This window comes from Natrinema halophilum (genome assembly GCF_013402815.2).
In the GTDB taxonomy this organism is placed as follows: domain Archaea; phylum Halobacteriota; class Halobacteria; order Halobacteriales; family Natrialbaceae; genus Natrinema; species Natrinema halophilum.
Genome location: NZ_CP058601.1, coordinates 457,899 through 684,893, shown reverse-complemented (window position 1 = coordinate 684,893; position 226,995 = coordinate 457,899). Strand labels below are relative to the sequence as shown.

At 59.4% G+C, this 226,995-nt stretch carries 226 protein-coding genes, 4 tRNA genes, 3 rRNA genes and 7 pseudogenes (1 of these 240 cut by a window edge); 171 read left to right on the top strand and 69 right to left on the bottom strand.

Annotated elements, in window-relative coordinates; all coding sequences use genetic code 11:
- Window positions 1-189 precede the first annotated feature (189 nt).
- The 3 genes from gcvPA (at window position 190) to HYG82_RS24115 (ending at window position 5,097) form a co-directional block, all read left to right on the top strand.
- A complete protein-coding gene (gene gcvPA, locus HYG82_RS24125; protein ID WP_179259676.1) occupies window positions 190-1,527 on the top strand; it encodes an aminomethyl-transferring glycine dehydrogenase subunit GcvPA in 1,338 nt (445 codons plus the stop codon).
- Window positions 1,524-3,107 (top strand): aminomethyl-transferring glycine dehydrogenase subunit GcvPB, encoded by a 1,584-nt coding sequence (gcvPB, locus tag HYG82_RS24120; protein ID WP_179259675.1) that lies wholly within the window; start codon window positions 1,524-1,526, stop codon window positions 3,105-3,107. Before gcvPA ends, gcvPB begins: the two co-directional genes overlap by 4 nt.
- 472 nt (window positions 3,108-3,579) lie before the next feature.
- Window positions 3,580-5,097 (top strand): aldehyde dehydrogenase family protein, encoded by a 1,518-nt coding sequence (locus tag HYG82_RS24115; protein ID WP_179259674.1) that lies wholly within the window; start codon window positions 3,580-3,582, stop codon window positions 5,095-5,097.
- Window positions 5,098-5,345: 248 nt separating this feature from the next.
- Here the strand turns inward: HYG82_RS24115 and HYG82_RS24110 are convergent, their stop codons facing one another.
- Window positions 5,346-5,522 carry a DUF7838 family putative zinc beta-ribbon protein gene (locus HYG82_RS24110; protein ID WP_179259673.1) on the bottom strand — a complete coding sequence of 59 codons (177 nt, stop codon included), beginning with the start codon at window positions 5,520-5,522 and terminating at the stop codon, window positions 5,346-5,348.
- A gap of 131 nt (window positions 5,523-5,653) precedes the next feature.
- Here HYG82_RS24110 and HYG82_RS24105 point away from each other — a divergent pair, with 131 nt between their 5' ends.
- Together HYG82_RS24105 and HYG82_RS24100 are read left to right on the top strand one after the other, a co-directional pair.
- Window positions 5,654-6,187 carry a cob(I)yrinic acid a,c-diamide adenosyltransferase gene (locus HYG82_RS24105; RefSeq protein WP_179259672.1) on the top strand — a complete coding sequence of 178 codons (534 nt, stop codon included), beginning with the start codon at window positions 5,654-5,656 and terminating at the stop codon, window positions 6,185-6,187.
- Window positions 6,188-6,328: 141 nt separating this feature from the next.
- Window positions 6,329-6,403 (top strand) — tRNA-Val (locus HYG82_RS24100).
- A 278-nt stretch (window positions 6,404-6,681) separates the two neighbouring features.
- Here HYG82_RS24100 and HYG82_RS24095 read toward each other — a convergent pair.
- From HYG82_RS24095 to HYG82_RS24085, 3 genes are all read right to left on the bottom strand, one after another.
- Window positions 6,682-7,401 carry a DUF2270 domain-containing protein gene (locus HYG82_RS24095; RefSeq protein WP_179259671.1) on the bottom strand — a complete coding sequence of 240 codons (720 nt, stop codon included), beginning with the start codon at window positions 7,399-7,401 and terminating at the stop codon, window positions 6,682-6,684.
- A 535-nt stretch (window positions 7,402-7,936) separates the two neighbouring features.
- On the bottom strand, window positions 7,937-9,622 hold the full coding sequence (locus HYG82_RS24090) for an MFS transporter (RefSeq protein WP_179259670.1): 1,686 nt from the start codon (window positions 9,620-9,622) through the stop codon (window positions 7,937-7,939).
- A 493-nt stretch (window positions 9,623-10,115) separates the two neighbouring features.
- Window positions 10,116-10,370 carry a HalOD1 output domain-containing protein gene (locus tag HYG82_RS24085; RefSeq protein ID WP_235217811.1) on the bottom strand — a complete coding sequence of 85 codons (255 nt, stop codon included), beginning with the start codon at window positions 10,368-10,370 and terminating at the stop codon, window positions 10,116-10,118.
- A gap of 260 nt (window positions 10,371-10,630) precedes the next feature.
- Here HYG82_RS24085 and HYG82_RS24080 point away from each other — a divergent pair, with 260 nt between their 5' ends.
- Window positions 10,631-11,113, top strand: a complete 483-nt coding sequence (locus tag HYG82_RS24080) for an Lrp/AsnC family transcriptional regulator (protein WP_179259668.1) — start codon at window positions 10,631-10,633, stop codon at window positions 11,111-11,113.
- Between the two features lie 181 nt (window positions 11,114-11,294).
- On the opposite strand, the gene HYG82_RS24075 is transcribed toward HYG82_RS24080, so the two are convergent.
- Complete coding sequence (locus HYG82_RS24075; protein ID WP_179259667.1) at window positions 11,295-14,213, bottom strand: PKD domain-containing protein; 2,919 nt, start codon at window positions 14,211-14,213, stop codon at window positions 11,295-11,297.
- Window positions 14,214-14,888: 675 nt separating this feature from the next.
- Between HYG82_RS24075 and HYG82_RS24070 the strand changes: the two genes are divergently transcribed.
- Window positions 14,889-15,767 (top strand): COX15/CtaA family protein, encoded by an 879-nt coding sequence (locus tag HYG82_RS24070; RefSeq protein WP_179259666.1) that lies wholly within the window; start codon window positions 14,889-14,891, stop codon window positions 15,765-15,767.
- Window positions 15,768-15,828: 61 nt separating this feature from the next.
- Here HYG82_RS24070 and HYG82_RS24065 read toward each other — a convergent pair whose 3' ends face one another.
- Window positions 15,829-16,320 (bottom strand): metal-dependent hydrolase, encoded by a 492-nt coding sequence (locus HYG82_RS24065; protein WP_179259665.1) that lies wholly within the window; start codon window positions 16,318-16,320, stop codon window positions 15,829-15,831.
- A 237-nt stretch (window positions 16,321-16,557) separates the two neighbouring features.
- Here HYG82_RS24065 and HYG82_RS24060 point away from each other — a divergent pair, with 237 nt between their 5' ends.
- From HYG82_RS24060 to HYG82_RS24050, 3 genes are all read left to right on the top strand, one after another.
- Window positions 16,558-17,190: a uracil-DNA glycosylase family protein gene (locus HYG82_RS24060; RefSeq protein WP_179259664.1), complete on the top strand. Its 633-nt coding sequence runs from the start codon at window positions 16,558-16,560 to the stop codon at window positions 17,188-17,190.
- Between the two features lie 491 nt (window positions 17,191-17,681).
- On the top strand, window positions 17,682-19,043 hold the full coding sequence (locus HYG82_RS24055; RefSeq protein WP_179264339.1) for an NAD-dependent succinate-semialdehyde dehydrogenase: 1,362 nt from the start codon (window positions 17,682-17,684) through the stop codon (window positions 19,041-19,043).
- 196 nt (window positions 19,044-19,239) lie between these two features.
- On the top strand, window positions 19,240-20,391 hold the full coding sequence (locus HYG82_RS24050; RefSeq protein ID WP_179259663.1) for a multicopper oxidase domain-containing protein: 1,152 nt from the start codon (window positions 19,240-19,242) through the stop codon (window positions 20,389-20,391).
- 112 nt (window positions 20,392-20,503) lie between these two features.
- Here HYG82_RS24050 and HYG82_RS24045 read toward each other — a convergent pair whose 3' ends face one another.
- Window positions 20,504-20,767: a MarR family transcriptional regulator gene (locus HYG82_RS24045; RefSeq protein WP_179259662.1), complete on the bottom strand. Its 264-nt coding sequence runs from the start codon at window positions 20,765-20,767 to the stop codon at window positions 20,504-20,506.
- Window positions 20,768-21,748: a transcription initiation factor IIB gene (locus HYG82_RS24040; RefSeq protein WP_179259661.1), complete on the bottom strand. Its 981-nt coding sequence runs from the start codon at window positions 21,746-21,748 to the stop codon at window positions 20,768-20,770. It lies immediately after the preceding gene.
- A gap of 195 nt (window positions 21,749-21,943) precedes the next feature.
- Here HYG82_RS24040 and HYG82_RS24035 point away from each other — a divergent pair, with 195 nt between their 5' ends.
- Window positions 21,944-22,408 (top strand): DUF5830 family protein, encoded by a 465-nt coding sequence (locus HYG82_RS24035; RefSeq protein ID WP_235217810.1) that lies wholly within the window; start codon window positions 21,944-21,946, stop codon window positions 22,406-22,408.
- Here the strand turns inward: HYG82_RS24035 and HYG82_RS24030 are convergent.
- Window positions 22,405-23,556, bottom strand: coding sequence for a DUF7115 domain-containing protein (locus HYG82_RS24030; protein ID WP_179259660.1), 1,152 nt, complete (start codon window positions 23,554-23,556; stop codon window positions 22,405-22,407). The two genes, HYG82_RS24035 and HYG82_RS24030, sit on opposite strands and share 4 nt — an antisense overlap.
- Window positions 23,557-23,658: 102 nt before the next feature.
- Here HYG82_RS24030 and HYG82_RS24025 point away from each other — a divergent pair.
- The 28 genes from HYG82_RS24025 (at window position 23,659) to HYG82_RS23895 (ending at window position 43,109) form a co-directional block, all read left to right on the top strand.
- Window positions 23,659-23,809 (top strand) — tRNA-Met (locus HYG82_RS24025).
- 132 nt (window positions 23,810-23,941) lie between these two features.
- Window positions 23,942-24,091, top strand: a complete 150-nt coding sequence (locus HYG82_RS24020; protein ID WP_179259659.1) for a hypothetical protein — start codon at window positions 23,942-23,944, stop codon at window positions 24,089-24,091.
- Window positions 24,084-24,464: a hypothetical protein gene (locus HYG82_RS24015; protein WP_179259658.1), complete on the top strand. Its 381-nt coding sequence runs from the start codon at window positions 24,084-24,086 to the stop codon at window positions 24,462-24,464. Before HYG82_RS24020 ends, HYG82_RS24015 begins: the two co-directional genes overlap by 8 nt.
- Window positions 24,457-24,960, top strand: coding sequence for a hypothetical protein (locus HYG82_RS24010; protein WP_179259657.1), 504 nt, complete (start codon window positions 24,457-24,459; stop codon window positions 24,958-24,960). Before HYG82_RS24015 ends, HYG82_RS24010 begins: the two co-directional genes overlap by 8 nt.
- Window positions 24,961-25,150: 190 nt before the next feature.
- Window positions 25,151-27,250, top strand: coding sequence for a minichromosome maintenance protein MCM (locus HYG82_RS24005; protein WP_179259656.1), 2,100 nt, complete (start codon window positions 25,151-25,153; stop codon window positions 27,248-27,250).
- An 8-nt stretch (window positions 27,251-27,258) separates the two neighbouring features.
- Window positions 27,259-27,654 carry a hypothetical protein gene (locus tag HYG82_RS24000; protein WP_179259655.1) on the top strand — a complete coding sequence of 132 codons (396 nt, stop codon included), beginning with the start codon at window positions 27,259-27,261 and terminating at the stop codon, window positions 27,652-27,654.
- Window positions 27,655-27,812: 158 nt separating this feature from the next.
- Window positions 27,813-28,595 carry a DUF6884 domain-containing protein gene (locus tag HYG82_RS23995; protein ID WP_179259654.1) on the top strand — a complete coding sequence of 261 codons (783 nt, stop codon included), beginning with the start codon at window positions 27,813-27,815 and terminating at the stop codon, window positions 28,593-28,595.
- Between the two features lie 275 nt (window positions 28,596-28,870).
- Window positions 28,871-29,179 (top strand): hypothetical protein, encoded by a 309-nt coding sequence (locus tag HYG82_RS23990; protein ID WP_179259653.1) that lies wholly within the window; start codon window positions 28,871-28,873, stop codon window positions 29,177-29,179.
- Window positions 29,176-29,562, top strand: coding sequence for a hypothetical protein (locus HYG82_RS23985; RefSeq protein ID WP_179259652.1), 387 nt, complete (start codon window positions 29,176-29,178; stop codon window positions 29,560-29,562). The genes HYG82_RS23990 and HYG82_RS23985 overlap by 4 nt, the downstream gene beginning before the upstream one ends.
- Window positions 29,563-29,766: 204 nt before the next feature.
- Window positions 29,767-30,018 carry a MarR family transcriptional regulator gene (locus tag HYG82_RS23980; RefSeq protein ID WP_179259651.1) on the top strand — a complete coding sequence of 84 codons (252 nt, stop codon included), beginning with the start codon at window positions 29,767-29,769 and terminating at the stop codon, window positions 30,016-30,018.
- 680 nt (window positions 30,019-30,698) lie between these two features.
- Window positions 30,699-30,881: a hypothetical protein gene (locus tag HYG82_RS23975; protein WP_179259650.1), complete on the top strand. Its 183-nt coding sequence runs from the start codon at window positions 30,699-30,701 to the stop codon at window positions 30,879-30,881.
- A 195-nt stretch (window positions 30,882-31,076) separates the two neighbouring features.
- Complete coding sequence (locus tag HYG82_RS23970; RefSeq protein WP_179259649.1) at window positions 31,077-31,397, top strand: hypothetical protein; 321 nt, start codon at window positions 31,077-31,079, stop codon at window positions 31,395-31,397.
- A complete protein-coding gene (locus tag HYG82_RS23965) occupies window positions 31,394-31,675 on the top strand; it encodes a hypothetical protein (RefSeq protein ID WP_179259648.1) in 282 nt (93 codons plus the stop codon). Before HYG82_RS23970 ends, HYG82_RS23965 begins: the two co-directional genes overlap by 4 nt.
- Window positions 31,676-31,678: 3 nt before the next feature.
- Window positions 31,679-32,191 carry a hypothetical protein gene (locus HYG82_RS23960; RefSeq protein ID WP_179259647.1) on the top strand — a complete coding sequence of 171 codons (513 nt, stop codon included), beginning with the start codon at window positions 31,679-31,681 and terminating at the stop codon, window positions 32,189-32,191.
- Window positions 32,166-33,524 (top strand): terminase large subunit domain-containing protein, encoded by a 1,359-nt coding sequence (locus HYG82_RS23955; RefSeq protein ID WP_218834203.1) that lies wholly within the window; start codon window positions 32,166-32,168, stop codon window positions 33,522-33,524. Before HYG82_RS23960 ends, HYG82_RS23955 begins: the two co-directional genes overlap by 26 nt.
- Before the next feature lie 3 nt (window positions 33,525-33,527).
- Entirely contained in the window at window positions 33,528-33,902 is a 375-nt protein-coding gene (locus HYG82_RS23950; protein WP_179259646.1) for a hypothetical protein, read from the top strand.
- Window positions 33,895-35,808, top strand: a complete 1,914-nt coding sequence (locus HYG82_RS23945; protein WP_179259645.1) for a phage portal protein — start codon at window positions 33,895-33,897, stop codon at window positions 35,806-35,808. Before HYG82_RS23950 ends, HYG82_RS23945 begins: the two co-directional genes overlap by 8 nt.
- Before the next feature lie 73 nt (window positions 35,809-35,881).
- Window positions 35,882-36,004, top strand: a complete 123-nt coding sequence (locus HYG82_RS44255) for a hypothetical protein (protein WP_284145025.1) — start codon at window positions 35,882-35,884, stop codon at window positions 36,002-36,004.
- 3 nt (window positions 36,005-36,007) lie between these two features.
- Window positions 36,008-37,567 carry an XkdF-like putative serine protease domain-containing protein gene (locus HYG82_RS23940; RefSeq protein ID WP_179259644.1) on the top strand — a complete coding sequence of 520 codons (1,560 nt, stop codon included), beginning with the start codon at window positions 36,008-36,010 and terminating at the stop codon, window positions 37,565-37,567.
- Between the two features lie 15 nt (window positions 37,568-37,582).
- Window positions 37,583-38,632: a hypothetical protein gene (locus HYG82_RS23935; RefSeq protein ID WP_179259643.1), complete on the top strand. Its 1,050-nt coding sequence runs from the start codon at window positions 37,583-37,585 to the stop codon at window positions 38,630-38,632.
- Between the two features lie 12 nt (window positions 38,633-38,644).
- Window positions 38,645-39,022 carry a hypothetical protein gene (locus HYG82_RS23930; protein ID WP_179259642.1) on the top strand — a complete coding sequence of 126 codons (378 nt, stop codon included), beginning with the start codon at window positions 38,645-38,647 and terminating at the stop codon, window positions 39,020-39,022.
- Between the two features lie 2 nt (window positions 39,023-39,024).
- Window positions 39,025-39,423, top strand: coding sequence for a hypothetical protein (locus HYG82_RS23925; RefSeq protein ID WP_179259641.1), 399 nt, complete (start codon window positions 39,025-39,027; stop codon window positions 39,421-39,423).
- Window positions 39,424-39,426: 3 nt separating this feature from the next.
- Complete coding sequence (locus tag HYG82_RS23920) at window positions 39,427-39,735, top strand: hypothetical protein (protein WP_179259640.1); 309 nt, start codon at window positions 39,427-39,429, stop codon at window positions 39,733-39,735.
- A 5-nt stretch (window positions 39,736-39,740) separates the two neighbouring features.
- On the top strand, window positions 39,741-40,613 hold the full coding sequence (locus HYG82_RS23915; protein ID WP_179259639.1) for a hypothetical protein: 873 nt from the start codon (window positions 39,741-39,743) through the stop codon (window positions 40,611-40,613).
- A 1-nt stretch (window position 40,614) separates the two neighbouring features.
- Window positions 40,615-41,082: a hypothetical protein gene (locus HYG82_RS23910; RefSeq protein ID WP_179259638.1), complete on the top strand. Its 468-nt coding sequence runs from the start codon at window positions 40,615-40,617 to the stop codon at window positions 41,080-41,082.
- Complete coding sequence (locus HYG82_RS23905; RefSeq protein ID WP_179259637.1) at window positions 41,083-41,604, top strand: hypothetical protein; 522 nt, start codon at window positions 41,083-41,085, stop codon at window positions 41,602-41,604. It abuts the gene before it with no gap.
- Window positions 41,605-41,649: 45 nt separating this feature from the next.
- Window positions 41,650-42,576 (top strand): hypothetical protein, encoded by a 927-nt coding sequence (locus tag HYG82_RS23900; RefSeq protein WP_179259636.1) that lies wholly within the window; start codon window positions 41,650-41,652, stop codon window positions 42,574-42,576.
- 2 nt (window positions 42,577-42,578) lie between these two features.
- The gene (locus HYG82_RS23895; protein WP_179259635.1) at window positions 42,579-43,109 is read left to right on the top strand and encodes a hypothetical protein; all 531 of its coding nucleotides are present in this window, start codon (window positions 42,579-42,581) and stop codon (window positions 43,107-43,109) included.
- Between the two features lie 136 nt (window positions 43,110-43,245).
- Here the strand turns inward: HYG82_RS23895 and HYG82_RS23890 are convergent, their stop codons facing one another.
- Window positions 43,246-43,989, bottom strand: a complete 744-nt coding sequence (locus HYG82_RS23890) for an FxLYD domain-containing protein (RefSeq protein ID WP_179259634.1) — start codon at window positions 43,987-43,989, stop codon at window positions 43,246-43,248.
- A 42-nt stretch (window positions 43,990-44,031) separates the two neighbouring features.
- On the opposite strand from HYG82_RS23890, the gene HYG82_RS23885 reads away from it, so the two are divergent.
- From HYG82_RS23885 to HYG82_RS23845, 9 genes are all read left to right on the top strand, one after another.
- Entirely contained in the window at window positions 44,032-45,243 is a 1,212-nt protein-coding gene (locus HYG82_RS23885) for a hypothetical protein (protein WP_179259633.1), read from the top strand.
- The gene (locus tag HYG82_RS23880; protein ID WP_179259632.1) at window positions 45,240-45,839 is read left to right on the top strand and encodes a hypothetical protein; all 600 of its coding nucleotides are present in this window, start codon (window positions 45,240-45,242) and stop codon (window positions 45,837-45,839) included. The genes HYG82_RS23885 and HYG82_RS23880 overlap by 4 nt, the downstream gene beginning before the upstream one ends.
- Before the next feature lie 3 nt (window positions 45,840-45,842).
- A complete protein-coding gene (locus tag HYG82_RS23875) occupies window positions 45,843-46,988 on the top strand; it encodes a hypothetical protein (protein ID WP_179259631.1) in 1,146 nt (381 codons plus the stop codon).
- On the top strand, window positions 46,989-48,584 hold the full coding sequence (locus HYG82_RS44250) for a fibronectin type III domain-containing protein (protein ID WP_179259630.1): 1,596 nt from the start codon (window positions 46,989-46,991) through the stop codon (window positions 48,582-48,584). It begins immediately after the preceding gene.
- Between the two features lie 9 nt (window positions 48,585-48,593).
- Window positions 48,594-49,142, top strand: coding sequence for a hypothetical protein (locus tag HYG82_RS23865; protein WP_179259629.1), 549 nt, complete (start codon window positions 48,594-48,596; stop codon window positions 49,140-49,142).
- Window position 49,143: 1 nt separating this feature from the next.
- The gene (locus HYG82_RS23860) at window positions 49,144-49,293 is read left to right on the top strand and encodes a hypothetical protein (RefSeq protein WP_179259628.1); all 150 of its coding nucleotides are present in this window, start codon (window positions 49,144-49,146) and stop codon (window positions 49,291-49,293) included.
- 70 nt (window positions 49,294-49,363) lie between these two features.
- A complete protein-coding gene (locus HYG82_RS23855; protein WP_235217809.1) occupies window positions 49,364-52,063 on the top strand; it encodes a fibronectin type III domain-containing protein in 2,700 nt (899 codons plus the stop codon).
- Window positions 52,064-53,236: 1,173 nt separating this feature from the next.
- Window positions 53,237-53,953 (top strand): hypothetical protein, encoded by a 717-nt coding sequence (locus tag HYG82_RS23850; protein WP_179259627.1) that lies wholly within the window; start codon window positions 53,237-53,239, stop codon window positions 53,951-53,953.
- Window positions 53,954-54,202 (top strand): DUF8156 family protein, encoded by a 249-nt coding sequence (locus tag HYG82_RS23845; protein ID WP_179259626.1) that lies wholly within the window; start codon window positions 53,954-53,956, stop codon window positions 54,200-54,202.
- Between the two features lie 360 nt (window positions 54,203-54,562).
- Here HYG82_RS23845 and HYG82_RS23840 read toward each other — a convergent pair whose 3' ends face one another.
- From HYG82_RS23840 to HYG82_RS23825, 4 genes are all read right to left on the bottom strand, one after another.
- Complete coding sequence (locus HYG82_RS23840; RefSeq protein WP_179259625.1) at window positions 54,563-54,994, bottom strand: DUF7344 domain-containing protein; 432 nt, start codon at window positions 54,992-54,994, stop codon at window positions 54,563-54,565.
- A 118-nt stretch (window positions 54,995-55,112) separates the two neighbouring features.
- Window positions 55,113-55,367, bottom strand: a complete 255-nt coding sequence (locus tag HYG82_RS23835; RefSeq protein ID WP_179259624.1) for a HalOD1 output domain-containing protein — start codon at window positions 55,365-55,367, stop codon at window positions 55,113-55,115.
- Window positions 55,368-55,459: 92 nt separating this feature from the next.
- A complete protein-coding gene (locus HYG82_RS23830; protein WP_179259623.1) occupies window positions 55,460-56,113 on the bottom strand; it encodes a J domain-containing protein in 654 nt (217 codons plus the stop codon).
- Window positions 56,106-56,567 (bottom strand): hypothetical protein, encoded by a 462-nt coding sequence (locus tag HYG82_RS23825; protein WP_179259622.1) that lies wholly within the window; start codon window positions 56,565-56,567, stop codon window positions 56,106-56,108. The genes HYG82_RS23830 and HYG82_RS23825 overlap by 8 nt, the downstream gene beginning before the upstream one ends.
- A gap of 209 nt (window positions 56,568-56,776) precedes the next feature.
- On the opposite strand from HYG82_RS23825, the gene HYG82_RS23820 reads away from it, so the two are divergent.
- From HYG82_RS23820 to HYG82_RS23800, 5 genes are read left to right on the top strand one after another with little or no spacing between them, the layout of a single operon-like run.
- The gene (locus HYG82_RS23820; RefSeq protein WP_179259621.1) at window positions 56,777-57,160 is read left to right on the top strand and encodes a hypothetical protein; all 384 of its coding nucleotides are present in this window, start codon (window positions 56,777-56,779) and stop codon (window positions 57,158-57,160) included.
- The gene (locus HYG82_RS23815; protein ID WP_179259620.1) at window positions 57,160-57,657 is read left to right on the top strand and encodes a hypothetical protein; all 498 of its coding nucleotides are present in this window, start codon (window positions 57,160-57,162) and stop codon (window positions 57,655-57,657) included. The genes HYG82_RS23820 and HYG82_RS23815 overlap by 1 nt, the downstream gene beginning before the upstream one ends.
- Window positions 57,657-58,073, top strand: coding sequence for a hypothetical protein (locus HYG82_RS23810; protein ID WP_179259619.1), 417 nt, complete (start codon window positions 57,657-57,659; stop codon window positions 58,071-58,073). Before HYG82_RS23815 ends, HYG82_RS23810 begins: the two co-directional genes overlap by 1 nt.
- The gene (locus tag HYG82_RS23805; protein WP_179259618.1) at window positions 58,073-58,420 is read left to right on the top strand and encodes an SWIM zinc finger family protein; all 348 of its coding nucleotides are present in this window, start codon (window positions 58,073-58,075) and stop codon (window positions 58,418-58,420) included. The genes HYG82_RS23810 and HYG82_RS23805 overlap by 1 nt, the downstream gene beginning before the upstream one ends.
- Complete coding sequence (locus HYG82_RS23800) at window positions 58,417-58,620, top strand: hypothetical protein (protein ID WP_179259617.1); 204 nt, start codon at window positions 58,417-58,419, stop codon at window positions 58,618-58,620. Before HYG82_RS23805 ends, HYG82_RS23800 begins: the two co-directional genes overlap by 4 nt.
- On the opposite strand, the gene HYG82_RS23795 is transcribed toward HYG82_RS23800, so the two are convergent.
- Together HYG82_RS23795 and HYG82_RS44245 are read right to left on the bottom strand one after the other, a co-directional pair.
- A complete protein-coding gene (locus HYG82_RS23795; protein WP_179259616.1) occupies window positions 58,621-59,013 on the bottom strand; it encodes a type II toxin-antitoxin system VapC family toxin in 393 nt (130 codons plus the stop codon).
- On the bottom strand, window positions 59,010-59,144 hold the full coding sequence (locus HYG82_RS44245; RefSeq protein ID WP_284145024.1) for a hypothetical protein: 135 nt from the start codon (window positions 59,142-59,144) through the stop codon (window positions 59,010-59,012). Before HYG82_RS44245 ends, HYG82_RS23795 begins: the two co-directional genes overlap by 4 nt.
- A gap of 505 nt (window positions 59,145-59,649) precedes the next feature.
- Between HYG82_RS44245 and HYG82_RS23790 the strand changes: the two genes are divergently transcribed.
- On the top strand, window positions 59,650-60,726 hold the full coding sequence (locus HYG82_RS23790; protein ID WP_179259615.1) for a Cdc6/Cdc18 family protein: 1,077 nt from the start codon (window positions 59,650-59,652) through the stop codon (window positions 60,724-60,726).
- Here HYG82_RS23790 and HYG82_RS23785 read toward each other — a convergent pair.
- Window positions 60,723-60,923 carry a ribbon-helix-helix domain-containing protein gene (locus tag HYG82_RS23785; protein ID WP_235217808.1) on the bottom strand — a complete coding sequence of 67 codons (201 nt, stop codon included), beginning with the start codon at window positions 60,921-60,923 and terminating at the stop codon, window positions 60,723-60,725. The two genes, HYG82_RS23790 and HYG82_RS23785, sit on opposite strands and share 4 nt — an antisense overlap.
- Window positions 60,924-61,021: 98 nt before the next feature.
- Between HYG82_RS23785 and HYG82_RS23780 the strand changes: the two genes are divergently transcribed.
- The 12 genes from HYG82_RS23780 (at window position 61,022) to HYG82_RS23725 (ending at window position 65,676) form a co-directional block, all read left to right on the top strand.
- On the top strand, window positions 61,022-61,222 hold the full coding sequence (locus HYG82_RS23780) for a CopG family ribbon-helix-helix protein (protein ID WP_179259614.1): 201 nt from the start codon (window positions 61,022-61,024) through the stop codon (window positions 61,220-61,222).
- A 358-nt stretch (window positions 61,223-61,580) separates the two neighbouring features.
- The gene (locus HYG82_RS23775) at window positions 61,581-61,811 is read left to right on the top strand and encodes a hypothetical protein (RefSeq protein ID WP_179259613.1); all 231 of its coding nucleotides are present in this window, start codon (window positions 61,581-61,583) and stop codon (window positions 61,809-61,811) included.
- Window positions 61,808-62,056, top strand: coding sequence for a hypothetical protein (locus HYG82_RS23770; RefSeq protein ID WP_179259612.1), 249 nt, complete (start codon window positions 61,808-61,810; stop codon window positions 62,054-62,056). Before HYG82_RS23775 ends, HYG82_RS23770 begins: the two co-directional genes overlap by 4 nt.
- Window positions 62,053-62,361 carry a hypothetical protein gene (locus tag HYG82_RS23765; RefSeq protein WP_179259611.1) on the top strand — a complete coding sequence of 103 codons (309 nt, stop codon included), beginning with the start codon at window positions 62,053-62,055 and terminating at the stop codon, window positions 62,359-62,361. Before HYG82_RS23770 ends, HYG82_RS23765 begins: the two co-directional genes overlap by 4 nt.
- On the top strand, window positions 62,361-62,642 hold the full coding sequence (locus HYG82_RS23760) for a hypothetical protein (RefSeq protein WP_179259610.1): 282 nt from the start codon (window positions 62,361-62,363) through the stop codon (window positions 62,640-62,642). Before HYG82_RS23765 ends, HYG82_RS23760 begins: the two co-directional genes overlap by 1 nt.
- On the top strand, window positions 62,639-63,379 hold the full coding sequence (locus HYG82_RS23755) for a hypothetical protein (protein WP_179259609.1): 741 nt from the start codon (window positions 62,639-62,641) through the stop codon (window positions 63,377-63,379). Before HYG82_RS23760 ends, HYG82_RS23755 begins: the two co-directional genes overlap by 4 nt.
- Window positions 63,376-63,738 (top strand): hypothetical protein, encoded by a 363-nt coding sequence (locus tag HYG82_RS23750; RefSeq protein ID WP_179259608.1) that lies wholly within the window; start codon window positions 63,376-63,378, stop codon window positions 63,736-63,738. The genes HYG82_RS23755 and HYG82_RS23750 overlap by 4 nt, the downstream gene beginning before the upstream one ends.
- Window positions 63,735-63,881, top strand: coding sequence for a hypothetical protein (locus tag HYG82_RS23745; RefSeq protein WP_179259607.1), 147 nt, complete (start codon window positions 63,735-63,737; stop codon window positions 63,879-63,881). The genes HYG82_RS23750 and HYG82_RS23745 overlap by 4 nt, the downstream gene beginning before the upstream one ends.
- Window positions 63,874-64,959, top strand: coding sequence for a hypothetical protein (locus HYG82_RS23740; protein WP_179259606.1), 1,086 nt, complete (start codon window positions 63,874-63,876; stop codon window positions 64,957-64,959). The genes HYG82_RS23745 and HYG82_RS23740 overlap by 8 nt, the downstream gene beginning before the upstream one ends.
- Entirely contained in the window at window positions 64,956-65,237 is a 282-nt protein-coding gene (locus tag HYG82_RS23735; protein ID WP_179259605.1) for a hypothetical protein, read from the top strand. The genes HYG82_RS23740 and HYG82_RS23735 overlap by 4 nt, the downstream gene beginning before the upstream one ends.
- Window positions 65,234-65,530, top strand: a complete 297-nt coding sequence (locus tag HYG82_RS23730; protein WP_179259604.1) for a hypothetical protein — start codon at window positions 65,234-65,236, stop codon at window positions 65,528-65,530. Before HYG82_RS23735 ends, HYG82_RS23730 begins: the two co-directional genes overlap by 4 nt.
- Window positions 65,527-65,676: a hypothetical protein gene (locus HYG82_RS23725; protein WP_179259603.1), complete on the top strand. Its 150-nt coding sequence runs from the start codon at window positions 65,527-65,529 to the stop codon at window positions 65,674-65,676. Before HYG82_RS23730 ends, HYG82_RS23725 begins: the two co-directional genes overlap by 4 nt.
- A 9-nt stretch (window positions 65,677-65,685) precedes the next feature.
- Here HYG82_RS23725 and HYG82_RS23720 read toward each other — a convergent pair whose 3' ends face one another.
- On the bottom strand, window positions 65,686-66,915 hold the full coding sequence (locus HYG82_RS23720) for a site-specific integrase (RefSeq protein ID WP_179259602.1): 1,230 nt from the start codon (window positions 66,913-66,915) through the stop codon (window positions 65,686-65,688).
- Window positions 66,916-67,097: 182 nt separating this feature from the next.
- On the opposite strand from HYG82_RS23720, the gene HYG82_RS23715 reads away from it, so the two are divergent.
- The 12 genes and pseudogenes from HYG82_RS23715 to kdsB all read left to right on the top strand — a co-directional run bounded on the left by HYG82_RS23715 (window position 67,098) and on the right by kdsB (window position 80,149).
- Complete coding sequence (locus HYG82_RS23715; protein ID WP_179259601.1) at window positions 67,098-68,405, top strand: bifunctional DNA primase/polymerase; 1,308 nt, start codon at window positions 67,098-67,100, stop codon at window positions 68,403-68,405.
- On the top strand, window positions 68,327-70,531 hold the full coding sequence (locus HYG82_RS23710; RefSeq protein ID WP_179259600.1) for a hypothetical protein: 2,205 nt from the start codon (window positions 68,327-68,329) through the stop codon (window positions 70,529-70,531). Before HYG82_RS23715 ends, HYG82_RS23710 begins: the two co-directional genes overlap by 79 nt.
- 132 nt (window positions 70,532-70,663) lie before the next feature.
- Window positions 70,664-71,233: a hypothetical protein gene (locus HYG82_RS23705; RefSeq protein ID WP_179259599.1), complete on the top strand. Its 570-nt coding sequence runs from the start codon at window positions 70,664-70,666 to the stop codon at window positions 71,231-71,233.
- Between the two features lie 357 nt (window positions 71,234-71,590).
- Window positions 71,591-71,929: pseudogene (locus tag HYG82_RS44560) on the top strand (terminase large subunit domain-containing protein); the annotation flags it as partial.
- Between the two features lie 48 nt (window positions 71,930-71,977).
- A complete protein-coding gene (locus HYG82_RS23700) occupies window positions 71,978-72,493 on the top strand; it encodes a phage terminase large subunit family protein (protein ID WP_235217807.1) in 516 nt (171 codons plus the stop codon).
- A 152-nt stretch (window positions 72,494-72,645) separates the two neighbouring features.
- On the top strand, window positions 72,646-75,804 hold the full coding sequence (locus HYG82_RS23695; RefSeq protein ID WP_179259597.1) for a PEP-utilizing enzyme: 3,159 nt from the start codon (window positions 72,646-72,648) through the stop codon (window positions 75,802-75,804).
- A 1-nt stretch (window position 75,805) separates the two neighbouring features.
- Window positions 75,806-76,456: a gamma-glutamyl-gamma-aminobutyrate hydrolase family protein gene (locus tag HYG82_RS23690; protein WP_179259596.1), complete on the top strand. Its 651-nt coding sequence runs from the start codon at window positions 75,806-75,808 to the stop codon at window positions 76,454-76,456.
- Window positions 76,450-77,274: a phosphocholine cytidylyltransferase family protein gene (locus HYG82_RS23685; protein ID WP_179259595.1), complete on the top strand. Its 825-nt coding sequence runs from the start codon at window positions 76,450-76,452 to the stop codon at window positions 77,272-77,274. Before HYG82_RS23690 ends, HYG82_RS23685 begins: the two co-directional genes overlap by 7 nt.
- An 8-nt stretch (window positions 77,275-77,282) precedes the next feature.
- Window positions 77,283-77,804, top strand: coding sequence for an adenylyl-sulfate kinase (locus HYG82_RS23680; protein WP_179259594.1), 522 nt, complete (start codon window positions 77,283-77,285; stop codon window positions 77,802-77,804).
- Window positions 77,801-78,520 carry a hypothetical protein gene (locus HYG82_RS23675; protein ID WP_179259593.1) on the top strand — a complete coding sequence of 240 codons (720 nt, stop codon included), beginning with the start codon at window positions 77,801-77,803 and terminating at the stop codon, window positions 78,518-78,520. The genes HYG82_RS23680 and HYG82_RS23675 overlap by 4 nt, the downstream gene beginning before the upstream one ends.
- On the top strand, window positions 78,517-79,269 hold the full coding sequence (locus HYG82_RS23670) for a formyltransferase family protein (RefSeq protein ID WP_179259592.1): 753 nt from the start codon (window positions 78,517-78,519) through the stop codon (window positions 79,267-79,269). The genes HYG82_RS23675 and HYG82_RS23670 overlap by 4 nt, the downstream gene beginning before the upstream one ends.
- Before the next feature lie 127 nt (window positions 79,270-79,396).
- Window positions 79,397-80,149, top strand: a complete 753-nt coding sequence (gene kdsB / locus HYG82_RS23665) for a 3-deoxy-manno-octulosonate cytidylyltransferase (protein WP_179259591.1) — start codon at window positions 79,397-79,399, stop codon at window positions 80,147-80,149.
- Between the two features lie 39 nt (window positions 80,150-80,188).
- On the opposite strand, the gene HYG82_RS23660 is transcribed toward kdsB, so the two are convergent.
- The 4 genes and pseudogenes from HYG82_RS23660 to HYG82_RS23645 all read right to left on the bottom strand — a co-directional run bounded on the left by HYG82_RS23660 (window position 80,189) and on the right by HYG82_RS23645 (window position 83,514).
- Window positions 80,189-81,001, bottom strand: coding sequence for a class I SAM-dependent methyltransferase (locus tag HYG82_RS23660; RefSeq protein WP_179259590.1), 813 nt, complete (start codon window positions 80,999-81,001; stop codon window positions 80,189-80,191).
- 35 nt (window positions 81,002-81,036) lie between these two features.
- A complete protein-coding gene (locus HYG82_RS23655) occupies window positions 81,037-82,782 on the bottom strand; it encodes a sulfatase-like hydrolase/transferase (protein WP_179259589.1) in 1,746 nt (581 codons plus the stop codon).
- Between the two features lie 177 nt (window positions 82,783-82,959).
- Window positions 82,960-83,104, bottom strand: a pseudogene (locus HYG82_RS23650) (IS630 family transposase); the annotation flags it as partial.
- Window positions 83,105-83,367: 263 nt separating this feature from the next.
- Window positions 83,368-83,514, bottom strand: a complete 147-nt coding sequence (locus HYG82_RS23645; RefSeq protein WP_179259588.1) for a hypothetical protein — start codon at window positions 83,512-83,514, stop codon at window positions 83,368-83,370.
- 1,256 nt (window positions 83,515-84,770) lie between these two features.
- Here HYG82_RS23645 and HYG82_RS23635 point away from each other — a divergent pair.
- From HYG82_RS23635 to HYG82_RS23610, 7 genes are all read left to right on the top strand, one after another.
- Window positions 84,771-85,487 (top strand): hypothetical protein, encoded by a 717-nt coding sequence (locus HYG82_RS23635; protein ID WP_179259587.1) that lies wholly within the window; start codon window positions 84,771-84,773, stop codon window positions 85,485-85,487.
- Complete coding sequence (locus HYG82_RS44810; RefSeq protein ID WP_484549566.1) at window positions 85,488-85,604, top strand: DUF8156 family protein; 117 nt, start codon at window positions 85,488-85,490, stop codon at window positions 85,602-85,604.
- Entirely contained in the window at window positions 85,570-85,734 is a 165-nt protein-coding gene (locus HYG82_RS23630) for a DUF8156 family protein (protein WP_235217805.1), read from the top strand. Before HYG82_RS44810 ends, HYG82_RS23630 begins: the two co-directional genes overlap by 35 nt.
- Before the next feature lie 465 nt (window positions 85,735-86,199).
- Entirely contained in the window at window positions 86,200-86,748 is a 549-nt protein-coding gene (locus HYG82_RS23625) for a hypothetical protein (RefSeq protein ID WP_179259586.1), read from the top strand.
- A 36-nt stretch (window positions 86,749-86,784) separates the two neighbouring features.
- Window positions 86,785-87,750: a Kiwa anti-phage protein KwaB-like domain-containing protein gene (locus HYG82_RS23620; protein WP_179259585.1), complete on the top strand. Its 966-nt coding sequence runs from the start codon at window positions 86,785-86,787 to the stop codon at window positions 87,748-87,750.
- A 220-nt stretch (window positions 87,751-87,970) separates the two neighbouring features.
- Window positions 87,971-89,068 (top strand): hypothetical protein, encoded by a 1,098-nt coding sequence (locus HYG82_RS23615; protein WP_179259584.1) that lies wholly within the window; start codon window positions 87,971-87,973, stop codon window positions 89,066-89,068.
- A gap of 3 nt (window positions 89,069-89,071) precedes the next feature.
- Window positions 89,072-90,190: a hypothetical protein gene (locus HYG82_RS23610; RefSeq protein WP_179259583.1), complete on the top strand. Its 1,119-nt coding sequence runs from the start codon at window positions 89,072-89,074 to the stop codon at window positions 90,188-90,190.
- 775 nt (window positions 90,191-90,965) lie between these two features.
- Here the strand turns inward: HYG82_RS23610 and HYG82_RS23605 are convergent.
- Complete coding sequence (locus HYG82_RS23605) at window positions 90,966-91,244, bottom strand: MarR family transcriptional regulator (protein ID WP_179259582.1); 279 nt, start codon at window positions 91,242-91,244, stop codon at window positions 90,966-90,968.
- 186 nt (window positions 91,245-91,430) lie between these two features.
- Between HYG82_RS23605 and HYG82_RS23600 the strand changes: the two genes are divergently transcribed.
- The 6 genes from HYG82_RS23600 to HYG82_RS23575 all read left to right on the top strand — a co-directional run bounded on the left by HYG82_RS23600 (window position 91,431) and on the right by HYG82_RS23575 (window position 94,624).
- Window positions 91,431-91,814: a hypothetical protein gene (locus HYG82_RS23600; RefSeq protein ID WP_179259581.1), complete on the top strand. Its 384-nt coding sequence runs from the start codon at window positions 91,431-91,433 to the stop codon at window positions 91,812-91,814.
- Window positions 91,815-91,816: 2 nt separating this feature from the next.
- Window positions 91,817-91,993: a hypothetical protein gene (locus tag HYG82_RS23595; protein ID WP_179259580.1), complete on the top strand. Its 177-nt coding sequence runs from the start codon at window positions 91,817-91,819 to the stop codon at window positions 91,991-91,993.
- A complete protein-coding gene (locus HYG82_RS23590) occupies window positions 91,990-92,178 on the top strand; it encodes a hypothetical protein (RefSeq protein ID WP_179259579.1) in 189 nt (62 codons plus the stop codon). Before HYG82_RS23595 ends, HYG82_RS23590 begins: the two co-directional genes overlap by 4 nt.
- A complete protein-coding gene (locus tag HYG82_RS23585; protein ID WP_179259578.1) occupies window positions 92,175-92,573 on the top strand; it encodes a DUF8112 family protein in 399 nt (132 codons plus the stop codon). The genes HYG82_RS23590 and HYG82_RS23585 overlap by 4 nt, the downstream gene beginning before the upstream one ends.
- 204 nt (window positions 92,574-92,777) lie before the next feature.
- Window positions 92,778-93,626, top strand: a complete 849-nt coding sequence (locus tag HYG82_RS23580) for a DUF8008 family protein (RefSeq protein WP_179259577.1) — start codon at window positions 92,778-92,780, stop codon at window positions 93,624-93,626.
- Between the two features lie 506 nt (window positions 93,627-94,132).
- The gene (locus HYG82_RS23575; protein WP_218834202.1) at window positions 94,133-94,624 is read left to right on the top strand and encodes a hypothetical protein; all 492 of its coding nucleotides are present in this window, start codon (window positions 94,133-94,135) and stop codon (window positions 94,622-94,624) included.
- A 182-nt stretch (window positions 94,625-94,806) separates the two neighbouring features.
- Here HYG82_RS23575 and HYG82_RS23570 read toward each other — a convergent pair.
- Window positions 94,807-95,211: pseudogene (locus HYG82_RS23570) on the bottom strand (ISH3 family transposase); the annotation flags it as partial.
- Window positions 95,212-95,297: 86 nt separating this feature from the next.
- Here HYG82_RS23570 and HYG82_RS23565 point away from each other — a divergent pair.
- From HYG82_RS23565 to HYG82_RS23540, 6 genes and pseudogenes are all read left to right on the top strand, one after another.
- Window positions 95,298-96,224 carry a M48 family metallopeptidase gene (locus HYG82_RS23565; RefSeq protein WP_179259576.1) on the top strand — a complete coding sequence of 309 codons (927 nt, stop codon included), beginning with the start codon at window positions 95,298-95,300 and terminating at the stop codon, window positions 96,222-96,224.
- 468 nt (window positions 96,225-96,692) lie between these two features.
- Window positions 96,693-97,639 (top strand): annotated as a pseudogene (locus HYG82_RS23560) (DUF8008 family protein).
- Window positions 97,640-98,193: 554 nt separating this feature from the next.
- Complete coding sequence (locus tag HYG82_RS23555) at window positions 98,194-99,150, top strand: DUF1254 domain-containing protein (protein ID WP_235217804.1); 957 nt, start codon at window positions 98,194-98,196, stop codon at window positions 99,148-99,150.
- Window positions 99,090-99,332 (top strand): DUF1214 domain-containing protein, encoded by a 243-nt coding sequence (locus HYG82_RS23550; RefSeq protein WP_235217883.1) that lies wholly within the window; start codon window positions 99,090-99,092, stop codon window positions 99,330-99,332. The genes HYG82_RS23555 and HYG82_RS23550 overlap by 61 nt, the downstream gene beginning before the upstream one ends.
- Before the next feature lie 254 nt (window positions 99,333-99,586).
- Window positions 99,587-99,901, top strand: a complete 315-nt coding sequence (locus HYG82_RS23545; RefSeq protein WP_179259575.1) for an HAD family hydrolase — start codon at window positions 99,587-99,589, stop codon at window positions 99,899-99,901.
- Between the two features lie 411 nt (window positions 99,902-100,312).
- Window positions 100,313-101,890: a cryptochrome/photolyase family protein gene (locus HYG82_RS23540; RefSeq protein ID WP_179259574.1), complete on the top strand. Its 1,578-nt coding sequence runs from the start codon at window positions 100,313-100,315 to the stop codon at window positions 101,888-101,890.
- Between the two features lie 1,201 nt (window positions 101,891-103,091).
- Here HYG82_RS23540 and HYG82_RS23535 read toward each other — a convergent pair.
- Window positions 103,092-104,345, bottom strand: coding sequence for an RNA-guided endonuclease InsQ/TnpB family protein (locus tag HYG82_RS23535; RefSeq protein ID WP_179259573.1), 1,254 nt, complete (start codon window positions 104,343-104,345; stop codon window positions 103,092-103,094).
- A gap of 340 nt (window positions 104,346-104,685) precedes the next feature.
- On the opposite strand from HYG82_RS23535, the gene HYG82_RS23530 reads away from it, so the two are divergent.
- The 3 genes from HYG82_RS23530 (at window position 104,686) to HYG82_RS23520 (ending at window position 106,094) form a co-directional block, all read left to right on the top strand.
- Window positions 104,686-105,348 carry a helix-turn-helix domain-containing protein gene (locus HYG82_RS23530; RefSeq protein WP_179259572.1) on the top strand — a complete coding sequence of 221 codons (663 nt, stop codon included), beginning with the start codon at window positions 104,686-104,688 and terminating at the stop codon, window positions 105,346-105,348.
- A gap of 77 nt (window positions 105,349-105,425) precedes the next feature.
- On the top strand, window positions 105,426-105,773 hold the full coding sequence (locus HYG82_RS23525) for a HalOD1 output domain-containing protein (RefSeq protein ID WP_179259571.1): 348 nt from the start codon (window positions 105,426-105,428) through the stop codon (window positions 105,771-105,773).
- A 72-nt stretch (window positions 105,774-105,845) separates the two neighbouring features.
- Window positions 105,846-106,094, top strand: coding sequence for a hypothetical protein (locus HYG82_RS23520; protein ID WP_179259570.1), 249 nt, complete (start codon window positions 105,846-105,848; stop codon window positions 106,092-106,094).
- 995 nt (window positions 106,095-107,089) lie between these two features.
- Here HYG82_RS23520 and HYG82_RS23515 read toward each other — a convergent pair.
- Window positions 107,090-107,722 (bottom strand): DUF447 domain-containing protein, encoded by a 633-nt coding sequence (locus HYG82_RS23515; protein ID WP_179259569.1) that lies wholly within the window; start codon window positions 107,720-107,722, stop codon window positions 107,090-107,092.
- Window positions 107,719-108,570, bottom strand: a complete 852-nt coding sequence (locus HYG82_RS23510) for a triphosphoribosyl-dephospho-CoA synthase (protein ID WP_179259568.1) — start codon at window positions 108,568-108,570, stop codon at window positions 107,719-107,721. The genes HYG82_RS23515 and HYG82_RS23510 overlap by 4 nt, the downstream gene beginning before the upstream one ends.
- 160 nt (window positions 108,571-108,730) lie before the next feature.
- Between HYG82_RS23510 and HYG82_RS23505 the strand changes: the two genes are divergently transcribed.
- On the top strand, window positions 108,731-109,075 hold the full coding sequence (locus HYG82_RS23505; RefSeq protein ID WP_179259567.1) for a cupin domain-containing protein: 345 nt from the start codon (window positions 108,731-108,733) through the stop codon (window positions 109,073-109,075).
- Window positions 109,076-109,259: 184 nt separating this feature from the next.
- Here HYG82_RS23505 and HYG82_RS23500 read toward each other — a convergent pair whose 3' ends face one another.
- The 5 genes from HYG82_RS23500 to HYG82_RS23480 all read right to left on the bottom strand — a co-directional run bounded on the left by HYG82_RS23500 (window position 109,260) and on the right by HYG82_RS23480 (window position 113,585).
- Complete coding sequence (locus HYG82_RS23500; protein WP_179259566.1) at window positions 109,260-109,697, bottom strand: response regulator; 438 nt, start codon at window positions 109,695-109,697, stop codon at window positions 109,260-109,262.
- A 150-nt stretch (window positions 109,698-109,847) separates the two neighbouring features.
- Entirely contained in the window at window positions 109,848-110,606 is a 759-nt protein-coding gene (locus tag HYG82_RS23495) for a tRNA-dihydrouridine synthase (RefSeq protein ID WP_179259565.1), read from the bottom strand.
- A gap of 2 nt (window positions 110,607-110,608) precedes the next feature.
- Window positions 110,609-111,601 (bottom strand): 2-phospho-L-lactate transferase, encoded by a 993-nt coding sequence (gene cofD / locus HYG82_RS23490; RefSeq protein ID WP_179259564.1) that lies wholly within the window; start codon window positions 111,599-111,601, stop codon window positions 110,609-110,611.
- 56 nt (window positions 111,602-111,657) lie between these two features.
- Window positions 111,658-112,152: an ester cyclase gene (locus HYG82_RS23485; protein WP_179259563.1), complete on the bottom strand. Its 495-nt coding sequence runs from the start codon at window positions 112,150-112,152 to the stop codon at window positions 111,658-111,660.
- The gene (locus HYG82_RS23480; protein ID WP_179259562.1) at window positions 112,152-113,585 is read right to left on the bottom strand and encodes an FAD-binding oxidoreductase; all 1,434 of its coding nucleotides are present in this window, start codon (window positions 113,583-113,585) and stop codon (window positions 112,152-112,154) included. The genes HYG82_RS23485 and HYG82_RS23480 overlap by 1 nt, the downstream gene beginning before the upstream one ends.
- 256 nt (window positions 113,586-113,841) lie before the next feature.
- On the opposite strand from HYG82_RS23480, the gene HYG82_RS23475 reads away from it, so the two are divergent.
- Window positions 113,842-115,245 carry an FAD-binding oxidoreductase gene (locus tag HYG82_RS23475; protein WP_179259561.1) on the top strand — a complete coding sequence of 468 codons (1,404 nt, stop codon included), beginning with the start codon at window positions 113,842-113,844 and terminating at the stop codon, window positions 115,243-115,245.
- A gap of 37 nt (window positions 115,246-115,282) precedes the next feature.
- Here HYG82_RS23475 and HYG82_RS23470 read toward each other — a convergent pair whose 3' ends face one another.
- Window positions 115,283-116,836 carry a glutamate-cysteine ligase family protein gene (locus HYG82_RS23470; RefSeq protein ID WP_179259560.1) on the bottom strand — a complete coding sequence of 518 codons (1,554 nt, stop codon included), beginning with the start codon at window positions 116,834-116,836 and terminating at the stop codon, window positions 115,283-115,285.
- A gap of 103 nt (window positions 116,837-116,939) precedes the next feature.
- Between HYG82_RS23470 and ligA the strand changes: the two genes are divergently transcribed.
- From ligA to HYG82_RS23430, 8 genes are all read left to right on the top strand, one after another.
- Window positions 116,940-118,715: an ATP-dependent DNA ligase LigA gene (gene ligA / locus HYG82_RS23465; RefSeq protein WP_179259559.1), complete on the top strand. Its 1,776-nt coding sequence runs from the start codon at window positions 116,940-116,942 to the stop codon at window positions 118,713-118,715.
- Window positions 118,716-118,887: 172 nt separating this feature from the next.
- Window positions 118,888-119,073, top strand: coding sequence for a hypothetical protein (locus tag HYG82_RS23460; protein ID WP_179259558.1), 186 nt, complete (start codon window positions 118,888-118,890; stop codon window positions 119,071-119,073).
- Window positions 119,074-119,266: 193 nt separating this feature from the next.
- Entirely contained in the window at window positions 119,267-120,412 is a 1,146-nt protein-coding gene (gene hisC, locus HYG82_RS23455; protein WP_179259557.1) for a histidinol-phosphate transaminase, read from the top strand.
- A complete protein-coding gene (locus HYG82_RS23450; RefSeq protein WP_179259556.1) occupies window positions 120,409-120,963 on the top strand; it encodes an adenylate kinase family protein in 555 nt (184 codons plus the stop codon). The genes hisC and HYG82_RS23450 overlap by 4 nt, the downstream gene beginning before the upstream one ends.
- A complete protein-coding gene (locus HYG82_RS23445) occupies window positions 120,960-121,574 on the top strand; it encodes a CDP-alcohol phosphatidyltransferase family protein (protein WP_179259555.1) in 615 nt (204 codons plus the stop codon). The genes HYG82_RS23450 and HYG82_RS23445 overlap by 4 nt, the downstream gene beginning before the upstream one ends.
- An 88-nt stretch (window positions 121,575-121,662) precedes the next feature.
- Window positions 121,663-122,211, top strand: a complete 549-nt coding sequence (locus HYG82_RS23440; protein WP_179259554.1) for a multiprotein bridging factor aMBF1 — start codon at window positions 121,663-121,665, stop codon at window positions 122,209-122,211.
- 78 nt (window positions 122,212-122,289) lie between these two features.
- The gene (gene tpiA / locus HYG82_RS23435) at window positions 122,290-122,934 is read left to right on the top strand and encodes a triose-phosphate isomerase (protein ID WP_179259553.1); all 645 of its coding nucleotides are present in this window, start codon (window positions 122,290-122,292) and stop codon (window positions 122,932-122,934) included.
- Between the two features lie 219 nt (window positions 122,935-123,153).
- On the top strand, window positions 123,154-123,792 hold the full coding sequence (locus HYG82_RS23430; protein WP_179259552.1) for a toll/interleukin-1 receptor domain-containing protein: 639 nt from the start codon (window positions 123,154-123,156) through the stop codon (window positions 123,790-123,792).
- On the opposite strand, the gene HYG82_RS23425 is transcribed toward HYG82_RS23430, so the two are convergent.
- Entirely contained in the window at window positions 123,765-124,460 is a 696-nt protein-coding gene (locus HYG82_RS23425; RefSeq protein ID WP_179259551.1) for a J domain-containing protein, read from the bottom strand. The two genes, HYG82_RS23430 and HYG82_RS23425, sit on opposite strands and share 28 nt — an antisense overlap.
- A 351-nt stretch (window positions 124,461-124,811) precedes the next feature.
- Between HYG82_RS23425 and HYG82_RS23420 the strand changes: the two genes are divergently transcribed.
- From HYG82_RS23420 to HYG82_RS23400, 5 genes are all read left to right on the top strand, one after another.
- Window positions 124,812-125,237, top strand: a complete 426-nt coding sequence (locus tag HYG82_RS23420; RefSeq protein ID WP_179259550.1) for a DUF3054 domain-containing protein — start codon at window positions 124,812-124,814, stop codon at window positions 125,235-125,237.
- Between the two features lie 306 nt (window positions 125,238-125,543).
- On the top strand, window positions 125,544-125,771 hold the full coding sequence (locus HYG82_RS23415) for a DUF8015 family protein (RefSeq protein ID WP_179259549.1): 228 nt from the start codon (window positions 125,544-125,546) through the stop codon (window positions 125,769-125,771).
- Window positions 125,772-125,842: 71 nt separating this feature from the next.
- Window positions 125,843-126,841, top strand: coding sequence for an ornithine cyclodeaminase family protein (locus HYG82_RS23410; protein ID WP_179259548.1), 999 nt, complete (start codon window positions 125,843-125,845; stop codon window positions 126,839-126,841).
- A gap of 474 nt (window positions 126,842-127,315) precedes the next feature.
- Window positions 127,316-127,927 (top strand): DUF1326 domain-containing protein, encoded by a 612-nt coding sequence (locus HYG82_RS23405; protein ID WP_179259547.1) that lies wholly within the window; start codon window positions 127,316-127,318, stop codon window positions 127,925-127,927.
- A gap of 31 nt (window positions 127,928-127,958) precedes the next feature.
- Window positions 127,959-128,756, top strand: coding sequence for a DUF2182 domain-containing protein (locus HYG82_RS23400; protein WP_179259546.1), 798 nt, complete (start codon window positions 127,959-127,961; stop codon window positions 128,754-128,756).
- Between the two features lie 107 nt (window positions 128,757-128,863).
- On the opposite strand, the gene HYG82_RS23395 is transcribed toward HYG82_RS23400, so the two are convergent.
- Window positions 128,864-130,291 (bottom strand): zinc ribbon domain-containing protein, encoded by a 1,428-nt coding sequence (locus tag HYG82_RS23395; protein ID WP_179259545.1) that lies wholly within the window; start codon window positions 130,289-130,291, stop codon window positions 128,864-128,866.
- A complete protein-coding gene (locus tag HYG82_RS23390; protein ID WP_179259544.1) occupies window positions 130,288-131,466 on the bottom strand; it encodes a thiolase domain-containing protein in 1,179 nt (392 codons plus the stop codon). The genes HYG82_RS23395 and HYG82_RS23390 overlap by 4 nt, the downstream gene beginning before the upstream one ends.
- Window positions 131,467-131,685: 219 nt before the next feature.
- Here HYG82_RS23390 and HYG82_RS23385 point away from each other — a divergent pair, with 219 nt between their 5' ends.
- Window positions 131,686-132,684, top strand: coding sequence for a DHH family phosphoesterase (locus tag HYG82_RS23385; protein ID WP_179264331.1), 999 nt, complete (start codon window positions 131,686-131,688; stop codon window positions 132,682-132,684).
- 27 nt (window positions 132,685-132,711) lie between these two features.
- Here the strand turns inward: HYG82_RS23385 and HYG82_RS23380 are convergent, their stop codons facing one another.
- On the bottom strand, window positions 132,712-133,176 hold the full coding sequence (locus HYG82_RS23380) for an Hsp20/alpha crystallin family protein (protein ID WP_179259543.1): 465 nt from the start codon (window positions 133,174-133,176) through the stop codon (window positions 132,712-132,714).
- A gap of 147 nt (window positions 133,177-133,323) precedes the next feature.
- On the opposite strand from HYG82_RS23380, the gene HYG82_RS23375 reads away from it, so the two are divergent.
- The 7 genes from HYG82_RS23375 (at window position 133,324) to HYG82_RS23345 (ending at window position 140,397) form a co-directional block, all read left to right on the top strand.
- Entirely contained in the window at window positions 133,324-134,013 is a 690-nt protein-coding gene (locus HYG82_RS23375; protein WP_179259542.1) for a type 1 glutamine amidotransferase domain-containing protein, read from the top strand.
- Between the two features lie 186 nt (window positions 134,014-134,199).
- Complete coding sequence (locus tag HYG82_RS23370; protein WP_179259541.1) at window positions 134,200-134,388, top strand: DUF1918 domain-containing protein; 189 nt, start codon at window positions 134,200-134,202, stop codon at window positions 134,386-134,388.
- Between the two features lie 79 nt (window positions 134,389-134,467).
- A complete protein-coding gene (locus tag HYG82_RS23365; RefSeq protein ID WP_179259540.1) occupies window positions 134,468-134,914 on the top strand; it encodes an RNA-binding protein in 447 nt (148 codons plus the stop codon).
- 122 nt (window positions 134,915-135,036) lie between these two features.
- On the top strand, window positions 135,037-135,669 hold the full coding sequence (locus HYG82_RS23360) for a TetR/AcrR family transcriptional regulator (protein ID WP_235217803.1): 633 nt from the start codon (window positions 135,037-135,039) through the stop codon (window positions 135,667-135,669).
- Complete coding sequence (locus tag HYG82_RS23355) at window positions 135,666-137,153, top strand: MATE family efflux transporter (RefSeq protein WP_179259539.1); 1,488 nt, start codon at window positions 135,666-135,668, stop codon at window positions 137,151-137,153. Before HYG82_RS23360 ends, HYG82_RS23355 begins: the two co-directional genes overlap by 4 nt.
- Window positions 137,154-137,302: 149 nt before the next feature.
- On the top strand, window positions 137,303-138,541 hold the full coding sequence (locus HYG82_RS23350; RefSeq protein WP_179259538.1) for a cation:proton antiporter: 1,239 nt from the start codon (window positions 137,303-137,305) through the stop codon (window positions 138,539-138,541).
- Between the two features lie 92 nt (window positions 138,542-138,633).
- Complete coding sequence (locus HYG82_RS23345) at window positions 138,634-140,397, top strand: YcaO-like family protein (protein WP_179259537.1); 1,764 nt, start codon at window positions 138,634-138,636, stop codon at window positions 140,395-140,397.
- Between the two features lie 99 nt (window positions 140,398-140,496).
- On the opposite strand, the gene HYG82_RS23340 is transcribed toward HYG82_RS23345, so the two are convergent.
- The gene (locus HYG82_RS23340) at window positions 140,497-140,970 is read right to left on the bottom strand and encodes a hypothetical protein (protein ID WP_179259536.1); all 474 of its coding nucleotides are present in this window, start codon (window positions 140,968-140,970) and stop codon (window positions 140,497-140,499) included.
- Between the two features lie 108 nt (window positions 140,971-141,078).
- Here HYG82_RS23340 and HYG82_RS23335 point away from each other — a divergent pair, with 108 nt between their 5' ends.
- From HYG82_RS23335 to HYG82_RS23320, 4 genes are all read left to right on the top strand, one after another.
- Window positions 141,079-141,555, top strand: coding sequence for a cupin domain-containing protein (locus HYG82_RS23335; protein WP_179259535.1), 477 nt, complete (start codon window positions 141,079-141,081; stop codon window positions 141,553-141,555).
- Between the two features lie 134 nt (window positions 141,556-141,689).
- Complete coding sequence (gene cmk / locus HYG82_RS23330; protein WP_179259534.1) at window positions 141,690-142,301, top strand: (d)CMP kinase; 612 nt, start codon at window positions 141,690-141,692, stop codon at window positions 142,299-142,301.
- A gap of 444 nt (window positions 142,302-142,745) precedes the next feature.
- Window positions 142,746-143,594 carry a hypothetical protein gene (locus HYG82_RS23325; protein WP_179259533.1) on the top strand — a complete coding sequence of 283 codons (849 nt, stop codon included), beginning with the start codon at window positions 142,746-142,748 and terminating at the stop codon, window positions 143,592-143,594.
- 132 nt (window positions 143,595-143,726) lie between these two features.
- Complete coding sequence (locus tag HYG82_RS23320) at window positions 143,727-144,650, top strand: M99 family carboxypeptidase catalytic domain-containing protein (RefSeq protein ID WP_179259532.1); 924 nt, start codon at window positions 143,727-143,729, stop codon at window positions 144,648-144,650.
- Between the two features lie 477 nt (window positions 144,651-145,127).
- Here HYG82_RS23320 and guaB read toward each other — a convergent pair whose 3' ends face one another.
- The gene (gene guaB, locus HYG82_RS23315) at window positions 145,128-146,630 is read right to left on the bottom strand and encodes an IMP dehydrogenase (RefSeq protein ID WP_179259531.1); all 1,503 of its coding nucleotides are present in this window, start codon (window positions 146,628-146,630) and stop codon (window positions 145,128-145,130) included.
- 520 nt (window positions 146,631-147,150) lie between these two features.
- Between guaB and HYG82_RS23310 the strand changes: the two genes are divergently transcribed.
- The 3 genes from HYG82_RS23310 to HYG82_RS23300 all read left to right on the top strand — a co-directional run bounded on the left by HYG82_RS23310 (window position 147,151) and on the right by HYG82_RS23300 (window position 150,374).
- Window positions 147,151-148,068: a DUF5794 domain-containing protein gene (locus tag HYG82_RS23310; protein WP_179259530.1), complete on the top strand. Its 918-nt coding sequence runs from the start codon at window positions 147,151-147,153 to the stop codon at window positions 148,066-148,068.
- A 57-nt stretch (window positions 148,069-148,125) separates the two neighbouring features.
- Window positions 148,126-148,300, top strand: a tRNA-Trp gene (locus tag HYG82_RS23305).
- 211 nt (window positions 148,301-148,511) lie between these two features.
- Window positions 148,512-150,374, top strand: a complete 1,863-nt coding sequence (locus HYG82_RS23300; RefSeq protein WP_179259529.1) for a histidine kinase N-terminal 7TM domain-containing protein — start codon at window positions 148,512-148,514, stop codon at window positions 150,372-150,374.
- Between the two features lie 532 nt (window positions 150,375-150,906).
- Here the strand turns inward: HYG82_RS23300 and HYG82_RS23295 are convergent.
- Both HYG82_RS23295 and HYG82_RS23290 read right to left on the bottom strand, forming a co-directional pair.
- On the bottom strand, window positions 150,907-151,953 hold the full coding sequence (locus tag HYG82_RS23295; RefSeq protein ID WP_179259528.1) for a PAS domain S-box protein: 1,047 nt from the start codon (window positions 151,951-151,953) through the stop codon (window positions 150,907-150,909).
- 1,081 nt (window positions 151,954-153,034) lie between these two features.
- Complete coding sequence (locus HYG82_RS23290; protein WP_235217802.1) at window positions 153,035-153,286, bottom strand: hypothetical protein; 252 nt, start codon at window positions 153,284-153,286, stop codon at window positions 153,035-153,037.
- A 345-nt stretch (window positions 153,287-153,631) separates the two neighbouring features.
- On the opposite strand from HYG82_RS23290, the gene HYG82_RS23285 reads away from it, so the two are divergent.
- Window positions 153,632-154,027 (top strand): SPW repeat domain-containing protein, encoded by a 396-nt coding sequence (locus HYG82_RS23285; RefSeq protein WP_179259527.1) that lies wholly within the window; start codon window positions 153,632-153,634, stop codon window positions 154,025-154,027.
- Between the two features lie 354 nt (window positions 154,028-154,381).
- A complete protein-coding gene (locus HYG82_RS23280) occupies window positions 154,382-154,975 on the top strand; it encodes an NADPH-dependent FMN reductase (protein WP_179259526.1) in 594 nt (197 codons plus the stop codon).
- A 24-nt stretch (window positions 154,976-154,999) separates the two neighbouring features.
- Here HYG82_RS23280 and HYG82_RS23275 read toward each other — a convergent pair whose 3' ends face one another.
- Complete coding sequence (locus HYG82_RS23275; protein WP_179259525.1) at window positions 155,000-155,647, bottom strand: hypothetical protein; 648 nt, start codon at window positions 155,645-155,647, stop codon at window positions 155,000-155,002.
- Between the two features lie 541 nt (window positions 155,648-156,188).
- Between HYG82_RS23275 and HYG82_RS23270 the strand changes: the two genes are divergently transcribed.
- The 6 genes from HYG82_RS23270 (at window position 156,189) to HYG82_RS23245 (ending at window position 164,455) form a co-directional block, all read left to right on the top strand.
- Window positions 156,189-156,749 (top strand): hypothetical protein, encoded by a 561-nt coding sequence (locus tag HYG82_RS23270; RefSeq protein ID WP_179259524.1) that lies wholly within the window; start codon window positions 156,189-156,191, stop codon window positions 156,747-156,749.
- 212 nt (window positions 156,750-156,961) lie between these two features.
- A complete protein-coding gene (locus HYG82_RS23265) occupies window positions 156,962-158,023 on the top strand; it encodes a DNA-methyltransferase (protein ID WP_179259523.1) in 1,062 nt (353 codons plus the stop codon).
- Window positions 158,024-158,246: 223 nt separating this feature from the next.
- Window positions 158,247-161,405, top strand: coding sequence for a PAS domain S-box protein (locus HYG82_RS23260; protein ID WP_179259522.1), 3,159 nt, complete (start codon window positions 158,247-158,249; stop codon window positions 161,403-161,405).
- A 145-nt stretch (window positions 161,406-161,550) separates the two neighbouring features.
- Entirely contained in the window at window positions 161,551-161,814 is a 264-nt protein-coding gene (locus HYG82_RS23255; protein WP_179259521.1) for a HalOD1 output domain-containing protein, read from the top strand.
- Between the two features lie 207 nt (window positions 161,815-162,021).
- Window positions 162,022-162,906: a universal stress protein gene (locus HYG82_RS23250; RefSeq protein WP_179259520.1), complete on the top strand. Its 885-nt coding sequence runs from the start codon at window positions 162,022-162,024 to the stop codon at window positions 162,904-162,906.
- A gap of 127 nt (window positions 162,907-163,033) precedes the next feature.
- Entirely contained in the window at window positions 163,034-164,455 is a 1,422-nt protein-coding gene (locus HYG82_RS23245; RefSeq protein ID WP_179259519.1) for an aryl-sulfate sulfotransferase, read from the top strand.
- A 197-nt stretch (window positions 164,456-164,652) separates the two neighbouring features.
- Here HYG82_RS23245 and HYG82_RS23240 read toward each other — a convergent pair whose 3' ends face one another.
- Window positions 164,653-165,174, bottom strand: coding sequence for a DedA family protein (locus HYG82_RS23240; protein WP_179259518.1), 522 nt, complete (start codon window positions 165,172-165,174; stop codon window positions 164,653-164,655).
- 127 nt (window positions 165,175-165,301) lie between these two features.
- Here HYG82_RS23240 and HYG82_RS23235 point away from each other — a divergent pair, with 127 nt between their 5' ends.
- Complete coding sequence (locus tag HYG82_RS23235; protein WP_179259517.1) at window positions 165,302-165,757, top strand: metal-dependent hydrolase; 456 nt, start codon at window positions 165,302-165,304, stop codon at window positions 165,755-165,757.
- A gap of 84 nt (window positions 165,758-165,841) precedes the next feature.
- On the opposite strand, the gene HYG82_RS23230 is transcribed toward HYG82_RS23235, so the two are convergent.
- Both HYG82_RS23230 and HYG82_RS23225 read right to left on the bottom strand, forming a co-directional pair.
- Window positions 165,842-166,339, bottom strand: a complete 498-nt coding sequence (locus HYG82_RS23230) for a metal-dependent hydrolase (protein WP_179259516.1) — start codon at window positions 166,337-166,339, stop codon at window positions 165,842-165,844.
- Window positions 166,340-166,405: 66 nt separating this feature from the next.
- Window positions 166,406-167,419 (bottom strand): lysylphosphatidylglycerol synthase transmembrane domain-containing protein, encoded by a 1,014-nt coding sequence (locus HYG82_RS23225; protein WP_179259515.1) that lies wholly within the window; start codon window positions 167,417-167,419, stop codon window positions 166,406-166,408.
- Window positions 167,420-167,544: 125 nt separating this feature from the next.
- Here HYG82_RS23225 and HYG82_RS23220 point away from each other — a divergent pair, with 125 nt between their 5' ends.
- From HYG82_RS23220 to HYG82_RS23185, 8 genes are all read left to right on the top strand, one after another.
- Window positions 167,545-169,122: a sulfatase gene (locus HYG82_RS23220; RefSeq protein ID WP_179259514.1), complete on the top strand. Its 1,578-nt coding sequence runs from the start codon at window positions 167,545-167,547 to the stop codon at window positions 169,120-169,122.
- Window positions 169,123-169,251: 129 nt separating this feature from the next.
- Window positions 169,252-170,112, top strand: coding sequence for a hypothetical protein (locus tag HYG82_RS23215; RefSeq protein WP_179259513.1), 861 nt, complete (start codon window positions 169,252-169,254; stop codon window positions 170,110-170,112).
- Between the two features lie 116 nt (window positions 170,113-170,228).
- Entirely contained in the window at window positions 170,229-171,212 is a 984-nt protein-coding gene (locus HYG82_RS23210; protein WP_179264325.1) for a glycosyltransferase family 4 protein, read from the top strand.
- Window positions 171,213-172,310, top strand: a complete 1,098-nt coding sequence (locus HYG82_RS23205; RefSeq protein ID WP_179259512.1) for a glycosyltransferase — start codon at window positions 171,213-171,215, stop codon at window positions 172,308-172,310.
- Window positions 172,311-172,761: 451 nt separating this feature from the next.
- Window positions 172,762-174,582, top strand: coding sequence for a carbohydrate-binding protein (locus tag HYG82_RS23200; RefSeq protein ID WP_235217801.1), 1,821 nt, complete (start codon window positions 172,762-172,764; stop codon window positions 174,580-174,582).
- Between the two features lie 644 nt (window positions 174,583-175,226).
- Window positions 175,227-179,918 carry a multicopper oxidase domain-containing protein gene (locus HYG82_RS23195; RefSeq protein ID WP_179259510.1) on the top strand — a complete coding sequence of 1,564 codons (4,692 nt, stop codon included), beginning with the start codon at window positions 175,227-175,229 and terminating at the stop codon, window positions 179,916-179,918.
- A 340-nt stretch (window positions 179,919-180,258) separates the two neighbouring features.
- Window positions 180,259-181,491 carry a cation:proton antiporter gene (locus HYG82_RS23190; protein ID WP_179259509.1) on the top strand — a complete coding sequence of 411 codons (1,233 nt, stop codon included), beginning with the start codon at window positions 180,259-180,261 and terminating at the stop codon, window positions 181,489-181,491.
- 159 nt (window positions 181,492-181,650) lie between these two features.
- Entirely contained in the window at window positions 181,651-181,842 is a 192-nt protein-coding gene (locus tag HYG82_RS23185; RefSeq protein WP_179259508.1) for a 30S ribosomal protein S17e, read from the top strand.
- Between the two features lie 132 nt (window positions 181,843-181,974).
- On the opposite strand, the gene HYG82_RS23180 is transcribed toward HYG82_RS23185, so the two are convergent.
- Complete coding sequence (locus HYG82_RS23180) at window positions 181,975-182,241, bottom strand: hypothetical protein (protein WP_179259507.1); 267 nt, start codon at window positions 182,239-182,241, stop codon at window positions 181,975-181,977.
- Between the two features lie 266 nt (window positions 182,242-182,507).
- Here HYG82_RS23180 and asd point away from each other — a divergent pair, with 266 nt between their 5' ends.
- Complete coding sequence (gene asd / locus HYG82_RS23175) at window positions 182,508-183,542, top strand: aspartate-semialdehyde dehydrogenase (RefSeq protein ID WP_179259506.1); 1,035 nt, start codon at window positions 182,508-182,510, stop codon at window positions 183,540-183,542.
- Window positions 183,543-183,721: 179 nt separating this feature from the next.
- Here asd and HYG82_RS23170 read toward each other — a convergent pair whose 3' ends face one another.
- Complete coding sequence (locus HYG82_RS23170; RefSeq protein WP_179259505.1) at window positions 183,722-184,150, bottom strand: universal stress protein; 429 nt, start codon at window positions 184,148-184,150, stop codon at window positions 183,722-183,724.
- A 134-nt stretch (window positions 184,151-184,284) separates the two neighbouring features.
- Window positions 184,285-185,256: a D-2-hydroxyacid dehydrogenase gene (locus HYG82_RS23165; protein ID WP_179259504.1), complete on the bottom strand. Its 972-nt coding sequence runs from the start codon at window positions 185,254-185,256 to the stop codon at window positions 184,285-184,287.
- 173 nt (window positions 185,257-185,429) lie between these two features.
- Between HYG82_RS23165 and HYG82_RS23160 the strand changes: the two genes are divergently transcribed.
- Window positions 185,430-186,821 carry an NAD(P)/FAD-dependent oxidoreductase gene (locus HYG82_RS23160; protein WP_179259503.1) on the top strand — a complete coding sequence of 464 codons (1,392 nt, stop codon included), beginning with the start codon at window positions 185,430-185,432 and terminating at the stop codon, window positions 186,819-186,821.
- A 70-nt stretch (window positions 186,822-186,891) separates the two neighbouring features.
- Window positions 186,892-187,809 (top strand): cytochrome c oxidase subunit 3, encoded by a 918-nt coding sequence (locus HYG82_RS23155; RefSeq protein WP_179259502.1) that lies wholly within the window; start codon window positions 186,892-186,894, stop codon window positions 187,807-187,809.
- A gap of 27 nt (window positions 187,810-187,836) precedes the next feature.
- Here HYG82_RS23155 and HYG82_RS44435 read toward each other — a convergent pair whose 3' ends face one another.
- Window positions 187,837-188,211 carry a hypothetical protein gene (locus tag HYG82_RS44435; RefSeq protein ID WP_343233091.1) on the bottom strand — a complete coding sequence of 125 codons (375 nt, stop codon included), beginning with the start codon at window positions 188,209-188,211 and terminating at the stop codon, window positions 187,837-187,839.
- A gap of 211 nt (window positions 188,212-188,422) precedes the next feature.
- Between HYG82_RS44435 and HYG82_RS23145 the strand changes: the two are divergent.
- Window positions 188,423-189,244: pseudogene (locus tag HYG82_RS23145) on the top strand (manganese catalase family protein).
- 149 nt (window positions 189,245-189,393) lie between these two features.
- Here HYG82_RS23145 and HYG82_RS23140 read toward each other — a convergent pair.
- Window positions 189,394-189,975 carry a DUF7979 domain-containing protein gene (locus HYG82_RS23140; RefSeq protein WP_179259501.1) on the bottom strand — a complete coding sequence of 194 codons (582 nt, stop codon included), beginning with the start codon at window positions 189,973-189,975 and terminating at the stop codon, window positions 189,394-189,396.
- Window positions 189,972-192,260 (bottom strand): DUF6789 family protein, encoded by a 2,289-nt coding sequence (locus tag HYG82_RS23135; protein WP_179259500.1) that lies wholly within the window; start codon window positions 192,258-192,260, stop codon window positions 189,972-189,974. The genes HYG82_RS23140 and HYG82_RS23135 overlap by 4 nt, the downstream gene beginning before the upstream one ends.
- Before the next feature lie 218 nt (window positions 192,261-192,478).
- Between HYG82_RS23135 and coxB the strand changes: the two genes are divergently transcribed.
- Complete coding sequence (gene coxB / locus HYG82_RS23130; protein ID WP_179259499.1) at window positions 192,479-193,252, top strand: cytochrome c oxidase subunit II; 774 nt, start codon at window positions 192,479-192,481, stop codon at window positions 193,250-193,252.
- Window positions 193,253-193,785: 533 nt separating this feature from the next.
- Here the strand turns inward: coxB and HYG82_RS23125 are convergent.
- The 7 genes from HYG82_RS23125 to HYG82_RS23095 all read right to left on the bottom strand — a co-directional run bounded on the left by HYG82_RS23125 (window position 193,786) and on the right by HYG82_RS23095 (window position 202,132).
- Window positions 193,786-194,202 (bottom strand): DUF7344 domain-containing protein, encoded by a 417-nt coding sequence (locus HYG82_RS23125; RefSeq protein WP_179259498.1) that lies wholly within the window; start codon window positions 194,200-194,202, stop codon window positions 193,786-193,788.
- Window positions 194,203-194,391: 189 nt separating this feature from the next.
- Window positions 194,392-194,513, bottom strand: a 5S ribosomal RNA gene (gene rrf, locus HYG82_RS23120).
- A 145-nt stretch (window positions 194,514-194,658) separates the two neighbouring features.
- Window positions 194,659-197,579 (bottom strand): 23S ribosomal RNA (locus HYG82_RS23115).
- A 224-nt stretch (window positions 197,580-197,803) separates the two neighbouring features.
- Window positions 197,804-197,875, bottom strand: a tRNA-Ala gene (locus tag HYG82_RS23110).
- A 160-nt stretch (window positions 197,876-198,035) separates the two neighbouring features.
- A 16S ribosomal RNA gene (locus HYG82_RS23105) occupies window positions 198,036-199,509 on the bottom strand.
- Together the 16S, 23S and 5S rRNA genes with 1 tRNA gene alongside form the textbook arrangement of a ribosomal RNA operon.
- A gap of 1,011 nt (window positions 199,510-200,520) precedes the next feature.
- Window positions 200,521-201,123, bottom strand: a complete 603-nt coding sequence (locus HYG82_RS23100) for a metal-dependent hydrolase (protein ID WP_179259497.1) — start codon at window positions 201,121-201,123, stop codon at window positions 200,521-200,523.
- 169 nt (window positions 201,124-201,292) lie between these two features.
- The gene (locus HYG82_RS23095) at window positions 201,293-202,132 is read right to left on the bottom strand and encodes an NmrA family NAD(P)-binding protein (protein ID WP_179259496.1); all 840 of its coding nucleotides are present in this window, start codon (window positions 202,130-202,132) and stop codon (window positions 201,293-201,295) included.
- Window positions 202,133-202,451: 319 nt separating this feature from the next.
- Here HYG82_RS23095 and HYG82_RS44555 point away from each other — a divergent pair.
- The 8 genes and pseudogenes from HYG82_RS44555 to HYG82_RS23060 form a co-directional block, all read left to right on the top strand.
- A pseudogene (locus HYG82_RS44555) lies at window positions 202,452-202,520 on the top strand (winged helix-turn-helix transcriptional regulator); the annotation flags it as partial.
- Between the two features lie 104 nt (window positions 202,521-202,624).
- Window positions 202,625-202,714, top strand: a pseudogene (locus HYG82_RS44550) (hypothetical protein); the annotation flags it as partial.
- An 82-nt stretch (window positions 202,715-202,796) separates the two neighbouring features.
- Window positions 202,797-203,870 (top strand): ABC transporter ATP-binding protein, encoded by a 1,074-nt coding sequence (locus tag HYG82_RS23085; RefSeq protein WP_179259495.1) that lies wholly within the window; start codon window positions 202,797-202,799, stop codon window positions 203,868-203,870.
- Window positions 203,867-204,709 carry an ABC transporter permease gene (locus HYG82_RS23080; protein ID WP_179259494.1) on the top strand — a complete coding sequence of 281 codons (843 nt, stop codon included), beginning with the start codon at window positions 203,867-203,869 and terminating at the stop codon, window positions 204,707-204,709. Before HYG82_RS23085 ends, HYG82_RS23080 begins: the two co-directional genes overlap by 4 nt.
- 81 nt (window positions 204,710-204,790) lie before the next feature.
- A complete protein-coding gene (locus HYG82_RS23075) occupies window positions 204,791-205,012 on the top strand; it encodes a hypothetical protein (protein WP_179259493.1) in 222 nt (73 codons plus the stop codon).
- 132 nt (window positions 205,013-205,144) lie between these two features.
- Window positions 205,145-206,437 carry a histidinol dehydrogenase gene (hisD, locus tag HYG82_RS23070; RefSeq protein ID WP_179259492.1) on the top strand — a complete coding sequence of 431 codons (1,293 nt, stop codon included), beginning with the start codon at window positions 205,145-205,147 and terminating at the stop codon, window positions 206,435-206,437.
- Between the two features lie 102 nt (window positions 206,438-206,539).
- Window positions 206,540-206,752 (top strand): hypothetical protein, encoded by a 213-nt coding sequence (locus HYG82_RS23065; protein WP_179259491.1) that lies wholly within the window; start codon window positions 206,540-206,542, stop codon window positions 206,750-206,752.
- Between the two features lie 130 nt (window positions 206,753-206,882).
- Window positions 206,883-207,257, top strand: coding sequence for a HesB/IscA family protein (locus tag HYG82_RS23060; RefSeq protein WP_179259490.1), 375 nt, complete (start codon window positions 206,883-206,885; stop codon window positions 207,255-207,257).
- A gap of 176 nt (window positions 207,258-207,433) precedes the next feature.
- On the opposite strand, the gene HYG82_RS23055 is transcribed toward HYG82_RS23060, so the two are convergent.
- The 4 genes from HYG82_RS23055 to HYG82_RS23040 form a co-directional block, all read right to left on the bottom strand.
- Window positions 207,434-207,634: a dodecin gene (locus tag HYG82_RS23055; RefSeq protein WP_179259489.1), complete on the bottom strand. Its 201-nt coding sequence runs from the start codon at window positions 207,632-207,634 to the stop codon at window positions 207,434-207,436.
- A gap of 84 nt (window positions 207,635-207,718) precedes the next feature.
- The gene (locus HYG82_RS23050) at window positions 207,719-208,378 is read right to left on the bottom strand and encodes a DUF2238 domain-containing protein (RefSeq protein ID WP_179259488.1); all 660 of its coding nucleotides are present in this window, start codon (window positions 208,376-208,378) and stop codon (window positions 207,719-207,721) included.
- Window positions 208,371-208,988, bottom strand: coding sequence for a hypothetical protein (locus HYG82_RS23045; protein WP_179259487.1), 618 nt, complete (start codon window positions 208,986-208,988; stop codon window positions 208,371-208,373). The genes HYG82_RS23050 and HYG82_RS23045 overlap by 8 nt, the downstream gene beginning before the upstream one ends.
- Window positions 208,989-209,065: 77 nt before the next feature.
- Entirely contained in the window at window positions 209,066-210,055 is a 990-nt protein-coding gene (locus HYG82_RS23040; protein WP_179259486.1) for a metal-dependent hydrolase, read from the bottom strand.
- A 214-nt stretch (window positions 210,056-210,269) separates the two neighbouring features.
- On the opposite strand from HYG82_RS23040, the gene HYG82_RS23035 reads away from it, so the two are divergent.
- Window positions 210,270-211,481, top strand: a complete 1,212-nt coding sequence (locus HYG82_RS23035) for a pyridoxal-phosphate-dependent aminotransferase family protein (RefSeq protein ID WP_179259485.1) — start codon at window positions 210,270-210,272, stop codon at window positions 211,479-211,481.
- 26 nt (window positions 211,482-211,507) lie between these two features.
- Here the strand turns inward: HYG82_RS23035 and HYG82_RS23030 are convergent, their stop codons facing one another.
- Window positions 211,508-211,816 carry a DUF7116 family protein gene (locus HYG82_RS23030; RefSeq protein ID WP_179264321.1) on the bottom strand — a complete coding sequence of 103 codons (309 nt, stop codon included), beginning with the start codon at window positions 211,814-211,816 and terminating at the stop codon, window positions 211,508-211,510.
- Between the two features lie 213 nt (window positions 211,817-212,029).
- Window positions 212,030-212,269, bottom strand: coding sequence for a DUF5816 domain-containing protein (locus HYG82_RS23025; RefSeq protein ID WP_179259484.1), 240 nt, complete (start codon window positions 212,267-212,269; stop codon window positions 212,030-212,032).
- A gap of 186 nt (window positions 212,270-212,455) precedes the next feature.
- Between HYG82_RS23025 and HYG82_RS23020 the strand changes: the two genes are divergently transcribed.
- Window positions 212,456-212,866, top strand: a complete 411-nt coding sequence (locus HYG82_RS23020; protein WP_179259483.1) for a universal stress protein — start codon at window positions 212,456-212,458, stop codon at window positions 212,864-212,866.
- Between the two features lie 71 nt (window positions 212,867-212,937).
- Here HYG82_RS23020 and HYG82_RS23015 read toward each other — a convergent pair whose 3' ends face one another.
- A complete protein-coding gene (locus tag HYG82_RS23015) occupies window positions 212,938-213,381 on the bottom strand; it encodes a universal stress protein (RefSeq protein ID WP_179259482.1) in 444 nt (147 codons plus the stop codon).
- Between the two features lie 168 nt (window positions 213,382-213,549).
- Window positions 213,550-214,563 (bottom strand): mechanosensitive ion channel family protein, encoded by a 1,014-nt coding sequence (locus HYG82_RS23010; RefSeq protein WP_179259481.1) that lies wholly within the window; start codon window positions 214,561-214,563, stop codon window positions 213,550-213,552.
- Window positions 214,564-214,702: 139 nt separating this feature from the next.
- On the opposite strand from HYG82_RS23010, the gene trmB reads away from it, so the two are divergent.
- The 8 genes from trmB (at window position 214,703) to HYG82_RS22970 (ending at window position 223,668) form a co-directional block, all read left to right on the top strand.
- Window positions 214,703-215,770: an HTH-type sugar sensing transcriptional regulator TrmB gene (gene trmB, locus HYG82_RS23005; RefSeq protein WP_179259480.1), complete on the top strand. Its 1,068-nt coding sequence runs from the start codon at window positions 214,703-214,705 to the stop codon at window positions 215,768-215,770.
- A gap of 329 nt (window positions 215,771-216,099) precedes the next feature.
- Window positions 216,100-217,569: an extracellular solute-binding protein gene (locus tag HYG82_RS23000; RefSeq protein ID WP_179259479.1), complete on the top strand. Its 1,470-nt coding sequence runs from the start codon at window positions 216,100-216,102 to the stop codon at window positions 217,567-217,569.
- Window positions 217,570-217,654: 85 nt separating this feature from the next.
- Complete coding sequence (locus HYG82_RS22995) at window positions 217,655-218,656, top strand: carbohydrate ABC transporter permease (RefSeq protein WP_425495416.1); 1,002 nt, start codon at window positions 217,655-217,657, stop codon at window positions 218,654-218,656.
- Window positions 218,656-219,717, top strand: coding sequence for a carbohydrate ABC transporter permease (locus tag HYG82_RS22990; protein ID WP_179259477.1), 1,062 nt, complete (start codon window positions 218,656-218,658; stop codon window positions 219,715-219,717). Before HYG82_RS22995 ends, HYG82_RS22990 begins: the two co-directional genes overlap by 1 nt.
- A gap of 4 nt (window positions 219,718-219,721) precedes the next feature.
- Window positions 219,722-220,906 (top strand): ABC transporter ATP-binding protein, encoded by a 1,185-nt coding sequence (locus HYG82_RS22985; protein WP_179259476.1) that lies wholly within the window; start codon window positions 219,722-219,724, stop codon window positions 220,904-220,906.
- A gap of 153 nt (window positions 220,907-221,059) precedes the next feature.
- Entirely contained in the window at window positions 221,060-222,127 is a 1,068-nt protein-coding gene (locus HYG82_RS22980; RefSeq protein ID WP_179259475.1) for a Gfo/Idh/MocA family protein, read from the top strand.
- Between the two features lie 275 nt (window positions 222,128-222,402).
- Window positions 222,403-222,648, top strand: a complete 246-nt coding sequence (locus HYG82_RS22975; RefSeq protein WP_179259474.1) for a DUF7127 family protein — start codon at window positions 222,403-222,405, stop codon at window positions 222,646-222,648.
- Between the two features lie 51 nt (window positions 222,649-222,699).
- Entirely contained in the window at window positions 222,700-223,668 is a 969-nt protein-coding gene (locus HYG82_RS22970; RefSeq protein WP_179259473.1) for a sugar phosphate isomerase/epimerase family protein, read from the top strand.
- A 52-nt stretch (window positions 223,669-223,720) separates the two neighbouring features.
- Here the strand turns inward: HYG82_RS22970 and HYG82_RS22965 are convergent, their stop codons facing one another.
- The 3 genes from HYG82_RS22965 to HYG82_RS22955 form a co-directional block, all read right to left on the bottom strand.
- Window positions 223,721-224,029 carry a HalOD1 output domain-containing protein gene (locus tag HYG82_RS22965; RefSeq protein ID WP_179259472.1) on the bottom strand — a complete coding sequence of 103 codons (309 nt, stop codon included), beginning with the start codon at window positions 224,027-224,029 and terminating at the stop codon, window positions 223,721-223,723.
- Between the two features lie 87 nt (window positions 224,030-224,116).
- Entirely contained in the window at window positions 224,117-225,526 is a 1,410-nt protein-coding gene (locus HYG82_RS22960) for a cryptochrome/photolyase family protein (RefSeq protein ID WP_179259471.1), read from the bottom strand.
- Between the two features lie 139 nt (window positions 225,527-225,665).
- On the bottom strand, window positions 225,666-226,124 hold the full coding sequence (locus tag HYG82_RS22955) for a hypothetical protein (protein WP_235217799.1): 459 nt from the start codon (window positions 226,122-226,124) through the stop codon (window positions 225,666-225,668).
- 110 nt (window positions 226,125-226,234) lie between these two features.
- On the opposite strand from HYG82_RS22955, the gene HYG82_RS22950 reads away from it, so the two are divergent.
- Window positions 226,235-226,995: the 5' portion of an MBL fold metallo-hydrolase gene (locus tag HYG82_RS22950; RefSeq protein ID WP_179259470.1), read on the top strand. The gene runs 226 nt beyond the window's last position; only the first 761 of its 987 coding nucleotides appear in the window; its start codon is at window positions 226,235-226,237; the stop codon falls past the right edge of the window.

The following is a 226,995-nucleotide window of genomic DNA, read 5'->3' as shown; positions in this document are numbered from 1 at the left end:
GTTGGGTCACGAAGTGACGGCGCGTATCCACGGCCGAAAGGCCGTGGCGTTGCGCCTGTTCAACCTGTAACAAACGAGTGCGTTCATAACCCCTAGTCCGTTAGATATGAGTATCGTGTCCTGGATCGAACGCGACTGTCACCACCAGAGCGGAACAACCGGATCGCTCGATCGAGACTACGTCTAGCCATGAACGGATTACACGCAACGGGGAGTCCGTACGCACCCCATACGGAAGCGGACCGCAAAGCGATGCTCGAAGCTGTCGATGCGGACACCGTCGAGGACCTGTTCGACATTCCGGCCGAGGTCCGGTTCGACGACCACTTCGGCATCGACGCACGAACTGAACGGGAAGCGCGCCAGCTAGTACGATCGACTCTCGACCGTAACGACGACATCGTCGAACTGCTCGGCCGAGGCCACTACAGCTACTACGTGCCGTCGCTGGTCGATCACCTCGCGGATCGGTCGGAGTTTCTCACGTCCTACACGCAGTATCAGCCCGAAGCCTCTCAGGGCTTCCTCCAGGCGCTGTTCGAGTACCAGTCGCTCCTGGTCGAGCTAACCGGCCTCGAAATCGCGAACTGTTCGATCTACGATGCGGCGACGGCGCTCGGTGAGGCCGCCACGCTGTCCGATCGGGTCCGAGAAACGACGGGACATCGCGTGCTCGTCCCCCAATTCCTCCGCGAGGAACGGCGGAGTACCCTCGAGAACTACATCGCGGGCACCGATCTTACGGTCGAGACGTATCCAGTCGACGACGGAAACGTCGATCTGTCGGGACTCGAGGCGGCCCTCGACCGCGAAGCAGTGATGGTCTACGCCGAAAATCCGACCGTTCGAGGAACGATCGAAGAGAACCTGGCGACGATCGGTTCCCTCACTGATGCCAACGATGCCCTCTTCGCGCTCGGAACGGACCCCATCGCACTCTCGCTGCTCCAGCGGCCCGCTGACGTTGGTGTCGACGTCGTCGTCGGCGACGCAAGCGTCCTCGGTCTCCCGACGAGTTATGGAATGGGGCTTGGCCTGTTTGCGACTCGAGAACGGTACCTCCGGCAAACCCCAGGTCGATTGGTCGGTGCAAGCGAAGACGCGACGGACAGGCGCGCGTTCACGCTGACGCTACAAACGCGTGAACAGCACATCCGACGCGAACGCGCCACGAGCAATATCTGTACGAATCAGGCCTGGGTTGCGCTCCGAACAGCGATGCACGCCGCAGTTCTCGGACCGAGTGGAATGGTCGATCTCGCAAAACGCGGCGTCGAACGAGCGGAAGGCTTGGCTGAGCGACTCGACGATCTGATCGGCGTCCACGCCCCAGTTCACGATCGGCGCCACTTTCGCGAGTTCGTGGTTCACGTCGACCAGCCCGCGCGAGCCGTCGCCGGCGACATCGAACGCCACGGCTTCGCAGTACACGTCGTCGGCGACCACGAGATCCAGGTCTGTGTAGCCGGCGTTTCCGATGAGCGACTCGACCGATTCGTCGCTATCTTCGAGGAGGTGGTCCGATGACCGACGACCGGTCGCCTGAACGCGTTGCGTCGCAATCGCGATACGATCAGGCCCGGTACATCGAAAACGGCGAGTACGAACCCCTGCTCTCGGAGAAAGACCTGACGCGGATCGAGATCGAACGGGTTGCGGACGACGGTGGCGGGGCCGGGCAGAAAACCGGTCACGCTGACGTCGAAGAGACCGCCGAAAACGGTACCGCCAACGTGAACGCCACCAGCGGCGGCTCGCCGTTGCCGGACGACCTGACGCGTGATTCCCTCGAGCTTCCGGAGCTTTCCGAACCCGAACTCGCTCGTCACTACACGCGGCTCTCCCAGATGACCTACGGGATCGACAGCGGTCCGTATCCGCTTGGTTCCTGTACGATGAAGTACAACCCGAAGTTTACGGAGGACGTGGCAGCACTCCCGTCCGCGGCCGTTCATCCCGATCGGCCCGACGAATCGATCCAGGGCACCCTCGAAGTCCTCTATCGCCTACAGGACTACCTCGCCCGTATCGGCGGGATGGACGCAGTGACGCTTCAGCCGCCCGCCGGCGCGGCGGGCGAGTTCGTCGGAATTCGCGTTGCCACAGCCTATCACCAGCACAACGGAGAGGGCCATCGAGACGAGGTCATCGTCCCCGAAAGCGCCCACGGTACGAACTTTGCGAGCGCCGCACTCGGCGGCTACGACGTCGTCTCCCTGCCCAGCGACGACGAGGGGCGGGTCGACCTCGAGGCGCTCGAGGCCGCGTTATCGGACAATACCGCGGCGCTCATGCTGACCAACCCGAACACGCTCGGCCTGTTCGAGCGCGACATCGAAACGATCGCGGCGATGGTCCACGACGCCGGCGGATTGCTGTATTACGACGGGGCAAACCTGAACGCCCTACTCGGTCGCGCACGCCCCGGAGATATGGGTTTCGACGTGATGCACTACAACGTTCACAAAACGTTTGCGACCCCCCACGGCGGCGGCGGACCGGGCGCGGGTCCGGTCGGCGTCGTCGAAGAACTGGCGCCGTTTCTTCCCGCACCGACCGTCCGCGAGCGCAACGGAAGCTCCCGATCGGATGAGCAGGTCTACGAGCGAGTCGATCCCGACCGAACTATCGGTAACGTCCACGGCTTCCACGGCAACTGGCTGGTACTGCTCAAAACGTTCGCGTACATCGCCCGTCTCGGTGACGGCGGACTCGCGGACGCAAGTGCCTCCGCCGTCCTGAACGCGAACTACCTCGCGGAACAGATCGATTACGACATCCCGTACGGCCCGTTCCACCACGAGTTCGTCGCTAGCGCCGGCGAGCAGGACGCCGCCGACGTCGCGAAACGAATGCTCGATTATGGCGTCCACCCGCCGACGACGAAATGGCCCGAGATCGTCCCCGAGGCCCTGATGACCGAACCGACGGAAGTCGAAAGCAAAGCGACGCTCGACCGTCTCGCAGCCGCGTTCAACGCTGTGAAAGACGAAGCCGACGAGACGCTCAAGAGCGCGCCGGAGCGGACCACCGCTCGCCGGATCGATCAGACTAGCGCCGCGCGGACCCCGCGGTTGTCGTGGCAAGCGCTCTCGGAAGACTCCTAACCCGAAATCGCACCCAATTCTTCGGCCGTTTCTCGTCCCGGAGAACCTATTCTGGTCAACGATTGCCGGCATCGCGTCGAGGATGAATCGACCTGCCAGCATCGCGTCGAGGATGAATCGACCTGCCAGCATCGCGTCGAGGAAAATCGGTGAGCGGACTGTGGTTCGGGATTCTCCGGCAGTTCAGCGATGTCTCGATCCACCGCTGGCCGACGATCCGACGTACCGTTAGCGGTCGTGTCGGTATCGAAGTCCCGCTGTCCGAGAGAGCACTTCTTTCACCCTCGATACCGCCCTGTGGATCCGTTCTCCGTGGCTGCAATACGGTCTGTTCGATACCTGCCGTCAGAGACGTCGTGTTCCAACTGCTGCTTCCGGATAGGATGCCGATGCAAATACAACGCCAGTCTCGATTACGATTATAGATTAATAATGAAAAACTATTCCTCAATGGAACTCACTTCTACGAGCTGTGTCTAGTCAAACTAACCCGACTGACGATCGCTGGTCGGCGATAACTGAACGTCATCGAGAGACAGCTGATGTCGTCGTCCCGGACCGAACATCGCTGTATATCGACGGTGCATTCACGAACGCGGACGACGGTGGTACGTTCCGAACGACTGATCCGACGACGAATTACGAACTCGCGTCAGTCGCACGGGGGCGCAACGCGGACGTGAATCGTGCGGTCGATGCTGCATGGAGTGCGTTCGAACGGGAATGGTCCGGGTTTACTGCGGGAGACCGCCAGCGCATACTGATCGACATCGCTGATACGATCGACGCCCATACCGAAGAACTCGCCCAGTTGGAGACGCTCGACAACGGTAAACCGATTACGGAATCGAGAGTCGACGTTCGCTCGGCCGCAGAACAGTTCCGATATTTCGCGGGAATCGTCTGCGAGGACAGCGGTAAGACGATGACCGACGAGTCGCGGTACGGGCAGGTCATCACGGAACCGTACGGAGTCGTCGGTCAGATCATTCCGTGGAATTTCCCCCTGATGATGGCCTCCTGGAAACTCGCACCCGCACTCGCTGCAGGCAACTGTTCGGTGTTGAAACCGGCCGAACAAACGCCGCTCTCGGCGCTGCGACTCGCCGAACTGATCGACGATATCGTTCCGGACGGCGTCGTCAACGTCGTTACCGGCTACGGAGAAGAGGCCGGAGAACCGTTGACTCGCCATCCAGACGTTCGGAAAGTCGCGTTTACTGGCTCGACAGCCGTCGGAAAACGGGTAATGAAGAACGCCGCCGAAAATATCACTGACATTACACTCGAGCTTGGAGGCAAGAGTCCCATCGTTGTATACCCTGACGTCGGCGTTTCGAAGGCCATCCAACTGGTCACCGCTGCGATCTTCTACAACACCGGCGAGTGCTGCGAAGCCGGATCGCGGCTGTTCATCCACGAAGATTGTGCCGACGAGGTTCTCGCAGGACTCGTGGAAGCTGTCGATGGAATGAAAATCGGAGACCCGTTACGCGAAGAGACAGACCTCGGCCCAAAAGTCTCTACCGAGCAAGTCGATCGAACGCTCGAGTACATCGACGCGGCCCGAGAGGCCGGCGGCCAGTTCCTCACCGGTGGCGACCGTCCCGACGATACGATCCTTTCCGAAGGCTGTTACGTCGAACCGACCCTCATCGAAGGACTCGATCACGATCACTCGGCCGTCCAGGAGGAGATTTTCGGCCCGGTCCTCGAGGTATTCAGATGGAGCGATTACGACGCGATGATCGAGGTCGCAAACGACGTCGATTACGGACTTGCGGGTGGCGTCATCACTGACGATATCACCCAGGCGAATCGAACGGCACGTGATATCGAGGCCGGATATATCTGGATAAATAATTATCACGACCTCCCTCCAGGTCTCCCGTTCGGTGGTTACAAGCAGTCCGGAATCGGTCGCGAACTCAGTACGGACACGTTAGACCACTACCAGCAGACCAAGACGATCAACATGTCACTCGAGTAGGATCGGTTTCCCAGCCGGTAGTCGGAAACGAGCGACCACATTCGTCTGATTTGCGTTTTTTGGCTGCCGATTGATCGGCGAGCCACTGGAGAGAAGCCCGCGGCTGGATCGAAATCGAGAACGACGAACCGGTCGCAAAACTCCAATCAGACTCCTGTCGATACTGAGAAAGAAGAGTAACGCCGATCCGAAATTTCGAACGGGGAAACGCCCGTTCCTCAGACGAATGAATCCGACACCCGAGTCGGTTACGCGGTGCTCGAATCGATCACGGTCCCGTTGTCGCGAATCTGTACGAATCCGTAGTCACAGTCGGGACAGTGCCACTTGATTTTCTCGCCGAGGTGAAGGGAGGTACTGGCAGCGCGATAAAACGTCTTTTCCCCTCCGCAGTTAGGACAGTGGTGATCGAGTTCTAGAGCCATAGGTGCGGGTAACGACCGAAACGAGTTTAACGTATTGATTCGGATAGCGCTCCGAGCTGCGTCGCCTCCCAGAACTGGATCAGGGGCCGAGTGACACGGAAGTTAAGTAGAATCCGTTCGTCGGTTTTGCCATGTCCATCTATACCGGCCGCGGCGACGACGGGGAGACGGACCTTCGAGACATGACTCGCATCTCGAAGGCCAGCGCCCGTATCGAAGCGTACGGAACCGTCGACGAACTCAACGCGCTCCTCGGTACCGTTCGACCGACCGACTACGACGATATCGACGACCGCCTGGCCGAAGTCCAGAACCACCTTCACGTCGTGCAAGCCGATTTCGCGAATCCCGATCCGGACGAGGACGACCCTGCGATCCGCGCCGATCACGTCGAGACCGTCGAAAACTGGATCGACGAGTACGACGATGAACTCGAGCCGCTGACCTCGTTTATTCTGCCGACGGGAAGCGAACCCGGAGCAGCGCTGCACCACGCTCGGACCGTCTGTCGTCGCGCCGAGAGACGCGCCGTGGCGCTCGCGTCGAACGAGCAAATCAACGAAGACGCCGTCCAGTATCTCAACCGCCTTTCAGACGGGCTGTTCACCTTCGCCCGCGTCGTGAACGCACGTGATGGTGAGCCGGAAGACTCACCGAACTACTAACGGTCTCGACGGTGCCCTCGAGACGGAACCGAAACACCCGCCGCGTCGAGCGACCGCTGATCGGTGGAGAGCCCTCGAGCGAACCCGGCACTGATCAGTGAAAGGAAGCCTTAAGTTGAACGGACGGGTAGCGCCTCGTGCGGGTTGGTGATCTAGTCCGGTTATGATACCTCCTTCACACGGAGGAAGTCGGCAGTTCAAATCTGCCCCAACCCATCAATTTCCTTATTGGTTTTAAATGATGGTATAGCGGAGCTGTCTTTCGTTTTCCCTCTAAGAGGGGATTGGTTTCATGCAATCACCACCTCTTTTCGTCCGAACCCGATGACGGGATACGGTTCGTTCGAAGGATACGCTCGAGGTGTTAGAACCGTTCCTCGTTTCAATCGGATAATCACAGAGTGTGTTAGCGGTTGCCGCCGTATCGAGGGTACAGAATCCACATTTATCCGTATTTATCCTCTATTACCTCCTCAGGCACCCATAGACCGAGTTTATCGGTCTGTCTCTTTCCATTCGTCCGGGTCCCCTTCACGGAATTCACCCTTGGCATGGCGCTCGTGGGGCCAGAAGGTGACGCCCAGCAGTGCGACGTAGAACACACCCACAACGGCAACCACAGCAATCCCGGGGACACGGGCGACTTCAGCGGTTGTCAGCCAGTCTTGGCGCGGCGCGAACGCTGTAATCCTGAATATCCATGCGCCCAACAGGACACTGAGCAGAGGAAGGTACACACTCCGGAGCCGGTTTGCGAGTGCTTCGTATAACGAGACTTTCAACGTCGGCCTGCGATAATCCTTGCTCAGTTCCGCTCGCCAGTCGTGACTTTCAGTGCCTTGGGACGGATCGAGGGCGTTTGCGAACAGGTTCTCTTGGATGACTCGAGCACGAGAGCGAAAGACATCGTAGTCCCGGTACCGACTTGCTTCGATGCCCAGAAAGATGGTGACGACAACGATCCCGATCAGCAACAGATAGTGTGGGTTATCGGTACTCGAAAACGCCCACGTCAAGATTGCTGCTATCAGCGTCACCGCCCACGTCGTCGTCTCGTCGAGGCGCTGGCGCCACATCCCCACTCGGTCTATCTCTCCGCGATAGGTGTGGGCCATCACCGAACCGAGTCCCGTACTGTCGTCAACCATTTCGCGGCCGATCTCTCGGTGGTCTGGTGCTGATGGGTCGAACTCGTCGTTACTCGAATCGGTCATAGAGGAGGGACATCTCCCCGCTCCATAAGCAGTTATGGTGACAGCATAACCTGAGTGTCATGTACTGGAGAACAACGAACAGCACACAGGTCTACTGACCGGTAGATTTGCCGAAATTATCCGGAACAAACGAGGTCAGTTTGCTGCATCCATTCTCTGTATTCTGCACACGATTCCTATCAATCGTTGATGGTTTCAACAGAGCTATCATCCATTATTCATGTCGGAGACATCAGCACGAAATTCTCGAGGTGCGGGGCGACGATCCCGTGTCAGTAAAATGATGGGTGAAACAAACGGAGCGCGCGTAGCGAAGCGAGCACGTCTCGGGGTCAATTAAATCTGCTCCAATCCACTCGTTTATTTTCTGAAGTAGAGAAGCGGGCTCTGATACGGTCGCACCGACATGGTCTCGAGTACATCGAGAGCAAGCCAGTGAGACCTCTCGAGGTTATAGCAAGCCAGCTGAAACAGCGGTCCCTGCGCGACCGAAAGGAGATGGCTCGCATCCGAGGTGTCCGGTTGGTGGTTTCGGTTAGTCCTCCACGGCTGTTTCAGAAGCCTCACGCGTCGTGCCTCCGGGTGATTCGGGGTCGTCGGTTCGGTCGTCGTCTCCCGGTATCTGCCGTGGCAAGAACGACGATGCGATAAGCAGGAGCAACACGATTAGGACGAGGAGGAGCAGCGCCGCCCGTTGAGCGTCGAACATCGCAGCTTCAAAGATACCCTCGAGCAGTTCTCGTTGGACAGGAGTGAGTCGGTTCAGGAACTGTTGCTGGGAGGCTTCGGTCGCCGTCTCTGCTGCATCTTCGAGAGCGATCACCAGATCGTTTCGTTGCGCTGCTGAAACGGTCACGCGTTCGGCCCGTAATACTCCATCGACGACACTCCCGTAGAACTGTCCGAGGAAATACGAACCAACGACTGCTGTCCCCAGGGAGTACCCTATCGAACTGCTTACGTTCAGGACTCCGGATGCCTCGGCGGAGTCCGCGGTGGGGACGGCAGACATCGTCATATTGGATATCTGTGCCAGAATGAGTCCGACACCGGCTCCGACAAGCGCCACTGGGATAGCCATCCCGCTGATCGTCTGATCGGGGCCCGTCTGCTCGTACAACAGCACCAGTCCCAAGCCCATACACACGATGCCGACCTGGATGAGGGTCTTTGGTGAGATAAACTTCCGCCAACTGGTCGTCACCGTCGACAAAAGGATCGACGCGAGCGAATACGGTAACAACGCTAGCCCAGATTCGAAGGCAGTGTATCCGAGTACAGCCTGGAGATAGACCGGGAAGATAAAAAAGAAGCCAGCCGAGATTATCGAGCGGATATTGTACGTGATAACACCTGATAAAAACGGGCGGTTCGTCAGTACATTCAGCGGAACGAGCGGCGATTTGCCAGTACGTTGCAGCCTGCGTTCGTACTGAACGAACGCGGCAAACGCGAGCAATCCGGACCCGAGAAACCAGATCGCCGGCGACGTCCCGAATGGATTAAACTGCAACTCGCCGACGACGAACGGTCGCCGTTCGACTAACCACCCATACTTCCCGCTGAGAAGGAATCCGGTGACGAGCGACGTCGAACCGACGACGGACAGAGCTGTCCCACCTTTGTCCAGCGAACTGCGTGTTTCAGACAGCGGCTCCGAACTCATATACTGAACGAAAAAGAGAATAACGACCACACCGATGAGTTGGAGCGTAAACCCCCACCGCCAACTCGCGTACGTGGTTAGTGCTCCACCGATAATCGGTCCGAGAGTTCCGCCAACTCCGCTTACGCCGGCCAACAGTCCGAACGCCTTCGCCCGGTCATCGCCTTCGTAACTTACTCTCAATTCGGTGTACGTCAGGGGAAATATCACGGCGGCCGCGGAGCCCTCGATGAATGACCAGCCGATATAGAGGACCGTAGTATTCCAGCTGATCGCTGCTACCACCGTCCCGCCGGCATAAACGATCAGAGCGATTGCCATTACACGCCTACTACTATGCCGAGACGGCAACGTACCGGCTGGAAGAACCAGCGCAGCGATCACCAACGAGTAGAGTGAAACCGCCCCTTGAATTACGGTTACCGTGGTGTCAAAATCAGCTACCATCGTGGGAATCGCCACGTTCATCAGGGATGCATTGATGACCACGATGAACGTCGTCAGACTCACGGCGATTGCTGGGGCCCAGTGTTGTATTCCCGTCTGTAAGCGCATCGGGAGACGAGAGCTGCCGGTAGAAGGAGGCCCGTCTGGGGGCATGCAGTAGTCTACTACTTTTGACCCACAAATAGCATGGACCTGGGGAGGCACCGCAAGTCAGAGATATCCCTCGGACTTTCGGGACAGGGAGGATGTCAGTTCGGATCGTCAGCGGTCGATGGTCGCCAGGTCCTCACTCCTGACGGAATAACACGAGAGGATTTTCCAGTGGCAGTTAAGTTATTTACCACCTCGAGGACGGGGAAGAAGAGCTAGTCCTAGAGCGTGGACAACCAAGACAGAACTGTTTCACTCGAAAGTTTCTCCCAAAGAAACGGCTTATGAGTCACCTGTCCACGCTACTTTGCACTCCTCGCTGCAGAACGAGAGAGGTGAGACATCGTCGCCGTCTGTTTCCACTTCGACGATCGGCGGAGGATCAGCGGTGCTGTATTCTCCTCCACAGGAGGAGCAAACGTTCCAGAATTCAGGTTCGTCGTCGGCCACTCTAGTCCCTCACAGTGACCTTCCCTATGCTGGAAACGCAAACGTTGTATCCGCAGTAGGCGAACTCGACAGAGACGTCCTCACCATTTCGAACGAGTTTTCCGAGGGCATCCGGGTCGATCACGGTACTCAACGGTCGCAACTCCAACGGCGACGTACCATCTATATCAGCAACAGCGTTGACGACTGCTTCAGTGACTGCATCTGGTCCGCGGCGATTTATCGTCGTCGACGTCGTATTCTGTGCGGGGTTCACAGAAGGAACTGGGCAGCCACGTATATAAACATCTGGGTAAGGATTCGGTAATTCCCTAATAGCACACATAGGGGTGGAATTTCGAAATCAATCCCCATCATATGGTATATTCCCATCCTACTTCGGTTCATATATTTCAATTTTGGAAAGGAGAGTTCGGCAAATCAATATCCTCACCCATATTCTAAAAAATTCGAAATTATATCCCAGATCTAGTTGAGTATCGAAATACCCATGGAGGTAGCTCGACAAGTACTCCTGTGACTGAGTACCAACTCGATGACGTAGACGAGCAGTTGCTTACCTTGCTTCAGGAGAATGCTCGGGCCAAGGCAATCGAGCTTGCTGAGGAAATCGGTGTTTCAGACAACACCATTCACAATCGAATGGAACGGTTAGCAGATGCCGGAATCATCACCGGATATACACCAATTATCGACCACGAGCAGACGGGTCTTCGTCTCCACTTTCATTTCAGCTGTACGGCCCGTATCAGCGACCGCTCGACCGTGGCCGAGAAGGCGTTGGCGCTTCCACAAGTCACCGACGTAACCGAACTGATGACCGGCCAGGAAAATCTCCACATCAAGGCAGTCGGCGCCCATGATGAGGATATTACCCACGTTGCCGAACAACTCGACGATCTCGACCTCGAGATAAATGACGAAAATCTCATCCGTGCTAATCATAGCACACCACTCGATTACGTTGAGGTGATGGAACTGGTAGAGGTCGAACAATAGATCCCCGAACCCCGCACGATGTACGGGTTTCGAGACGGGCTAAGAGATCCAATCGACAAGGGGAGGGGCAGATTCGATCAGTGGGAGGCGAAAAGTTCTAGGTTGCAACACTGGTTCTACCGAATTCCGACACGATAAGATGGGTTTAGAGCAACTTCGAGAAGAGACAGAAAAGAGTTGGTTACTCGAGTCGCCGAGCGAGGGAGATGAGCGCTCCGAGAGACAGGAGCGTCACGAGCGGACCGAATCCGGGGGTACCATCACTACCAGTCCCTGAGGGTTCCGAAGACGAACCCTCGGTGGTTGAATCGTCGTTTGGTGACGATTCGTCCGTGGTGGCTGTTTCGTTCGATGAATCGTCCGTAGTGGACGAGTCATCCGTCGAATCGTCCGTGTCGGATGGATCGGCTGTCGAATCGTCCATGTCGGATGGGTCGGCTGTCGAATCATCCGTATCGGATGGATCGTCCACAGTAGACGTTTCGTTCGTGGACCCATCAGTACTGGACGAATTGTCCGACGGTGACGTATCCGATGAATTGCTCGAGTACGATGACCCGCCCCAGGTAATACTGCTGCTGGAGATCGAAGCGGTGACCGTGTCGGTGTCCGTGTTGCCCGCGCCGTCGCTTACCCGGACGGTAACCGTGTACGTCCCGCTCGACTGGAACGTGTGGGAGGTCGTTGCGGACCCTGAGGAGGTATCGTAGCTTCCATCGTTGTCGAAATCCCATTCGTAGGTCGTGATCCCGACGTTGTCGCTCGAGGAAGCGGCGTCGAACGAGACGGACGAACCGATGGTACCCGAGACGGACGAACCGGCGTCGGCGGTTGGGGCGGTGTTGTCTGTCTTCGAGATCGTCACTTGCCCGCTCGAGTAGTGGAGACTGATATTGACGTAGGCGCCACCGTTCACGTCGTTGACGTTCATGTTCACGTTGGAGTTCTGGTACTGCGCGGCGAGTTGGGTCGATGGATTCGTCACGCCCCAGCTATCCAACAGAGATTGCGGCAGGAATGCCTTGTAGTAACCCTGGTTGATGTTGCCGTTGACGGTTTTGTGGGGCCCGGCGAGGGGGACTCGAAGACCCGGTTGCTGTCCGTTCTTCGCCGGGATGTACGTCGGCATGCTAAACATTTGTGCGTCGGTGGAGACGGTCATCCCGTCGAGATCCGACGGCGACGCCTGGAAGAAGTCGCCCTTTGCATTGCCGATTCCGAGTCGGAGGGCGGTAGACCAGCCGTAGTCCGCTGTGTCGTTTTTGACTGCGGCGTCCCACTCAGAGGGACTACTCGGATATCCACCTTCGAACTGGGTCTTGTAATCGAGTTGTGCGGGTCGAAGCGTGATCGAGATATTCGTCTCGTTCGCGTTCGGGCCGGGCGACTTCGTCCACGTCAGGTTTCGACCGTTGCTGGCCATCACGCGCGGCGAGTAATTGTCAACCGTGAGGTTGACTCGGAATTCGGTCGTTGTGTCGGCGCCAATCGTGCTGAGGTTGTACTTGTCCGCGCGTTGCTGTCCGTTGGTGATCTGGAAGCCGATAAACCCGCTGTCGTACTGTGCGGACACCTGTGGCAGCTGGGACGGCTGTGTTCCATTGACGTGTTTGATGGTGACCGACCCGTCTTTCACTACCGGGCCACGAACGTCGGCAGTGAACGGCTCTGAATAGCCAGTGGAGACGTTGAGATAGCCGCTGTGGTTTTTCTTGGTGGTGTACGTGTGTTCGACCATCGCGAACCCGGTGCTGCTGGCTTCGACGAGCACATCCCGTTGATCGACGACCGATCCGCCCACGGTAAGATTCACCGTTCGAACAGCGTCCGCATCACCGGTGTTGTTCAACTCGACGAAGTACTGCGTCGACGTGCCGTTGACCGGTTTCGCCGGTACCACCGTATTCCGAACGTTCACGTTCGGCGTCCCGGAGGTGTCGTCTAGAACCTGGACGGACAACATCTTCCCGTCCACGAACAGGTACTTTTCGCCCGCAGTATCGTAAGAGAGGGAGAACGAGATACGTTTCTGACTGTTGGCTCCAACCGAAATCTGCTTGGTCTGGCTGCCGGTGCCGTTCCACAAAAAGACGTTCTTCGATCGACTCGTGCTGGTCGGGTTATCGTACGTTATATTGAGCGTCGTCGACTCACCTTTCGAGAGAACCGTCTTCCCGAACGAGGTGCTCTTTAGCTCGAGCGCCTTCTGTACCGTTACCGTAGTGTTCGCGCCGTCGTTGACGGTAAGATTGTACGTACCAGAGTTTCGGAATTTGGAGACGAACGACACGTTCTTTTGACCGCCGCCCGGGATCGTCACCGGTTGTTTCGAGGGCCCGAACTGCGACTCAAAACCGGAGTCGACGCTCGTCGACCAGCCGACGACCGACACCGTCTTCTTGCTGCTACCGGTGTTATTGATCGTCGCAGTCAGATTGACAGCCTCATTCGTATAGGGCGACGTGGTGTTCGTCTGGAGGTTCGTAACCGAAATATCCGGGTCCGTGACGTCGACGCGTCCAGTCTCCATGCCTGCGGATACCTGGTGTCCGCCGAGCATTTTAAATTCCTCTACGAACTGAACGGTCGTCGTTGCACCGGGGGCAAGCGAAACCTCCGTCGAATTCGTCGTCGATCCGTCCTTGGACAACTCGACAATTCGGTCGGTCGCCGTATTGCCGTTGTTTTTCAGGGACACTGAGGCCGTCGACGAATCACCGGGTGTCGAGATGACCTCGGTCGACAGCGACAGTGACTGCGTCTCGATCGGGTTTTTGGCGACGGAGATCTGGTTCGGCCCCGAAGATCCGGCAGAGTACGTGTTGGTTCCGTCCGACGAGAACGTGACGTTTGCTTCCACGTACCCGGTCTCGCCCGACTTGAGGGTCACGGATTTCGAGACTTTCGTTCGCTGCTGTCCGTACGGATCCGTGATTTTGAAAGCGATCGTTTTCGACGCACTCGAGCTGCCCGTATTCTCCACCGTCGCGTTCACCGTCATGTTCTGCTCCGTGAAGACGGTCCCCGATCCTTCTCGAGCGACGTTGGTGACTTGGACCGGGTGTTTCGTTACGTTGAGCGAACCGGTATCTGACGTCAAGGATCCTTTCGATTTGTTTATAACCTCGAGAGTGAGGGTCTCGGATACCCCCTGATTGTAGCGTCCGGCAGGTATCGTGAGGTTCACAGTGCCGTTCGTCTTGGTGAGACTTTTTTCCTGAAAGTTTGAGGACAATGAGCTATCAATGGTGGCAAAAGCACCGTTGCTATCTTTGACCTGTAGTTGCAAATCAGCTAAATTTTGGTTCGAGGCGTTGTACCCGACCTCGATGGTCGACATTGATTCGTTCGTGATATTTGCGTTCGTCATTTCCCCACCAGTCGCGGGAGGAACGTTCCCGACGGTTCCCCCACTCAGCGTTTGCGCCCCCACAGGCGCACTCACCCAAAGAATGGACATGATGAGGAATGCTGAACACGACAAAGCGACAATTCGATGGCGCTCGGGATTTACGGACATCTTCTAGAGATGTACTAGTATCACAAAGTAATGATTATGGCCGATCTTATATATTCATATCTCTTACATCAAATTGAATTAGTTCGTTATTTGATAGTAGCTCCTTACCAATGGAAGCTTCGATCGAACCCTCATCAGATTATCGAGGTGTCCATCTCAGGTTTTACATGCTAGCTCGGAAATCGGCGATTCCCGGATTACTGGACGACTCGGGCAACCTAAGTACGGCCCGTTCTAACCGTCGACAGAACGCCCGTGTCGTACGAAAATCACACGCCCGACTCGAGACTTCGGTCATTGATCGACCGGTTTGGCTATCCACACCTGCTGACCGCCACGCTCGTACTGGTTGCGGCGACGATTCTGCTCGGCGTCGCAGCGAAGGCGACGGGATCCGGACTGGCGTGCGAGGCAAACTGGCCCCGGTGTGACGGCGGGCCGTACAACCTATTCCCGGCGAACCTGCCGAGTTTCTACGAGTGGTTCCACCGCTTCGTGTCGATGTTTGCGGGCTTTGCCATCGTCGGCTCCGCGCTTGCGGCCTGGCGGCGTCCGGACGTCGACCGTCGCGTGACTGCGCTGGTCGTTCTCGGAATGGTCTTGACCCCGGTTCAGGTCGCACTCGGGCGCGAAACGGTCAAGCAGTACACGATGGACATCCTCTCGTTACACTTCTGGACCGCCGTCACGATCTTTACGCTGTTTCTGGTCGCCACCGTGATCGTCTGGACGCCGCGGCTAACGGGGACGCACGTCACCGCTGCACTCGTGCTCGGCATCGTCACCATACCGGCCCACGTCGTCCTCAGTCCCGCAGTCGATGCAGGAATCGCGACCTACTCGCCGACGATGCAACTAACTCAATACGCGGTCACCATCACGCTCCTCGGAGCCGCCATCGTCGCCGCTATGGTCGGCCGTCGACGGTTTACGGGCCGTGCTGTTGTCCCGCTTCTCGCAGCACCGCCGATCGTCGTCGTCGTACTCTTCTTCGGCCGGCAAGCGGTCAATCCGACCCTGGAAGCACCGTACCTCGTCGCCGTCGCGGCGCTCCTCGTGACGCTCGCCGCCGGAATGGTGTTGACCCGGCGCGAAGGAGTCTCGAAAAAAGAATCCAACTCGCTCTCTCGATGAACTGACCTACCGAACCAGGTATTCGATAGCGTTCAGCCGACAATCCAGTATTCGATGGGGGTCAACCGAGGAAGAAAACGAGCGAAATTCCAGCGAGGACGGCACCGACGCCGAGACCGAATAGCCCGTAGTTAGCGATCGGACTCCCGGCGGTGGTCACGTTGAACGAATACCGACGGCGTGAGAGCGGCCAGAACGGGCGTATACCCATCGGCGTCAACGCATCTGCGAGGAGGTGTGAACTGATCGAGACGACACCGACGAGGAACGCAAAACCGACGACACCGGCGTCGGCGAACGCGGAAGCGGCGTCAACGAGAAGGGCAGCCAGGGCGGCGAGACCGGCGCCGACGAGTAGCGCGAACGCGATCGTATGGGTTGGACCGCGGTGTGAGATGAATGGCAACCGGTGATCGTAGTCCGGGAGGGTCGATAACATAACGCAGACGAGCCCACCGACGATCGCAACGCCTCCATATCCCCCCAATGCGACGATGGTGCCAATCGGCGAGTACGCCAGTAACGCGCCGCCGTAGTGGCCCATCTGATACATTTACAAAATGAAATGCGCGTCTATAGTATAAACCCACCGTCATTCGATATCGCTATCTTACCGAACGAGACTGGCCATCAAAGCCATCTTGCAGTTACCGTGGCCAACGATCTACCGACGTCAGACGGACAGCTATCTACCCGTTCAACTAACAGGTGTATCGGTCATGAACTCAAGCCCCGTGACAATCTGCCGCGACCGCGGGTGTTTTGACCATCCGCTTCCACTCACCCCAGTGTGCGAAACGTGACCGACAGGACCAGTAATCCGTTCGGAATCCGACCACCGTTCGACCGCGCCGACCCGAACGACCGGACTGCCGTCTTCGGGTACGGTGATGCTAACGCCGATTTTCACGTCATCGGCGACTATCCCGGCATCCACGGCGGCGAGTCCACCGGCGTTCCCTTCACTGAAACCGATAGTGGGACCGCCATTCAGAGCGTTCTTCGCGATGTCGGCTTCGCGAGTGGCCCGAGAGATCACCCCTCCCTTGAGAACTGCTTTGCGAGTTACGTCCACATGTGCAGCCTTCCGGATGGAGAGACCCCGACGGCGAACGACTACGCTGACCTCGAGCGCTTTTTCGACGCCGAACTCCGGGCGATCAACGCCCACATCCTCCTGCCGGTCGGTGAACACGCAACTGATCACGTTCTTCGCGAGTACACGACGCAGCGTCACCGATTCAGTCTCGATATGACGCGGCTTCATGCGACCGATATCCGCGGGCGGGGATTTCTGGTCGTCCCGATTAAAGAGCCTACGACGTGGGACAATGGTGACCGCGAGGCAATCCTTTCTCGCCTCCTGGGCCTGCTCGCGAGCGATTACCGGCAGACGAAAGGTGTGGCGACGACCGTCGGCTGAAACCGGATCGTTCGAAACGAACCGTCGGTCGTCGCGACGACGAAACGCGCCGTCCAGATTGTACGCAGAGGCTCCATCGATCGTCGTCGAATCGGATGACACGTTTCAGCCTCGATCGATCACGTTTCAGCCTCGATCGATCACGTTTCAGCCTCGATCTACTCACCTTCTCGTGGGCGAGTGCGGTCAAGAGAATCACGGACGGGGACACTCGACAGGGTTCGCTGGAAAGAGTGGGAGGCGACCGCCACAGCGTCGCGACCCGATCTCCCGTGACCGGGCGGGTGGCACCCAATACTCATCGACCAGTCCTCCGTCGACCGATCCGCTTGGCCCTGCGGTTGCCGGGCAAAAATCGATCAGCACTAGACCAGTATCGAGGCTCGAGAACGGCAACGGCAATGAGTGAAACGCGTCGAGTTCGTGCCGATTCTCGACCGGCTGCTCGATTCGACCGAGCAGGAAGCGTCGTCACGGTATTCAAACCCGCTATGGAAGTCATCAATCCAGCCACCGGCGAACGAGAGGAGACCGTCGAAGAGGACACCGAATCGGACGTCGAGGCGGCACTCGAGCGAGCCACCGCAGCCTACGAGAAGTGGTGCGACCGGCCAATTCGTGAGCGCGAGAAATTGCTCGCGGATGCGGGAGACGTCCTTCGGGAGAACAAACGCGACTACGCAGCAACGATGACCCGAGAGATGGGAAAGCCCATCTCCCAGGGTATCGCCGAAGTAGAGAAATGCGCCTGGGCGTGCGATCACTACGCGCAGCACGGAAGCACCTACCTCGAGAACGATTCCCATCCGAGTCCTGCGGGATCGACCGTCGAGACAGCCTACGAATCGCTCGGACCGATTCTGGCGGTGATGCCGTGGAACTTTCCGTTCTGGCAAGTGTTCAGATTCGCAGCGCCGAATCTAACCGCGGGTAACGTCGGACTGCTAAAACACGCCTCGAACGTCCCCGGCTGTGCACAGGCGATCGAGGCGGTCTTCGAAGAGGCCGGCTACCCCGCGAACGTTTTCCAGTCGTTGTTGATCCCCTCCGACCTGGTCGACGACGTCATCGAAGACGAACGCGTCAAAGCCGCGACCGTCACCGGCAGCGGCCCGGCGGGACGCGCCGTGGCTTCGACCGCGGGAGACCAGCTCAAGAAGACTGTTCTCGAACTCGGCGGCAGCGATCCGTTCGTCGTCCTCGACGATGCCGACCTTACGGACGCGGCCGAGACGGCCGCATGGGCGCGCAATCAGAATGGTGGTCAATCATGCATCGCCGCGAAGCGATTTCTCGTCCAGACGGGCGTGTACGACGACTTCCTCGATCAGTTCGTCGACGAAATCGAGTCGCTCACAGTCGGCGATCCGATGGACGAACAAACCGACATCGGCCCGCAGGCACGCACAGATCTCATGGAGGACCTCCACGAACAGGTCGACGCGAGTATCGAAGCAGGTGCGCGAGCCCTCATCGGCGGCGAACCGATGGACCGTGACGGTGCGTACTATCCGCCGACCATCCTCGTCGATGTGCCCGAGGACTGTCCGGCTGATAGCGAGGAAACGTTCGGCCCCGTCGCTGCAGTCTACGAGATCGACGACGAAGCGGCGATGGTCGAAAAAGCCAACGATACCGAATTCGGGCTCGGGGCGAGTATCTGGACGAACGACCGCGAGCGCGGCCGGCGCCTCGCCCGCGAGATCGACGCCGGTTGCGTCTACGTCAATCAGCTCGTAAAGTCAGATCCAAGAGTCCCGTTCGGTGGTATCAAAAACTCCGGCTACGGTCGCGAACTCGCGCGGGAGGGCATGCTCGAATTCGTGAACCGAAAAACGGTTTGGGTCGAGTAGCGACCGCTGGACCCGGTCCACTGACGCCTTGCTCGAGACGCTACTCGTGGCGTCGGTCGAACGAAGGAATCGACTGACGAACTGCTCGAGTTTCGGCTTCAGTTAAATACTATCGGAGAACATGTTCTCTTCAATTCCCGAGCCTCAAGAATCTACTCAGCCCGTTATACGCCGGCTTTTCATAGGATAACTCGTTATGAGCGATCGTATCGGTGCGCCCGGATTGGGGCTATCGCGACGTGAATTTATTGCGGCTACCGGCGGCGTTGCGGCACTGGCCGGCTGTTTGAGCCAGGAAACCCAACCGAACACCCAGTCAGTTGAGTCGTCTAGTGACCCGAAAGTGGGGGCATCGGGATCGGATCTCCCGTGGACGAGTTCTCCAGCGGTCGTTCAGGTCGACGAGCAGGGCGGAGCCGTAACGTTGCAATCGGTGACGTCCCGCCATGCCGTTCATCCGCTCGATTCGATGGGCGGACCAGTGGAACTCTCACGGGTCTGGGCGTTCAAAGCCGACGACGGCAAACCGAGCGTTCCCGGTCCGATTCTCCGAACGACCGAAGGAAACGACATCGAGGTAACGCTCGACAACACGGACGCCGACATGCCCCATACGCTGCACTTCCACGGCGCGCGAAAAACCTGGGAGAACGATGGCGTGCCGACCACGACCGGTATCACAGTCAACCCCGGTGAGAAACACACCTACACTATCCCGGCAAACGTTCCGGGGACACACCTCTATCACTGTCACTACCAGACCCATCGTCACATCGATATGGGAATGTACGGCATCTTCCGCGTCGATCCGAACGGATACGAGCCGGCCGACAAGGAATACTTCTTCACCCTCAAAGACTGGGATTCCAGGCTGAATCGCCAGTTTGCAGGCGAGGACGTCGACTACGATCCCCGCCACCGTAACCCGGACGTGTTTACGATTAACGGAAAAAGCCTTCCACGAACGCTTCACCCGGAGGACGGCTCTCCGATCGTCGTCGATCGCGGCGATACGGTTCGATTACACATGGTCAACGCGGGCTACATGTCCCACCCCATGCACACTCACAATCACAGATTCCGTCTCGTCGAGAAAGACGGCGGCCAGATCCCCGACGCAGCCCAGTACGAACAGGACGTCACCAACATCGCACCCGCGGAACGCCACACCGTCGAGTTCGACGCTGACGCCGATCCCGGCATCTACCTCATGCACTGCCACAAGGTCGACCACGCGATGAACGGTAACGCCTATCCCGGCGGCATGGTCAACGGAATCGTCTACCGCGACGCGATGGACACCGACGTCTTCGCTGACCTCATGACATACGCAGGTTACAATAACTGACCGCTCGAGGTCGAAACTGCACGCGGTGATCCCGACCGTCCGTTGCCGAAATCGGTATGTTGCTCGAATCTTCGTCCGTTTTCGAAGCCCGACAGTCGTGTCCTGACCGTTTCTAACTCCGACCCTCGGATTTCGACCGAACGTCCGATCGGCTGGACATCTGTTTCACGTCAGTGAGCTGTTGATACCCGGCCGAGGTAACGTCGTATCGTCGACAGCCGATCGGATGAATGACATCCGCTTCGTGAAGTCGGTTACACGCCTGTTCGATCGTCAATGGGTGTTCGTTGACAGCTGCTGCGATATCTACGACGTAGAGCGGCCCCGAATCGGCGAGGGTAACGAGTATAGACCGCTGGAGTTGGCTTCCCACCATCTATCTGTCACGATCCGCTTCGTAGGCCGCCAGAAGCTCCCGGTATCGGTTTCGCACCGTCACCGAACTGACACCAGTTCTCTCCCCGACCATCTCCTGTGTGAGCCGATCGCTCGTCAGCTGAGCCGCTCCGTATATCGCCGCAGCCGCGAGCCCAGCGGGGCTCCGGCCGCTATGGAGATCGTCTGCTTTTGCTGCGTCGAGGACCTCGCGAGCGAGATGTTCGGTGTCGTCGCTAACCTCGAGTTCCGACGCGTATTGTGGCAAATAGTGGATGGGATCGGCTGGTTCGATTTCTAAACCGAGTTCGCTCGACAGATACCGGTACGCGCGTTGGATCGGGAGTTTCTCGACTCGACTCACCGTCGCAAATGCAACCAGCGTTCGCGGCGTGCTGTGTTGACGAGCGGCTGCATACAGACACGCGGTCGTCATCGCCTCGATCGATCGTCCCGGGAGCAATCCATCGTCGACGGCGCGGCGATACAGCATTCCGGCGGTTTCGCGACACGGTTCCGGCAATCCCATCGCCGAGGCCATGCGTTCGATCTCGCCGAGAGCCTGTTTCAGGTTCCGTTCCTTGGCATTCTTCGACGTAAATCGTTCGTTCCAGGTCCGCAGCCGCTGGAGTCGTGTCCGTTTTCGTGCCGATATCGCGTTTCCGTATGCGTCTCGATCCTGCCAGCCGATCGTTGTGCTGAGGCCCTTATCGTGTTTTAGTGACGTCGTCGGTGCACCGACCCGTCGCCTGTCGTCCGCAGAATCGTCGAAATTCCGCCACTCGGGACCGTAATCGATTTCGTTCGCCTCGAGGACGAGCCCGCAATCGGTACACGATCGCTCTCCGTGTTCTTCGTCGTGCCGGATCCGGCCCGTACACTCCGGACACGTAGACCGCTGGCGCTCGAGTGAGGGTGCAGTCTCGCGTGTCTGGTTCCGGGTCGGTCCCTCCTCAGCCGTGTCGACGATGGTCCGAGTCATTGGTTGGTGGTCGCCGGAGTCTCGTGCTCCGGTCGCATCCTGTTCTCGTTCAATCTACACCACACCGACAGTATCAACGACAGGCGGATTCCCATAGGCTGGGAACCGGCTGCTTCGTTCTTGCCTGACCGGTGGATATCCGTCGAATCTGGCAGAGACAACGTTTATCCACGTCGGGTAGCCATCACGGGTAAGATGGATCGCAACGTAAATCAGCCCGAAGACGGATCGGACAGGGACGGCGCCCGACCCGAGAACTCCGACACTGACGATACCCCATCTTTCGAGTCTGTCTTCGAGGCAGACGATGACCGCGTCGAACTCGGCCTCGCGCTGCTCGCCAAACTCGAACACGAAACGCTGTCGCTCGCGGAGACGGTCGACCGGATCGAAACGATAACGTCCGATCCGACGGTGACGCGAACGATTCTCGATGAAGCCGAACTCCGCGGGCTCATCGACCGCGAGGACGGAATCGTCCGCCCAAAGAGTCGTCAGTACGTTCGATTCGAGCAGGACGTCATCACGAAAGACGGTGAGTTCTCCTGTCAGCGATGCGGGTCGGGACTGTCAACCGGCTATTTCATCGATCTCGAGACGGGCGAGCTCGGTCCGTTCGGCTCATCGTGCATTCGAAAAGTAACTGGACGTGAGGACTAACGTCCCTGTCTGAGCTCCGAGATAAGCCGATCGATCGTTTGCTGTTGGCGGTCGATAATCTCGCTCTGGCGCTCGACCGCGGTCTCGAGCGCCTCGAGGCGCTCGAGAAGTTCTGGGTCGGTTTCGGGTGGCGATCTGCCACGATCGGCGCCGGATTCAGAACCGATGCCCGCATCGGCCGCCGACGGGTCGAACTCGGATTCCCCGAGGATCGATGCGGTCTCGGTGAGTTCATCACCTTCGTCGGGCTGATTTGTCGTCGCCGAAGCAGCCCCCGACGGCGGGACCGAACCGCCGTTGTCGGGAGGCGATGACGACCCCGGGTCGGTGGGCGTGGCGTCGTCCGTTGCACCATCGGCCAGGGGATCGGCCGATCGGGAGTCCGCCGCGTTGCTCGGCGACCCGCCGGTTGCCTCGTGGTCGTCCGGTTCTGGCGGGTCGGCATCGAGCGGGTCGACACCGCCGCCGAAGTCGACCGATCCGCTGGAACTGCCATCGACGTCCTCTGCGTCACCCACGACGTCGTTGAGTTCCTCGAGTGAACTAACGTCGTGATAATCGAACAAGACCCGCTGTAACCGCTCGCGGAGGTCGTTAGCCGCTTCGTTTGGTGCCTTGATCCGCTGAGGGCGACCGTCGACCGTGAGGACGATCTGGGTCGCCACGCTGCCGTCCTCGAAGGCGAGTTTGGTTACGTCGTCGAAGTGGTATTCCTCGTAATCGTCGTCCCAGACTGCACTCCCGATATGCTTGACGAGCCGATCGCTCGTGAGTATCAGGGTCAGTTCGCTGAATCGATAGGTCTTGACGACCGTCTCCCCGGTATCGGTAATGCCGTTGCCGTTTAACACGCCTGCAAGAACGGGATGGAGTATGTCGTCGGTTTTCCCCGCAGGAATCGCAAACGTCTGCTCGCCGTCAAGTGCGTACTCGAGGGTGAACTTCGTTTTACGCCGGCCTTCCGAAAGGGTCAATCGGTCAGCGTCGTGCGGGAATTCGTCTGCCGATTCGTCGCTCAAGAGGCCGTCAGAACGGTAAACGATGGTTCGGGTCGGCGTAATGAAAATCTCGTCGTCACTACCGAGAGAGATCCGCGCCGCAATCTCTTCGCCGTCGAGAGTAGAGTGGACGATACCGGGAACGCTCATGCACTGTCGTTTGTAACACCATATGATAAATCCGTGGGTCCACGTTACACGGCGATGGCGAATGGGAAGCTTAAAGAAACGGACTGCACTATCCGTAATCGAGCCCGGGTGGCTTAGCTGGACATAGCGCCGCACTCATAGGGTTCAGAGATTCGGTGCGGTTTCGCCTTGGAAGCCTCCGTGTCCCTCGAGGACTGCCGAGCCTCGAACCTGGGACATGCGGAGATCGAGGGTTCGGAGCCCTCCCCGGGCACTTATCAAATTCTTTACATGCCCACGTAAGAACCCCCTCTCAAGGGCGTGGGTGTATCAATTCCCACAGTGCCGCTGCTGTAAGCGATGAACCACATCCCGCGATAGGGACTTCTAACGGAGGTGTCGAAGCGTGAGTTTTGCGAGCGACGGGTCGGGCCCGTTCTGCGGAGCCCTCGGTTGTACCGAGGCAGCCGACGTCGTGATCGATCACCCCGAACGTGGAGAGATCGTCGTCTGTAACGACTGCACAAGCGGCTACGTGGTGGTTCGCCATGTATGAGGACGCTATTGAACGCTCTTGGTGGTCTGACGAACGTACGGCGACGTGGGGACGTCTCGACGAAGCCACTCGAGAGGTTGTTTCCTCGTACGATGACAACGGACTGATCGGCAGTCTGTCGCTCCATCCGAGTGCTCCGAATCCGAACGGAATCAACGCGGGCATATCGCCCGACGAGTGGCACGTTACGCTCCCGTACGAGGAGGGCCGTGTTGACGTGAAGACGATAGCGTCGCTCCTCTCCGGCGAGTTAGACGCTCCCATCACGATTCGACCCCGAACCGACGAGTGGGAACCCGGATTCTGGCTCATCATCGAAAACGCCGAGCGGTCACTAAGCACGGATACCGACCGGGGTGAGACCGATGACTGAAGGCCCGAATGTTCGACCGAAAGATGCCCTCCAGGTCGCTCAACGCGCATTGCAGAAGTGTAACGAACTCGAGGAGAATCTCAAGGATCTTCGTGCTGATCACGCCGACATGCTCGAGGAGCTCACCGCAATGCAGCTTCGCCTCTCAGAGATCGACGACGACACCGATTATCGTGATCTGTCGCTCGACACCAAGGTTGGGATGGTCCGAGAACATGCCTACCAAAAGGCCGTCAATGGTCACGGTCGGGCGGCCCTGACCTACGACGACGTCATGTGGGAGGTGTTCGACGGCGAGCCTGGAAACAACCACTGCTATCGGTTGCTCAGGCGAGCAGCCGGATACAACAACGACGGTGAGCAAATCCACGACATTCCAGGATTCAACCTGGACGAAAGTAGCCGGCCGATGAAATTGACCGTTAACGCCAGCGAAGCAAAAGCTGGAGTTGCGTTTTCTTCCCGGAATAATCCAGTTCGGGAGGAGGTGCGCTAAGGATGGGTTTCTTCCACCGAGGTATTCCCCCTCCACTTTCACACTGAGAAAGTTGCGTTGTACAACTCCTGTAAAAAACCATCCGCTACTGCCGGGTCCGCCGAATTCGACGCCGTTCGACGCCGTCGTTCGCGTTTGGAACGTCTCGATTCGGTTTTATTCCGGCGATAAAAGAGACCGCAACCGATCGATGTCACAAACCCAAACCGAAGACGAGCCAACCACGGATCGCCTGGCGACGACGTTCTATCGTCGCTACTACAAAGAGGCGATCGGGAGACTGGCGCAACGCTATCCGAACGAACAGCGATCCCTCGAGGTCGACTGGCGAGACGTCCACAAGTTCGATCCAGACGTCGCCGACGACTACCTCGCGGCACCGGAACAGATGCAGCGGTATTTCGAGGAAGCCCTCCGGATGTTCGACCTCTCGATTGACGTCGAACTCAGCGCACACGTACGCGTGGGAAACCTCCCGGCGGAATACACGTTCTACCCCGGCGAGTTTTCCCCATCGGAGCACCTCGGGGACTACCGGTCGATACGTGGCGAGATCACGAAGGCGACCGACGTCTACCCGAAGATCGAGGAAGCCGCGTTCGAGTGCCAGCTCTGTGGCACACTCACTCGTGTCCCTCAGTCTGACGGCGACTTCCAGGAGCCTCACGAGTGCCAGGGCTGCGAACGCCAGGGCCCATTCCGCGTAAACTTCGATCAGTCGGAGTTCATCGACGCCCAGAAGCTTCGAATCAAGGTCCCACCAGAGCTCGCCGATGGCGCCGGACAGAAGATTGACGCGTTCGTCGAGGACGATATCGCAGGGACTGCGACGATCGGCGATCGCGTCATCGTCTCGGGGACGATCCGATTCGAGCAGGACTCCGCGGGCACCCAGAAGAAACCGAAGTTCGACCCGTACCTCGAGGGCCACCACATCGAGATCGAGGAGACTGACCAACAAGATCTCGACGTCGACTCACAGGAACGAAAACGGATTCGAGAGCTGGCCGACGGCGCAGAAGGCGAACCGCTGGACGTCGCGTCCGAATCCCTCGCCCCGAAGATCTACGGCTACGACATCGAGAAGAAAGCGCTTATCCTCGCGTTGGTCTCTGGGGGTCGGATCCAGTACCCAACTGGAGACTCCGACCGCTCAGATCTCCACGTCCTCCTTCTCGGCGATCCTGGAACTGCGAAGTCGAAGCTGATCGATCGTGCTCAACAGATCGGCTGGAGAACGGTCGGCGTCTCTTCGAAGCGAGCGACCGTTCCTGGACTCACGGCGGCCGCTGAACAGGATGATTTCGGCGACGGTGAGTGGGTGATGAAAGCCGGTGCGTTCGTGAAAGCCAACGGCGGCACCGTCTGCATCGACGAGCTCGACGACATGAGCCCCGACACACGGGCGGGGATGCTCGAACCGATGAGTAAGCAGCGATTCAGTGCGACGCTCGCCGGCGAGAACGTCACCTTCCAGACCGAGACTTCGGTGGTCGCCGCGGGGAACCCGCGAGACGGACGGTTCAATCCGTACGAACCCATCCCGGAACAGTTCGCATTCGACTCAGCGCTCATCTCCCGTTTCGATCTCGTGTTCACGATGCGAGACAAGCCCGACAAGCAAGAGGATCGGGAGATCGCCAATCACATCCTCGCCTCGCGTGACGCTGCGAAACGAGCGAACCTCGAGAATCATGACGAGGATGATCTCGAGTCGATCCAGACGCCGGTCGATGGCGAGGTTCTCCGGAAGTGGATCGCCCTCGCTCGGCAGCAGGATAATCCGCCGTTCGTCTCTCGCGAGGTCCGCAATCAGCTGCGGGATAACTGGCTCGAACTCCGCGGGATGTACGATTACGACGAGAACGAACCGATCCCGGTCACCTTCCGAAGCCTCGAGGGGCTGACTCGAGTCTGCGAGGCGCTCGCGAAGTTCGAGTTCTGCGACAAGATCCACCAGCGCCACGTCCACCAAGTGTCGAAAATCGTCGGACGGTCGATGGACGACATCGGGAAGAACGAAGACGGCGAACTCGACGCGGACATCCAGGAGGTGGGCGAATCGAAGGACCAGCGCAGTCGCCGGAAATTCCTCGCTGGCGTCATCAAGGAACTCGAGGAAGAGTACGACAACGGCATCCCACGCGAGGACATTATCGAGCACGTCCAGGACGAACTCGAGCGAGATTACGACGCCAGTAAACTCCACTCTGATATGGACAAATGGCTCCAGCAGGGGGCAGCGACTGAGCCACAGACCGATCACATCCGCTATCTGGGGAGGGCGTGACCATGTCGATGCAACAACAACGCCAGGAACAGACCGAAGCAGAACGCCGCAAACGGACCAAAGAGGTTTACGAGGCGCTCATCCGGGCCGTCGACTACAACTCTGGCCACATGCAGCCCCCACTCGCAAAGCAGACGTCGGTCATCGGCACGCTCCACGGCGCGGGCTACGGCCGCTTCGGCCTCGATGAACTCCATAAAGCGATCACAGCTGCTCGTCGGAACGGCGATTTGTTCCGAGCGACGGACGACGAGGGCGACACGCGGCTGGGGATCAACAACGCCGAGAGATTGCTCGAAAAGATCGAAACAAATCGCTCACGCGTTGATGAGCCACGGCGGGACGTGATCGGGTTGGCAAATCGACGCCGCCAACAGTTGCGGGGTGATCAGGATGAGCGGTAACTCCTCGTTCGATACTGAGCGATCTCTCGAAGTCCAATGTGACGTTTGCCTCGAAGAAATCCTCCAGGCAAGAGAATTGGCAACGACAGAAGAGCAGCTTGAGACGCTAAATGAAGCGTACGGAGCTGTCGAGTACGTGAAAAGGGAGGCTGGTCGCAATGAGTAGCGACGGCACTGAGCGATTCCGCTACACACTCGTTGGCTGTGGCGGACAGAAACGAGATTGTCGCAACACGCTCGCCTACAACCTCTACACGTCAGGGTGGTTTCGGTGGAACCGCGCCTATGCGCTCTGGTGCGGGGACTTTCAATCGATCCTCTCGGCGAAGGGCGTTATCCCGTGGATCGCTTACTTCGAACCCTACGACCTTCGGATCACCGACTCCGGGTTCAAGGGCGAGGACGAACCGAACCACGATAGCGTCGTCGACTGGGCCGATTACGTCGCCGACCACGTCGATGAGACGATCCACTACCACACCGACGAGGACGCGATCGAGATCGTCGTGCTACACGCACAGTCCTACGTGAATCTACTCCGCGACCGCCTCGCCGACGTGGCCGCAAACTACGACGCCGTCGACGTGACGATCCGCTACCCATTCGACGATACGGGCGGGAACGGCCAGCAGATGCACTGGGCGCGAGAGCAAGTCGCCGCAGAGCGTGGTGCCGATCCCGACGACTTGGAGTTGAACGCGCTGTTCTGCGACTCCTGCGAACGGGCGGCGCGGAACGCTAAAGTCTACCCGCCCGGACGGGTCACATCGCCAGGGAGCGGGATGGCCCCCGAGTGGTGGACCGCAGACGGCGCGTGGCTCTGCGAGTCCTGCCGCGAGCTGACGGACGGCGACGCGGAACCGGTTGATATCGAGACGCCGAATCCCGAGGGACATCCACCCGACGAGATCCAGGCGACGTTTGGGAGGTGGTCCGCGTGACGGACTCAGACGGCAGTAACCGTTGCCCGAAGTGCGACCTCCGTTTCGAAAGAGTCCGCGCACCCGGTATTCGAGACGTGGATTGGGATGGGAGGGTGATGTTACATCCGTGCTGTTGCGTCGTAAGCGTCCGATCACTACAGACGGACAGTGAACGTTCAACGCGAACCGGAGGGGGTGAGCAGTGATGCGTCACCCCGACGGCCACTGTCAGAAGTGTGGCGAACCACTGCGAATCATTCCATGTCTCAACTGCCGACAACGGGGTGACGGCGATGCAGAGTGACGAGGATACACCGATCGGGGGCGGAAAAGTCCATGCGAACAAGGGCTCGATGCACGCCTTCCTCAACGCCGACGCCACTCGTGCACTCGGCGTCGACGGCGGAACCGAACTCGATGTCTTCGACGAAGGAGACCACCTCCGAGTCGTCCCGCGCGAGGATTCCCCAGCTCGAACTGTCGAGTGTGTCCACTGCTCCAAGACCGTCCGAGCAAACGAAACCGCCGACCATCACTTCGAGCACCATCCCGAACAACGCTACGACCCGGTCTGGTACCACCCGGAGGAGGATCAACGATGAGTGTCTTCGAGGACACCTACGAACTCTGGTACAACTCCCTCGAGCACGACGATGTCCCGACCATCGAAGGCCCGCCGTCGATCGTGACACTCCAGGAGGCGGCCGACCGCTTCGAACAGTTGGGCAACAATCGCAATGACGGTACGCTCGTGATCTCTATCGAGATGGCCCGCGCGATCCCACGAGGGTGGATCATCTACCAGCACCAGATCAGTGATGTCGAACAGTTCGACCCCATCGACAACATGGTAACCGTCGTCACAAACATCGAGGGCCGCGAAGCGTTCATCTGCCGGTCGGATGCAGTCCGCCTGGACATGACGATCCTCGAGCCCGGTGGTGTCGTCGCGATCGACTTCAATCGAGGTGAGTCCGATGACTGACGACACCCACCACTACAGCCGAGAGAACTACGCTGGCCGCACACTGATCAAGACTCGGTACCGGTCCACGTGCCCAGCCTGTAACACCACTGTCCAGGCAACGCCCCTTCTGGAAGCGAACCGTAAACCCGGCCATATCTGGGTTCGGTGCCGAGACTGCGAACGAATCGTTCGGTGCAAACAGACCGCGACCGAGGCCACCTGATGACCGAACTACTCACTGACGAGGAGATCGAGGGCCTGCCACCGAGCGCGAAGTTCGTCCTCTGGATCCTCGAGGACGAGGGGGAGCTCACCCAGCAGGAACTGAACGAGCAAATCACGCTCCCATCACGCACGGTCCGATGGGCGCTCAACCGGCTCGAAGACGAGGAGATCATTGAGTCCCGGCCCTACACGGGTGATGCTCGAAAGTCAGTCTACACGATTTCTGGCACAGACACCTCAGATACGTGAGAAGCGTCGATTATCGCAACAATCTCGTCTGTTAAAGGGTTCACTCACGATACCTGATAGTAACGGCTGTACCCAATCGATCCCCGATCGAGGCAACGACGACGTCGGGGCTCGGCCGACAGCCAGCGGCTTCTCCTACCATGTCCACTACAGCCCACACCCTCGGCGAGGTACAGGGCCGGGATGAACCGGATCGCGTCTTCCGGCGTTACGTGTTCAGCAACCCTGAGACGTGCTCCAATTGCTTCCAGACGCTCAAGAGCGATCACCGACGCATCGCTTGGGGCACGCAAGGCCGCGACCAGGAGCCAAAGGCCACCCGGGCCGAATCCATCCGGGCCTACAAGACCAACCCTGGCGAGATCGGTCCCCAAGGGCCACTCCTGGGGACGCGACAGGTCGATAACACGTCAATCGCGAGGTACCCTGTCCGAACTGTCTGTGAGGACTGCGGGACTATCGCCGGACGAGCAGATTCAGAGACGCTAAGCCGACGAGAGGCACTCTCGAGGGTGGAGAATCTTCACGGTCGGCTTCACGAACTTGGCGAACCAGTGCGACTCGATCGCTTGAAACACGCAGTGGGCCACCTCAAGTCACTACCCAAGTTTCGTGGTTACGATACCGAGGTCTTCGAGGCCGCAACCACGGTGTGCATCCGACGAGCTCGCCGCTGATCCATGACAGTCCAGTCCATCGCCGAAGGCCAACCGGTCGAGATCCGCTTCGCCGGTCGCGACGTCCAGGGCGTCGTCGACGAGATCCGCTGGTCACCATCGTTCTCAAACACGCATCCGGAGATCGTCGTCGACGCCGACGGCACGACGATCACGACCGGTCAGCCGAACGTTCGGCCCCGATGACGTCCGACGTCGCCCCTGCCCCGTCGGAATGAGGGATCCATCAACGCTCTCGTTGACACACCACGCTTCGGGGCGGGTACCATTCCGCGACTATCAGACTCCACGGGCCGTCCCGACCGCGCCGGGAGATCGGCCGGGAAGGCCTCTCGTCACCAGAGACCCGGCGCTTTTCCATACACGAAACTCGATACAACCATGACTGACGATCCAACCGTAGTGAGCCGAGCCCTTCGCGTTTTCCGCGAAGCCGGCGCACCATCCGAAGAGAGTACAGACCGAAACGGCGCGTTCTCGTATCACGCCGAGACACACGCCGCCGGCGTCGGGATCGGTGTCGGCGCCGCAGCGGGAGCGACTGGCGACTACCGTATCGTCGGCGCAATCGTCGCGCTGGCGTTCGGCCTTAATCGAGGACCGTCGCTCTCGAGCGCCCGCATCGGCGAGGACATCAAACAAGAACCACACTACGCCCTCGGTGGGCTGGCACTCGGCCTTTTGATAGGAACGTTCGTGTGAGCGACCACATCGATGCCATGGCGACGAGACAACACCACTCTACGACGCGCGAATCGATCAAGAAGTGTAACGATTCCATCTCGAGGCGATTTCACGTGACGCTTGCCGTATACAAGACGATCAAGGCGACTACCCAGCTGCTGGGCGTCGTCGCTGGTATCATCGCCCTTCAACAGGGCGCAGATCCACTGACGACGATCGTCGTTATCGGAGGCGTGATCTTCGGCCCTGAGTATATGGAGATGATTCTCACTCGAGACGAGAATCGAGAGGAGTAGAACATGACCGACGAGGAGATCTGTGGCTACGAGGGAACCACGACTGGCGAGCCGTGCCGCCACCCGGCCGGAAGCTGTCCCGTTCCCTCCCACTCGGACGACGGAGCCGAGAATCCCGGGAGACCATCGCTTTTCACCGACGAACTCGCCCAAGAAGCCGTCGACGCTGCTCGAGAGGTCTACAGCTATGCAGGTATCGAACGCGCGATCGGTGTCGGTGAAGGGACGATCAACAGCGACGGTGGGTGGCTTGACCAGGATCTAACCTTCACCGACGCCGACGGAAACGAGCGGCCCTTTTCCCAAGCCCTCGAGCGCGCGCGTGGAGAGGGTGAACGTGACCTCATCCGGGGAGGTCTCTACAACGAGGACATGGACACGTCGATGGCGAAGTTCCTCCTCGCCAGCTCGTACGGTCATAAGAAATCCGAGAAGCGAGAACACGAACACTCCGGGCCTGACGGGAATCCAATCGAGGTGACTGTCAATCGTGAGCGCTACGAATCAGACGAGTGAGCCAGTCGAGATCGGTGGTCAGTACTGGGATGCCCAACTCGAGACGTTCGACGCCCTCGAGTCCGGCGAGTACGACGTCGTCGTCTTCCGTGCGGGCTACGGTGGCGGGAAGACCCTCCTGGGCAGCGACTTCGTCATCGGCGAGGCGATGCAGATCCCTAATGGGCACTCGCTCGTGCTTGCACCGGACAAGACGAAAGGCGGTCCCGCGACGTACAAGGGATTTTACGAGCGTCTCCCGGGCGAGAACACCGTCCCGAACGATGCCGACGGCGATCCGGAGAACTCGCCGATCGTCGCCGGCCACCACGGAACCAAGCACCGAGTCACACTGATCAACGGCCACATCATCCAGCTGGGCGGCGCCGATATCTGGAGCCGCTTCGCCGGCACCGAGTTCAACGTGATCTGGTGTGACGAGGTCGCCCACTACGGCACGACCGATCTCTACGACCTCCACGAGATGCTGGTCACACGCCAGCGGACTGAACAGGGCCCGAACGTCACGCTCTGGACGTCGACGGGCAACGGCTTCAACCAGTTCTACGACATCACCGAGCGCCAGATCCAGCCCGACGGAGAGGGTGGTGAGGAGAAGCTACCGTGGGCCGATCGGATGAAGGTGATCGTCGGCGACACGCGAGACAACCCGTTCCACAACGAACTCGAGAAGATGCGGGCGCAGTTCGAGGGAACAGCACGGGAGGAGCAAGCGTTAGAGGGTGAGTTCGCGGCCGCAGAAGGCCTCGTTTACTCACAGTTCACTCGTGAACACCACGTCGTCAACGAGACCGACGTTGGCGATCTCGTCAACTGGGATGCGACACCGATCTACGGTTACGACGCTGGCTGGGACCATCCGCGCGTCTTCGTCGAGTGGCGGCCCACCCATCTCGACCAGTGGATCGCCGTCGACCTGTACTACCAATCCGAAAAACCGTTTGACGACCTCTGCGACCCCGATACAACCTCTGGATGGGTATATGACCGCGAAAAAGAACGCGGAACGGTCTACTGCGAGCACGAACCGGAGCACATTTTGAAGCTACGACAGGCTGGCTTTCGGGCCGTTAAAGCGGAGAAGAGCCTCGATGAAGGGATCCCATACGTTCGTGGCCTCCTCGAACGGAAGGGTGATCCCGAGCGCCCGGGCCTACTCGTCTCGGACCGATGCGCCGAGTTGATCCAGGAGTTCCAGAGCTACAAGGAGGAGCACGTCGGGAAGTCCGGCGACGTCCCGGACCACGCACTCGACGCCAGCCGGTACGCGCTGTTCACACACACGCCGGCATCGACGTCGTCGGACGACTCGAGCGGGGTGAGTTACGTATAATCCATGACTGACACAAACGGACCACACCACGACTTCGAAGGCATCGTAGGCTGGGAGACTGACGAGGCTCGAGCGGAGTCCGTCGACGACGACCGCTGCGTCTGGTGCAAGTGGCCTCGAGATGAGTGGGACGACGACGTCGATGCCCACGAGATCGACACCGGCGAAGTAGTGTGTTCGAACTGCCTCGGCGACCAGCGTCGGTACAAGCGCACGGTCACGTTCGACCTGTTTTACCCTGGTCACTGGGCCGATGATGATCAGAATGAGGCGATCGGTGAGAAGTACGGAGACCTCCTCGAGGCTGCAGGGGTCGGCAATCACATCTCTCGTATCTCAAATGCAAATCGCTACGAGGTGATGAGTGACGATGAGTAGCGCAGACGAAGACGCGAAGGTCTCGGTCAACGTCGAGGGAATCGGCGGCGAGAACAGACTCTCGAAGGCCGAGAACTCGACGCAACTCCCCGACCGCCGGGTCCGGTCGCTAAACCTCGGCGTCAAGCCGCCGTACAACCCGGACCGTCTCGCCTCGTTTCTCGAGTTGAACGAGACGCTCGCCGTCGGGATCCGCAAGAAGTCCCGGTACGAGGTCGGTTACGGCTTCTCGATCGTCCCGCACACGGACGTCGACCCGGACGAGGCGAGCGACGATGAACGCGAGACCATCCGTGACTTTTGGCGGGGTATCGACTCACGCTGGCAGACAAAAGCCCGGCAGACCGCCGAGCCGACAACTCCCGAAGAAGTCCTCGAGCTCGCACGCCAGGACTACCACCTGATTGGCTGGGGCTGTCTCGAGATCCTCACGAACCTCGAGGGCGAACCGGTCGGCCTCGCACACGTCCCCGCGAACACCGTCCGTGTGCGCAAGCCCCAGAGCCGCTTCGATCAGCCGCGTCACCCAGAGGGCGGGCAGTTCATCGGGGCCGACGACGCCGAACTGGCGAGTCGGGGGTACGTCCAGAAGCGCGACGGTCGGCGCCGGTACTTCGGCGAAGCGGGTGACCGGTATCGTGGACAGGGTGAGGACGATCGCGATGAGCCGATCTTCGTCGACCGCGAGACGGGCGACGTCGTCCAGGGGAGTGCGGAGGAACTCGAGAACGCGCCGGCGAATGAGCTTATCTTCGTCACGAACCCCAGCCCGCTCTCGGACGACTACGGTGTCCCCGACTGGGTCAGCGCCACCCGGACGATCGCGGCTGACGAGGCAGCGAAGGACTACAACGCGGACTTCTTTGACAACGACACGATCCCACGGTTCGCGATCAAGGTCAAAGGGGGCGCGCTCAAGGAAGAATCCAAGAAAGACCTGCGGCAGATGCTCAACGGGCTTCGCGAGGAGCCCCACCGGACGGTCATTCTCGAAGTCGACAAGTTCGAAACGGACCTCGATGAGGACGTCGAGATCGACCTCGAACCGCTGGGCCAGGGCATCAGCGAGGAGATGTCCTTCGAGGCCTTCCGCGAGAAGAACGAGGCAGAGATCGCGAAGGTCCTGGAGATCCCACCGATCAAGATAGGGAACACGGAGACGTCGAACCGGTCGAACTCCGACGTCCAGGACCGCGAGTTCGCCCTCGAGGTCATCCAGCCGGAGCAACACAAGTTCTCCGAGCGTCTGTATCGGATCCTCCACCAGCAGGCGTTCGATGTCCGTGACTGGACCCTCGAGTTCGAATTGCGGGGAGCAGACCAGCCCAAGGAGGACGCGGAGGTCGCTCGGCGAAAGATCAGTGCAGTAAACGGGGCGATCCCGGTCAACCGTGCGCTCGAGATGATCGGCGAGGAGCCGCTCCCCGACGATCACCCAATCGACGGCGACACGCTCATTGCGGACATTGGGAACGGGCGCCCTCCTGGACAACCTGGCGAGGACCAACCGGGCGATCCACCGGCGGATGTCGAGGAGCAACTCCCACCGGTGGAGAACAAGATCGGCGAGCGCGACTGGGCCGACGTCGAGCCTAAACTCCTCGCGAAGGATCAGATCGAGACCCAGCAGTTCGATTCGAGCAACCTGGACGAGGGTCTGTACGACTACGAGGACCAGGAGCTATATCTCTCGTTCAAGCGCGACGGCGGCTCGAACTCGCTGTACGCCTACACGGAGGTTCCGACGTCCGAGTGGTCGGGGCTGACGTCGGCCTCGAGCCACGGCGGCTATCACTACGATTCGATCCGGCTGTCCTACCCCTACGTCGAGATCACGAACTTCCACTCGCGGCTGCCGGAAGGCGAGACGCCCGACGACCCGCCGGACGACGTCCCGTCGATTTGACGCGGCCAACGCCGATGACCCAGGGAGACACCCGACTACCCTGAGCGAGGCTCGACCGGGCGCACGTTTTGCCATGACGACCAAAAACAGCAACAAACAGCGCGGCGAGAAGCGTGGCGTCCTTTCGACCGGTCGAGCCAAAGACCTCGAGGACGCCGACACGGACGCCGACGACGAAGATGAACAGGAGGGCTGACACATGCCTCCGGTAACGAAAGCAGGCGGCGAGCAGTTCCGTAAGGACGTCGCGTTCGTCACGAAGGACGACGACGAGCAGATCGCCGCCGGTATCGTGATGGTCCCCGACAAGGCGGACCTTCAGAACGATTTCGCTCGCGAGGAGACCATCCGCGGCTTCGCCGACCAGTTCGAGGCGTTCGTCGAGGCCGGCGAGGCAGGCGGCGGCATCATGCACGCCGTCTTCCCCGACGGCTGGATGGAACTCGAGCGAAACGAGGTGCTCGAGGAGAACGAGGAGATCGGCGGGCAGACCGTCGATGCCGGCGCATGGGTCCAGGAGTGGCGCATCGAGAACGCCGACCTCTGGGAGCTCATCGCCGACGGCATCCTCGAGGGCTACTCGATCGGGGCGATCCAGGTCGACTGGAACGGCCCGTTCGACCAGGACGAGGTCGACGACGTCGCCGTCCCGGACGATCTCGGCGAGGACCCACTCATCTGGGAGCTCACCGACGGGATCATCCGCGAGGTTTCGGCCGTCGACATCCCAGCAGTCCCCGACGCCCAGATCCTCGAGACGAAGGACGCCGCCGAGAAGCGTCTTGGCGACTACCTCGGCGATCCCGACGGGTTCGTCGAGGAGGCCCAGCAGCGCGGCCACTCCGAAGTCGAAGCCGAGCGACTGTGGGACGTCTTGAACGAGGCGGTCACCGTCGACGGCTCGGCCGAGCCAGGTGAGAAGAGCATCTTCCACCGGATCGGCAAGGCCGCCGTGGACACGTTCCTCGGCGCCGATGACAGCGGCACGGACTCGCGGAAGGCGGACAGCGGCGAGGCGGAGTGTTGGGTATGTGGCGACGAAGCGACGTTCCAGAACGAGGATCCGCCGAACGAGTTGCTTTGTGACGAGCACGCTGACCCGCAAGGCGACCGCGCCACCGAGCTATCCGTGTCCACGAAAGAGGGCCGGACGCTCTCGACGTCGAACCGCGACTCACTGTTCGCGACGATCGACTCCTCGCTGGACGTCCTCCAGGACGCGGGCGTCGATCACGGCATGACACGGTTCACCGACCGCGAGGACACAGCCTTCGACCTCACCGAGCACAGCGCTCGCGAGTGGTCGAACCCGGACGACGACGAGGACGAGGAGACGGACGTATCGCCCGTCAACAACGCTGCCGGCGGCGACACGCCGGACGACACAGACAACACCACAGACATGACTGACGACAACCCTGACGACCCGATGGGCGACGCCCCCGAGTGGGCGAAGGCCCTCGACGACCGCATCGACGATCTCGAGACCGACAAGGACGCTGACGGAGAGGCTGACGACCCGCTCAAGGACGCACCCGAATGGGCGAAAAACCTCACCCAGCGCGTCGACGAGATCGAGGAGAAGGCCCTCGATGGCGACGGCGAAGAGGAGAAGCCCGAATGGGCGAAGGATCTCGAGGCTCGTATCGACAGAATCTCCGAGCAGAGCGGCGTCTCGACGCAACTCGAACGCTCGGCTGACGGCGAATCGGATGAAGACGACAGCGGACTGGGGGGCCTGGGGAAGGCCCTCTCCTAACGAGGTGACTTCTACATGAGTACCAACACCATCGACGCGGTGCGACAGCAGAACCAGCAGGCCACCCTCTCGCAGAAAGACGTCGATCTCGCAACCCTGGACGGCTTCCAGCTGCCGAGTGACGTCACTGAGGAATTCCTCGAGCGGATGCAGAAGGAGATCCCGATCCTCGGGATGGCCGACACCATGACTCTCGGACGTCTCGAGCAGGAGGTCCCGCAGTTCGGGGTCCCGCTGCTCTCTGGCTCCGCTCGCGACGAGGAGGCGACCCGGACGAGCAACTCTGCGGTCGAGTCGGGCTACGTCAAGTTCAACGCGACGGACAAGTCCTACTACATCCTCGTCGAGCCCAAGCGCGACGCGCTCAAGAACACCCACTACGGGCCCGAGCAGTTCGGCGACTACATCGTCGACCAGTTCATCCAGCGGTGGGCCAACGACGTTGGCCTCATCGGAATCCGGGCGGGCGCCTCGAGTGGCAACCTGCAGTCGATCGGCGGCGCCGCCGATCTCGACTCGACGTGGGACGGCTGGATCGCGCGTGCCGAAGAGGACACGCAGAGCCAGGACGACAGCAACGACTCCACCCGGATCGGTCTCGAAGACACGACGACGGCGGAAGCTGAGTCCATGCCGTCGGTCGACATGGCGAGCACGGCACCGGACACGAAGATGTTCAACGACACGATCCAGACGCTGGATTCACGCTACCGTGATCCGGACGATGTCGTGTTCCTGATGTCGCCGGACAAGGTCCAGGAGTACGTCTTCTCGCTCACCGAGCGCGAGGATCCCCTGGGAAGCGCAGTCGTCTTCGGCGACTCGGACATCACGCCGTTCAGCTACGACGTCGTCGGCATCAACGGCTGGCCGGACAGCTACGCGATGCTCACCGACCCTAGCAACCTCGCCTTCGGCCTGTTCGAAAACATGGAACTCGACCAGTCCACGGACACCGACAAGGTCCACGAGAACCGGCTGCACTCCCGGAACTGGATGGAAGGGCAGTTCGACTTCCAGATCAAGGAACTCCAGGCCGGCGTCCTGGTCAAGAACATCGCCTAAATGGTGGTCTGAATGGCTGGACCTACAACCAACGCGGAGATCCGCAATCGCTACGAAAGCGGCGACCCGCTCAACGACGGCGCACCAGGCAACGTCGCGACCGACGCGCCGGCAAATGGAGCGGACACGGTCGTCGGCGCGGATACGGACGTCCACGTCGTCACCGCCGACGGGACGAACAACGTCGACCTCTCGAGCGCAGAGACGGAAGGTCGCGAGGTCACCGTCGTCCACAACGGCGGGGCCAACACGCCGACCGTGTCGTTCACTGACGCGGACTTCGTCGGCACCGGACCGAGTAACATGACCAGCGCGGGCGCAACGGCGACCGTCCGCAACATCGATGGCACGGCTTCGGGCTGGGTCGTCGTCGCCACCGGGAGCGCCTGATCATGCCGACGGTTGAGAAAACCCACGGCAGTCGGGTTTACATCCGCCCACTCGAGCAGCGCTTCGAGATCGGCGACCAGGCAGACGTCGACGAAGAGATGGCCGCGTACCTCTGCGAGGAGCGCGGCGACTTCGAGCGGGTCGACGCGCTCCAGGAGGGCGACGAATGGGCTGGCGACTCACCGCCTTGGGAAGAACCCGACGGCGATACCAACGACGAACCGAAAGTCGACGCGGATGACGTCGTCGACACGCTCGAGGAGGCAGAAAAGCCCCGCCCTGAGGACGCCATCGAGATGGGGCTGTGTCCCTGGTGCTCCGAGTACGAGGGCGAGAACGTCGGCATGCACGCCTCACGGTCCCACCCCGACGAGTGGGACGAGTACAACGAGGAGGACTAACCCATGCCAGCCTGGCACGATAGCGCTGTCCTCGCCGACTCGGAGAGCCTGACCGCCGGCCAGGCCGTCGAACTCGTCGGCGTCGAGTACCACACGCCGGTCGTCTGTGTCAAGCTCGAGGATCTCGAGGGTAACGCCGACGATACGGTGACGATCGAGTTCGACGGCGCCGCGGCGACCTACGAGGCCGACGAGCGCACGCTCTCGGAGACGACGTCCTACACGGTGGCTCTCCCACAGTGCGAGGGCGTCTCCGTCACGTCGAGTAACGGCTGCACGTACAGCATCGAAGTGCGGAACAACCCACGGTGATCTAAATGCCGACCGGATACTGCACGCTCGAAGACGTCCGGAGAGCCCTGCAGAAGTCACAATTGCCGGGGGACCTCTCCCAGGACAAGCAGATCGCCGTCGACGCGATCACGTCCCAGAGTCGGTGGCTCGAGCGCACGTACAAACGCCACTGGTATGCGGCCACCGGCGATCCGATCCTCGACGAGGCGACGGAGATCGATATCCCGACCGAGCCACGGACCCGGGATGACGAACACGATATCTCAACCCACGGCGCGATGGTCCACGGTGCGAGCGAGCGCGATCGGCATCGCTTTCGGAAGAACAGTGACGCGCTCCTCGAGGCCGGGCCCCGATACGATCGGTGCCGTCGCGATCGGCGCGAGCCCAAGCAGGAGATCCGCATCGCGATCGGCGAGCCAGAAGCCCTCGAGTCGCCAGTCGACGAAGACGTCCCGGCGTACACGCGGATCCGCCTCGATCGGAAGGACGTCGAATCGATCAACGAGTTGCACGTCATCAACGCCGATGGAGGTTACGACGACTGGGTCGCGGAGAGTGACTACGACGGCGGCGCCGGACTAAGCCATCGCGGCGAGGATTACTGGGGCCGTGTGAACAACGACGGGATCAGCGAGCTCTATCTGAACGTCCATGCGATGGACGACGATATCGCCTCGCTGTCGAAGGCTGTGTACGTGGACTGGGATTACGGTACCGAAGGAATCTCGCGGACGGTTCGGCGGGCGGTCGCGCTGTTCGCCGGCGCCGAGTTCACCGAGGAACTGAGTGCACAGGTCCCAGAGAACGCGAAGCTCTACAACGCCGAGACGAAGGCCGACGAGATGCGCGACCGGGCCCGGAAGCTTCTCGAGCCCGACCAGGAGGTGCCATAAGGTGAGCGCATCCGATACGACGGCCAGCGCCTCGTTCTCCATGGGTGGCCCCAAGCCGCTGATAGACGATGCCGAACACCGTCTCGTCGGTCAGCAGGGGTCGCTCATCTTCGCGGCAGTACGCGTCTCTCACGGGACACTCCGCTCGTACGCGAGTCGGACCGACTACGACGCCGAACCGATCATCGACTCATTCGCTGGCGTCGACGTCGATCGGACCGACACTGGCATCACGGTCACGTGGGAATGGGATCACCCGGCAGCGGTGTACTTCAACGCCGGTACGAGCGACCATACGATCGAGGGGGATCCAGTCCTTGCCTTCGTGTTTGACGAGTCGGAGTATCCTGGACTGGCTGAGATGTTCCCTGGCGGGACTGCGTTCCTCCCCGAAGTGGACGTCTCCGGTCTCCCGGAATCGAGGTTCGTCCAGGCCGGCCTCGAGTGGCTGCGCCAGGAGGTAACGTAAATGGTCCAGGACGAAGTCGGCTGGGTCCTCGAGACGATCAAGTCGAACTACCCGGTCGCCTGGCCGACCGATGACGAGGGCGACCCGGAACTCTACCGGATCAACCGCGACGAACCGGAGACCCTCGAGACCGGTGAACGGTCGAAGACGATCGAGTTGACAAAAGCATCGGCGATCGGTGCGTCACTCGCCAACCGAGACACGCAGCCAGTTGGGACAGAGTACGACCACCGTGTCGAGACGACCATCTCGTGCCGGCTCGAGGGCGTAACCGGTCGCTCCGGCGAGTTCGGACGCATCGACTCGGCCGCGGGCTTCGAGCAACTGGTTCGGTACATCCAGCACGCGATCAACGCCGAGCGCTCATACCCGACGGTTGACGATGTCGGCCAGGACGACATCGGCTCGGTGGCGTACCACTCGTTGTTTGTTGAAAACGAGACTGACCTGAGCCACGAGGAGCGCGACTACTTCCGACGCGACTGGGATGTCCGGTTCGTCGGCTTTTCTTCACTACCGTAATAGGATCATGAAACGATACAACAGCACTGACGGCGGTGGTATAGCATGACCGGCGGCGGGGCCGCGAGCCTTGCGTTCGGGAAAGAGCAGAGCTTCAAAGGCTCACTGGTCGACAGCGATAGCGACGGGACGCCCGAGTACTGGGCCTTCGGGCGCAATCCGACGGTCACCGAACTCGATCTTGATCGAGCGCTCGAACGGCTGACTGAAGGTGACCAGGCCGAGTCGGTCGAGAGTCTGGCGACCAACCTCGAGGGCGCGTTCGCAGTCGAGACGGTCATCTCGAGTGACGTCCACGGCGACGTCGAGGACATCGTCTTCAACGACGCCGGCACTGGGTTCAAGGCCGGTCGGGCGGTCTCCTCGCGGGTCTTTGCAGGGATCGACTACCTCGACGGCACCTGCGAGCGAGAACTGATCGGCTGCATTCCGCTCGAGTACTCGATCTCGTACACCCAAGACGGCACACTCACGTACTCGCTGTCGATGGGCTACGCCGACGAGAAGACGGCGACCTCGCTCACGCCCTCGTCGGTCAACCAGGTCTCGGACGGCACGAGCGCGGCGGCGCACAGCTTCCAGCTCGACGTCGACGGCACGACGGTCACGAAGCTCCAGGAGGCCGAGCTCTCGATCACGAACATCAGTCGCTTCCAGCGCGGGCCCAGCCCGATCGCGGTCGACGCCGTCCTGGCACGGCCGGAGACCGAACTCACGGCAGACGCGATCTTCAGTGGTCCGTCGCGCCTCGAGTTGGCCTACGGATCGAGTGGGTCGACGTCGACGCAGGACCGGATGTCGAGCGTCGCGGGGACGATCACGATCACGATCGACGGCACGGCGCTCTCGACGTACAACCTCGCGAAGCTCAAGCCCGACACCTACAGCTGGAACGATCTCATCAGCGACGGAGACACCGACATGACCGACTCGACGACGTTCAACGTCGACGGCGGCGTCACTATCAGCTAATCATGCCTCTCAAAACGAAGACGTACGACCTTACCGAGGAGATACAGCGCCTCGAGGAACAGATCGACGAGGTCGATGCCATCCTCAAGGAAATCGACGACAACGGGAACCCACAGTCACAGGCGTTCCAGGGCGAACGGTCTGGCCTCGAGGCCGCACTTGAGGGTGTTCGATGGGCTCGTGACGATGCGTTCGATGCTGACTACGCCCCTATGTGGGACGAGAGCGTCGGCGAGATCACACTGGCAGGCCTCACTGCCGGTGAGTCGGCGGCGATTGAGGATGATCTCAATGGCGGCGGAGCAGGGGCCGCCCGGATTTACCAGGTCGCGAAGGGCACTGTCGACGCGCCATATGTCGACGACGATATGAGCGAGGACGAGCGGATCGGTGCAGTCTCTCAACTTCCGGACAGCTATGTCCGCTGGGCACAAGCTCGGACTGACGAATTGAGTAGTGTCTCGGGAAACGGGAAAAAGAGCTACAGAGAGCTCTACGAGGAAAGTCAGCAGGACAACTCAAACCAGACGTAAGAGTGGACATGCTGATCGGACTCGCCGCTGCATGTGGCATTTCGCCTCGGGAAGCGAGACAGTGCTCCACCCGCGACCTCGAACTCCTCGAGATTGTAGCGAGCGAGCTGTTCGGAGGCCATCAGCAAGAATAAGCCTACACCGTCAGCACGATTTGATAACTGTCGATCCGGTCTATCCAATCACTATTCTGAAAATGGACTTGCGTATCAAAACTCCATGTCTCACCGGCACCGAAGTTTTGTACAGTCGCTATCGCAGTCTCGAGTAGGTGGCCGTTCTCGGCGATCAGTTTGGGGCGGGCAAGGAGCGCCGGTACGGACGTCTCGGTTTGGTTCGAGACTTCCCCGAGGACCCGCGGCATAGCGTAATCGTCGACGGGGATTTGTAGATCGTGGGACTCGAGAACCATTCCGTTAGGAGAAACCGTCCGGCCATGTGCAAAGGAATCTGTGATGGTGAGATCGGCACTGTCAACGGTTCCATCTCCAGAGTACGGAATCCATGGTTCCCAGATCTCTCCAGGCACGAGATCTCGGATGTCCCAGATAGCACTCGAGAGCAGTTGCCCATCTGCGTTATAGAATTTTCCAGCAGCGGTAACGGCACCGAGGCGAGCCTCACCAGTATTCTTGACGAGACCGGTCACGGCGGTTTCCGTCCGGCCGTTGGGTGTGGTCATTGTTCCGAGACTCACATCAGAGACCGAGACATCAATGGCGGGCTCGGGCTCGCTGGGGTTAGTGTCTGTCCCGTTCGTAGAGGAGGTTCCACCATCGTCAGACGAATCCTCGGGCCCACTCGTGTCGGCCATATCGTCACCGACACATCCCGCGACGGTAGCGGTTCCCATAACCGACAGTAGTTGCCTCCGGTTCATACAGCGAACTGAGAGGTCAGAGATTAAAAGAGTTCACAACACATGACAGAATTTAGCACAGAAGCAGACTTGCTATTCAGCGATTCGTCGCTTCAAAAGTCGAGACGACGATTTGAGAAGGAGTTTAGTAACGTCTCCGTCGGTCTCGAAACAGGCGGGACTGTAGCTGGTCGGGTAGGTAATCAGCAAGGAGGCGTCGCGGCGACTGCGTCGACGGCGGCCGGGACAAAGTTGTCTGGCGTCTCGGGATCGCTTGAGGATACCCTTGAGCTCGACCAGGAGCGGAACACACTGCTCTCGGAACTTCTCGAGGCGACCGAGCGAAACGCCAGCGGTGGCGGTGGTGGCGGTATCAGCACACTGATCAGCATGGGCGGGATCGCGACCATGCTCAGCGGCGTCAGTCTGACCTCGATGATCTCGACGGTCAGTCTTTCGTCGCTGGTTACGTCGGTCAGTGCATCAACGCTGATCGCAAGCGGCCTCGCAGCGTCGACGCTCATCACAAGTGGTGTGATGGCGAAGAACCTCATCGAGGGCAAAGCGACTGTTTCAGACATCATCAATCCGCTCAACAGTCTCGGCGATCTCATTACAGGACCAGTCCCGTTACCGAACCTCATCGAAACAGGCGTCGGTATCGGGGCGTTCATCGCCGGTGGTGTCTCGATCGCCTCCTTCGTGACTGGGTCGTCGATCACCGCGATGGTAAGCGGCGTTGGTCTGGGATCTCTTGTTAGCGGGGTTGGGATTACGTCGCTGGTCAGCAGCGCTGGCCTAACATCGCTGGTCAGCGGCGCCGCGCTGACTTCGTTTGTGACGCCGGTGGCAGCGACTGCGATCATCGGTGCGGTCAGCATGGACAAACTCATCAAAATGCACGGCGAGGGGGACAGCTACGACCAGGACACGGCGAAGACATCTCCATCGACCACCGATGCCGAGAACCCGCCTGGGGCCATGGAACTCGATCCCAGCCACCCGATTTATGAGGCAAGCCAACATGATCCGGGGGAGACGATAACGGTCCCGGATGACTTCGGCCAGGACCAATCCGGCGGATCCAAGAACGGATCGCAATCATCTCGGTCGACCTCGAACCGGGCTCGAGAACGCACGAGCAGGTCGGCCGAGATCAACTACTCGCCGACAATCAATGCTGACCTAAGCCGGCTCGAGCGGATGATTAGCAAAGATATTCGGAAACTTGAACAGAAAGTGAACAAACTCGAGCGAGAGATTAGTGGCCGATGACGTGGGCCAACCCGCAGGTCACGATCAAGAACGCCCAGATCGGCGGGTCATCCGTCGACGGGACGTTCGTGTTTCCGAGCGATATCGTCGTCGAGTTCGAGACCCGGACTGAGGAGTTTTTCCAGAGTGACGGGACAGTCTCGGTGGTCGCGAGCACCGTCCTTGATCTAATCCAAAACGAAACGGACGCCGATGTCGGCGATGGCCTCCGCCAAGAGCTATCCTGGGACATCGGCGGCGGCATCCACGCTGTGACGCTCGATTTCAAAGGCTACACAGGCTCGTCGCATCGCTGGGGTGATACCGGCAACGGGGGCACGCCGACTGATGCGACCGGGGAGGACCTCCACGCCCAGATGGCCGTCCTCGATCGCTATCTCAATACTGCGACGATCGACAGCACGAACCCGGCGATCCTCGAGGTCGGCGAATACTCGAGTCCCGGGCGCTATGGACCGCTGCAGGTTGTTCCAGAGAATCCTAACATGATGTTCGACAGCACCGAGCAGAGTAGCGTCTTCGACGGCTCGATCACGTGGGTCGAGACCGTGACGCTCAACCAATCGATCGACGGCGGCAAACAGACCGAGGGATAACCGATGACAGACCTGCAACTCTATACGCTTGTCGTCCCCAGCAACCCACAGTCGGGGCTGATGGCTCGCCTCCAGCAACAACTCGCGACGTCCGGCATCCTCGAGCAGGACGGTGGGGTCGTCGAGCAACTGTCGAGCGAGCCTGGTGATCAGACGATCTCGGGGTACTACCGTGCGAAATACGCTGACAAGATGGCGACCGAACTCGAGGAACTCGCCCAGGCCTCGGGCGTCGACGAACTCTCGCTCGCAGGGATGTCCTCCTCGACGTCGAAGGATGGATACTACAGCCTCGAGAGTGCCGACGTCGAGCAGGTCGCGCCACAGACGCCGCTGGTCCAGCGCTTCGACCTAACGCTGCGGCACAAGGGCACTCGAAACGACTACTGGCGAGCCCTCGAACCCTCGCGACGACAACTCGATCACCCCTTTGGCAACTCGACGACACCGGTCGAGGTCGGCGTCCCCGCGGTCGCGGCGAAGGCCCAGTGGTTCAACCCCGAGGACCAGACGCGAAAACTGGCCTCACCGACCACCACCCGCAACGCCGAGCTCGGTGACGTCGAGATCTTCGACCTGGACGCTGGCGAGACCGCGGTCGGCACTGAGAATCCGACGCTCCTCTACGAGATCTCCTATACGAGCGAAGAGGACGTCGACTGCCGGGTGTACGACACGCTCGGTAACACCGCGAAACTCGACGCGAATAGCGACCTTCAGTGGAAGAAAACGTTTAGCACACAGGCGGATTTCGACGACGAACTCGTCCTGGACAACGGCCTCCTACGGTTGCGTCTCGACGAACCGAATAGCACCCTCACAGCCGAGGAGTGGGACGATTCGAATACGACCTGGTCGGCAGTCAGCCTCTCGAAGCCGTCGACAGTTGACCTGATGGACGTCGACCTGATGGACGTCGCGATGGTCCGCGATCGAGCCCAGTTCACGTTCGACGTTGACGGCTCGCTGTTCGCGCTGAACGCGATCCTCAACCGTGGGTTCAACGATGTGCAGTTTACGATCCCGCCGAATGAGAGCGGGCCGATTCCGACGGATCTCGAAAATTGGCTCGATCCGATCGCTTCGGCGAGCGTGGTCGATCCAAATGCCAGCAAGACACTGATCTCGAGAACCGAGGTGCGACGATAGATGCCATCACAGACGTTCACGTCGGACGGGACATGGACTGTCCCCTCAGATGTTGAAATTGTCACGCTCTACCTTTCTGGAGAGGCGGGCAAAGGTGGTGTTGGTGGGTTTGATCCCGGCGCTGGCGGCAGCGGAGGATACGTCGAGGGCGAACTGGCCGTCACGCCGGGCGAAACGCTCGACGTGAACATCGGAGAGGGCCGTTCGGTCGGCGGCGCTGCCTCCAACTACAGCGGGGGAGATGGCGGCGGAAGCGTCGATGTGAGGCAAGGTGGGTCAACAGCATCAGATCGGGTTGCCGTCCCAGCTGGCGGTGGGGGCGGCGGTGCATCCGATAGTGAAGCTGCCCCCGATGGCGGCGCCGGCGGGGCCCTGCAAGGCGCCGACGGGGGGACGAAGTCCCAGGTTGGCCAGGCGACTGGTGGGACACAGTCGAGTGGCGGCACGGGAGCCGGAGGTGGCTCAGACGGCAGTCTGGTGTCTGGGGGCGACGGCGGGAGCAGTGGCAATGCAGGTGGCGGCGGTGGTGGTGGCGGATACTACGGCGGTGGTGGTGGCGAAGGTGGCAGCAACTACGGCGGTGGCGGCGCCGGTGGGAGTAACTATGTCGACGCCCTCGCGACCGTCACGGCGAACGACCGCGGGGGGAGTGCGAAGTCATTTGGCAGCGGAGAAGTGACGATCGCCTACTCCACTCCGCCCAGCGGTCTGTCTGCATCCACGGTACGATACCGCTCTGTGGACCTCACGTGGGACTCTGTCAGCGGAGCTGACGAATACCGCGTCTACCGTGACGGAAGTCAGGTGGGGACCACAACGTCGACGTCGTTCACTGATACGGGACTCGCTCCCACGACAGGTTACACGTGGGAGGTGACGTCGGTGACCGACGGCGTCGAGAGCAGCCCATCCGACCCAGCGAGTGCAACGACCGGCGGGTCGGCGCCGACCGACGTGTCCGTCTCCGTCGTGGATGACGATATTACAGTTACGTGGACGGACACAAACGGCGATGAAGACGGCTACGAAGTACACCGGTCGCAGTCATCGCCCGTTGACACGTCCGGGACGCCGGTCACGACAACGAGCGCGAACGTAGAGTCGTTTTCGGACACTGCGCTGCTCGATGGTGAGCGGTACTACTACCGGGTCGTCGCTGTCCGCAACGGAGAGCGAGGTGACGACTCGGCTGAATTGGATGGTCTCACGGATCTGCCACGGCCGACCAACCTCACTGTTGACAGCGTCAGTGGTCGGACGGCAACGCTGTCATGGACGGATCCAAGCGACAACGCGAGCGGGTACCGGATACTGGTCCGGACCCCGACCGAGCGGAACTTTTCGCAGACCGGCAGCGATGTCGCACCGGTCTCAGAAGGCGAGACCGCGTCGGCGACGACGGGCGACCTACTTGACGGTCAAAAATACGCCGTCACCGTCGAGACGTTTACCAGTGATGCGTCGAACCGGTATGCCGAGATCGACGTCGAGGCAGGGACGACGTTGACGGTCAACAGCGGCGAGACGAAAGACGTGCTCTCTCCGTTCGCGGTGAAAGGGACGGTATCGAACAGCGGAACGGTCGAAAACTCATAAATCAAACTCATGGCACCACAAGAACCACAGTACGAACTGCGTGACCCCTCGGATGGATCGCTCCTCGGAACGATTTACGCAAACGGCAGCGACGGTATCGCTATTCATCATGCCGGGTCCGGTGACGAAGTCGTCCTCGACGGCTCTGGCCTAACGACTCCATCGTTAAGTACAGAGCGTGTAGATACCGAGGTATCATCCATAGGTCAATCTGAACATACGCGAACTTCCGCTTTTAACGGTTCAAACAACTATCGAGTAAGAGAGCAGAAAACCGAAGACGTGTCCGATTCAGCTACAGTAATTATGGATAACGCGGACGATATCGCGGTGAATTTTGTTTTCGGTAAGGTTCAAGGCTCCAGTGCTGGATTTGCTGATATTGTCATATCCATTAGGTGGACGTCCGTTTTAGAGATCACCGGGTTGAATGACACATCGTCAGCTATCCCCAGTCGCAGTTATTCAAAAGGAGCCCCGAGCGAACTTGAATTGGCAATGTCTGACCCGGGCGACCAGTCAGACGTGGTTGTTCGGAGTTTCAAGGGGGTGATCTAACATGGCTACTATAAAAATCGAGCAAGATGGCGTCGAAATTGGGGAAATAGTAGTAATCGGAATTGAAGCGGCAGATATAGACGCAGATGATTATGCCGAAAGGCACGGGTACGACTCGGCCAAAGTGACAGCAACAGTTGAGGGTGACTAACCCCCAGGGTAGTTCCTGAGGTCTTGGTAGCGGTTAGTTCTCAAGCGGCTGTTTGAAACAAACGATAGCAATGACACTCACATTCACCACTGACATCCCCGATGCTGCCGGCCTCCTCCTGGATGCGACTGTCCAGAGTGAGCTGACTGCAACATGGGATGATAACCTCAACAACGGAGAGTTTCGGCTCGAGTGGAAAGAAGAGGACCCGGACACGACGACTACCTATTCGGACGCGAACAGCGCGACTGTCGGCCACGATATCCTGTCGTACACTATCACCGGCCTCCTGGACGGAGAAAAATACTCCGTTCGTCTCCGTTGCCAGACCAGTTACAAGACCGGATCGTGGCTCGAAGCTGCCGACATCACGAAGCTAACTGCTGCCGACCAGCCATCGGTCTCGAGTTCGACGGACACCTCTGTCGGTTTGAGTTGGACAATCAACTCCAACTTCGAGGGATCACAGCAGATCTACCGGCGGCGTACGGACTACAACTACAACGATAATGGCCGACTCATCGCGACCCTCTCGACGACTGCGGCCTCCTATATTGATTCGACCCCCCAACCCGACCGCGAGTACGAGTACGAAGTCCGTGCGCTCACACAGTGGGTCCATGCCGATAGCCCGGCGACGACGGTCTCGACGACTGATTCGCTCGGTCTCGAGGATCGTGCCGTCCCACCGACGGAATGGTACGCGGAGATTGCCCATCCAGACGACCCAACGCTGACGCCACGGATCCTCGACGATCCTGTTCGGCGGCCAACGGTCAACGGCTTCCCGCGCATCGAACTCCCGGTCCCGCAGGACGAGACATGGCACGCAACCGCGTTCGACGATGCGCCACTCTCGGTTTGGCATGACGGCGATCGCGAACCGGTCGACACGCTGGAGCACCGGCGCCTCCGGCCCGATCGGACCGTCCTCGAGGGCCGCGGTGGCACGCAGCTCGACCAGCGAGTGATCGAAGACGTCGACACCCAGAAGACGCACCTATTCGTCGAGGATTTGCTTACGACGCACACCGACTATTCTGTCAACGTCGATACTCCCCAGAGCGAGACTGAGCAGCGGTCGATTCAGGAGGCCGATACGGACGTCGAGCATCAGCAAGCGTTTGTCTCAATCCCCAGCGACCAGCCGCTCGAGTTTACGAGCGACGGCTACTACGCACCGACGCAGACCGGCTGGTTCGTCGAGGCCGAGAACGCGGCTGGGAACGTCCAGGGGACGGTCTCGAGTTCGGACTACAGCGGTGGCACAGCGGCCGGTGTCTTCGGGGACGCTGACGAGTTCCAGCTGACTATCGAGAACGACCATACCATCCCGGCGGGCAACCTCCAGATTCTCTTTCGACGGGATACCCGGAACGTATCAAACCACCACGGCCTCGATCTCATCCTCGATGGGACAACGATCGAGTCGTTGAGTGCTGGCGTTTTGGCCGAGCAACTGGCCTGGTACTCGATCGCCGTCAACACCGAGATCTCGCCCGGCACCCACACGTTCACGGTCGCAGCGACCGGCGGTGGCGAGGACTTCGAGATCGACGCGGTGGCAGCGTACGACAACCGCTTCGGGCACTCCGAGCCCAGCAGCGTCAACGCAGACGGCTATCTCGATGGCCCCGAACTCTACCCGGATATCGCCCGCCTCGAGATGGAGCCGATCGAGACGCCGCTCGGGATCTCCGAGGTCACCCTCGAGGTCGTGACTGCCGACGATGGGACCGTCTCCGAGCTCGCAATCGGCGAGGAGGGCACGACGACCTGGAACACTGCCACCGATGTGAGCAGTCACACTTACTCCTACTCGAGCCTCGCGACGACGGCCCGCGGCCGGATCGGCGTCGGCCGCCAGGGATCGCGAAGTGATGCCGCTCCGGCGACGGGCTTCGACCGCGAGAGGGTTGACTCGCTGACGATGACGGCGCAACTCGACGATACGCCAGTGCTCACTGATCGGTCGTTCGACGGCCGGTTAATCGACGTCCTCCGCGAGGTCGCCGACATCGGCAACTTCGTTTTCGAGGTCCGCGAGACGAGCAGCGGGACGACATTCGAGTGGACGCAGATCGACCAGCGCTCGACCAACGTCGATCCCGACCTCGCAGACTACGATATCGACCGTCAAACCGAGGACGTCGTCGAGAAAGCAGTCATCTACGGCGGCGCCCAGCGGATCACGCGCCAGTCGGTGACCGTCACGGTCGGCTCGTGGGTCGACCTGCCGTTCCCCGATTCGCGACTCGTCGAGGGCCGCGAGACCATCTACGACGGCAGCACGGAGTACGAGCGCGGTACCGACTACGAGATTCGGTATGCGACCAGCGACGGTAATCCGGAGCTCAAGGCGCTATCGGGTGGTTCAATCTCCGATGGAGCGACGGTCTCGGTCGACGCCGACGTCAAACCCCGTGGTCAGTACACGGCCGGCGGCGCAGGGGCAAGTCCAAAGACGATCATCAAGGACATCCCCGGCCTGGCCTCGAAGCAGATGTGTGACCAGGTAGCGCTCTATCTCGTTGAGGAGACCGGCGATGCCTTGATCGAGGCCGACGTGACGGTCCCCCACGACAGCGTCGAGTGGTCGGTGATCGAGGCAATCGACCCCGCGCAGTTGCCGACCGACGGGCCGATGCAGGTCCGCGAGATTGAGAGCAACGCCAGTCAGACGACGCTGCGCCTGGCCTCGAGGCAGTCGGTCGGCGAGGCCGTTCAGGACATCAGGCAGCGAACGCAGCGGAATAGCGAGCGGGTGTGATTGGCGGAGGATCAAGCCGAATTGTATTTTATCAGAACTATTCCCACGGACTCAACATGTGATATCGGGAAAAACTTCATAAGATATCCATGAGCAGTTGAGAATGTCCGGGAAGGATACTCACATCCAAATAGAAAGGAAACAGAGTTTCCTTTCACTCTCCTTTGCCCGGGCATTTACCTCACCTGCCACGGGCGTTCTTTATGCTACTTGTGAGCTTATAATAATTCGGGACAATGGCAATCCTTCATCGAAACTCGGGTGGGGGGTACCAACGGTGTCGAAGTTCTACCCCCAGATCTGAGTTACAGCAGTGATTTACAGGGACGATTCTAACCCAGTCGGAATCGGAAAGAGAGTGATATTCTTGGTAGCAAACATCTTCACTGTCGCGTTCCCTCACGCGGCATGAACCAACTAGCCCTCACTTGACCGATCTGCCCATTCCTGCTCCTTTCGACGGCCGTCACCCCTGCACCCATCTGAGCGGGTTTGAGGTATTCTTGAGGACCGTGTACCGGTAGCGGCGGCCTCGAGTTCGGCTACAGCTCTGAGTGCCCCGAGACTCTCGTACGGATCGACGTCATATTTGGCGAGATTTCCCCTCGAAAGTCGCCACGCTCTCCTTGCAAGTTCGGGATCTGAGTCTTCATGACGATAGGAGAATTCAGCGAGGGCGACTGCGATCAGTAGGTCATCCCGAAGTCGATCAAATGCCATATCTAATACTGTTAGTTTGCACAGATAAATATCCTGTCTACAGCAGAAACGCCGACAGGGGTGTGATCCGTCGACGTCGAAGCCCCCGAAGGTGGTGGGTCAATCGGGTTGGGGTCCGAGATCGGGTGACAGTTTGGCTAATGACTTCACGGTGGAACGATCTCGAATGGCGAGGTCAGTATGTCTCGGGTCGGATAGATTCTGTCGGGGCAACGACCGAATCTGTTCCCTCGCCATCTGAACGTAAGGAAAGTGTCTCCATCAATCTGTTGGCCAGGTTAAAAGTATGAGTGATTATTAGAACACATATCCAAAGCAAACGGATTTATTCGGGGCGACTTGTTTACCTATACTGAATGTTGTTACTACAAACGGAACAATACATCAAAATAGATTTCGGAAAATCGGAACCCGCCCTCGAACAGTTAACATCCGAGACAGTCCACTGGGGGTATGGGTAGGAACACAAACGCTGTCCCGTCGCTTGACAAGATTCCCGACCTTCCGTCGCTCGAGGCCGGCGCCACGCTCCTGGAGTCATCGTCTCGCGGGGCGTTCCACGCTCTCGCCGTGGACCACTTGCTCCTCGAGCGACCGGGAACAGCGTGGTGGATCGACACGTACGGGCATGCACAGACCGAACCGCTTGCAGATGTTGCACCGAGTCGACGCGTCCTGAAGAAGATTCAGATAGCCCGCGCCTTTACCGCGTACCAGCATTACACGCTCTGCGACCGACTACTCGAGGATCCCGACTACGGGAAACTCGCAAGCGTCGACCAGGACGACGTCGGCTTGATCGTGGCGCCAGCCATCGACGGCCTCTATCGTGACGACGACCTCAATCAAGACGAGTCCGAGCGGATGGTGGTGTCGGCGCTGGCTCGGCTGGCAGCTGCAGCTCGACGATACGAGTGTCCGGTGCTGATGTCGAAGGCTCGAGACGATGAGTTCGCGAAGCCGATCGACAACCTCGTCGACGAACGGATCGAGTGTCTCGAGACCGACGAGGGCGCGCGGTTTATCGGAAAAGAGTTCGAGTCGCTGGTTTACCCGGTCGGAAATGGGATGTTCCAGACGACGCTCGCGTTCTGGAAGCAGGTCCTCGAGGCACGCGAACCGGCGTATCCGACGTCGATCACTGCGGGTTCGATCCGGGAGGTGGCATAGATGGGGAAGACGAACCCCACCTATCGCGACCAGTTGCGTCGGCTCGAGGAGGATTGGCAGCCATTTCGTCGGGCGCTTCGGGTGCAGTATCACGACGAGTTTGATCAGCTATTCGACGATGCGCGGCAGTTCGCGGATGCGGCTGGGATCCAGAACGAGATGGCGGTGATGGAGCCATTTCTTATCTCAGTGATGTTGGCCCAGGAGTGTCGTATTCGGGAGATAGAAGACTCAGCTGGAAATGACTAGGTAGTTTTTAAGAAAGGGCTTTAAATAATTTTAGCAATATATTGGTTTTCTCAGTAATACGTATTTCTGACTGATTCTGCATACACTCCTAAGTATGTTCGAGTTTATTCTTAGGATGCACCGCAAGGTGTGTATGTGTACGGTGATAGGGAACCACCTACCACCACAATATCACCGTTCACATACGACGCTTCCATATGGAAGCGGTTTTTGGTTCATTCTCTTTCTATTAAATAGTGCAGGCTATGGATTACCCTTTCAGAAAATAGAATGCGCTTACCCTTTGTAACTAATCATCTATTCGGGATAACGGTATGCGCTTTTAGGTTAACGGACGCACGGGCGATGGCTACCTTTGGTTCAAACCCATTCAGGTAAGTCGTCTATCTGTGCACAGAGACTCAGAAGGTATTTGAGAAGTGGCGGATATTCACTATAGACCACAACCCTACTTCGTTGATCATATTCGATAAAACCAGCATCAATCAACTTGGGAAGGTCAGAATGGTGCAGTTTAGATCTCATGGCAAAAACCTTCTTTTCAGACACATTATTCGGTTTCGTCCCTTTCTTCATAGCCGCTGATTTTTTCGCAAGCGGTTCTAGCTTGATTGCTTCATTTACTTTTGTTAAATAGAGGACGTTTCTCCGACGTTCGCTCCCAAGTGTTTGAAAAATTATATTTAATTCGAGTCGGTCATTTGTATCTTGGATGACATTCGCAGTGTCAATTCCGTCTGCAATATTACACCCGATGTTATCCTCATCGCTAATGCATTTATCGTCCGACATATGTCGGACTACTATTGACGCTCAGATATAACTTGTGGGATGGCAACAACTCACGCGACTCTTTTTGGTCCAGACCTAAGTTACTGGTGGAAGAGCAGATTAAAATGCAATGTGGAAACTATACATTTTTCTTTTTATCACCAGATACAGACACTATTTCTACTTCACCATTTCCATCTGCCCTGATCTCATATCCGTAATAGTGGAACTGTACATAGCCGTCACCAGAAATTGATTTGATAACCAGGTTCAATGCTTCTGTATCTATCTTTTCCTGTAGGGGTGGTTTGAGATCAGTAGGTGAAACACCTTCTTCTTGTGCGACCAATTCCACAACAGTAATCGAGAGATCATGAAGTGAGTTCCGGTGCATTGATTCTTCTGGTGGAGTAGACCGCTTTGCGGAAAAATCTGATTTATACTCCCCAATAACTCTGTTTTTAAATTTTCCTAGTCAAATCAAAATCAGGAAGTCTGCATCGCCTCTTTCGCTTTCTGAATTCGCTTGTACTCCTGGACGTCACCATCCTCCCCGTCGGGATGGACGTTCGCCGACTTTCTTCGAGCCGCTGCCCGAATGACGTCCTCCGACGCGCCGGGGGAGACCTCGAGGATTTCGTGGGGCTCCTGGTCAAGCTCGTCTCCGCTCGAGGCCGGCGGCGCCGCGATCGCCTCCTCGTCGGCGGGCGGTAGCTGTGCGACTTCGTCGATATCGCGCGCCGTCTCGACACCACAGCGATCGGCGAGGCGAATGCGGCGAACCCACAGCGCGATGGCGCGGGCGTTCTCCCGCTGCGTTTCCCAGCTGTCGCACGCGATCGCCGACTGCTCGTCGGCCCGGGCCTCGAGGTCGCGGTAGTAAGCCACGACGCCGACGTCGTCGGGATCGTCGGACTTGTGCGGAATGTTCGGGTCGTTCGCATAGTGCTGGCTGGCCGTCTCGATCTGGACGTCGGTCTTTCCCCAACGCTCGAGTTCCTCGACGATGCTCTCGAAAGCCTGCTTGTGGCTGACGGAGAGGTTCCCGGGATACGGTTCGCGGTCGTCCGAGTCGCTCCGATCGTAGCCGGCGGGCCAGTCGAGGCGGAGACCTCCGTCGGCGTACTGCTGGCTACTCATCATCCACCCCCGCGGCCTCTTTCAGCCGCCCGAGTGCGACCTGGATGCCGTTTCCGTCGCCGTTTTCGCAGGCGCGTTCGAGATCCTCGATCGTCCGGGCAAGTTCCTGGCGGTCGGGCACACCCTCGAGTTGCTCGTTTCGCTTGCTGAGTTCGGCCTTGTAGGATTCGATCTCTTTACGCGCGTCGACCAGGTCCGACTCGAGGGTGTCGATGCGCTCCTGGAGGGTGTCGACGTCCGGTTCCGGTTCGGCGTCGGTGCGTGGGTCGTCCACGAGTTCGTACACACCACGACCGACGTTTTGGACGTGCTGTGCCGCTTCAAGGAGACCGAGCCGCTGGTGCGTATACTGCCTGCTTTTGTCGATTTCATCCGCGATGTTTGCCGGTACATTCCGTCCGTTCTGGAGGACGTCGAGTATTTCTCCGTCGACACCATCCAGTTTGAGACTCATATTCAGTGCCATTACATGCTCACAGTTGACCGTTGTCCTTTATCGTGTAAAAAGATTACTATGTAAAATACGTCAAAAAGGACTGTAGCATTTTACGACGTAAAGTATAAGGGGTTGGCGAATAGACTATGAAGTAGAGACGCAGGGTGGCCGGGAAAACTCTCGGCCGGGTGCCTTCAACACCCGACCTGTGTCCCACGGTAAGGACAATGTCAACTACGACACCACCCACGGAAGAAGTTTCGGATGCACTGGCACAGATCGACGACGTCGTCCTCGAGCGCCGCTCGTGGAACTACGGCTACGTTGGCGAGGACAACGAGGGCCGTCACCACCACGTCGACCGCAAACTCGAGCGCATCGTCGTCACGAAGTCCCGCGCCAAACGCGATGACTCCGGTGCCGTGCCGGTGTTCTCGCTGCGCGGCCCGATCCTTCACACCGAGCGTATCGAACTGGGATCGATGGGCGAGGGCGGTGACAATCTCCGTCGCTGGATCGCGTTCATCGACCAGGAGTGTGGCGGGTGGGCCAATCGCCCAGTTTCGGCGGCTGACCAGGCACAGGACGTCCTCGAGGAGGTGCTCCACTGATGATGATCCGTGACCACGAACACGTCGCGAAGCGCGCGGAACAACTCGAGCGTGAAGGCGCCCGCGAGATGCGCCGACTCGCCGAAGCGAAAGCCGTCGCCGGCCCGGAGCACGTCGACGCGACTGATGGATCGGGGATCATCGTTGCTGAAGACGACGGCCTCCGCGCCGACGGTGGCGAGCCAGGCGAGGACTGCGAACCGATCGACGTCGGTGATCACGTCCAGGACCGTGAGGATCCCGACGCGACGATGGTCGTGGTGAATCTCGATACCCTTCGCGCCGACGCATACGAGCTCGAAGACGGTGGGCCGACGGTCGCACAGGTCAACCCCGACTACCCAGAGACGGACGACGTCGTCGAAGTGATCTACCCGGATCGGACGGACCTTACGCTCGAGGGGAAGAAGCGGTACGCCTTCCCGCGCAGTCGCCTCGAGGTGGTCGCCCGAGTCCACGATCGCGATCGCGACGGTGACGATGGAGGTGAACGGTAATGCGGACTCGGAAACGGCTCAACGAACTTGCACACGAGCGTGCGAGTGGATTCGACGCCACGATCTGCCACAACCACGTGTACGAGACAGTCCAGGGCCACCACGCCCACGGCCCCAACCTCGAGCGATATGTCTCGGTTACCGAGGATGTCTATGAACTGGCGGCTGGTGAGGATCTTGACGACCGCCGGCTGGATGTCTTCGGCGCCGCCGAGGAGATTAACGACCATATCGACGATGTCGTCGACGAAGTCATCGCCGCTGCACTCGCACACCTCCTCGAGGTCATCGACGACTGGAACGACGTTCACGACCAGGACGATATCGACGCCGGGATACACGAGGCCCGCGACTGGCTGCAGGACAACCATGAAGCTGCAAAGCGCGCTGGTGTCTGGGATGAGGTGACTGCGTAATGGCGGCTGCCGAATCCGCCCACGATCCTACAGCCGGAATCGACGAGGCCACCCTCACCCGCGACCGTCGCGGCGCCGAGCAGTCGATGGGTATCTGGCCGATCGCCGACGGCCTGTGGGGTGTCGGGACCGGCGCCGGCACGGAGTACTCCGAGTATTTGGTGGACCTAAAAGAAGGCCGGTGTACGTGCGACGATTGGCGATATCGTGGTGTGCCCGGAAGTGGACAGATCGCTCGGTGCAAGCACGCGAGTAGAATCCTCCAGGCGACCGGTCGGATCGAGCTGCCCGTCGATGCTGATCCGAGCCCGGAGCTAGAAGCCCAGCGCTCGAGGTGGTCCGAATGAAAGATCGTCGCGACGCGTTCGCCGTTCGGTGGACACCATCACGGGGGCCGGCCCGGAAGGTCGTGTTCGAACCGCGGGCTGTGGGTGGCTACGACCGGGAGGAATACGAACGGCGGAACGGCGAATGGCGGTGTGTCGGTCGGGAGATCGTCGCCCACGTCAGCCTCGAGACGGCCGACGGTGTGACGGTCGGCGAATAATCAATCCAAGAACTCTTCTGGCGAGACAGCCCCGTTCTCGACCAGTTCAGAGTCAAACGTGACGAGAACCCCGTCCGTCTCTTCTGCCGTCGTGAGGATAATACAGTCCATTGGATACAGTAGCGTTCGCTCTTGGACTGAATAGGATTTGAGGAGGTCATTGGAATCTGGCCGGTAGACCGTCACCCGATCCCAGAGATTCTCGAGGAGTTGCTCAACCTGGTCTTGATCGAGCCGTTTTTTCTTCGCCAAGACGGTCCGAAACTCCATCAGATTGAACATCGTCGTCGACAGCTCACGATCCAAATTAAGGAATTTCGTTGCGATATCGCCGCGTTCTGTTTCGTTGAGTGTCGCGGCGACGAAAATATTCGTATCGACGAAAAGCTTCATACGTCTTCGCGGATCTCTCGGACAGCCTCAACCGAGTCGACCTCGACGTCGACGTCCTCGAACGCTTGCGACAGGAACGTCCCCAATGGGACATCGTCGTCATCGTTCGAGGAAGGGGATTCATCGTCCATACTGGATGGGTCGATGGCTACAGGCATGATTCTATTGGTGGAATGGTATCGGCACGTGGTGGTAAATGTACCGGGAGAACTTCGACAGAAAGTGCATTCAGCGAACGAGCAATCAGACACATCAAATGTCGTCCGGGTCCATCTCTCTGAGCTTCCGTGCCAGCTGCGACCCTTGTTTTGGCGCAATTGTATGTTCTTCTGAACAGTACTTGCATTCTGATCGATCGGGATCTATGCGATTGAGTGGTCGCTCTTTCACAAATTTAGCCCGGTCCAATGTATGGCAATCCGGGTCCGTGTGGTAGACGTGGCGGCGTTCAGAGATATAGACAATATCACGTTGCTGATCGTCGGTTTCCTCAGCCATGCAGTTTTCCTCTGGTACCTCCCTCCGTTAGGCCCAGACTGTCTTCAAGCCTTCCAACACAATCGTCGTTGGTCGTAAGTCCCTTTTCGGAAACGAGGCACGATACGCCTTTTACACGTGTCTACAAATAGGATGGTTATGATTTCGAGAACGGACGTCTTCAAAGATTCGTGGCCGCCTACGGAGCTCCCAAACCGGAACGACGAACTTGAACATCTCTCACGCCGGCTCGGCCCGACCACCCACGGCGACGAAGGTGAGGACGTCCTAATCTATGGCTCGAGTGGTGTCGGAAAGACTGCGACTACCCGCCACTTTCTCACACGAAAGCTGCCGAACTACTCCGATACAAAGTGGGCCGAGATCAGCTGTGGCGATAAGACGCGCAACATGCTCCTGGAGGAAGCCGCGGCGAAACACCCCGACGATATCACCGTCCACCTGAACTGGCGACCGAGTCGGTTGAAAGCCGCGCTCGAGCGTGTCGTCGACGGCGACCCGTATATTCTCGTCCTTGACGAGGCCGACTCGATCGCCGATCACGAAATCCTCGCCGATTTTGCGGATATCGAGGGTGTCTCCGTGATCGTTATCACCCACGGCCGGACCGAGTGGTTAGGGAATCTAAATAATACGGTCATCGGCAACTTCGAACTCGACTCGACGATTCGGTTTACCCCCTACAGCACTGACGAACTTGTCGAGATCCTCGAGCCACGGATCCGAAAGGGGCTGAACTACGATGCGTTCACCGCTGGTCAACGGAACCGAATTGCGGATGAGACCAACGGGGTTGCGCGGTACGGGATCAAAGCCGTGTGGGCTGCCGCCGAGATCGCGACGGAGCGCGGTCACGATACCGTCACTGATCGGGACGTCGACGACTGCTTCCCGCGGGCGAAGGCGAAAATGCGCGAGTCGAATCTCGGGAGCCTATCGTACAGTCACCGCGTGATCTATGAGTTAATTCGTCGGGTTGGACCGACGGTCCGAAAGCCAGTTCTGGAGGAAATCTACAGCTTGCATTCCGAGGAGATCTACGCCGATCGCCACCGTGATCCGGTGACTTGGCGGCAGGTGCGAAACTATCTTGAGAAACTCGAAAAATACGACTTGATCGAGCGCAAAGGTGCGACGAGAAACCGGCGGTATGCCGTGACCGATCCCGACCTCGAGGCGAGTGTTGATCTCGATTTCGTGTTTCTGACTGCTTAGTTAGCTGTCACTATCGCTGTCGAACATGACGTCGAGTTTCCCTCTGCCCATTCCCCCATCAAGTGGCGGATGACCTCACTTCTTGAGGCGTCGCGGTCGATCTCACCATCGGCCTTCATCTGCCAAACCTTGTCGTCGAAATCATCGACAAGGTCCTCCGGCGCGTAGATGCTGACCGTCTTCATGTCCTCGCTCATATAGTAGACGATTAGCCTAGTAGATTATAAATCTAGGTCTGTTGTGTGCCCAATTGGCACCATAAACTATTAGTCCAATAGAACAATAGAAGGTAGTGATGGCAGAGACGAGCATTTACCTCGACGAGGATTTGAAGGCCGACCTCGACGAGATCGCTCACGAGCGAAGTTCTCCGGGAAACCGGGTAAGCCGCTCCGCGATCATCCAAGAGGCCGCCCAAGAATACGTCGACCGCCATCGTTCTGAAGAAGACCTCGGAGAGGGAGACAGTCCCGGTGAAGCAACAGCTCAGAACTAAATCGCAGTGAGCCGGGCGTCATCAGCGCCCGGCCCAGGAACACACCTATCGCATGCAAACCCACAACCCAGCGGGGTTTCGTAAGAGACCCCCTACACGATCGAAACAGTCAGTTTATACTGACAGTCAGTCATACTCAGCGTTCTGCCAAAATCCCGAATTAACTGTTAAGACGTTCCTCAGTGGCGGTAACTACCGCCTACCGAGTTGCGCCTTTTCGGAAATGAGGCAGGATACTTTTAGTGTATATCAGAACCAACAGCACAATCACCCACTCGCGGCACACGCCGGAGCGCGACCCAAGTACCAATCAAACCGCGCCCCGGCAGCCCGCGGACTGGATCAACACAGGATGCCTATGGACGACCCAGCCAGCCGGGACAACGCCCGGCACGACAGTAAACGTACCGACACACGACCCTCACCGAAGAACTACCTCAAGGTCTGCATTCAGCGCCTGACCGGCGAGCCACCGCGCGTTGAAAGCGCAGTCGACGTCCACGGCCGGTTCTGGCTCCAGGATCGAGAGAATCCTGACGAGGCCTACCTCTGGTCTCGGGAAACGATCGACGTGGAGGGATTCCGATGAAGAACGTCGATCGTGCCCACACGAGAGAGGACGACGACGTCGACGAATCGGCGACCCTGGTCAAGCACCTGCAAATAGCCCAGGAGTTCGACGACGCCGAGGCACGCGAAGAGATGCCCGAACTACTCGAAGGCGGCCCGATGCTCGGCGCACATCGCTACCTCGTCACGGGAGAGAGCGACGACGCCTGGCTCGCGACAAACTACGTTATCGGCGTCGGGTACAACGGGGGTGATCGGACATGACGACCCAGGTAATGACCCTCGAGGAGTACGCCGACATGATCGGCGAGCTCGCAGCGGACTGGGACGGCGATCAACCTGCGGTTCTCATCGGTGACGTCACCGGCAACGTCAGCGTAAACGCCAAAGAGGGTTACTCGAAGTACGGCCCTGTTGGGTACGCCCAGGAGTGTTTCGAGGGCAACGGTGTTTTCGAACTCGGGCAGCATGGAGACCGCCGCTTTTTCGGTACGATGCTGTTCGCAGCTGAGGACCTCGCCGAGGAAGCAAGAGCGCAACTCGAGGCTGACAAGGAGGTGACCGCCTGATGGAGCTCACCGGTCGCGACCGGATCACGGTCGAGAAGGACGGTGAAGAGGTCGAGGTCTTCAACCACGCCAGTGTCAGCACGCACCACTACGCCAACAGTATCAACGGCTACGACACGTTCGAACCGACCGTCTCGAAGGGAGATCTGGGCAGCGGCCCGAAGCCCGAGGCCGTAACGCCACGTCTGGCGAACGTTCTTCGTGACGAGTTCCACGCAGATGTCGAGGACATGGGGATCGACGTGATCGACCCCGAATCCGAGGAGGTCGATGTGCTATGATCGCCGGCCAGCTCGCCTTCCTCACCGAAACCGTCGACGAGCCGCTCGAGAACTACCACGACACGCAACGGGCACTCCACGTAGAGTCAGCCGTCAGCTACCTCGACGACGAACTCACCGTCCAGCGCGGAACGGTTGGCGGCCGCGTCCCGAAAGAAGAGGAGAACGTCTCGATGGACGGCCACATGATCGAGATCGAGCGCGACACCCGCATCCGCACAGTTGCGAGTGAGTGGATCGCCGACGTCACCGGCGGCGGTTGGATCGTCGCCGATCGCACCCACGCGCCACGAAAGAGGGACGAACACCTCGAGGTCGACTGGCCGTTCACGGAGTTCGTCAAACGGACCGGCGTCGAGATCAAGGCGACCGTGCTCTCACCCGCCGAGTTCGTTCGTAACCAGCGTGACGCCGATCGCGACTACACGATCGAGATGGCCTCACGAGAGTTCAACGGCGACGACGTCTCGATCCAGTGGGGCCAGGGTGCGATGAAGAAGGACGCGATCAAGTCCGACGTTGGCGTCGCGTTGACGACGCTTTGGAACGGCGAGTTCGTCCGCCTCGTCGTCTACGGCTCGGGCTACTTCGCGATCTGGGAACCCGCGGACTGGTCGATCGAGACCTTCGCGCGGTTCGTCGACGAGGAGATCGTCCCGATCGCGTGGGTCCCCGAGACCGAAGAGGAAGAGGAGACCGAACAGGGGACGCTCGAGACCGAGCGGGTGGAAGCATGATCGACCCGGGCGACGCCGACGACTACGTCGAGCTGGGCGACGTCGTCTCGATCTACCACTGCCCCGAGTGCGATGCCGACCTCCGCATAGAGTTTCGAGCAGACATGCCCGCCCACGCGATCGGGCTGGCCTGCCCGCATGGCCATGTGGGGATTCCTATCCGCGTCAGGGATCCCGCCCGCCTCGACGAGGCCTTTGAATCGCGCCACCCGCCTATGTGCTGGGAGTGCAGCGAAGAGGTCCACAGCGGAGATCATCCGTCGACAAAAGACGGCTATCCCCTGCATTCGGGCGAGTGTACGCGGATATATCACGAACAGATGGATCGCCTCGAACTGCTTCAGGGTGATTCGGCATGACAGCTCGCTACGAGGTCGTCGGTGCGCTCGATCGGTCGGTCGCCGACGCGATCGGCACCATCGGCGGCGATGCAATCCTCATCGATGACGGCAACGACGAAATCCTGGTCGCCCGACCCGCGACGGGTGATGACGATGACTGACTGTACCCTGTGCGGCATGCCGACCGCCCCCGGCCGCCGCACGTGCCGGGACTGTTCGCTCGAGCAGCGTCACGGCGTTCCATCGGACCACGACCGAACGCCGTGGGTCCTGGGCGACGAGTGGCACGCCTCGATGTACTTTGACGGCTCCCGTCACACGTGCGCCTGCGGAGTGACTGTCGAGACGCCACTCAACCACAGCACCGAGGACCTCCGGTATGTGCCAGACAAGTACGGTGCCGAAATCTGCTCGGGCTGCATCAACCAACTCGAGGAGGAAAACGACAGTCGCCTCGAGACACTCCCCGATGGTGGGGAGTTCGAACCCGCGAGCGAACTGCGAGCCGATGGTGGCGAAGTCGACGTCTACGAGTGGGTACTCGGGAACGTCCACAAGTATCCAGCCGGCACCGACTCGCGCTGGGGCTGTCGAAGCAATCTGGTCCACCAAGGACGGAAACTCGACGGTGTCAGCAAAGACGACATCGAGGAGGCGATCGCCCGTGCCGTTGAGAATGAAGACCTCATTTCGTGGCATGGACTTCTGGCTCGAGCGGAGATCGACCGACTCCGGGAACTCATCCGCGTCGAGCACGAGGAACACGACATCACCCGGTCGATCCTCGTCGGGAAGTGCAACAAGCTCATCGCGAAGAAAAAACAGGAACAGGCTGACGAAGCCGAACGCGAGATCGCGACCGACGGTGGTGTCGATCAGTGGTTGAACGGTACTGATCAGGATGAATTACGCTTAATCCGTGCAAATTCGACCAGAACACTGACCAGACTAACTAAAAAGAGCAGGCCGAGTGCGAGAAAGACCAAGACCTCTCCTTGGCTCACCCATTCTGCGTCTATTAGCCCAATTGTCCACCCAATAAGCAAGCCAGTGAAGGTGGTAAATGCAAGGCCTAGACCCACGAGACGTCGCTTACTCCCTCCCATATCATCATTTTGCGGGTTGTATTGTATAAGCGCACAGCCTGAAGATCTTGGCTTATACTGTGTCCACCGAAGTGATTTCGGGTTAGAAATATCATTACAACTGGACACTGAACAGCGAGGTGACCAGCCGTGACGGGTGGCTCGTACACGACCACCTGCAACGCCTGCAGCTCCGAGATCGGTGCGTCGGCTCGGTACTGTCCCAACTGTGGCGAGCGCCAGCCGTGGTTCACAGACGGCGACGGCAGCCTCGAGGAGGTGTACCGTCGCGAGATGATCGCCGAGGCAGAGGACGGCGGCCTGCAGATCGGCGATCGCGCACAGGTCGATCCCCGAGTTCTGGGTCTACTCGTAATCGCGCTCGGACTTGCGACGATCAGCCTGATTGCTGTCGGGGTGACCGCCCTATGAGTACCGTCACGCAGTCACCGCGGTACACCGAGATTAGCGTCTCGGAGCACGCCTACGATCGGTGGACCGAGCGTTCGGCCCAACCGAAATTGAACCCGCGAGCCGCGTGGCTCGAGGCCATCCCAGTCGAGTATCCGAGCATCAATCCGCCTGCAAAGTACGCTCGCTACCACCAGGAGACGGATCTCGTCCTCCTGGTGGCCGGCGACGACACGCTAATCACGTGCATCCCACTGTCGCAACGCTCCGTGAAAGAACAGCAGTACGTTCTCTCTCAGGTGACCGACGAATGAGTACGAAAACCCCTGACCCCGAAGCCGAAGCACGAAAGACAGTCGAAGAAAAACAGGACCTGTTCGAACGGATCGCGGAAGCTGACCTCCCGATCTCGGACGATATCGAACGCGTTCTCGAGCTCGCCGACGGAGGTGACGAGTAGATGATGGCGTCAGTCGTCTTCGAGGAGCAGTTGCCGAAGGGCTGCGTTCTCGTCGACGGCGTCCTTCGCCTCCATGACCTCATCAAGCGAGAGGTCCTCAATCTCGGCCACCGCGCCAGCCGTCTCCATCCATCGGCGCTCGAGCTCGTTATCTTGGTCGATCGCCCGCTGGGAGAGAGCCTGGCCGCACCAGACACAGACCTCGTTTTCACGGGGCGTCTCTCGATCGCATCGAGGGCAGACCAGCGGTGCGAGGTCCTCGTGTTCGTCCTCCTGGACGTCGATCCCATGCGCCTTCGCGATCTCTCGATCGTTCGCATCGGCGAAGACCGAGACGTAGCGGGCAGCAATGTCCGACCCACGGGTCCAGCCGTGATGGTCCTCGAGGTGTGCCTGGGAGATTCCTTGACTCGCGAGATGCGACGCCGAGGATTTTCGGAAGTACGAGGGCGTGACGGGTCGGTCGACGTCAGCCTTTCGCGCCTTCTCTTTCAAGATGTCTCGGATTCGATTGTTCGAGATCGAGTCGCCAGAGTTGAGATTACACCAGAGCGGATCGCTTCCACTACCGGGATGGACCTCGAGCCACCGGTTGACGTAGGGGACCGACGGGATGAGGACGGGCGATCGCCGGCCTGTCTTCCCGTCGACGGTAACCTGGAGGCCGTATTTGTGGTCAGAGATTTGCTTCGGTGTCAGATCGAACAGCTCGAACGGACGCGGTCCGAGATCCCATGCGAAGGCGATGAGGGCGCGATCGCGAAGATTCGAACAGGCGTTGATCATCGGGAGGATGTCTTGTTCCCATCGGAGCATCTCTCCGGGATCCGGCGCCGGATCGTAGTTGTTGGGATAGCCACCAGGGACCCATTCGATGCTCTCGGGAATTTCGTCGACGTCGTCATCGTCGCTGGCGAGTTTGCCGAACTGGCGAAGGGTGACGCGATAGTCCTTGTTAGTCTCTGGCGAGTCGGCCTTCTCTGTATTGATCCAAGCGACGAACTGTTCAGCCGCCGCGCGGTCCTCGAGGGCGTCTGCGAGCCCGCCGACTTCCTGGGCCATCTTTACGGCTCGCATGAGGTACTTCTCGTGAGCGAAATCAGAGTACTTCGACGGTCCGAGGATACGAATCGTATCCGACATCCGTCGGAGCGCTTCGGCATCGTCCTGGCTCATGTCCTCGGCCTCGTCGATCCGCTTTCGGAGGCGTTTGATCGACTTTCCCGGGTTCGCGGTCATGACTTATACTATAAGTGTGGGCATGTAAAGATAGGGTGTAGATCCCTCCCCGGGCATTTTACTAAAAGTTGTCATGCCCAGTCGAAACTGACCGATAGCGGCCGATATCCTTCTTTCAGCGATGTGTATTTTGCAGCACACAACGCGATAGATAATTCGATGTCTGCGGAGGTAAGTTTCTAATGGTGGTCGGCGTGACGGAGTGCTTCCGCTGTGGCACGACCGAGGAACTTGAGCGCTTCGGCAATGCCTACATCTGCGCTGACTGCACTCCGGGGGGCGACGACACCACTGGCGACGACCGATTCGACACGACTGGCGAGCACGAGAACCCCATCGACGTTTCAGACGTGACCGATGCCAAGCGCGCCGATATGCTCAGCGAGTACCTAGAGCGATTCGTCGACGAGTTTGGCAGCATCCCGCAGCTCATGCCCCTGGATGACGAGGGGAAGGCGCCCATTATCAAGGGCCGCGCCAAGCTCGACAGCCCTGTGGGGAGATCGTTCCTCGTCGACGGCCAGGAGGCCGTCCGCCAGATCCGCGAGGAAGGCGCCCGCGGCTTCGCTATCTACGCCGGCAAGGCTGACCACGGTACCGAAGACGCCGTCTTCATCGACCACGACGACGATAGCTTCCCGACGCCGACCGCCGATCCGACGCTCGAAATGCTCTCGGGCTCCGGTCGAGGCAACCACGAGACTTATCGGAACTCCGGCGATGTCCAGAACGCCCGCGTCGACGACAACGTCGGTGAGATTCGTGCCGAGAACAGGTATGTCGTCGCGCCTGGATCCGTGCATCCGACCGGGGGCGTCTACCATCTCGTTGAGAACCGCGACATCGCAACCCTTGCCGACAAGGACCTAAACCATTCGATGCGCCCAGCGTCCAGTCGTCGCGATAGGGACGGCGACAGTGGCCCGACGACCATCGACCTCAAGGATGAGGGTGACCCCCCTGACGACGACACTGTCCAGAAGCGTCTTGAGCGCGCGTTCCAGAACAGTCATGACGGTAATCGTATCAGGAAGGTCTATAATGGCCGGTATCGGGCCGCCGGCTTCGACGACCGGTCGTCCGCAGAGATCTGGCTTGCGAACCGCCTGGACTCGTGGGTCGGTCGGGGTAACCGCGCGGTCGTTGAGCGGCTGATAGACCGTTCGAACCTGCAGAAGTGGCCCGAACGACCCGACCGAAGTTATCGCGCTTCGGTGCTTTCGGAGGTCGGTTACCAAGATTGGTACTACGATCCCGAGCAAAGCGGCGACGACGAATACGGCCGTGACGAAAACCTTCCCGAACTGCTTGATGCTGCCTTTCAGGAGGACAAGAACGACATCAACAGTCGTGCGATGTCGACGCTTCCATCGGCCAGCTTGACGCGCTCGCTCCACACGAGCGCAAGCGCGTGGCTCGGAAACGAGGCCTTGATTGGCCCAGCACCGACGCCGCTCGCGACCGTCTCCGGGACACCATCCAAGAAGTAATTCGTCACGAGGATGACCGTGTCATCGACGCCCCAACCTCAATCGGCAAGAGTTACAAGATTTCTAGTACCCGGTGGGATGCTCGCGATGACATCACCGGCGGTCGTCCGGTGGTTCACCTGCTCGAAACTTGTGATGCTCGCGACGAGGCCATCGAGGTTGCTGACGAGGAGGGTGGCCAGTTCCACGTCCTCCGCGGCCGTCATGAGGCCTGTCCAGTCTGTGCTGGCGACCACGATCCCCGGCAGGTTCGTGAGTGCGACGACGAGGACCGCCAAATCGTCACCGTCGACGATGAGCCGGCGTCACAGGTCATCGACCGACTGTGCGAGCACAAAGGCCTCCCTTTCTCGACCGCCCATCAGTACGTCCAAAAGCACAACGACCAGGATTTCGCCCAGCTCCCATGCGGTGGTGACTCCTGCAAGGCCATTACGCAGTGGGAACGCTATCATGAGGGTCCCTCAGGCGACCTTGACGATGAGGACGACTGGCCACTTGTAATTGCGACCCATAACTTCTCGTTTGCACCCGGGCTTCGCCACGGTAACAACATTATCATCGACGAGCAACCCGACTTCCGCATGGAGCTGTCGACCGAGCGCGTTCGGACGGCGGTCACCGCATATCTTCAGGAGATCGACGCACCCGTGAGCACCTGGGAGGCGCTCGTCTCGCTGTCCCAGCATGAGGACTATGTTGACGACGCCGCCACCGAACGCGATGCGCTTGACTACACACTCGACCGGGACCCCGACCGTGAGTGGTTCATCGAGCACGAGGACGCTCATGTCCTCGTGCCGGCACTCGCACGGGCTATCTTTCGGTCCGAGGATCGTGGCAACGGACGGCGTGTTGGCAAAACCGCTAACGAACCGCCGCGTCTTGATGCCGCTGCTCGTGAGGATGGGGACTGGAACCGTGAGTGGGTGACTGTCGTACTCGACGAATCCAACGATGTGCGCCAGGTCCGCATTACCCCTGACTTCTCCTCGGCCCGGAGTGTGCTCGGGCTTGACGCCCACCCCGCGGTGCCGGTTTGGCAGGCTAACACCGTCCCCTGGATCGATACCGCTGAGGTGCTCGACGCCGAAGAACGGCGTCTCTGGCGGCGCTACGAGCGAGGCCTTCGTGTCGTCAAAGTCGGCGACGCTACACGGCCACTTTCCGGCGAGAAAGCCCAGGAGTGGCTCGACGAGGATCATCTGTGCGCGCTCATCGAGCATCTTCGTGCCGAGTACGGCGCAGACTTCGGGACCGCCATCACGACAGCGCAGGTTGAGGAAGACCTTCAGCGCCTAATGCGTGAGGCTGGCATCAGCCCAGAAACGATGCACTATGGCGAGGAAAAATCGAGGAACGACTTCGCCGGCGAGGCCGTGGGATTCGTGAACGGCTGTATGGATCCCGTCGATGACTACGTGCTGGACCTGCTTGCTGAACTTGACCTTATGGCCGAACCTGAGACGGCCGTCGACGACGACGGCGACGAGTACCGTGCACGAGGTCGTGGGTTCGAGGGATCGGATGCCGATAAGGCGGCGGCCATCCTTGCGAGTGTTCGCGAGAACCACGTCGCCCAGGCTGGCGGCCGATACGCACGGAGCCCCGACAATCCCGACGCGACCGCGACCGTCTACCTGTGGACTGACGCCGCGCCGACTGGCTTCGTCGATGTCGAAGTGCCCGGCGTCGAGTGGCTCTACACCGATCTTCAGGAGGCCGTCGTTGACGAGCTGCGTGATGCGCCCGGGTCGCTCACCGCCCGAGAGATCGTCGACGCTGTCGATTGCTCGAAAGAACATATTCGTCAGGCGTTCGACGCACTCCGCGAGGGTGACCTCGCCGACGCACTCGAAGGTACGGGTGAGCACGGCGCGACGCTTTACAGCGACGACGGGCTCCCGACGCGGGGTATTGTCGACATCGGCGATGAATCGCCAACGGACGCTTATGAGGTATCTAATAGGTGGGCGTTGGCGATTCGTGAACCTGAACGCTGCGGCGGGATTGATAGCTCCGGGAGTGATACCGCAAGCAGGAGCGAGTGGGATTGGCGGACCGCTGCTACGGGGGTGAGTCCCCCGATTGATGTCCGAGAACGCTCGCGAACAATGGGCGACTGACAGCCTCCCGCCCAGCTGCAAGTGCGTCAAGAGAGCGTTCAAGCCAGCAGATACGAACACACTGACTCGCCGGGAGTTATTCGAGTTGATCGAGCTTCTCGGAAGTGACAGAACTACAACGAGGTGCAACTCATGACCGAAGATTTACCGAACTACACGGCACTCAAACTGCCCGAAAACAAGCCGATTGAAGAGTACACACACCACGAACGCAGAGCCGCGCTGTTGCATCGTATCCGCGAGGCTGGTTCACCGTATGCTATTACACAGGCCCGCGAGGCTGAACGATTCGGTGTGCATCGTTCGACGATCTCGAGGGACATGACTCGCCTCAAGCAGGCGATTGATGCCCATCTTGGTGCCGATGCGAAACTGACGACGCGAGTTCTCTTCGAGACAATCACCGAGGAGCTACTTGATGAAGACGACTGGAAGGCAACGAAAGCAGCCTGGGATATTGTTATGGACTGGAACGACTGGCTTGCCGACCTCGGTGCTCAGCATCGAGAACCGAAGCAGTCATCGGTTGACGTGGAGATGCAATCGCGGAATCTTGACGTCGCGTATCAGACTGTCCGTGACGGTGACGACCAATCGTTACCTACCACCACGACTGGCGATGTCGACTACGAAGATCTCGGATTCACGTCGGCACCATCATCGATCGAAATCGACTCGTCAGGAGGTGAAAACGATGAGTGACGCGGGTTCTGACGACACGATGGACACCAAGGATCAGCAGCGTATCCTCAGAACATTGTGTCAACCTCATCCCGGGCAACAGGCTATCATGGACCATCCGGCACGGTTCCGAATTGTTGCCTGTGGCCGCCGGTGGGGAAAGTCCGAGATGTGCGCTCATCATGGTCTCCAGCGTGCGCTTGAGAACCCTGGATCCAATGTTTGGTGGTGCGGGCCCACCTATGACGATGCCAACCACTATGGCTTCGATAAAATGATGCCACTACTGTCGCCGGCTATTCTCGCTGACAAGCCCAAACGGGCGAAGCCACGCGCACTGCAGCTAATGAACGGTTCTAAAATTCGTTTCGATCGGCTGAGCGCGAAGACTCTCTTCGTGGAGGCGGTGTTGACTTCCTCATTATCGACGAGAGTGCATCTGTTCCCGAGCGGGCGTGGGCTGAGGAACTTCGACCGACGCTTTCGGATTCCCAGGAGGATATGATTGCTATCGGGACCCCGAAGGGCCGTAACTGGTTCTATCGATGGTTCAAACGAGGGCAGTCAGATGATTATCCGGACGTCGCGAGCTTCCAAGTCCCAACGCATCAGAACCCACATATCCCCAATTCGGAGGTGGCCGCTGCACGCGACGATATGCCGGACTGTGTATTTGAACAGGAATATCTCGCGAAGTTTGTTGACGATGCGAGTGGTGTCTTCCAGAACATACGCAAACGCAATGTTGAGTCATATTTTCTTCCTATGAGCGCCGCTGAAAGCACCGGACCGTATGCGATCGGCGTCAACTTTGCCCGTGTTGAAGACTGGACCGTTATCGTCGTTCTCGATGCTGATGGTCGGATTGTAGCGTTCAAGCGTCTCCAGCAAACGACGTGGACACGAATCCAGCAGACAGTCGAACGTTTCGCGGATACGTACACGCCAAGCGCGACCGTTCTCGATGCTACTCGCGATAACAAAATCGTTCATGATCTCGAGGACAGCGGATACTTCGTCGATCCAGTCCGATTTTCGCCTGCGAACAAACGAACGCTGATCGAGAACCTGACCACCGAACTCGAAGCTGGACGGATTACGATCCCAGAGTCTGTGAAGACGCTTATCAACGAACTCCAAGTCTATGAATCACAGACGAGCGAACGAGGGCGGGTCCGATACACTTCCCCATCTGGATTCCATGATGATTGCGTTGATGCACTGGCGTTGGCTGTTTCGGCAGAAGACCCCAATCCCCGAGCAACCCCTTCGACGTTCTAAATATGTTCAATATATTTTCATTTATCGTGATTTGTTGGCTACTTGCTCAGTTGATTAATAGGGAATTGTTATAAGGAACTCAATTCTAAATATCGAATAGCTACTAGCTCAGGGTATCAGAGTAATATGTCAGGAAATCCACAGACAAAACAATGAACGAGTCACCAACTCAGGCACTCCTCTTGGCTTCTGGACGCGGAGTCAGACGGCTTGACGCTCAGAAAAGCAAGCCGATCCCACTTGTAGAGACGCCCCAAGGGCAGGCCATTATAGATAGTCAGATCGAGGCCGTGAAACAAGCAGACATCGACGAAATAAATTGTCTCGCAGGGTATCACGTGGAAAAACTCGTTGAGACGCACCCGGAGATCGAGTACTACTATGATTCCGAGTGGGAAAATGATAGCAATATATCCGGTCTGGCCCAGTATCAGCAATTACTCGAAGGTGATCTTATTGTCGTGACTGGCGAGACGCTACTCCAGCCGGAAGCGATAACACGACTGCGAAACGTCGACTGCGACGTCACAGTGGCCGTCTCCCGGTTCCCAACAAATGAGGCGGCACAGGAGGCAAAGCGAATGCTCACCGAAGACGAACTCGTTCTCCTCGAGGACGGGACCGTCCAGCCGGACGTCCCGGACGACCAACCGCCGGATGCGCGACTTCTGGGCGCCGCGTCGGTATCGGACCGTGGTACCGAGCGCTTTCGGTCTGCTGTGATGGAGTTGTCCAGGGCCGACAATGAGGCGGCCCCGTCATTTTACGACGTCGTCGCTACCCTTTCGTCTGCCGACGTCTGTGCGCTGGAAGTCGAGGAGACAGTCCAGACATACGATAGACAGAACGCCCTCGGGAGATTCCTCCTCGGGACGAAAGCCGATACGTTAGCCCGTCTTGACGGTATCCTCGAGGAAGCGAATATCTTAGACCAGGTCGTCTTCGACGTGGCGACCTGGGAGCAGACGCCTGAGGGTGTCGTCGATCGCATACAGAGTTCGTTCTCGAGTGATCCCATCGTCGTCCGGAGTAGCGCTGTGGTCGAGGACGGATGGCACGATTCACAGGCCGGGGCGTTTCACACCGCACTCGACGTTGATCTGACAGATAAACGCGCTCTCACAGACAGTATCAAACGGGTCGTCGAGAGTCTCCAGGACGGCTCCGGTCGGGCCGACGAAGACCAGGTTCTCATCCAGCCCCAGGTCAGTGACGTTGCGATGAGTGGCGTCGCGTTCACGCGAGACCTCGACTCGGGTGGTCGGTACACCGTCATCAATTACGACGATACGACCGGGCGTACCGACACTGTAACGGCCGGCGAGGGATCCAGTCAACGAACGGCGTATTTTCGGCATGGACTGGACGGGATAAGGACATTCGAGGGAGATAGTTCCCTCGCGTCCGTCAGAGCGGCTGTCGAAGAACTACGCAATCTCCTCAATGACCCGCCGTTAGATGTCGAATTCGTCGTCGATAACGACGGTACGGTGACGATCCTACAGGTGCGACCGCTCGCGGTCCACACGGGAGCCGACCGGTACGACACGCGGGACGTCACTGACGAACTCGAAAGTGTCGCCGAAACGATCAAAGGACTCCAGCGGTCTCGTCCACTGGTGCTGGGCGAAGGCACGGTTCTCGGCGTGATGCCCGACTGGAACCCGGCCGAAATGATTGGGACCGAACCGGATCTACTCGCCACCTCACTCTACGAGTACCTGATTACTGACGACGTGTGGGCGCGGGCTCGCGCAGAGTCCGGCTATCGGGACGTCCGGCCCGAGCCACTGATGGTGACGCTCGCTGGCAGACCGTACATCGACACACTCGTCGACTTTAACAGCTTTCTCCCAGCGACGCTCCCGGACGACCTGGGCTGTCGACTCGTAGAACACTACGTCGACCGACTCTCCGCAGAGCCAGACCTGCAGGACAAAGTCGAATTCGATGTCGCGTTCACGTGCTTGGACTTTGCATTCGACGAGCGCCGGGAACAACTCGAAGACGCCGGGTTTACAGACGAGGAAATAGCGACGCTGCGACGGCACCTGCGGGAACTCACCGACGACATCGTCACCGGGGACGTTGCACCGATCGCAACGCAGTGTGACCGCCTCGTGCGACTGGCCGACCGGCGACAGCAGTTACTCGACGACGAGTGGGAGACCTGGTCTGACACCATCAGATGCGTCACTCACCTTCTCGACGACGCCCGCGAGTTCGGGACACTCCCGTTTTCGATTCTCGCCCGCTATGCATTCATCGGAACCGTGTTTCTCCGGTCTCTCGGCGAGCGGGGCGTCCTCACCGACGAAGAGATAGAGACGATATCGGAGGGGGTTCCAACCATCGCTCAGGAACTGGCGACAGACATGCAGCTACTGCGCGAGGGGGAACTTGACGAATCGGACTTTCTCACGCAATACGGTCATCTCAGGCCCGGAACCTACGACATCTGTTCGCCCCGGTACGACGAGGATCCTTCCGGGTACTTCGACGTGGACGGGGGCCTCGATGCGGATCCGCTGGCACTCGAGCGGGACCGCGAGTCAGAGTTGACCGAGTGGAGTCCGACGCTATCTCCGGAGGCGGAGGCGGTTTTCGAGGACTCGCGCGACCGGATTCGAGCACTCATTCGGGACGAGGGATTCACGTTCACCGTCGACGAACTGATCTCGTTCATCACCGAGTCGATCCCGCTTCGCGAACTGGCAAAGTTTGAGTTCACGAAGAACCTCTCGGCGGCACTCACGTTACTTCGTCGGGGCGGAAGAGAGTATCACGACCTCGAACCGGACGAATTGGCCGCTCTCACGTTCGAGGAAATCTGCCAGTCCGCAACGACCAACCCCTCACCGGTACTGTCACGTGAGTTCGACCGAACTATCAATTACCGTAGCAAGCGCGCACAGATCCAGGACCGCATCACGCTTCCACCCGTGATCCGGGATTCATCGGAGGTGCGGGCGTTCGAAGTCAAGTCCGAACAGCCCAACTACATCACCAACGAGACCGCCAGGGCACCTGTCGTTCAGGTCGAGGTACGCGAAGACCTGAGTCCTGACGAGTTGAACGGACGCATCGCGATGATCCCGTCGGCCGATCCCGGCTACGACTGGATATTCGGCTCGGACATCGCCGGTCTCATCACGAAGTACGGCGGCGTCGCCTCACACATGGCGATCAGAGCTGCCGAGTTCGGGCTCCCAGCTGCGATAGGTTGTGGCGAGGTCGTTTATGAAGATATTACCGGGGCTGAGGTCGTCGAACTCAACTGTGCCGACGGGACCTTCGAGAAAATCAACTAACATGAGCTGTATTCTAGCCACGATGCGTTCGATCCGTGACCCGGCAACGGGCGAACTCCGCGATTCACTCAGCCGCGACTGGAGTTCCTACCTGGACGACCACGGGATAACCGTGATCCCGGTTGCCAACACCCACACGGATCCGTCGACAGTCGTCGAGGACGTCACACCGGATGCGCTGGTGTTGACCAACGGTGAAGACATCGGCTCACATCGACCCCGTGACCGGACCGAGCGGGCACTCATCGACAGTGTGGTCGAGGAGGGCATTCCAGTGCTGGGTGTGTGTCGCGGCCACCAGTTCGTCAATTCTTACTACGGCGGTGACATCGTCGCCGTGGAAGAACACGTAGACCACGGGGCACACGCAGGGACGGAGCACGGGATGCGGATAGAAGAAGAGCCGTTCCGTTCGATGGTCGGTGAGTCGCTCACTGTCAACTCATATCACGACATGGGCGTTACACCCGAGGGTGTTGCACCACCACTCGAACAGTATGCCTTCGCGGACGGCGGTCGGATCGTCGAGGGGCTGTATCACCCCGACCGACCGGTCCTCACGATACAGTGGCACCCGGAGCGACCACTCCCGGATCGCGAGCCGCTCGACCGACTCGTCACGCGCTTTCTAGAGGGGGAATTTACGTGGTAGCCGACGCCGTCACCTGGCTCTGTCTGGCCGCCGGTCAAGGTACTCGTCTCCGCCCGATCACAGACGACAAACCGAAAGCGATGGTTTCCGTCGCAGACCGGTCGCTTCTGAGCTGGTTGCTGGACACCGCTCGACACACCGGTATCGAGGATCGGGCGGTCGTCACTGGATACCTCGGTGACAGCATCGACGACCAGGTCGACGACGATGTCACGATCCACCGGAACCCGGACTACGCGAACACGGATATGGTGCGGTCGCTCTGGTGTGGATCGGACTCGCTGGAGGGGACAGTCGTCATCTCATACAGTGACATCCTCTATACGCCGACAGTGCTCAAAACGGTCCTCGAAGACCCACGCGATGTCGTCGTCGCCGTCGACGAGGACTGGCAGTCCTACTGGACGCGCCGCCACGAGGAACCCGTCGAAGACGCCGAGAGCCTCGCCTTCGACGGCGATCGGATAACGTCTATCGGAGAGAGGGTTGAGTCGATCGACGCACCCGAGGCCCAGTACATCGGACTGATGAAATTCTCCCCGGCGGGGATTGATCGCCTCCGCGAGACGTACGCGGCGCTGGAACGCGCCGAAGCGGAGGGCGTCCGATCGACGGGGACCAAACGGTCCTTCGAGGACATCCACATGACGGATCTCCTCCAGGGGATGATCGAGCGTGACGTGCCGGTCCACGCAGCCCGAATCCAGGGCGGGTGGGTCGAGATAGACACGCCACGCGACCTCGACATCGCTCGCTCCGTATGCACGCCGACGGAGGACGGTACGCTTAATATCGACCGGTCGGAGTTTTCCGGATAGATAGCAGGATGATACTCTGGCTCGTCGGACTCTCGTCTGCGGGGAAGACGACAGTCGGTCACGAACTCTACAAAAAGATTAAACGCGAGCGAAACGACGTCCTCTTTCTCGACGGAGACCACCTCCGAGAGGTCTGGGGAGACGACATCGGACACACGGAGAAAGCCCGGTACGAGAACGGCTGGCGGTACTGTCGTCTCGGGAAACTCCTCGACGATCAGGGCATCCACGCGGTCTGTTGTGTCCTCTCACTGTTCAAGGAACACCGTCAGTGGAACCGCCAGAACCTCTCGTCGTACTTCGAGGTGTACCTCGAGGTCCCGATGGAGACGCTCAAGCGACGCGACGCGAAAGACCTCTATGCCAGGGCCGAACGGGGCGAGATCGAAAACGTCGTCGGCGTCGACATCCCGTTCGAAACGCCGGAAGACCCCGATCTCGTCCTCGAAAACGACGACCCACCGACGGACCCGGACGTGCTCGCCGACCGCATTCTGGACGCACTTCCCGACGACTCACCGTTCCCATGACACCGAACATCCCGTACGAGTACACCGACCGTGATCTGCTTGAAGAACCGGAAAGCTACGAGTACAGCGAGGTACACGGCCGCCCGTTTCTCGACGCGTACGAACGAGACAGAGCGTCCGTCCTCGACAGTATCGAGGCGTCTGTCTCCGGGCGTTGTTCGTCTGACGCCTCCCACTGGCGGGGCCTCCTCGAGGCGGTCGGAACGGACCCCTCCCGGGAGATTGAACGGTCACTCCCGAGATTGGAGTCGCGCACGAAATCGGATGTCACCGAATTCACAGCGGCGTTCGGACAGGTCCCGGACCGGGACCAGGTCGATCAGATTGAGACAGTCGAACTCGAGGCGTCCCTGCTCGGCTATCCCGGCGACCGACCGCTCAATGGGGAGATCGCTAGAACATGGCTCGACTGCCTGACCAAACGGTACGAGGTCGACAAGCGCCTCTCTGCCAGATACGACAGTGACATGGACCCGATCGACGACGAGCCTGCGCCGTGCGTCGCGTATCCGCTCCTTTCGCTCGTCGCGCTCGTCTCACACGAACGCACGGGGAACCTCAAGTACCTAAACGTGGCACTCAAACTCGGCGACCTGCTCTCTTCGAGGCACGAGTCGATCGACGACCAGGGGACGCTTGCGGTGACGTATCTCGCGCTGGCTGTCGAACGCGATGCCATGCAGGCGCTCGCGACGTCTGTGGGGGTAGAGCAATGAGCGACGTGATGTCGAACGTTGCCATGCTCGCTGCGCCGTCGAATCGGAGTCGGATCTACCTGGATGTGCTGGAACGAAACGACCTGTTGCCCGAAACTGCGATCTGTCTGGTCGACTCGATGACCGAGACGGCCGAGCAACGCCGCCGTCAGTCCGAGGACGCGTCCGACGACGACAGCAACGACGACGCAGTCCTGCCCGAAGATCCGGACTTAGAGACCAACCGGTCCGTTCGAGAGCGCTTCGACGACGCCGGTGTGCCCTACCAGACTGTCGAAACCTTGAACCCCAACGACGACGCGGTTGTCGCAGCCGTGGGGGAGCTCGATCAGGATCTGCTGGTATATTCGGGGCCGGGCGGGGTGATCCTGGACGGTGACGTGCTCACCGTTGGACCAGAGTTTCTGCACGTGCACGCTGGGATACTGCCCGACTACCGGGGCAGCACGACCGTCTATTACTCGCTTCTCGCGGACGGACAATGTGGGGCGACGGCATTTATTATGAATGAGCAGATTGACCAAGGGCCAGTTGTCGGCCAGCAGGTGTATCCCCCTCCCGAGAATCCCGAGACACTGGATCTGTACTACGATCCGTGGATTCGGTCGCGCCTCCTGGTCGACGTCCTTTCGCAGTACGAGGAAACGGGAGAACTCGACAGGCGGCCCCAACGGACCGATGAGGGGGAGACGTACTTTATCGTTCACCCCGTCCTCAAGCACCTCACGATGCTTCGCGTCAAGGAGTGAGTGCACCAACTCCTCTCAGCCGGAGCGGTACTTGAGAGTTGGTCGACCGGGGTCGACTCAAGAAGTAGCCCGTATCGAATGGCCAACAGCCAAACTACCTATGTTTCAGTATGGGGTAGTTGATTGTATGCAAGTCGCAGCTGTCATTCCTGCTCGGATGGATTCTACTCGATACCCCGGAAAGCCCCTCTGTGACATCCGGGGACTGCCGATGGTGGAGCACGTCTATCGACGGTGTCAGCTGAGTCCGTCAGTCGACGAGACATACGTTGCCACGCCCGACTCTGAAATCCGGGACGCGACAGAATCATTCGGTGGCGAGGCTATTGACACTGGAGTCCATAAGCGGGGAACCGATCGCGTCGCAGAGGCGGCAGAGTCTTTTGACGCAGACATCATTGTTGCAGTACACGTTGATGAGCCACTGATCACTCCGGAAATGATAGACGAAGCTGTTTCGGCAGTACAAGAGCGCGAGGATGTCGGAGTAGCTAACCTCGGGAGACCGATACGGGACGAGCAGATACATCGGGATCCGAACAGCATTAAGATAGTCGTCGATGAGAGCGGGGCGGCACTATACTTCACCCGTGCACCCATTCCATACCTCCGTTCAACTGGATACGGATCTGTCCCGGTTTTTCACCAGGTGTGTGTGGTCCCGTTTGAGCGCGAACTCCTCCGTAAGTACACCCAACTTGAGGAAACGCCTTTGGAGGCCGCGGAGTCAATCGATATGTTACGCCTGCTTGAGCACGGCCACCCCGTCCACGTAGTCGAGACAGACCGCGAAACATACTCGATCGATTCGCCGGAGGATCACGAGCGGGTTTCCGAACGGATGGCGGCTGATGACGTGTTTGTCAGATACGACTCGTGAACAGCGAGCGGTCGTCTGCTCGGATGACTACGTCGGGGATTACCCCTCGGTCTCGGGTTTCTGTGCGAACGCGACAAGTTCGTTAGAGAACTGCTTCGGAAAGAGGGTATGGAGGGTCGTGTCAATCGCGTCCCCAATTTCGAAAAGTTGGAATCCGCTCGCTCGGGCCACGGACTCGTCAAAGCTCTCGCCCCGCATGTGCGGCGCACGCAGCGAATCGAATTTAAACAGGAAGGACACGTTTCGGGCGAATTCTACATCTTTCAGGGTTAACCCGGTGCTCGTTATATAAAACTCGACATCGTTTCTAGTGAAGTGGAGCTTGTGAAACTCTTTTTCACCACGTTGCTCGGATTTCCACGCTGTTATGTACTCGATGAGGTGGTTCTCCAGACTGTCACATCGAACAGAGAGCACGATGCGACCACCCGGTTTCAGAACTCGAGCGGTTTCGGAGAAGGCCGCCGCGAGGTCCTGGGGATCACCGAAATTATGAAAGAGCCCAAAAGCTAGCACAGCATCGAACGATTCGTCTGGAAACGGGAGATCGCGAACGTCGGCTACTTCGACATCTGCATCGGGATCTATCTCCCGTATGTGATCGATCGCAGTGGAACTAAAGTCGACGCCAGTCATGTCGTACCCCCTCTCGTCGAAATGGAAGTAGAGACGACCGGGACCACAGCCAGCCTCAAGGATTTCCGACGACGGTGAGAGGTCGTCAATAACCATCTTTGCGTATTTTATTGGATAAAAATCGAGCCGATCAAACGTTTGCTTGTCTACACCGGCGTTTTCCCATCTATCTTCCCAGTACGATTCGTTTTTATTGTACCGGTAGACTTTCTGCATGACTCCAATACTGCTTTACATTTTTTTAAATGTAATCATAACTCGTGACGAGTTGCGATTGACTCCTCAATCTCCTTACAACGGGTCCGAGCACGATCCACCAAGATGTCAAACCGTTTATTGATATCATCAATATCTATAGATTCTAGCTCCATTGGATCTGAATCAAGATTGTAAGCAGATTTTATCTCGGTATCAAGGTCACTTGACTCGGTTGGAGAATAAACAATCTTGCGTTCAGCAGAGCGAATACACACGTTTGGTGACTTCTTGACTGGATCAATCGGACCTCTACCATAATCTTCTGCAATGATGTATTCACGTCCCTTTTTTGATAACTGTGATACTGGAGTTCCTTGAAAGCCCGATGGGATATTGAATCCTAGTATGTCGAAAAGCGTCGGGGCAATATCCATCGAAGAACACAAACCTTCGAACGATTCGGACGGCATTGAGGGATGAACGAAAGCAACCGGAATATGCAATAACTCGTCATAGAAATGAGTTGCATGATGGCCAGACCGGGATGGTAACACTTCATGACCGTGATCAGCTGTAATAACTACTAGAGGAGGATTGTCCATTGACTCGTACACCCTGTTCAGGAAATTTTCTAGATTCAAATCAATAGTACGGAGACCTAAATCGTATTTTGGAGAGCCATTTAATTGCCACGGTCGCATGGATCGCATATAACGAAGATGTGATAACAACTCTCTTTCCAATGTATTAGACATATGAGGAAATGGACATGAACTGTCGCTGATCTCCCATGAGAAATAATTATTAGAATGAGCGTCAATGAGGTGAGTCCATGCGAAGAAGGAATTCTCCGTATCTTGTATATAATTAAAAAGGTTTGCAAAAATATACCCACATGAGGAACTACCAGGTGATATTAGTGGCGCTTCTGCCCAAGATTTGATCTCTTTTAAACTTGGTTTCAAACCTTCATTCTTGGCTACCGAAACGAAGTACGGATTCGTCCCACCTATCATCTTGAGAGCTTGGAATTCCAGACGCCGTATCCTCGAAAACGCGAGGTCAATACCGTTCCAATTCTCTGCATCTCGCAATGATTCAATAGCATCGATCTCTGGATAGTCCTTGATCAAATCACGAACAAACTGGTCCTGTTTTTCCTCGTATTCTTCTATAGCCGCTTCAATTACTGAAATGGCCCTCTCCCAATTGATGTCGTGCAACCTTGGTGAAAGAAACGGTAATTTTCCATCACCTTCGTCTGTTTCTCTCTTTCTCTTTTCACACCATTTTCGAAGGAATGGAAAAAAACGTTTGACGAATTCCTTATATGAAGAGAAACCACTAGATTTGGAACTGGAGAACTCCCTCTCTGCATAATATTTTGTATAAATATTCATAAAGCTACCCAGGATCGACGCTAAACTATTGAAGTGGTGAAACCGCTGGAATCCTCGGTCGTACCCAAAAAGAGAATTTGGTGCAAATCCATTCACAAACGCGATAGTATCCATTCCGTGTTGCTCGAATGGTTCCGATATCGATGAAGGCCGTGTGTAAATACCTTTGTCGTATCCACCATAATCAAGCGGTAGAGTCGATGTGATCAAACCAGGTAATGCAAACTGAGTCGGGTATCCGGTACTAAAACAGGAATCCAGAGTGAAGTTATTTTCAAATAAATTATTGATGAACGGCGTTGGAGAAGGGCTACCTGAATTGTTGCCCATAACGTCGGCGCGGGCAGCATCAACTGTTATGAATAGAACACTCGTGTCTTTACCCAGTTTTATGTCCATTTATTGTAGTAAAGAACTCTTAATATTGATTACTTTTCCAGCGTTCGAATAGCATGGTCGCCTTGCGGTAGTCTATCGGAACACATTGACGACGATACAATAAATGGAGTCATGAATTAGTTGGATAGTTTTGAGTCTGCACTTTGGATTAATAAAGCTACTGAAAGAAACTCACGGTGGTCTACCTTGTCGTGGTTTGTGGTATCTATTCAAACGGATAGTTGACTATCCTTTCAAGCCGGTTAAACCATTTCGAGGTTAAACTGCTTGAGAACCCGAACTCTGGAACTTCTGTATCCGTGAGAACGTCCATCTGCTTGTAGTGCCGCTTCAGCTCTGAACTGCAAGATTCGACCGAAAGACGCTGTAGCCAGGATATCTAGCGAATCATTGCTGAAGTGGAAGCAGTTGATTGCGGCTATGAGCTGTTTTCTTGTAGCAGCATCATCAAATCTCCTCTAAAAGGGCATCTGACAGGGACATCTCTGACGTCGCCATATAACCCTTCTTGGCTGGAGTCCGATGAAATGTTATCCTCAGTATGGCAGAAGTTCATCCGTGACGACGTACCCGGTCCGTGGGTTTCTACAACAGTTCGGGAGTCAGTAAGCCGTACCCGCAGTTGGCGTCAGCCATCGCGGTTCCCGAGTAGTTAAAATCTTCCCAGGCATCCCAGCGATCTGCCCCGACGTGATGTGGCAATAACTGCAGAGCCGCCTCGGCAGTGCTCATCCGACCCTGTCCTACCATTTCGAGCAGTGGTTGTTTCTCAAGATTCCATAGTACCTGATCAACTAATTCTCCTCGCTCAGTGAGTTGATATCCCCAGCCGGATTCTTTGACTAACTCGTGTTCAGTCTCTAAGTATCGTGAGGTCCACCACTTCCATCGATTATGACTTTCTGTTAGGAAGCTGCTCCCCCTCGTGAGTGGCAATATACTGGAAAATGACTCGTAACTCCTGGTCTTTTATTTATCCAAATACGGCAGCCCGACGAGTGAATACAGTGACGGTACGGCAGGTGATGGCTACGCTAATACTGACAAATTTCCGTTTTCTACCTCAAGTTCGTCGATGACTTCCTCCAGCCGGACGTCCTGCTCAACGAATCGATCGGCAGCCAACTGCCACGCCCATTGGGATCGCACCGGATCAGCAACTGCGTAGTGTACGCTGAACTCAGTCAGTGCGACAGCGATCAAGAGGTCATCCTGTCGATTATCGAAAGACATCGCCGCTATTGGCCGCGGCTTTGGATACGAACTGTCGTATTTGAAACGCCGGCAGGGGCCGGCGTTGGGTCCCCCTGGTAGGTGGTGTACTAATGGGGCGAGTCCGAGATCGGGTGACAATGTGGCAATTGACTTCACGGTGGAACGATCTCGGGGGCGGCGAGGTCTGAATGTCTTGGAGTCGATTGTATGAGAGTCGACTCAATCCCCCCGCCGTCTGCGACTTAACGGGTGTGAATCATCAATCTATTGGCCAACTGTGTCTCCGTTGCCTGAAGTTCGTTTCGAGTTCCCATCTCTTCCAATACAATAGTGAGGTGTATCACCTTCGTCACCTGTGGCTCTGTACAAAAATTCCAGATAAATGCCGGAGGGGTCCGGCATCGGATGCACATCCCCCTAGATGTGTCAGGTGGGGCTTGAGATCAGGTGGTAGTTTGGCGATGCCTTCACGGCATCTTGATCTCGTCGCGGCGAGGTGGTGTATGTCTCGGAGTGCCTGATTCTGTCGGGCAACGACCGAATCGGCGCCTCGCCATCTTACCGAAGAGGTGCAAACAGCATCAACTTGTTGGCCAATTTGCAAGTATTTCTAACTATTACTGGACATGACCAACTAAAATCGCTGTATATGATTTTGTTTGTATGATTAGAAGAACATGCATTACTACAAATAGATATTGTTCACAATATAGCTTTCGGAAAATTGGAACCCACCCTCGAACAGTTAACATCCGAGACAGACCAATACGAGTATGGGTGGGAATACAGACGTCGTACCGTCGATTGACCAGATTCCCAACCTTCCAACTCTCGAGGAAGGTGTCACGGTCCTGAAATCATCCTCACGAGGTGCGTTCCACGCACTCGTCGTCGACCATCTCCTCCTCGAGCGGCCGGGAACGGCGTGGTGGATCGACACGCATGGCCACGCACAGACCGCGCCGCTTGCAGACGTCGCACCGAGTCGGCGTGTCCTGAAGAAGATCCAGATCGCTCGTACATTCACTGCGTACCAGCACTACACATTGTGCGAGCGATTGCTCGAGGATCCCGACTACGGTGTGTTTGCGAGCGTCGATCGAGACGACGTCGGCCTGATCGTGGTGCCGGCGGTGGATGGCCTCTATCGGGACGACGATCTCGACGAGGACGAATCAGAGCGAACGGTCGTGTCTGCCCTCGCCCGACTGGCTGCTGCGGCTCGGCAGTATGAGTGTCCGGTGCTGGTCTCGAAGGCTCGCGATGATGAGTTTACAGCGCCGATCGACAACCTCGCCGACGAGCGGATCCAGTGTCTCGAGACCGACGAGGGTGCTCGATTCATCGGTGGGGAGTTCGAGTCGTTGGTGTATCCGGTTGGGAACGGGATGGTCCAGACGACACTCGCGTTCTGGAAGGAGATACTCGCGGCGCGTGAGCCGGCGTATCCGACGCCGATCACTGCGGGATCAATCCGGGAGGTGGCCTAAATGGGGAAGACGAACCCCACCTATCGCGACCAGTTGCATCGGCTCGAGGAGGACTGGCAGCCGTTTCGGCGGGGCGCTTCGTGTGCAGTATCAGGAGGAATTCGACCAGTTGTTTGACGGGGCACGGCAGTTCGCGGATGCGGCTGGGCTCCAGAATGAGATGGGGGTGATGGAGCCGTTTCTGATGTCGGTGCTGTTAGCTCAGGAGTGTCGGATTCAGGGGTTGGAAGAGTGTCTCGAGGAGTAGATGATCGATGATGTTGACCAAGACGTTCGCGAGTGTATTTCGAGAAACGCGGACCACGTGTGGGAACCCTGCCTTTGGAAATTCTGGCAGCGCCTCAAAGAGACAAACTCCGTTCTATGCCCCCTCGTATGTGCGTTCAAAATACAAGATGTGGCGAGTGACAAGCCACACAAGCGAACCAGAGGAACAGAAAGAGAATAGTGCTGCTGATAGGGAAGAAACGCGTGTCCCAATCATATATCAAGAGGTCCTACACTGGAGTCTGTGGCGGATTCGAGTTCACTAGACTGAGCCTAATGGAGGCACGAAAGCCGGTATAATCAATGCTAGGCTCTTTTGAAGAATGGACCGAGAACACATAAGGGTGTATTAGGCCCACTCGAAAAAACGGACGATCGAAAGAATCGATATCCATCATCAACTGATTGGGAAAAGGCCATTTCTCTGCATCTACAAGGAACAAGTATGGCGGACTATCGTGGGTGGGTCAAGGTAGGTCTCTTCCTGAGTTCCTACATTCCCCTCTGGATTGCCATGGCGGTGAAAGCCCACGATGTTACATACCCAGTTTACGGTGTCCCACTCCCGTGGGTTTCACTTCTATTCCTCCTCATCACACTCGCTTCTGGAATTATCCTCCGAGAAGCAATCACTATTCGCAAGCAGAAAGAACCGAAATTCCGCGACATTGAATCCTACAAGAGTCGCCATGATCTCCTCACTAGTTACCTCATCGCATACATCTTCCCGTTCGTTAACCTCAACTACACTATGTGGGAGAGCTGGGTGATATTTGCCCTGTTCTTCTTAGTGCTAGCCGCGATTCAGATTCGCTCCACTCACCTGCATGTCAACCCTGTACTAGCTGCAATGGGATACGACATCTACGAAATAGAGGACGGCAGTCGTGGGACCAACATGCTGGTTGCCGATCGAGACATCAATCTTGAGCATGATAATGTCACAACGGTTGAATTAAGTAATCGGGTGTATATCACCGTAAGAAATAGGTAACTGAACTGAGGTCTCCTAGTAAGAAAGAGGAGACTCATGACTGACATTACTGATCTGGAGGATGCGAGAACTTTTGCGATGGGGCATGGGTTGACTCGAGACATTATCGTCGCCCGCGAACAGGACTCGGATGACGGTCTCGAATTCAAATTTGGGGAAGTCCCGATCAATCAGACGATTGCAAATGATGTTCAGGACCTAGTAAAACGCCATTTAAAACACCGAATCAAGGAGTATCAGGACGGGAAAAAGGAACTTGAGGAATACTGTCTCTCGAACATCAATCGCGACCCGGCACCCGTCCAATACTGTGACCGAGACGATTTTCCAATGTATGACTCAATGGAATCACTGGTTACACAGAAAGTGTTCCCTGAGTCGTCTTACGAGGAACCTCGTCCTGACTTCCAAGCGATTCGATTGAAAAATGGCGACGAGAAGAAGTTGATTGCGTTCCGGAAGTACACGAACCGCCAAGTCATCAAAATGACCCGGAAAGGGTGGATGATGCTTCAGGGGCAAGAATACAATAAAATAGATGAGGGTGAATTAGTCTCGCTCCCTCAGAAGATCGATGCGATATACTTTGACGGCCAGTTCTTTATTTTCAAACAGCGGAGCTTCGAGGATACGTTTGACTGGGTTGAGGAACTCGAAACTACGGCTGTAGAGACGTTCAGGACCATCAAAGACAGTGATGTTCTGATTCACAACATGGGTGAGTTCCGGGATCGAGTGTATAGTCATCGTACAAAAATGCGGAAATTGTACGAAGTGTCTCAGTCAGGCATCACATCAGAACTCGACATGGACCAAGCGAAAGCACTTATCGATGAGTTCGATTTGGAGTTAGAGATCAAAGAGAACGGCAATGGCGAAGAAGGGATCATGATTCCGGATGGCCATCGCGTCTGGGACGTGATTCGACTATTCAATAACGATCATCTCGTGTCTCCAGTGGATTCGTCACGTTTCCAGGTATATGGTAAAGAACAGCGTTGACTCTGTTTGAGATCTCCAAAGACGCGAATGACTACCAGAAGTCACTGCCGACTCGGATCAAACGTGAGGATGCTGGCTATAAGGAGAACAGACTTCGGAAAACACCAGAAACACGCCCACCAAACCGTAAGAGGCGTGAATTCTACTTTCACCCCAAATGGGGAACTAATATACACCCGGCTGTCTCATATTCAACCAGTAACTGCGCCGGAGGTACCCTATGGACATACCCGAAGGAGAATACAACCTAAAGGAATTCTGCCGAGTCATCATAGACTCGCCTGAAACCGTCCTATCAGGGTACCATGGCCAACGCATCAAATCGTACCTTTATCTCTCCGACGACGGCTGGAGAGACTACCTCGACAGACACTACCAGACCGAGGACCTCGGTCAAATAACGAAGTTCGTCGGCGAATACCGGAATAGGAAGGGCGCTGAGCAACCCGCCGAGTTCTACGTTGGAGAATACAAAGACGATCTCCAGATGGTCGTCACTGCGGAAACTGAAGAGGCGATCCGACAAGCGCTGTTACCTATTTCTCAACACAGTGACTGCCTCTCCCCAATGCCGATCATGACTGAGGACTTCCAGACCATGAACGAAATCGTCCTCAGTAGCTATGATGATATGCGGATATCCGAATTCAAATCCAAACGAGTCCCTAGCTTGGCGGATGCTCGGACCCGACCTGACGTCGACAGAGAGATTGAATATAAGGGTATCGACGGGCGAGAACGCCTCAACGAATTCCGTGAGGAATACGGTGTAGTCCCGACTCGTATTCAATACGAACACGAGAACGTCTCAATCAGGATCGATACATCCGGTAAATTCACCTTGGAGACCATCAACCAAGAGAGTTTCAACATTTTGTTCGAACTCTTGAGCGAAGTTGTTGTGAATGTTCTCGAGCTTCTCGATGTTGCAAACAGTATTAAATTCGAGAAGCGAGAGGTGATGCCGGGAAACTTGAAAATCCAGGTGCCGGAGGTGAGTTCTGGTGAAATCCATTTTGATCAGCAAGTCACGTTGATGCAGGCCGAGAATTTCATCAGAGGAACGAAGATCAGTAACGATTTGAACTTCAGCTTTACGGACGTAACAAAGCAAGCAGGCTCTCTCGATTTTTCGGCCCAAGTCACCGACGAGAACAGAGGGTCCCTCTTCAACGTCAGTGCCACCGAAGAGTCGATGAGGATCGTTCCAAAGCACGACTGTTCGTTCCCTTCGCTTGTTGAGTTCTACTTGGCCGTGATTCAAATGTTGGATGGTGGGGCGAGAATGAAACTTTATGAGTCTCACCAGGCCGCATAATATATGACGAACGTTGACCCTCCTAATTCGGTTCCAGAGGGTCAAGAAACAAAATTTCGCGGGCTATACGGCAAGTGCGTCCATCATAAGCTCCAAGAGTTTCCAGAAACATCCAAGCGCGAGGACTTACGCGAAGAGATCGATATACAGCGCAACCACCGGAAGCTAATTAGCTATTCCATTTTCCCGTTTGCTCAGGACGATCCTGCTGGATACAAATTCCTCAAAGCAGAACCGCTCGAGGAACTCGGGGTTCCGAACTTCGATTTCTTGCTCTGGAATCTTGATGGGAGCGTTATATTCGGGGAAGCAAAGTCCTCGATTCCGGACAACGCTACAAAGGTAGTGAATCAGCTCGAAGACCGCAAAGAGATCGCGGAGGACCATCAGGACTACATCGAGGAGGAGTACCTTGGAAGCGAGATTAACCACATGGAGTTCGTGGTAGCGACGTACGTCAATCACGGCGACAAAATTGCAAAGGAGATCATTGAAGAAGGCGCGGAGTTCATCACGTGGGTTGTTGACGCGCATTCGGACACGCTGTGGGTTCGTCATGCGAGGCCGACGGCATTCCCGGATAATCTGGAAGCTGAACAGCCAGACGCAATGCTCGAAGAGTTGGAGAGACGCCATACCCACGATATTTCGTCGTTGAACGGCGAACTGGACCGTGTAACGACGAGTTTCGGGCAGGCGGATGTCTTACCGACGTCAATTATCGTCGATCGGCTCCGTGTTGTTGTGCAGGCACGTCGTGTCGAGGGGCGCCATCCATGCGTTGACCGTGAGGACATCAGGGAGTATGTTGCGGAGAGTTCGTTGAACTATACCGAAGAACGGGTCGAAGAGATCGTGAACGATTTGATAGAGGGTGGTGAGAACATTAATTTCTTGTCGGAGTGGGAGGACGACCGTGCGGGATTCAAGATTGTGTCAAATTATACGGCCAAAGATGACCTAGAGCAGGTTCTTGAGGACAAATGGATTGATTGGCGGATCGAGGGTAAGAAAGATGAGTTGCGAGAGGAATGCGAGGACCGTGTGGCTGCTGAGATCGGCAAGCAGAGCCAGCTGTCGAAGTATGGTCTTGGAGTCCCCGATGATGGAGACGAGGAGTAACTACCAGTCAGGTATCCCTGCTTGAGGCGCTACAGATCAAATACTCTAACGAAGGAACAATTGTTGACCTTTGCAACGATCTTGATCACGAGAATATTAGCCATCTCCGCGAAGACGATTACGAGATGATCAAAGATGACATTCAAATGATCTTCCTCCAAGTGGCTACTGAAGATGCAAAACTCGGATGTCAGCCCCGCCCGGGACTACGAACGGTGAGTCGGGTTTCGACGAGGACGCGCCGATTTTCGCGGGTCCTTTGTACTCGTTCTTTAGGACTATATCGTCGAGTGGGTTTTCATCTGTTAGGAAACGGAGCACAAGAGCGTGCAAACAAACGAGGCGAGAGTGAATTTTTTGAAAGAGGCGATGATCAAGCCTTGGTTTCCTGACTCGCTTCGTAGACCGTCTTTCGGTGATGATGTCCTAGACCTTGTCGTTGTCCATGACCTTCTGGAAGTGCACCTAGTTCTGGTCTCGGCGGTCGATGAATTGCTTGGTTAGCATGCTATCGAACTCGAGGGCAATATTGTCCTCAGAGTTGACCGTCGCCGACTGGCGCAGGCGCTCTTTTTAAAGTGCGTCTTCTTTCACCCGATCGAGGAAGAGTTGATCTCCCTCAGTAAACTCCGTTCCGAGTTCCTCGGCGACGCTCTTGAATGCCTGCATATGGCTGACAGAGGGGTTTCCGAGATAGGGTTCATGGCCGTCTGAGTCGCTCCGATAGTAGCTAGCAGGTCACTCAAAAAGAGAGCCGCCGTCGGCATACTGCAGCCTATTCATTGGCATTCTCCTCGCAGCGGATGACCTGTTCAACGTAGCACTCGCCATCGTACAATAATCGGTACAGGCCACGAGCACGTTTTTCGACCCAGCCGGCGTTCTCGAGCGCAGTAAGTGCGTCGTTCACGCGTTGGCGCTCGAGATCGGTAATATCACGAATGCGCCGCGGATTTACCTGATACTCGTCACAGAAAACATCGAGGACCTGGCGCTGTTGTTTCGACGGATCGAAGTTCTTGTTCGCCACGTTGAATCGTTTGTATCCTTGCATAGCAATCCCCTCAAATGTACCTATCGCTGTCGAAGCTATTGTATTTTCTGTTGTCTCCTCTATTGTACGTTACAAAGTAACGCTTAATAGTCTGGCAAATAGAGTAGTAACTGAGCACAGGACGCCTCGGAAAATCTCTGAGGCCGGTGTTGGAGCACCGACCTCCTGTGCTGGAGCAACCAGCGTATGAGCGTACAACACCCAACGGATGAAACCGTTTCGACTGATGGACAGGCACTGCCCAACAACCCAGCCTTCGAGCGTCGCTCGTGGAACGACGGCTACGTCGGCGAGGACAACGAAGGCCGACACCACCACGTCGACCGAAAACTCGAGCGCATCGTCGTCACGGACTCCAGAGCCAACCGCGACGACTCAGGCGCCGTTCCGGTATTCTCACTCGAGGGGCCGATCCTGCACACCGAAGCCATCGAACTCGGACCGATGGGCGAAGGTGGCGAGGACCTCCAGCGCTGGATCGCGTTCATCGACCAGGAGTGTGGCGGCTGGGCCGACCGCCCTGTCTCCGCAGCTGACCAGGCACAGGACATCCTTGAGGAGGAACTCTGAGCATGTCGGTCGCCAGGGACCGACACCAAAGCCTCCGCAGTGAGCAACTCGAGCGGGAAGCAGAGCGCCAACTGAAACTCCTCGCGGAAGCGAAGGCGGTCGCTGGTCCAGAGTCCCACGACTCTACTCCCACAACGACCGACACCCTCGCTAGAGCGAACCAGGAGGTCGAAGCATGACCAACGGACCAGAACACCCGGTCCGTGTCCGTCTCGAGGAAGTCCTCGCGGACGTGTGGATTCTCGACGGCGAGATAATCGAGCCGCTGTCGCTCGAGCCGGCAATCCGCAACATCGAGGAGACGATCGAGGTGTACAAGCGAATCGAAGCAGACGACTCCTACTCCACGGAGGACGACCGATGACAGACTCCCCCCTCTGGCTGGCGTCTGTCTGTGACGACGCTCTTGAGTCACCCGATGGCCAACCACAGACGACGTCGACCGGGACCCACCATCCCTGTCTCCTCGAGCAGCAGTTTGAGGGTGCACGGATCACGGCAGGCGAGACTGTCCCCTGCTACGACTGCGGAGGTCGCCTCCATGAAGGCCGTCCAATAAGCGCTCGAGCCTGCCGGTACTCAGACGAGCTGACCTACACGATCGCAGCCGTCTACTGTGTTGGCTGCGCTCCAACGGAGCTAACTGGGACTGCCCACGGCCGAGACGATGTCATCCTCGAGGCCGACCTCGGACTCGCGATGGCGGGTCAGACACACTGGACGACCCTCGTCGATCCGACAGTCGTGGCCACTGCCTGACGAGCACCACACCCTCGGATAGCCTCCCTGAACGGTGCTCCCTTCACGAACGGCCAGTCTCCAGTGGCCACGTTGCCAGCAATCGCCTTGCACTCGCGACGGGCACAGTCCCCGTCGCGATAGCGACAGCGCCGTGATCACCGGTCTGTTGCCGAGTTCGAGCTCCGTTCTGGCGAACGATCTTCGACTTTCCCCATTCCCTCGATGACACCCAACAATTCCGACAGTGACGCATCGATCAGAGACCACCTCCAACAGCTCGAGGCTCGTATCGACGATCTCGAGAGCGAGAACCAATCCCTTCGAGAGACCGTCGCCGAGCAGAGCGACCAAATCGAAGCACAACAAGAGCAGATCGAGACTCTCGAGGAAGAGAACACTCGGTTGGAAGCCGTCGCGCAGGCCGCCCTGAAGAAAGCCGGCACGAACAAAGACCGCATTGCAGAGCTACAAACGAGAGAACTCGAGAAAGGCGCGCATCTCCTCGCCGAGCACATCGACCCCGACGCGCTTGCAAGTGGAGTCGATCACCTCGAGCAATTCACCAAAGAGGACGATACGTACATGCGGATTCCCGACTCCGATGATCCACTCGACCGGGGTGGATCGGTCACGCTGTCTCACGGCGATCTGCTCCCGATTCAGCAACTCGCACAGATGGACGACGATATGCTCCGGTCGTCGACAAACTCCTTGCCGTCACGACTCGCCGCGAAACTCTGGAAGGCTCGGAGCGACCCAAGCGTCGGCGACGATCCGTGGCGGGAGGGCTGCAAGGACGTCCGCGAGTACGTCAAAGCCAGCAACATGAAACACTGGATCCGACGGCAGGAAACGAGTGTCAGCGACGCCTACGCGAAGAAGCTCGTCTCGAGGACGATCGACGCCTTGCTCGAACTGTCGAAGAATCGCCTGGCGATCCGCAAGCAGACCGAACGCAAGAACGGACTGCCGTACACCGAACGCCGGGTGTTGTTGAAGACGGATACGTCGGTTCCTGGCGAGACTGCCGAATCCGCTGATTCACCGAAGACAGCTGGCGTCCACAGATAGGCCTGGCCACAGGGAGGGACCACCGCCCACCGGGCTCATTCAGGTCTACGAAACGAGTAATTCACCGCGATCGCGGTTGTACGTGTGGTCTCGTTACTTGTGGGTCTCTCGCTCGCTCGGTCGTCGTCGGTCCGAACTCGAGACGGGGGTTGGAGTGTTCCCCGAGGACATCAGGTGTCTCTCGGAAAACCTTGTCCGAGAACTTCTCGAGCCTACGTGCTCTAGCATATGCTTTGAGAGCGCAGACACTGCTGATATCGCTGAATAGTCTTTCCGATACAGTATTGGTAGGTGGATCTTGCTGAATACACGATCTATATATACCTCACCTCAATATTCGGAGTGCAAGCTCTGATGCAACACGAAATTTCAGTGACGTACTAACCAGTCTGTGATCTTAGAAGACAGATAGAACCAGAGAAATTGTTTGAAATGCTCGGTGCAGAAGGTGAAATGGTTCTTTGAACAATTCTATGATTTTAATCTATAGCAACCGTTTATGAGATATGGACCGGCGAACGTTCCTCGGGTTATCAGGTGCGGGTTTCACCACTCTCGCTGGATGCATGGCGACTGGTTCACCAGCCGACAAAAACTGTTTCACTCAGCCGATTACAGACTTTCAATTCGCGCTTGTAGACTCCGAGGAACCCCCCAAATCAACTAAGATAGATTTTGAGAAGAGATTCCAACACGCTGTAAATGTTCACTTTATATCTGAGGAATTTCAAATCATCATCGAAGGTCGATTGAAAAGCGGGGGCCGGTCCTGTAAGAAGACGGTCCTTGAGTCGGCATGTTACGATGAAGAAAGTGATACTCTTACCGTGATAGTTTTTGATGATAGGGATGAGTCAGCAGGCGTCTGTACAACTGAAACTGCGGTTGTTCCATATAAGGCAACTATCTCATTTGATTCTATGCTACCTGAGAACGTTGTCGTGAAACATCGAGAAGATGGACCAGGAATAAAATTCAAGGATAGCTTCTCACAGTAGAGTATCAGTACCTCACAAAGCATCGCCAGTTAGCCTGAGCTGACCCACCTGTTTTGTTGTGATGAGTCGTCGGTAACGGCCGAGCAACGCTGATCGAAGACAGAGTTGTCGCTGCCGGCGGCGGTCAGCCGCCGACGCGACAGCGTTGCCACTTGCGAAGACGCTTGCTCGGTCTGTGGCTGCCGGTAGAACCGTGCGTCAGGTGGTCGGTTCACGGGGACAGCCCGACGCACCGCAAGGGCCGTCCACGCAGCCCGCCGAACCATATTCACGAACTCCTTGTACGGCCACCACCAGAAGCGACGCCCGCCTCGGCAGGGCGTCGCCACGTATTCGTAGTGCAAATACCGCCAAACGTTCCCTAACAGCAGACTCACCACGACGTACAGCAGTCTCTCCGTTACGTCTCGTGTTGTTGTCGTCGCTATCGCTTGCTCAGATAAGCGATAGCTCGACTCGATACCGAAGCGTTTGCTGTAGTGGTATCGAGCGTCGTGTGGAGTCCCGATGAACGGCGCGTCAGCGGCGTAGCCGTGACGCACCACACCGTTCTCGTCATACCGTCCGTTCAGGTACGTACAGTCGATTGAGTTGGAAACTTTTTAATCCGCCCTCACAACACTAATTATATCTTATTGAGTTGGGTTTTATCCCATATGCGGTAATAACCAATATGCGGCTAACAACACCAACAGGATTGGCCATCCGGGCACTTTTATCAATTGCTATCCTCGTTACGGTACTTGCTGTCAGTATTGCTTTTGTAGGGGGTATAATAGGTGCTGCACTCATGTATTTTGTTCCCAAACAGGGTAAGATGCAATTGTGGATCGCCGCGTTCTCACTCGGTATTGTCGTTATGTTACCTATTTTTGCTTGGACGATTCAGAAGACAATTCGTGAGGAACGTCGTCAGTTACTCGAAAAGACCGTTCCTATAACGGAGTCAACGTTGGAAGATGCAGCGTTGACCGAGGCATCAGTCAGACGGGTTGCTGCTCAATTCGATGTTCCGGTTCCAGATCTGCGAATCCACTCAACCTCAGCGCCACTCGCATACACGACTTACCGGCCTGAAGATGCAAACATCTGGACCAAAGACAGACATACTCCCGTCGTCATTATTTCCGAGGGTCTCATCACATTGCTATCACAAGAAGAATGTGAGGCTGTACTGGCGCATGAACTCGCACATATTGCTAACGACGATCTCCGCTTGGTTTCGGGACTACTTGTGCCGCTCATAGCCGCTGAATCACTCTATGAAGAGGGGTATCCAGCAAACGTGTTTGATATTGTTGGCCGTATCCTTACCGTCATTGCATTGGTTGGTGTGGGTGTTTTCACTCGCGGTCGTGAACTAGCTGCAGACCGTGGTGCTGTAGCTGCGACTGGTCAGGCTGAGACGCTTGCAACAGCTCTCAAACGACTTGATGAATCGAAGTCGGATAAACCGATGACTGACCTTCGGAAACATGCTCGTTCGACGAATGCTGTCAATGCTTTCCCGACGCTCGGGCAAGGATCCAATACATTCCGCCTTCTCTCCACACACCCTTCTATCGACGTGCGTATTAAGCAGCTCCAATCCCTGACCTGATTATTGAGCATCTTCGAACAAAAACTCGGATAGGAGCTTCTGGAGTTCCATGGTGGCGATGTCGAGGTGGTTGTCAAGGAATTATTTCTGGGATTCTTTGGTGCCGCTCACGTAACGAACTGCGATCACGACATGTGTCACTCAAGGATTGCAACTAGGTCTCAGTCCAGGGATCAGATATCCTCGAGCACAGTGGCGACCCGGTCCAGAAATCGTCTGGACCATCTTACTTGCGTTCGACTTCCCTGACGACGTCAGGTATTTCAGCTTCGAACCAACGGTCGGTGAGGCTTTTCGGAACACCGGGAGCAAATCCAGTGTAACAGCGAACGGATCTGAATCAGAGCTGACTGGGTTTTCGAATCCTATCGAAACCGACCGAGCCCTAATCAGTCCTCGAGATTCATCTGCCAATTCTCTCCGCTACATCCTTAACTCGTTGCACAGTATCAGACTCTATCTGAAGCTATGCAACAAGGGATAAAGGACTCCATCGACGGCAATCCGACTGACGATACCGAGACGTTCCGTATCCAGGCAGCCGACGATATTCTTCGGCTTCTCGTCGATGCCCACAAGGGGGAGTTCAGCATCCCCGAACTCGTCAACGTCACCGGCGTCACACAATCAACGGTCTGGCGAGCCGTCGATCTTCTCGACGATCTCGAGAGCGAGAACGAATCCCTTCGAGAGACAGTCACCGAACAGAGCAACCAGATCGAGACCCTCCAAGAAGGGAACACGCGCCTGGAAGCCGTCGCGCAGGCCGCCCTGAAGAAAGCCGGCACGAACAAAGACCGCATTGCAGAGCTACAAACGAGAGAACTCGAGAAAGGCGCGCATCTCCTCGCCGAGCACGTCGACCCCGACGCGCTTGCAAGTGGAGTCGATCACCTCGAGCAATTCACCAAAGAGGACGATACGTACATGCGGATTCCCGACGCCGATGATTCACTCGATCGGGGTGGATCGGTCACGCTGTCTCACGGCGATCTGCTCCCAATCCAGCGACTGGCACAGATGGACGACGATATGCTCCGGTCGTCGACGAGTTCGCTCCCAGCGCGACTCGCAGTAAAACTCTGGCGGGCTCGGTCCGATCCCAGTGTCGGTGATGATCCGTGGCAAGAGGGCTGCAAGGGCGTCCGTGAGTACGTGAAGGCCAGCGACATGAAACACTGGATCCGGCGGCAAGAAAAAGGAGTCAGTGACGCCTACGCGAAGAAGCTCGTCTCGAGGACGATCGACGCCTTGCTCGAGCTCTCGAAGAATCGCCTGGCGATCCGCAAGCGGACCGAACGCAAGAACGGGCTGCCGTACACCGAGCGGCGGATGCTGCTGAAGGGGATGCGTCGATCCCCGGGGAGACGGGTGAATCGACTGGATCACCGGAGACAGATGGTGTCCACAGATAGGGCTGGCCATGGGGGTTTTCCACCACCCGAACGATGAATCAAAGACTCCCAGGTAGAATAATACACTAGGACCGCGGCTGTTTGCGTGGTCTCGTTACTTGTTGGTCTCTCGCTCGATCGGTCGTCGTCGGTCCTTGCTCGAGACGGGGGTTGGTGTGTTCCCCGGGGACATCAGCTGTCACTGGCTCTCGAGGAAGGCTGTCGGTACGCAATCGAGTCTGGGAGACTGTCGTTCCGGTGTAACGTCTGAGGAGTGGTGGCCGATTGGAAGATCAATATCAATCTCGTTGGTCTTGTTGAATCCCTCAATCGACGTCAATTTTCAAGCGTCATGCTGAATAGAGGGCGCGAATGCAGCACGAACTACGGTCCGTGATCGCCCACTATACGCACAGAGAGACAATCGAGAACTCAGAGATGTTTATCCATCTACCACTATCATTGTGTCGTGAAATTATTCTCGAATCTCGTCACTATATTATATGGGATGCAGGAGTGTGAACGTCTGAGTCGGTCCTAATCGCTGCTGTGGGCCACTCAGAGAGGTATGAGCCATGAGCAACGAAACACACCACACGACGCCAGAATTGGACTCCAAACCGCTTCAAGCAACCCGCCGAACCGCACTTCGTGGGGCGGGTCTCGGGGGACTGCTCGCGCTGGGTGGTGGCAGCGCCACTGCCCGGACGAACCCCGCGAGGTCTAATGCCTCACAGGACCAGAACGAACCGTCAGAAAATGACGAGACAGTCCCAGTGACGTGGGAGAACTACCCGCGCGCCAACTGTCATGTCGTGTTCCAGTCGATCGTCGACGCGGGCGGGTTCGGACAGTTCTACCATCGCAGAAATGTCTCCCCCATCGAGGATCAGGTTGCTATCGGGGAGGACCGGGACGTGCTCGCCTCGTTCGGAGTCTTCGATCTAACCGAGCCGGTCACCATCACGCTCCCAGACAGCGGTGATCGATACCGGTCGATGAACGTCCAGAACGAGGACCAATACGTGAAGATGTTCGCCACCGACCCCGGCGAGTACACGATAACACAAGACCTCGTCGGCACAGGGTATGCTGGCGTCGTGATTCGCACGTTCGTCGACCCGACCGATCCAGACGATCTGGAACAAACCCGGCAACTCCAGGACGAGACTGACGCGGAGCAATCGTCGGCTGGCACGTTCGACATTCCTCACTGGGATCAGCGATCATACGAACAACTCACCGACGCGCTCGTAACGGTCGGACTCACATTTGACGACTACTCGGGCGCGTATGGCGACGTCGATGAGGTCGACCCCGTGAAGCACTTCATTGCCAGTACGGCAGGGTGGACCGGCGTTCCGAACCCATCAGAAGCGTTCATCCTTCAACGGACTCCCGCCCAGAATGACGGCACGACGCCACACACACACTTACCGTCGAGGACGTCCCCGTCGACGGGTTCTGGTCGATCAGCGTCTACAACAGCGATTTCTACTTCGAGGAGAACGAGTACGATGCCTATACTGTGAGTAACGCGACCGCAGAGCCAAACGACGACGACAGTATCACGATCCATTTCGGTGGTGACCCCGACCAGCCGAACTTCCTCTATACACCAGAGGGATGGAACTACACGGTTCGGCTCTACCAGCCGCGCGACCCCATTCTCGACGGGAGCTATCAGTTCCCCGAAGCCCAGCCGGTCGAGTGAGGCAAACGCGCGGATATCGGTCTTGACGCTTTAGGCGACTGAATCGCCGCGATATCGAACATCGACTCGTCCGCCCCTTTCTACCGACGGTCATATGCTGAACGTATGCTCTGTATTCAGCACGCCGATCGTGACAGTGGTTCGGGAGTTCGATCAGGTCTTGCTGAATACAGGGCGCTTATGTATCACGAGTTAGGCGACGGTGTCGTTCAATCAGGCGATATGTTCATCATGTTGGCTCCTCATGTACGGATATGTACGACGCTGCCGTTTTCGACGTTGACGGGGTACTTTTGCGCCGCCACCCCAATTATCCAGATGTCTATCGAAGCGTAGTTGAGGGGACATTTCAAGCCTTTGACGTTGTTTCGGATGAATCGGATGTCGAAGCGTTTGTCGGCGGTGAATCGAAGACGCTTGAGGGGATGCGGGCGGTCTGTAACTGCTACGGCCTTCATTTCGAGTCCTTCTGGGAAGAACGTGAACGCCAGTCCACGGCCCTCCAGCGGCGTCTGCTTGAGCAGGGTGAGCGGACTCCCTACGAAGCAATCGTCCGAATGATAGGCTGAGGCGAGCCTATCCGATGAATCTCGGTCGGGCACTACGGCTGAACGCCCGATACGACGACCTCAACAGTTCCATATTTGTCGACTCGTTGGCGTTTAGTTCTGATGGCGGTGCTGAACACATCCTCTGTATCTCGCCTACCCCTACTGACACCTCCCCGGTGGTTCGCCGAGGCGCTGTGAGATACAGGGCGCAAGTGCAGTATGAACTGCCGGGTGGCTAGCGAGATCCGTGATCGCTCACTACAGATTTCGGTAGCATATTGAGAATCAGATTCAGTCATCCATCCACCACTATCCTCATTTCGTGAAATCCTTCTCAAGTATCGTCGCTGTATTATATGGAATGCTGGAGTGGGAGCGTGTGAGTCAGTCCCCACTGCTGCTATGGGCTACTTCAGAGAGGCACGAGCCATGAGCAACGAGCCACCCCACACGACTGCGGAACCAGACTCCGAACCGATGCGAGCAACCCGTCGAAACGCACTTCGCGGGGCGGGTCTCGTCGGAATGCTCGCGATGGGCGGCGCCAGCGCCCGCCAAGATTCCACTGCGCGACTCCACTGGCACCGCCGCGACCTGCGTGTGACCGACAATCCGGCGCTGGCGGGCGACGACCGCCTCCTCCCGGTGTTCGTCCACGACCCCGCGATACTCACCTACGGCGCGCCGCCCGTGGTGGCGTTCCTGCTCGATGCGCTCGATTCGTTGCGCGAACAGTACCGCGAGCGCGGCGGCGAACTGCTCCTCGCCCGTGGCGACCCACGGGCGGTGCTACCCGATCTCGTCGCGGCCTGCGACGCCGATGCAGTCACCTGGAACCGCGACTACTCCGGCCTGGCGGGCGAACGCGACCGTGCGGTCGCGGCGGCGCTCGCCGACGCCGGCGTCAGCGTCGACGTCGAGCGGTTCGGCGGCACTCTCCTCCACGAACCAGAGACCATCACGACGGACGACGGGAGCCACCACTCCATCTTCTCGAATTTCTGGCAGGAGTGGCGCACCCAGGAGAAGGCCGCCCCCGTCGCCGCGCCGGTTAGCGGTGACGTTGTCGACCCCCGCGACAACCTCGACGAGGAGTGGCTCCGCGAAGCCTCCGGTGTCGCCGGCCCGCTCCCGTCACTCGCCGACCTGGGCTTCGACGAACCCGAAGCCGACGTGCAGCCAGCGGGCACCGACGCCGCCCACGACCTACTCGCCGACTTCCGCGAGGACACGATCTACCGCTACGGGGACGACCGCGAATACCCCGCCCGAGAGTCGACCTCGCGCCTCTCGCCGCACCTGAAGTTCGGGACAGTCGGCGTCCGGACGGTCTGGGAAGCCACTGAGGACGCGGCGGCCGCCGCCAGCGACGGGGAGGCTCGGGAGTCGGTCGAAGTGTTCCGACGACGGCTCGCCTGGCGGGAGTTCTACGCGCACATCCTCGACGCGCGTCCCGACGTAGTTACCGAGAACTACCGCGAGTACCCGAACGAAATCCAGTGGCGCGACGATCCTGAGGGGCTCCGGGCGTGGAAGGATGGCGAGACGGGATATCCGCTCGTCGACGCCGGGATGCGGCAGTTGCGCGCCGACGCGTGGATTCACAATCGCGTCCGGATGGTGACCGCCTCGTTCCTCACGAAGGACCTGCTGATCGACTGGCGCGAGGGCTACGACTGGTACCGTCGAAAGCTTGCGGACCACGACACCGCCCACGCCGCCGGCGGTTGGCAGTGGGCTGCCTCGACGGGAGCGAATGCCCAGCCGGATTTCCGCGTCCTCGACCCCACGACCCAGGCCGAGAAGTACGACCCGGACGGCGAGTACGTCAGGGAACACGTCCCCGAACTCCGGGATGTGCCGACCGACGCCATCCACGAGTGGCCCACGCTGGATGACGAGACACGCGCCGCCATTGCGCCCGACTACCCCGCTCCCATCGTCGAGCTCGGCGAGTACCGCGATCGCGCAATCGCGGCGTTCGAGGCCGCGCCCGGCGACGGCTGACGTCTGGCCTACGATAGCGTGAGTCGGTTGCGGTATTACCGCCAAAGCTCAAGAGAGGCAAGTAGCCATGAGTAACGATCAAAACCATACAACGGATGAAACTAAATCCGAATCAATGCAGGCCACGCCGAACCGTCCTTCGTGGCGCGGGTGTCGCCGGGCTCCTCACTATGGGCGTCGGCACCGCCAGCGCAAAGTCAAAGACCGCTAAGAAAGCGTCGCGTAATACAAAGGGGGGCTCAAAAACACAAACCACCGGTAAATTTCGGACCCAAAAACCCCGGCAAAGGCAGCAACAATGACGGCGGTGTCGGCGGTGGCGGCGGCATTGATGGAGAAGTCGCTACGCGGGCGACAGCGGGTTCTTTTCGCAAGATGACCGATCACTCACGAGTGAAGTCGCTGATTTCGGTGTGGGACAAACGAAGCCGCCGTGCCGAACTCATGCTCTGTATTCAGCACGCTGTTCTTGACAGCAGATCGATGGATCGTTCAGTTTCTGCAGAAGCGAGGGTCGGAAAAAGCGCGTCCGTTCGATGGATGCTCCGCGATCTCCGCCAACGGTTTGCCCTCGAGTCGACTGAATCGAATGTTCGGCCCAGACCCCCAACGGAGTTCTCTACGAAGCCGCCACAGCCCATTCCAACAGGTTGTGGTCGAATCAATTCCCGCATGTCCGCCTACAGGACTTACCACTGCCCTACCGGGCAATCGCTGGTCCACGACACGACTGACCCACCGCGATCGCGGCTGTTTGCACAGTTTCGTCACTTGCAGGTCTCTCGTTCGATCGGTCGACATCGGGCGATGCTCGAGACGGCAGTTGGAGTGTTTCCCGCGGACATCAGGCCTCACTGGCTCTCGAGGAAGGCTGTCGGTACGCAATCGAGGATCAAAGATAGTCACGTCGGTGAAACGTCTGGGGAGTGGTGGCCGATCGGAAGATCGATATCGATCTCGTCGGCCTTCTTGAAACTTTCAATCGACGACAATTTTCAGGTGTCATGCTGAATACACAGTACAAATGTGGCATAAGCCGATGGTGATCAACACGGATGGCTGAATGGTCAGTACAGGTAGCATACGTCTTTGGAACGGATTCTGTCTCTCTGGATGGTGTCAGGCTATCGTGGAATCTGAACGAAATGCCTCCGCCACGGCCTCGAATTCGGTATGGAAAACCCCGAAGACACGGTTTGAGCTACCCACGACTGAAGTCGTGGGATTCAGCGTGGACTCCCGTTCTGGCCTCCGTTGCGGCAGGAGAATAGCCTCCGTTCACGTTCATCATCCCACTGTTCAAGCGCACGCCCAAGGGTACGCCTCCATCGCCTGCATTTTGCCTGCGACGGAGATACCGTAAACCGATGTTCTTCGCAGCGTTGTAGTCCGCGTGATTCTCGTACTCACACTTCAGACACTCGAAGCCCTCACCATCACGGTTATCGGGATGGGTGAATCCGCAGTGCGAGCATCGCCGTGACGTGTTCTCGGGGTCAACCTGCTCAACCTTGATGCCGTGTTCCGCTGCCTTGTACTCGACGTACTCGTAGAGACGGTCGAACGCCCATTTGTGCCCCCACGACGCACCAGTCCGTTCACGGATGTCAGTCAAGTCCTCGAAGGCGATGACCGTACACTCGTTCTCACGAGCTTCAGCGACGAGTTCGTTGCTGATGCGGTGGAGCATCAGCTTGAACCGCCCTTCCTCTTTCCGTCCAACGGCCTGTATGTTCTCGTGTGCCCAGTGCGTCCCGCACTGTTGGAGCGAGCCACGTCGTTTCTCGTACTCTTGTCGCCAGTGGTCGAACTCGTCGCCCGTCCAGAATGTGCCCGTCGAAGCGACAGCGAGGTTGTTCACGCCGAGGTCAACCCCGAGAACCGTTCCGTTCTCAGGTGTTGCCTTCTCCGACGTGTCAGACTCTCCTTCCTTCTTGCAATGGATGTGAAGTACCCAGCTGCCGTCGCGGTAGTGCAATTCCGCACCCGTGGTTTCGTACTCGTCTGAAAACAGGTATTCGGAGTGCGGTGTGTCACTGTCCTCGTCGGGTAGCACGTAGTCAGCTTCGATTCGACCGTCTGTGGTGGCGAGGCTCACGTACTCGTCGTGGAACGTCGCGGTGCGCTTGTCGTAGACGACGTGCGGACTGGTGAACGTTGGTTTGCTGGCTTTCTTCCCGTTCTTCCAGCGTGCCACGACACTTTTGCAGGCTTCCGCTGCTTTGTTCCTCGCTGCTTGGACGAGGCCGCCGTTGAACCCGTCCGTTTTCTCGCGCACCTCGTCGTAGGTTTCGTCGTCCAGCGTCGTCTTGCTGGTGGTGACGTACTCGCCTTTGAAGGCGTGGTCTACGACGTATTGAGCCGACCAGAGGAACGTATTAACGGTGTCTTCGAGGAGTACGGCGTCATCACTGTCCACGTCAAGTGCAACGGGGACGGTACGCCGTACGTCCATATCTTATATGTAAGACTGGTGTTTCTTAAACAGATGGGAGTCGGCTTGCTACTGTAGCGTGGTTTGATTCAGCAGTGACGGATTCATCCCACGGCTAAAGCCGTGGGTTTTCTCCTGTATCTCGTATAACCCGCTCCGTTCTGCGGGCGCTAATCTGTCTCGCTTCTATCTTGATATCGGAAACGGGTTAGGACAAGTCTTTCAACGTGAGTGCCTCCGGCGGGAACGAAATGAACAGTATTTGCTTCTGAAAGGGTGTGGCTCAAGCGTGAAAAGATGGCCGAGGCTGCCAATCCACATGGGTGACAGACTTTTCATATCCGTTCCCGATTATAACCGCATGGCCACCATCGCAGAATTCACCGTCGGTGGCGACGACTTTCCACTCGGATCGATCTTTGAAGAGCTGCCGACCGTCACCGTAGAACTCGACCGCCTCGTCCCGACGAACAAGACAATTCTCCCATACTTCTGGGTGTGGGGAAGAGATATGGAACGCGTCGCGGATGTAATCGCGGATCAGCCCGAAATCCTCTCGGTTACGATCGTGGACGAATTGGAGGGCGGCGGGCTATTCCGGGCCGTGTGGGACGAGCAGAAAGAGGGTATTTTGACCGCAATTGCCGAGTCCGACGTGGTGTTGACGAGGGGCGAGGGGACAGGTGAACGCGGCAAGTGGGTATTCGAGTTCCGAGTCGAAAGCCTCGATTCTCTCTCCGAGTTCCAACAGTACTGTCGAGAGCACGACATCGACTTAACCCTCAATCGTCTCTTCACGCTCGCCGAAATGCAAACCGGGGGCAAGTATAACCTCACATCGGAGCAACACGAAGCGTTAGTATTGGCGTTCAACGAGGGATATTACAACGATCCCAGAGAGACGAACCTCGAAGAGCTTGCCGAGATGCTCGGCATTACGCGTCCGTCGGTAACATCCCGACTCCATCGCGGCTATCGGAACCTGATCGGAAGTACGCTCATCCACACAAAGGGCGGGGATTGACGAAGGCATATTTAAACACCGTTCATAATTAGAAACCAGATTCACCTATCTCCCTGTTCTCCAATCCGTTGGCTATTATGAACTCTAGTGATGAGAGCGAGGGGATCGGTCTAGAAGGACTTACCTACAGAATGTCTCCATCTGAATCGTCGAGCGAAGCGGTTCTCCACGCCACTGCCGAAGCAACGGGTTCCAAAGTGATCGGCTCAACTCCTGAGGAGGAGAACGTACTCGATCCGCTCTACCACGCAATTGACCCCGAGGCCCTGGACAATCTCTTCCATTCAATAACTGGTGACGGTCATCGTTCGGACGGGAAGATCACATTCACCTATTGCGGCTGCAAAGTGGAGGTGGAGAACCGCGGAGTTGTGAAGGTGCAAAACCGAAATATAGTTGAAGAAGAGAAGAACGGAGATGTTTGATGGGAACCCCTCCTCTCGGGCTGTCGTTCAAACCGATAACGGACAGAGCGATGTTGGTGACCATCGGTTCATATGAGTGACCCGGATGACTCTCCCGGCCTCGAATCCGAGCGCATCGTGGAACAGGATGAGACGTATGATCACGACGAGTACGGACTCGTCGAAGTCACGGGAATCTGGAAGGGCGTCGAACAAATCGACGCCACACACAACACGGATCAGAAAGACAAGATCATCGTGCGCTATTCCGCCGAGCAGGATGGTGGACCGGTCACCGAACTCACTGACACGTTCGACGAGTTTCTCGACGCCATTGAGTAGTGTGGATGATGACGTTCCGCGCCTGTTCGACGTCGTCGTCATATCCGATACCGAAGCCGACCGATACCCGGCGACGTTCGGTAGCCACGTCGGTGATCACGGTCGCACTGGCGAGGTCACTTTCCGACTTGGACGGAAGGATCAGTCACAGAATGGATGGGAAAATTATTAGTCCATATACTTATTAATAAATAACAGTCAATGTACGAACTATTAAACCCACCACTTTCATTGGCATATCGTGTTGGGCATCTGGCTGTCGTACTCGTATCGGTTTATATTGCAGTTTGGACGTACAGACACGCAAGCGACAACGGCAACGTTCCCCTAGTCTGGCCCCTCCCGATCGTCGCTGCGACTTTTTACGCCGGCCTCATTGGAATGACAATTATCATGGTTCTTTACGGAGTTACCCATAAGTTCACCCAATATTCACGAGATTGATTTCGACCGACGATGCGCAGTGGCAATCAACAGCATCGATATCCCGTTCTGACGCCACGGTATCGTTGCCGGATCGGCCGACCAGGCCAGTCTATGCTGAAGGGCAGGTCTGTCCAGTAGACGATGTCCCACTCTTATAGTCGACAGGATAGGGATGACCCCTTGCGTAGGGGTCCTGTCAAGCGACCGAATCGGCATCGAGGCAGTATCAGTGACAATCTGACTCCAGACGGAACGGTTACTCCCCATTTGCGTTGAATTCGAGTGACCGACTGATTTGCACGGTTTATTTACGAGTGAGAGAGCGTTCGCTCGGTAGTTTGCGCGCTATGTTGACCAGCGTAACATCGATGAGCTGCGTGATATCTCGTTCGTCGTGGACGAAAATGGTTGTATCTGGTGCTCATCGTAGAACCCATCTGGTTTGATGGATGCTGTATCCGATCAGGTCTGCCAGTTGCCACGATCCATCTCCGACCAGGTAGTCACCACGAAGCCAGGTAGTCACCGAAGGGTAGTCACCACGAAGCCAGGTAGTCACCGAAGGGTAGTCACCACGAAGAGTACTCACGTACGTGCTCGAGTGCCTCGCGGTCGCGAGACCCGCCGGTCCGGTCGACGACCGTAGCGCAGTATGCCAGACGGTCACGAAGGTCGGCCTCGTCGTAGTCGTCGACGTCGAGTCGCGATGCGGCGACGGTCGCCTCGACGACGGCGCCGAATCCGCGGTTGATCGTCGGGACGGTCTCGCGCTCGACCGACGACTCGAGGGGGTGAAGTGTCCACTCTTCCCAGTCGGTTCCGCCCTCGGTCCCGGCGTCGACCCGTTCGACGGCTACGCGAACCCAGGCGCAGGGTGACTCGAGGGTCGGTTCGTCGCGCTCGATGATCGAGAGCGCGGCGTCGACGAAGACGACGGGGTCGTCGACGAATTGCACGTAGCCTTCGCCTCGGCGGTGGAAGTTCCGACGGGTACGAGTGTTCCCCCACGTTCGTGCAGTAACGGTATTTCCTGCGTGGAGGCCGAGTGCGGCTGCGTTCCACAGCCCGTTCGGACCGAGCGTCGTCACGACCGTTTCGGTGACGCCGGAGAGCGGGACCGGCCACTCGGCCGATCCGTCCTCGGCGACGCTGTCGCCACATCCAGTTCGATCGCCTGATCGCACATCACGATCGTCGCTCATAGCTCGAGCCCCTCGTTTTCGAGCGCGATGAACAGCCCGGCCGCGGTGATATCCGCCGTCGTTCCCGGGTTGATACCGCGGTCGACAAGATCGTCCGCAAACGTCTCAACGGCAGCTCGGTGGCTCTCGAGTGCATCGTCTTCGGACAGGTCTGCGGCCCGATCCGTTACCTCCCGCGCGGTCGCTTCGTCGTGGCGCGTCGTCACGAGCGTATCGGGTCGTTCAGCGAGGAGCGACAGAAAGACCGCCGCGGTCCGATCCAGGACGGAGCCGTCGGCGGCGGCGAGTCGCTCGGCCGCCGTGAACGAGCGTCTGAAGCCTCGAACCCATTCGCGAGCGACGTCGTCGCCGGGGACGCTTCGATCCATGACGTCGAACAGCGTCAGCTTCCGCTCTTCGAGAGCCGGAATCGCAGCTGCACCTCGTCGGACGTCCAGAGCGGCCATCCCTGCTGGCGGATCGGAGACGGCGACGTCGACGTGTTCGAATGCGCGATAGAACGCCGCCGCGTCGCCGACGGTGGTTTCTCGGACGACGGCCTCTACGACGGGTTGAGACGCCTCTTTGCGGGCGGCTCTGACGAGCGGGACGAGCAACAGTAGCGCTCCGAACTGCGTGTTTCCCCCCTTCTGGGAAGCCATGCCGCTGACGGCCTGCTCGAACGCTGTGCCGACCGCTGCTCCGTTGGCTGCCAGTTCGAGACCGTCGCGTGCCCCCACGGCACCCGCGAGGAAGTGTTCAAACCGCAAGTCCGGCAGGTCTCGATGCCGGTCGACGTTTCCCGGTTTGGGCGTCCCCGCTACCTCGAGGAGGAGTGCCAGTTCCGCGTTCGCTTCCGGCGATCGCATACGTCTCGCTGCGTGCCGGGGCGGCTTAGGGATACGGGTTGAGCTCGGTCACGGTCGATGATCTGTGGGCCCGTGGGAGCAATCTTGCCGACCCAGTCAGCGCAAATCGAACGGGGTCGTCGTCCCGTCGATTTAAGCTCCGGACCGAAAACCATTCAGTATGGGCTACGACACCGCAGCCAAAACGGATACTGAATCGGTCGTTCCGGAGGAGTGGGGTGGCATGTGGTTCCTCAAGGAGGAACTCGAAACGGATGAACTCGGTATTTCGATCCTGGAACTCGAGCCCGAAGGGAAGGGAAAAGAACACGATGAAACCAATACCGGGCAGGAGGAAGTATACTACGTGGTCTCCGGGCCAGTCGAGATCGAACTGCCCGACTCGAGCGATACGGTATCGCTCGACACGGACGAAGTGATCCGTCTCGATTCCGACGAGACGCGCCAGATCTACAACCGAGGCGACGAACGTGCGAAACTCGTACTGGTCGGCGCGCCGCTGTAGTGCTGTAGTCCAACGGTTCCCCCTCGTTGCCACCGGGTAGCGGTGGTCGCGGTGGTGAATTCAGTTTCACCGAACTAACTGGAAGAGAATCCGATCGCACGACGAGAGGTCGATCGCCGAGGGAGGAACCGAAAGGAGACTGGTTCCGAGACAGGTTTCCGAACAGGCGTCGCCCGTCAAGCAGTTACTCGTTCATCGATTCCTGTTGAACGATCGTCAGCCAGAACTCCTCTATTTCCTGGACGAACTCGAGGAAGTCATTTGGTTCGACCGGCTTCCGACTGTAGTGATCGGCGTCGATGCCGTGGGATTTGACGATTTCTTCGCCGATTTCGGAACTCGTGAGTGCCACGACCGGAATTTCTTGGAGGGAGGGCTCATTTTTCAGGGTGGAGAGCACATCGATCCCGCTTTTTCCGGGAAGCTGGGGTTCGAGCAGGATGAGATCCGGATCGGGTTTGTCTTCGTAGTCTCCGCGTTGATGAACGAAATCGAGTGCAGCCTCCCCATCGGCAACGGTGTGGACGCTGTTTGTGAGATTCGCCTCGCCGAACGATTCCGTAAAGAGACGGGTATCTCCCGGGTTTGGCTCCACCAGCAGAATATCGATCGGATTGTTCATAGGAGCGATCAGGCAATCGTTTGGGGATTGACGACGAGAAGGATAAAACGATTGGTCCCGGCTATCGCGCTGTCGAGTTTTGCTCACCGTCGGTTCGAATTCAGGCCCGGAAATACGCCTGGATCACCCGTTTCCGAGCAATGGCTCCCGTCAGATCGTCTCGAGGCCCGGTTTTCGATCGACGGCCGCGCCGACACGTGCGAGAACGGCGGGGTTGTCGCTCGGCCGGCCGACGCTGACAGCATCGGCACCGTACTCGAGGTATTCGTGAACAGTATCCTCGTCGCGGACGCCGTTGTTGGCGATAACGAAGAGGTCAGTTGCGTCGACGACGTCCGCGATAACTGACTCGGTATCCATCGCGTCGACGTGAATGAAGTCGGCACCCGCGAGTTCGAGACTTCGGGCCAGGTCCGGGAGGTCGATGCCCGGAACTTCCGCGCGAACTTTTACGCCGACGGTGGCGCCAGTGCTTGCCGCCTGGTCGACGTAGTCGGTAAGGCGTGGTCCGTCCTGTAAGAGCGTCTCTCCGCAGCCGACGATGCAGAGTTCGTCCTGACGGCAGTGAGCGTTGATCTCGAGATAGGCCTCGTGATCCCGGCAGACGCGAGCGGCCTGGGCCACCGGTTCGGCGGTCGCGCTCCGGACGTTGAATGCCGGCTGAATCGGGACGTCGGCCAGTGCCTCGAGCTGGCGGTCGATGAACGCGAGGGGATCGTCCGGAAGGAACTCGTTACGGTCGCGTTCGACGAGCTCGCGAGCGGCGGCCCGTGAATCCGCGTCGAGGGCGATTCCACCGAGGAACGCAGCACCCGCATGTTCTGCGCCCGCACGGGCCCACTCTGCGTCCGCTTCGCCGCTGAGACTTGCGAGCGCGAGCGACGGTGAAAACGACAGAGGTGGAACCATTGTCAGCTCACGCGCGCGATGGCACTCTGGACCGCGCGAATTACGCGGTTTGCATCCTCGCGGGAGTTGATTTCGATGTCGGTACGGACAGTCGGCCGGTCGAAGTGAGCATCGTCGTCGTCGTCGATCACGAATACATCCGCGAACGGATAAGCCGTGGCCAGCCCCTCAGTATTCGGTTCAGCGTTGACCGCATCCATGAGATTCTTTGCCGGCCCGGAGAATGCTTCGTCGCCGAGGAATGGCGAGACGGCGACGACGGTCGTTTGAGCGAGTGCGTCTGCTACGCCCGGCAGCGCGAGCATCGGACCGATGCTGGTGACCGGGTTCGAAGGGCCGATGACGACGGTCTCCTCGAGCGCGTTGAGCACGCCCGGTGCGGGTTCGGCTTCCGAAGAGCCCCGGAACTCGACGGTGTTGACGGTCGGCTCGCCATTGTGGCCGATCCAGTATTCCTGAAAGTGCATGAGGCCCCGATCCGTATGAACGAGGCTGGCGACAGGATCATTGCTCATCGGAATCAGATCGATGGTCAGTCCGAACGCGCCGGCGAGGCGCTGAGTTACCTCGTCGAGCAGCTGGCCCTCGTCTATGAGACTCGTCCGCGTGATGTGGATGGCTCGGTCGCGGTCGCCGATCGTCATAAATTCGGCGACGCCAGAGAACCGTCGCCAGTTCGCGAGCCGTCGGCTCTCGGTTTGCTTCTCCTCGGGAAGATACTGCGGTCCCGTTGAGAGACCCGCGGCCTCAGCGATGTCCATCAGCGCCGAGTTGGTTCGATGCGTATCACCGTCGATTCCCCACCACGTCTCCCGATCGAGAACACCACCACCCTGGAACAGCAGCGTATCGACGTCCGGCGAAACGATGAGTCCGCCGAGTTCGATGTCGTCGCCCGTATTGGCGACGACCGTGGTCTCCTCCGGCGAGAACGCGGCAGCTGCACCGTCTAACAGCTTCGGCGTCCCTGTGCCCCCGGAGAGGAAGGTTACCATACGCACAACTCTCGAGCGAGGCTACTTAATCGCTTTCGGCCGCGGCGAACGAGGTATCACGAGTCAGATCGTCTCGCGACGACTCGACGAGCACCGAGCCGTGAGCGGAGTCCGTCAACGTCGTCGAGCGCCCACGCTTCAGACATCTGACCGTCCTCCACGCTGAAAACGACAATGCCGGCCGTTTCGACTTCGTTCCTCGTCGGCGGAATGTCGAAAACCGTGGCCCGGTGGGTCCCCGAAAAACGGTACCGTACGACGACCCGGTCGGCCGTCGGGATCACGTCTTCGATCTCGTTTCGCAAGTCCGGAAACGCCTCGTACCAGTCGGCCCATGCCGTCCGCAATTCGTCGACCGTATACGCGTCGTCGGTTCCGTGGTGAAGCACGTAGTCGTCGTTCACCGCGTCGGTGTCGAGCGCCTCGAGGTCACCGCCGTTCCAGACGGCTGCGAAGTAGTCCCGAACGAGTCGTTCGTTGCGTGTTTCGATCGTCGACACCCCCGGATCCTCTGCGGTTTCACCGGTCTCGATCGACGAGGATCGGTCCATCAGTCGACTCCGGATCGTGGTGGAACGGTAGCGTTCGACTGGAACAGGTTCTCCGGGTCGTACTTCGTCTTCACCTCGACCAGTCGGTCGTAGTTGTCGCCGTAGAGCAGTTTCACGGGGTCTTCGTTCAGTCCCGGGAAGTTTCCGTAGCGGCCAGAGGCGACTGGCAGCGCCTGAACGTCGGCGAACACCTCGCGAGCCCAGTTCACGTTCGCGTCGTCGTCCTCCGGTTCCTCCCAGTTCGCCTCGACGGTGAGCATGTACGGCTTGTCCCGATGCCAGAACGCGGTCGCGTCCCGCGGAACGTCAGCGACCGCGTCGCCGAGGTGCCAGATGTCGATCGTCGACAGCGCCGACGGGGTCGATTCGTTGTACCGAACCATGCGGTCGAATACCTCGTCGGTGAGTTCCGTGAGGAAGATCGACTTCCAGTAGTACCGTAGCCCATCCGGGTAGTCCTCGTCGAGCATCGACTGGAGGTCGACGTAGGCAATGGGCCCGCTCATATCGGCGATGGGCGTCGCGACCTCGCGGAGCGATCCGAAGACATCGCCGTCGGTAGCCGACTCGCCGCGGGCGGAACCGAGGAACGCGATTGCCGGTTCGCCCCACGTCTCCTCGGGGAATTCCTCGAGATCGGGGATGTGGGCAGTGAACGCGAGAACGCCCGCGTCTCGCGGCGCGGTCTCGGTCCACTCGTGGAAGGCCGCCAATGCCGCGTCGGCCTCGTCGGCGTGGAACCAGACGAAGAACGCGTACACTTCCGGACCGACCTCGTGGAGGGCGTACTCGAACGACGTGACGACACCGAAGTTGCCGCCCCCGCCGCGGACCGCCCAGAACAGGTCTTCGTTCCGCTTTTCGCTGGCGGTTCGTACCGTCCCATCTGCCGTCACGATATCGACGCTGACCAAATTGTCAAGTGCCAGTCCGTACTCACGAGTCAGGTGACCGTAGCCGCCGTTGAGGGTCAACCCGGCGATCCCAGTCTGCGACACCGCCCCCAGGGGCGTCGCAAGCCCAAATAACTGCGTTTCACGGTCGACGTCACCCAGCGTCGCGCCGCCTTCGGCGAAGACGGTCCTCGCCTGGCGATTGACCCGGACGCCGTTCATCTCCGTGAGATCGACTACGATCCCGCCGTCGCAGACGGCCGTCCCGGCCACGTTGTGCCCGCCGCCTCGCACGGCGAGCGGCAGGTCGTGCTCCCTGGCGAACGTCACCGCCGCGACGACGTCGGCGACGCCGGCGCAGCGCGCGACGAGCGCCGGAAACCGCTCGATCATGCCGTTCCAGATCGCTCGAGCGGCGTCGTACTCCTCGTCGGACGGGGACACCACGTCGCCGCGAAATCCAGCGACGAAGGACCGCACGTCGTCGCTCGGCAGCTGGTGGAACGCCGCATCCCCCTCTTGCCTGTGTGCTGTTCCCATACCACACAGTAGATTGTTGCCGAAGATAAAACAGTAGTCAATCTAACACGATGATCAGTCGGGGAGATATGTTCGTTTCCGCGCCGGTTGCTCGGATCACGAGACTCATGGGTGGCCGAGGAACGCACTGATTCTGTCGGACCGAGCCACGCGCTGACGCGCCAACTCTCGAGTCTCTCTCCGTGGGCAGAGCTATCTTAATTATTAATTATGTGGTACTATAAGCTCTAGCGAGGCGTAGTACCTGTGAAGGACAATGTCTATGATTACCACACCCATAGACGACGGTGCTATTGACGGTCTCAGCGAGGGGCTTCGAGGCGAGGTATTTCTCCCGGGGGATTTCGGCTACGACGACGCTCGGGCGATCTGGAACGGCATGATCGACCGGCGGCCGGCGCTCATCGTTCGAGCGATGGGTGTTTCGGACGTGATTGCGGCGGTGACCTTCGCCCGTGAGCACGATATGTTGCTCGCGATCCACGGCGCTGGACACAACATCGCGGGGAACGCAGTCTGTGACGACGGACTGATGCTCGATCTCTCGGCCATGCGGTCGGTTCGCGTCGATCCAGCGGAACGGACGGCTCGAGTCGAGCCGGGGGCAACCCTCGCTGATTTCGATCACAAAACACAAGCGTTCGGACTGGCGACGCCGCTCGGGATCAACTCGACGACCGGGGTCGCAGGCCTCACGCTCGGCGGCGGGTTCGGCTGGATCACGCGCAACTACGGATTGACCGTGGATAACCTGCGCTCCGTCGACATCGTCACCGCTGACGGCGAACTGCGCCACGCGAGTGAAGATGAAAACCCCGATCTCTTCTGGGCGGTCCGCGGCGGGGGCGGCAACTTCGGCGTCGTCACGTCGTTCGAGTTCGCCCTCCACGAAGTCGGTCCCGAAGTGCTCGCCGGAATGATCGTCTATCGCGGCGCGGACGCGCCGGACGTGTTGCGACACGTCCGGGACTTCAACGAGGACACACCCGACGAAGCGACCGTCTGGGTCGTCTTACGCAAGGCACCGCCGCTCCCGTTCCTTCCCGAAACCATCCACGGTGATGACGTGATCGTCGTGGTCCCGTTCTACGCCGGGGACGTCGCTGAGGGCGAAGAAGTACTGGCTCCGGTTCGGGAGTACGGCGAACCGATCGCCGATACCGTCAGCCCGCGACAGTACACAGCGTTCCAGCAAGCGTTCGATCCGCTCCTCACCGAGGGTGCCCGGAACTACTGGAAGTCGCACAACTTCAGCGAGATCCCCGATGAGGCCATCGATACCGTCGTGGCGTACGCTCGAGATCTGCCGTCGCCGCTCTCCGAAATCTTCTTCGGACAGCTCGGGGGTGCGATGGGACGAGTTCCCGCGGACGCCACGGCGTATCCGCACCGCGACGCCGAGTACGCGATGAACGTCCACACGCGCTGGGAGGATCCCGCGATGGACGACGAGTGCATTACCTGGTCTCGAGAGTTCTTCGACGCGATGGCCCCGTACGCGACCGTCGGTGTCTACGTGAACTTCATCAGCGAGGACGAGGGCGAAGAGAACCTCGGCTACGGCGTGAACTACGAGCGGTTGACCGAGATCAAGGCCCGGTACGACCCGGAGAACCTGTTCAGGATGAATCAGAACGTCGAACCGGCAAAGACCCGGTAGACGAGCGCTTTTTCGACCGATGGAGGCGTTCGAAGCGTTATTCGCCGATCCAGTCCGCGAAACTACCCTCGAGCAGCGTCTCGGACTGTCGAGCGACGTACTCCTGTTGCATGCGTTCGATCGCGGCGGCAAACTCCGCACCGCCGTCGATCGCGGACCGGACGTGCTCGCGCTTCCAGCTGGCCGGCGTTACTCCCTGGCGAACGCGCCGGCGGAGCGGGTAGAGGTACTTCGCGGCGTCTTCCTCACTTAGTCCCCGGTTCGTCAACCCGTCCTCGGCGTGGGCCAGGAGGTCCTCGTAGAGTGCGAGGCCGTCGGTCGTCTCCTTGCCGTCGTTGGTGATCCAGGTCAGATCGGCCTCGAGACCGTCGGCCATCGCGGCGTAGAAGTTCTCCCGGGCGATCTGCCAATCGAGTTCGACGACGGGATGTTCGAGACGGGTCAGACTCTCCATCAGGCCGGCGAAAGCGGCGAGGAAGGACACCGAATCACGGACCGTCGGTTGGGCGGGGATCGGTCGAAATTCGATGCGAGCGTTGGCGGCCGACCGGGTCGGTCCGCCGAACACCGGCCGAATCCACCGCCAGTAGGTGCCGTGCTTGCGGCTGAAGTGTGGGAACTGGTCGTCGAAGCGCTCGCCGGGTTCGACCGGCATCGGGACGATCGTCTCGTCGGCGGCGATCCGATCGATCGCCTCCCCGACGGTCTCTATGTCGAACGGAAAGCGGACCTTTCCGTCGCCCGTCGTGGGATCGTTCAATACGGTTTCGAAGACGCTGATTCGGTGTTCCATCCAGCCATCGCGGAGAATCTCCTCAGCGGACGCGTCGTCGTCGTAGAGATCCGCGGGGAAGAACGGGGAGTTGACGCCCAGTGCGAGAAGCGGACCGGCGATCCGCAGTGCGTAGTTGAAGTAGGTGGGAAGGTCGGGCGCGTGGGGGACCTGATAGTGCGGTTGAATCGACGTGATGAGGCTTTCGGGCATGACGGTGTCTGCCTGTACTGAGACGTGGGGTGCCTCGATGCACATTCCAGCGGAATCGGCCTTCGCCGTGTTGGCCATCGCGTGATAGCGCGCCGAATCGCTCATGTTGGTGGCGATGCGGATCGTTCGTTCCGTTCCGTCGACCGCGAGCGCGGTTCGCTCGATGCTGTCAGTGAGATAGGTTCTCGCCTCCTCTCCCTCGGGCGGAATCGTCCAGAGCGCATCGCTGACGAGTCGCATTCGCTCGGACTGGGTCACGTCGAGTGCCGTCTGCAAGCGCGCTTTTACTTCCGACTCCTGTGCAGCCAGCCCGGGAGCGTTCAGTGGTTGCGGACTAGTCGTCATTTCGGCGTTGTGCAAGCCGAGTTCCTTTTCGAAACCGATCAACTCGAGCAGTCGTCGTGGAACTCGCCGCAACGTGCAGTCGTCGGCCTTGACGGCGTAGAACTCGTACTCCAGGCCGACGATCGCCTGCGGGTTATCGAATACCCCCTCCTCGACGGCATCTTTGATAACCTCGGCGTCCTCCTCGGCCTGCTCACGAAAGGCAGCGGCGTCGACGGCCAGCACGTCCGCAACCCGAGCAGCGAGTTCCTCCTCTGGCATACCTCCCTGTGGGCACGCGAATGTCTTTAAACACTGGCTTCCATCACCGCCGCTCGATCGCGTCTCAGAATGGTTTTACTTCCCCCGAAACGAGACTCCGCTGATGGAGTTCGCCACGTTCGCCGAGCACGCCGGGACGATCGAAGCCGAAACCGCGGACCTCGAGACCGTTGTGCACGTCCGGGATCTGCTCTCGGAAGCGGCTACCGCAGACGATGGCGCGGAGAGAGGCCCGCAGACCCTCGAGATAGTCGCGCGTTTCGCTCAGGGGCGGGTGTTCCCTGCCTGGGACTCGACGACGCTCGACATCGGACCGAGGACCTGTTACGAAGCGATCGCCCGTGCGGCGGGGACGAACGTGCGCGCAGATGACGTCGAGGATCGCCTCGCGACGGTCGGCGAGATCGGAGACGTTGCGGCCGGCTACGATTTCGGCGGCCAGCAAGGGCTGGGGGCCTTCGTGAACGGTGGCGGTGGAAATGCCGACGATGATAGCGATACAGCCGGTCGCAGCGACGACCTCGCCGTCCGTGAGGTCTTCGACGTGCTCTCCGACCTTGCGGCCGCCGAGGGATCTGGCAGCCAGGATCGCAAGGTCGCCCTGCTCTTCGGGCTGTTCAACCGCTGTTCGAGCGACGAAGCTCGATACCTCGCTCGGCTCGTCCTCTCCGAGATGCGCATCGGGGTCGGCGAAGGAACGGTTCGAGACGCGATCGCTGACGCGTTCGACGTTCCCGTGGATCGGGTCGAGCGCGCCCTGCAGGTTTCGAACGACTACGGTCGGGTAGCCCGGGTGGCGAAGGACGAAGGGGTCGAGGGGGTGGACGCGATGGACCTCGAGGTGGGTCGACCCGTTCAGGCGATGCTTGCCCAGGCGGGGACGGTGACCGACGCGCTCGAGGAGTGGGACGAGGCTGGCGTCGAGTGGAAATACGACGGGGCTCGAATTCAGTTGCACTACGACCCATTCGACGGTAGCGGATCGGGCGAAACCTGCGTCTTCTCGAGAAACATGGAGGACGTCACCGATGCGCTTCCCGAAGTGGTCGAGTTCGCCGAGAACAGGCTCGAGGAACCCGCGATTCTCGACGGGGAAGTCGTCGCGGTCGACGGCGACGGCTCGCCGTTGCCGTTTCAGGAAGTGCTCAAGCGATTTCGGCGGAAACACGACGTCGCGAAAGCTCGCGAGGACGTCACCGTCCGACCGGTCTTCTTCGACTGTCTGCACGCCGACGGTGCAGACCTGCTCGAGGAGCCGCTTTCGGCCCGTCACGAGCGACTCCGGTCGGTGCTCGTCGACTCCGACGCAGACGCGGATACCATCGATGACGACGACATCCGGGGGCTCTCCCTCCTGTGGCAAACCGGCGATCCCGACGAGATCGAATCGATCGACGCGGATGCGCTCCAGGCCGGCCACGAGGGGATTATGCTCAAGAATCCCGACGCAGCGTATTCGCCGGGCCGTCGGGGCAAGCACTGGCGCAAACGAAAACCGGACGTCGAGACGCTGGACTGCGTCGTGACGGGCGCCGAATGGGGCGAAGGCAGACGCGCGACGTTCCTCGGCACCTTCGAACTGTCCGTTCGGGCGGGTGAAGACCTCGAGACTGTCGGCAAGGTCGCGACCGGAATCACGGACGAAAAACTCGCCGAACTCACCGAACTGCTCGAGCCCCACGTTACGGTCGAAGAAGGCCAGGAGGTAGACGTAGAACCCGCAGTCGTCTTCGAGGTCGGCTACGAGGAGATTCAATCCTCGCCGACCTATTCGTCGGGCTACGCGCTTCGGTTTCCGCGCTTTCAGGGCGTTCGATCTGACAAGTCTCCCGAGGATGCGGACACGCTCGAACGGCTCGAGCGGCTTCGAGCACAGTGATTATCGAATGCCGGCGGGTCACCGAATACGGATACGGAGACCGCCCCGAGACAGCGAATGGCGAATTCGCTCAGTAATTTCGATCGAGTCGGGACATTGCAGCGAGGAATTCGCAACTTGCTTTCCCTCTAATATAGTAAGTAATATATCCACGTCACGTGGCGTGGAACGTATGTCCAGTCCGCTCGAAAACCCGATCGTCCGTTACGGGGCGGGGTTCGCCAGCGCAGGGACAATCACGTTCTTCGCATTCACCGTTGCTGATGGAACAAGCCGGTGGATTTGGCTCGGTATAGCGATCGTGGAAATTTTCCTCGTCCCACACATCCTGAGAGAGGCGACGGAAAATGCCGTCTAACCGCCGTAAACGGGCCGTGGAGAACGCATATAGAGCAGATAGGTTACACCGCTTGCGGACCCGCATCCGTACATCGGTCTCCGCGTCACCGGACGGTGTCTCTTCCGACGTGCGACAGCAGAACACACGGTCTCTACGGCGCGACCGACCACATGTAAGCACCCTTAAGAGCCACGGGAAACAGAATTCGCGTATGCAACCGCGCGACCTGTCCGATCACGTCGCCTACGAGGCGGGTCGAGGCATCGAGGAAGTCGCCCGAGAACTCGGGCGCGATCCCTCCGAGTTCGTCAAACTCGCCTCGAACGAGAACCCGCACGGTCCCTCGCCGGCCGCGGCCGTTGCCCTCCGGGAGACGGCCTCGAGCGTAAGTTCCTACCCGAAAGCCGCCCACGCAGACCTCACCGCCGCCGTCGCGGACCGCTGGAACGTCACCGACGAACAGATATGGCTGGCAAACGGCGGTGACGGGGCGATCGACTACCTCCACCGGGCGATGCTCGAACCGGGTGAGGACGTCGTCGTCCCCACACCCGGGTTCGCCTATTACGGAATGAGCTCCCGGTATCACCACGGCGACGTCCGAGAGTACGAACTATCGAAGTCCGATGGCTTCGTTCAGGACGCCGAGACGGTTCTCGAGGGGTACGACGGCGAACGGATCATCTGGCTTACTAGCCCGCACAACCCGACCGGGTCGACCATCCCGCTCGAGGAAATTCGGCGACTCGCCGACGCAACTGACGAGGAAACGCTGATCGTCGTCGACGAGGCGTACGGCGAGTTCGCCGACCGAGAGAGTGCCGTTGCCCTCATCGAGGGACGAAACGGATACGACGCCCGCGACGACGTCGCCGTGTTACGGACGTTCTCGAAGGCGTATGGATTGGCCGGCGTCCGACTCGGGTACGCCGTCGTCCCCGACGAGTGGGCCGACGCCTACGTCCGCGTAAACACACCGTTCGCGGCGAGCGAACTCGCCTGCAGGGCCGGCCTCGCCGCCATCGGAGACGACGAACACGTCGTTCGAACCGTCGAAACGGCCCGCGAATCCCGCACGTATATGCGCGAACACATCGATTCGCACGTCTGGGAGAGTGGAGGTAACTTCGTTCTCGTCGACGTGGGCGATGCAGCAACCGTGGCCCAAACGATGCAACGACGAGGCGTCATCGTTCGGGACTGTTCGAGTTTCGGTCTTCCGGGCTGTATCCGCATCACCTGCGGCACCAAAGACGAAACCGAGCGCGCCGTCGAGACGCTCAACGGCGTGCTCGCCGATCTCGGTCTCGGCTCGGACGCCCCTGAGGGACCGGATACAGAGGTGGCCGATCCATGAAAATTGCGGTCACTGGTACTCCGGGGACCGGGAAAACGACCGCCACGGAACTGCTCCGATCTCGGTTGGATAGCCGAGACTCGAACGAGGACGACGGATCGCTCGCTGATCTCGAAGTAGTCCACCTCAACCGCGTCCTCGAAGACGAGGCGCTCTACACCGATGTCGACGCCGACCGCGAAAGCAAGATTGCGGACCTCGAGGCCATCAGCGAGTGGCTCCAAGGCAGAGAGTCGGTCGTGTTCGAATCCCACCTCGCCCACCACTTCGAGGCCGATCGGGTCGCAGTCCTGCGGTGTCGCCCAGCAATCCTCGAGCAACGGTTACACGATCGCGGCGAGAGTGAGCGCAAGGCCCACGAAAACGCGGAAAGCGAGGCGCTCGACGTCATCCTCTCCGAAGCGGTCGAGGAACACGGCCTCGAGTCGATTTACGAGATCGACACGACAGATCTCGATTCCGAGGGAGTCGCTGACGAACTGGCAGCCGTCGCATTGAACGAGCGCGAACCGAGCGCGGGTGAGGTCAACTTCATGGGGTATCTGACATGACGTTGGACAGGTTTCGACCGTACATCTCGCGGTTTCTCGATCCGTTCGTCACCGGATTCGATCGCGTCGGTTTGACCCCGAACGGAGTAAGCGTGATCGCCTTCGGAATGGCGATTCTGGCCGCGGTGGCCTTTGCCCTCGGCGGGCGTGGCGATCCGGTTTGGTACGCCGTTGCAGCAGCGTTGGTTTTCCTAAATGGCTGGCTCGATATCGTCGACGGCGCGCTCGCACGAGAGCAAAACGTTGCGTCAGCCGGCGGTGACTTACTAGATCACGTTCTCGATCGATACGCGGACATCGTGGTCATTGCAGGGCTGGCCGCGGGACTCGAGGACTATTTGCTCGGCTTCGTCGCAGTGACCGGCGTCGTGATGACCTCGTATCTCGGAACGCAGGCGCAAGCAGTCGGTCTCGACCGAGTCTACGGCGGTCTCGTCGGTCGCGCGGATCGACTGGCGATCATCGGTATCGTCGGATTCGTCGCGTATCCCCTCGCCGGAACGACATTCGGCGGATTTACGATCGTCGGCTGGGTACTAATCTTCCTCGCTGTCGTGGGCCACGTGACCGCGCTCCAGCGGTTCTATTACTCGTGGGCTGCACTCGAGTGACCGTTGGTTCACCCGACACAGCCGGGGGATTTCCACAGTTCGGCATCGCGCCGCATGCTTTATCCCTCGCCACGATATAGGGTCTCACATGGTTCAGTGCGAGATGTGTGGGGCCGAGACGTCGTCCCCGAAGACCATCAAAGTCGAGGGCGCGAAGCTAGATGTGTGTTCGAACTGTACCGACTTCGGAACCGAGGTGAAACAGCCCTCGAGTTCCGGTACGTCCACGAAGTATTCGACCGGTTCCAGTTCGTCTTCCTCGAGCGAAAATGGCCAATCCGCCAGTTCGAGTACGAGTTCCTCGAGCTCTGGCGGCTCGAGCCAGCGGCGCCGTTCGGACATGTTCGACGACATGGAGGAACTCGCGACTGATTACGACGATCGGGTTCGCAACGCCCGGGAGGCAAATGAGCTCAGCCAATCCGATCTCGCAAACGAACTCAACGAAAAAGCGAGTCTGATCCGCAAGATCGAGCGCGGTGACACGCTTCCGAGCGATCGCGTCCAATCGAAACTCGAGAAGTTCCTCGAGATTGACCTGAGTGCAGAAGGGAGTTCGGGCGGGGACTCGGAGTGGTCCAGTGGGTCCTCGACGGGAAGTTATACGCTTGGAGACGTCGTCAAGCGCAAAGACTGACACGCGGTCCGTCAGCGGCGTCGGAGACGGCGTCGCCGACTCGCAAGCTATTTCTTTCGGGCGGGAGGGGTTGGCGATATGTTCGTCCTCGTTAACCTGAAGACCTATCCGTGCGATCCAATCGCGATCGCCGAAGCCGTCCGCGACGTCAACGATACCACCGACGCTCGGCTAGCGGTCGCGCCACAGGCGGCGCACATCGAACGAGTCGCCGAGACCGGAGTTGAAACGTGGGCCCAGCACGTCGATCCAATCGAATACGGGAGCAACACCGGGCACACGCTCGCGGAAACCGCCGCCGACGCTGGGGCTGTTGGCACGCTGATAAACCACTCCGAACGACGGTTGAAACTGGCCGACATCGACGGGGCGCTCCGGGCAGCCGAGCGGTCTGATCTCGAGACCATCGTCTGTGCGAACAATCCAACGCAGGTCGGCGCTGCCGCCGCATTGGAACCGGACGCCGTCGCCGTCGAGCCGCCGGAACTCATCGGTACCGGCACTCCGGTGAGCCAGGCCGATCCCGACATCGTCCGCGACGCAGTCGAGGCCGCCGAAACCGTCGACCCGGACGTCGCGGTTCTCTGTGGTGCAGGGATCAGCACGGGTGACGATGTCGTCTCCGCGAGCGACCTCGGCACCGAGGGCGTTCTACTGGCAAGCGGCGTCGCGAAGGCCGACGACCCAACTGCGGCGCTCGAGTCGCTGGTCGAGCCGCTCTAAATTCCGCACTGACCTCTGTTACCTGGGGCGAAACCATCCCCGGAGAGAGCGCCGATCGCGAACGATTCGATCGGCTCGACACGGATCTTACTCACTCGAATAGTAGTGCCGTAGTTCGAAATCCACCTCTAATTACCAAGATAAACAGCGCAGTTGTTGAATACGATTTGAGAGATAGATTAATAATGACTCATACACCTGATTATCGTAGACCATACAATGACTGGAGAACAGGTATACGTTTCACATGCTCCCGGCGATCTCGGCCTCGTTCAGGACCTGTTCTCGACGGTCAAAAACTTTCCATTCGGGGTACACATTGCACTCGAGGAGATCGAATCTGGTCGGTCACGAAAACGACTCGAAGGTCGACTCGCAAACAGCGATGTCGTCGTCGCGGTCTTAACCGAGGACGCCACCGGCAATACGTGGATCGACCAGGAGATCGGCTATGCGGTGGCCAAGGGGATTCCGGTACTGCCATTACGTGACGAGGAGGTGAGCCGGCGCGGGTTCATCAACGACGTCGAAGGCGTGACGATCGATCGGGACAATCTCTCGTTTACGATCTTCAACCTCCTCTGTCGCCTGCGGAGCGAACTCGCCCCATTGGGTGCGCTGTCCGTGCCGAACTGGTATATTCGATTCCCGTGTACGGTCCCCGATTGTGGCCATCCAGTCACGCTCGAACTCGAGCAAGGGCAGACAAAACTCTGGAAACTTCACGCTCACAGCAAACACCTGACGACGTCGTGTGAGGTCTGTGAAACATCGTACTACTTCAACCCGGCGACGATCGGGTTTCTGGGGCGGGAAGAAGGTATCGCTCCTCAGTCGGCATCTCGGAGCCGCTCGTAGGCCCTCGTGACGAGTTTGAACGCCGATTTGCTGCCGCTTTTCCGGTCGGGGTGGGCCCGTTTGACCTGTTTGTGAAAGGCCGCACGGAGTTCGTCTTCGGTTACATTCGCGCTCACGCCGAGGATTTCGCACGCTCTCGACGTTTGCATGTCGACTGTTGCGACGATACCCCGCTCTTCGGCGTCGGTCTTACAATCGTGACAGAGCCATTCCGTGCGCTCGTCGATCGTCGTGATGCGGAAGGGGTCGCCTGAGACGCTCTCGTGACAGTGACTACAGCGGGTCACTTCCGCATCGGTTTGATCTCCCGGAGTCGGGCTCGAGTCGACTCCTGAGTCGGATGCACCGGCGGTAGAACGATCGGCGCCTTCCGTGTTGCTACCCGGTGTTTCGGCGACACAGGATGGACAGCAGGTGAGGACGGTCCCGTCGTCGAGTACGACGTCTTCGAGGTCGGTCAAACGGGTGGTTCGGGTACAGCCATCACAGACGTCTCGACACTGATCGAGCGACCCACCGTTCCGCGCAACCGTTCTGGCATGTGGTTCACAGTCCGAACAGCAGACGACCTGATCGCCGTTTGGCATTGTCACTGCCAGTAATTCCTCGAGCGCAACCGTTCGGCCACACCCGTCACAGCCGGCCTGTCGATCACCGACCACGGCCATCACTCGACCGATTTGGGACTTTCCCGTATTAGTTCTTTTGCTGACAGTCGCGCAAACGAGAAACTCTCGCAGTCTGACTGGAGACGGGATTTTAGCTGTTACTGAGGTAAGTTCCACTTACTAGTTACCCCGAATAGTGCCGTTGGACAGTCGGTCCTGAACGGCATCGATAACAAAGGTCCCTCCCACCGTGTTCCGGCACGTGCGAGGCGACCCTCGCACGAAGACGCTCTGTCCGTTGGATGGTGCTCGGCATCAAGCAGTCGCCGAGTTCCTCCTCTCCTGTCAGATTTGCCGCGTTCGGCGATCCGAATCGGGAAAACAATAATCTCTTGGGACCAAGTCCCGTGTATGGATACGGCTGTTCGATCCGGAGGGTACGGCGGCGGTGTTGACCGCGATCAGTTCGTCACTGCGGTTGTAGACGTCAGTGTTATAGCCGGATTGGTTCTTCTCGGGAACATCGAACACGGCGGAAATCCGATCGCTGAACCGTTCGCATCCGTCGAGACGATCGCTCCGTTCGTCATTGGCTGGCTCGCGGTTTCACTTCTCGCTGGTGTTTACACACGCGACCGAGTCCAGGGTTCGCATCGGTACCGTCAGATGGCAGTAACCTGGATCGCAGCAGCGAACGTTGGCCTCATGCTTCGAGCCTCGTCGCTGTTCGATGGTGGCGCGACGTGGCCGTTCCCGCTCGTGATAACCGGAACCGGACTGGTTGCCCTGCTGGGCTGGCGTTTCGGATTCGGTCTTTACCGTTCGGCGACGGCGTGAGTCACTGTCGGATCGAGTCACTGTCGGATCGAGTCAGTACTGTCCAATCGCTGTTGAATCACCCTTCGTTCGTACCGAGGCGAAAACCGGCTATTTCTCCCAATCTAACTGGGATCGCGGGCGGTAGTAGCTGAGTAACCACTTCGACAGTATCGTAATCGGTAAATTTTCACGGATCTCGACGTGCAATAACAATCCAATAAGTTATGAGAATTCACGGCGTTGGCCACAAGTTAGAAACTCATCTACCATGTGCCGATTATGGGAAACACTTATATGCCTCTTCCTCATACTATAGAATACATTATGACTGGATATTACGACATTGTTCTTGGCCTCATCCCAGTCGCACTGCTCGGAATCACAGCAGCCTTGACGTTCGTAGGATTATCGGTAACCGCCGCAGTACCACTCGGTTCACTCGTCGCAATGGCTATCATCGGCCACGCGATGTTCATCAACACCCCAGCAGACGTCCCGGCTGATGTCACAGAAGAGGCCCAGACAGCGCGTCACCCAGTCAACGCGGATTGAATTTCCCTCTCTCTTCCGAGTAACTGACCGCTTCCGGTTCCTTTTCACGTCTCCGTTTCGTGCTGTCAGTCATGACTGACACATTGTTCCTTACTAGCACGGATGTCGTCAACCTGGCGACCCCTGCTGACTACGTGGATGCAGTTCGGGAAGGGTATCGCCAGCGGGGTAACGGTGCGCCTGCACAACCGCGGTCGAAGTTCTTCAACGCCGATCCGAAGGGGATGCTCACGACCTACGCTGCCGTCCTCCCCGAGACCGGTGCGATGGGCGGGTACATGTACAGCGCCGGGTTCGGTGCAGAAGACGCCTGGTTTATGACGCCGGTATTCGATGCGGAAAGCGGTGCCCCACTCGCCCTGCTCGACGGTGCGAGCATGAATCCGCACAAAACCGGTGCCGCCGGTGCAGTCGCAGTCGACGAACTCGCTCGTTCGGACGCCGACACGCTCGCGGTGATCGGTAGCGGCGCACAAGCGCGAGGACAGCTTCGCGCAACTGCGACAGTTCGAGACTTCACCGAAATTCGGGTATATTCTCCCACACCAGAAAACCGCAACGCGTTCGCCTCCGATTTCGATGAATCACTCGAGGCATCAGTCCGTGCGGTCGACTCGAGTTCCCGGGCCCTCTCCGGAGCGGACGTCGTGATCACAGCGACACGAGCAAGTGATCCCGTCTTCGACAGCGACGATCTCGAGGCTGGCACTCACGTTACCGCGATGGGCCAGTACTCGCCCGATAAGCGCGAACTGGATGCAGCGACCATCGCAAACGCGACGTACGTGCCCGATCTCCGTGAGCGAGCGACGTTCGATGCGGGTTCGTACATCCAGGCGCTCGAGGAGGGTGCGATCTCCGAAGACCACGTCTCCGCGGAATTAGGCGATATCGTCGCCGGGAACGCACACGGTCGAACGGACGAAGACGAGATTACGGTCTTCGACAGCGGGGGAACCGGTATCGAGACGGTCGCTGCTGCGTATCTGCTATACGAACGTGCACAGGAGGAGGGGCTGGGCACCGAAATCGAGTTCGAGCCGGCGAGCGAGGCGCTCACCGGAAACTGAACGCCCGAGACGGTACACCGGTGACCTGCCGTGCGGTCGCGTGGCTCGAAGCGCCATCGCTCTCTCGTCATCGGACGAATCGGGGATTCCCGGCGGGTGAGTCCGACGGAATCGCTTGTAGTTCGAGTTTCGCGCCGACATACCGCGACGCTTCGCCGCGCCCACGTTCGGAGGATCGGCGGGGTTTTCGAACGGCCTCGAGGTACCTCGTATAATGAGAGGGGTATTGCTGGTACCAGTGTTCCCCGCGTCAGTGCGGCTTGGGGTGGTCTTCAAGCCGTACGGGCGGCCGAGGACACGCGGATTTTCGCGATCCGTAGTCCAGGGGACGTCCCGAACACGGAGACGAGCCTCACCGAGCGGTTCGTCACGTCTCCAGTGGGAGCGACCTGCTCCGACGGTTCCATACGGCGAGCTGGGTCACCTGGTAGCTTTATCACGTCTTTCGTTGGCATTTCACACGGTTGAACGAAAATGCCCCGAGAATGGACGATCAAAGGAGACTACGTGGAAGCCTGCAACTGCGACGTCGCGTGCCAGTGCGTATGGCTAGAACCGCCGGACGACGACGTTTGTGAAGTCTCGCTGGCGTGGCACATCGAGGAGGGACGCTACGGCGACGTCGACCTGAGTGGGGTAGACGTCGGAATGCTCATCTCGACCGAGGAAGGCGTCATGTTCGACACCGAAACGGAGTGGGACGTCGTGTTACTCGTCGACGAGACGGCCGACGACGACCAGCGCGAGGCTGTCGAGGACATTTACCTCGGCCGCGCCGGCGGGATCTGGGCTCCCGTCGCCGACACGCACGTCAGATCCGCAGACGTCGCGACCGTTCCCATCGACTACTCGCGGGACGGGATGGACTTCTCCGTCGACATCGGGGACGTCATCGAGATGGACGCGAGTGCCGCGGTCGGGTTCAACGAGGAGGTCGGCACGATATCGCCCCACCCGTTGACGCAGAGTCACGAGGTCCAGACAGGCAAGTCGACGACGGCCGCCGTCTCCTACGACGATCGGTTCGAGTGGGACGTCTCTGGAAACAACGCCTACCTCGGTGACTTCGAACTGGCGAACTCCTGACGGCAGCGGGACGACACCCGACTGATCAGCCATGGAGACGGACGACTCGTTCCGCGAACGAATTACCCGCCGGCGAGTCCCGATCGTCGCTCTCGTCGCCTACGTGATCGCGCTGGGGGCGTGGACGGCAGTCGTCGGTCGCTGGCTACCGATGCCTGGCGGCGCGACGGACGCACCAATGCAGCCGTCCGAACCAGGGGTGCCGGAGGCGATGGCGCTCTCGAACGGACCGTCGGGAATCGCCCTGTACCTGTTCATGTGGGGCGTGATGATGATCGCCATGATGTATCCGTCGTCGGTCCCGCTCTTCCGGCTGTACGCCGAGACGCTCGCCGGAACGACGACCGCGGGGAAGGCGGCCCGAGTCGGTGCGTTTCTCGGAACGTACGCTCTCGTCTGGACGCTCACGGGAGTCGTTCCGCTGGCCCTCAACGCGCTGGTCCCGATCGCCGGCCTCGCGAACGACCACGGCGGGTTCCTGATGGGCGGATCGCTCTTGCTCTTGTCGGTGTACCAGCTCTCGCCGTACAAATACCGATGTCTGCGCTACTGTCGATCGCCGCTCGGATTTCTCATGACTCACCATCGACCGGGGGTTCGTGGCGCCGTTAGGATGAGCGGGGAGTTCGCCGTCTTCTGCATCGGGTGCTGTTGGGCCCTATTCGCGTTTATGGTGATCGTGGGATCGATGAACATTATCTGGATGGCGCTCATCGCGGTCGCGCTCTCGCTTGAGCGGACGGTTACGTGGGGGGAGCAACTTGCGCGTGTGATCGGTCTCCTCGCTGGCATCACCGGATGTACCGTCGTCGCACTCTCGGTGATCTAAACCCGCTCTCGGGATCGATGAACGGGCGCCGTCTCTTCGCGCGACTCCGCGTGAAACCACCCCTGAATCAGAACACTCGGTTTCGACGGGCCGTAACTCGAGGCTCGCTACTCTCCTGCAGGTCGGATTTTGAAACCGTATCGGGTGACGCCTTCCTGGGTATAGATTCGTCGGATCGTCGTCTCGACCCGGTCGCCAACCGCGAAGTCGTCGGGAGCAGCGTCGGTACCCATCGCCGGTGCGCTGACGGTCTCGTCACCGCCTGCAGTCTCGAGGGCGACGATCGCCGCCGCGTAGTCGCCAGACTGGGACTGTTGCTCGGCGAACTCGGGCGGTGCACCACCCTGCGAGATGGTCGTCACTGCCTCGATCGTTCCCCTGCCCGCGAGTTCGAGGGGGTCGTACTCGGCGAGGGCATTGCAGTCGTCGCACGCGCCCTCCGGCGGGAACGATAGCGCTCCACACTCGGAACAGCGACCAGCCTCGAGCCGGTAGCGCAGTGGGATCGACCGCCGCCAGGTCGGAATGCTAACGTAGGCGCCGCCGCCGGACGGCGGTCCCGTGGTCACGATGCCGCGCTGGCGCAGATACTCAGCGTAGGAGAGTGGGTCCTCGCCCTCGAGCGCAGTCGCGACCGGCACGTCCGCGTCGGCCTCGATGAGGAGGGCGTCTGCTCCCGCACCGCTGCCGTGTGAAACCGCAAGAACGGATTCGTAACCCTCGGAAAGCGCCGTTGCGAGCGACATCGGAACGCTTGCGGCACCGAGGTCACCGAGTTCGTGGACCGACGCGGCGGCCCGAATTTCGTCGGTACCGACGCCAGCCGCGCCGGCCGCGCGGTAGGGGAGCTTTCCGTCGGGTGCCTGAATCGCTGCCGCTTCGGGCTCCGGATCGCCCTCGAGACCATCGACTGCGCCGCCGATCGTTTCCTGAAACGCCTGTCGATCGTATTGCGTAACGCCCAGTGCGTGGGTCTCGTCGTCGCCGGTGGCTCGGAACCGAGTTCCGGGGTAGGGCGCGGCGTACTCGGCGCGGTCGACGATTTCAGCCGGACCGCCGCGCTCGAGAACGAACGCTGCGGCGCCGGCCCCTGCTGCGTGGTCTACAGCGTCGTCCGGATCGCCTTTCGGTGCGTCGGCTGCGACGACGAGCCCGGTGGTCGAATCGGACTCGAGCGCGTCCAGTCCGGCCCAGAGCGCGCGAGTACCGGCTCGCGTACTGCCGGTGAAAACCTGCCTCGTCGACGACTCGGGAAGGGCGAACATTGCCCCCAATCGAGCGGTCAGGTCTTCCTCGGCTTCCGGCGGCCGCGAGGACGCAAAGCCCAGCCAGTCTACCGATGTGGGATCGGTCCCGGCGGCCTCGAGCGCTCGGGTCGTGGCCTCGTAGGCCATCGTCAGGGCGTCTTCGTCGGCAGAGGGGACGGCCTTCTGGCTTACGCCAGCGGCGTGGAACTGTCCCCAGGCCTCCTCGAATGCGTCCGCGCTGATGCGGAATCGCGGGGCGTACGCACCGACGCCGGTTATCGCGCTCATGCATTCACCTCCGACTCCTTTTCAAAAATGTGGATGACGGCGGCACCACCGCTGCCACCGACGTTGTGTGTTAGCCCGCGTGTGGGTGCGTCGACCTGACGCTCGCCTGCGTCGCCGGATAGTTGTTTGTACGCCTCGACGACCTGACCGGCGCCCGTCGCACCGATCGGATGGCCCTTGGACTTGAGCCCGCCGGAGGTGTTGACCGGAAGGTCTCCTCCGAGTTCGGTCGCGCCTGATTGGATTAACTGGCCGGCTTCGCCCTTCTCGCAGAAGCCCAGGTCCTCGTAGGCCAGCAGTTCGGCGATCGCGAAACAGTCGTGAACCTCCGCAAAGTCGAGGTCATCGGGGGTAACGTCGGCCATCTCGTAGGCGGACTCGGCTGCCCGCTGACTCGCGGGCACGCTCGAGTAAGAGTCGCGCTGGAAGAGCCCGACCGAGTCACTTCCAGCACCGACGCCGGCCACCCGGATCGGGTCGTCCGTATATCGATCGACGACGTCCTCGCTGACGATCAACGCGCAGGCCGCGCCATCTGAAGTCGGACAACAATGATAGAGATTGAGCGGGTCAGCGACGACGGGTGCTGATCGTGCATCCTCGAGCGAGCATTCGAAACCGAGTTGCGCGTGAGGGTTCTTCGCCCCGTTCGAGTGGTTCTTGACTGCGACCTGTGAGAGGTGGTCGCGCGTGGTCCCGTACTGTTCCATATGGACGCTTGCCATCTGGGCGTATACGCCGGAGAAGGTGGTTCCGGAGAGGCGTTCCCATTCGGTCTCTCCGGAAACGCCGAGCCAGTATTTCGTCGCGTCGGAACTCATGTCCGACATGACCTCGAATCCGCCTGCGAGAGCGACGTCGGCAATTCCGGATTTGACGGCCTGTACCGCCTGTCGAACGGCAAATCCGCTTGCCGCGCATGCGTTTTCGACCCGCGTCGTGGGAACGCCGTCGAGTCCAACGTGTTCGGTCACAGCTGGCCCGGAAAGTCCAATTTGGCGGCCGCCCACGCCGAGGTTGCCGACGAACGCTTCGTCGATGTCCTCGGCCTCGAGTCCGTTCGGTACGCTGCTTACCGCCGCCTCGAATGCCGTCCGGAACAGTGACCGGTAACTTTCCGATGGGAAAGCCCCGTAGTCCGACTGTCCCGCACCGACGAGATATACATCGCGCATACTCGCCATTGAGGAATCGCATTGAAATAAGTATGCGTTCTTCCCACGCATACCGGCTCAGCCGCCAGAAAAGGCCGTCAAAGGCCTGTTCTCGTCTGGCCCGATCGGGGAAAATTCGATCGAAAGGAAACCGCCAAACGGGAATTACCGCCGTCGGAATCGGTCGCTGACACCGAAACGCGACGCGGGATTCAAGCGTCTCGTCAACGTATGGCGAATATGTCGCGTGCGGCCGACCTCGTGTCCGCCCTCGAGACGACCGAGTCGCTGGCGATCGTCTGTCACGACAATCCGGATCCTGACTGTCTCGCCAGCGCGCTCGCATTCGAGTCGATCGCAACAGAACACGACGTAACCGACGTGACGATTACCTACGGGGGCGAGATATCGCATCAGCAAAATCGTGCGTTCGTCAACATGCTCGACATCAGCCTCCGGACCATTTCGCGGACTGACATCGGCGAGTACGACACGATCAGTTTCGTCGACCACACCGTGCCAGGAATGAATACCGAAGTACCGGAACAAGTCACCCCCGACATCGTCGTCGATCATCACCCTGGCGAATCGAGTCAGGCAACGTACGAAGACGTGCGTACCGATTACGGCGCCACGGCGACTATTTTCGTCGAATACCTTCGCGACCTCGAGATAGATCTGACGACGAGACTCGCTTCGGCGCTGCTCTTTGCGCTCCACCGAGAGCGACTCGACTTCGTCCGCGAACCCACGCGACGCGAGTACGAGGCCGCGCTGGCAGTCTACTCCGATGCGAACCTCGAAATTTTAGAGCAGTTGTACGGCAGCGCGTTCACACCGGGAACGCTCGATGCCATCGGTCGAGCGATAGTCAGCCGAGACCGGCGGGGTTCAGCGATGATTGCGAGCGTCGGCCAAACTACCGAGACGGATGCACTTCCCCAGGCGGCGGACTACCTGCTCAATCTCGAAGGCGTGGATACGGTGTTGGCCTATGGCATTATCGGCGACGCGATTCGCCTGAGCGGCCGCTCCATCGATCCCCGTGTCAACATGGGCCAGACCCTCCGGTCGGCGTTCGATGAACTGGGTGCCGTTGGCGGCCACCACGATATGGCTGGCGGCCGAATCGAACTCGGACTATTTGCCGACGACGAAGGTGACGTGGACGAATTGCTCGAGTTCGTCGGCAGTCGACTCACGAACAGATTTTTCGACGCGTTGAACCTCGACGAGTGACGTGGAACCGATAGCTCCACGGGCGCCTCAGTCGATATCGATGGAGTGTGACTCGTCGCTCGTCACCCGCTTGGGAAGTCGGACCGTCAGCATACCGTTGTTGACGCTGGCTCGGACCGAGTCGACGTCGACCGACTCGGGCAGGCGGATCTGACGGCTAAACGATTGCATCGTCCGTTCTCGTCGGATGTAGGTCGCCGCGTCGTCGCCGACCTCCTGTGTGCGTTCACGGTTTCCGGAAACGGTGAGTGTGTCGCTGGATAGTCGCAATTCGAGGTCGTCGCTTTCGTACCCTGGAACGTCGGCGGTGACGACGAACTCGTCACCCTCGTCTTTGAGGTCGATGCTAGTCGCCGAGTCACCGATCGAGAGATCGAGGCGGCTCCGGTTGTCGACTTGCGTTTCCCACGACCGCGCCGTCGTTTCGATCTGGCGGTTCAGTCGGTTGAGCAGTTCCTCGATCCCGTCGAACGGTCGAGAGCGGTCTGCCATGGTATCTCGTATGTAGGAAGCCGACCGCGAAAAAGACCACTCTCAGAAGCGGTGATTCTCTTCGGATCCGATATGTTATCAGTCAAAGTTGCGGCAGAACCAACAGGTGGGCTGGTTGTTTTTACGCTGCCTGCCATAGGCCCAAACATGACGGAAGCACTGTTCGTCGTCAGCGAGGAAGGCTACTGGGCAGAGGAATGTGTCGAACCGCTCGAGACGCTCTCGGATGCGGGAGTAGAGATTACGGTTGCGACGCCGTCGGGCAGTCCACCGGTGGTCGACGAGCGGTCGCTCGATCCCGACCAGGTCGGCGAAGAGACCGCCGAGCATGCCCGATCGGTCATCGAGAACGACGAGCGACTGAACGATCCGATCTCGGTCGCACAGGCCGACGCGGAGGGATACGACACCGTCGTCTTCCCCGGCGGCCACGGGACCGAATGGGACATCAACCAGGACAAACACGCCCGAAAGCTCCTCCGGGAAATCGTGGAAGGCCACGGAAAAGCGATGGTCGTCTGTCACGCCGTCGGCATGCTCGCGTTCGCCCGCGATAGCCACGGCGCGTTCATCGTCAACGGGCGCGATGTGACCGGCTTCCCCAACGCCTGGGAGGAGGGCATCGTCGACGAGGCAGACCGGATGCCCGACGGTCGAAAGCTCCCCTACTGGGTCGAAGACGAAGTGAAAGCGGCAGGCGGAAACTGGGACGCCGAACTCGACGCCGACACGAGCGTCACCGTCGACGGCGACCTCATCACGGGCCGGGGCCCGGGCTCCTCGAGCGCGGCCGCCGAAACTCTGCTCGAGGAACTCGACGTAGAAGTGGAGGCCTGAACGGCTTTCGCGCCGAAAGGCTAGGTTGCAGACGATATCGGGTACTCGCTGGAAGAAATGCATCGACAGACAGACCACCAGGTACCGGACCAGACGGACGAACCGTCGACCGGATGCTCACGAGAGCTTCAACGGCGGGGCATCCAAATCAGTCCCTTTTTACACGCCGCCGGGGAAACACCCCTCATGAGCTTCGAGGAAGACGACCGCGTCGTTCTGCACGACGAGCACAGCGAATTCGACGGCGAAACCGGCACGGTGACCCAGACGATGGAGTCCATGTTCGGTGACGTCACGTATACGATCAGCTTCGACGATGGTCAGGAGGCCGGCGTTCCCGAGGACGACCTCGAGGCGGCCGACGACGAGGAATAACAGCGGCCCAGTCACGCTCGCTCGAGCCGGTCGCTCCCGTCACCACCGGCCGAGCACTACTCGGACATTCGACTCGTAGATGCCACAGATCCCGCTTCACTACGTCGACTTACGAACGTTCTGCTACGCCACCGAGGACGAAAAGCGCGTCGAGGAAGCGCTGCGAACCTTCCTCCCGGACGACGACGAACCGCTTGAAATCGACCGCACAGAGAGCGAGGGCCACTACGGCGACCGTATCCTCGTTCTTTCGGCTCGCGTCGAAAAGGCCGACGACGTCCGCCACGTCCTCTCTCGGCTGGCCGACCTCGAGACCTTCGACGATCTGATCGACGAACTCGACGAGCGGGTCACCGAGAACACCGAACTATTCCTGCGCCTCGACAAGCAGGCCGCCTTCCAGGGCGACGTGCGCCTCGGCGACGGCATCACGTTCCGCGGAAAGGTCGAAGCGTATCCGGCGAAAAAAGAGCAAGCCGTCGCGAACGCAGAGGAAGTCCTCGATCGGTTGCGCGACCGGGACTAGCCGCGTTCGCACTCGAGAATCGCCGTCCTTCACACAGTTTGAGCAGACCAATCGAACGCGATCCTCCGGTTACGAAGCCCTTTTGACTGACCAGTCAGTAAGGTCCTGTAGAACCATCCTGCATGGCGGACGATACGATCAACGACCTCATGGAAGCGACGTATTGCGCCCTGTGTAAACACGGCTACGCGGAGTTGACGATGCAGGACATCGCCGCGGAATCGACAAAGAGCAAAGGGACGCTTCACTACCACTTCGAGGGCAAACAGGACCTCCTCGAGTCGTTTCTGGAGTACATTCTGGACAGGTTCGAGGAACGAACCGAAACCATCCCCGGCGAGACGCCGTCCGAGAAACTCCACGAGTTCTTCGACGAACTGCTGACACCGTCCGACGAGGATTCAGCGGAGGAGTTTCGGACGGCAATACTCGAGATTAAGGCACAGTCGCCGTATAACGAGGCGTATCGGGAGCGATTGAGCGAGTTCGACCGCGCGCTCCGCGATCGCACCGCCGGATTCGTCGCGGACGGCATCGAGACCGGGGAGTTTCGGGACGGCATCGATCCGGACGAAACGGCCGACTTTCTCGTGACACTGTTTCACGGAGCGCAAACGCGGGCCGCCGCGGTCGATCGGTCGCCGGAGCACACGAAACAGTCCGTCCACGAGTACATCGACAGTACGCTTCGAGCTGACGGCTCGAGTAGTGAAGAACCGACGGTCGCGGACGGCGAGGCGGAGGCCGGCAAATGAGTCTACTCGACAGACTCGTCGCGTGGGTCACGCGCCGCTTCGATCGGCTCTCCGTGGTGTTCAAAAGTCGCGAGGAGTTCGACCTCACGTCGGGCGACATCGCGAAACCGCTATTCTATCTCTCTTTGCCGATCATCGTAACGAATCTACTGCAAACGGCGTACAACCTCATCGACACGTTCTGGCTCGGACAGTACAGCACGGACGCGCTGGCCGCGATCAGCTTCGCGTTCCCGATGGTCTTCTTGCTTATTTCGGTCGGAATGGGACTGTCGGTCGCCGGGAGCGTCCTCGTCGCCCAGCACATCGGTGCGGACGAGGAGTCCGACGCGGAGTACGCCGCCTCGCAGACGGTGGCGCTGTCGCTGCTCGCAGCGATACTTCTCGGATTCGTCGGCTACGGCTTCGTCGAGGAGCTGCTCGGCCTTCTCGGCGCGTCGTCGGACGTGTTGCCGCTGGCCACCGAGTACATGCAGGTTATCTCGCTCGGGATGCCGTTCATGTTCGGCTTCTTCGTCTTCATCGCTCTCATGCGAGGCTACGGCGACACGATCACGCCGATGCTAGTGATGTTTGGCTCGGTATTGCTGAACGTCATTCTCGACCCGTTCCTGATCTTCGGCTGGGGACCGTTTCCCGAACTCGGAATCGAAGGCGCGGCGATCGCGACGGTCTTCTCCCGCTCTCTCGCGCTCGTCGTGGGGCTCGGGATCATGTTCAGTGGCACGCGAGGGGTCCGCATCCGCCTCGGACAGATGCGTCCCGACTTCTCCTTTGCGACGAAGCTCGTCAGCATCGGCTTTCCGGCGTCGATCGAGGGGATGGGCCGCGCACTGTCGATCAACCTACTGCTGGTGATCGTCGCCTTCTTCCCGGATACTGTCGTCGCCGCATACGGAATTGGAACGCGGGTGTTCTCGGTCATCTTCCTCCCGGCGATCGCGGTCGCTCGCGGCGTCGAGACGATGACCGGCCAGAACGTCGGAGCGAACAAACCGGACCGCGCGAAGGCCGCTGCCGACTTCGCGGCTCGGACTATGTTCGTCGTTCTCGGGGCGCTTGGCGTGGTAGCGTGGATCGGCGCGCGCCCCATCACTGCCGTGTTCACCGACGATCCGGCCGTCATCGACGTCGGCGTCACGTTCCTTAGATACGTCGCGCCGTCGTTCGGATTCATCGGTGTGATGCGCGCCTACAATGGCAGCTTCCGCGGCACCGGGAAGACGCTTACCGCAGCCGCGATCGTCCTCGTAATCTACGCCCTGGTCCGGCTACCGATCGCAGCGATCCTCTCACAAACGGGGATGGGATACCGGGGAATCTGGCTCGCCTTCGCCGTCTCGAACGTCCTCGGTGCCGGCCTCGCATACGGGTGGTATCGCAGAGGTACCTGGCGGTACGTCGACGTAACCGGCGCGCCGGGGGCACCCTCGGTCGGCGACGATCTCGAGGTCGGTGAGCCGGAGACCAGTACCGACGACTGACGTCTACCCCAGTCAGTAAAGAGCCCGCGAGGTGACGAAGTCACGTGAGCCGGTTCACTATGCGATGTCCACGTGACAGCCCCTGCTGGTGGGTAGACAGCAGCGGACAGCGCGGTGCTCGGTCGACCTGCAGAACGTGGTGACAACCGATGGTCGAGACCGTCAGAATCGACATACTAAGTCTCTTCCTCGTTCTCTCCGTAGCGTGGGTCTTCGGTGCGCTTGCCGAACGGATCGGCTATCCGACCATGATGGGGGAGCTGTTCGCCGGCATTGCGTTCGGTCCCGCGTTGCTCGGGGTCCTCCGCCCGTCCGAATTGCTTTCAGTGCTATCCGAACTCGGCGTGTTCCTTCTGATGGTCTACGTTGGCATGGAAGTCGACTTGCAGGAGCTGTTCAACCTCGGTTCCGAGTCCCTGGTGATCGCTTTCGGCGCCTTCGTCATCCCGTTCGGGTTGGGATACGCGGCAGGCATCTGGCTCGGCAGTACCGTCGAGGCGGCACTGTTCCTCGGACTCGCGATGGCCGCCACGTCGTTGGCAACGAAGTCGCGTATCCTTACCGATCTCGATCTGCTCGATACCCGGATCGCGAACGTGTTACTCGGCGGGGCCCTCGCCTCCGACGTGGGCGTCCTTATCGCGTACGCGGCGATCGATAGCTACGTGACGGCCGTCAGGCTCAATCCAGTCGAGATCGGCGTGATCCTCCTCAAGGTGGTCGGCTTTTTCGCGGCGACATTCGTCTTAGGCTATCGCTTCTTGCCGATCGCGTGGCGGTACATCGAACGTCAGCGGGAACGATACGGCTTCGTCGACCGGACGACCGCGTTCACGTTTGCCTTTCTCGTCTCCCTGCTGTTCGCACAGCTCGCGACGATTGCGGAACTGCACATGATCATCGGCGGGTTCGTGGCTGGACTGTTTCTCCGACAGGCCGACGTCGAATCGGAACTGCACGACCACATGGAAACGGTCATCTACGACCTCGCAGTGGGCTTGTTTGCCCCCGTCTTCTTCGTCACGGTCGGGTTCCAGATCACCTTCGACGTGGTTTCCGATACCCCCAACGTGCTCGTCGTGCTCGTCGCCATCGCGTTCCTCGGCAAAATCATCGGCTCCTGGTTGTTCGCGCTCCCGACAGCCCTCACCTCACGCGAGGGCCTCGTCATCGGATTCGGGATGAATGGTCGCGGAACAGTCGAAATCGTCATCGCAGAGGTCGCGTTTCGCGCCGAGATCATCGACCAGTCCCTGTTCTCGATCCTGATCTTCATCGCCGTCTTCACGACTGCGCTCGTCCCCATTACCGTCACCTGGGGCGTGCGCCTGCTCGAGAACGCGGACGAACTCGTTTACGTCGATTCGACACCGATGACCGACGACTGAGTTCGTTCCACCCCTCACCTCGAGGCCCAGCATCGCGCTCACAGCGTGGCTCGAACGGGGCGCTTTTGCCGTCTGGCCCAGAGGATTGGGGTATGCACGTTTCCATCGCGGCAGACGATCCGATCCGCGAGGCGGTCGTCGCCGCCCTCGATGACGTCGACGTTGGCGTCCGTGACACCAACGTTGAGACGCTCGCCGACGCGCGATTTGCTATCGTCGGCGACGTCGTCGGATCGGCGACGTTCGACCGGGCGAACGAAACCACGCTCGAGGGCGGAACACCCTGGATAGCCGTCGAAATAGGCGGCGTCGGCGGCCATTCGATTTCGGCGGTCGACGCGGCGGTAACGGGTTTTGCGCCCGCGACCGGTTGTTTCGACTGTCTCCGCGCCCGCGTCACGTCGAATCTCGAGGACAGCGCCGAGAGTCCCCAGGCAGATCGAAGCGCGGCGAGACTCGCCGGCGCACTCGCCGGTCGGGAGTGCGTGCGCGTGCTTTCGGGGGGCGAAAAATCGATCATCGGACAGGTTCGCGAGGTACCACACGCCAGACGGCCGTTCTTGCCCGTTCCCGGCTGCGAGTGTGGAGACGAAACGCGGAATCGAACGCTCGAACGGGACGCCGACACGCTCGCGCTCGACGCCGCCGTCGAACGCGCAGAGGGGGCGATCGACGAGCGAGTTGGTCCGGTCTCGAGCATCGGGGAAATCGAGTCGTTTCCAGCCCCCTACTATCTGGCGACGATGGCGGATACGTCGGCGTACAGTGAGGCGAGCGCCCCGCGCCAGGCAGCCGGCGTCGCCGGCGACTGGAACGCCGCACTGATGAAAGCCGTCGGCGAGGGCCTCGAACGGTACTGCGCCGGCGTCTATCGAGACTCGGAGTTCGTCTCCGCGAGCGAGGACGAACTCGACGACGCAGTACCCCCGACGGCGCTCGTCCGACCGGACGACGCCCCTGCGTACGATCCGAGCGACAACCATCGCTGGGTCCCCGGTGAAAACCTCGAGACCGGTGAGCCGGCACACCTGCCCGCCGCGTCGGTACAGTTTCCACAACCGGGGAAGGAACTGGTCCCCCCGATCACGACGGGGCTGGGGCTCGGGTCCTCGACGGTCGATGCCCTGCTGTCCGGCCTGACCGAGGTACTCGAGCGAGACGCCACGATGCTCGCCTGGTACTCGACGTTCGAACCGCTCGAGCTATCAGTTGAGCAGGAGGCGTTCAGAACGCTCGAGCGACGGGCACGAGGCGAGGGGCTGTCGGTGACGCCGTTGCTGGTCACGCAGGACATTGACATTCCCGTCGTGGCAGTTGCCGTCCACCGGGAACCAGCCGACTTCGACGGGGGTGAAACGGGTTCGGCTACGAACGACGGGTGGCCGGCGTTCGCAGTCGGCTCGGCCGCCGGCCTCGACGCCGCGGCGGCCGCAACCTCGGCACTCGAGGAAGCCCTCCAGAACTGGCTCGAATTACGGAACCTCGGCCCCGACGAGGCCGACGACGCTGGCGGGGCTATCGGCGAATACGCGTCGTTCCCGGAGCGGGCGCGAGAATTCGTCGACGTCGACGAAACCGTTCCGGCGGCTACCGTCGGACCGGACCCCGTTCCGACCGGCCTCGATCGACTCGAGTCGCTGTGTAAGCGAACGGCTGACGCTGGACTGAGCCCGTTCGCGACGCGACTGACGACCCGCGACGTCGCTCAGCTCGGTTTCGAAGCCGTTCGGGTCGTCGTCCCCGGTGCCCAGCCGCTATTCACTGGCGATCCGTTCTTCGGCGACCGAGCAGCGAACGTTCCTCGTGATCTCGGTTTCGAACCGGCACTCGAGCGCCCGTATCATCCGTACCCGTAACTGGCCCAACGGGGGCAGCAAAAGGACTGTCGTCCCACCGTGAACGGATCACGCTCGCGATTCCCGCCGTCGACGGTCCGGCGGCAGCGTTCGTTCGAACTACTCGGTTTCAGAATCGGTCGCGGTGTCGTTCGTCTCATCGCTTTCAGGACCTGTTGCCGAATCAGATCCCGGTCCGTCGTCCCGCTGAACGTCCAGAATCAGGTCGTCGTTTGTGAGCCGAACGACGACGACACTCGTATCCGGCGTGATCGGTCCGTCCTTGACGGCGAGTGTGTCGCCGTCCCGTCCGAGTTTGGTCGCGCGGAATATCTGTTCGGTCGCATCGAGATGCGGTGCCGTGGCCGACTGGTCAGCCGTAACCTTGTAGCTCTCGTCGTACGTCTTCCGATTCGTCTCCGAATTGAACGCCTCGAGCGTGAGATTGAAATACTGATCTGCTTCGCTGTGAATTTCGACCGGCACCAGGCCCCGAAAACTCCCCTGATAGTGTTCCTGCAGCGTCTCGACACAGCCCGAGAGGCTGGCAGTGGCGGCGACCCCGGCGGATCGAAGTACCGTACGACGGTTCACGTGCGGCTCTCGGGGTCGCACGACTGTAGGCGTTACTCTTCGCTCGTCGGATTCCTAATTGTCATCCTCTTCCATGAGTTTTTTGCGTCGCGAACTGAATAACGGGACATGGAGAAAATCGCGATCGACGATGTTGACGTGCAAGTCCATCCGATGGAAGTTCACTCGGTCAGGCGTCCGGTGTCAGACGCGCTCGGATTTTCCGACTTCGCAATGAATTACTTCGAACTCGAGCCCGGAGAATCGTTCTCCGGGGGATTACACACTCATTACGATCAGGAAGAAGTCTTTTACATACAGGAGGGGACTGCCACGTTCGAGATGGAAGACGGTGAGATCACCGTCGACGAAGCGGAAGTCATCCGGTTTGCACCCGGCGACTTCCAGCGCGGATACAACGATACCGACGAACGAATCGTCGGTTTCGCATTTGGCGCGCCCAAATCGAAACACGATCGGGACCAGGTCGAGTCGATGAACTACTGTCAGGAGTGCGAAGACGAAATCGCTCACAGCCTCGAACTGGCGGACGAAGGAGCGTTCCGGCTGACGTGTACCGATTGTGGGAACTCGTTCGTGCGCTGAGTGTGGCTCGTGTGGCGGATCACGGACGCTCAATTCGGCCGGCAGAACGACCGACGGAGGACGGGGCGGTTTCGCTCGCAGTCGATGATCGGAATAGCCTGAAGGTTTTTATGGGGGGCTGATTGGTTCCACGTATGGTCACAGCAGACAATTCGCCCACGGGGATCGACTCGACGCTTTTTATCACTGTCTCCGGACCGCCGGGCTGTGGGGCGACGACGCTCTGTGAGCGCCTTTCCGAGGAAATGAACTGTCCGGTCGTCTCCGGTGGTGATATCTTTCGCGACCTCGCCGAAGACCGCGATATGAGCCTCAACCAACTCACTGCGAAAGCGGACGAATCCGACGAGATCGACCGTGCACTCGACCAGCGACTCCAACAGATCGCCGAAAAGTGGGGGATGGCAAACAAACCGTTCATTCTCGAGTCCCGGCTGGCGGGCTGGTTGGCTGGTGAGCGCGCCGACCTTCGGATCTGGCTCGACGCGCCAGAAGACGTTCGACTCGAGCGTATCGCTGATCGTGGCGAAACCGAGGCCGAAATGCGCGTTCGAGAAGTCAGCGAAGCCGGGCGTTACAGGTCCTATTACGAGATCGATATCGACGACCGCGAGTTCGACGACCTGCAAATCAATACGGCACGCTGGAGCAAAAATGCCGTATTCACCCTCGTCCGGACCGCGATCGAGGAGTACGAACCCGAACTCGACGAAGGATCGTTCAGTATTCCCTCGGTAGATCCGTAACAATACCGCTCGGTCGGGATCGCTGCGTGCGTCTCACTCCTTTCGCGAACAGTTCGGTGGGTTATCTACGCCGTCGATGGCTCGGCGACGGCACCGGCCTCAGTCTCCCTGTACGACATCGTCGCCCGTTCTGATTTCTCGATGAAGCAACGGCTATCTCTTCGACGGAGCCACCGGTCCTGTCCAGCCCTCAGACCCGTTTTGCTTCCGATGCAGCGCGCTGTTTTCCGATACGATTACGATATGATAGACCGGCAGACAGAAACCGGTTTGCTGATGTTGTATGGCAATTTCTATTTATAATATCCAGGAGCGAAAATAATTTACCATAGAACATATAAGCGTATTAGTATGTCTCAACCGGGACGAACGAACGACGAAATTGGAAATGAGAAAGGAAGAAAAACAACTGAGAATAAATTTTCACGGCGGAGAACACTCGGATTGGCAGGTATCGTCGGTCTGAGTGGACTGTACGGAACGACCAGTGCCAGTGCCAGTGCCAGTGCCAGTGCCAATGCCAATGCCAGTGCCAGCACAGAAGGGCCCGCGACAGCATCGAGCGACGTCTCGTTTAACGATAACCTGTTGGTCGACGTTGGCGGCCTCGAAGGTTCCTCTCTAACCGGTGGGCAACGGCTCGATTCGCTAATCGGTGACAACCTCCGGGTCGATAACGGCCAACTCACGGCCACCGGCGGTCAGATCAGCGAAACCCTCGAGAACCGACTCGAAGACGCCGTCACACATCTCGAGGTTGTCGGTGGGACGGGAAACACCTGGCGTGTCGGTCCATCAGAACCGACCGGCGTATACCATTTTCAGGGTGCATTCGGGATGTTGTTCGAGACCGATCGGCCGGTTTACTTCGGCGAATGTACGATCGACGCAGAAGAGGCAGGCCAGTTCACACCGGCGGTCTACAGGTACGATTCGGCCACGGACAGGCTGGTCGAGCAAGTCGATACGGTGACGATACAGGCCCGCGGTGGACCACAGACGATCTTCCTCGATTTTCTCGTCGAAAAGCCCGGTGAATACCTGCTGACTCGACTACAACCCGGCCAGTCCCCGGGGAAAGAGAGCATACCTGACGACCTCTTTAAGCGGTCCGACGACAGTATCCGTTTGATGCGCTCTGCCGGATACGACGGCGGGTACAGCGACGACTCTCGGCACGGCGTTCAATTAAAGGGTGGGTACAACCCGAACAGATCGAATCTTACTCCCGAACCCACCACCGAGTACTACTATTACTACTTCGATATGGAGGTCTCCTCGGCCGGAGGCTGATGAGGCAGTCCCGGTTCGGACGCAGGGGCAGATCCGTCGATCTCGCGACGGCGCCACCGTACAGTCGGGTACTCGAACCGTATCCATGACCAACCTGGACTACTCCACCGACGCAACCACAAGACACTAACGATGACAGCAGAACGACTCGTAACGCGCATCGAAGACGGCATTGCAGCGTACAGAGAACTCAGACGGTCCCGGTGGAACGAACCCGAAGCTCGTGATATCGGCGACGGGTTCGCCGTCCGGCGATCGAGTGACATACTCAGGCCGGGAACCGCATGGGAAACACCGCTCTACGCGGTCGACACACGGGTAGACGGGCCGACTGTATTCATCCTCGCCGGTCAGCAAGGATTCGAACCGTCTGGGGTAAACGCCGCCGACATTCTCCGCCGAATGACCCCGGAATCGGGCAAGCTCCTCGTCATCCCGATCGCGAACAAGACCGCCGTCGACGAAAACCCATCGTACCACGGCCGACACGGAAACATGAACCGGAATTGGAATTCGGGTGGCCGTCCCGCTACTCCGATGACGAGAACCATCTGGGACCGCTTTACGGCCGCCGATCCGGACCTCGCGTTCGACCTCCACAGTTCCATGGGTATCTACCACGTGGACCCGCCCGACCCCGATCCGCCGGTTGGTCAGGCGGTCTTCCCAACGGATGATGTGGCAGCCAAACGCGCATCAGAGGCCGTCAGACAGACACTCAATGAAGACTATCTCGCGCAGTTCCCGTATTGCTACCGATACGACGAAGGAGGGCTACAGGACGGCTCCGAGGATATGTTCAGCGACAGGGTTCACGTCGATTCGACGGCGTCTTGCCTTCTCTGTGAAACGACTCGAGATCACGGCATCCTGCCGACCCCAAAACAGACTCTCTGGCACTTAGTGACCGTCCTGCGGGCCGCCGAGACGTTCGGCATGACATTCGAGGAATCGATCGACGACGTCGCCCCTACGACCTCACGGTCGCCACACCGGTGTGCGACGTGCGCGGACCGAGGGACGCTCCGAGCAGAACGGTGGAATTACAGCTGCTAGAACGCGCGTATATTGCAACCGCCGTTCGGCTGTATCGGACTGTCGCAGCAAGGACGGATTGTTGCAGCAAGGACGTATTGTCGCAGCAAGGACGGATTGTCGCAGCAAGGACGTATTGTCGCAGCAAGGACGTATGTGACGGCTGCCAGAGAATACCCGTCTGTGACCTCCTAGAACCGTCGACCGTTCCGATGGGACCCCCTCGTGAACCGCCTCGGGGCCAAGTCGTTCGAGAATCTCCGATTTTCGTGACTGAGCGAATCAAAGATTCGTGAGGGCCGCGAAACCGTTGGTTTCGCTTGATCACTGAAATCTTCGATTTCCGGACGACCCCGAGACACTCGCCTTGTCTATCTGTCGAGTCCGAAAAGCGTCGATGCGCTGCGACGAAACGACATCGCATCCTGACGGAAGACGTCGCGGCTGAACGATTGGGTTCGTCTCACCGCTCGAAACAGAAGAAACGGGAGCTGAAAGTCACTCGCTGTCCGGCGAGTAGTTCGGCGCTTCGTCGGTGATGACGACATCGTGGGCGTGGCTTTCCGCCTGCCCGGCCGCAGAGACGCGAACGAACTCCGATCGCTCTTTGAACGCTGGAATCGTCTCTGCGCCGACGTAGCCCATCCCCGACTGCATGCCTCCCGCAAGCTGGTGGAGTTCCGATTTGAGCGTTCCCTTGTACGGCGTCGCGGCTTCGACGCCTTCGGGGACGTATTCGTCGTCCTCGTCGGGTTCATCCTTGAGGTAACGATCGCTGTCGCCGGATTTCATCGCGCCGACGGACCCCATGCCGCGGTACTGCTTGTACTTCTTCCCGTTCATCGTGACGACGCGGCCCGGTGCTTCGTCGGTTCCCGCGAAGTAGGACCCGAGCATGACGGCGTCGGCACCGGCGGCGATAGCTTTGATAGCGTCACCGGAGTACCGGATGCCACCGTCTGCTATCACAGGAACGTCGTTGTCGGCGGCGACGTCTGCGACCTGAGCGACGGCCGTGATCTGTGGCATTCCCGATCCCGAGACGACGCGGGTGGTGCAGATCGAACCCGGGCCGATTCCGACCTTGATGCCGTCCGCGAAGTCGACCAGATCCTCCGCCGCTTCGCGGGTGCCGACGTTCCCGACCACCACGTCCGCGTCGACGGATTCTTTGATCTCACGAGCGCCGTCGATGACGTTCAGGTTGTGCGCGTGCGCTGTGTCGATGAACAGAACGTCCGCGCCGGCTTCGTCAGCGGCGTGTGCGCGGTCTTGCTCGAACGGGCTGACGGCGACGCCACAGCGAAGTCGTTCGTTCTCGTCACGGACGGCTTCCTTGTATTCCCGACGCTGGAGGATACCCTGCATCGTGACGAGTCCCACCAACAAGTTTTCGTCGTCGACTACCGGGACGCGCTCGATCTTGTGGTCGTACATCAGATCGAACGCGTCGCGGGCGTTGATATCTTCGGGGGCTGTGATGACCTCGTCCGTCATCGCTTCGGTAACCGGATCGTCCTCGTTGACCTCGAGGTGGGGGCGGATGTCGGTACTCGAGATGATGCCCAGCACTTCGCCGTTGGTGTTGACGACTGGTGCACCCCCGACGCCTTTTCGGGCCATCAGTTCGTCGACCTCCCGGACGGACATCTCGGGGTCGGCGGTAACGACCGAATCGAAGGGGATGATGAGTTCGTCGGCGCCCTTTACGCGCTCTATCTCCTCGACCATTTCGTCGATGTTCATGTTTCGATGGAGGATGCCGAGGCCACCGTGGCGAGCCATCGCGATCGCCATGTCACTTTCGGTGACGGTATCCATCGCTGCAGAGAGGATCGGCACGGAAACCTCGACGTTCCTGGAGACGCGCGACGTGAGGTCGGCATCGTCGGGTTCGACACGGCTCTCCTTCGGTCGTAGAAGGACATCGTCGAACGTTAGCGCTTCCGGTACCTGAAGTTTCGAAGAATAGGGCTCGTGCTCGGGAACGTCGTTCGCCATGTAATCCGTCCGGTCCCACAGGCAAAAAACGTTGCGAGATGAACACGGGTGTGGACGGTTCCGAGGCCGTCACCAGCCCATCCACTTCCGTCGCGCGGCGCGGAATCTGGTTCAGTCAAATCGGACGGCCATTCAACCCCCGTCGCACCGATCGGAGTCAAGAGATCACTTTAAAAATATCGACTTGGGTGGATAAATTTCGATCAGTTGTGTGCATTTCTCTTCGAAAGTGTCCATTACTGGCTGAAATTCCTCGGGTCGTGAACCCCTCTCTCACACAACGTTTATTGAGAGTCCGCCCGTCTGTGTAGGTATGTACGCTGTGAGTGCAGCTACGACCCGAACTGCCGGTCGGACGAGCTACCACTTCGTCTCCACTGCTATGTTCGGGAAATTCACATCGAAACTCACAGCAGGTAATTTTGACGCTACTGGGAACGACTGGAATGCGGACCAGTCGGTACGGGACCGTTCGGCATCCCACCCACCGGCCTCGGGTCACGGCCACCGGCCCTGACCGATGAGCACGTCACAACATCCGGTTGCGCTCCGCATGGAGCGCATCGTCGGCGGTGACGCCAGGTTGCTCGCGCTGGTCATGATGCTCCCGTTAGTCGACGGCGTCTTCCCAGCGCTGATCCTCGCTGACGCGCTCAGCGAACCACTCGGCGCGATCCAGGTCGGACTGTTGATCTTCGGCGGAAGCGCAACCGTCGCCGTCATCCTCGCCGATATGGACGGCTCCCCTCGAGAGCAGGCGACTGTCGTCATGCTAGTCGGCGTGCCGTTGATCCTGCTGGCCGCTCTCGAGGCCGCCCTCGCACCTGCGATCGAGAGCATCCTCGATATCGTCATCTTCGAACGATTCGCAGCGCTCGTCATCGCAACCATCGCGGCCAAAACTGCAAGCGCAACTATCGGCGAGTATCTACCGAACCCCGTCGTCGTCCTCGGACTGGGCCTGGTCGCGAGTATCGACCCCTCCGGCGTGACGTTCGACGTGATGACCGATCCGACTCTCGTCGCCCACGCGACGCTGGCAGCAGTCGTCGGAGTTGCGTTCGCGCTCACCGTCGCTCTCACCGGACCCTACCTTCGGACGTACATGGACATCGATCGGTTCCGTTTCGGGAGCGCCGTCGCACTCGGCCTGTTGCCCCTTTCTCTGTTGGGGATGGCCTTCGGCCAAGCGCCGCTGGCCGCGCTGATCGTGGCCGCAATCTTTGCGATCGACTTCCCGTTCCGCGATAGCACCGAGTCGAGTTCGGGTGCGGGTACCGACGACGCTGCCGCCCAGATAGGTGCGCTGACCGACGGCGGCGACGGCGCCCCCTCCTCGACCGACAGCGACTCGAGAATTGCCGACAGCAAGGACGAGCCGGAAACGTATCCGGGTGACGACGCGACCGATACCGCAGGGCGAGCCCCCTGGCTGTAGCCCGATTCTATTCCGAACCGAAACCACTTTAGGCAGGATACGCCAACTGACGGACGCGGGGTCGTGGCCAAGCCAGGCATGGCGACTGACTCCAGAGGCACCGCGCCCGGGACGACACTCCAGACTGATATACTGATCGGACACCTGATCAGTGTCCGTGTGATGACCCTCTGGAGTTCCGAGGCGCACCGGAGATATCAGTCGATCGGGGGTTCAAATCCCTCCGACCCCATTTTACACGTATTTTGGTGCTAGTTTCGTCTGGGCAATTGTCATGAAATTCGTGACTACGATGATACCATGTGATTGAATTGAATCCGATAAGTGGGATCGAAACCGCAGTAGCCACAATATGGAAACCGAAAGCAGCGAAATCCTGGACGGCCGTGGGGATTAATAGAGTTGAACACACATTTTCAAAATAACGTTTCACTTCCCTAGTAATGTCATGGCAATTTACACCAGTAACCGTCCCGCTGGTTCTGGTGACGCTCCTTGGGTCCGCAGGGGCGTTTGGAGCGTGGTATCAACGAGAAGGTCCGACCGAAACCTGGGGAGCAATCACGCAGCTTACGTCGGCACTGTGGGCGTTTGTAATGCTCGTGACTGTCTCGAGGGCGTCACCCGAGTGGCAACTATTTTGGTTTCTGGTCTTTCTTTCGATTCCCTTGATGCACGCAGTGAGCGCGTTTTGCTTTGCGGTCTATTTCACGGGTCGCGGCGAGTGGCTTACGCGACGACGATTGGCGATTCTTCTCTTCCTTCCGCTTTCCATGCTCGTGTTCGCGCTCACCAACTGGTGGCACGAACTTATCGTCACTAATCCGGTCTTCGTTACGAAGGAATCCTGGGCGTATCTCGAGTACGATTGGGGCGCGGTCTTCTGGCTGATCTTCGGAATTGGCTACACCCTCATAGTCGCCAACGAATGGCTGTTACTGAAGAAATTTCTTCACTCCCGGAACGTATACCGAAAACTGAGTTTCACCTTTCTCCTGGTTCACGTGGCCACGGTACTTGCGACCGTTCCGTCGGTTTTTCAGTTCAGCCCCCTGCCGTACTTTTTGATCGTGCCGTACGTCCACCTCGCTCTCGGGGGGGTGCAATTGCTGGTCGCGACGAGCGCCAGGTTCGCGAATTTGCTTCCGATCGATCGTATCCTTACGCTGCTCAGTTCACGACTGGGGAGTCTCGTGACGCTCGCCCGTGATTACGTCATCGAGGAAGTCGATAACGGGCTAGTTATTCTCGACGATACGGGTCGAATCGTCGACGTCAATCGGACGGCGAGAAAGATGCTAGGATGGGAGCGACCGGTCGGCAGGACGATCGAAGACGTTGCAGATATAGGGCCGGTCGAGGACCCGGGCGTTCTCGAACCCATCATCACGGGCGAGGAGCCCATACACGAACTCAAAGAAGCCATCTGGCTGCGGACCGATAACGGACGGCGGTGTTACGACGTACGAGTTTCGGCACTATCTGACGCCGACAAACATGCCGGTCACGTAATTCTGTTGCACGATATCACCGAACAGAAACACCGAGAGCAACGACTCGAAAAACGAGAGCAGGAACTCGAAGAGCAGAAAGCGGCACTGGAACAGCGGACGGACCAACTCGAGTATCAAAACGAACGTCTCGACGAATTCGCCAGCATCGTTTCACACGATCTTCGAAATCCGCTTGCCGTCGCTCAGGGCTATCTCGATGTTCTCGAACAGCAAGCGAACGAACTTCCCGACGAATCGCCCATTGACGAGACGACCATCGACGAGATCGACGATTCACACCAGCGTATTGAAGCGATCATCGACGATGCACTCACACTTGCCCGTCAGGGTAAGGCGATTACGGCAACCGAAACGGTATCACTGCCTGACGTCGTGACGACCGCCTGGGATAACGTGGACACGAAAGACGCGTCCCTCGAATGCGATGCGGATGGCGGATTGGATGCCGACCGCGATCGATTATTGAACGTCTTCGAAAATCTCTTTCGCAATGCGGTTGAGCACGGCGGTCGGGACGTGACCGTAAAGGTCGGAACCCTTCCGAACAGAAACGGACTTTACGTCGAAGACGACGGTTCGGGAATACCCGCGGACCGCATCGACAAGGTGCTCGAGCACGGGTACACGACGAACGATCAAGGAACAGGACTCGGTCTGTCGATCGTGGCTGACATCATCCGGGCTCACGGGTGGGGGATCACCGCCACGAACGGCGCGGATGGTGGAGCTCGATTTGAATTTACCGATATCGGTTCTCTCAATGAAACGTCCCGGAAAACGGTTTCCTCTTGACCGGATGAGTAGGTCGGGTCGACGCGATTTAATCAAGGATGGTCCCGAATGAGTCGTCTCCTTCGATAGCCTGAAACGAAGCGTCGGTGCAGGAGCACGCGTTGTGACCACTTACGGGCCGAGTAGACCCGTCCGACGAGAGCCAGACGACAGCTGTTTTTCCACAGCCCGTACAGATACCGATCGTTCGTCGTTTCTCCACGCCAGTATCGCCCATAACAGTTGCTGTTTACACATACATCAATAACTGTTTCTATAATGCCGTATACGGGATACGGTGACCGATCGGGCAGGACGAAGATGCGTATTTCAGCAGAAACAGTGAACCGATTACGTTCCGCATTCATTGATTGTAGCTAACTTCGGGCGCTAAGTGAACGAAGCCGTCGGAATAGCCTGGATTGAAGGCAGTTCAGTTCGTTTCCGAGGTGGAATCTCGGTTCCCGTTCCCGTCAGTATTCGTGTCCCCCTCATCGAGGGGTAGATCCGGTCACTGAGACGAACGACGGATCATCCGACATCGGATCACCCGTCACGAAACCAGAGATGAGTTGGCCTGTGGAAGCAAGAAACGAACTGTATTCCCGCCAGAAACGTTCTCCTCGAAGCGGAGTTCACCACCGAGCGAATCGACGCACCACTGCATCACCCAGAGACCGACACCGGACCCATGATATGTTGTACTGGCTGTAATTTCATTTTTCAGAACGGCAGTTTCAACATCAGGGATAATCGGGCCATCGTCTACGATACGGATCTCCCCCTGACCCGTCTCGGACGCTGAAGACAGTCGAACCTCGACAGACGGTGCGTCTTGGTCGTTGTGGACGATTGCGTTTTCGATGGCGTGAGTGATCGCGTGTCGGAGGCCCTGATCGGCATTAACCCAGATATCGGCCTGTATATCGACGGTCAGCTCTGCTGGTGGATATTCGTCTCGAATCTCCGTGATGACTTCCTGGACAAGAGTACCGAGGTTCGTCGGAGAGCGATCTGTTGCGTCAGGCTTTGCGATTTCCTCGATCTGCTGAATCGAATCGCTCAACGACCCAATTTCTGTGGCGATCTCGAGGATCATTTCCACCTCTTCTTCGAGTGTTTTTTCTTCGACGGCTCTTTGGAGACGGTCGGCGTATCCCATCAGCACGTTCGTTTCGTTTCGAAGATTGTGACGAACGACTCGATTGAGGAGTCGCAGCCGTCGTTCACGCGCCTTGTACTCCGTAATGTCCCGGATTTCTGCGATAACGCACGTAGTCGAATCTATCGCAGTTTTGTTGAGACGTATGCGGATCCAGATTAGTTCACCGGAGGCTCGTTTGATTTGCCACTCGAACACCTGCGGTTCGTCAACTGCAGCTCGTATACGACGCATCGCTTCGTCCTGTGAAAATTTCGTCGATGGTGCAGTATAATCCGCTATGTTCATCTCGAGTAGTTCGCTCCGAGAATATCCATACAATCGTTCTATCTGGCTGTTCACATCGAGCATGGCACCCGTTTCCGGGTCGCGGAGGACGATTCCGATGTCGAGATCGTCAAACGCCGTTGGTAACAGCACATCCTGATCCCCTACCATACGAATTTCCAGAAAGAATAACTATAAATATGTTTTTATATCAGGCAAAACCTCCTCAATTCCCTCGAAAATTTAATACTAGTACCCAACCATCCGAATATATTGCTTCATATAATTGGCCGATGGCTGGACCAAATTACGCTGTTGGCTATTCGAGAACGGTAACACCGTTTTTCGCTGCTATCGCCTGAAGTATCGAGGTCAACACTCGAGAGCGACGCGGGAATCGATGGCGGAACCTCGAGACGAGGAGTTACGGTGAGCGAAGATAGTCTGAATCTGCTGGGGAGGTCCGTCCCCAGTCGAATCCACGATCCGCATTCGGCCAGCAGAAATATAGTAGACGTTGAAAGTCATTGCAGACTCTCCTCGCGAATTCGCAACCAGCGAGCACTCGCTGGCCGCAGCAATGCAAGCGGTGAGTAAATCGTTTCAACGGCTACTATAGCGACTGGTCCCAAACAGTAAGGCAGCGTGACTAGCACAGAGAAGAGTCGATTTCTCCGGTCTGACAATCGGAAGGGGTAGGGCATCCGTTTGACGCCGAACGAGTGACGCCGAACGATTCACCTGAGCGCACGGAAATTTTCGGACCCACAGGAACAGGAATTCGTTCCAATCGGGCGAACGCTTCCGTTGAGGAGTTCCTTCGCTGCGTAAGCCGAATTACAGCGCTCGCACACGGCCACGATACGATTGTGGTCGCGCAAGGCTATCACCCCATTCTCGGATCAATGTCGAATTATATTCAATCTTGGTAATGACTTCTGTGAAAAACGCTGCAAAAAGACCATCACCAAATCAGGAATCTCATACGAACGTACTGTCTCGAACGAGGAACGCGATCTCGTCTTGTCTCGAACGAGGAACATGATCTCGTCTTGTATCCGAACGAGGAACGCGATCTCGTCTTGTCTCGAACGAGGAACACGATCTCATCTAGTGGACGGGAAACGGTCGTCCACCACAGTCGGTATCGGCTTCACGAAGGGTGGAATCGAATCGAAACTGCTACTTGTCGGATAGAAACGGCGTTGCTGAGACCGGGTACCGGAAGTTGAGAACGACCAGAGCAGGTCGGTCACATCGTCCGTTGGTACCCACATTCTGGACAGAAAATCTTCTTCTGGCGAATCAACAGCATACTCTCGCCACAGCGACAGGGACCACCGATCGAAATATTGTCCAGGTTTCGGACTACACCTCGGAGCGTATTTTCGAGTTGCTGGATTCGGACCCTCGTCGTCTCGAGATCCGATTCGAGTTCGGCGAGCGATCGCCGAAAGTGCGACCGGCGCTTGCGCATCCTGATCGACCGATCCCTAAGTCGCATATCGGTACACATCCCAGGTGTAAAAATAAGCGTATGGGGGAGACTTGCAAGGCTGAGACCAGCGCGGTTCGTAGATGGGATCGCGTCGCCTCAAAGCCGGGTGAATCGGTCTCAGCCGACAAATTCGCCTCTCGAATACCTGGCTCTTGACATTGGCTCCGAGGGGACCGACCAGTCGGAAGCGACAAACGCGTCGTTTGCCAGCTACCAATCGTCGTTCGCATAGTAGACTCACCATTCACCGCCGGGACGTGAAATGAGACGGTAGCGCCGACGTATCATTCAACCGTTGAGAATGACATATTAGCGATGGTGTCAAATATGTGCGCTCATTATGAACGACGTATGAGTCAACCACGAACCGCGGACGATGCATCAGTGTTGGCCGAACGAACGGCCGGATTGACGGCAGTTCTCGGTGCGTTTATAATGATATCGACACCCGTGTTTACGATCACTGGAGACATGGGAATCCACAACGTCGTCATCGGCGCAGTAGTCGCGTTCATCGCGGCGTTTCAGGCCTACCGGACGGGCGAAATGCGTTCGCCGAGCGTCGTTGTCGCTGGGATACTCGCGTTGCTTGGAATCTGGATTGCTGCGTCGCCGTTCGTCTTCGGAATCGAGCGCGAACTGGTGATCGGAATCAATGCTCTCGGTGGCGCCATCATCGCCATTCTATCACTCGTGGGTGCGTACGGAAGCGTTCGGACGTCGAATACGACCGCCTCGAGTGCGTGATGTCGTAGTCGTTCTTTTCGCGCCACGTAACCTCCGATGCGGATACGACGGTGGGAACTGAAACCCGAAATATGGATGGGGGGATGGCGCCTGAAACCGGGAACGGGAACGAGAGCGGGAGCGGGAGTGGGAGCGGGATACGCGCTCCGTTGCCGGAACCGAACGGTATCCCCGGTTTGCTACTCCAACGGTCCCCGATTACAGAGGCGAGTATCCGAACAGGGGATCGATGCCAGTTCAAACGCGCAGAAGGTGGAATCGCAATGTGGTGTCTGATGCTTACGACGGGACCACTACCCATCAACGAATTTTCCTTTCCAGTAGCTTTTCCCACATCCCGTCGTCCAGGTAACTATGACCGACAACGGCGTTCATGTGGTTGCGATCTGTGGCAGTCTCCGCGACGGAAGTCATACCCGGACTGCACTCGAGCGTGCACTTTCGGCCGCCAAGCAGGCCGGGGGGAGCACTGACCTGCTCGACCTCAGAAAGTACGAATTACCGACGTTCGATCCGGATCGCGGCCGAGAGAACGCGGGTGACGCCGAACTGGTGGCGACTCACGTTCGCGATGCCGACACGATCCTTCTTGGGTCACCGATGTATCACGGCTCGTACGCCTCACCGATGAAAACCGCACTGGACTACTGCGGCTTCGACGAGTTCGAGGACAAGACAGTGGGACTGCTGGCGGTTGCAGGTGGTTCGTTCCCCGTGACAGCGCTCGAGCATATGCGGTCGGTCGCTCGGGCCCTGAACGCGTGGGTAATACCCCACGAAGCGGCGATACCGAACGCGAGCGCCGCGTTCGATGACGGTGAGTTCGTCGATCCGAAACTCGAGATGCGGGTGACGACGCTCGGGAGACGAGCAGTACAGTACGCCGCTATCGAGCCCGATCCGGATTCGTTCGAAAGCGATCAGAACGTGGGTGCACAGGGGAAGTAGCCGGTCGAACCGTTTCGAGTCGCACTACCCGGGCTCGAGAATCCGCTGGAATCGACGCTGGTGTGCGACGAACGCGAAGAGCCCGAAGACGAGGCCACCGATATGGAGCGCAACGATACGGATAGCGACTGTCGTTCCTGAAAGCGAGAGGGGCGGAAATGAGAGGCTCCAAGTTGCAAACCAGGCGGTGCCGAGTAGTGTCGACGCGCCGACTGCCATGAGGAGCGCCGGCAGTACGAGCGCGAACGTGGGTTCAAAGTTCGAATCCAACCTGAAGATGTGTCGCTCGAAAACAAACTGTGCGGTGAGAACGCCGGTTAGGACGGTAGTCGCGATGACGATGCCAAGGAAATCGTCGAACAGTTCGGCCACGAGCAGCCAGAGGACCCATCCTGTTGTAAAAAGGAGCGCCGCACTCAGCCGACGGGGTTGCAGGAGATCGCCCAGATCGCTGACTGTCGCACTGAAGACGCCCGACCTGAGCAGCGAACCGCAGAAGAGAACGCCGAGTCCCGCAAGTGCCGTCGACGTCGTCCGCGAGTCGACGACGAGACCGAACCAGAGGCCGACGGCGAGCGTTTCGATGGCTGCGGCCGAGAGGGCAGCGGTGACGCCAACGACGCGACGGCGCGTCGTTTGGCCGAGGACCTCTGGCTGGCGAAGAACGCTCATGTTTCCTGGTTGCGGAGACACCCCTTTCGTTATGGGAGCCATTATGCCGTAGCAGAACGGAAATCCTACTGTTGCGGTGTTTATTGAACTGAAACAGTTGTTTCAATTTCATGCACCACCTGCGGTGGTTCGGAACGGGCGCGGTCGCAAAAACTGACGTCCAAAAGCGGGAGTGGACCGAACCTAAACGCGGGAGGAGACCGAACCTAAACGCGGGAGGAGACCGAACAGGACGGCAACAAAATCGATCGTGATGCCGAATTCGGTTCTCCTCGATAGATGCAAGCGTCAGTGGCTGGGCGCGGACCGAACGGAGTACGTCGCACCGCTATCGTTTCATCCACGTCATAATGCAGTTCGTCCGTCGAATGCCCTGGCGTCGAACGCACGCTCTGTGGTCTCGGAATCCGGTCTCAGTCCGACGGTATCCCCTTGATTCGATCGCTCGTAATCGATTAGCCAGTGAATAACGGATGGCGAAAGCGACTGACGAGAGAAACAGTGGATAGAACTATGTGCGGTGGTGTGGTCGTGGCGGATTATGCCCGAGATGGAACAACAGGACAAGACGCTGTCCGAGCTTATCGTCAAAGAAGCAATCACCAAAGGGATGGATTCGCCGATGCGGGACTCCATTCTCGAGGCCGTTGAAGAGTCGGACGGGGCGCGATCGGGCAGGCGCCTTCCACTCGCGGGAGCACTGTTCAGCCTCGGCGCAGCCGTCGGCTTTCTTGCGGGACGACAATCACAGGAGATGGAGGGGACGTCGATCGAAGACATAGAAGAACCGGATATCATCGAAGACGTCAGGGAAACCGCCGAGACGACAGCGGCGCCAGAGGAAGTCGACGTCGAAGTCGAGTCGCGTTCGAGGCGGCTTCCCAAATCCCTGCTCGTGGTGGGTGCTCTCGCAGGGGCAGCGCTCATTAGACGACTACTGTCGGGCGATGAGGAAGAGGAGTGGGAGCCGATCGAAGAGTTCGAGCCGGCGACGGGCGGGGAAGCTGGCGATGAAATGGACGAAGAAAGCGGCGAGGAAACCGAAGAAACGGAGAGCGAAGCTTCCGAAGGCGAAGGAATGGCTGACGAAACCGAAGAATAACGGACGGACTGGAAGGGCGCAACCGGTTTCGTCTATCCGTACTCTCGATCGATTCTGCACACCCCATTCGTTCGTTGCGATGTGTATCCGAATTTGGGGTAGCTGACTTCGATTCCCGTCGACCATCGGAGTCGTTTTCCGTCCGTCACCGACCGCTCGAGATGACGCGCTGACGAAGAAGCTAAGGGCGCGACGCCAACACTCTACAGCCAATGGAGACGACCCACGAAGTGTTCGTCGGTGACTCGCGTGATCTCTCGCAGGTAGCAGACGAGTCCGTTGAACTCGTCGTCACGTCCCCGCCGTATCCGATGATCGAAATGTGGGACGATCTCTTTACGGAACTCGATCCGGAGATAGGCGACGCATTGGCGTCCGGGGCAGGTCAGCGCGCATTCGACAAGATGCACGTCCAACTCGAGCGCGTCTGGGATGAACTCAAACGAGTACTGGTCGACGGCGGGATCGCCTGTATCAACGTGGGTGACGCGACGCGGTCGATCGACGGCAGTTTTCGGGTGTACTCGAACCATGCACGGGTCCTCGAGGCGTTCGAAGAGCGAGGGTTCGAGCCGTTGCCGGATATCCTCTGGCGGAAGCCGGCAAATTCTGCCGCTAAGTTCATGGGAAGCGGAATGATCCCGCCGAACGCGTACGTTACTCTCGAACACGAGTATATTCTGCTCTTCAGGAAAGGAGAGACGAACCGCGAATTCAAGCCGCGAGCAGACCGGCGGTACGAGGCCGCGTATTTCTGGGAGGAGCGCAATCGCTGGTTCTCGGACGTCTGGACCGACGTCGTGGGTGAGCTACAGCGTATCGACGAGGAGGACGACGGGCTTCGGGAACGCTCAGCGGCCTACCCGCTCGAGATACCATACCGACTGATCTGTATGTATTCGGCCTTCGGTGATACCGTCCTCGACCCGTTTTGGGGGACCGGGACGACGACAGTGGCGGCGATGTGTGCCGGACGACATTCGGTCGGTGCAGAACTCGAGGACGCATTTCTCGAGGTGTTCGACGACCGTGTCGACGACGTGACTACCCTGTCGCAGTCAGTTGGCCGTTCGCGTCTCGAGCGCCATCGAGCGTTCGTCGAGCGCCGCCGTGCGGACGGAAAATCGTTCTCGTACGAAGCAGAGCACTACGAAACGCCAGTCGTAACGAAAATGGAACGGGATATCCGATTACGGAAAGTACGTACGATCGACCGGATTGAGGCGGGCTATCGCGCTGAACACACGCCGCTCGATCCGCTCACTCGAGGGTAATTCAACCGATCGACAAGCGGGCATCAGAGGCTCGAGGAACGGAGTCGCTTGCTGTTCAACCGGGACAGCCTCCTGTCCGGCGACTGGTTTCAGTTTCCTGTCCGGCGACTGGTTTCAGTTTCCTGTCCGGCGACTGGTTTCAGTTTCCTGTCCGGCGACTGGTTTTAGTTGCCGAGCCTGAAATCGACGCGAAGTTTTTACCTGCGCCGGTCTCAGAAGGAGTATGGCTCGCGGTCTCGAGGAGTCCGAGGTGATTCCGGTTAGCGTTCTCGCCGTCGGTTCGTCCGAGTGGCTTCAGACGGCGACGGCGGGACTCGCGGACATATCGGTTACGGTGACGGGATCTGTCTCGGCTGCTTCCGACCTCACGGACGAACAGCTCGAAGCGGCCAATTGCGTCTTGACCGACGACCGGGGCGTTCTCGAGACGATTGACGGGAAAAATCCGGTCCTGTACGCCGCCGAACCGGCGGCGAACGAATCGATCGAACGACTCCACGAAGACGGTGCTACCGACGTAATCAGAAAAACGACGATCCACGAACCTCCATTGCTGGCCCATCGGCTCCGTCGGACCGTTCAGTTTTCTCCGGCACGGCCCCACTGCGAACGGCCTGCAGAGTGGTATCGAACGGTGATCGAACAGTCGTCGGATCTGCTGGTCGTCACAGACGATGTCGGCGACATTACGTACGTCAGTCCAGCGGTCGAACGCGACGGCGGATTCGATAAGGAAGAACTGTGTGGCTCTCGTATTTTCGACTACGTTCATCCCGACGATACACAGGAGGTCAGAAACAAGTTCGAAGCCGTCAGTGAAGCCGAGACAGGGTCGACGCGGACGGTCGAATATAGGTGTCAACATGCCGATGGAACCTGGTATGTTCACAAGGCTTCGCTCACGAACTGCCTCGAGGACGACCCAGTCGAGGGTATCGTCGCATCCATTCGCGACATTACGGAGTATCACCGAATCGAACAGGAGTTGAGCGAGTCCTTCAAGCGGGTGACTGACGCGTTCTACGCGCTCGACTCGGAGTGGCGTTTTAGCTACGTCAACGACCGGGCACTCGAGTTGATCGGACTCGATCGGACGGACTTGCTCGGGGAGCGAATCCTCGATGTCTTTCCGGAGATAGAGGGAACGGAGTTAGAAGCCGAGGCGATGGAAGCGATGGAACAACAGGAATCACGGACGATCGAAGCCTACTTCGAGTCCTACGACGCGTGGATCGAAGCGAGGATCTATCCGTCACAATCGGGTATCTCCGTCTACTGGCGGGACGTGACCGAACGGGTCGAGCGCGAGCAGGACTTGGCCGAGCGGACGGAGCGATTACAGACGCTGGTCGAGAACGTCCCTGTCGTTCTATTCGTCCTCGACGAGGACGGGACCTTCACCCTCTCGGAAGGACGTGGACTCGAGAATATCGGCTTCGACTCCGATCAATCGGTCGGAACGTCTTTCTTCGACCTGCTCGAAGAGTATCCCGACATCTGTAGCGACGCCTGGAGAGCCTTCCAAGGGGAATCGGTGCACTCGCGGAGAGAAATCGAAAGCCGCGTCTTCGAAATGTGGTACCGGCCTATAACTGACGACGGCGACGTTGACCGCGTCATAGGCGTCGCCAGTGATGTGACTGAACGTGTTCAGTACCAGGACACGCTCAATGCGCTTCACGAAGCGACAAGCCATCTACTGACTGTCGAATCGAAACAGGCGGCCTGCGAATACATCGTCGACGTAGCGACTGACGTCCTCGATCTTGCAAGCGTCGTTTACCGGTTCGACGACCAACAAAACGAACTCGTACCAGCGGCGTCCTCCACGGACTTCGAGTCCACCTTCGGGTCGCCACCGCGACTCGAACCGAATAACAGCATCGCCTGGGAAGCGTTCGTGACAGGAGAGCCGTCAGCCTTCGATGACGTCAGGACTGCCGACAGCGTCACCAACGAGTCGACCGCTGCTCGAAGTGGTCTCTACGTTCCGCTCGGCGAACACGGCGTCCTCGTTGCGCTCTCGTCAACTGACGGTGAGTACGATACGGACACTGTCGAACTTGCCGAGTTATTTGCAACGGCGGCAGAGGCCGCACTCGATCGGATCGGTCGGTCGCGCAGATTACGCGACCGGGAACATGAGCTGAAACAGCAAAACGAGCATCTCGAGCGGCTCAACGCCGCCAACGATGTCCGTCAGGAGATCGAACAGCTGTTGTTGATGGCCGAATCACGGTCCGAGATCGAACGCGGGATTCCCGAACAGCTGGTCGATTTTGGGGCGTGTTCGCTGGCCTGGATCGGTGAGCCCGATCCGAGCGGCAACCATCTTCGACCGCGATTCCACGCCGGCCACGAGCGCGGGTATCTCGACGAGGTGACGGTGACGACGGTCGATGATTCGGCCGCAGAACCAGCCGGGCGCGCGGCTCGCACGCAAACGCCGATCTACGTCGACAACGTCGCAGAGTCGGTCCACGACGGCAAGTGGCGAGGCACGGCCCTCTCGAGGAACTTTCAATCCGTCTACGCGGTCCCGCTAATGTACGATGACTACCTCTACGGCGTTCTGACGATTTACGGTGAAGAACGAAACGCCTTCGACGAAACGCTTCGATCGACGCTGGCAGAACTCGGTGAGACGATCGCCTATGCGATCGACGCCGTCAAGCGGAAGAAAGCGCTACTGGGCGACAATCGCACTGAGGTGGAACTCGAGGTCGCATCCGAGGCGACGCTCTGTCAACTCGCCACCTATCTCGAAACCCCCGTGACCTACGAGGGAGCAACGGATCGAGCCGACGGGTCTCAGATCGTTTTCGTCGCTGTCGAGGAGCAGGTCGACAAACTCGAGGACGCGACGGATCACACGGCGTGTAACGGAGTCAGCGAATTGTCCGTTATCGCTGAACACGACGGGGGAGCGCTACTCCAACTCCAGTTGAACGACCCCTTCCTCGGCGCAATCGCCGATACGCACGGCGCGCGATTGCGCGAGTTCGTCGCCGAGGGATCGAGCGGACAAGCGATCGTCGATGTTCCGGATGGGGTCGCCGTCCGCGAAGTGTTATCGGGGATAAATCGGAGCGGTCCGTCGGTCTGGATGATCGCGCGACGCGAACAGACGAGCGACGAATCGTCGACGCTCAGCGGCCCAGCACGCAACACGTTGCTGAAGACGTTTACCGACCGACAGCGCGAGGTCGTTCAGACTGCGTATCACGGTGGTTTCTTCGAGTGGCCGAGACGAGCGACCGGCGAGGAAATTGCCGGATCGCTCGACATTTCTTCGCCAGCGTTTCACAAACATATCCGATCCGCTGAACGAAAGCTGTTCGCGGCTCTTTTCGATGGGCAGGCAGCCGACGGGGTTAAATAGTTAACCTTCCTCTGAGGCCGCTGTTACACAGTTAACGATCAGGTTCTTTGCAACAACTCGTGAACAGAGGAATGACTTCCCACTGACGTACTGGGGGTACGTACAAGCTATGACCGAGATGAGTTCACGATCACCGTCGACAACGATGGGGGATCAATATTCAGTGCAATACGATCGACTCGACGACCAACCGCTCAGCGTTGCCGTAGCGGAGGCCGTCGCAACATTCTGTAACGAAGACGTAACCGAACTCGAGCCGCTCCATTACTCGATCAACGCCGACGCACTCGAGCGGCTGTTCGAGCCACGTGCAAACGGCCTTCGCTCGAGCGGTTCAGTCACGTTCGAGTATTCCGACTGTCTGGTGACGATCGCAGCGGACGGCGAAATCCGCGTCGAATCGGCATAACACCTGATTCCGGACGCATCAGATCGTTATTCGCATTCTTTTTTCAGTCCCCTTACTCCGAAGAGCCCTGCCAGACTCCTGTATCGTTACACGCAGCCCGATCTAACGGTCAGGAATCGAAAATCCCACGCTCGAGTCCGCGGCAGTACCCGTCGGTACAGCACAGTATCCCACAAACGTATGCGAGTCGGCATCGAACCATGGCGCATGCTCGCTCGAATTCTCGTTCCGACGGATGGGAGCGACTCTGCGACAGCGGCGCTGGACCATGCGTTGGACATCGCCAGCGAACGGGAAGCGACAGTCCACTTGCTCAACGTCGCCGATACGAATCAACCGAGTCTCACGCGACTCGGCGGCGACGTCGTCGACGTCCTCGAACAGGAGGGAACCGAAATCGTTTCGGACGGAAGCACGGCGGCGGAAGAACGTGGCGTTTCCGTCGTCACGAACGTCGTTCAGGGCGACCCTCGATCGGTGATCTCCGAGTACGCCATCGCCGAGGATTTCGATATCGTCGTGATGGGGGCCCACGGTCGACGGAGTCTCGGGGAATACGTCCTCGGGAGCACCACGGACCACGTCGTCAACCGAAGCGAGGTTCCGGTGCTCACGGTTCGTGCAACCGACGAGGGACGGCAGACTTACCCCTACGCGGACGTTCTCGTTCCAACCGACGGGAGCGATCACGCGACGGCAGCGCTTGAACTGGGGACGTCGGTCGCCAAGCTGACTGGCGCACGTCTTCATCTGCTTTCGGTCGTCGACGAACTCCCGGAAGTGATCGACGCGGAATCGGCAGAGCTCCCCGAGCAACTAGAAGAGAATGTCCAGGAGGTACTCGACGCAGCGAAAGCGACAGCCAATGAGGCGGGTGTCGAGGACGTCACGACCAGCGTCGCCACCGGATCGATGCCGCGCGAAGTCACGACCTACGCCGACCAGCAGGGAATCGATCTCATCGTGATGGGGACGCACGGACACACCGGCCTCGACCGACACCTGCTCGGCAGTTTCACGGAGCGGGTGATACAGACGTCGCCAGTTCCCGTTCTCACGACGAGACGATCCGAAGTGGCGGACGGTGATTGAAATACAATACCAAGACGGATTGTATCCATTATCTCTATGTATCTAGAAAAAATACTAATAGATCGATTTTGAATCGAGAACAGATGATCCCGCTGACGGCGTTCGAGAACACGATGGTGATAGACCTGTGACTACGCAATCGCTCCCGTCGCCTGCTCGGGTCCGGTCGGAAATTACGAGAAACCGGCTCCGAGCCGCGCTCGCCGTGTTAATCCTCGTATCGGCAGGCGTCGTCGCTGCCAGCGCATCGTCCGGCGGACTATCGACGGCGTCGAAAGAGAGCGTCCCGAACGCTCCGCCGACGGAAAACCACACCGTCGTCACCGAATCGGGACGAGCGGGGACGATTACCGCCTACGCACCCGACGGGGAAGTCCTCTATTACAATAATTCGAGGACGAAGTATTTCGACGTCGATCCTGTCGAGGGCGAACCGTTGACCGTCGAGTACGCGACGACGGACACGATTCACACGGAGGGGCCGAACTGCGGCGATCCACCCTGTACCCGAAACGTCATCGAGCGCGCCGACCTGGAGACCGGTGACGTCGACGTCATCTACGAGCGATACGATTACAAGGAGTACGCCGGCGAGTGGCACGACTTCGATCGCATCAACGAAACTCACCTCGTCGTCGCCGATATGGTCTCTGATCAGGTCTTCGTCGTTAACACCGAGACGGAGGTCGTCGAGTGGCTCTGGGATGCCCAGAGTGACTTCCCCCTCGAGGGCGGTCACTCCTGGCCTCGCGACTGGGCCCACATAAACGACGTCGAGTACATCGAGAGCGGACAGATGGAGGGTCGGATCATGGCCAGTCTGCGAAATCAGGATCAGGTCGTCTTCCTCGATCGTCAGAAAGGGCTGCTTGGCAACTGGACGCTCGGAGCCGAGAACGAACACGACATCCTGCACGAACAGCACAATCCGGATTATATCCCCGAAAGCAACGGCGGTCCGGCAGTGGTCGTCGCCGACTCCGAGAACGGCCAGATCAAAGAGTTCCAGCGCGAAGACGGCGAATGGAATCGAACCTGGCTGTGGGAAGACGATCAAATCCAGTGGCCACGGGATGCCGATCGTCTCCCGAACGGGAACACGCTGATCACCGACACTCACGGCAATCGCGTGATAGAGGTCAACGAATCCGGCGGAATCGTGTGGGAAGTCGGATCGACGCTCCCCTACGAATCCGAACGCCTCGAGACCGGTGACGAAAGTGCGGGCGGGCAAAGCGCCGCCGAACTCGGCTACGAATCCAGAACGGCCGCCGAAGGCGGCGATGGTGGCGGTGGTGACGACAGTAGCGCCATGTTCGGGTTCGAGCCGCTCGAGTATCTCGGCGGAGTTGTCGAGTGGATCCTTCCCCACAGAATATACAACGCCTTGCTCTTCGTGAGCCCGGTCTGGATGGGATCGTCGGAATTTGCCGCGATCGGTATCGCGCTTCTGACCGGACTGGCGTGGGTCGGTCTGGAAATCAGGTGGCAACTCCACGACGCCGGAGTCAGGTTCCGGCTCCCGATTTACCGACAAGGGGGCAATTGAACCCGACGGAGAACGAGTTCGTCCGCGCGGAATACCGTCGACGTACTCGAGCAATCGTTCCTCATTTTCCCCGCGGGTACACCCAGCGGGTTCGGTACACACCCAGCAGGTCCGGCCACACCCAGCGGGTTCGGTACACACCCAGCAGGTCCGGCCACACCCAGCGGGTCCGGTACACACCCAGCGGGTCCGGCCGACTAGGCGAGCAGGTGGCCGCCGAACAGGTAGAGACTTGCGAGGATCGACTGGAAGGACAGAGACCCCGCTGCGGACAGCACCACGAACGTTCGCCGGTCCATTTCGGACAGGCCGGCAGGAACGGTGAGCAGTCCGCGAACGAACAACAATGTATTGCTTACGGGAACGGCGATCGCCCCCCAGCGATCGAACCAGCCGTCGAACCGTTCGAGTCGGGATTCGCTGATCGGGAACCAGCGCTTTTGTACGACGTACTCCCGTCCGCCGCGTCGGACGAGACAAAAGAGGCAGAACTGGCCGATCGTCGTCCCGACGACCGCGACTGAGACGATCGTGATCGTTTGCGCGACCGTGGAACCGATCAGTGCGAGCGCGGCGGGCACGACGAGTTCGCTCGGCATGAACCGAAGGAGCATCGCGCCTTCGAGGATACAGATCCCAAAGAATACCACGAGGGCGATATCCGATGTGAACGTCGACTCGAGCCAGGACGGCGCCTCCTCGAGTTGCAGCGGATGCATACGTCGTGCGTATTCCATCGGGAATGTAAACATTATTGATCCATCGTGCCACAGATCGCGTTGTTAATATTACATTCGGCGTTCGGCAGCCATAAACTATGTGATGGTGACCGACGAACGGGGCCCAATGGAGCCGAACCGAGTGCTATTTCTGGCAGTGGCATTCCTGACACACGCGTTCGTGGGGTACGCTCTGGTCCGTGGTTTCACCGATGCCGATCCGCGGCTCGGAATCGTCTTCGGGCTCCTTCCTGACGGTGACTTTTTGTTTCCGGTCGTCTGGGAATGGCCGTTCGTCCACCGAGGCATAACTCACACGCCTCTGTTCGCGCTGACCGTCGTCGGGAGTGCCTACGCGCTCAGCAGTCGCTCTCGTGAGAGTGCGGCGGCCGTCGGATTGGCAATCGGGTCGCACCTCGCGATCGACTCGCTCTCGCCGAGGGGAATCGACTGGCTGTTTCCGATCGAGACGACCTGGAGTCCGGGGCTCCCGGTTCACAGCCCGATCACAACGGGACTGCTCTGGGCCGTGTCGATCACCATCCTCGTCTCCCAATCGACCGATCCGCGGTCGAACGAATAGCGACTATCTCGAGATGCGGCCGAGTCGCGATACCGGCGAGCGATCGTCGGTGAAGATCGGTCGCGGCCCGTCGCGCCCGGTTGGTTAGCCGATCGGGGCGACTAATACCGAATACGCGACCGTCAGGGCCAGAGACGAGAACAACGCAATGGAGCCCACGAGCAACACGGCTCGGTTGATGCGGCTGTTTTTCGACTTGAACCAATCGAGCGTTACGTGGCCCCGCCAGACGGGTGCAAACGGTGTGATGCCCATCGGCGTCACGGCGTCGCCTGCGAGATGAGCGAGGATGCCACCGGTTCCGACGGCAAAGCCGAACTGAAATGCCTGCGGTATCGACGGAACGACGATGGCAGTCCCGAAGCCTGCGACCGATCCGACGAGAATGGCAAACCAGACCGTATGGGTCGGTCCGCGGTGGCTGATCCGCGGTAGTGGCTGATCGAGATCCGGAAGATTCGCCACACCGACGGCGAGCAACGCCCCGAGCAGCGCCAGTTCGAACGACCAATAGCTGCTCACCAGCGGTAGAAACGGGGCGTATAGCAATGCGTTGAACCCCGAGTGCCCTTCCTGATACATGCTGATAGCTACTCGAGTATCGGTACCAGACGAAAATCAACCGCTCGGTCGCCCCGGCAGACGGGGTCACCGCAGCGCTCGAACGCCGAACGCCGACACCGATATCCCGCCGATCAGGACCGGCATCCAGTAGATCGCTCCCCGGAAGATGAGTACCGCCGCAGTAACCGCCGACGCCGGGACCATCGTAGTCGGCACCAGAAGAGTGACGAATGCAGCTTCGATGCCACCGAGACCGCCCGGGAGCGGAGCTGCTCCCGCGAGATTCGCCAGCGGAATCACGAACAGCAACACGTACGCCGGGACGCTGTATCCCAGTGCGGCGAACGCGACCGTCAGGGCCGCCGTCTGAAACAACCAGCCGCACAGCGATAACCCGACAACGGCGACGAGTCGCCACCGATCCGTCGCTACTCGCTCGATGTTTTCGAAGAATCTTCCCATTCGTTCCGCGATATCCGATTCGAGCGTTTCAGAATCGAATCGATCGAACCGCCCGAGTCTGGGGGCGACGATGGCGGGGAGTCGCTCGACGATGGTATTGTGATAACGCCAGACGAGTACCATGACGATGACGATGCCGCCGATCAGCGCGACCGCCGATCCGACCGCCGTCTCGAGGCGATTCGCCAGGGCGGCGGTGGTCGCGTAGTATGCGACGCCGACGAGGATGAGCGAAATCGAGGGGACGACGTTGATAACGTCGACGCTAGCGATTCCGACGAGGCCGGTTTCGTAGCGAGCGTCGGAAACCTTCGAGATGAGCAATGCCGCTATCGGTTCGCCGCCGGCCTGACCGAACGGGGTCACGTTGTTGGCGAAGACGGCGCCGGCGTAGACGAAAAAGGACTTGCCGACGGGTACGTGGACCCCGAGTGCTGCGAGGACGGTACGAAGCATCAGGCTCCAAGCCGCCAGCCAGCAGAGTGCGAGGCCGAACGTTCCGGCGACCAGCGACGGGTCCGCTGAAAGCAGCGAGTCGACAATACCGCGCGCGCCGACGAAGAAGAACAACACGGCAAAGACCGCGAGTGTCCCGAATACGCCGATAAGAAACGCGCGTCGATTTCGCTCGTCCATGGCTGGTATCAATCGTCAGTAAACTTGAAACGTCTGATCGACGTCGATGAACGGAAGTCCCCTGCGCAGCCATCGCCTGTTACCCTTCAATCGATTTATTGGCGTGGAGACGAGTGTCGGTAGTAATGGACAGGACTCGTTCGTCGAACGTCCTCTTTGTCGTTCTGGATACGGTCCGAAAGGATCATCTCGGCCCGTACGGCTACGAACGGGAGACGACACCCGAACTAACTCGGTTTGCCGAGGAAGCAACCGTTTTCGAGTCGGCGACCGCCCCCGCTCCGTGGACGTTGCCGGTCCACGCCTCGCTGTTTACCGGCCTCTATCCCAGCCAGCACGGTGCTGATCAGGGAAGCCCGTACCTCGACGACGTAACGACTCTCGCATCGATTCTCTCGACGGCAGGTTGCGATACGGCGTGTTACTCCTCGAACGCCTGGATCACCCCCTACACCAGCCTCACGGACGGTTTCGACGACCATGATTCGTTCTTCGAAGTCCTGCCTCGCGACGTTCTCTCGGGCCCCCTAGCAAGCGCCTGGCAAACGGTCAATGACAACGACTACCTGCGCGAACTGGCGTCGAAACTTGTTAGACTCGGCGCGATGGCCCACGCAAAACTCGCCAGCGGGGAGGGCGCAGATTCGAAGACGCCGGCAGTTATCGACCGAACCAGGTCGTTTATCGACGGTAGCAATAGCGAAGCAGGCTGGTTCGCGTTCGTCAATCTAATGGATGCCCACCTGCCATACTATCCACCCGAAGAGTATCGGGAGACGTTCGCTCCCGGCGTTGACCCCGACGACGTCTGCCAGAATTCCAAAGAGTACAACTCCGGCGCTCGAGCAATCGACGACGACGAATGGGAGGCCATCCGCGGGCTCTACGACGCCGAGATAGCCCACATGGATGCCGAACTCGGTCGCCTGTTCTCGTGGCTTCGCGAGACCGACCAGTGGAAGGACACGACGGTTATTGTCTGTGCAGACCACGGCGAACTCCACGGCGAGCACGACCTTTACGGCCACGAGTTCAGCCTCTACGACCAGCTTATTAACGTTCCACTGCTCGTGAAACATCCGGATCTCGAAGCCGGTCGTCGCGACGACCTCGTGGAACTACTGGACCTCTATCACACGACCCTCGACGCGATGAACGTCGACCCGGACGCACTGGGCGAGACGGGCGGAGAGGATGGCGCCGTCGGTTTCGATCCGACGCGATCGCTATTCAAAAGCGAGTACCGGGAGTTCGACGGTGGAACTGAATCAGACCCCGGTCAGCACGCGGTACTCGAGGGTGAAGCCGGTGCCGATTACGCGTTTGTCGAGTACGAACAACCGGTCATCGAACTCCACCACCTCGAGGAGAAAGCCAACGAGGCCGGCATCGTTCTCCCCGACGATCATCGTGCCTACTCGCGATTGCGGGCCGCCCGAACCACCGATGCAAAGTACGTCCGTGGGGATCGGATTCCCGACGAAGGCTACCGACTGGACGATGATCCGGCCGAAGACTCGCCCGTTAATCCGGCCGACGACGAGATCGTAGCCGCCACGGAGCGGGCGCTCGCTCGGTTCGAGGAAGCCGTCGGCGGCGCGTGGGACGACCCCGACGAACGAGTCGCCGACAGTGGCGACGCACTGGCAGAAGCAGACGAGGAAACCCGAGACCGACTCCGAGAGCTGGGCTACCTCGAATAAATCGTCGGTTCGACTGGGCACCAACCCGTATGGATCACGCCTGATTGTGGTACCCGATAGGGGCGATTGCGGTGACTTTCCGGGAACCAATAAGAATACGTAGGTCGACTCGAAAGGTAGCCGCAACTAATGGAAGACCAGCACTTCCTCGAATCGGACTGGGACTACTGCCTGGTGCTGGATGCGTGCCGGTACGACGTGTTCAGCGAGGTGTACGACGACTATCTCGATGGAACGCTGGAAAAGCGCTGGAGTACGGGTTCGTCCACGCCAGAATGGGCCTATCGAACGTTCACCGACAACCACGATCTCGCTTACTTCTCCGGAAATCCCTTCATCAACGACTTGGGCATCCCACTGAACGAACTCAAGTGGGGAGCCAGCTGTGATTACGAGTGGTCGGCATCCGAACACATCAGTAACGTCTTCGACGTCTGGAAGACCGGCTGGGACGACGACCTCGGGACGGTGCCACCAGAGAGCCTCGGGGAGGCTTTTCACGAACACCGCGATGCCGTCGAGAAAGCGGAACGAACGGTCATCCATTATATGCAGCCACACGCACCCTACCTCTCTCGTGGAAAAGGACAGAAGCTAAAACAAATTCAGAAAAGCATCCGAAAACAGGAGGAAGCCGAAAAGGAGACCGACGGCGGGGGCGGGGCGCTTTCGTCACTCGGCGATACGATCCGACCGAAGGTCGAAAACACACTCGAGGGAAGCGAACTCGCCCAGAAAGCTGGACTCTGGCTCGAACTCGATCCGGCAGACCTCGTCAAGAACGGAACCCGTGAGACCGCGATGGCGCTTTACGAAGAGAACCTTCGAATCGCCCTCGAGTCGGTCGCCGATCTGATCTCGGAACTGGATGGTACAGTAATCGTGACCGCCGACCACGGGGAAGCGTTCGGCGAAGAAGGCGTCTGGGAACATCACATCGAAACGCACATCCCGGCACTCATGGAGGTGCCGTGGCTCGAAGTCGAATAACGCTCCGTTCGAGTGACAACAGTCCCAGTAACGGGAACGGGAACGGGAACGGGAACACTGACCGTCGATTGGCCTCGTCGATCCCGATCGGTCAACGAGACCTTCAGGGAATAGACATGAAAATCAGCCACTACTTCGAACTCGAGGATCACGTCACTGGCGGTATCCACGAGTCGGTCGTCCATCAGCGGAAGATGCTTGATCTAATAGGCCTCCCGTATACGACCGAACCCTCCCTCGATGCCGACGTGTTTCACTGTAACCTCATGGGACCTCGGTCCGTCTGGTACGCGAAACGAGCCCGTCGGCGAAACATGCCAGTCGTTGCGAACACACACGTAACGGCGGAGGATTTCGGGGACAGTTTCCGATTTACGAACGCTCTGGCGAAGCCACTGCGGCCATATCTGGAACGAGCGTACGGGCTGGCCGACGCTCTGGTCTGTCCATCCGAATACAACCAGCGGCTGATCGAGACGTACACCGACGTGTCGACTACGGTCATCTCGAACGGCGTCGACCGAGGGAAATTAGAGGGGTTCGAATCGCTCGAGGCGGAGTATCGAGAGCGATACGACCTTCGTCCACCGGTCGTCTTCCTCGTCGGTCACGTCATCAAGCGAAAGGGACTCGAAACGTTCGTCGAACTGGCCAGGCAGAAACCCGATCTGGATTTCGCCTGGTTCGGTCCCCTTGATCTCTCGCTGAAGGGGCGAGAGACGACGGAACTGATCGAAACGGCCCCGGAAAACTGCACGTTCACCGGATACGTAGACGACATCCGTGGTGCATTCGCAGCAGGAGATATATTTTGTTTCCCGACACACGAAGAAAACGAGGGGATTGCGCTCCTGGAAGCGATGACCGCCGGCAAACCAGTCCTCGTCCGTGACATCGAGACGTTCTCGTGGCTCGAAGACGGGACGGACTGCCTGAAGGTATCCGAGTCGGGTATCGGAGGGTTCGTCGATGCTATCGATCGGCTCTCCGATCCAGCAGAACGGGACCGCCTCGGATCAAACGCAGCCGAACGGAGCGAAGCCTTCTCGCTCGAGTCGGTTGCAAACCAGTATCAGTCGTTGTACGAGGAGGTGGCTTGAATGAAAATCGGATACTTTACAGACAGTTATTTTCCCGAAATCGACGGCGTAACGTACACGATCAAACTCTGGCGCGAAGAGTTAGAGCAGAAGGGACACGAAGTGTACGTTATTTACCCGGATGGCAATTACGAGCCGGGTCCCCGTGAAATCCCGGTCAAGTCGTTGCCGAACCCGTTCTACGCCGGCTACCGGATACCGCTTACGAGGCGACCGTCGACGCTTCCCGACCTCGATGTTGTCCACTGTCACGGCCCTGCCCCGATAGGTCTCCTCGGTCGCTACTACGCCTGGAAACACGACCTGCCGACGATATACACCCACCACACACCACTCGAGGAGTATTTCCATCAGAGCGTCAAATTCGAGTCGATCGCCACCGCCCTCTCGAAGGGATACGTCCCCGCGGAGAATGCATTCCTCAGGAGTTTCGACGTCGTTACCGCATCGACTGAGCGCATCGAGCGATCCGTCGAACACGTCCAACTCCCCGTCGGGATCGACATGGACTTTTTCCAACCGACGGAAGACGATTGGTATCCAGACCGGACGGTTATCGGTTACAGCGGACGGCTGAGCATGGAAAAAAACGTCAGCGAAATCCTGCGGGCCGCCGAGGAGTGTCCGGAGTACGACTTCGTCGTCGTCGGCGAAGGGCCCTACAGAGACTGCCTCGAGCGCAACGCACCTGACAACGTCGAGATCCGTGAGTTCCTTCCGCGAGAGGAGCTACCGACCTTCTACTCCTCGATCGATGCCTTCCTGACAGCCTCGACCGCCGACACGCTCGGACTCTCGACGCTCGAGGCCAACGCCTGTGGGACGCCCGTTGCCGCGGCCGACGTGCCGCCGTTCGATCGGACGATTGACAGCGACAACGGCGAGCGATTCGAATACGGCGACCTCGAATCGATGGTCGACGCCATCGAGACCTGTCTGGCAACCGATCGTGAGACCAGAGCGGCCGTCGAACGTTACTCGGTCAGCTACACTATGGACCACCTCGAGCAACTCTACCACAACGTGCCGCTCTCGAGGGAGGAAGTTTCCGCCGAAGCTGACAATTCGTGGCGGTTCTCCGAAGAAGAACGAAGCTGAGCCCTGTTCGTGCGGTCCGATACCGCCCTGGTCTCGTTCGGTCCGAGCCGTAGGCGTTTTTCGTTAGCAATTGCGCCTGTTTTCCTCGATTCGTCGCCATCGAACAACATGCAGTCATCGACTCGAGCAGCCTCATCTACTCACCCGAAAATGACGATACGGTGTCTCAACGATTCTGTGTCCACCGGTAGTCCACGGCCGGAGAATATCGTTACCTGGATCACGGTAATTGCGAGCGGGGATGTCTGCCCACCAGATATATTTTTATTAACTTTATAATAAAAATTAAGTTGCTGTGGTGGTATAGCATGCCAATAGTAGTCGAAACGATCTGGCAGTTCAGTGCTGAGAGGTGCCAGTTGACTACGGGGGCTGAGACACGATGCACGACGGAGACAATTCGAACCACGAAAGCGAGTCGACAGGCAATCGGTTAAAACGGCGATACTTTTTGACGACAGCAACGGCAGCCGCCGGCACCGGCGTATTCAGCGCGAGCGGGGCTGCGACGGCGTTCGAAGGGGCTCGACACGTGATTCCCGGTCGAATCGAGGCCGAGGACTACGACACCGACGGATCGTTCTGGGCGTATCGCGATGCTTCGACGGGCAACAGCGGCGGGGCGTACCGTTCGGATGGCGTGGACATCGAGGAGGGGGGCGACAACTACAACGTAGGATGGACTGAGGCTGGCGAGTGGCTCAACTACTCTGCGACAGTCGAATCGACGGGAACCTACGAAGTCACAGCGCACGTTGTCTCGGGCGGTGGTGGCGGGACGATAACACTTCTTCGAGATCAGCGGAGTCTGACGACGTTCGACATACCGGATACCGGAAGCTGGCAGTCCTGGACGACGGTCACCCGGGAAGTCAATCTGGATAGCGGCGAGTGCATGATCGCCATTCATTTCGACACCGGCGGAACCAACATCGATTGGCTCGAATTCTCGCAAGTCGATGGCGGACGCGAGAACGCCGATGAGGGCAATACCGGTGACGAAGACGCTGACGAACAGTCTGCGTACGCCGATCACAGCTTCCCCGGCCGGATCGAAGCCGAGGAGTACGATACCGGCGGACAGGGCGTTGCGTACAACGACACTACGTCGGGTAACGCAGGCGGGGCGTATCGTTCGGACGGCGTGGACATAGAGGGCGGGGGTGACAACTACAACATCGGATGGACAGAGGCCGGCGAGTGGTACGAGTATACCGTCGACGTCACCGAAGGAACGTACGACCTGACAGCGAACGTCGCCTCGAACGCCGGCGGCGGCGCGTTCCGCGTCGAAGTCGACGGGACGGATGTCACCGGGACTATCACCGCCCCGAACACCGGCGGCTGGCAATCCTGGACGAGGGTGACAGCAAGCGACGTCTCGCTCTCGAGCGGACGGCAGGTCGTGCGAATCTACGTCGAGGACGGCGGTTTCAATTTCGACTGGATTGAAGCCGAAACCGGTGGCGACCAGCCGCCGGAAGACGGTGACGGCGCGGACAACTATCCGAACCTCGACGGAAATAGCTGGCAACTGGTCTGGAACGACGAATTCGACGGCAGATCGATCGATTCCTCGAAGTGGAGTTTCGCGACCGGTGGCGGATGCGGTCAGAACGGCAGGCTGAACACGGACTGCTCCTGGGGCAATCAGGAAGAGCAGTATTACACTAACGGCGACAACGCCTGGGTCGAGGGCGATCGTCTGATCATCGAGGCCCGCGAAGAAGCGGCGCCCAACGGACAGAATTCGTACACGTCCGCCCGACTGGTTTCGGAGAACAAGTTCGAGAAACAGTTCGGACGCGTCGAGGTCCGTGCCAGACTACCCGCGACACAGGCCCTCTGGCCCGCCATCTGGATGCTCGGTCAGGACATCGACAGCGTCAGCTGGCCGGACTGCGGCGAAATCGATATCATGGAACTGACGGGCGACGACACGGACACCGTCCACCAGACGATTCACGGTCCTGGATACTCCGGCGGCGGCGGTATTTCAGCGAATTACGACATCAATGGCGACTTCTCACAGGAGTTCCACGACTTCCAGCTTACGTGGTACGACGACCTCTTGAAGTTCTGGGTCGACGGCAACCACGTCAACACCCTCACCCCCTCGGACGTCGGCGGCAACGAGTGGGTGTTCAACGATCAGTTCTTTCTCCTGCTCAACGTTGCCGTCGGCGGCCTGATGCCCGGTTACCCCGACGGGCGCACCCAGCTTCCCCAGCGTATGGAAGTCGAATACGTCCGGGTCTACGACCCGGTCTGACGTCCGGCCAGTCATCCCAACTTCCCCTCCGCAACGCTAGTGCGACCGTTCACTCGATCCTGCGGGTTCGTCGAGGTGTCCTGCGATTTCGCTGGGATTCCCCGAGGTTCGTCGGGACATAGAACCGGCGTCGTCGGTTTCACCTATCTTGCCGGGTCATAGAGGAGACGCCGCCTGGTCACGAGTTTGGGTAAGCCCGATCCGATCCCCGCCCGTGTAAACAATGTTCCAGTTCGATTGCGGCAGGTGTCAGCGAACCGACGTGGTGTGATTCGGAGGTATTGGGGCCGGTTTGGCCTCGTTCGTGCTGGCAGGGTTTTGCCGGGCCGATAGAAAGTGTGGCTGAAACTAACAGAATGAAATAACGGCGCCGAACCGTTCGAATCCTTCATTTCAATATCGCATCCCACCGAACGAATTCGGTACGTCATGATCGTGATGGATACAGCTACATGGCGGCCCGCAGCGGTCGCTATGACGAATCAACCACCGTGATGACGTAGTGGTGGCTGGCACAACGTCATAACTGGTCCCAGGTATATTTCCTCCTATTTTTATCTAAATTAAATTTTTATTTGGTTTAAATACATTTTAGTAATTTAATTCCAAACAATATATCTATTAGATATTGGTACTGAGTGAACATGTCCGAATCATCAGAGGGCAGTACGAACTCGAGTGGCAACACTGGCGGGCACGATCGGCGTACGTTCGTACAGGGAATCGGCCAGTTACCGGTATCGGGCTACTTGCTGAACAATCGACGAACACGTACGAATGCGAAAAGCGGAAACGGAAAACAGGGAGTGAGAAGCAACGGAACCACCAGAACGTACAGCATTCATGCGGTACGGCTAGACATCGTCTACAACCGATACGGGCTACACCAGCCCAACGGAGCAGCGTACGTCCTCGAATCGGATCTGGAAGACGTGCGTGGCGCGTCGGGGAAGACGCCCGATGATGGATTCGCACTCATAGAGGACGAAAACGCGACGGACGAGAACGGCGGACCCGATCCCTCGAAAATCGAACCGCTGGTGATCCGGGCGAACGAGGGAGACACCGTCAAAATCGAGTTTCACAACCATCTCGATGAGCGCGCATCGATCCATCAGACCGGACTGCCGTACGACGTACAGCAGTCGGACGGAATGTCCGTTGGGTACAACGCCGACACGACGACCGCACCCGGTGAGACGATCACGTACGAATGGGAGGCGACACACACCGGGACGCACTTCTTCTACGACGGTGCGAACCAGGCCGTCGACTCGGCGTCCGGAAAGGTAGACCAAGTGAATCTCCTGAAACGCGGCCTCTTTGGCGCTCTCGTCGTCGAACCGCCGGGTGCGACGTGGACGGATCCCGAAACGGGGGGCGAACTCCGGAGCGGTGTCCGCGCCGACATCACCGATCCCAACGGGCTCGGGACGAGTTACCGCGAGTTCGTGACGTTTTATCACTCGCCATCTGGCATGAAGCCGCGTGTCGACTGGCCGCACTCGAACACCGAACAATCCATCCACGCGATCAACTACCGGGCGGATCCGAGCGGCCAGCGCGTCAACAACAACTGCCCGGACTGTGATACCGAAGAAACGTTCTATCACTCCTGGACGCACGGCGATCCTGGCGGGGGTGACAACGTCTATGCGGCCTACAAAGGCGATCCGATCAAGTTCTGCTTCGTCGGTGCCTCGGCCGAAGAAAATCACGTGCACCATCTCCACCAACACCGCTGGAAGCAGGTCCCTGATACGGATGCCGATACGGTCGACGCACAGACGATCGGCCTCGGGGATGCGTACCAGTCGTATCTCGTTGCCGGCCACGGGACCGGCTCGCTCCGGCCGGGTATGAAGTTCGAGGAGGCATTCGAGGTCGGTGCCGGCTACGTCCACGGAACGACCGGGGACATCCTCTTTCACTGTCACTTGTTCCCACATTACGCCGAAGGAATGTGGGGGACAATGCGCGTTCTCGACAAAGAGCGGGACTTCCTGCAACCGTTACCCAACACGAGCGGTATCATCCCTGCAGATTCCGAAACGCCTGGTTTCCCGGAGTTCGTCGGTGACGCAATCAAGAACGTCAACGGTGTACAGGACCCAACGGGGTACCAGGCACCTGAGCCGCCGAACCAGTCCGTCGATTCGCCTCGGGAACCGACGGCCGTCGAGAAAGCGGCCCTGGGCGATACGATACTCCCGGGCGCACCCTATGCCGACCCCGCCCCCGATACCGGGGCAAACCGGACTATCGAATACACGATCGCCGTCATGTCGACGGATATCGCGTACAACGACGCTGGTGAGCACGATCCGGACGGAATCTGCTACGTTCTCGAGGAAGCAAACGTCCCCGGGGTGACCGACGGGCCGACGACGGTCGACGACGCTGCGCGCGTCAGAAACGGCGAGATGAATCCGGAACCGCTGTTCCTCCGGGCGAACGTGGGCGACGAAGTCATCATCCGTTTGAAAAACGAACTCACGGATGAAGGTTACGGCGCATCGATCCACCCCCACTTCGTCGGGTTCGACGTTCAGGGGTCGGACTCGTTGGGCAACGGATTCAACTACTATCAGGGGTGTGATCCCGGTGAGACTAACGAGTATCGGTGGTTTGCGGACGAGCAAGGGGCGATTTACTTCCACGACCATATCGTTGCGCTCTCGGAGGGTCAACACGGAATGTTCTGTGGACTGCTCGTGGAACCACGGGGATCAGAGTGGCGGGACCCGTATTCGGACGCACCGATATTCAGCGGTGCGCAGGCGAACATCATCACTCCGGAGGGATCAACTGACAGTGATTTCCGGGAGCAGGCCCTACACTATCACGACTTTGCCCCGTTGAAGGACCAGCGCGGAGAGTTCATCACCGACAGACGAGAGCATAATACGAACGCCGGGACGATGGCGATCAACTATCGAAACACGCCCTACTACACGCGGGGGGACGCAGACTCGGCGTACGTTCACAGCTCGCAAGTCCACGGCGATCCATCGACCCCGGTACTGGAAGCGTACGAAGGTGATCAGATTCGGTTCCGTCTCTTCCAGGGTGCATACGAAGAACAACACAACTTCGCCGTTCACGGGTTGCGGATGAACCCAGAAGGGTTCTCCGCGGAGGATCACGTCTCGGAGCTGATCAGCCCGTCCGAAGCATTCACCTACAAACTGACGCCAGAAGCCACACAGCATCAGTTCGACCGAATAACGAACCCAGACGACATTCCGGTCCGGGATTATCGGTACGGATCGAACATCGTCGACGATCTCTGGTGTGGAATGTGGGGGCTCGTCCGTATCTGGGGCGGGTCAGTCACGCACCTCCAGGCACTCGACGACTACGGCGCTCCGGACGGAACGATCGCCGATGCTGAACTGGCGGCTATGGGCCATCCCTCGCAGTTCTCCGACCACGACTGGACCGCGGACGGGCAGCGCGCCAGATTGCTATACAGTTCCGACGAAACGGATACGACCGTCCCGCCGGACAGGGACGCCCGGCAGAACGAAAACGTCGGACGGATTCCGCCACAGCCCGCCGCGGACGACAAAGGCCCGGGCACGCCGGCCCCATCCGCCGACGTCGAGACCGTCCGTGAGTACAATATCACGGCGTTCCAGACGGAAATCCCGTACAACGATCACGGCGACAGCGATCCGTCGGGAATCGTGTTCGCGTTCGATCGGTACGTCGACGAGATCAAGGCCGGCCAACGGCCGGTCGAGCCGCTGACGCTCCACGCCAACGAAGGAGATCTCGTAAAGATCAATCTCACGAACGAACTCCCGGCCGATCTCGACAATAGCGACGCACATCCCCAAATGCGGATCAAACGTAACTGGGATCGATCGACTCGGATCTCACTACATCCGTCTCAGGTTCGACTCGACGTCAACGGATCGAACGGGTCGGCAGTCGGATTTAACTACGACACGACAGTCGGCCGCGGCGACACGATCAGCTACGCATGGCATGCAGACGTCGAACTTGGAACTGTCCTCCTCACGGACGTGGCCGACATCCGGAGCAATCGCCATCACGGCGCCTACGGGCAACTGATCGTAAACCAGTCGGAATCGATCGCGCTCACCAACCACACGGCCGAGGCGACACCGGGTCGCCGAACCTCGATGATCAAGACGAAGTCCAGGAACGCCGACGACTTCCGGCAGAAACCCCTGTTGTTTGCCGACGCCCAGTACATCACAAACCGTGATGCGCCAAGTAGACCCATCGTACCGAGCGATGGTGATGAAGGTGATACTTCCCGACCGAACCAGATCGGTGAGGCCGAAGATCACGGCTACGCGGCGATCAACTACCGTTCCGAACCATTCCGCTATCGCTTCCAACAAAACGATTCTCAGCACCTGGTATTCAGTTCCGACGTGCACGGAGATCCGAACACGCCCATCCTGCGAGCGTTGAGCGGCGACCCCGTCCGGTTTCGCGTCGGGTGCGTCGCCGACAAGGCTCGCGGGATTTCGTTCCATCTTGCCGGGCACCAATGGCAGCGCTTCCAGGGCGTCGACGCGTCACCCGTCGTCGGCGTCGACGGATCGTACGGTCCCGGGAAGGCGGAAAGTTTCGACCTCATCAACGGGGCAGGAGGGCCGTCAGCCACCGAGGGCGACTATCTCTATCAGGAAACCAAACAGGGCAGACGGCTCGAATCCGGGCTCTGGGGCATTTTCCGGGTTCGAGACGATCCGAACGGATTCGAACAGGACGATCCGCAGCCGCTACCGCAGCGATCCACCAACGTCCCGCTGCAGGCCAGACCCGGATACGTCGTCGCGAAGGGAAAGATAACCGGCGGGAACAAGATGGATCTCGTCGTTGGCGTCCCGGAGAGCGATATCGGTGCTTACAACGCCGGCGGCGTCTACGTCTTTACCGACACGCCGCCGGGTCAGGTACGGGATCTCTCGAACGCCGATCTTGCGATATTGAGCGAGACGACCGGCCGACGTGCAGGTATCGACGTCACCCTGACCGACGCGACGGGCGACGGCGGCAATCGTGGTCCAGGTCGTGGCCGCGGTCGTTCGAACGGCCGACAGGGTCCGCCACCCTGGGCAGGTCCGTCGAAGGAGCGTCAGGGACCGCCGCCCTGGGCAGGCCCGAATCGAGGGACCGATATCGTCGTCCACACCGACGGGGACGGAGACTTCGTCGTCGACGGCGAGTCGCTCCAGGACCTGATCCGAAACGAACCGCCGTCCGCACTCGCCGAGTTCGTCAGGAACACGACGAACACCGAAGTCTCGTCTATCGTCCCGCTCGAGGAGGTCGGAACGCCTCGCTCGGCATAGGACGCGACGAGAGGAGCGATCCGCCCGCTTGCGGGAATGACGAGGTGGGCAGCAGCAATCGCGTGCGGCCGGCCGAAGAGTCGGTGGCGTTGTGAAGACCCCCACGCGAAGATGACTTCCTTTCAGGCGTGGCGAATTGGGAGGTCGAAAACCAGGACAGTCTCTCGAATGACCTCGAGCCGTTTGGCACGCGTTGCTGGGGCTTCGACACGGGAAGCCGATTAGTCTGTGGAAGTGGGAGCCCACCGTATGTCGGTCGAGGAATCCGGCAACCGATTGGTGACCCGCAGTTCGTCCGACCGCCGCCTCAAAACGACCACTCGCGGAGGTCGATGAGCGAGTGTCTATCCACGTCGATCTGGAACTCATCGCACTTATCGCGGCGATCGTGGGATTCGGCGTTACGGCCCAGTTTCTCGCCGCGAAATACCGGGTTCCGAGCGTGCTGTTTCTCATCGTCGCCGGCGTTGCCGTCGGCCCCGAAGGTCTGGGCATCATCACGGCCGAAACGTTCGGCGGGGCGCTCTCGACGATCGTCGGTGTGAGCGTCGCCATCATCGTCTTCGAGGGGTCGTTTCGGCTCGAAGCCGAAATCGTTCGGAACGCGCCGAGGGCGGTCGAATTGTTAATCACGGGCGGTGCGGCGATTACGTTCGTCGGGACCGGCCTGACGGTCCGGTTCCTGCTCGGTTTGGGGTGGGACATCGCGTTTCTCATCGGCGCGCTGCTGGTCGCGACGGGACCGACGGTCATCACCCCCATTCTCGCGGTCGTTCCCGTCCGCGAAGACGTCGCGACGACCCTCGAGGTGGAGGGGATCGTCAACGATGTCACCGCCGCCATTCTGGCAATCGTCATCTTCAAGGCGATGACGGCAATCGAGCTCTCACCGCGGGGGTACGTTTTCCTGTTCATCGAGCGACTCGGAATGGGGATCGTCACCGGTTTCGTGACCGCGGGCGTCGTCTGGTACCTCCTCACGCAGGTCGACCTTCCAGCCCAAGAAGTGCCGCAAGCGGCACGGTTGCTCACGCTAGCCGGAGCCGTCATCGCGTTTGCTATCGCGGATTCGGTGTTTTCGGAGGCCGGTATCGCGGCCGCAGCCACCGCCGGCTTCACCCTCGGAAACATCGATCTCCCCCACCGTGAAAGCATCCTGCGTTTCAATCAGGACGTGACGCTACTCGTCCTTTCGTTCGTTTTCATCACGCTCGCCGCGTTGCTCGAGTTCTCGGCGATTCTCGCGCTGGGTGGCGCCGGAATTGCGGTCGTCGCCGTTTTGATGCTGGTGCTCCGACCGCTGGTCGTCTTTGTCTCGACGATCGGGAGCAGATTCTCGTTTCGCGAACGGGTATTCGTCAGTTTCGTCGGCCCCCGCGGGATCATTCCCGCGTCGGTGGCGACCCTCTTTGCAATCCGTCTGCAGACGAGTACGCCCCCGTCGGATCCTGCGAGTGCTGATATCCTGCTCGGGACGGTCTTTCTCGTGATCCTCGTGACCGACGTCATCGAAGCAGGCTTCGCGAGACGAATCGCGGTCGTGCTCGGCGTGACCTCCGCGGACGATCGATAGCGGTATCGATCCCCTCGCGTATCGTCCACCGACCAGACGACGAGTGCCATCGTGGGAGACCGTTTCGTCCTCCAGTTCTCGCTGATCGGACAATTATCTTCCAGGCCATCCGTCGGTAGAAATGGTGCGTTATAAGAGTCTCTAGACGGAAATCCCTGTATGGCAATTAAACCGGCCTACGTCAAGAAGACCGGGAATCTCCTCCTGGAACGGTATCCAGAGGCGTTCACGACCGATTTCGAACAGAACAAAGAGAGCGTCGACAAACTCACCAACGTCGACTCCAAAGGTGTCCGCAACCGCATCGCGGGCTACGTAACCCGAAAGAAAGGCGCCGAAGTTCCCGCGTAAGCCGGCTATTTCATCACGTCACATCATCTCTGCCGGGAGCCACAGCTCCAGTCGGCTATCGGAGTGAACTGCATCGCATACGTCAATCGTGAAAACGAGCGGTCGAATTTCTGTCGAGACGATGGAGGGACGCTAGTTGTCGAATCCGGGTTCCATGTAGACTGCAGCGACCCCCGCAACGAGCGCGGTACCCCATCCGAACAACATACCGACCAGTCCCGTCAAGATGGTAAACTGGTATCCAATAACCGGGAGCACCCCGTCGGTGTATCCCAGCCAGGCGAAGAAAATGGCTAACAGCGCTGCAACGGCTGCAACGGCTGCTGCACCGATACTGAAATTCGTCTCGAACAGCCCTCGGTCGCTCGTATTCGTGGTCGAACTCGTCATCGAGACCACCTCTGTCCGGCGGCCTTGGGTCGGGCCTGTCGGTAGTGCATTACGTCCTAGGTGCCACTCCCGTTTCTTAATATCTTCTATCCGGATGCAGTGATCCGGCGGTCGCTGCACAGTGGAACCCCCGCCGGTACGTCGACGTAAAAATGCGTGTAATGTATCACGACCATCGTCGAACGTGCGTGGAACACCCGACGGTTCCTCCGCCGATTGACATTCGCTACCGAAAACCCAAACGGTTTTGCGGACACAACTCGGAGTGGCGGAAAATGGCAGTACGAGTAGGCGTACTCGGTGCGACTGGCGCCGTCGGACAGCGACTGATTCAGTTACTCGATCCCCACCCGGATTTTGAGATTGCAGCACTAACCGCGAGCGGTTCGAGCGCTGGCAAGACGTATCGGCAGGCCGCAAAGTGGCGCGTCGACAGCCCTATTCCGGACGACATCGCCGACACCACCGTCACGGCGACTGACCCCGACGAGGTTCCCACCGACGTCGACCTGTTGTTCTCCTCGCTCCCCTCGAGCGTCGGTGCGGAGGTCGAGGCACCGTTTTGCGAGGAGGGCTACGTCGTCTCCTCGAACTCCTCGAACGGCCGGATGGACGACGACATTCCCCTCGTGATTCCCGAGGTCAACGCAGACCACCTCGACTTGCTCGAGGTACAGCGTGACCGACGCGGCTGGGACGGTGCGATGGTCAAAAACCCGAACTGTTCGACGATCACGTTCGTCCCGACGCTCGCCGCTCTGACTGACTTCGGCCTCGAAAAAGTCCACGTCTCGACGCTACAGGCAGTCTCCGGCGCAGGCTACGATGGCGTCAGTTCGATGGAAATAATCGATAACGCGATTCCCTACATCGGCAGCGAGGAGGACAAACTCGAGACCGAGTCCCGAAAACTACTGGGCGATTTCGACGGCGCATCGCTGTCGCACAACAGCATGGCCGTTTCGGCCTCCTGCAATCGCATTCCGACGATCGACGGCCATCTCGAGAACGTCTGGGTCGAAACCCAAGACGACCTCACCCCCGACGAGGCAACTGCGGCGATGCGCGAGTACCCCTCGCTGGACCTTCGTTCCTCGCCCGACCCGCTCATCCAGGTGTTCGACGAACCGGATCGCCCGCAACCGCGGATGGATCGCACCCTCGGAGACGGAATGGCCATCGCCGCGGGCGGCCTCCAGGAATCGCCGTTCGGTCTGCAGTACAACTGTCTCGCGCACAACACGATCCGTGGTGCCGCGGGCGCAAGCGTGCTAAACGGTGAGTTGCTTCTCGAGAAGGGATACATCTGAGGGGCTATCGACGGAAGCGCCAGCAGACAGTCGAACGATGAGTTGGCTCCGAGAAAGCGAGCGGATGTTGAATCAGACGGCTCGGCAGTGCGGACGGTTCGATCGCGCTCGGTAGTAGCCGCGGTAGTAGCCGCCCACGAACGAGCGGATGTGAGGCGACGGTCGTGGACTGTTTGAGCTCAATCCCCGTGTGGCAACGCGACGACCGGTACCGATGCCTGCTTGACCAGCCGACGGGCAACATCGCCGGTGAGTAGCTCCACGAATCGGCTTCCCTCGCGGGGCTCGAAGACCACTGCATCCACGGCACGCTCCGTCGCCGCATCCATAATCGTCTCGACGACGTCCGTTCCGAACAGAATTGCCGTTTCAACGGACCCAGCCGTTTCTTCGAGTGGTCCTCGCGTCCGCTCGAAAATCGTTCGTGCGTACTCTTCGCGCTGTTCGACGGACGCCTTATCGGGCGCACCACCCGCTTTTTCGATCACGTTGACGACGATCACCGAACTCGAGGGCTCGAGATGCGCTGCGAGCGCCCTCGCAGTCGACTCGCCGTCGTCTGGATCGGCTACAGGAACGAGGAGCCTGCCGTCGAACGAGAGCGTCATGGAAGGTCCCTCGCGCGAGCAGTTGCGTCAGCCGGTGGGCGTTCCATACTCCTGATTCGGAGCACAGGGCCAAAAAAGTGCGTTGGGCCCGCGGTGCTTGCGCCCTGGATCGATACGACGCGGTCGAAAATCGATCAGGGGAGAACCTGATTCTCGAGGTCATCGACGTCACCGTCGTCGAACCGACGGACGTTTTCGGCGACGATGTCGGCCAGACGATCGTAGTACTTCGGCGTGTGGCCGGCGTTGTGAGGAGTGATCTGAACGTTTTCGAAGGTCCAGAGCGGATGTGATTCGGGCAACGGTTCTGGATCGGTCACGTCGAGGGAAGCCCCGCGGATCCAACTCGAGCGCAGCGCGTCGACGAGCGCGTCGGTGTCGACGACCGGGCCACGGGCGACGTTTACGAGGACGGTTTCGGGATCCATCGTGACGAATGCATCGGCATCGATCAATCCCCGGGTCATTTCCGTAAGCGGGCACGCGAGAACGAGGTAATCCGTCCGTGCGAGTGCATCGTCAAATGCGTCGCCTTCGAAACCGACCACCTCGTCGGTTGGACCGCCTTTCTCGGGCGTGTACCGCACGCCGATCGTTTCCACCCCGAACGGCTCGAGTCGTTTACAGACCGCCGTCCCGATCGCGCCAAGTCCGACGATCGTCACGGTCGATCCGTGGAGTTCGTAGGCCTTGTAGTGGCGCCACTCGCGGCGGCGCTGTCGGCGCGCACCGACGTGAAACCGCCTGGTGAACTGGAGGATCGCACCGATGACGTGTTCTCCGATGTTCGGTCCGTGGACACCCGACGCGTTGGTCACGGCGATACCTCGTTTCTCGAGCGAGTCGAGCGGCAGATGGCCAGTTCCCGCGTACGCGCACGCGAAAACGTCGATGTTCTCCGCGACGTCGAGGAGGTCGTCTTCGAGGGTCATGCCCGTGGTGAATCGAGCGGTTCGAATCGCTTCGCGCTCTTCTGCCGGCGTTCGCGCGAGTTCGACGCTGTGATCGGGGAGTCGGTCCCGGAGCGCATCGGCGTACTGTTCGATCGGCGTTCCGTGGGTGCCTTTCCTGAGAACCAGGACGTCTGGGACGTCGGCGTCGCTCATGTCCGTGACCTCGGCCAGTGCGATCAAAAGTGTTCGTTTCCCGGTTCCATTTCGGTCCGCCGGTCCAGAGATTCACGGCACTCGTCGTCGGTTCGGTACGAGGTCGTGACCGTCGAGTCGGTCGAAAATTCGCCTCGCAGTTTTTATAATGGCTCAACGAGTCTCCACGGCGTATGGAACGCGTAGACGTCGCGATCGTCGGCGGCGGCCCCGCCGGTGCGTCGGCAGCCGAGCAGGCTGCGACCCACGGCGCCGAGACGGTCCTCTTCGAGCAAGGGGTGCCTCGAGAGGACCGTGAGGAGCTGGGGCCGGACTCGACCGACGCTGCAGGGATGCTCGACTACTGGATCGATATCATGGACTTCGACTACCGGGAGATTCCTGACGAGGTCATCCTCCGGGAACTCGAGGCCACGGAATTCATCGGACCGAACAGCGCCGTCGAATTGCGGACGACGGGAATCGAAGCCAGCTACCCCAAATTCGGATGCACGTTCCATCGCGCACGCATGGACGACTGGCTCCACGAACGCGCGGCCGATGCGGGTGCCGATCTGCGCGTTGGGACCGGCGTCAGAGACCTCGAAACCGATCTGCGAGCGACCGGACCGAAGGGCCCGACGCACACGCTGACGCTCTCGAACGGCGATCAACTCGAGGCCCAGTACGTCGTCCTCGCAGACGGCCCACAGCGGCGGATAACCCTCGAGGCGCTCGATCAGTTCACGGCACCCGGCCGAAGCGCGTCGGACTACCTCTCGCCGCCGGAAGCCAACCACATCGCCTATCAGGAATACCGCGACTTCCCCGACGAGCTGTTCGAAGCGTTCGAGGACACCCTCAAATTCTGGTGGGGCTACATGCCCGGCGAGACCGCCTATCCCTGGATCTTCCCGAACGATGGTACCGTCGCCCGCGTTGGGCTGACGATGCCGATCGGGATGAATCTCGAAGACGTGGACACTCCCGGATCCTACAAGCTTCTCCGGCCCGAAGACGAGAAGATCCCTTCCGGCGCAGAGTACATAAGCCGGCTCCTAGAGCAGGAGTATGGCGACGAGTACGACGTCGCCGAGGACATCCCCCGCGTCGAGGATCGCGGCAAGTCGAAGGGGACCGAAACGTATCCGATCTCTTCGACGCGGCCAATCGAGTCGCCCGTCGGCGCGAACATCGCCGTCGCCGGCGGTGCGATGGGAACGACATCGGCGTTCCACGAGGGCGGCTACCACGTCGCCGTTCGCACCGGCAAGATCGCCGGCCGACTCGCAGGAACTGACACCCTCGAGAACTACAACGACGTCTGGAAGCGTGCGATCGGCGACGAGATCCTTCGCAACGTCTCTTTCGCGGACATCGTCGCCGACTACGAACCTGACGACTGGGACTGGGCGTTCGATACCGTCACCGACATGCAGGGCAACGGGAGCGACAACGTCCTGGTCAACAAGCGGTATACCGCTGGCATCGACGCTGCGAAGATACTAACGCGGTACAAGCGACAGAAGTACAGCTATCGCAACGGACGGTACGTTCAGTTGACGGAAGACGACTACTTCTACTGAGTTCGCGTAGCGTCTCCCTAACTCCGAGCGACCGACGATCCTTTTTCGGGCTCGACGTGGAAGCGAGGATATGGACGCTGGTGAACCCGGGGGGCCACCCGGCGAGAACGGGTCTCGGACCGATGGCTCGAGTCATCGGGTTCCCGCAAGGCAAGCACCCGAGGAATATGGCGATCATCGTGGCGGCGGCGATCACGACGATCACGATCATCATCGAAGCCGCTGGCCGCTGATCGCAGCCGTCGGAGCCGCAGGGCTCTACGCCGGATTTGCGATCTACATCTTCGGGAACGAGACTGCCATCGTCCCACCACTGACTGGCGTCGCCCTCGCCGTCGTCGGAACGATCGTCCTGCTGGCCGGCATCGCGGGCTGGGTCGATCAGGCGTTTCTGGCACCCACGCGAAGTGCACATGCCGACCGGAACTCCCGCCGATCCTACGTTTCGACGACGATACTCTTTCTCGCAACCGACGTTTCGACGTTCGGTGCGTTGTTCATCTATTACTTCTTCGTCAGGATCGGGACGTGGCCGCCGGAGGAACTACCGCCGCTTCTGGGCTCGCTCGTCCTCATCAACACCGCGTTGTTACTCGCCAGCAGCGTCACCTTCCATTACGCACACGAAGCACTCGAGGGAGACAACGGGCGGCGCTTCCTCGGCTTGCTCGGAACGACGCTCGCGCTCGGCGTCGTCTTTCTTCTCGGCCAAGCTGTCGAGTACTACGAGTTCATCACCGCGGAGGGATTTACCCTTTCGAGCGGCGTCTTCGGAAGCGCATTTTTCGGCCTTACTGGTCTCCACGGCCTTCACGTTACACTGGGCGTCGGCGGAATCGCAACGCTTTGCTGGCGCGCGCTTCGAGGGCACTACGGACCGGACCGTGACACGTCCATCGCGACGGTCTCGCTGTACTGGCATTTCGTCGATTTCGTCTGGCTCTTCCTCGTGGTCGTCCTCTACGTCGGCGCGTCGGTGTCTGCGTGACGACCGAGATCAACTCAGCACGCGGTTTCACGGTAGCTCGTGGTCGAGATCGCTTTCGAACACCTCGAGCGTCGGCGAGTCGCAGTCACAGAAGTTCGACCGACCGAGCGGCCGTAGCCTGCCGTCGGGCCACACCTTGACGACTCCGATCTCGCTGCATCGTTTGCACGTCGCTGCCGCTCGTTTACTCTCGTCGTCGGTACCTCTCATAGTTACCTCGAGGGTCTGCAGGCGGAGCGAATCGAGTGGCACTGGTTCGGTCGGAAGGCCGTCGGTCTCCAGTGACTGACCTCGCGGGAGCGTCGCACCCGCGAGGTCAGCAGGACAGATGGTCCCCCAGCAATTACGAGGTCGTCGGCACTTTCCGCTGGCCTCACGCACGTCCCACAGGCTTGCGGACAACGTAAGCCCTCCGCGTACACCCGATGACGAAAGCGGTGAGTTCTGGTGGACCATTTGACCGAACTCAGTACACCGGTACCACGCCGAGCGAAGAAAAACCCCGGTCGTCGACTTCTCGATCCGATTTCGTTTCGGATAGTACCAACCGATCCGAATTTCAGCGATAGCCTCAACAGTCGTTTCTCCCGCTCGGTCTGGGCAGGCGACAGTGATGTTCTTTCAGGAACCGGAGTCCAGTACGAAGTTACCGTCGAAGATCCTGACCCCCACTTCGCGAAGCTCCTCCAGCAAGCGATCGGTGGACAGGAAGGCGAAATGCGAGTCGCGCTACAGTACATGTTTCAGGCCTGGGCGGTGCCAGATGAACACGAGGGATACCGGACTCTGCTGATGGAAACCGCCGCGGAAGAACTCGGCCACATCGAAATGCTCGCGACAGCCGTCACGAAGAATTTCCGCGGTTCGCCCAGGCGCATCGACGACGAGGCAAAGCGGGCGGCTGATGCCGCGGCGTCGATAACTGGACAGAACGCACGCCAGTTCCTCTCGTCGGGGCTCTCCGCGATGCCAGTCGATAGCAACGGCGTCCCATTTACTGGCGCGTACATAGCCGCATCGGGCAACCTCGCTGGCGACCTCTATGCGAACGTAATGGCCGAATCGACCGGCCGCACCCTCGCAACGCGCCTCCGGGAATACACCGACGATCCGGGTATGAAGGACATGCTCTCGTATCTTATCGCCCGCGACACCCAACACCAGAACCAGTGGCTTCAGGCGCTAGAAACGCTGGACGATCCGGTTTCGGTGCCGGCAAGCTTCCCGCAAGAAGAAGAAAACCAGGAGTACAACTACACGTTCATGTCTACCAGACGGGTCGAACAGCCCGATCCGGGCCTTCCGTGGACGCAGGGCGACTCGCCGGATGGCAAAGGACAGTTTTCGTCCACATCCAGCAGCCAGGTGGTGGAAAAGAGATCGCCCCCAACCCCGATCCCTGACCCACGACGAGCCGAGCGAAACCGACGACTAGGCTCCTTGCGTGCCAACGGCCGACAATAGATCCGGCGCTCTCCTTTCGCAGGCCACGGCGTTCTCCCGGACGGATCGCCCGCATCGGAGCGACGACTACACTCTTTGCCGTTGCTACTCGTATCCCCGGTACCCATTCCGACAGATCGATCACTCCTGGTTATCGCCTCGCATCCGTTCCTCGAAGCCTGCCATTTTCCGATAAATCGGCGGCGTCAGAACACCTGCGATACCCACCAGGATCGCGATTCCACCGACCGGGAACAACAGCGGCTCGGCCTCGAGACAGGAGTTCTGAGATGCGATTTGAACGTAATATCGGTCACCCTCGTAGGCTACGACTGCCCCATCGAGCAGTACGTCCAGGTTCGCGACGTCACCCTCGATCGTCCCCTCCCGAAACGGGCTCGCAGTCGCCTCTTCGAGGGCCCGCTGCTCTGCGGTCGTGAGATCCTCGACGGGGAGTTCGTCGACTGATTCCGGGACGCCGTCGTACTCGTCGACTGGCGTCGCAGTGATCGTGGGATCACCACAGAGTCCAACGCTATCCTGAACGACGACGTAACCGCCGACGATCGAGAGCGGGAGTCCGACGGCAATCAGGAGGACGCCGAGAAACGGTGCGGCATAGGTCAACACCAACGACTCCGATTCTGCCGTCGGCTCTATCGGTCCCGTTTCGTCGGTAGCTGGCGGATCGGTCGGCTTCCCGGGTGCATCGCCGTCACTCATTCCTGATCTGTCTCCCCCGTCGACGGCCGGCGCTGACGGCCGCCGAGATACGCAATCGTCCCCGCGAGGCCGAGTCCGTAGAGCCAGTGGGCGAGCAAGACGAAGACGAGGTACGCGACCAACTCGAGATCGGTCTGGCCGGTGTAAAACGCGATCGCGAATCCGGAGGCGATGACCGTCGCGTACCACAGTCCCGTGACGAGGGTGAGTTCACCCGGCAGATACTCGCCCAGTGAGAGGAACAACAGCGACCAGACCGTCATCCCGCCGACGAGGAACAGCGTGTAGCCGAGTGCGACGCTCGACGGAAGTCCGATGAACGTTGCGAGATTCGCGAAGGACTCGAGATCGAACACGCCCAATATTACTGCCCCGAAGAGAACGCCGGACATGAGCATCGTACCGACGAAGCCCCCGGTCGCACCCGCCCCGGCGTCGTTCGCGACGGTGCGAGCGACAGGCCAAATGCGGCCGTAAAGCGACGGCGGGCGCTCCTCGCGTGCGGGAACGTACGACGGTCTGACCTCCTCCGGTTCGCTCGGGGGGATGCCGCGTTCGCGCTCGAGTCGGTCCTCGAACCACTGCCATTCGGGCGTGAACTGCCCGGTCGCTTTCAGCTCCCAGGGGTCGCTGGTCTCGATCGGCGTCCCCTGAAAGTACGACCAGAGCATATTGTACAGCCACATCAGGACGCTGATGCCGATGATGAACGCACCGACGGTCGCGACGACCTGCAGGGCCGAGTACTGCGGCGGGTAGGTCGCGTACCGGCGGGGCAACTCGAGGAACCCGAGAGCCATCAGCGTCATGAAGGTAAGCGCGGAACCGGCGACCAGCAGTGACGATTGAAACAGCGCGAGCCGTCGGTCGTACATCCGGCCGGTAAGAAGCGGATACCAGTAGTAACTGGCAGCGAACATCATGAGCGGGATGATCCCCATGAGAATGAGGTGGAAGTGACCGACGACGTAGTAGGTGCCGTGGTACATAATATCGACCGGGATCACCGCGAGAAAGATACCGGTGACGCCGCCGACGATGAACAGGCCGATCGAGCCGACGCAGAGTATCGTCGGGGCAGCGAGCCTGACGTCGCCGTTCCACATAGTGGTGATCCAGTTGAATACCTTGATCGCACTGGGGACGGCAATCGCGACCGAGGTCGCCATAAAGCTCGCTCGAACTCGGGGATCGACACCGGTTACGAACATGTGGTGAGCCCAGACGCTAAAGGAAAGAACGCCGATCGCGATCGTCGAGTAGACGATGAACTTGAATCCGAACAGTTTTCGACCGACGAACTTCGGTAGTATAAGACTCATCAACCCCGTCGCGGGGAGGAAAATGATGTATACCTCCGGATGGCCCCAGAACCAAAAGAGGTGCTGCCAGAGGATGGGGCCGCCGCCCTCGACCGCGAAGAACGTCGTCCCGAAGTTGCGATCGAACAACAACATGAGCAGCGCCGTGCCGAGCAGCGGGAACGCAAAGAGAACGATTGCGCTCGTAACGAGCATGTTCCACGAAAAGATGTCGAGGTTCGCCCACCCGATCGACTCGTCGCGCTCGTAGACGACCGTCGTGATGAAGTTGATCGCCCCGATCGTGGTCGCGATGCCACTCAGGTGGAGCCCGAGTATGAGGAAATTCGTCTGCGGGTTCGGCGCGAGAGACAGTGGCGGATACAGGTACCAGCCGATCGCCGGTTCGCGTAACGCAAACAGCGCCGTAAGCCAGTCCGCTGGAACCAGCAGCGCGAGCACTTTTCCCGTCACTTCGGCGACGATTCCCAGCCGCGCGAGCAAAAGTGCAGGTGGCAACGTCCAGAACCCGACGGCGTTGAGCCGCGGAAACGCCATGTCGTCTGCGCCGATCAACAGCGGCAGGAAGTAGTTTCCGATCCCGAAGAAAAGCGGCGTAACGAAGAAGATCAACATCGTCAACCCGTGCATCGTAAACAGCTCGTTGTACGTCTGTTCGGTCCAGAGGTTGGCCTCCGGCGTCAACAGATGCGTTCGAATCATCATCGCGTCGATTCCGCCCCATATCGCCGCGACTGTACCGAACGCGATGTAGAGCAAGCCGATCTCGCGGTGGTTCGTCGTCGTCGTCCAGCGGACGGCAGCCGCCCTGGCATCGGAGAGACTGAACCGACGCTCGCGGCCAGCAATATACCCCCCATCCGGCGACGGATCGGTTCGTAACCGGCGCGCCAGCACGACCGTCACGGCACAGCTCACGAGAATGCCCACGAACAACGAGACCTCCACGATTGCACGGTCCATCGTCACACCTCACCCCGTGCCGATCGACTGCACCGCTCGTCGCCGTGCATAGCGGTGGGGTCATCACCGACCCCAATAAAGTTGAACTGACAGTTTAGAGAGTGTCATCCCTATTGATGCATTGTGCCCGTGGATACAGCCGCATAACGGATACGAATTCGTGACAGTTCATCGATCTATGGATGCCGTATTTCACTCCGGCTGCCCAATCACTGCCAATGGGTAGCCGCCGAACGACCGTGACACTGCTTGTCTCGGCGCTCTCGAGTCTCCTCGCATCGACCGGAACTGTCGTCGCCCAATCGACAAACCGTGAGTTGATCGACGGTCTCGAGTATCAACTACTCTACGTTGCACTGCCGCTGACGTTGTTCGTCCTCCTGATTCTGGTCTACGCAGCCGTCAAGTTCCACGACAACGACGATCCCCAGCCGACGACGGAAGATCCCGCCCTCGAAATCACGTGGACTGCTGCGACGGCGATTATCCTCCTGTTCGTCGGGCTTTCCGGCTACAGCGTCCTCGTCAGCCCGTACGTGTCTCCATCACAGGCCCTCGAGGGTGGTGACAACCGCAGTCAAGGGGAATTTGAGTCGTTCGATGATCTCCCCGAAACCGACGACGAGGAGATATACGTCACTGGATACCAGTGGGAGTGGCAAGCGACGTACGCTGGAGCCAACGTCACGACCGAGGACGCGATCGTGATCCCGGCCGACGAGAACGTGACGATCTGGCTTACAAGCGACGACGTCATCCACTCGCTTTTCGTTCCTGATCTCGGCGTCAAACAGGACGCATTCCCGGGCCGCTACACTCGGGCTCGGACTGTTGCCTACGAACCCGGGCGCTACGACGCGGTCTGTGCCGAGTTCTGCGGCGCCGGCCACTCGCGGATGGATGCCGAAGTCGTCGTCGTCGAGTCGGAAACCTACGATCGGTGGCTCCAGGAGAACGAGGGCAACGTTACCACGGCGCCGAATCCTGGGTAAGTGAGCCGCGCGCAGTCGACGGAGTAGAAGAGTTAAACGCCCGACCTGCCTAGACAAACTGCGTGCCTTTAGTCCCCGTCCGAGCAAACCCATTCGGGTGCGATGACAGCACGGCGAACCCGGGCACGCAACAACACCACACTGGAGAACTCTCTCGAGTTCTTCCGCCCGGCACGAGGGTTAGCCAGCCGACGCGGCACGCCGCCACGGGATGAGGCTGGACGTTAGTGTTCCGGGCGCACATTTTGACGACGCCGTCTGAACTATAGTAGTCGTTGAACGTCATTGCATACCCCGCTCGCGAGTTCGCGGCCAGCGAGCATTCGCCCGCCGCAGCAGTGCGAGCGGTGGGTAAATCGTTTCAACGACTACTATAGAGTCGAGACAAACGGGCGAGTAAATGGCCAGTTTTGCGTCGCACTACACGGATTCCCGCAACGACAGTCAATCGCATCAGGTAGCTTCAATCGTCGTGGCTGGTAGATCGGTTTCCCTTCCGGTCGGTCGTTCGAAACGGCCCCCTCGCTACCGAGTTACCGATCGGTACTCGTCGATTCCGTCAATAAATCGCTGTATAGAAACGTCTCGGTCGTGGTGCGGGCGACTGGTCCGATTCCGTCCCGCTCTCGTGCACGCTCGATCGTCGACCGAATCGCCTCGAAGTTGTTTCCACTGACGACGTCGCCGCTTCGGTGATCGAACGCTACGAGTCGCTGTTCCTCGAGTCGCGGAAGATGGTTGTGGAGTAAGGACAGCTGGGTTTGTTTCTTCTGCTCAGTAGAGACGGATTCGGGCGCTATGTCACGTTCCCAGGCGGCAATTTGCCGGGCTAGTGAGTCGACGGTTGCGTGGTCGCAGTCAAAGAAGTAATACAAAACGTATCGTCGTTGGGATTCGGATAAAATATCGTAAAGGGTGTCGAGATCCATCGCGTTACTACCTGTGTCCATGGTTTATCTCTTTCATAGACAGTTGGATAAGTCACATCCCAAAAATATTTGGTCGGAGCCACGAGGCGGATTCGAATACACTGATCGGTTATTCGTAATCGTCTCCGCCCGCCGGGTTGCAATAGAGAAAACCCCCACGGCGACTGCCCGATGCAGTCGCTCCGTGGGGGTAATGGGTGGAGTATGAATGGTCGGCGGCGAAACGGGGTTCCCAGAGGGTCGCCCACTCCAGTACTGACCGTAACGCAGGCGAGCTTATCTTCCGTGTTCGGGATGGGTACGGGAGGTACCTCGCCGCTGTGGCCGCCGTAATGCCGATCAACGGATTCGAACCGTCGTAATACCAGTATCGGTCGTGGCGTCGTTGCCTATGGCGTCTGACCGTTGTGTACGTGTAGTCCAGTTTGCGTCCGGACCCGTTCTCGCGTCACGGATCCAATGCGTTATGTAGTTATGAGTGTGTGGCTCGATCAGTTAGTGCTCGCGGGCTCAACGCCTCGTTGCCTTGGCGCGTACACCCCGAGTCTATCGACCTCGTCTTCTACGAGTGATCTCAATGGTATCTCTTTTTCAGGTGGGTTTCGAGCTTAGATGCGTTCAGCTCTTACCCCGTGGTGCGTCGCTGCCCGGCACGTGCCCTCTCGGACAGCCGGTACACGAGTGGCACCCATTCGTAGTTCCTCTCGTACTATACGAACGTTCCCGTCAGATACCGTTACACCCCCAATAGATAGCAGCCGACCTGTCTCACGACGGTCTAAACCCAGCTCACGACCTCCTTTAATAGGCGAACAACCTCACCCTTGCCCGCTTCTGCACGGGCAGGATGGAGGGAACCGACATCGAGGTAGCAAGCCACCCGGTCGATATGTGCTCTTGCGGGTGACGACTCTGTTATCCCTAAGGTAGCTTTTCTGTCAGCAATTGGCCGCATCAAGCAGCCTAATTGGTTCGCTAGACCACGCTTTCGCGTCAGCGTCCGTCGTTGTGCCGGACACTGTCAGACTTCCTTTTGCTCTTGCGCTCTTCCCCGCGTCTCCGACACGGGTGAGGAAATCTTGGGGCGCGCCCGATATCTTTTCAGGCGCGTACCGCCCCAGTCAAACTGCCCGGCTACCAGTGTCCTCCGCCAGGAGTGAGAGTCGCAGTCACCATCGGGTAGTATTTCAATGCTGGCTCGGTGGCCCGCTAGCGCGGGTACCTGTGTAACGCCTCCTACCTATGCTGCACAATGGCGACCACGTCTCAGTGACAGCCTGCAGTAAAGCTCTATAGGGTCTTCGCTTCCCCTTGGGGGTCTCCAGACTCCGCACTGGAACGTACAGTTCACCGGGCCCAACGTTGGGACAGTGGCGCTCTCGTTGATCCATTCATGCAAGCCGCTACTGAAGCGGCAAGGTACTACGCTACCTTAAGAGGGTCATAGTTACCCCCGCCGTTAACAGGTCCTTCGTCCCCTTGTACGGGGTGTTCAGATACCTGCACTGGGCAGGATTCAGTGACCGTACGAGTCCTTGCGGATTTGCGGTCACCTATGTTGTTACTAGACAGTCGGAGCGCCCGAGTCACTGCGACCTGCCTCTTTCCGAGGCAGGCATCCCTTATTGCGAACGTACGGGACTAACTTGCCGAATTCCCTAACGTCGGTTGCTCCCGACAGACCTTGGCTTTCGCCGCCACGAGTACCTGTGTCGGATCTCGGTACGGACAGTGTGCTCGCCTTTTCACGGGCTCTAGGTTGACCTGACTTGCGCTATCTCGTCATTCGAACGCTTCGTGCCATTACGGCTTCCACGCTCTTCGACGATTCGACCGGGCGAAAACCCGGCTCAGGCGGCCCCAAAGCGTCGGCTTTGAGTGCACACTGGCATAGGAATATTAACCTATTTCCCTGTTGTCAGCTTCGACTTACGGGCTGACTTAGGACCGGCTAACCCTCAGCTGATCAGCATTGCTGAGGAACCCTTACTCGTTCGGCCGTCGGGGTTCTAACCCGACTAACGCTGCTACTATGACCAGGATTTTCGTTACTGAACGGTCCACACGATCTCTCGACCGTGCTTCCGCCCGAACAGAACGCCAACCTACAAGATTGCGGTCTGATCCGCACTGCTAGGTCTCGGTGGTGGATTTGAGCCCCGATCATTTTGGGCGCCTCAAACCTCGGCCGGTAAGCTGTTACGCTTTTCTTAGAGGGTAGCTGCTTCTAAGCTCACCTCCCGGCTGTCTAGGGCTTGAGACCACCTTCGATCGCACTTAATCCACACTTGGGGACCTTAACCCAGCTCTGGGTTGTCTCCCTCACGGTACACAGGCTTACCCCGCGCACCGGACTCCCTGCGTCAAACGACGTTCGTAGGTTCGGAGTTGGACAGGGGGGCACACTCCTCTCGGAGTGCGGTCCCCCAATCCGTTGCTCTACCCCACGAACTATCTCGGCAGAGGTCATGCTTCGACATGTTTCGGTTGGAACCAGCTGTTTCCGGACTCGATGGGCCTTTCACCCCTACACACAGATCACGAGAGGGTATTGTAGGACACCAACTCTAACAGGCCTCCACGTGCCTTTCGGCACGCTTCACCTTGTCCGTGCGTAGATCGTCCGGTTTCGGGTCGTGCCCGTTTGACTCCCCGCGCTTGAACACGGTGGTCCTGGTGCAAAGCACTGCGACCATATCGGTTTCCCTACGCCTTCCCCGATAATCGGGTTAGACTCGTCAAACAGGCACACTCCCTGGTTCGTTTTTCAAAACGTACGACAGAACACCGGCTTCCCAAACTTCCTACTGGTAGCTCGCGCTACGGTCGTTTTGTCCGGGACCTTCTATGCCCTGTCGCTCCATCGCCAACTGATTTCACGCCCTATTGCACCTCCCTTCGTGGGGTGCTTTTCAGCGTTCGCTCACGCTACTTGTTCGCTATCGGTCTTGAGGAGTGTTTAGTCTTCGCGGTCGATGCCCGCGATATTCACGAGGGATATCCAACCCCCGATACTCTGGAGCTGACTCGTTCTCTACTCGACGACAGTACGGGACTGTCACCCTGTTTCGTGCTCCGTTCCAGGAGACTTCGTGTCGCGTTTCAGGAAGTGATCGTCAGTCCGAACACCACATTGCCCGTGAAGGCTTCGGTTTGGACTGCGTCGCGTTCATTCGCCATTACTAACGACATCGCGTTTGCTTTCTTTTCCTGTCGGTACTAAGATGTTTCAATTCCCGACGTTCCCCATTGCGCGAAGCAATTGCGGTGGGGATTCCCATTCGGAGATCCTATGTTCTTTGCCTCCGTGCGGCTCCCATAGGCTTATCGCAGCTTGGCACGTCCTTCTTCAGCTCTCAAGCCGAGCGATCCACCAGCTGGCACAGTAGCCACGTTCATCGGATCGGCGTTGCGACAAAGTCGCAACATCGTGACCCGGGAACGGGTCCAGTGGACGCCTGGACTACACGTACACACGGTCTCATCTGCACGCCAGTAGACAGCTGGCCTGCATTAACCCTTCCCACCCGCACTTGCGCGGGGTGGTGCATCGGTTCGTTCGGATTCAATCGTCGGGCCGTCCCCCACTTAAGGGACACGATCCGAGATTTCCTCCGAGACATGGACCCACAGGGATTCGAACCCTGGGCATCCTCCTTGCAAAGGAGGCACTCTACCACTGAGCTATGGGCCCACGCCCGCCTCAGGAGAGGCGGGCAGGGAGTTGGGTGTTAGCCTCGGTAGTTCTAGGGTGCCCGATCGGCCAGTCGAGTGACTGTCTCGATCGAACGTGGGGTGCGGTTCGAAAACCGCGATCCGCAGTGAGCCAGGCGCGACGGCCTGGTCTCGGTCTGTGGAGGTGATCCAGCCGCAGATTCCCCTACGGCTACCTTGTTACGACTTAAGCCCCCTTGCGGAGCCCAGATTCGACCGACGTTGCGTCGGCCTCATCCGGACCCCACTCGGGTGCTTTGACGGGCGGTGTGTGCAAGGAGCAGGGACGTATTCACCGCCGTCTTCTGAACGGCGATTACTACCGAATCCAGCTTCATGAGGGCGAGTTTCAGCCCTCAATCCGAACTACGACCAAGTTTCGGAGATTAGCGCCCCCTTTCGGGGTGGCATCCCACTGTCTTGGCCATTGTAGCCCGCGTGTCGCCCAGCACATTCGGGGCATACTGACCTACCGTTGCCCGTTCCTTCCTCCAGTTTGGCACTGGCAGTCCTCCTAATGTACCCAACCACCACAAGGGTGTTGCTGGCAATTAGGAGTGCGGGTCTCGCTCGTTGCCTGACTTAACAGGACGCCTCACGGTACGAGCTGACGGCGGCCATGCACCTCCTCTCAATGGCTCCAGTAAGCTCATCACACTGACCTTCACTGCACATTGTCGATGCTGGTGAGATGTCCGGCGTTGAGTCCAATTAAACCGCAGGCTCCTCCGGTTGTAGTGCTCCCCCGCCAATTCCTTTAAGTTTCATCCTTGCGGACGTACTTCCCAGGCGGTCTGCTTCACGGCTTCCCTACGGCACAACACAGGCTCGTAGCCTGTGTCACACCTAGCAGACATCGTTTACAGCTTGGACTACCCGGGTATCTAATCCGGTTCGTGACCCAAGCTTTCGTCCCTCACCGTCGGATCCGTCCTTCCAGAGCGCTTTCGCCACCGGTGGTCCGTCCAGGATTACGGGATTTCACTCCTACCCCGGACGTACCCTCTGGATCTTCCGGTCCCAAGCCCCACAGTTTCCACCGGACGCCCGCGCGTTAAGCACGCGGATTTCCCGATGGACTTGCGAGGCCAGCTACGGACGCTTTAGGCCCAATAATAGCGGTCATCACTTGTGCTGCCGGTATTACCGCGGCGGCTGGCACCGGTCTTGCCCAGCACTTATTCTACCACCTCCTTACGGTGGTGAAAAGCGAGGACTATATGCCCTCGCACTTGGAGTCCCCTTATCGCACTCTCGTGCAGTGTAAAGGTTTCGCGCCTGCTGCGCCCCGTAGGGCCCGGAATCTTGTCTCAGATTCCGTCTCCGGGCTCTTGCTCTCACAACCCGTACCGATTATTGGCACGGTGGGCCGTTACCCCACCGTCTACCTAATCGGCCGCAGCCACATCCTATGGCGCCGCAACGTTTCCAGTTCGCGCCACTCCAGGCTGCGAACTGTATTCCGGATTAGCCTCAGTTTCCCGAGGTTGTCCGGATCCATAGGGTAGTTTGGCCACGTGTTACTGAGCTATCTGCTACGAGTCTGAACTCGTGCAACTAGCATGGCTAAATCGGACTCCAATAGCAATGACCTCCGGCAGGATCAACCGGAATGAATGCTATAAGTTTCCCCGGCGAAGCCGGGGAGATTGGCGGTGAATGTTGGTACACACTCACACATAAATGGTCCACGTTCGCTGACGACAGCCGGTCGCGACGACCGGTCGGGCGTCACCGAACTACCAAGGCTAACATCAGATCCCATCTGTACGGCGGACCGCAGGGGTAGGATCCTCATTTCCTTCGGACGTATTCGTAAGCCGTCAGGGATACATAACCCCTTCGAACTCGCGGCGTCCGAGATGACGGACCGGGTTGAACGGCCCGTCGATCACGCGTTTGTTGCGTTCATATCCAACTGCCCTCGTACATATAAGGGCGTCGGATCGAACCCGCGCCGAAAACCGCATCCGGCGAGAGCTTTCGTGCAACCAACAATACGCGCCCGGACTATATAAGGGCATCGTACTGTATCGCCGGTAATCCGACGTTGGTCACGATCGACCCGGCTACCTCAGAGACGCCGTCGAACGAGTCGACGATCGAAGCGAGGTAATGGATTATATCCTGCCTCCGTGCCGGGATGCGGCCGGAGGGAACGTGGCGGCGTGTGCCACGTCGTTCGCATTAATGTGGAAACCCTGGCTCCTACATAAGGCCGTCGTCTCGGTCGTTCGTTGTTCTACGTTACGTATTCACGAGGGTGACGGTCTCCCACCATTTCATCCCACGACCGTTCGGTTGCAGCGACTGCTGGCACAGCGATGACTCCCGAAAATTGCCGGCTTTGGGAGCCCAATCGGCATATCCGTCTTTCGGGTACCGCGATCGTCTGAAGCGGTCGCGGTGAAACCTCGAGTGCGAATCGGGCCCTCGTGGCCAGAGGGTCGACTCCGGGCCGTCTAAAGCGGTGGCTACGGACCGCACACCAGCGGCGTCGGTCAGCGGAGACTCCTCGGATCACACAGAGCGTTCGGCGTCGATGGCGGCGAACAGAAGATGACCCATCGGTTCGAGGGCGACTGTTACAGCAGGGGACGGGGTCTCGCCCTCGAGGGAATCCCGTCACTTCGAACTCGAATTACTGGGTCCAGGAAGTAGTCGCTTCCACCCTACCAGACACTCACGAAGAACCGGCAGACCGTCGTAGAGCCACAGCAGGAACGCGAAGGCGGCGAGTCCGAACTGGAGCCAGACGTACGTCGAAATATCTCCCGCGAGGAGTTGGGAGAGATAGCGGCCGAACAGCAGGTCGAACGATTCGAGGAATCCCCGACTGGGCGAAGAGCCGGGAACGGTCACGACCGGCCAGAGCATGAGTTCGAACTGGACGATCCCCTGACTGACGTAGGAGTAGAGGACGTCGGCCGGAGGGTGAAGGAGGGCGCCGACTCCGAATGCGAGGCCGGTTCGTGGACGCCCGATCGCGTATGCGATGACAGCGATTGCGACCGACAGCGGAACGATGAAGAACACGGAATGACCGACGGCGTATCCGGAATCGAAAACGCCGTATTCCCACGCGAGGGGCTTGTCGATCAGGTCGGGGAGGGTCGACGCAAGCACGACGGCGAATGCCTCGAGCCCGCTGGGCGAGTCGCGGAAGACGAGGTGACAGCCCACCGAATATGCAAGATAGCCGACGATCGCGTGTTCCCATGGCCACATAGGACGGTGGTGCAGTGGACGCGGAATAGTTATGCAGGACTTGCCGACAGCGGACAAGCGTGGCTACGCTGTTTCTTCGAAGCGGGGCGGAACGAAAATACTCTCGATAGCCGGTTCGAAACCGAGAAAAAGCCTGTTACTGACTGCATACATCGTCGGTGCTGACCGGCTACGTCCAGACTGTGCGATTATCCCGGACGAACGTGCGAAAGTCCGTCGGCGGACGGCCGAGGAGCGAGCGAACGTCGTCGGTCACTCGGTTTGCCAGTCCGAGTCGAGCAGTGGTGTAGATCGCGGCCATCACACCGGTCTTCGCGAGATTGCCCTCGAGTCGGTACCGCGAGATCAAAAACCGAGGGAGCGAGGGAGCAGTGTACTCGACCTCACGCTCGAGTGCCGCCGAGAGCACCGCACAGACCTCGGCGTACGAGAGCGCGTCCGGACCGGTGAGATCGGACGCGCCGGTAATCCCCTCGCAAAGCGCTCGGACCGCGACGGCGGCGACGTCTCGAGCCTCTACCAGACTCGTCTTTCCGTCACCGGCGGGGACTGCCAGCCGACCGTCGCGGATCTCCTCGCGGTGGGTCGTAGAGAGGTTCTGCATGAAAAACGAGGCGCGCAGGAACGTCGTCTCGAGGCCGGCGTCGGCGAGCCACGATTCGATACGCGCGTGGGGGACGAGCGGGTTCCGATCGGCACCGATGACAGAGAGGAAGACGACGCGTTCGACCCCGGCTCCGACGGCAGCCGCAAGGGCCGGAACGACGTCTCGTCGGACTCGAGATAGCGCCGGTGGGCGAACGAGAAACATCGCGTCGACGTCGGCGAACGCATCCCGATAGGACGTCGGGTCGGTGAAGTCGAAGGCGACGGTCGCGCAGTTCAGCCGATCACGGGCGCGGGCGGGATGGCGACTCGCGGCAGCGACTGTGACGTCGGGTGCGTCGCGGAGGCCGTCGACGCCGCGGCAGCCGTCGGTTCCGGTTGCGCCCGTGACGAGGACGTTCACGCGGGACCCACCTTCGGTAGTTCGCGAACGAACTGCTCACCCTCGAGACAGTCGAGGACGAACCGTGCGACGTCGGCGCGGTCGATCGAAACCCAGCGCGAGGTCACCGGCGCGGTACTCGCCCGCCGGATCGCCCTCGGTGAGCCGTGGTGCACGGACGACGGTCCATGCGAGGGCTGTCCGATTTACTCGCCCGACGTGAGCGTCGGCGTCCTCGAGCACCGCGCGAGCGATCCGCGACCGCCTCGAGCCAGAAGAGCGCGAGCGAGTCGAGCGGACCGTCGCCCGGTTGCTCGACCTCCTCGGGAAGGCCCACGCGATGGCGATCCTCTCGGCGTTCGCGTTCGCCGACGAGCCACTTCGCTTCTCGGAGCTCGAGGAGCGCCTCGAGGTGCCGGCGAACACCCTCTCCGAGCGGCTCAAAGAGATAGTCGCGGCCGGGTTGCTCGGCGAAAAGCCTACGACGAGGTTCCGCCACGGGTCGAGTACGAACCGCCCGAGAAGGGCCGAGCGGCGTTCCCGGCGTTCGGCCACCTGCACGCGTGGGCCATCGAGCACGACCTCGAGCCCGTCGAAGAGTGACGAGCGCCGATAGTTCGAACTCCGAAGTTGCGAAGTGATTTCGAACTCACAGCTATATCCAGTTGCTCGCCCAAACACGACTGTGACCGACTACGCAATCGAGGCTCGAGACGTGGCGGTGACGTACGCGGACGGGACCGAGGCGGTCCGGGGCGTCGACCTGCTCGTCGACGAGGGCGAGTTCTTCGGCTTCCTCGGCCCGAACGGCGCGGGGAAGACGACGGTGATCAAGACGCTGGTGACGCTGTTGCGCCCGACGGCCGGCTCGGTGGAGGTCAACGGCTTCGACGCCATCGCCGACCCACACAGCGTGCGGGCGACGGTCGGCTACATGGCCCAGGAGACGAGCATCGATCCGGAGCTGACCGCCTACGAGAACCTCCGATTCGCCTGCGACGCCTACGGGGTGCCGAAAGCGGATCGAACGGAGCGAATCGACGAGTTGCTCGAGCTCGTCGAACTGACCGACGTGGCGGACAAGGTCGCCGACGACTTCTCGGGCGGAATGAAGAAACGCCTCGACGCGGCGACGGCGCTGGTCCACCGACCGCAACTGGTGTTCCTCGACGAACCGACGACCGGGCTCGATCCGGCGGCGCGAAACCGACTCTGGGAGTACTTCCGGCGGATCAACGACGAAGGGACGACCGTCTTCCTGACGACGCAGTACTTAGAGGAGGCCGACCAACTGTGCGATCGGCTGTCGGTCATCCAGCGCGGCCGGGTCGTCGCCGACGGGTCGCCCGCCGAGTTGAAGCGCCGCGTCGGCGGCGAGATCCTCGGCGTCGATCTGGCAGATCCCGCCGCGAGCGATCGAGCGGCGACGGTCGCGCGCGACGAGGAATTGTTCGCGGAGGGTGCGACGATCGAGCGGACCGAGTCGGGGATCGAGGTGACCGCACGCGACGCGCGGACGCGCGGGACGGATTTATTGGTCGCGCTGCGCGACGCTGGTATCGAAGTGGTTGGGTTCGACGTCCGCGCGCCGACTCTCGACGACGTGTTCCTCGCCGTAACTGACGAACGGCCGAACTCTGTGGAGGGGGTCGGGGGAGAGTCGACGGCGGCCGAAGCCGTGCGATCGAAGCCCACCGGTGACGGCGGTACCGTAGACGGCGAAGGGGCGGAAACCGGTGGAACGGGAGGTAACCGATGAGTACGCCGAACGTCGACCGTTACGGCGGCGGGTTCGCGAGCGACGTCTGGGTTACGTTCGTCCGGTGGACGATCAAGTCGGTTCGAAACCCGTTCGTCCTCGTCGTCTCGCTCGTCCAACCGATTATTTTCCTCGTGTTGTTTACCCAGGTGTTCGGCGGCGTTGCGACGGGCGCCCTCGAGGGGATCACGTACGAGACCTATCTCGTGCCGGCGATCGTGATCCAGGTAGCGCTGGTCGCGGCTGCAACGTCCGGGATCGGGCTCGTCAACGACATCGAAACCGGCATGTTCGAGAAGATCCTGGTGAGTCCGATGAATCGAACCGCCGTCTTTCTGGGGAAGACGCTGGCCGAGGTCGTCCGAATCGTCGCGCAGGTCGCGATCGTTCTAGGGCTCGGCGTCTTGCTCGGGGCCGAGATCGAGACTGGGCTGATCGGGGCCGTCGCGATCGCCGGTATCTGCGTCGTGTTTTCGATCTGGTTTACCGCGTTCTCGAACGTGTTGGCCGTCGTGACCCGCGACGAGGAGTCGACGATAATCGGGGCGAACCTGCTACAGTTACCCTTACTGTTCGTCTCGAGCGCGTTTCTACCGCTGCCGGCGCTTCCGGAGTGGATTCAGACGGTTGCGACGTTCAACCCGATCACCTACGGCGTCGACGCTGCCCGTGCCGTGATGCTGGGCCAGGATACGATGACGGTCGTCGAGGTTACACGGTTCGAGGGTATGTGGAACACGCTCGTCCCCGCACTGATAGTCCTCGTCGGGCTCGCGCTGTTGTTTGGTTCGGTAGCCATTTACGCGATCGGTCGCGCCGCCAGCGCCGACGTTCGGTGACTATCGGCGGCGGTTCCCGGCGCGGAACGTGTACTGCGAACTAACCGACATCGTTTAGCGACCGCGGTCGTACGGAGAAACATGGACCGATCGGGATTCGTCAGACTCTCGCTTATCGCGTTCGGACTCGTGGTCGTGAGTTTCGTCGTCCGCGGGCTCAGCCGGATCGTTTTCGAGGTGGAACTCGCGAACCTCCTGCAAGCGCCGTTCGCCGTCGTCGGGTTCGGCCTTCTCGTCTACCTCTTCGTGCGGGCGACCCTCGACGCCGTGGGCATCTGGGAAGTCAAGAACACCGAGACGTGAGTCGGCCGGCTGCCGTCGTCTCCCGACCGAACGCACCGGTCCGAAGCGATCTGACCATGACGGGATCGGGTCTCCGGTCGACCGTCCGGGCGGAAGGAAACCGTTTTTCGACCGCCGCGCGAATCCGGATCTATGACAATCGACGTCCAGGCGATCGCTGACCTCGGGCCGGCCGACCGCGCGGCCTTTTTCGAGCGCGACGCCGGTATCGAGGGGGTCACGGAAGACGTTCGTGAGATCGTCGGCCGCGTTCGCGAGGAGGGTGACGTTGCCATCCGCGAGTTTACGAGCGAGTTCGACGGGGTCGAACTCGGCAACGTAGAGATCACCGATCGCTGCGAGCGAGCCGACGAGGAGATCGACGAAGGGATTCGAACGGCGATAGAGACCGCAGCGTCGAACGTCCGCGAGTTCCACGAGGCCCAGCTCCCGGAGGACTGGCGGCGGGAGTTCGCCACCGGTCGGACGCTAGGTCGACGGTTTCGGCCGCTCGAGCGCGTGGGGGTGTACGTCCCCGGCGGCTCAGCAGCGTATCCCTCGAGCGCGATCATGGGAATCGTTCCGGCTGTCGTCGCTGGAGTCGACCACGTCGCGGTCGTCACGCCGCCGGCCGAGGAACTAAATCCGGTCACGTTGGCGGCGATCCACGCAGCTGGCGCGGACGTCGTTTACGGCGTCGGTGGTGCGCAAGCTATCGCGGGGCTGGCCTACGGGACGGAGACGATCGATCGGGTCCAGAAGATCGTCGGTCCCGGGAACAAGTGGGTGACGGCTGCCAAAGCCGTAGTTCGGGGTGACGTCGAGATCGACTTCCTCGCGGGACCGAGCGAGGTCGTCGTGATCGCAGACGAGAGCGCTGCCCCCGACCTGGTCGCAGCGGAACTGGTCGCTCAGGCCGAACACGATCCAAACGCATCGGTCGTGGCCGTCACCGACGACGAGGGAACTGCCGATGCCGTGGCTGGGGCTGTCGACGAACAGACGAACGAGCGAGAGCGCGACGACGTGATCCGCCAGGCCCTCTCGAACGACGCGAGCGGCGTCCTCAAGGCCCGCTCGATGAGCGAGGCTATCCTCTTCACCGAGGCGTACGCACCCGAACACCTCTCGATCGTCGCAACCGACGACGAGTCGATCCTCGACCGGATAGACAGCGCCGGCAGCGTCTTCCTCGGGCCGAACACGCCCGTCGCGGCCGGCGACTACGCAAGCGGCACCAACCACGTCCTGCCGACCAACGGCGGTGCGCAGGTAACCGGCGGACTTTCGGTCGAAACGTTCCTCCGGTCGACGACGGTCCAGCGGCTCACCGACGAGGGGATCGCCGAGCTCGGTGAGACGATCACCACTCTCGCCGACGCCGAGGGCCTCGAGGCCCACGCCGAAAGCGTTCGAATTCGACTCGAGGACGAAACGGGCCCGTAGCGAACGAGTTGTTTCGGATCGGAATCGCCGATAGCGGGATGGAGTCGGCGACCCAAATGACAAACCAGTTTTACATAGCTAGAGCGCGGAGTAGGTCCCGAGATGGAACCGCGTGTCGACCCGACGGACGGTCGTGTCCTCGAGCGCAATTACGATTACGCACAGAAGAACGTGCAGCTCCTCTCTGCCTGGTACGACTGCGACGTACCGCGGATGCTCGAGTTGCTGGCGAAACACGACATCGAGCTTTCGCGCAACGATAGGCGTCAATTTGGAACGTGCTATCGGTCGCTCAAGCGCCGAACGAACTACTAGCGGAAACGTGACAAAGTGGGCGTGCGGGCCGAGGAGAAGCTGTGGCGAGACGCTTCGAAACCGAAAACGGCTAGTTGGACAACAACCGAAGGGCGTCACAGTTAACATCGTTGCGCGGAAAGGTACGGGCATGAGTACGGACAGTATGGATGGCGGGAACGCGGACACGCGACCGGAAATCGAGGTAACCGAAAACGCGGCTGAGCAAGCCCTTTCGTTGCTCGAGGGAGAGGGTCTCGACCCGACGGAAGCCGGCCTCCGCCTGTTCGTCCAGCAGGGCGGATGCGCTGGCCTCTCGTATGGCATGCGATTCGACGACGCACCGGACGAAGACGATACGATTTACGAACACCACGACCTGCGCGTGTTCGTCGATCCGGCAAGTCTGAAGTACATCGAAGGCAGCATCCTCGACTACGAAGACGGTTTGCAAGCCGAAGGGTTCCACGTCGACAACCCGAACGTCGTTAGCGAGTGCGGATGCGGAGAGTCGTTCCGGACGTAAGGATGGTACCAGCCGCAATCTCACCATCTCAGGCCGTTCGTGTACTCTTTCGAACCGATCTCGCAGCTTCGAGTTGTGCCGGAGACCCCGCTGTGGAGAAACTCGGCTGGGGGCCGCGTTCAAAAAAGACGTTCTATGACAGCGGGTGTGACACTGTCGCGTGACGCTGTGATCGGCTACTCCTCGAGCCGGAAAGCGACTGTTACTTCGGCCTGATACTCACGGTCGTCGGCGCTTGCGATTTCGACGCCGAGTTCGTCTACCTCGATCCAGTGGACGTTCTCGAGGGTCGCTTCCGCGCGGTCGATGGCGTTGTCGGCTGCTGCGTCGAAGCTCTCGGGACTGGTGCCGATGAGTGTTATTTTTTTGAAGACCATGGCTCGACTTGCTACACCGCGGAGCGATGTAAAACTCTCCGCCAGTTTCGAAGATAAGGCGACATTCCGCCGACGGCGCGGGTGTCAGTTGGTCCTCGACTCGAGGCGCTCGCGGATGGCTCCGGAGACGTCAGCGAGGTAGGCGCCACCCCACAGCGCAACGATTAATGCACCGATCGAGTTGAAGACGAAATCGAGCATCGTGTCACCGAGTCCGTACTGGGTGAGGACGGCATCGATACCAAATGCGTCGGCTGACAGCGCGATAGCGAACTCGAGAATCTCCCAGAGGACGCCGAACGCAAGGACGAAAAGCAGGATAAACACCGCGATGAACCGTTGGGGGAGGTGGACACCCTCTGCGTGTTCATCGAACGCCCGGACGGTGGCGTATCCTGCGCCCGCGACGAGCGACGCTGACAGTGCGTGGGTCAGGTGATCCCACCAGCCGATATCGGTGTAGAGCGTCGTCGTTGCTCCCGGCAGTCCGACGGTGCCGAACGCATGGAGGAAGACGGCGGTGGTGATCCACAGCGTAAGGCGAGGGTCCATCGGAATCTCGTAATCGCGCTCGAGGATCGGCGGAAGCTGGGTGACGGCCAGCGCTACGGCAGTGTTGATCACGATGCCGCCGTTGCCGCGATCGATTCCGACGAATAGCATGCCGATCAGTCCGACTTCCATGAGATAGGTGAGTTGACGCTGGCGGTGTTGAGAAGGAAATCCACTCGCTAGACTACGCATCGTTCACCTCCGGCTCCGAGGGGGTGACTTCGGGAATGCGCTGTTCGGGGCGGGCGAGTCGTCTGAAGTACAGTTCGAAGACGACGCCAGCACCGATCCCGGCAACGGCTGAGTAGACGAACTCCCACATCACCGCATCGTGATCGGCCGTAAAGGGGACGCCGAGCATTTGTGCCGCGCTCCATCGAAACAGGGCCCACAGCCCCGCAGCGGCCATCGTTCCGACGGCAACGAGGACCACGGCGAAACTGGGAGTCATTCGAACCGACGTGAACGACTGGAGTTCGACGGCGAGAACGAGCGCGATGGCCGCGACCGAGAGGTATGCGGCGAAGTGACCGGTCAGTCGATCAGCATCGATCGCCATTCCGAGGACCGGGAAGGCCGCCAATAGCAATACCTCCCAGGGAAGCATCGCTAACGGCGACCGAAACGCGACTGGCGGGAGCAACGCGAGCGTAACGAGCGTCGCCGCAAACGTCATCCACAGAATTCCCCCCGTCAGTAGTTCGGCGAGACCGATGCTTCCGATCACGGCGATCAGAACCCACCCGACCGTCGCGTTGGTTCGGCCGTCCGCGATCAGCCCCTCGAGTGTAGTCTGAGACACAGTGAACCGTACTAAGCGTTCTCACAAAAACGTACGTGGCTAGCTGGCGCGGTTCGATCGCGCCACGTCCGCCGTTGCTACGCCGGTGCAACGAGGAAGATGTATACGGTCGCATACGCCGCGAGCGCGAGCGTGATAGCCATTAGCATCGTGAGTGCGACCTCGAGAGTTCCGCTGAACGTCGGTCGGCCGGAATAATACGTGCGAAATCGGCCGGTTGACGGGGCCGGCGTTCCCCGCACGGCACCACAGAGAAACCCGACGGCGAGGATGGAGTAGACGAAGTGATACGAAACCTCGAGCGTCGGCGGCGTCACTGCGAGAGCGGCGACGCCGTAGGCCACACCGACGGCCGCCCGACGGTTGATGGTAGCGACGATCGATCGGTCGGTGAGACGACAGATCGCGACGAACGCGAGCCAGATCGCGGCGAGTTCGATCGCGAATGCGCCCAGTAGATGTAGCGTCGGATCGCTATGAAGGACGACACGCGACCCGAAAACCGGCGAGCCGAAGGGGAAAAGTAAATCCGGCGGCGAGCCGGTGACGAGGTCTCCCCAGGGATGCGACCAGAGTCCCCAGAACGCCGCGACAGCAACTGTCGGCGCCGAGAGAGACGTCCACCGTGCGGACACCGTAGCGACGAAGGCGCCGCTTACGACAAACAGTCCCGTGACGACGGCAGCAAGTGGGCCACCGAAGACGAATGCGATCGCGACGAGTGCCACGAGGAGGGCGCTACCAGCGAGGCGGGCGAGGCGATGGTAGCTCGAGCCGTTGACTGCGAGAAGACCGAACGCTGGCGCTGCGACCGCGCCCACGACCAGCGAATGAGTGACCGAGCGGTGAACGGCTCGGCTCGCATCCCAGAACGCCCTCGGTGCACCGACTGAGCCGTTTGCAGCATTCGCGAGTCCGACGAGCGCGTACGCGACGTCGATATCAGGAATAGCAGCAAACGCCCCGGCGACACCACCTGCGATGAGGGCAGGCCGGCGATCCCAGCCACGCCAGTCGGCGACCAGAGCCGCGACGGCGAACGCGATAAGGGCGTGGCCGATGAACATAGCGTTTCGATTACGCAACGAGTGCTCTTAAGCGACTCGCAGTGTCGAACGATACCACTGCACAGTGCGCGACCGAGAATGAGAGCGACCACACGAGCACCGTACCGACGAAGCTCAGTTAGCTGATCAGACGAGAACGGCGGATTCCGTCGAACCCGTCAGCAACTTCGCCGCTGTCGATACCTCTTTGCAAGTGGCACGCGAGCACACGCCTATGGCTCAGGAACCGCCAACCGAGAGGGTTCGAGCGCCAGCAGTTGGGGAACTCACACCGCCGGATCGCATCCTGATGGGACCCGGTCCGAGCGACGTCAACCCCCGCGTTCTCCGGGCGATGAGCACGCCCCTCGTTGGGCACCTCGATCCGTCGTTCATCGAGATTATGAACGAGGTTCAGGAGTTGTTACGGTACACGTTCCGGACGGACAACAAGTGGACCATCCCGGTCTCGGGGACCGGCTCGGCCGCGATGGAAGCGGCGATAGGAAACGTCGTCGAACCGGGCGATACGATGCTCGTCCCGACGAACGGTTACTTCGGTGGCCGGATGGCCTCGATGGCACGTCGGGCCGGCGGCGAGGTCGTCGAGGTCGATGCGCCGTGGGGCGAACCGCTCGATCCCGAAGACGTCGCGGACGCGCTAAGTGAGCACGACCCCGACGTCTTCGGATTCGTACACGCCGAGACGAGTACGGGCGTCTTGCAGCCCGACGTCCCCGAACTCACCGCCGCGGCCCACGATCACGACGCGCTCGTCGTCGCAGATAGCGTTACCTCACTGGGCGGCGTCGAACTCCGGGTCGACGACTGGGACATCGACGTCGCCTATTCAGGCCCGCAAAAATGTCTCTCCTGTCCACCTGGTGCGAGTCCCCTCACGCTCTCGGAGCAGGCGATGGAGAAAGTCCTCTCGCGCGATGAGGACCCTCGGTCCTGGTATCTCGATCTTTCATTGCTCGAGGGGTACTGGGGCGAAGAACGAGCGTACCATCATACGGCACCGATTACGAACGTGTACGCGATCCGCGAGGCCCTTCGGCTCGTCGCCGAAGAGGGTATCGAAAACCGTTGGAATCGACACGAGCGCCTGGCAGGCGCCCTGAAAGCTGGCGTCGAAGCCATGGGGCTCGCAATGAACGCCCCCGACGAGTACTGGCTTCCGAGTTTGAACGCCGTGAGCATCCCCGAGGGTATCGATGACGGGGACGTCTGCGACCGACTACTCGAGCAGTACGATCTCGAGATCGCCGGCGGGCTGGGCGATCTCGCGGGTGAGATTTTCCGAATCGGTTGTATGGGCCACTCCGCGCGTTCCGAAAACGTGATCTACGTCGTGACGGCGCTCGGTGACGTCCTCGAGTCGATGGGCGCAGACGTCGATCCAGGTGCCGGCGTGACCGCGACGCGACGCGCGCTCAAAAAGTAGGGGATGCGGCGTTCGTGCTGCCGTTTTTATGCCGAAACTCGGGGTCCCGGTGGAGCTCGTTCGACCTGATAGTCTTCCCCGTCGACGACGATAATCGCCCATTCGTACTCCGGCTCGATTCGCTCGAGTTGAGTCTCGAGGTCGTCCACATCGTCGGGTTCGGCGACGAAACAGTGGAACTGACCCGACGACGACGACGGGAACTCTTCGGCCTCGAGAACGGTATTGACGTGGACGACTTTCCATGCGCGTTCTGCGCGGAACTCGGGGCCGTTGCCTTCGACGGTGTAACCCAACTCTGCGAAGATCGACCTGGCCTGCTCGACGAGTCGCATGTTAACAGGACCCATTCGCTACGATCTATGTCGGCATCCACCATAAATGTTAGTACATGACAAGAATACCTGGATACTTCTCAATCATCCTGAACTGTGTTGGGATTTTGATTAGGCTGTGACCAAGTAGTGTGGATTACCAGTCAGTAATTGTCTATTATTGAGTCGCAGCGATTTGCGACGGCGTATTCCTCCGATTGACGATTGCCGAGGTTATTCGTGAGCGGCGTCCCACTCGGTCGGCTTGCGGAAGTTCCCACACTGATTGCACTTGATTCGACCCATCGCGTCCATCGCGATGTCGAGACTTTCGCAGTTCGTACAGAACCAGCCGTACCGGCGCTCAGTGTCGGCGGTTTCGTACGCGACGAGAAACGGTCCCTTCGATCCTTTGTCACCGTCCGTCTCCGAAATATAGACGGTATCACCAGCGGAGGTCGACCTGGATTGCATGCCAGTTCGTATTGTTGCTCAGGGTAAATGGCTGTCCTTCCAGGCCGATTCTCCACATCGAGCAGCCAGCGGGAATCGCGTGGCTATACGGTCGTTCGCCGATTTCTTCGGGTGTGTGTGATAAGTTCTCAGTGGTGAGTGTCCGTACTGAAAGGTTTACCCGCTCGGAAATCGTTCGGACTCCTAATGTCGCTGGTCGTGGTCCCCGTTCGATATCCGTTAACAAGACACTCGCGCCGAACGCTCGAACAGGCGATTGAAGTCGCCCGCGAACGAGACGCAGCGCTGACGATTCTGCACGTCGACCTCTACCAGAACGGGAAAAAAGTAACGCGAATCGACCTGAAAAACGCCGTCGAGCGGACGTTCGGACGTCTCGAGAACACTCGCTACGTGGTTCGGACGGGCTTTCTCGTCGAAGAAAGTATTCTCGACGAAGTTGGCGCAGAGAGGGCCGACGCCGTGGTCATCGGGAGCAAGCAAGCGAGTCGGCTTCGACGAATCTTTCAGCGCTTTACCGACAACCCTGACATTGACCAGTATTTGCGGAGCCACCTCGACTGTGAGGTCATCACGGTCGAAAGCGCACAGGTCTAGCTGTACTAGCAGGGGAAGAACCACCTTCGAACGACGTTCGACGACGAGGTTCCGAGGAAACCAGGACGGCGTTATTCCGTTTCGCCCGCATTTCGGACGACGAACACCGGAATGGGCGCATTGTCGACGACGCGTTCCGAGACGCTTCCCAGCGAAGTCACCTTCTCGCGAGGACTTTTGCCTCGAGTGCCGATGACGATCAGATCGATCCCACGTTCGTCGGCGTACTCGAGGATCGTCTTTGCGGGCGTTCCCGTCCGGACCTCGGTGATTGCTTCGAGACCTTCGGCCACCGCTTGCTCTTCGACGTCCGACACGGCCTGTCGCCCCTCGTTTTCGAGCGAGCGCTCGAGATCCGTACTGGTATCCTCGCCGGCTGCAGCGGTGACGCGACTGTCGACTACGTACAGTCCGTGAATCGTTGCGTCGTTGTTCGTCGCGATCGGCAACCCGTGTGCGAGCGTCTCAGAAATCGTGTCGCTACCGTCGGTGGGAATGAGAATATCGTCGTACATCTCTCAGCTGTGATCGACTTGGATCGGGTGTGATATAAATCACCCCCACAGTGCCGGCTCACGGGAACGAAACGGCGCTGAGTCGACAGGTAGCGGGCGCGGTGTGCCGAACTCGGTTCTGCCGGACGCCGGGTTGTTCGCGACGAGGTTACTCGAGCAGCATCGGAGTCACCGATCGGCCGAATTCGCGCGGTTCTCGTCCGGATTAGCCGGCTCGCCCGGCGAATCCGCGGTCTGGCGCTCGAAGCCAGAATCGTCGACGGCCAGTCGCGCGACGCCGCTGGTTCCGTCGAATACGTGATGACGGTGCGGATACGCAAACTCGACGTCGAGTTCCGCAAAGCGCGTCCCGATCGCCTCCTGGACCGCCGATCGGGCCACGGCCTGTTTGTAGGGGTGTTTTATCCAGAAGTATACGTCGAGGACGACACCGTGGTCGCCGTACTCCCGAATGAGGCAGTTCGGCGCAGCCACGTATCGAGCGCTCCCGATTCTGATGTCCGGGCCGCCGGAGATGACGTTGTCGACGTTGCGGGCGGCCCGTTCGGCGGCCCGCCGGGCCGCCTCGAGATCGCTCTCGTAGGTGATCTCGAAGCCAACCGAAATCCGTGTCCGTTCGTCCTCCGCGGAGTAATTTATGACGTCGCGCGCGTGAATCTCGGAGTTAGGAATAACGATGAAGGAGTTCTGAAGGGTGAAGATCTTGGTGTATCGGATCGTGATGTCTTCGACGAATCCCCGGTGACCGGCGTCGGTGACTTCTATCATATCGCCGATCTCGTAGGGCCGATCCGCAAGCACGTAGAGGCCGTTGATCAGGCTGCCGACCAGGGGTGCGAGAACGATCGCGACCACTGCTGAGATGACGGTCACTGATAGGAGAATCTGCGTGTTCCCGACGCCGATGATACCCGCAGCGATGGTACCCGCCCACAGGAAAACGGCGAGTCGGACGCCGCGCAGGACGGTCCGTGTGACGCTCGGTCGCTCGATTCGGCGTGCGACCGTGCGACCTGCAAAGCGTACGGCGAGCTTCGAGAGATACCAGCCGACGACGAGGACGACGAGTGCGAGGACGAGTTCGATCACGTCGGGGGGAACGTCTCCGGGAAGCATCTCCTGGATCGCCTCGGTCGCCGAACTCTCGGCGGCGCTTTCGTTTACCTGTCCGACCTCGCGCATGGCAACACACTCTGGCCCGGAGTTGTTAAGGGTTCTGACCCTCAGATTCGGTCACTGGTTTCGGGACAACCTGATTTCGAAAACAGGTGCTACTCGGTATATAATAAATCATTTAGCCGGTGGGACCGTACTGGCTTCTATGGCACCAGACGAACTCCGCTCGACCGTCGAGCGCGTCGGAGACCGATTCAATCTCGGCGAGTACGAAATCGACGCCTATCTCACCGTCTTAGAACAGGGACAACTCACGGCCAGCGAGATCGCAGACCGGACTGAAATTCCCCAACCTCGAGTGTACGACACCGTCCGTAGTCTGAGCGATCGTGGGCTGGTCGAACTCCGTGAATCTCGCCCGATGAAGGTGGTCGCGATCGATCCCGCAGAATCATTCGACGACGTCCAGACGTCCTTCGAACAGATGATACAGGAACTCGAGGCGCGCTACACCGCGCCGGCTCGTGACACGGAGGCCGTCTCTCTGGTAAAGTCCAGATCGACGATCCTCCGCTATCTCGAGGAGGTTATCGACGGCGCGGAATTCGAACTCGCGCTGTCGCTTACGCCGGATCTACTGACACGATTCGAGGCAGAGTTGCGTGCGGCAGTCGAATCCGGTGTGAGCGTCGATCTGATCGTGACGCCGGCGAGTGAGGCCCCCGATCCAGCCGAGTTCGCGTACGGCGACGTTGCATCGACTGCCCGTGCCCGGCGAGGGATCACGACGCCCGTCCTCGCCGTCGCGGACGGCAACTACTCGGTCTATGCGACTCAGGACGCCCTACGCGACGACCAGGACCGATACGGAGTCATCTTCAACCGCTCGGCGCTTGGCTTTCTCATTTCCGGCTTCTTCGGAACCGTTCTCTGGACGACCGCCGAACGAATGCTCGGTGAGGACGACAGCCCCAGATCGTATCCCCGGAAGTACGCCTCCATTCGGCGGTGCGTGAAAGACCTCATGGACGAAGGTGGTGAGTTCTATGCGACGATCGAGGGAAGAGACGTCGAAGTCGGCGGTCATCGGATTATCCGCGGTCGAATCCTCGATATCTCCTTCGAAGTCAGCGAAGAGGTCGCCAGCCTCACGATCGAAACCGAAGCGGGCGACGAGGTCTCCGTCGGCGGCCGAGTCGCCGCTCTCGAGGACGTCGAAGCCCACGAGATACACATCGGGCGGAACAAGCCGCCGACGCTCGAAGACGACTGATCTTCTGTTGCTGCTGCCATCGGTAATGGTACCCGGTTTCGAATCCGTTTCGGCTCCGGTATCGATTCCGAAAATGAATCGGTCGTGGCGATGGTCCAGTACAATTCTCACCGCCGACGTATCGTTCGTCTGCTGGCAGCTGCCACCCCTCGGGAAGCAATAGTGGATTGTACGCCAGTGTGAGAGTGTTACGAACGCGTGCAAAGTTGTCGCGGTTGACGCGCCCGTAGACAGGCACAGCGTAACGTACGCAAAATCCAGACAGTTTCCATTTATTACAATATTTATTACCAAAAACTAAGTTCTAGAACGTACACTGATCAGTGGTCATGGGACGCGATATCGCCGGTCGACGTGACCGCCCTCGCCTCGGACGTCGGTCCCTTCTGAAAACCACGGCGGCATCGGCAGCGGTCGGGTCCATCGCCGTCACCGGTTGCCTCGCTCGGGGGCGCAAGCCGGGGACGGTGGTGATGACCGCCGCCTCGGATATCGCGGGGATCATGCATAGCGGCGGCGACAAATCCTCGATTCAGAAAGCGCTGTGGGAGGCCGGTCTGGACGAAGACATCCGCGTCGAGATCCAGACAGTCGTCAGCGACTCAGCAACGCGGATGCAGACAGCCCAGTCCGCGCTGGAGGCGGGCCGCTCCCCGCCCGATATTCACATGATGGACAGCGGTTGGACGGTCCCCTTTATCCTGCGCGAACAAACGGTCAACCTGTCCGACCAATTCCCGAACGACGTACTCGAATATGTCAACAACAATTATCTCGGAGCCATCCTCGAGACGGCTCGCCATCCGGAAACCGGAGACCTCCACGCCCTCCCGTTGTTCCCCGATCTGGGGTTTACCCTCTACCGAAAGGATCTCATAGCGGACGCCGGATACGATACGGGCGGCTGGGGAACGGATCCGCCGAGTTGGGAGGAGTTCTCCACGGCTGTCCGCGATGCGAGGGACCAGGCCAACCTGGGCTACGGGTACACTACACAAGCGAACGCCTACGAAGGGCTGTCCTGTTGCACGTTCAACGAGGTGATGACGTCGTGGGGAGGCGCATACTACGGTGGGGCGAACAACCTTTTCACCGCAGGCGAGCGCCCGATCACCGTCGACGGCGAGCGCGCAATCGATGCGATCCGAATGATGCGCTCGTTCATCGAGGGCGAATCGGAGAACACGCTGGACGGGTACCCCCAGATCAGTCCGTCGGCGATCGTCCAGTGGACCGAACAGGAATCACTCAGTCCGTTTTCCGCGGGTAACGCCGTCTCGAACCGAAACTGGTCGTACGCGATCGCCGAGACCGGAACGGAGGAGGCCTTCGGTGAGGACCTCGGCGTAATGACGACGCCGTCCGCGGTTTCCGAACAAGAAGCCGAATATCAGGGCGTCGGCGGAACGGCTTCAGCGCTGGGCGGCTGGAACCTCGCTGTGAGCCCGTTTTCGGAGCGCACGGAGGAGGCCCTGCAGGTCCTCGAGGCGTTCGCCAACGAGGAGGTCATGCTCACGATCTTCGAACTCGGCGGGTTCCTCCCGCCGAACCTCGATCTGGTCGCCGAGGCAAGTACGGACGAGGTCGGACCCGTCGCCCGCTACGGCGACGTCGTTCAGTCGGCCAGCGAGAACGCGATCCCCCGGCCGGCCACCGATCTCTGGCCGGAGCAGTCGGCTCTGATCTATCAGGCCGTGAATTCGGCCTACCGCGGCGAACAATCGCCGACGTCGGCGATGAACGACCTCGCGACCGAACTCAAACAGAGCGAAGCGGAGGTACAAACGAATGACAACTGAGCCAACCGACGGGGCGCAGTCCGGCGCCGAACCGGAGACCGGCGCCGAAACGATCACCGATGGCGGGACGTTGACCGGTGGTGACATGGAAAGGAGCAGAGAGCGCGATCGGACCGGCAACGCAGTCATCAACTGGATGGAGAACCTGAGCGAGGCGGCCTACGCGTACCTCCTGTTGCTTCCCGCGTTCGCGCTGCTAGCGCTGATCGCGTTCTACCCGCTGCTCCGAACGTTCGTCATGTCGTTGCGCGCCGACCAGACGCGTGGCATAGATCCGCTCGGTGCGTTCGTGGGCGTCGAAAACTACGTCGACATCCTCACCGGCAACGCCCGGCTGGCCCGGCAGTTCCTCGACGTGGGGCTGACGTCGTCGTTTCCCTTCGTCGAACTCGGGACTCAGTTCTTCCAGCAGGCGCTTTTCGTCACGCTCGCGTTCGCAGTTATCAGCGTCGTCCTCGAGACGGTGATTGGGTTCGGGCAAGCATACGTGCTCGACCAGGATTTCAGAGGCCGACGCTGGGTCCGCGTCGCAATCATCCTTCCGTGGGCAGTCCCGATCGTCATTCAGGGGATGATCTTCTTCCTGTTGTTCCAGCCGACAGTCGGGTTCGGCTCCGACCTCATGCAGAGTCTCGGCATCTTTAGCGCGACACCGCTCGCGAACAGCAGGGACGCCTTCATCATCATCCTCGTGGCCGACATCTGGAAGTCGTCGGCGTTCATGGCGCTGCTGATCCTGGCCGGACTCCAAAGCATCGACCGAAGTCTGTACGACGTCGCACGTGTGGCAGGGGCCTCGCCGTGGCAGCGGTTCAAGATGATAACGCTCCCGCTGGTGATGCCGGCGTTGCTGGTCGCGATGCTGTTCCGCACGATGGACGCGATGCGGGTGTTCGGCCTGATCGAGTCGACCGCCGGCTGTACGACGGTCCCGTCGCTTACGTGTCTGGTCGTCGAGGCGATGTTCGGCGGGACCCGAATTTTCGCGACGGCCGCCGCCGTCGCCTTCGCGACGGCGCTCGTCATCGGCCTGATCATCTCGATCTACGTACTGCTCTTCCGTGACACCGAAGGAGGAATGTACTGATGCCTGATCGAAACGATTCCACTGATCCGACGAACGACACAGAATCGAACGACACTGACGGTATCGGCGACGGCGGAGGTGATCCGCCACGTGATCCGACGCTTCACCGACCCGACGGCGGGACCACGGTCCTCGAGGACGACCGCGACGCGGAACTCGACCGCGGCCCGCTCCAGCAGTGGGCGGCCAATTCCATCTCCCACCCTGAGCGGGTGTACCGCGCGATGTTCTACGTAGCGGCGATCTTCTTCCTCTTCACGACGCTGTTCCCGTTCTACTGGCTGCTGATGGTCGCACTGACGCCGGAAGGGCAGCTTCAGGACATCGTCTTCACGCCGAACGGCTTCAATCCCGGCGCGTTCGTGGAAGTGTTCCAGGTCATCCCCTTCCACGTGTACATGTTCAACAGCTTCGTGATCGCGCTCGGGTCGACCATCGTCGTCCTCGTCATCGCCAGCCTCGCCGGCTACGCCTTCGGCCGCCTCCAGTTCCCCGGCCGAACGCCGCTCATGCTGCTGGTACTGGTTATTTCCTTTTTCCCACCGGCGGCCTTCTTCATTCCGCTGAACGACCTCTTCAATACCTCCTTCGCGTTCCTCAGACCGATCACCGGCGACGGAACCCTCTACAACACGCCGTTCGCCCTCGTGACGCCACTGTCGGCCATCTTCATGCCGCTCGCGATCTTCATTCTGACGACGTTCTATGGACAGATTCCCGACGGTCTGGAGGACGCCGCGCGCGTCGAGGGAACGACTCGTCTGGGCGCGCTGTTCCGGGTCATCATTCCCCTGTCGGCACCCGGCGTAGCCACTGCGGGCGTGTTGACCTTCATCGCGGTCTACAACGAGTTCTTCTTCTCGTTTCTCATGACGGACGGTCAGCCCGAAAACTGGGCACCGATACTCGACGGCATCCTGGCCTATCAGGGCCAGTACCAGGTGTTGTACAACCTCATGGCCGCAGCGAGCATCCTCGGGGTGATCCCCGTCGCGATTCTCGTGGTCATCGCACAGGAAAAGATCGTCAGCGGGCTCACCGCGGGCGCACTCAAAGAGTAAGACAATGGCACGAGTACGACTCGAGAACGTAACGAAACGCTACGATGACGTCACCGCGGTCGACGACGTAAGTATGGAGATCGAAGACGGGGAATTCGTCACCTTCGTCGGTCCCTCTGGCTGTGGGAAGTCGACGACGATGGAAGCGGTCGCCGGGCTCACACAGCCGACCGAGGGGCGCGTGTACATCGGCGACGACGACGTGACGAACCTCGCGCCGAAGGATCGAGGCGTCGCGATGGTCTTCCAGAACATCGCGCTGTTCCCGCACATGGACGTCTACGAGAACATCTCGTTCGGGCTTCGACTTCGCAAGTACGACGACGAAGAGGTCCGTCGACGCGTCGAGCAAGCCGCCGACATCGTCCAGCTCGAGGGGATGCTCGATCGCATGCCCGACGAGATGTCCGGCGGCCAGCGCCAGCGAGTCGCGATCGCCCGCGCGATCGTACGGAATCCCGACGTCTTCCTGATGGACGAGCCGCTGGCCAACTTAGACGCGAAGCTACGGGTCCACATGCGGACCGAGCTCCAGCGCCTCCACCGGGAGCTGGGGACTACGATCATCTACGTCACCCACGACCAGGCCGAGGCGATGACGATGTCCAACCGGATCGCCGTCCTCAACGACGGGAGACTCCAGCAGATCGCCCCCCCACTGACCTGTTACAATCAACCGGCGAACCTGTTCGTCGCCGGGTTTATCGGCTCGCCATCGATGAACTTCATCGAGGGAGAACTGGTCGAGGACGGTCTCGAGACGAGAAACTTCACCGTGGAGCTCGATCCGACACGTCTCCAGAGTCTGTCTGTCGGCGACGCCGTCACACTGGGCGTTAGACCAGAGGACGTCCACCTTACCAGGTACGCGGACTCGCTCGCCTCCGCAACGAGTCCGATCGACGCCCGCACGGACGTGCTCGAACCGATGGGTGACGAGGTGTTCATCTACCTCCTGCTTTCCGAAGGCGCAGCAGGATCGATGGAAGAAGATCCCGCCACGTCGCCGAACCAGTTACTGATGAGTGTCACTCCCGACACGGAAATCGAGGCGGAACAGGACGTCGAGGTCGTGCTCGACCGGTCGAAGATACACCTATTCGATTCGGCCACGGGCGATGCGCTGGTCCACGGTCTGACAGATCTACCGAGCGGAGAGCCTGGTACAACCAGGTCAGAAGCCGACTGAGTCGTACGATGCTACCGGCCAGGCCGTTCTCGGGCCGATCTGTTTCGGTCGGCGATGGACGGAAGTCGCTCGAGCGAAAAGCTCTACTATAGCTAGAGGAGGGGTGTATTTGACCGATTCGAGACCATCGCAGACGACCATGATCACAGTTACATGATGCGAGATCGATCCGACATCGAAACCGGCATCGTTGGCCTCGGCAACATCGGCCAGTACCACGCCGAGAGGCTCGTCGATCTCGGCGTGACACTCGCCGGTGGGATGGACGTCGCCGCCGAAGCGAGGACGCGATTTGCCCGCCGGTACGACGTTGACGTTTACGACGACCATCAGGAACTGTACGATACCATCGACGCCGTTATCATCACAACGCCGAACAAGTATCACGAGAAGTACGCGGTCGACGCGTTCGAACAGGACCTCCACGTCTTGCTCGAGAAGCCGCTGGGCCACTCGATAGAGAGCGCACAGCGGATCGCCGACGCTGCCGAGCAGTCGAACGGGTTCTCCATGGTAGGGTTTAACAACCGATTCGCGAACACCGTCGAAATTGTCAAAAACAGGATGGATAGGGGCGCCCTCGGAACCGTCTCCCACATCGAGGCGAACTACGTCCGGCGGCGAGGGATCCCCGGACGGGGATCGTGGTTCACCCGCCGCCAGATCGCGGGCGGCGGGGCGCTAATCGATCTCGGGGTCCACGCAATCGACCTCGCACTGTATCTGCTCGATTACCCCGACGTTACGGAAGTAAGCGGCGTCACCCGCAGCGAGTTCGGAAGCCGCGAGGAATACGCCTACCTCGACATGTGGGCCGACGACGCTGGCCCGGATGGGTTCGACGTCGACGATTCCGCCACCGCCTTCATCCGTTGTGCGGAAAACCGAACGATTTCGCTCGAGGTTGCGTGGGCAACGAACCGGCCTGCAACCCACGAATTCATCGCCCGCGGGACCGATGCGGCGGCCCGGTTCGACCTCCTCGAGGGAGATCTCTCCATCTATTCTGCGAGCAAAGCCGGTGCCGACCACCTCGAGGATACGACCATCGAAACGCGCCAGAACGATACGCACTCGGACGAACAGCGGGCGTTTTTCGACCGAATCCTCGGAAAGCAAGACGGGGGAAGTACCGTCGAGGAGGCGCTTACCGTCCAATCAGTCATCGGTGCTATCTACGACTCGAGCGAGGAAGGCCGAACGATTACGATCGACGAGTGAGTGCTTCTCACGGGAGAAAGAGGCGACAAATCACTGTGGAAGGCGGAGAATCACAGAAACGAGTGTTCCGCTCGGGCGGTCGGGGCGTCCACGCCCCCTGATGGCTGCCGACGTCGTCCGAAAGACATCGTCTTTCGATCGACGCCGTTCGCACCACGGGACGGCGGTAGACAGGACTCGGGAAAATGTCGTGATATCGGCCGTTCCGGCCGGTGGCGTTCGAAGGAGCAGTTTCGTGCACGACGTTTACGGACGGGTGCCGCGTAGGTCCGTCCATGGAAACCCCACCCGAACTGGAAGATGCGGTGAGCGGCCAGGATGACATCGCGATCAGCAACCGAGAGTACGAAGACGAAAGCATCATCGCCGTCGATTTCGGCCCAATTGCCGGCGAACCGTCGGTCGACGTCGTCGGAGGAACGGCGATCGTCACCGTCGATGAAAGGCAATTCGAGTTCGACGTTCCGGCGGATGCGAGCGACGTGGCCGTCAACGACGGCGTTCTGACGATCAGGGATTGATCGACCGGTTCCTGCACCCGTTTTATTTCCCCGGCTGTCGTCGCATCTCCCATGGATATCGGCGTTCACACCCCGCCACTCGCCGACGAACCGCTCGAGAGTGCGCTGCCATATCTCGACGAGCAAGGCGTCAGCGCGATAGAACCGGGCGTCGGCGGCCATCCGGGACAGGACCACCTCGTCCGATCCGAATACCTCGACGATGAGAGCGAACAGGCCGAGCTACGCGATCTGCTCGACGAATACGATATGCACATTAGCGCGCTGGCTACCCACAACAACCCGCTCCATCCCGACGAAGAACGGGCGACGCGGTCGGACACCGAACTCCGCGAGGCGATACGGCTGGCCGCCCAGCTCGAGGTCGACGCAGTCACCTGTTTTTCGGGCCTCCCGGCCGGCAGTCCGGACGACGAGGTGCCAAACTGGATCACGGCACCTTGGCCGCCCGAACACGACGAGGCCCTCGACTACCAGTGGGAACGAGCTATCGAGTACTGGAGCGAGATCGCCGACTACGCCGACGACCACGAGGTGGACGTCGCGATCGAGATGCACCCGAACATGCTGATCTACGAGCCACACGGGATGGCGCGACTCCGAGAGGAGACCGGTAAACGGATCGGATCGAACTTCGATCCCTCCCATCTATACTGGCAGGGTATCACGATCACCGATGCGATCCGTTATCTGGGTGAGCGGGATGCGATCCATCACGTACACGCCAAAGATACCATGATCTACGAGGCACAGTCCCGCGAGAAGGGCGTCCTGGATACGACGTCGTATCAAGACGAGCCGAACCGATCGTGGCTGTTCCGGACCGTCGGGTACGGTCACGATGAATCCCACTGGAAGGACATCGTTTCGACGCTCAGGATGGTCGGCTACGACGGCACGATGAGCATCGAACACGAAGACTCGCTGACCAGTTCCTGCGAAGGGCTCGAGAAGGCGATCGATCTGCTCGAACGGGCGGTATTCGAAACGCGACCAGACGAAGCATACTGGACCGACTGACGTCCGCACACAGTTAAAGCAGTGCGATCACCGCGTGTAAATCCCGTGTCGATTACTCCTCGATGGGATTGTTGACCGAGTCGCTCGACGACTGTTCCCGAACTTCGACATCTGTTCCGTTACGGACGACAATCTCGTACCCCTCGTACTCGAGCGTTACAACCACGTTACTGGCGGTATCGCCGGTCGTCCGGAACAGTTCATCGAGTGCCTCGGGGTTGACGACCGTAAACAACGGGTCGTACGCCGGGGGTTCGATCGCAGTCACATCGACGCCCTCGTGCACAGCGATTGACTCGACGATGGCCCGGGACGGTGGAACCGAACCATCGGTGGGCGATAGGTCGTCCTGTGAGGACATACTATCGTCTAGAATAGTCTAGCGGATAAGGGTGATGGCAAATATCCCAATCTGATAAACGCTGGTAATATATCGTGCAGAAACGCATTACTCGGGCGTCTCGCCTCGAGCTCGCTCGAACATTTCGATCGCTTGGATTCGTCGAGCGGCATGATCGACGATCGGAGCCGGGTATTCTGGGGCGAGTCGTTCTCGTTCGGCCGACTCGAGGTCGTGCCACCCGTGGATTGCATCAGTCGGTACGTCGGACAGTTCGGCGACGTATTCGCGAACGTACTTGGCGTCCGGATCGTACTCGCCACCCTGTTTCAGGGGGTTGAACACGCGAAAGTACGGCTGAGCGTCCGTGCCGGTCGACGCCGCCCATTGCCAACCGCCGACGTCGCTCGCGGTGTCGTGATCAGCGAGTAGTTGCCGGAACCAGTCGTACCCCAGGCGCCAGTCGAGCAGGAGGTCTTTGGTTAGAAACGAGGCGACCAGCATGCGAACGCGATTGTGCATCCAGCCCTCCTCTCGGAGCTGACGCATCCCAGCATCGACGATCGGATATCCCGTCTCGCCGGCCTTCCACGCCTCGAGCGCGGTTGGATCGTCGCGCCACTCGATGTCGTTCGCATAGCCGCTGAAGTTGTCGGAGACTATCTCCGGATTGAACGCCAGAACGTGTACGTAGAACTCCCGCCAGGCGAGCTGGCGCTGGAACTCGCGGACGCTCTCGCGGTCCCCGTCGGAGTCCGTTTCGGCGACGGCTCGCTCGGTCGCCGCGTACAGCACCCGCGGGCCGATCGTCCCCCACTTGAGGTGTGGTGAAAGACGCGACGTCCCCGTAGCAGCTGGATACTCGCGTTCGTCGGCGTATCGATAGATCTGCCCGGAGCAAAAGTCGGCGACCCGATCGCGTGCGGCCGCCATGGTTACGGGCTGGGGCGTCGCGTCCGGTTCGTCGAATTCGAGATCGTCGAGCGTCGGAAGCGGGTCACCCGTCACGTCCGCGAGATCGTCCGCATCGGGTTCATCGACAGGATCCCGTTTGTCCCTGTCTCGCCACTTCTTCCAGAAGTAAGAAAACACCGAGTAGTGGTCACCCTGATTCGGCGTAATCGTGCCCGGTTCGTGATGAACCGCGTCGTGAACCGACTCATACGTAACGAAAGCGTCCTCAAGCGCGGCGCGCACCGCTCGGTCGCGGTCACGTGCGAGGCCGCTGTAATCGGCATTCCAGACGACCCTCGATGCGTCGTACTCAGCGGCGATTCGTGGCACGGCTCCGCTCGCCTCACCCTCGACGACGACGAGATCGCTCCCGAGTTCCCGGTATCGCATCCGGAGCGCCTCGAGAGCCTCGCACAAACATGCGATGCGGACGGGCGAAGCGTATTCGAGAACGGTTGGATCGAAAACGAATAGCGGGACGACCGGCTCGTCGGTCGCCGCAGCTCGTGCGAGTCCGCGGTTGTCCGTCGTACGGAGATCCCGACGGTGCCAATGAACGATCACGGTTACACTGGACGTCCGAGTGAGGAAAGAATGTACGGTACCTGCGAAGTCAATTACGCAGCCGCCCCGGCACAATCGGACTCGGAGAATCGGTCCAGCGGACCGAGGAAACGGCAACGTGAGTTGCGGAATCTCGAGTCTACGTCTCAGATGGTCCCACGAGTCGGTCGACCGCCGAGCGGAATCCCTGACTCGTGCGGTACCACAGCCAGCAACCGACGGCTGCGGTGAACAACGAACCCGCTACGATACCGAGTGATGCGGAAAGATATGCCGTCGCACCGTCGCCCGAAACCGCAAAGACGTTCGCCGGATTGTCGTGAATGAAAAAGAAGTACGTCACGAACCAGGCGTTCGTAAGCATCGTCGAGACGAGCACCGGTGGGCCATACGCAAAGTTCCTGACCCAGATCAGACCGATCGCGATCGACGGCCCGACGAAACCGACGATAGCCATAAACGCGGGTTGTCCCTGCGTAAACGACGTACCCACCATCGACTGGGCGAGCCCGAACAATCCACAGAGCGCCAGATAGATGAGAAATGGCGTCGTGACGATGATTCGTTGATCCACGTCGTATCCTGGTGACCTGTTCATCTTAACTGTTATTACCAGACAACCGAGAAACCGTGGCGAGATCCGACGTGGTCACCACCGGCGGCGGCCGAGCGGGACGCATAAGGCATCACGAGCGAGAAAGACGACCGATGACTGTCGAGACCGTTTCGCGGATCGCCATCGGCGGGGATGTGCCGGAGGGAGCCAACAGTGCGTACCTCGTCGACGACCGTGTTATCGTTGATCCCGGTCCGCCGACTGACCACGCCTGGCACACGTTACAGAATGGACTCGACCGGGCCGACGTCGACCGCCTCGATATCGAGTACGTTCTCGTCACGCACTGGCACGCCGATCACGCAGGCCTCGCTCCCAGACTCGCCGAGGAAGCGGATGCGACCCTCGCCATGGGTGCCGACGACGCGCCGCTGATCGGCGACTACGCTGGCGCGCGCGAGCGCCGCCTCGAGCGAGATGGGTCGGTGATGCGACGTCTCGGGGTGCCAGAACGTATTGTCGCGAACGTCATCGCGAACGACACCGTATCCGCGATTCCCGACAGAACGCCCGTCGAACGACTCAGGGATGGAGAGACCGTCGCGGGGCTCGACGTCGTCGCGACGCCCGGCCACACGCTTGGCCACACTGCCTTCGCAGGGGACGGATTCCTGCTGGTCGGCGACGCCATATTGCCGACGACGACTCCGAACGTCGGAGGCAGCGACACTCGAACCCTCCAACCAGAGGTGAGCGGGTCGCCGTCGGTCCGGGGCGGCGACGACAGACTGATCGATCGCGATCCGCTTGCGGCATTCCGGACGACGTTGAACCGTCTCGCGAATCGGCCCGAGCGGCTCCTGCCCGGCCACGGAGCCACAGTCGAACCCGCCCGGGTGTCGGAAATTCTTGA

What these genes read in the sequence shown, in the direction of transcription:
- HYG82_RS23810 (WP_179259619.1), top strand. Translation starts at nt 57,657, where the DNA reads ATGCGGACTCGGAAACGGCTCAACGAACTTGCACACGAGCGTGCGAGT.
- HYG82_RS24055 (WP_179264339.1), top strand. Translation starts at nt 17,682, where the DNA reads ATGGAAGTCATCAATCCAGCCACCGGCGAACGAGAGGAGACCGTCGAA.
- HYG82_RS23125 (WP_179259498.1), bottom strand. Translation starts at nt 194,202, where the DNA reads ATGGACACAGGTAGTAACGCGATGGATCTCGACACCCTTTACGATATT.
- tpiA (WP_179259553.1), top strand. Translation starts at nt 122,290, where the DNA reads ATGTTCGTCCTCGTTAACCTGAAGACCTATCCGTGCGATCCAATCGCG.
- HYG82_RS22990 (WP_179259477.1), top strand. Translation starts at nt 218,656, where the DNA reads ATGCCTGATCGAAACGATTCCACTGATCCGACGAACGACACAGAATCG.
- HYG82_RS23345 (WP_179259537.1), top strand. Translation starts at nt 138,634, where the DNA reads ATGCACGTTTCCATCGCGGCAGACGATCCGATCCGCGAGGCGGTCGTC.
- HYG82_RS24035 (WP_235217810.1), top strand. Translation starts at nt 21,944, where the DNA reads ATGGATCGCAACGTAAATCAGCCCGAAGACGGATCGGACAGGGACGGC.
- HYG82_RS23075 (WP_179259493.1), top strand. Translation starts at nt 204,791, where the DNA reads ATGGACCGATCGGGATTCGTCAGACTCTCGCTTATCGCGTTCGGACTC.
- HYG82_RS23790 (WP_179259615.1), top strand. Translation starts at nt 59,650, where the DNA reads ATGATTTCGAGAACGGACGTCTTCAAAGATTCGTGGCCGCCTACGGAG.
- HYG82_RS23635 (WP_179259587.1), top strand. Translation starts at nt 84,771, where the DNA reads ATGGGTGGGAATACAGACGTCGTACCGTCGATTGACCAGATTCCCAAC.
- HYG82_RS22985 (WP_179259476.1), top strand. Translation starts at nt 219,722, where the DNA reads ATGGCACGAGTACGACTCGAGAACGTAACGAAACGCTACGATGACGTC.
- HYG82_RS23555 (WP_235217804.1), top strand. Translation starts at nt 98,194, where the DNA reads ATGAGCAACGAAACACACCACACGACGCCAGAATTGGACTCCAAACCG.
- HYG82_RS23480 (WP_179259562.1), bottom strand. Translation starts at nt 113,585, where the DNA reads ATGGGAACAGCACACAGGCAAGAGGGGGATGCGGCGTTCCACCAGCTG.
- HYG82_RS23405 (WP_179259547.1), top strand. Translation starts at nt 127,316, where the DNA reads ATGCCCCGAGAATGGACGATCAAAGGAGACTACGTGGAAGCCTGCAAC.
- HYG82_RS24110 (WP_179259673.1), bottom strand. Translation starts at nt 5,522, where the DNA reads ATGGCTCTAGAACTCGATCACCACTGTCCTAACTGCGGAGGGGAAAAG.
- HYG82_RS23825 (WP_179259622.1), bottom strand. Translation starts at nt 56,567, where the DNA reads ATGAGTCTCAAACTGGATGGTGTCGACGGAGAAATACTCGACGTCCTC.
- HYG82_RS23205 (WP_179259512.1), top strand. Translation starts at nt 171,213, where the DNA reads ATGAAAATCGGATACTTTACAGACAGTTATTTTCCCGAAATCGACGGC.
- HYG82_RS23885 (WP_179259633.1), top strand. Translation starts at nt 44,032, where the DNA reads ATGACAGAATTTAGCACAGAAGCAGACTTGCTATTCAGCGATTCGTCG.
- HYG82_RS23380 (WP_179259543.1), bottom strand. Translation starts at nt 133,176, where the DNA reads ATGGCAGACCGCTCTCGACCGTTCGACGGGATCGAGGAACTGCTCAAC.
- HYG82_RS23970 (WP_179259649.1), top strand. Translation starts at nt 31,077, where the DNA reads ATGACTGACGATCCAACCGTAGTGAGCCGAGCCCTTCGCGTTTTCCGC.
- HYG82_RS23320 (WP_179259532.1), top strand. Translation starts at nt 143,727, where the DNA reads ATGACAGCAGAACGACTCGTAACGCGCATCGAAGACGGCATTGCAGCG.
- HYG82_RS23835 (WP_179259624.1), bottom strand. Translation starts at nt 55,367, where the DNA reads ATGCACCGGAACTCACTTCATGATCTCTCGATTACTGTTGTGGAATTG.
- HYG82_RS23025 (WP_179259484.1), bottom strand. Translation starts at nt 212,269, where the DNA reads ATGCAATCCAGGTCGACCTCCGCTGGTGATACCGTCTATATTTCGGAG.
- HYG82_RS23450 (WP_179259556.1), top strand. Translation starts at nt 120,409, where the DNA reads ATGAAAATTGCGGTCACTGGTACTCCGGGGACCGGGAAAACGACCGCC.
- HYG82_RS23670 (WP_179259592.1), top strand. Translation starts at nt 78,517, where the DNA reads ATGAGCGACGTGATGTCGAACGTTGCCATGCTCGCTGCGCCGTCGAAT.
- HYG82_RS23030 (WP_179264321.1), bottom strand. Translation starts at nt 211,816, where the DNA reads ATGCGACTCGTCGAGCAGGCCAGGTCGATCTTCGCAGAGTTGGGTTAC.
- HYG82_RS23040 (WP_179259486.1), bottom strand. Translation starts at nt 210,055, where the DNA reads ATGTTCATCGGCCACGCCCTTATCGCGTTCGCCGTCGCGGCTCTGGTC.
- HYG82_RS23015 (WP_179259482.1), bottom strand. Translation starts at nt 213,381, where the DNA reads ATGTACGACGATATTCTCATTCCCACCGACGGTAGCGACACGATTTCT.
- HYG82_RS23420 (WP_179259550.1), top strand. Translation starts at nt 124,812, where the DNA reads ATGGATACGGCTGTTCGATCCGGAGGGTACGGCGGCGGTGTTGACCGC.
- HYG82_RS23740 (WP_179259606.1), top strand. Translation starts at nt 63,874, where the DNA reads ATGACTGACTGTACCCTGTGCGGCATGCCGACCGCCCCCGGCCGCCGC.
- HYG82_RS23300 (WP_179259529.1), top strand. Translation starts at nt 148,512, where the DNA reads ATGTCATGGCAATTTACACCAGTAACCGTCCCGCTGGTTCTGGTGACG.
- HYG82_RS24065 (WP_179259665.1), bottom strand. Translation starts at nt 16,320, where the DNA reads ATGTATCAGATGGGCCACTACGGCGGCGCGTTACTGGCGTACTCGCCG.
- coxB (WP_179259499.1), top strand. Translation starts at nt 192,479, where the DNA reads ATGGGTAGCCGCCGAACGACCGTGACACTGCTTGTCTCGGCGCTCTCG.
- HYG82_RS23310 (WP_179259530.1), top strand. Translation starts at nt 147,151, where the DNA reads ATGAGCACGTCACAACATCCGGTTGCGCTCCGCATGGAGCGCATCGTC.
- HYG82_RS23595 (WP_179259580.1), top strand. Translation starts at nt 91,817, where the DNA reads ATGTCGGTCGCCAGGGACCGACACCAAAGCCTCCGCAGTGAGCAACTC.
- HYG82_RS23625 (WP_179259586.1), top strand. Translation starts at nt 86,200, where the DNA reads ATGGCGGACTATCGTGGGTGGGTCAAGGTAGGTCTCTTCCTGAGTTCC.
- HYG82_RS23715 (WP_179259601.1), top strand. Translation starts at nt 67,098, where the DNA reads ATGGTGGTCGGCGTGACGGAGTGCTTCCGCTGTGGCACGACCGAGGAA.
- HYG82_RS23335 (WP_179259535.1), top strand. Translation starts at nt 141,079, where the DNA reads ATGGAGAAAATCGCGATCGACGATGTTGACGTGCAAGTCCATCCGATG.
- HYG82_RS23690 (WP_179259596.1), top strand. Translation starts at nt 75,806, where the DNA reads ATGAGCTGTATTCTAGCCACGATGCGTTCGATCCGTGACCCGGCAACG.
- HYG82_RS23745 (WP_179259607.1), top strand. Translation starts at nt 63,735, where the DNA reads ATGACAGCTCGCTACGAGGTCGTCGGTGCGCTCGATCGGTCGGTCGCC.
- HYG82_RS23800 (WP_179259617.1), top strand. Translation starts at nt 58,417, where the DNA reads ATGAAAGATCGTCGCGACGCGTTCGCCGTTCGGTGGACACCATCACGG.
- HYG82_RS23010 (WP_179259481.1), bottom strand. Translation starts at nt 214,563, where the DNA reads ATGCGCGAGGTCGGACAGGTAAACGAAAGCGCCGCCGAGAGTTCGGCG.
- HYG82_RS22980 (WP_179259475.1), top strand. Translation starts at nt 221,060, where the DNA reads ATGATGCGAGATCGATCCGACATCGAAACCGGCATCGTTGGCCTCGGC.
- HYG82_RS23055 (WP_179259489.1), bottom strand. Translation starts at nt 207,634, where the DNA reads ATGGTCTTCAAAAAAATAACACTCATCGGCACCAGTCCCGAGAGCTTC.
- HYG82_RS23975 (WP_179259650.1), top strand. Translation starts at nt 30,699, where the DNA reads ATGACAGTCCAGTCCATCGCCGAAGGCCAACCGGTCGAGATCCGCTTC.
- HYG82_RS24045 (WP_179259662.1), bottom strand. Translation starts at nt 20,767, where the DNA reads ATGGTGGGAAGCCAACTCCAGCGGTCTATACTCGTTACCCTCGCCGAT.
- HYG82_RS23865 (WP_179259629.1), top strand. Translation starts at nt 48,594, where the DNA reads ATGGCACCACAAGAACCACAGTACGAACTGCGTGACCCCTCGGATGGA.
- gcvPA (WP_179259676.1), top strand. Translation starts at nt 190, where the DNA reads ATGAACGGATTACACGCAACGGGGAGTCCGTACGCACCCCATACGGAA.
- HYG82_RS23700 (WP_235217807.1), top strand. Translation starts at nt 71,978, where the DNA reads ATGAGCGCCGCTGAAAGCACCGGACCGTATGCGATCGGCGTCAACTTT.
- HYG82_RS23610 (WP_179259583.1), top strand. Translation starts at nt 89,072, where the DNA reads ATGACGAACGTTGACCCTCCTAATTCGGTTCCAGAGGGTCAAGAAACA.
- HYG82_RS23565 (WP_179259576.1), top strand. Translation starts at nt 95,298, where the DNA reads ATGCGGCTAACAACACCAACAGGATTGGCCATCCGGGCACTTTTATCA.
- HYG82_RS23925 (WP_179259641.1), top strand. Translation starts at nt 39,025, where the DNA reads ATGCCGACGGTTGAGAAAACCCACGGCAGTCGGGTTTACATCCGCCCA.
- HYG82_RS23050 (WP_179259488.1), bottom strand. Translation starts at nt 208,378, where the DNA reads ATGCGTAGTCTAGCGAGTGGATTTCCTTCTCAACACCGCCAGCGTCAA.
- HYG82_RS23585 (WP_179259578.1), top strand. Translation starts at nt 92,175, where the DNA reads ATGACAGACTCCCCCCTCTGGCTGGCGTCTGTCTGTGACGACGCTCTT.
- HYG82_RS23705 (WP_179259599.1), top strand. Translation starts at nt 70,664, where the DNA reads ATGACCGAAGATTTACCGAACTACACGGCACTCAAACTGCCCGAAAAC.
- cofD (WP_179259564.1), bottom strand. Translation starts at nt 111,601, where the DNA reads ATGGTAACCTTCCTCTCCGGGGGCACAGGGACGCCGAAGCTGTTAGAC.
- HYG82_RS23250 (WP_179259520.1), top strand. Translation starts at nt 162,022, where the DNA reads ATGCTCGCTCGAATTCTCGTTCCGACGGATGGGAGCGACTCTGCGACA.
- HYG82_RS23940 (WP_179259644.1), top strand. Translation starts at nt 36,008, where the DNA reads ATGCCTCCGGTAACGAAAGCAGGCGGCGAGCAGTTCCGTAAGGACGTC.
- HYG82_RS23530 (WP_179259572.1), top strand. Translation starts at nt 104,686, where the DNA reads ATGGCCACCATCGCAGAATTCACCGTCGGTGGCGACGACTTTCCACTC.
- HYG82_RS23485 (WP_179259563.1), bottom strand. Translation starts at nt 112,152, where the DNA reads ATGGACCGATCCTCGTCGATCGAGACCGGTGAAACCGCAGAGGATCCG.
- kdsB (WP_179259591.1), top strand. Translation starts at nt 79,397, where the DNA reads ATGCAAGTCGCAGCTGTCATTCCTGCTCGGATGGATTCTACTCGATAC.
- HYG82_RS22975 (WP_179259474.1), top strand. Translation starts at nt 222,403, where the DNA reads ATGGAAACCCCACCCGAACTGGAAGATGCGGTGAGCGGCCAGGATGAC.
- HYG82_RS23410 (WP_179259548.1), top strand. Translation starts at nt 125,843, where the DNA reads ATGACTGACACATTGTTCCTTACTAGCACGGATGTCGTCAACCTGGCG.
- HYG82_RS23415 (WP_179259549.1), top strand. Translation starts at nt 125,544, where the DNA reads ATGACTGGATATTACGACATTGTTCTTGGCCTCATCCCAGTCGCACTG.
- HYG82_RS23430 (WP_179259552.1), top strand. Translation starts at nt 123,154, where the DNA reads ATGACTGGAGAACAGGTATACGTTTCACATGCTCCCGGCGATCTCGGC.
- HYG82_RS23815 (WP_179259620.1), top strand. Translation starts at nt 57,160, where the DNA reads ATGATGATCCGTGACCACGAACACGTCGCGAAGCGCGCGGAACAACTC.
- HYG82_RS23770 (WP_179259612.1), top strand. Translation starts at nt 61,808, where the DNA reads ATGAAGAACGTCGATCGTGCCCACACGAGAGAGGACGACGACGTCGAC.
- HYG82_RS23065 (WP_179259491.1), top strand. Translation starts at nt 206,540, where the DNA reads ATGGAACCGCGTGTCGACCCGACGGACGGTCGTGTCCTCGAGCGCAAT.
- HYG82_RS23680 (WP_179259594.1), top strand. Translation starts at nt 77,283, where the DNA reads ATGATACTCTGGCTCGTCGGACTCTCGTCTGCGGGGAAGACGACAGTC.
- guaB (WP_179259531.1), bottom strand. Translation starts at nt 146,630, where the DNA reads ATGGCGAACGACGTTCCCGAGCACGAGCCCTATTCTTCGAAACTTCAG.
- HYG82_RS23235 (WP_179259517.1), top strand. Translation starts at nt 165,302, where the DNA reads ATGGAGCCGAACCGAGTGCTATTTCTGGCAGTGGCATTCCTGACACAC.
- cmk (WP_179259534.1), top strand. Translation starts at nt 141,690, where the DNA reads ATGGTCACAGCAGACAATTCGCCCACGGGGATCGACTCGACGCTTTTT.
- HYG82_RS23675 (WP_179259593.1), top strand. Translation starts at nt 77,801, where the DNA reads ATGACACCGAACATCCCGTACGAGTACACCGACCGTGATCTGCTTGAA.
- HYG82_RS23080 (WP_179259494.1), top strand. Translation starts at nt 203,867, where the DNA reads ATGAGTACGCCGAACGTCGACCGTTACGGCGGCGGGTTCGCGAGCGAC.
- HYG82_RS23260 (WP_179259522.1), top strand. Translation starts at nt 158,247, where the DNA reads ATGGCTCGCGGTCTCGAGGAGTCCGAGGTGATTCCGGTTAGCGTTCTC.
- HYG82_RS23265 (WP_179259523.1), top strand. Translation starts at nt 156,962, where the DNA reads ATGGAGACGACCCACGAAGTGTTCGTCGGTGACTCGCGTGATCTCTCG.
- HYG82_RS23215 (WP_179259513.1), top strand. Translation starts at nt 169,252, where the DNA reads ATGGAAGACCAGCACTTCCTCGAATCGGACTGGGACTACTGCCTGGTG.
- HYG82_RS23905 (WP_179259637.1), top strand. Translation starts at nt 41,083, where the DNA reads ATGGTCCAGGACGAAGTCGGCTGGGTCCTCGAGACGATCAAGTCGAAC.
- HYG82_RS23615 (WP_179259584.1), top strand. Translation starts at nt 87,971, where the DNA reads ATGGACATACCCGAAGGAGAATACAACCTAAAGGAATTCTGCCGAGTC.
- HYG82_RS23980 (WP_179259651.1), top strand. Translation starts at nt 29,767, where the DNA reads ATGACCGAACTACTCACTGACGAGGAGATCGAGGGCCTGCCACCGAGC.
- HYG82_RS23210 (WP_179264325.1), top strand. Translation starts at nt 170,229, where the DNA reads ATGAAAATCAGCCACTACTTCGAACTCGAGGATCACGTCACTGGCGGT.
- HYG82_RS23220 (WP_179259514.1), top strand. Translation starts at nt 167,545, where the DNA reads ATGGACAGGACTCGTTCGTCGAACGTCCTCTTTGTCGTTCTGGATACG.
- HYG82_RS23920 (WP_179259640.1), top strand. Translation starts at nt 39,427, where the DNA reads ATGCCAGCCTGGCACGATAGCGCTGTCCTCGCCGACTCGGAGAGCCTG.
- HYG82_RS23820 (WP_179259621.1), top strand. Translation starts at nt 56,777, where the DNA reads ATGTCAACTACGACACCACCCACGGAAGAAGTTTCGGATGCACTGGCA.
- HYG82_RS22995 (WP_425495416.1), top strand. Translation starts at nt 217,655, where the DNA reads ATGGAAAGGAGCAGAGAGCGCGATCGGACCGGCAACGCAGTCATCAAC.
- HYG82_RS23520 (WP_179259570.1), top strand. Translation starts at nt 105,846, where the DNA reads ATGAGTGACCCGGATGACTCTCCCGGCCTCGAATCCGAGCGCATCGTG.
- HYG82_RS23020 (WP_179259483.1), top strand. Translation starts at nt 212,456, where the DNA reads ATGTCGCTGGTCGTGGTCCCCGTTCGATATCCGTTAACAAGACACTCG.
- HYG82_RS24010 (WP_179259657.1), top strand. Translation starts at nt 24,457, where the DNA reads ATGACTGAAGGCCCGAATGTTCGACCGAAAGATGCCCTCCAGGTCGCT.
- HYG82_RS23545 (WP_179259575.1), top strand. Translation starts at nt 99,587, where the DNA reads ATGTACGACGCTGCCGTTTTCGACGTTGACGGGGTACTTTTGCGCCGC.
- gcvPB (WP_179259675.1), top strand. Translation starts at nt 1,524, where the DNA reads ATGACCGACGACCGGTCGCCTGAACGCGTTGCGTCGCAATCGCGATAC.
- HYG82_RS23605 (WP_179259582.1), bottom strand. Translation starts at nt 91,244, where the DNA reads ATGCAAGGATACAAACGATTCAACGTGGCGAACAAGAACTTCGATCCG.
- HYG82_RS23875 (WP_179259631.1), top strand. Translation starts at nt 45,843, where the DNA reads ATGACAGACCTGCAACTCTATACGCTTGTCGTCCCCAGCAACCCACAG.
- HYG82_RS23600 (WP_179259581.1), top strand. Translation starts at nt 91,431, where the DNA reads ATGAGCGTACAACACCCAACGGATGAAACCGTTTCGACTGATGGACAG.
- HYG82_RS23750 (WP_179259608.1), top strand. Translation starts at nt 63,376, where the DNA reads ATGATCGACCCGGGCGACGCCGACGACTACGTCGAGCTGGGCGACGTC.
- HYG82_RS23850 (WP_179259627.1), top strand. Translation starts at nt 53,237, where the DNA reads ATGGGTAGGAACACAAACGCTGTCCCGTCGCTTGACAAGATTCCCGAC.
- HYG82_RS24095 (WP_179259671.1), bottom strand. Translation starts at nt 7,401, where the DNA reads ATGACCGATTCGAGTAACGACGAGTTCGACCCATCAGCACCAGACCAC.
- HYG82_RS23840 (WP_179259625.1), bottom strand. Translation starts at nt 54,994, where the DNA reads ATGTCGGACGATAAATGCATTAGCGATGAGGATAACATCGGGTGTAAT.
- HYG82_RS23860 (WP_179259628.1), top strand. Translation starts at nt 49,144, where the DNA reads ATGGCTACTATAAAAATCGAGCAAGATGGCGTCGAAATTGGGGAAATA.
- HYG82_RS23645 (WP_179259588.1), bottom strand. Translation starts at nt 83,514, where the DNA reads ATGAGCACTGCCGAGGCGGCTCTGCAGTTATTGCCACATCACGTCGGG.
- HYG82_RS23760 (WP_179259610.1), top strand. Translation starts at nt 62,361, where the DNA reads ATGGAGCTCACCGGTCGCGACCGGATCACGGTCGAGAAGGACGGTGAA.
- HYG82_RS22965 (WP_179259472.1), bottom strand. Translation starts at nt 224,029, where the DNA reads ATGTCCTCACAGGACGACCTATCGCCCACCGATGGTTCGGTTCCACCG.
- HYG82_RS44810 (WP_484549566.1), top strand. Translation starts at nt 85,488, where the DNA reads ATGGGGAAGACGAACCCCACCTATCGCGACCAGTTGCATCGGCTCGAG.
- HYG82_RS23895 (WP_179259635.1), top strand. Translation starts at nt 42,579, where the DNA reads ATGCCTCTCAAAACGAAGACGTACGACCTTACCGAGGAGATACAGCGC.
- HYG82_RS24105 (WP_179259672.1), top strand. Translation starts at nt 5,654, where the DNA reads ATGTCCATCTATACCGGCCGCGGCGACGACGGGGAGACGGACCTTCGA.
- HYG82_RS23425 (WP_179259551.1), bottom strand. Translation starts at nt 124,460, where the DNA reads ATGGCCGTGGTCGGTGATCGACAGGCCGGCTGTGACGGGTGTGGCCGA.
- HYG82_RS23525 (WP_179259571.1), top strand. Translation starts at nt 105,426, where the DNA reads ATGAACTCTAGTGATGAGAGCGAGGGGATCGGTCTAGAAGGACTTACC.
- HYG82_RS23280 (WP_179259526.1), top strand. Translation starts at nt 154,382, where the DNA reads ATGACCGACAACGGCGTTCATGTGGTTGCGATCTGTGGCAGTCTCCGC.
- HYG82_RS23755 (WP_179259609.1), top strand. Translation starts at nt 62,639, where the DNA reads ATGATCGCCGGCCAGCTCGCCTTCCTCACCGAAACCGTCGACGAGCCG.
- HYG82_RS22970 (WP_179259473.1), top strand. Translation starts at nt 222,700, where the DNA reads ATGGATATCGGCGTTCACACCCCGCCACTCGCCGACGAACCGCTCGAG.
- HYG82_RS23575 (WP_218834202.1), top strand. Translation starts at nt 94,133, where the DNA reads ATGGACCGGCGAACGTTCCTCGGGTTATCAGGTGCGGGTTTCACCACT.
- asd (WP_179259506.1), top strand. Translation starts at nt 182,508, where the DNA reads ATGGCAGTACGAGTAGGCGTACTCGGTGCGACTGGCGCCGTCGGACAG.
- HYG82_RS23990 (WP_179259653.1), top strand. Translation starts at nt 28,871, where the DNA reads ATGCAGAGTGACGAGGATACACCGATCGGGGGCGGAAAAGTCCATGCG.
- HYG82_RS23475 (WP_179259561.1), top strand. Translation starts at nt 113,842, where the DNA reads ATGTCTATGATTACCACACCCATAGACGACGGTGCTATTGACGGTCTC.
- HYG82_RS23225 (WP_179259515.1), bottom strand. Translation starts at nt 167,419, where the DNA reads ATGGACGAGCGAAATCGACGCGCGTTTCTTATCGGCGTATTCGGGACA.
- HYG82_RS23765 (WP_179259611.1), top strand. Translation starts at nt 62,053, where the DNA reads ATGACGACCCAGGTAATGACCCTCGAGGAGTACGCCGACATGATCGGC.
- HYG82_RS23515 (WP_179259569.1), bottom strand. Translation starts at nt 107,722, where the DNA reads ATGAGCGACGATCGTGATGTGCGATCAGGCGATCGAACTGGATGTGGC.
- HYG82_RS23295 (WP_179259528.1), bottom strand. Translation starts at nt 151,953, where the DNA reads ATGGTAGGGGATCAGGATGTGCTGTTACCAACGGCGTTTGACGATCTC.
- HYG82_RS23460 (WP_179259558.1), top strand. Translation starts at nt 118,888, where the DNA reads ATGTCCAGTCCGCTCGAAAACCCGATCGTCCGTTACGGGGCGGGGTTC.
- HYG82_RS23035 (WP_179259485.1), top strand. Translation starts at nt 210,270, where the DNA reads ATGGCTCAGGAACCGCCAACCGAGAGGGTTCGAGCGCCAGCAGTTGGG.
- HYG82_RS23540 (WP_179259574.1), top strand. Translation starts at nt 100,313, where the DNA reads ATGAGCAACGAGCCACCCCACACGACTGCGGAACCAGACTCCGAACCG.
- HYG82_RS23060 (WP_179259490.1), top strand. Translation starts at nt 206,883, where the DNA reads ATGAGTACGGACAGTATGGATGGCGGGAACGCGGACACGCGACCGGAA.
- HYG82_RS23285 (WP_179259527.1), top strand. Translation starts at nt 153,632, where the DNA reads ATGAGTCAACCACGAACCGCGGACGATGCATCAGTGTTGGCCGAACGA.
- HYG82_RS23960 (WP_179259647.1), top strand. Translation starts at nt 31,679, where the DNA reads ATGACCGACGAGGAGATCTGTGGCTACGAGGGAACCACGACTGGCGAG.
- HYG82_RS23950 (WP_179259646.1), top strand. Translation starts at nt 33,528, where the DNA reads ATGACTGACACAAACGGACCACACCACGACTTCGAAGGCATCGTAGGC.
- HYG82_RS23275 (WP_179259525.1), bottom strand. Translation starts at nt 155,647, where the DNA reads ATGAGCGTTCTTCGCCAGCCAGAGGTCCTCGGCCAAACGACGCGCCGT.
- HYG82_RS23935 (WP_179259643.1), top strand. Translation starts at nt 37,583, where the DNA reads ATGAGTACCAACACCATCGACGCGGTGCGACAGCAGAACCAGCAGGCC.
- HYG82_RS23230 (WP_179259516.1), bottom strand. Translation starts at nt 166,339, where the DNA reads ATGTATCAGGAAGGGCACTCGGGGTTCAACGCATTGCTATACGCCCCG.
- HYG82_RS44250 (WP_179259630.1), top strand. Translation starts at nt 46,989, where the DNA reads ATGCCATCACAGACGTTCACGTCGGACGGGACATGGACTGTCCCCTCA.
- HYG82_RS23385 (WP_179264331.1), top strand. Translation starts at nt 131,686, where the DNA reads ATGTCGCGTGCGGCCGACCTCGTGTCCGCCCTCGAGACGACCGAGTCG.
- HYG82_RS22955 (WP_235217799.1), bottom strand. Translation starts at nt 226,124, where the DNA reads ATGAACAGGTCACCAGGATACGACGTGGATCAACGAATCATCGTCACG.
- HYG82_RS23720 (WP_179259602.1), bottom strand. Translation starts at nt 66,915, where the DNA reads ATGACCGCGAACCCGGGAAAGTCGATCAAACGCCTCCGAAAGCGGATC.
- HYG82_RS23155 (WP_179259502.1), top strand. Translation starts at nt 186,892, where the DNA reads ATGGACGCTGGTGAACCCGGGGGGCCACCCGGCGAGAACGGGTCTCGG.
- HYG82_RS23900 (WP_179259636.1), top strand. Translation starts at nt 41,650, where the DNA reads ATGACCGGCGGCGGGGCCGCGAGCCTTGCGTTCGGGAAAGAGCAGAGC.
- HYG82_RS23830 (WP_179259623.1), bottom strand. Translation starts at nt 56,113, where the DNA reads ATGAGTAGCCAGCAGTACGCCGACGGAGGTCTCCGCCTCGACTGGCCC.
- HYG82_RS23985 (WP_179259652.1), top strand. Translation starts at nt 29,176, where the DNA reads ATGAGTGTCTTCGAGGACACCTACGAACTCTGGTACAACTCCCTCGAG.
- HYG82_RS24090 (WP_179259670.1), bottom strand. Translation starts at nt 9,622, where the DNA reads ATGCGCTTACAGACGGGAATACAACACTGGGCCCCAGCAATCGCCGTG.
- HYG82_RS44255 (WP_284145025.1), top strand. Translation starts at nt 35,882, where the DNA reads ATGACGACCAAAAACAGCAACAAACAGCGCGGCGAGAAGCGTGGCGTC.
- HYG82_RS23780 (WP_179259614.1), top strand. Translation starts at nt 61,022, where the DNA reads ATGGCAGAGACGAGCATTTACCTCGACGAGGATTTGAAGGCCGACCTC.
- HYG82_RS23440 (WP_179259554.1), top strand. Translation starts at nt 121,663, where the DNA reads ATGGTTCAGTGCGAGATGTGTGGGGCCGAGACGTCGTCCCCGAAGACC.
- HYG82_RS23395 (WP_179259545.1), bottom strand. Translation starts at nt 130,291, where the DNA reads ATGAGCGCGATAACCGGCGTCGGTGCGTACGCCCCGCGATTCCGCATC.
- HYG82_RS23805 (WP_179259618.1), top strand. Translation starts at nt 58,073, where the DNA reads ATGGCGGCTGCCGAATCCGCCCACGATCCTACAGCCGGAATCGACGAG.
- HYG82_RS23730 (WP_179259604.1), top strand. Translation starts at nt 65,234, where the DNA reads ATGAGTACCGTCACGCAGTCACCGCGGTACACCGAGATTAGCGTCTCG.
- HYG82_RS23170 (WP_179259505.1), bottom strand. Translation starts at nt 184,150, where the DNA reads ATGACGCTCTCGTTCGACGGCAGGCTCCTCGTTCCTGTAGCCGATCCA.
- HYG82_RS23725 (WP_179259603.1), top strand. Translation starts at nt 65,527, where the DNA reads ATGAGTACGAAAACCCCTGACCCCGAAGCCGAAGCACGAAAGACAGTC.
- HYG82_RS23505 (WP_179259567.1), top strand. Translation starts at nt 108,731, where the DNA reads ATGGGCTACGACACCGCAGCCAAAACGGATACTGAATCGGTCGTTCCG.
- HYG82_RS24005 (WP_179259656.1), top strand. Translation starts at nt 25,151, where the DNA reads ATGTCACAAACCCAAACCGAAGACGAGCCAACCACGGATCGCCTGGCG.
- HYG82_RS24030 (WP_179259660.1), bottom strand. Translation starts at nt 23,556, where the DNA reads ATGAGCGTTCCCGGTATCGTCCACTCTACTCTCGACGGCGAAGAGATT.
- HYG82_RS23500 (WP_179259566.1), bottom strand. Translation starts at nt 109,697, where the DNA reads ATGAACAATCCGATCGATATTCTGCTGGTGGAGCCAAACCCGGGAGAT.
- HYG82_RS23795 (WP_179259616.1), bottom strand. Translation starts at nt 59,013, where the DNA reads ATGAAGCTTTTCGTCGATACGAATATTTTCGTCGCCGCGACACTCAAC.
- HYG82_RS23240 (WP_179259518.1), bottom strand. Translation starts at nt 165,174, where the DNA reads ATGCATCCGCTGCAACTCGAGGAGGCGCCGTCCTGGCTCGAGTCGACG.
- HYG82_RS23370 (WP_179259541.1), top strand. Translation starts at nt 134,200, where the DNA reads ATGAGCTTCGAGGAAGACGACCGCGTCGTTCTGCACGACGAGCACAGC.
- HYG82_RS24015 (WP_179259658.1), top strand. Translation starts at nt 24,084, where the DNA reads ATGTATGAGGACGCTATTGAACGCTCTTGGTGGTCTGACGAACGTACG.
- HYG82_RS23785 (WP_235217808.1), bottom strand. Translation starts at nt 60,923, where the DNA reads ATGAGCGAGGACATGAAGACGGTCAGCATCTACGCGCCGGAGGACCTT.
- HYG82_RS23655 (WP_179259589.1), bottom strand. Translation starts at nt 82,782, where the DNA reads ATGGACATAAAACTGGGTAAAGACACGAGTGTTCTATTCATAACAGTT.
- HYG82_RS23100 (WP_179259497.1), bottom strand. Translation starts at nt 201,123, where the DNA reads ATGTGGCCATGGGAACACGCGATCGTCGGCTATCTTGCATATTCGGTG.
- HYG82_RS23660 (WP_179259590.1), bottom strand. Translation starts at nt 81,001, where the DNA reads ATGCAGAAAGTCTACCGGTACAATAAAAACGAATCGTACTGGGAAGAT.
- HYG82_RS23400 (WP_179259546.1), top strand. Translation starts at nt 127,959, where the DNA reads ATGGAGACGGACGACTCGTTCCGCGAACGAATTACCCGCCGGCGAGTC.
- HYG82_RS23195 (WP_179259510.1), top strand. Translation starts at nt 175,227, where the DNA reads ATGTCCGAATCATCAGAGGGCAGTACGAACTCGAGTGGCAACACTGGC.
- HYG82_RS23000 (WP_179259479.1), top strand. Translation starts at nt 216,100, where the DNA reads ATGGGACGCGATATCGCCGGTCGACGTGACCGCCCTCGCCTCGGACGT.
- HYG82_RS24000 (WP_179259655.1), top strand. Translation starts at nt 27,259, where the DNA reads ATGCAACAACAACGCCAGGAACAGACCGAAGCAGAACGCCGCAAACGG.
- HYG82_RS23995 (WP_179259654.1), top strand. Translation starts at nt 27,813, where the DNA reads ATGAGTAGCGACGGCACTGAGCGATTCCGCTACACACTCGTTGGCTGT.
- ligA (WP_179259559.1), top strand. Translation starts at nt 116,940, where the DNA reads ATGGAGTTCGCCACGTTCGCCGAGCACGCCGGGACGATCGAAGCCGAA.
- HYG82_RS23535 (WP_179259573.1), bottom strand. Translation starts at nt 104,345, where the DNA reads ATGGACGTACGGCGTACCGTCCCCGTTGCACTTGACGTGGACAGTGAT.
- HYG82_RS23350 (WP_179259538.1), top strand. Translation starts at nt 137,303, where the DNA reads ATGGTCGAGACCGTCAGAATCGACATACTAAGTCTCTTCCTCGTTCTC.
- HYG82_RS23620 (WP_179259585.1), top strand. Translation starts at nt 86,785, where the DNA reads ATGACTGACATTACTGATCTGGAGGATGCGAGAACTTTTGCGATGGGG.
- HYG82_RS23390 (WP_179259544.1), bottom strand. Translation starts at nt 131,466, where the DNA reads ATGCGCGATGTATATCTCGTCGGTGCGGGACAGTCGGACTACGGGGCT.
- HYG82_RS23140 (WP_179259501.1), bottom strand. Translation starts at nt 189,975, where the DNA reads ATGAGTGACGGCGATGCACCCGGGAAGCCGACCGATCCGCCAGCTACC.
- HYG82_RS23495 (WP_179259565.1), bottom strand. Translation starts at nt 110,606, where the DNA reads ATGGTTCCACCTCTGTCGTTTTCACCGTCGCTCGCGCTCGCAAGTCTC.
- HYG82_RS23270 (WP_179259524.1), top strand. Translation starts at nt 156,189, where the DNA reads ATGCCCGAGATGGAACAACAGGACAAGACGCTGTCCGAGCTTATCGTC.
- HYG82_RS23890 (WP_179259634.1), bottom strand. Translation starts at nt 43,989, where the DNA reads ATGAACCGGAGGCAACTACTGTCGGTTATGGGAACCGCTACCGTCGCG.
- HYG82_RS23165 (WP_179259504.1), bottom strand. Translation starts at nt 185,256, where the DNA reads ATGAGCGACGCCGACGTCCCAGACGTCCTGGTTCTCAGGAAAGGCACC.
- HYG82_RS23915 (WP_179259639.1), top strand. Translation starts at nt 39,741, where the DNA reads ATGCCGACCGGATACTGCACGCTCGAAGACGTCCGGAGAGCCCTGCAG.
- HYG82_RS23695 (WP_179259597.1), top strand. Translation starts at nt 72,646, where the DNA reads ATGAACGAGTCACCAACTCAGGCACTCCTCTTGGCTTCTGGACGCGGA.
- HYG82_RS24050 (WP_179259663.1), top strand. Translation starts at nt 19,240, where the DNA reads ATGAGCGATCGTATCGGTGCGCCCGGATTGGGGCTATCGCGACGTGAA.
- HYG82_RS23590 (WP_179259579.1), top strand. Translation starts at nt 91,990, where the DNA reads ATGACCAACGGACCAGAACACCCGGTCCGTGTCCGTCTCGAGGAAGTC.
- HYG82_RS23930 (WP_179259642.1), top strand. Translation starts at nt 38,645, where the DNA reads ATGGCTGGACCTACAACCAACGCGGAGATCCGCAATCGCTACGAAAGC.
- HYG82_RS23290 (WP_235217802.1), bottom strand. Translation starts at nt 153,286, where the DNA reads ATGCGACTTAGGGATCGGTCGATCAGGATGCGCAAGCGCCGGTCGCAC.
- HYG82_RS23255 (WP_179259521.1), top strand. Translation starts at nt 161,551, where the DNA reads ATGGGGGATCAATATTCAGTGCAATACGATCGACTCGACGACCAACCG.
- HYG82_RS23470 (WP_179259560.1), bottom strand. Translation starts at nt 116,836, where the DNA reads ATGCCAGAGGAGGAACTCGCTGCTCGGGTTGCGGACGTGCTGGCCGTC.
- HYG82_RS44245 (WP_284145024.1), bottom strand. Translation starts at nt 59,144, where the DNA reads ATGGACGATGAATCCCCTTCCTCGAACGATGACGACGATGTCCCATTG.
- HYG82_RS23580 (WP_179259577.1), top strand. Translation starts at nt 92,778, where the DNA reads ATGACACCCAACAATTCCGACAGTGACGCATCGATCAGAGACCACCTC.
- HYG82_RS23855 (WP_235217809.1), top strand. Translation starts at nt 49,364, where the DNA reads ATGACACTCACATTCACCACTGACATCCCCGATGCTGCCGGCCTCCTC.
- HYG82_RS23365 (WP_179259540.1), top strand. Translation starts at nt 134,468, where the DNA reads ATGCCACAGATCCCGCTTCACTACGTCGACTTACGAACGTTCTGCTAC.
- HYG82_RS23375 (WP_179259542.1), top strand. Translation starts at nt 133,324, where the DNA reads ATGACGGAAGCACTGTTCGTCGTCAGCGAGGAAGGCTACTGGGCAGAG.
- HYG82_RS23135 (WP_179259500.1), bottom strand. Translation starts at nt 192,260, where the DNA reads ATGGACCGTGCAATCGTGGAGGTCTCGTTGTTCGTGGGCATTCTCGTG.
- HYG82_RS23775 (WP_179259613.1), top strand. Translation starts at nt 61,581, where the DNA reads ATGGACGACCCAGCCAGCCGGGACAACGCCCGGCACGACAGTAAACGT.
- hisD (WP_179259492.1), top strand. Translation starts at nt 205,145, where the DNA reads ATGACAATCGACGTCCAGGCGATCGCTGACCTCGGGCCGGCCGACCGC.
- HYG82_RS23510 (WP_179259568.1), bottom strand. Translation starts at nt 108,570, where the DNA reads ATGCGATCGCCGGAAGCGAACGCGGAACTGGCACTCCTCCTCGAGGTA.
- HYG82_RS24040 (WP_179259661.1), bottom strand. Translation starts at nt 21,748, where the DNA reads ATGACTCGGACCATCGTCGACACGGCTGAGGAGGGACCGACCCGGAAC.
- HYG82_RS23880 (WP_179259632.1), top strand. Translation starts at nt 45,240, where the DNA reads ATGACGTGGGCCAACCCGCAGGTCACGATCAAGAACGCCCAGATCGGC.
- HYG82_RS23445 (WP_179259555.1), top strand. Translation starts at nt 120,960, where the DNA reads ATGACGTTGGACAGGTTTCGACCGTACATCTCGCGGTTTCTCGATCCG.
- trmB (WP_179259480.1), top strand. Translation starts at nt 214,703, where the DNA reads ATGGCACCAGACGAACTCCGCTCGACCGTCGAGCGCGTCGGAGACCGA.
- HYG82_RS23160 (WP_179259503.1), top strand. Translation starts at nt 185,430, where the DNA reads ATGGAACGCGTAGACGTCGCGATCGTCGGCGGCGGCCCCGCCGGTGCG.
- HYG82_RS23845 (WP_179259626.1), top strand. Translation starts at nt 53,954, where the DNA reads ATGGGGAAGACGAACCCCACCTATCGCGACCAGTTGCGTCGGCTCGAG.
- HYG82_RS23355 (WP_179259539.1), top strand. Translation starts at nt 135,666, where the DNA reads ATGAGTCTACTCGACAGACTCGTCGCGTGGGTCACGCGCCGCTTCGAT.
- HYG82_RS23945 (WP_179259645.1), top strand. Translation starts at nt 33,895, where the DNA reads ATGAGTAGCGCAGACGAAGACGCGAAGGTCTCGGTCAACGTCGAGGGA.
- HYG82_RS23360 (WP_235217803.1), top strand. Translation starts at nt 135,037, where the DNA reads ATGGCGGACGATACGATCAACGACCTCATGGAAGCGACGTATTGCGCC.
- hisC (WP_179259557.1), top strand. Translation starts at nt 119,267, where the DNA reads ATGCAACCGCGCGACCTGTCCGATCACGTCGCCTACGAGGCGGGTCGA.
- HYG82_RS23185 (WP_179259508.1), top strand. Translation starts at nt 181,651, where the DNA reads ATGGCAATTAAACCGGCCTACGTCAAGAAGACCGGGAATCTCCTCCTG.